At 52.6% G+C, this 230686-nt stretch carries 223 protein-coding genes, 6 tRNA genes, 3 rRNA genes, 1 other RNA gene, 1 pseudogene and 1 riboswitch (2 of these 235 running past the window's edge); of the genes and pseudogenes, 90 read left to right on the top strand and 144 right to left on the bottom strand.

Features of this window, described 5'->3' with window-relative positions:
* From cas6 to K1Y77_RS01890, 12 genes are all read right to left on the bottom strand, one after another.
* Positions 1–507: the 5' portion of a CRISPR system precrRNA processing endoribonuclease RAMP protein Cas6 gene (gene cas6 / locus K1Y77_RS01945; RefSeq protein WP_264430061.1), read on the bottom strand. Its footprint begins 465 nt before the window's first position; only the first 507 of its 972 coding nucleotides appear in the window; it begins with the start codon at positions 505–507; the stop codon falls past the left edge of the window.
* 5 nt (positions 508–512) lie between these two features.
* Entirely contained in the window at positions 513–1676 is a 1164-nt protein-coding gene (gene cmr6 / locus K1Y77_RS01940) for a type III-B CRISPR module RAMP protein Cmr6 (RefSeq protein ID WP_264430060.1), read from the bottom strand.
* Positions 1676–2191 (bottom strand): type III-B CRISPR module-associated protein Cmr5, encoded by a 516-nt coding sequence (gene cmr5, locus K1Y77_RS01935; RefSeq protein ID WP_264430059.1) that lies wholly within the window; start codon positions 2189–2191, stop codon positions 1676–1678. Before cmr5 ends, cmr6 begins: the two co-directional genes overlap by 1 nt.
* Before the next feature lie 98 nt (positions 2192–2289).
* Positions 2290–3213, bottom strand: coding sequence for a type III-B CRISPR module RAMP protein Cmr4 (gene cmr4 / locus K1Y77_RS01930; protein ID WP_264430056.1), 924 nt, complete (start codon positions 3211–3213; stop codon positions 2290–2292).
* A 69-nt stretch (positions 3214–3282) separates the two neighbouring features.
* On the bottom strand, positions 3283–4449 hold the full coding sequence (locus K1Y77_RS01925) for a type III-B CRISPR module-associated protein Cmr3 (protein WP_264430055.1): 1167 nt from the start codon (positions 4447–4449) through the stop codon (positions 3283–3285).
* Complete coding sequence (gene cas10, locus K1Y77_RS01920) at positions 4446–6488, bottom strand: type III-B CRISPR-associated protein Cas10/Cmr2 (protein ID WP_264430053.1); 2043 nt, start codon at positions 6486–6488, stop codon at positions 4446–4448. Before cas10 ends, K1Y77_RS01925 begins: the two co-directional genes overlap by 4 nt.
* Positions 6485–7552, bottom strand: coding sequence for a type III-B CRISPR module RAMP protein Cmr1 (gene cmr1, locus K1Y77_RS01915; RefSeq protein WP_264430051.1), 1068 nt, complete (start codon positions 7550–7552; stop codon positions 6485–6487). Before cmr1 ends, cas10 begins: the two co-directional genes overlap by 4 nt.
* Before the next feature lie 347 nt (positions 7553–7899).
* The gene (locus K1Y77_RS01910; RefSeq protein WP_264430049.1) at positions 7900–9687 is read right to left on the bottom strand and encodes a dynamin family protein; all 1788 of its coding nucleotides are present in this window, start codon (positions 9685–9687) and stop codon (positions 7900–7902) included.
* 43 nt (positions 9688–9730) lie between these two features.
* A complete protein-coding gene (locus K1Y77_RS01905; protein ID WP_264430047.1) occupies positions 9731–10276 on the bottom strand; it encodes a hypothetical protein in 546 nt (181 codons plus the stop codon).
* Between the two features lie 72 nt (positions 10277–10348).
* Positions 10349–11215 carry a GTPase gene (locus tag K1Y77_RS01900; protein WP_264430046.1) on the bottom strand — a complete coding sequence of 289 codons (867 nt, stop codon included), beginning with the start codon at positions 11213–11215 and terminating at the stop codon, positions 10349–10351.
* A 1089-nt stretch (positions 11216–12304) separates the two neighbouring features.
* Entirely contained in the window at positions 12305–13075 is a 771-nt protein-coding gene (locus K1Y77_RS01895) for a hypothetical protein (RefSeq protein WP_264430045.1), read from the bottom strand.
* Positions 13076–13095: 20 nt separating this feature from the next.
* Positions 13096–14175: a hypothetical protein gene (locus K1Y77_RS01890; RefSeq protein WP_264430043.1), complete on the bottom strand. Its 1080-nt coding sequence runs from the start codon at positions 14173–14175 to the stop codon at positions 13096–13098.
* 560 nt (positions 14176–14735) lie between these two features.
* On the opposite strand from K1Y77_RS01890, the gene K1Y77_RS01885 reads away from it, so the two are divergent.
* Entirely contained in the window at positions 14736–15926 is a 1191-nt protein-coding gene (locus K1Y77_RS01885) for a GGDEF domain-containing protein (protein WP_030074532.1), read from the top strand.
* 49 nt (positions 15927–15975) lie between these two features.
* Here the strand turns inward: K1Y77_RS01885 and K1Y77_RS01880 are convergent, their stop codons facing one another.
* The 11 genes from K1Y77_RS01880 to hemN form a co-directional block, all read right to left on the bottom strand.
* Positions 15976–18471: a bifunctional diguanylate cyclase/phosphodiesterase gene (locus K1Y77_RS01880; RefSeq protein ID WP_264430042.1), complete on the bottom strand. Its 2496-nt coding sequence runs from the start codon at positions 18469–18471 to the stop codon at positions 15976–15978.
* Positions 18472–18884: 413 nt separating this feature from the next.
* Entirely contained in the window at positions 18885–19874 is a 990-nt protein-coding gene (gene moaA, locus K1Y77_RS01875) for a GTP 3',8-cyclase MoaA (protein WP_264430040.1), read from the bottom strand.
* Positions 19871–20278, bottom strand: coding sequence for a putative zinc-binding protein (locus tag K1Y77_RS01870; RefSeq protein ID WP_264430038.1), 408 nt, complete (start codon positions 20276–20278; stop codon positions 19871–19873). Before K1Y77_RS01870 ends, moaA begins: the two co-directional genes overlap by 4 nt.
* Before the next feature lie 57 nt (positions 20279–20335).
* Positions 20336–21598 (bottom strand): molybdopterin molybdotransferase MoeA, encoded by a 1263-nt coding sequence (locus K1Y77_RS01865; RefSeq protein WP_264430036.1) that lies wholly within the window; start codon positions 21596–21598, stop codon positions 20336–20338.
* Positions 21595–22167, bottom strand: coding sequence for a molybdenum cofactor biosynthesis protein B (gene moaB, locus K1Y77_RS01860; RefSeq protein WP_030074542.1), 573 nt, complete (start codon positions 22165–22167; stop codon positions 21595–21597). The genes K1Y77_RS01865 and moaB overlap by 4 nt, the downstream gene beginning before the upstream one ends.
* A 20-nt stretch (positions 22168–22187) precedes the next feature.
* A complete protein-coding gene (locus K1Y77_RS01855) occupies positions 22188–23009 on the bottom strand; it encodes a peptidylprolyl isomerase (protein WP_030074544.1) in 822 nt (273 codons plus the stop codon).
* Between the two features lie 40 nt (positions 23010–23049).
* Entirely contained in the window at positions 23050–23742 is a 693-nt protein-coding gene (gene narI / locus K1Y77_RS01850; RefSeq protein ID WP_030074546.1) for a respiratory nitrate reductase subunit gamma, read from the bottom strand.
* A gap of 12 nt (positions 23743–23754) precedes the next feature.
* Positions 23755–24573, bottom strand: a complete 819-nt coding sequence (gene narJ / locus K1Y77_RS01845; RefSeq protein WP_264430033.1) for a nitrate reductase molybdenum cofactor assembly chaperone — start codon at positions 24571–24573, stop codon at positions 23755–23757.
* Positions 24566–26128, bottom strand: a complete 1563-nt coding sequence (gene narH, locus K1Y77_RS01840; RefSeq protein ID WP_030074550.1) for a nitrate reductase subunit beta — start codon at positions 26126–26128, stop codon at positions 24566–24568. The genes narJ and narH overlap by 8 nt, the downstream gene beginning before the upstream one ends.
* Positions 26125–29907, bottom strand: a complete 3783-nt coding sequence (locus tag K1Y77_RS01835) for a nitrate reductase subunit alpha (protein WP_264430030.1) — start codon at positions 29905–29907, stop codon at positions 26125–26127. The genes narH and K1Y77_RS01835 overlap by 4 nt, the downstream gene beginning before the upstream one ends.
* A gap of 174 nt (positions 29908–30081) precedes the next feature.
* Positions 30082–31467 (bottom strand): oxygen-independent coproporphyrinogen III oxidase, encoded by a 1386-nt coding sequence (gene hemN / locus K1Y77_RS01830; RefSeq protein ID WP_264431403.1) that lies wholly within the window; start codon positions 31465–31467, stop codon positions 30082–30084.
* A 202-nt stretch (positions 31468–31669) separates the two neighbouring features.
* Here hemN and ubiU point away from each other — a divergent pair, with 202 nt between their 5' ends.
* The 3 genes from ubiU (at position 31670) to K1Y77_RS01815 (ending at position 34200) form a co-directional block, all read left to right on the top strand.
* A complete protein-coding gene (gene ubiU, locus K1Y77_RS01825; RefSeq protein WP_030074557.1) occupies positions 31670–32665 on the top strand; it encodes a ubiquinone anaerobic biosynthesis protein UbiU in 996 nt (331 codons plus the stop codon).
* A gap of 9 nt (positions 32666–32674) precedes the next feature.
* Positions 32675–33589, top strand: coding sequence for a U32 family peptidase (locus K1Y77_RS01820; RefSeq protein ID WP_264430028.1), 915 nt, complete (start codon positions 32675–32677; stop codon positions 33587–33589).
* 164 nt (positions 33590–33753) lie between these two features.
* Positions 33754–34200 carry an Rrf2 family transcriptional regulator gene (locus K1Y77_RS01815; protein WP_030074561.1) on the top strand — a complete coding sequence of 149 codons (447 nt, stop codon included), beginning with the start codon at positions 33754–33756 and terminating at the stop codon, positions 34198–34200.
* Between the two features lie 53 nt (positions 34201–34253).
* Here K1Y77_RS01815 and K1Y77_RS01810 read toward each other — a convergent pair whose 3' ends face one another.
* Positions 34254–35477, bottom strand: coding sequence for an NnrS family protein (locus K1Y77_RS01810; RefSeq protein WP_264430026.1), 1224 nt, complete (start codon positions 35475–35477; stop codon positions 34254–34256).
* Positions 35478–35643: 166 nt separating this feature from the next.
* Between K1Y77_RS01810 and hmpA the strand changes: the two genes are divergently transcribed.
* Entirely contained in the window at positions 35644–36816 is a 1173-nt protein-coding gene (hmpA, locus tag K1Y77_RS01805) for an NO-inducible flavohemoprotein (protein WP_264430024.1), read from the top strand.
* 68 nt (positions 36817–36884) lie between these two features.
* Here the strand turns inward: hmpA and ubiT are convergent, their stop codons facing one another.
* From ubiT to K1Y77_RS01785, 4 genes are all read right to left on the bottom strand, one after another.
* A complete protein-coding gene (gene ubiT / locus K1Y77_RS01800) occupies positions 36885–37382 on the bottom strand; it encodes a ubiquinone anaerobic biosynthesis accessory factor UbiT (protein ID WP_264430022.1) in 498 nt (165 codons plus the stop codon).
* 127 nt (positions 37383–37509) lie between these two features.
* Complete coding sequence (locus K1Y77_RS01795; protein WP_264430021.1) at positions 37510–37896, bottom strand: SirB2 family protein; 387 nt, start codon at positions 37894–37896, stop codon at positions 37510–37512.
* Positions 37897–37905: 9 nt separating this feature from the next.
* Positions 37906–38298: a ribonucleotide reductase subunit alpha gene (locus K1Y77_RS01790; RefSeq protein ID WP_264018933.1), complete on the bottom strand. Its 393-nt coding sequence runs from the start codon at positions 38296–38298 to the stop codon at positions 37906–37908.
* 42 nt (positions 38299–38340) lie between these two features.
* A complete protein-coding gene (locus K1Y77_RS01785) occupies positions 38341–38910 on the bottom strand; it encodes a hypothetical protein (protein WP_232222408.1) in 570 nt (189 codons plus the stop codon).
* Positions 38911–39086: 176 nt separating this feature from the next.
* On the opposite strand from K1Y77_RS01785, the gene K1Y77_RS01780 reads away from it, so the two are divergent.
* From K1Y77_RS01780 to K1Y77_RS01760, 5 genes are all read left to right on the top strand, one after another.
* Positions 39087–41003, top strand: coding sequence for a type IV pili methyl-accepting chemotaxis transducer N-terminal domain-containing protein (locus K1Y77_RS01780; RefSeq protein WP_264430019.1), 1917 nt, complete (start codon positions 39087–39089; stop codon positions 41001–41003).
* Positions 41003–41671: a two-component system response regulator NarL gene (gene narL, locus K1Y77_RS01775; RefSeq protein ID WP_030074577.1), complete on the top strand. Its 669-nt coding sequence runs from the start codon at positions 41003–41005 to the stop codon at positions 41669–41671. Before K1Y77_RS01780 ends, narL begins: the two co-directional genes overlap by 1 nt.
* Before the next feature lie 237 nt (positions 41672–41908).
* Complete coding sequence (locus tag K1Y77_RS01770; protein ID WP_030074579.1) at positions 41909–43501, top strand: MFS transporter; 1593 nt, start codon at positions 41909–41911, stop codon at positions 43499–43501.
* Between the two features lie 80 nt (positions 43502–43581).
* A complete protein-coding gene (locus K1Y77_RS01765) occupies positions 43582–44040 on the top strand; it encodes a universal stress protein (RefSeq protein WP_264430017.1) in 459 nt (152 codons plus the stop codon).
* Positions 44041–44080: 40 nt separating this feature from the next.
* Complete coding sequence (locus K1Y77_RS01760; RefSeq protein WP_030074583.1) at positions 44081–45574, top strand: MFS transporter; 1494 nt, start codon at positions 44081–44083, stop codon at positions 45572–45574.
* Positions 45575–45705: 131 nt separating this feature from the next.
* Here the strand turns inward: K1Y77_RS01760 and K1Y77_RS01755 are convergent, their stop codons facing one another.
* Positions 45706–46026 carry a carboxymuconolactone decarboxylase family protein gene (locus K1Y77_RS01755; RefSeq protein WP_030074585.1) on the bottom strand — a complete coding sequence of 107 codons (321 nt, stop codon included), beginning with the start codon at positions 46024–46026 and terminating at the stop codon, positions 45706–45708.
* 48 nt (positions 46027–46074) lie between these two features.
* Entirely contained in the window at positions 46075–48048 is a 1974-nt protein-coding gene (locus K1Y77_RS01750; protein WP_264430014.1) for a methyl-accepting chemotaxis protein, read from the bottom strand.
* A gap of 141 nt (positions 48049–48189) precedes the next feature.
* Here K1Y77_RS01750 and K1Y77_RS01745 point away from each other — a divergent pair, with 141 nt between their 5' ends.
* Together K1Y77_RS01745 and K1Y77_RS01740 are read left to right on the top strand one after the other, a co-directional pair.
* Positions 48190–48570, top strand: coding sequence for a gamma-glutamylcyclotransferase family protein (locus K1Y77_RS01745; RefSeq protein ID WP_264430012.1), 381 nt, complete (start codon positions 48190–48192; stop codon positions 48568–48570).
* 201 nt (positions 48571–48771) lie between these two features.
* Positions 48772–50028, top strand: a complete 1257-nt coding sequence (locus tag K1Y77_RS01740; protein ID WP_051690207.1) for a sensor domain-containing diguanylate cyclase — start codon at positions 48772–48774, stop codon at positions 50026–50028.
* 409 nt (positions 50029–50437) lie between these two features.
* Here the strand turns inward: K1Y77_RS01740 and K1Y77_RS01735 are convergent, their stop codons facing one another.
* Both K1Y77_RS01735 and K1Y77_RS01730 read right to left on the bottom strand, forming a co-directional pair.
* Positions 50438–50896, bottom strand: a complete 459-nt coding sequence (locus K1Y77_RS01735) for a hypothetical protein (protein WP_030074594.1) — start codon at positions 50894–50896, stop codon at positions 50438–50440.
* An 87-nt stretch (positions 50897–50983) separates the two neighbouring features.
* The gene (locus K1Y77_RS01730) at positions 50984–51583 is read right to left on the bottom strand and encodes a rhodanese-like domain-containing protein (protein WP_232222409.1); all 600 of its coding nucleotides are present in this window, start codon (positions 51581–51583) and stop codon (positions 50984–50986) included.
* Positions 51584–51841: 258 nt separating this feature from the next.
* Between K1Y77_RS01730 and K1Y77_RS01725 the strand changes: the two genes are divergently transcribed.
* Positions 51842–52786, top strand: coding sequence for a co-chaperone YbbN (locus K1Y77_RS01725; protein WP_264018937.1), 945 nt, complete (start codon positions 51842–51844; stop codon positions 52784–52786).
* A gap of 24 nt (positions 52787–52810) precedes the next feature.
* Here K1Y77_RS01725 and K1Y77_RS01720 read toward each other — a convergent pair whose 3' ends face one another.
* Entirely contained in the window at positions 52811–53989 is a 1179-nt protein-coding gene (locus K1Y77_RS01720; protein WP_264430007.1) for a MalY/PatB family protein, read from the bottom strand.
* Positions 53990–54028: 39 nt separating this feature from the next.
* On the opposite strand from K1Y77_RS01720, the gene K1Y77_RS01715 reads away from it, so the two are divergent.
* A complete protein-coding gene (locus tag K1Y77_RS01715; protein WP_030074604.1) occupies positions 54029–54460 on the top strand; it encodes a hypothetical protein in 432 nt (143 codons plus the stop codon).
* A 15-nt stretch (positions 54461–54475) separates the two neighbouring features.
* On the opposite strand, the gene K1Y77_RS01710 is transcribed toward K1Y77_RS01715, so the two are convergent.
* Positions 54476–54835: a hypothetical protein gene (locus tag K1Y77_RS01710; RefSeq protein ID WP_084180529.1), complete on the bottom strand. Its 360-nt coding sequence runs from the start codon at positions 54833–54835 to the stop codon at positions 54476–54478.
* 143 nt (positions 54836–54978) lie between these two features.
* Between K1Y77_RS01710 and K1Y77_RS01705 the strand changes: the two genes are divergently transcribed.
* From K1Y77_RS01705 to K1Y77_RS01685, 5 genes are all read left to right on the top strand, one after another.
* A complete protein-coding gene (locus tag K1Y77_RS01705) occupies positions 54979–55785 on the top strand; it encodes a hypothetical protein (protein ID WP_030074608.1) in 807 nt (268 codons plus the stop codon).
* Between the two features lie 76 nt (positions 55786–55861).
* Complete coding sequence (locus K1Y77_RS01700) at positions 55862–56269, top strand: acyl-CoA thioesterase (protein ID WP_030074610.1); 408 nt, start codon at positions 55862–55864, stop codon at positions 56267–56269.
* A gap of 36 nt (positions 56270–56305) precedes the next feature.
* Positions 56306–56608: a hypothetical protein gene (locus K1Y77_RS01695; RefSeq protein WP_030074612.1), complete on the top strand. Its 303-nt coding sequence runs from the start codon at positions 56306–56308 to the stop codon at positions 56606–56608.
* 12 nt (positions 56609–56620) lie between these two features.
* Positions 56621–57142: a DUF501 domain-containing protein gene (locus K1Y77_RS01690; protein WP_030074614.1), complete on the top strand. Its 522-nt coding sequence runs from the start codon at positions 56621–56623 to the stop codon at positions 57140–57142.
* Between the two features lie 72 nt (positions 57143–57214).
* Positions 57215–57766 (top strand): LOG family protein, encoded by a 552-nt coding sequence (locus tag K1Y77_RS01685; RefSeq protein ID WP_030074617.1) that lies wholly within the window; start codon positions 57215–57217, stop codon positions 57764–57766.
* A gap of 53 nt (positions 57767–57819) precedes the next feature.
* Here the strand turns inward: K1Y77_RS01685 and K1Y77_RS01680 are convergent, their stop codons facing one another.
* On the bottom strand, positions 57820–58332 hold the full coding sequence (locus K1Y77_RS01680; protein ID WP_030074619.1) for a hypothetical protein: 513 nt from the start codon (positions 58330–58332) through the stop codon (positions 57820–57822).
* A 48-nt stretch (positions 58333–58380) separates the two neighbouring features.
* Positions 58381–58875 (bottom strand): tetratricopeptide repeat protein, encoded by a 495-nt coding sequence (locus K1Y77_RS01675; protein WP_030074621.1) that lies wholly within the window; start codon positions 58873–58875, stop codon positions 58381–58383.
* Between the two features lie 251 nt (positions 58876–59126).
* Between K1Y77_RS01675 and K1Y77_RS01670 the strand changes: the two genes are divergently transcribed.
* Entirely contained in the window at positions 59127–60158 is a 1032-nt protein-coding gene (locus tag K1Y77_RS01670; protein ID WP_264430002.1) for an NADP(H)-dependent aldo-keto reductase, read from the top strand.
* A gap of 93 nt (positions 60159–60251) precedes the next feature.
* Positions 60252–61031 (top strand): peroxide stress protein YaaA, encoded by a 780-nt coding sequence (gene yaaA, locus K1Y77_RS01665; RefSeq protein WP_264018942.1) that lies wholly within the window; start codon positions 60252–60254, stop codon positions 61029–61031.
* A gap of 28 nt (positions 61032–61059) precedes the next feature.
* On the opposite strand, the gene K1Y77_RS01660 is transcribed toward yaaA, so the two are convergent.
* A complete protein-coding gene (locus tag K1Y77_RS01660) occupies positions 61060–61635 on the bottom strand; it encodes an isochorismatase family protein (RefSeq protein WP_030074628.1) in 576 nt (191 codons plus the stop codon).
* A gap of 143 nt (positions 61636–61778) precedes the next feature.
* Between K1Y77_RS01660 and K1Y77_RS01655 the strand changes: the two genes are divergently transcribed.
* A complete protein-coding gene (locus K1Y77_RS01655; RefSeq protein ID WP_264018943.1) occupies positions 61779–62624 on the top strand; it encodes a Tim44 domain-containing protein in 846 nt (281 codons plus the stop codon).
* Between the two features lie 120 nt (positions 62625–62744).
* Here the strand turns inward: K1Y77_RS01655 and K1Y77_RS01650 are convergent, their stop codons facing one another.
* A complete protein-coding gene (locus K1Y77_RS01650) occupies positions 62745–62933 on the bottom strand; it encodes a hypothetical protein (RefSeq protein WP_030074632.1) in 189 nt (62 codons plus the stop codon).
* 68 nt (positions 62934–63001) lie between these two features.
* Here K1Y77_RS01650 and K1Y77_RS01645 point away from each other — a divergent pair, with 68 nt between their 5' ends.
* The gene (locus K1Y77_RS01645) at positions 63002–63166 is read left to right on the top strand and encodes a hypothetical protein (protein WP_264429997.1); all 165 of its coding nucleotides are present in this window, start codon (positions 63002–63004) and stop codon (positions 63164–63166) included.
* A gap of 148 nt (positions 63167–63314) precedes the next feature.
* On the opposite strand, the gene rrf is transcribed toward K1Y77_RS01645, so the two are convergent.
* The 4 genes from rrf to tyrS form a co-directional block, all read right to left on the bottom strand.
* Positions 63315–63430 (bottom strand): 5S ribosomal RNA (gene rrf, locus K1Y77_RS01640).
* A gap of 157 nt (positions 63431–63587) precedes the next feature.
* A 23S ribosomal RNA gene (locus K1Y77_RS01635) occupies positions 63588–66480 on the bottom strand.
* Positions 66481–66829: 349 nt separating this feature from the next.
* A 16S ribosomal RNA gene (locus tag K1Y77_RS01630) occupies positions 66830–68362 on the bottom strand.
* The 16S, 23S and 5S rRNA genes sit together here, the layout of an rRNA operon.
* Positions 68363–68858: 496 nt before the next feature.
* Positions 68859–70058, bottom strand: coding sequence for a tyrosine--tRNA ligase (gene tyrS / locus K1Y77_RS01625; protein ID WP_264429995.1), 1200 nt, complete (start codon positions 70056–70058; stop codon positions 68859–68861).
* Between the two features lie 116 nt (positions 70059–70174).
* Between tyrS and K1Y77_RS01620 the strand changes: the two genes are divergently transcribed.
* A complete protein-coding gene (locus K1Y77_RS01620) occupies positions 70175–71317 on the top strand; it encodes an anhydro-N-acetylmuramic acid kinase (protein ID WP_030074091.1) in 1143 nt (380 codons plus the stop codon).
* A gap of 35 nt (positions 71318–71352) precedes the next feature.
* Here the strand turns inward: K1Y77_RS01620 and K1Y77_RS01615 are convergent, their stop codons facing one another.
* Complete coding sequence (locus K1Y77_RS01615; RefSeq protein WP_264429993.1) at positions 71353–72396, bottom strand: type IV pilus twitching motility protein PilT; 1044 nt, start codon at positions 72394–72396, stop codon at positions 71353–71355.
* Between the two features lie 34 nt (positions 72397–72430).
* On the opposite strand from K1Y77_RS01615, the gene K1Y77_RS01610 reads away from it, so the two are divergent.
* The 6 genes from K1Y77_RS01610 to K1Y77_RS01585 all read left to right on the top strand — a co-directional run bounded on the left by K1Y77_RS01610 (position 72431) and on the right by K1Y77_RS01585 (position 77036).
* The gene (locus K1Y77_RS01610; protein WP_264429992.1) at positions 72431–73147 is read left to right on the top strand and encodes a YggS family pyridoxal phosphate-dependent enzyme; all 717 of its coding nucleotides are present in this window, start codon (positions 72431–72433) and stop codon (positions 73145–73147) included.
* Between the two features lie 77 nt (positions 73148–73224).
* The gene (gene proC, locus K1Y77_RS01605; protein WP_030074094.1) at positions 73225–74049 is read left to right on the top strand and encodes a pyrroline-5-carboxylate reductase; all 825 of its coding nucleotides are present in this window, start codon (positions 73225–73227) and stop codon (positions 74047–74049) included.
* 29 nt (positions 74050–74078) lie between these two features.
* The gene (locus K1Y77_RS01600; protein WP_009723714.1) at positions 74079–74672 is read left to right on the top strand and encodes a YggT family protein; all 594 of its coding nucleotides are present in this window, start codon (positions 74079–74081) and stop codon (positions 74670–74672) included.
* Between the two features lie 64 nt (positions 74673–74736).
* Positions 74737–75933, top strand: coding sequence for a homoserine O-succinyltransferase MetX (gene metX / locus K1Y77_RS01595; protein ID WP_030074095.1), 1197 nt, complete (start codon positions 74737–74739; stop codon positions 75931–75933).
* On the top strand, positions 75933–76526 hold the full coding sequence (gene metW, locus K1Y77_RS01590) for a methionine biosynthesis protein MetW (protein WP_030074096.1): 594 nt from the start codon (positions 75933–75935) through the stop codon (positions 76524–76526). The genes metX and metW overlap by 1 nt, the downstream gene beginning before the upstream one ends.
* Before the next feature lie 48 nt (positions 76527–76574).
* Positions 76575–77036: a DUF4426 domain-containing protein gene (locus K1Y77_RS01585; protein ID WP_264429989.1), complete on the top strand. Its 462-nt coding sequence runs from the start codon at positions 76575–76577 to the stop codon at positions 77034–77036.
* On the opposite strand, the gene sfsA is transcribed toward K1Y77_RS01585, so the two are convergent.
* Together sfsA and K1Y77_RS01575 are read right to left on the bottom strand one after the other, a co-directional pair.
* Positions 77033–77761, bottom strand: a complete 729-nt coding sequence (gene sfsA, locus K1Y77_RS01580; RefSeq protein ID WP_264429987.1) for a DNA/RNA nuclease SfsA — start codon at positions 77759–77761, stop codon at positions 77033–77035. The two genes, K1Y77_RS01585 and sfsA, sit on opposite strands and share 4 nt — an antisense overlap.
* Positions 77758–78918: an aminotransferase class I/II-fold pyridoxal phosphate-dependent enzyme gene (locus tag K1Y77_RS01575; protein WP_264429985.1), complete on the bottom strand. Its 1161-nt coding sequence runs from the start codon at positions 78916–78918 to the stop codon at positions 77758–77760. The genes sfsA and K1Y77_RS01575 overlap by 4 nt, the downstream gene beginning before the upstream one ends.
* Before the next feature lie 186 nt (positions 78919–79104).
* Here K1Y77_RS01575 and dksA point away from each other — a divergent pair, with 186 nt between their 5' ends.
* From dksA to K1Y77_RS01520, 11 genes are all read left to right on the top strand, one after another.
* On the top strand, positions 79105–79542 hold the full coding sequence (dksA, locus tag K1Y77_RS01570; RefSeq protein ID WP_009723720.1) for an RNA polymerase-binding protein DksA: 438 nt from the start codon (positions 79105–79107) through the stop codon (positions 79540–79542).
* A gap of 176 nt (positions 79543–79718) precedes the next feature.
* Positions 79719–80606, top strand: coding sequence for a tRNA glutamyl-Q(34) synthetase GluQRS (gluQRS, locus tag K1Y77_RS01565; protein ID WP_264429983.1), 888 nt, complete (start codon positions 79719–79721; stop codon positions 80604–80606).
* A 13-nt stretch (positions 80607–80619) separates the two neighbouring features.
* Positions 80620–80796: a hypothetical protein gene (locus K1Y77_RS01560; protein ID WP_030074101.1), complete on the top strand. Its 177-nt coding sequence runs from the start codon at positions 80620–80622 to the stop codon at positions 80794–80796.
* Positions 80786–83731: an ATP-binding protein gene (locus K1Y77_RS01555; RefSeq protein ID WP_030074102.1), complete on the top strand. Its 2946-nt coding sequence runs from the start codon at positions 80786–80788 to the stop codon at positions 83729–83731. Before K1Y77_RS01560 ends, K1Y77_RS01555 begins: the two co-directional genes overlap by 11 nt.
* On the top strand, positions 83709–85094 hold the full coding sequence (locus K1Y77_RS01550) for a sigma-54-dependent transcriptional regulator (protein ID WP_264429980.1): 1386 nt from the start codon (positions 83709–83711) through the stop codon (positions 85092–85094). The genes K1Y77_RS01555 and K1Y77_RS01550 overlap by 23 nt, the downstream gene beginning before the upstream one ends.
* 875 nt (positions 85095–85969) lie before the next feature.
* Positions 85970–87355 carry a polynucleotide adenylyltransferase PcnB gene (gene pcnB, locus K1Y77_RS01545; protein WP_030074104.1) on the top strand — a complete coding sequence of 462 codons (1386 nt, stop codon included), beginning with the start codon at positions 85970–85972 and terminating at the stop codon, positions 87353–87355.
* A 7-nt stretch (positions 87356–87362) separates the two neighbouring features.
* Positions 87363–87884, top strand: a complete 522-nt coding sequence (gene folK / locus K1Y77_RS01540; RefSeq protein ID WP_030074105.1) for a 2-amino-4-hydroxy-6-hydroxymethyldihydropteridine diphosphokinase — start codon at positions 87363–87365, stop codon at positions 87882–87884.
* A 135-nt stretch (positions 87885–88019) separates the two neighbouring features.
* Positions 88020–88811, top strand: coding sequence for a 3-methyl-2-oxobutanoate hydroxymethyltransferase (panB, locus tag K1Y77_RS01535; RefSeq protein ID WP_030074106.1), 792 nt, complete (start codon positions 88020–88022; stop codon positions 88809–88811).
* A 29-nt stretch (positions 88812–88840) separates the two neighbouring features.
* Positions 88841–89710, top strand: a complete 870-nt coding sequence (gene panC, locus K1Y77_RS01530; RefSeq protein ID WP_030074107.1) for a pantoate--beta-alanine ligase — start codon at positions 88841–88843, stop codon at positions 89708–89710.
* A 26-nt stretch (positions 89711–89736) separates the two neighbouring features.
* Positions 89737–90117 carry an aspartate 1-decarboxylase gene (panD, locus tag K1Y77_RS01525; protein WP_030074108.1) on the top strand — a complete coding sequence of 127 codons (381 nt, stop codon included), beginning with the start codon at positions 89737–89739 and terminating at the stop codon, positions 90115–90117.
* 221 nt (positions 90118–90338) lie between these two features.
* Positions 90339–91517: an acetyl-CoA C-acetyltransferase gene (locus K1Y77_RS01520; protein WP_030074109.1), complete on the top strand. Its 1179-nt coding sequence runs from the start codon at positions 90339–90341 to the stop codon at positions 91515–91517.
* 89 nt (positions 91518–91606) lie between these two features.
* Here K1Y77_RS01520 and K1Y77_RS01515 read toward each other — a convergent pair whose 3' ends face one another.
* The 16 genes from K1Y77_RS01515 to rlmE all read right to left on the bottom strand — a co-directional run bounded on the left by K1Y77_RS01515 (position 91607) and on the right by rlmE (position 108657).
* On the bottom strand, positions 91607–92776 hold the full coding sequence (locus K1Y77_RS01515) for an MFS transporter (protein WP_030074110.1): 1170 nt from the start codon (positions 92774–92776) through the stop codon (positions 91607–91609).
* Between the two features lie 89 nt (positions 92777–92865).
* Positions 92866–95031, bottom strand: a complete 2166-nt coding sequence (pnp, locus tag K1Y77_RS01510) for a polyribonucleotide nucleotidyltransferase (protein WP_030074111.1) — start codon at positions 95029–95031, stop codon at positions 92866–92868.
* 136 nt (positions 95032–95167) lie between these two features.
* On the bottom strand, positions 95168–95437 hold the full coding sequence (gene rpsO / locus K1Y77_RS01505) for a 30S ribosomal protein S15 (protein WP_009723734.1): 270 nt from the start codon (positions 95435–95437) through the stop codon (positions 95168–95170).
* A 120-nt stretch (positions 95438–95557) separates the two neighbouring features.
* Positions 95558–96478 carry a tRNA pseudouridine(55) synthase TruB gene (gene truB, locus K1Y77_RS01500; protein ID WP_264018952.1) on the bottom strand — a complete coding sequence of 307 codons (921 nt, stop codon included), beginning with the start codon at positions 96476–96478 and terminating at the stop codon, positions 95558–95560.
* Positions 96478–96894: a 30S ribosome-binding factor RbfA gene (gene rbfA, locus K1Y77_RS01495; protein ID WP_030074113.1), complete on the bottom strand. Its 417-nt coding sequence runs from the start codon at positions 96892–96894 to the stop codon at positions 96478–96480. The genes truB and rbfA overlap by 1 nt, the downstream gene beginning before the upstream one ends.
* A 17-nt stretch (positions 96895–96911) precedes the next feature.
* Positions 96912–99455: a translation initiation factor IF-2 gene (gene infB, locus K1Y77_RS01490; RefSeq protein WP_030074114.1), complete on the bottom strand. Its 2544-nt coding sequence runs from the start codon at positions 99453–99455 to the stop codon at positions 96912–96914.
* A 26-nt stretch (positions 99456–99481) separates the two neighbouring features.
* Positions 99482–100996: a transcription termination factor NusA gene (nusA, locus tag K1Y77_RS01485; RefSeq protein WP_030074115.1), complete on the bottom strand. Its 1515-nt coding sequence runs from the start codon at positions 100994–100996 to the stop codon at positions 99482–99484.
* Between the two features lie 70 nt (positions 100997–101066).
* Entirely contained in the window at positions 101067–101528 is a 462-nt protein-coding gene (gene rimP / locus K1Y77_RS01480; RefSeq protein WP_030074116.1) for a ribosome maturation factor RimP, read from the bottom strand.
* A gap of 299 nt (positions 101529–101827) precedes the next feature.
* Positions 101828–101904: transfer RNA gene (locus K1Y77_RS01475), tRNA-Met, on the bottom strand.
* A gap of 144 nt (positions 101905–102048) precedes the next feature.
* Positions 102049–102135, bottom strand: a tRNA-Leu gene (locus K1Y77_RS01470).
* Between the two features lie 33 nt (positions 102136–102168).
* Positions 102169–102528, bottom strand: coding sequence for a preprotein translocase subunit SecG (gene secG, locus K1Y77_RS01465; RefSeq protein ID WP_264429968.1), 360 nt, complete (start codon positions 102526–102528; stop codon positions 102169–102171).
* Between the two features lie 4 nt (positions 102529–102532).
* The gene (gene tpiA / locus K1Y77_RS01460) at positions 102533–103282 is read right to left on the bottom strand and encodes a triose-phosphate isomerase (RefSeq protein WP_030074118.1); all 750 of its coding nucleotides are present in this window, start codon (positions 103280–103282) and stop codon (positions 102533–102535) included.
* Positions 103283–103397: 115 nt separating this feature from the next.
* Positions 103398–104747: a phosphoglucosamine mutase gene (gene glmM / locus K1Y77_RS01455; RefSeq protein WP_264018953.1), complete on the bottom strand. Its 1350-nt coding sequence runs from the start codon at positions 104745–104747 to the stop codon at positions 103398–103400.
* A complete protein-coding gene (gene folP, locus K1Y77_RS01450) occupies positions 104744–105661 on the bottom strand; it encodes a dihydropteroate synthase (RefSeq protein WP_264429965.1) in 918 nt (305 codons plus the stop codon). Before folP ends, glmM begins: the two co-directional genes overlap by 4 nt.
* Before the next feature lie 106 nt (positions 105662–105767).
* Positions 105768–107777, bottom strand: coding sequence for an ATP-dependent zinc metalloprotease FtsH (gene ftsH, locus K1Y77_RS01445; RefSeq protein WP_264429957.1), 2010 nt, complete (start codon positions 107775–107777; stop codon positions 105768–105770).
* Positions 107778–108009: 232 nt separating this feature from the next.
* Positions 108010–108657: a 23S rRNA (uridine(2552)-2'-O)-methyltransferase RlmE gene (gene rlmE, locus K1Y77_RS01440; protein ID WP_030074122.1), complete on the bottom strand. Its 648-nt coding sequence runs from the start codon at positions 108655–108657 to the stop codon at positions 108010–108012.
* A gap of 114 nt (positions 108658–108771) precedes the next feature.
* Between rlmE and yhbY the strand changes: the two genes are divergently transcribed.
* Complete coding sequence (gene yhbY / locus K1Y77_RS01435) at positions 108772–109098, top strand: ribosome assembly RNA-binding protein YhbY (protein ID WP_030074123.1); 327 nt, start codon at positions 108772–108774, stop codon at positions 109096–109098.
* A gap of 125 nt (positions 109099–109223) precedes the next feature.
* Here the strand turns inward: yhbY and greA are convergent, their stop codons facing one another.
* From greA to grpE, 8 genes are all read right to left on the bottom strand, one after another.
* Complete coding sequence (greA, locus tag K1Y77_RS01430) at positions 109224–109700, bottom strand: transcription elongation factor GreA (protein ID WP_030074124.1); 477 nt, start codon at positions 109698–109700, stop codon at positions 109224–109226.
* Positions 109697–112927: a carbamoyl-phosphate synthase large subunit gene (gene carB, locus K1Y77_RS01425; protein ID WP_264429956.1), complete on the bottom strand. Its 3231-nt coding sequence runs from the start codon at positions 112925–112927 to the stop codon at positions 109697–109699. The genes greA and carB overlap by 4 nt, the downstream gene beginning before the upstream one ends.
* A 72-nt stretch (positions 112928–112999) precedes the next feature.
* Entirely contained in the window at positions 113000–114145 is a 1146-nt protein-coding gene (carA, locus tag K1Y77_RS01420; protein ID WP_030074126.1) for a glutamine-hydrolyzing carbamoyl-phosphate synthase small subunit, read from the bottom strand.
* A gap of 402 nt (positions 114146–114547) precedes the next feature.
* Positions 114548–115354 carry a 4-hydroxy-tetrahydrodipicolinate reductase gene (dapB, locus tag K1Y77_RS01415; protein ID WP_030074127.1) on the bottom strand — a complete coding sequence of 269 codons (807 nt, stop codon included), beginning with the start codon at positions 115352–115354 and terminating at the stop codon, positions 114548–114550.
* Positions 115355–115487: 133 nt separating this feature from the next.
* The gene (locus K1Y77_RS01410) at positions 115488–115769 is read right to left on the bottom strand and encodes a DUF2218 domain-containing protein (protein WP_030074128.1); all 282 of its coding nucleotides are present in this window, start codon (positions 115767–115769) and stop codon (positions 115488–115490) included.
* Between the two features lie 175 nt (positions 115770–115944).
* Positions 115945–117099 carry a molecular chaperone DnaJ gene (gene dnaJ / locus K1Y77_RS01405; protein ID WP_030074129.1) on the bottom strand — a complete coding sequence of 385 codons (1155 nt, stop codon included), beginning with the start codon at positions 117097–117099 and terminating at the stop codon, positions 115945–115947.
* A gap of 110 nt (positions 117100–117209) precedes the next feature.
* Complete coding sequence (dnaK, locus tag K1Y77_RS01400; RefSeq protein ID WP_030074130.1) at positions 117210–119144, bottom strand: molecular chaperone DnaK; 1935 nt, start codon at positions 119142–119144, stop codon at positions 117210–117212.
* Between the two features lie 171 nt (positions 119145–119315).
* Positions 119316–119945: a nucleotide exchange factor GrpE gene (gene grpE, locus K1Y77_RS01395; protein WP_264018956.1), complete on the bottom strand. Its 630-nt coding sequence runs from the start codon at positions 119943–119945 to the stop codon at positions 119316–119318.
* Positions 119946–120145: 200 nt separating this feature from the next.
* Here grpE and recN point away from each other — a divergent pair, with 200 nt between their 5' ends.
* Positions 120146–121819 (top strand): DNA repair protein RecN, encoded by a 1674-nt coding sequence (gene recN / locus K1Y77_RS01390; protein ID WP_030074132.1) that lies wholly within the window; start codon positions 120146–120148, stop codon positions 121817–121819.
* A 121-nt stretch (positions 121820–121940) separates the two neighbouring features.
* Here the strand turns inward: recN and fur are convergent, their stop codons facing one another.
* Complete coding sequence (fur, locus tag K1Y77_RS01385; RefSeq protein WP_030074133.1) at positions 121941–122393, bottom strand: ferric iron uptake transcriptional regulator; 453 nt, start codon at positions 122391–122393, stop codon at positions 121941–121943.
* A 72-nt stretch (positions 122394–122465) separates the two neighbouring features.
* Between fur and K1Y77_RS01380 the strand changes: the two genes are divergently transcribed.
* Positions 122466–122936 carry an outer membrane protein assembly factor BamE gene (locus K1Y77_RS01380; protein WP_035536878.1) on the top strand — a complete coding sequence of 157 codons (471 nt, stop codon included), beginning with the start codon at positions 122466–122468 and terminating at the stop codon, positions 122934–122936.
* Between the two features lies 1 nt (position 122937).
* Here the strand turns inward: K1Y77_RS01380 and K1Y77_RS01375 are convergent, their stop codons facing one another.
* Both K1Y77_RS01375 and K1Y77_RS01370 read right to left on the bottom strand, forming a co-directional pair.
* The gene (locus tag K1Y77_RS01375) at positions 122938–123249 is read right to left on the bottom strand and encodes an RnfH family protein (protein WP_030074135.1); all 312 of its coding nucleotides are present in this window, start codon (positions 123247–123249) and stop codon (positions 122938–122940) included.
* Entirely contained in the window at positions 123239–123673 is a 435-nt protein-coding gene (locus tag K1Y77_RS01370) for a type II toxin-antitoxin system RatA family toxin (protein WP_030074136.1), read from the bottom strand. The genes K1Y77_RS01375 and K1Y77_RS01370 overlap by 11 nt, the downstream gene beginning before the upstream one ends.
* A gap of 126 nt (positions 123674–123799) precedes the next feature.
* On the opposite strand from K1Y77_RS01370, the gene smpB reads away from it, so the two are divergent.
* Positions 123800–124291, top strand: coding sequence for an SsrA-binding protein SmpB (gene smpB, locus K1Y77_RS01365; protein WP_009723766.1), 492 nt, complete (start codon positions 123800–123802; stop codon positions 124289–124291).
* Between the two features lie 45 nt (positions 124292–124336).
* Positions 124337–124716: a transfer-messenger RNA gene (gene ssrA, locus K1Y77_RS01360) on the top strand.
* A gap of 88 nt (positions 124717–124804) precedes the next feature.
* Here the strand turns inward: ssrA and K1Y77_RS01355 are convergent.
* Positions 124805–125038, bottom strand: a complete 234-nt coding sequence (locus tag K1Y77_RS01355) for a hypothetical protein (protein ID WP_264429954.1) — start codon at positions 125036–125038, stop codon at positions 124805–124807.
* Between the two features lie 169 nt (positions 125039–125207).
* On the opposite strand from K1Y77_RS01355, the gene K1Y77_RS01350 reads away from it, so the two are divergent.
* Positions 125208–125456: a type II toxin-antitoxin system RelE/ParE family toxin gene (locus tag K1Y77_RS01350; RefSeq protein WP_264429953.1), complete on the top strand. Its 249-nt coding sequence runs from the start codon at positions 125208–125210 to the stop codon at positions 125454–125456.
* A gap of 147 nt (positions 125457–125603) precedes the next feature.
* Entirely contained in the window at positions 125604–125774 is a 171-nt protein-coding gene (locus K1Y77_RS17380; RefSeq protein WP_406567280.1) for a helix-turn-helix domain-containing transcriptional regulator, read from the top strand.
* 153 nt (positions 125775–125927) lie between these two features.
* On the opposite strand, the gene K1Y77_RS01340 is transcribed toward K1Y77_RS17380, so the two are convergent.
* The 4 genes from K1Y77_RS01340 to K1Y77_RS01325 all read right to left on the bottom strand — a co-directional run bounded on the left by K1Y77_RS01340 (position 125928) and on the right by K1Y77_RS01325 (position 131542).
* Complete coding sequence (locus tag K1Y77_RS01340) at positions 125928–128282, bottom strand: ATP-dependent DNA helicase (protein ID WP_264429951.1); 2355 nt, start codon at positions 128280–128282, stop codon at positions 125928–125930.
* Entirely contained in the window at positions 128279–130039 is a 1761-nt protein-coding gene (locus tag K1Y77_RS01335; RefSeq protein ID WP_264429949.1) for a VRR-NUC domain-containing protein, read from the bottom strand. The genes K1Y77_RS01340 and K1Y77_RS01335 overlap by 4 nt, the downstream gene beginning before the upstream one ends.
* A gap of 32 nt (positions 130040–130071) precedes the next feature.
* Complete coding sequence (locus K1Y77_RS01330; RefSeq protein ID WP_030074141.1) at positions 130072–130452, bottom strand: hypothetical protein; 381 nt, start codon at positions 130450–130452, stop codon at positions 130072–130074.
* Positions 130453–130636: 184 nt separating this feature from the next.
* Positions 130637–131542: a LysR family transcriptional regulator gene (locus tag K1Y77_RS01325; RefSeq protein ID WP_030074142.1), complete on the bottom strand. Its 906-nt coding sequence runs from the start codon at positions 131540–131542 to the stop codon at positions 130637–130639.
* A gap of 109 nt (positions 131543–131651) precedes the next feature.
* On the opposite strand from K1Y77_RS01325, the gene K1Y77_RS01320 reads away from it, so the two are divergent.
* From K1Y77_RS01320 to K1Y77_RS01270, 11 genes are all read left to right on the top strand, one after another.
* Entirely contained in the window at positions 131652–133013 is a 1362-nt protein-coding gene (locus K1Y77_RS01320; protein WP_030074143.1) for an aminotransferase family protein, read from the top strand.
* A 5-nt stretch (positions 133014–133018) separates the two neighbouring features.
* Complete coding sequence (locus K1Y77_RS01315; RefSeq protein WP_030074144.1) at positions 133019–133720, top strand: CoA transferase subunit A; 702 nt, start codon at positions 133019–133021, stop codon at positions 133718–133720.
* Positions 133710–134363, top strand: coding sequence for a 3-oxoacid CoA-transferase subunit B (locus K1Y77_RS01310; RefSeq protein ID WP_264429947.1), 654 nt, complete (start codon positions 133710–133712; stop codon positions 134361–134363). Before K1Y77_RS01315 ends, K1Y77_RS01310 begins: the two co-directional genes overlap by 11 nt.
* Entirely contained in the window at positions 134363–135643 is a 1281-nt protein-coding gene (locus K1Y77_RS01305; protein ID WP_264429945.1) for an ArgE/DapE family deacylase, read from the top strand. The genes K1Y77_RS01310 and K1Y77_RS01305 overlap by 1 nt, the downstream gene beginning before the upstream one ends.
* Positions 135643–136833: an acetyl-CoA C-acyltransferase gene (locus K1Y77_RS01300; protein WP_264429943.1), complete on the top strand. Its 1191-nt coding sequence runs from the start codon at positions 135643–135645 to the stop codon at positions 136831–136833. The genes K1Y77_RS01305 and K1Y77_RS01300 overlap by 1 nt, the downstream gene beginning before the upstream one ends.
* Positions 136834–136900: 67 nt before the next feature.
* Entirely contained in the window at positions 136901–138367 is a 1467-nt protein-coding gene (gene nhaC / locus K1Y77_RS01295) for a Na+/H+ antiporter NhaC (protein ID WP_030074148.1), read from the top strand.
* 77 nt (positions 138368–138444) lie between these two features.
* Positions 138445–138849: a universal stress protein gene (locus K1Y77_RS01290; protein ID WP_030074149.1), complete on the top strand. Its 405-nt coding sequence runs from the start codon at positions 138445–138447 to the stop codon at positions 138847–138849.
* Positions 138850–139258: 409 nt separating this feature from the next.
* Positions 139259–140062, top strand: a complete 804-nt coding sequence (locus K1Y77_RS01285) for a transporter substrate-binding domain-containing protein (protein ID WP_264018974.1) — start codon at positions 139259–139261, stop codon at positions 140060–140062.
* 138 nt (positions 140063–140200) lie between these two features.
* Positions 140201–140857 (top strand): amino acid ABC transporter permease, encoded by a 657-nt coding sequence (locus K1Y77_RS01280; protein ID WP_264018975.1) that lies wholly within the window; start codon positions 140201–140203, stop codon positions 140855–140857.
* A gap of 56 nt (positions 140858–140913) precedes the next feature.
* On the top strand, positions 140914–141567 hold the full coding sequence (locus tag K1Y77_RS01275; protein ID WP_264429940.1) for an amino acid ABC transporter permease: 654 nt from the start codon (positions 140914–140916) through the stop codon (positions 141565–141567).
* Between the two features lie 62 nt (positions 141568–141629).
* On the top strand, positions 141630–142430 hold the full coding sequence (locus tag K1Y77_RS01270; RefSeq protein ID WP_449768896.1) for an amino acid ABC transporter ATP-binding protein: 801 nt from the start codon (positions 141630–141632) through the stop codon (positions 142428–142430).
* 37 nt (positions 142431–142467) lie between these two features.
* Here K1Y77_RS01270 and K1Y77_RS01265 read toward each other — a convergent pair whose 3' ends face one another.
* Positions 142468–142776, bottom strand: coding sequence for a GIY-YIG nuclease family protein (locus tag K1Y77_RS01265; RefSeq protein WP_264018977.1), 309 nt, complete (start codon positions 142774–142776; stop codon positions 142468–142470).
* A complete protein-coding gene (locus K1Y77_RS01260) occupies positions 142769–143242 on the bottom strand; it encodes a YchJ family protein (protein ID WP_264429937.1) in 474 nt (157 codons plus the stop codon). The genes K1Y77_RS01265 and K1Y77_RS01260 overlap by 8 nt, the downstream gene beginning before the upstream one ends.
* 154 nt (positions 143243–143396) lie before the next feature.
* Between K1Y77_RS01260 and K1Y77_RS01255 the strand changes: the two genes are divergently transcribed.
* Complete coding sequence (locus K1Y77_RS01255) at positions 143397–143708, top strand: hypothetical protein (RefSeq protein ID WP_030074158.1); 312 nt, start codon at positions 143397–143399, stop codon at positions 143706–143708.
* 106 nt (positions 143709–143814) lie between these two features.
* On the opposite strand, the gene argE is transcribed toward K1Y77_RS01255, so the two are convergent.
* Complete coding sequence (gene argE / locus K1Y77_RS01250; protein ID WP_264429933.1) at positions 143815–144984, bottom strand: acetylornithine deacetylase; 1170 nt, start codon at positions 144982–144984, stop codon at positions 143815–143817.
* A gap of 201 nt (positions 144985–145185) precedes the next feature.
* Here argE and ugpB point away from each other — a divergent pair, with 201 nt between their 5' ends.
* The 5 genes from ugpB (at position 145186) to K1Y77_RS01225 (ending at position 149795) form a co-directional block, all read left to right on the top strand.
* Positions 145186–146511 carry a sn-glycerol-3-phosphate ABC transporter substrate-binding protein UgpB gene (gene ugpB / locus K1Y77_RS01245; protein ID WP_264429931.1) on the top strand — a complete coding sequence of 442 codons (1326 nt, stop codon included), beginning with the start codon at positions 145186–145188 and terminating at the stop codon, positions 146509–146511.
* A 98-nt stretch (positions 146512–146609) separates the two neighbouring features.
* Positions 146610–147494, top strand: coding sequence for a sn-glycerol-3-phosphate ABC transporter permease UgpA (ugpA, locus tag K1Y77_RS01240; RefSeq protein WP_264429928.1), 885 nt, complete (start codon positions 146610–146612; stop codon positions 147492–147494).
* A 31-nt stretch (positions 147495–147525) separates the two neighbouring features.
* Complete coding sequence (ugpE, locus tag K1Y77_RS01235) at positions 147526–148368, top strand: sn-glycerol-3-phosphate ABC transporter permease UgpE (RefSeq protein ID WP_030074162.1); 843 nt, start codon at positions 147526–147528, stop codon at positions 148366–148368.
* 2 nt (positions 148369–148370) lie between these two features.
* Entirely contained in the window at positions 148371–149423 is a 1053-nt protein-coding gene (locus K1Y77_RS01230) for a sn-glycerol-3-phosphate import ATP-binding protein UgpC (RefSeq protein WP_264018981.1), read from the top strand.
* Positions 149424–149654: 231 nt separating this feature from the next.
* Entirely contained in the window at positions 149655–149795 is a 141-nt protein-coding gene (locus K1Y77_RS01225; RefSeq protein ID WP_264429925.1) for a hypothetical protein, read from the top strand.
* A 7-nt stretch (positions 149796–149802) separates the two neighbouring features.
* On the opposite strand, the gene K1Y77_RS01220 is transcribed toward K1Y77_RS01225, so the two are convergent.
* Entirely contained in the window at positions 149803–150468 is a 666-nt protein-coding gene (locus K1Y77_RS01220; RefSeq protein WP_264429923.1) for an SDR family oxidoreductase, read from the bottom strand.
* A gap of 125 nt (positions 150469–150593) precedes the next feature.
* Positions 150594–151595 (bottom strand): porin, encoded by a 1002-nt coding sequence (locus tag K1Y77_RS01215; protein WP_264429921.1) that lies wholly within the window; start codon positions 151593–151595, stop codon positions 150594–150596.
* A gap of 437 nt (positions 151596–152032) precedes the next feature.
* Between K1Y77_RS01215 and K1Y77_RS01210 the strand changes: the two genes are divergently transcribed.
* The 6 genes from K1Y77_RS01210 to K1Y77_RS01185 all read left to right on the top strand — a co-directional run bounded on the left by K1Y77_RS01210 (position 152033) and on the right by K1Y77_RS01185 (position 156429).
* Entirely contained in the window at positions 152033–153220 is a 1188-nt protein-coding gene (locus K1Y77_RS01210) for a glycosyltransferase family 4 protein (RefSeq protein WP_264429919.1), read from the top strand.
* The gene (locus K1Y77_RS01205; protein ID WP_030074168.1) at positions 153183–153722 is read left to right on the top strand and encodes a phosphatase PAP2 family protein; all 540 of its coding nucleotides are present in this window, start codon (positions 153183–153185) and stop codon (positions 153720–153722) included. The genes K1Y77_RS01210 and K1Y77_RS01205 overlap by 38 nt, the downstream gene beginning before the upstream one ends.
* A 915-nt stretch (positions 153723–154637) precedes the next feature.
* The gene (locus tag K1Y77_RS01200) at positions 154638–154772 is read left to right on the top strand and encodes an entericidin A/B family lipoprotein (protein WP_030074169.1); all 135 of its coding nucleotides are present in this window, start codon (positions 154638–154640) and stop codon (positions 154770–154772) included.
* An 18-nt stretch (positions 154773–154790) separates the two neighbouring features.
* Positions 154791–155318, top strand: a complete 528-nt coding sequence (locus K1Y77_RS01195) for a YqiA/YcfP family alpha/beta fold hydrolase (protein WP_264019198.1) — start codon at positions 154791–154793, stop codon at positions 155316–155318.
* A 76-nt stretch (positions 155319–155394) separates the two neighbouring features.
* Positions 155395–155571, top strand: a complete 177-nt coding sequence (locus tag K1Y77_RS01190) for a DUF6435 family protein (RefSeq protein WP_156963082.1) — start codon at positions 155395–155397, stop codon at positions 155569–155571.
* Positions 155572–155583: 12 nt separating this feature from the next.
* Positions 155584–156429, top strand: a complete 846-nt coding sequence (locus K1Y77_RS01185) for a ChaN family lipoprotein (RefSeq protein ID WP_264429916.1) — start codon at positions 155584–155586, stop codon at positions 156427–156429.
* Positions 156430–156478: 49 nt separating this feature from the next.
* Here K1Y77_RS01185 and glnG read toward each other — a convergent pair whose 3' ends face one another.
* The 4 genes from glnG to glnA form a co-directional block, all read right to left on the bottom strand.
* Positions 156479–157909 (bottom strand): nitrogen regulation protein NR(I), encoded by a 1431-nt coding sequence (gene glnG, locus K1Y77_RS01180; protein ID WP_030074172.1) that lies wholly within the window; start codon positions 157907–157909, stop codon positions 156479–156481.
* Complete coding sequence (gene glnL / locus K1Y77_RS01175) at positions 157906–158964, bottom strand: nitrogen regulation protein NR(II) (protein WP_030074173.1); 1059 nt, start codon at positions 158962–158964, stop codon at positions 157906–157908. Before glnL ends, glnG begins: the two co-directional genes overlap by 4 nt.
* A 192-nt stretch (positions 158965–159156) precedes the next feature.
* Positions 159157–159672: a DUF4124 domain-containing protein gene (locus K1Y77_RS01170; protein ID WP_320055275.1), complete on the bottom strand. Its 516-nt coding sequence runs from the start codon at positions 159670–159672 to the stop codon at positions 159157–159159.
* A 115-nt stretch (positions 159673–159787) separates the two neighbouring features.
* Entirely contained in the window at positions 159788–161194 is a 1407-nt protein-coding gene (glnA, locus tag K1Y77_RS01165; RefSeq protein WP_030074175.1) for a glutamate--ammonia ligase, read from the bottom strand.
* Positions 161195–161666: 472 nt separating this feature from the next.
* On the opposite strand from glnA, the gene K1Y77_RS01160 reads away from it, so the two are divergent.
* Entirely contained in the window at positions 161667–162290 is a 624-nt protein-coding gene (locus K1Y77_RS01160; RefSeq protein WP_264429911.1) for a glycosyltransferase family A protein, read from the top strand.
* A gap of 25 nt (positions 162291–162315) precedes the next feature.
* Here K1Y77_RS01160 and K1Y77_RS01155 read toward each other — a convergent pair whose 3' ends face one another.
* The gene (locus K1Y77_RS01155; RefSeq protein WP_264429909.1) at positions 162316–163341 is read right to left on the bottom strand and encodes an acyltransferase family protein; all 1026 of its coding nucleotides are present in this window, start codon (positions 163339–163341) and stop codon (positions 162316–162318) included.
* Positions 163342–163550: 209 nt separating this feature from the next.
* Between K1Y77_RS01155 and K1Y77_RS01150 the strand changes: the two genes are divergently transcribed.
* Positions 163551–164435 carry an alpha/beta hydrolase gene (locus K1Y77_RS01150; protein WP_051690194.1) on the top strand — a complete coding sequence of 295 codons (885 nt, stop codon included), beginning with the start codon at positions 163551–163553 and terminating at the stop codon, positions 164433–164435.
* Here K1Y77_RS01150 and K1Y77_RS01145 read toward each other — a convergent pair.
* Positions 164408–166030, bottom strand: coding sequence for a sensor domain-containing diguanylate cyclase (locus K1Y77_RS01145; protein WP_264429907.1), 1623 nt, complete (start codon positions 166028–166030; stop codon positions 164408–164410). The genes K1Y77_RS01150 and K1Y77_RS01145 overlap by 28 nt on opposite strands.
* A 141-nt stretch (positions 166031–166171) precedes the next feature.
* Here K1Y77_RS01145 and K1Y77_RS01140 point away from each other — a divergent pair, with 141 nt between their 5' ends.
* Both K1Y77_RS01140 and K1Y77_RS01135 read left to right on the top strand, forming a co-directional pair.
* On the top strand, positions 166172–166486 hold the full coding sequence (locus K1Y77_RS01140; protein ID WP_030074180.1) for a hypothetical protein: 315 nt from the start codon (positions 166172–166174) through the stop codon (positions 166484–166486).
* An 829-nt stretch (positions 166487–167315) separates the two neighbouring features.
* A pseudogene (locus K1Y77_RS01135) lies at positions 167316–167756 on the top strand (DUF29 domain-containing protein).
* Positions 167757–167949: 193 nt separating this feature from the next.
* Here K1Y77_RS01135 and K1Y77_RS01130 read toward each other — a convergent pair.
* From K1Y77_RS01130 to zorA, 4 genes are read right to left on the bottom strand one after another with little or no spacing between them, the layout of a single operon-like run.
* Positions 167950–171393: an SNF2-related protein gene (locus K1Y77_RS01130; RefSeq protein WP_264429903.1), complete on the bottom strand. Its 3444-nt coding sequence runs from the start codon at positions 171391–171393 to the stop codon at positions 167950–167952.
* Positions 171393–172835, bottom strand: a complete 1443-nt coding sequence (locus tag K1Y77_RS01125) for an EH signature domain-containing protein (protein WP_264429900.1) — start codon at positions 172833–172835, stop codon at positions 171393–171395. The genes K1Y77_RS01130 and K1Y77_RS01125 overlap by 1 nt, the downstream gene beginning before the upstream one ends.
* Entirely contained in the window at positions 172835–173593 is a 759-nt protein-coding gene (locus K1Y77_RS01120) for an OmpA/MotB family protein (RefSeq protein WP_264429898.1), read from the bottom strand. Before K1Y77_RS01120 ends, K1Y77_RS01125 begins: the two co-directional genes overlap by 1 nt.
* The gene (gene zorA, locus K1Y77_RS01115) at positions 173593–175641 is read right to left on the bottom strand and encodes an anti-phage ZorAB system protein ZorA (RefSeq protein WP_264429896.1); all 2049 of its coding nucleotides are present in this window, start codon (positions 175639–175641) and stop codon (positions 173593–173595) included. The genes K1Y77_RS01120 and zorA overlap by 1 nt, the downstream gene beginning before the upstream one ends.
* Positions 175642–176323: 682 nt before the next feature.
* Here zorA and K1Y77_RS01110 point away from each other — a divergent pair.
* The 5 genes from K1Y77_RS01110 to K1Y77_RS01090 all read left to right on the top strand — a co-directional run bounded on the left by K1Y77_RS01110 (position 176324) and on the right by K1Y77_RS01090 (position 180898).
* The gene (locus K1Y77_RS01110) at positions 176324–177004 is read left to right on the top strand and encodes a hypothetical protein (protein WP_264429894.1); all 681 of its coding nucleotides are present in this window, start codon (positions 176324–176326) and stop codon (positions 177002–177004) included.
* 340 nt (positions 177005–177344) lie between these two features.
* Positions 177345–178079, top strand: coding sequence for a metal ABC transporter ATP-binding protein (locus K1Y77_RS01105; RefSeq protein ID WP_264431399.1), 735 nt, complete (start codon positions 177345–177347; stop codon positions 178077–178079).
* Positions 178063–178953 (top strand): metal ABC transporter permease, encoded by an 891-nt coding sequence (locus tag K1Y77_RS01100; protein WP_264018998.1) that lies wholly within the window; start codon positions 178063–178065, stop codon positions 178951–178953. Before K1Y77_RS01105 ends, K1Y77_RS01100 begins: the two co-directional genes overlap by 17 nt.
* A gap of 27 nt (positions 178954–178980) precedes the next feature.
* Positions 178981–180063 (top strand): metal ABC transporter solute-binding protein, Zn/Mn family, encoded by a 1083-nt coding sequence (locus tag K1Y77_RS01095; protein ID WP_264429891.1) that lies wholly within the window; start codon positions 178981–178983, stop codon positions 180061–180063.
* Between the two features lie 139 nt (positions 180064–180202).
* Positions 180203–180898, top strand: a complete 696-nt coding sequence (locus tag K1Y77_RS01090; RefSeq protein ID WP_264429889.1) for a cupin domain-containing protein — start codon at positions 180203–180205, stop codon at positions 180896–180898.
* On the opposite strand, the gene K1Y77_RS01085 is transcribed toward K1Y77_RS01090, so the two are convergent.
* Both K1Y77_RS01085 and gloA read right to left on the bottom strand, forming a co-directional pair.
* Entirely contained in the window at positions 180879–181244 is a 366-nt protein-coding gene (locus K1Y77_RS01085; RefSeq protein ID WP_030074195.1) for a DUF6164 family protein, read from the bottom strand. The two genes, K1Y77_RS01090 and K1Y77_RS01085, sit on opposite strands and share 20 nt — an antisense overlap.
* 1 nt (position 181245) lies before the next feature.
* On the bottom strand, positions 181246–181779 hold the full coding sequence (gene gloA, locus K1Y77_RS01080) for a lactoylglutathione lyase (protein ID WP_264019000.1): 534 nt from the start codon (positions 181777–181779) through the stop codon (positions 181246–181248).
* Between the two features lie 244 nt (positions 181780–182023).
* Between gloA and K1Y77_RS01075 the strand changes: the two genes are divergently transcribed.
* From K1Y77_RS01075 to thiE, 4 genes are all read left to right on the top strand, one after another.
* Entirely contained in the window at positions 182024–182398 is a 375-nt protein-coding gene (locus K1Y77_RS01075; RefSeq protein ID WP_030074197.1) for a DUF2237 family protein, read from the top strand.
* Positions 182399–182552: 154 nt separating this feature from the next.
* Entirely contained in the window at positions 182553–182897 is a 345-nt protein-coding gene (locus tag K1Y77_RS01070; RefSeq protein WP_030074198.1) for a hypothetical protein, read from the top strand.
* Positions 182898–183017: 120 nt separating this feature from the next.
* A riboswitch (TPP riboswitch) is annotated at positions 183018–183113 on the top strand.
* Between the two features lie 26 nt (positions 183114–183139).
* Entirely contained in the window at positions 183140–183949 is an 810-nt protein-coding gene (gene thiM / locus K1Y77_RS01065; protein WP_264429885.1) for a hydroxyethylthiazole kinase, read from the top strand.
* The gene (gene thiE / locus K1Y77_RS01060) at positions 183939–184559 is read left to right on the top strand and encodes a thiamine phosphate synthase (protein WP_264429884.1); all 621 of its coding nucleotides are present in this window, start codon (positions 183939–183941) and stop codon (positions 184557–184559) included. The genes thiM and thiE overlap by 11 nt, the downstream gene beginning before the upstream one ends.
* Positions 184560–184631: 72 nt before the next feature.
* On the opposite strand, the gene trhP is transcribed toward thiE, so the two are convergent.
* The 49 genes from trhP to K1Y77_RS00815 all read right to left on the bottom strand — a co-directional run bounded on the left by trhP (position 184632) and on the right by K1Y77_RS00815 (position 222144).
* The gene (gene trhP, locus K1Y77_RS01055) at positions 184632–185996 is read right to left on the bottom strand and encodes a prephenate-dependent tRNA uridine(34) hydroxylase TrhP (RefSeq protein WP_264429882.1); all 1365 of its coding nucleotides are present in this window, start codon (positions 185994–185996) and stop codon (positions 184632–184634) included.
* Positions 185997–186185: 189 nt separating this feature from the next.
* Positions 186186–187061 carry a DMT family transporter gene (locus K1Y77_RS01050; RefSeq protein WP_264429880.1) on the bottom strand — a complete coding sequence of 292 codons (876 nt, stop codon included), beginning with the start codon at positions 187059–187061 and terminating at the stop codon, positions 186186–186188.
* A gap of 99 nt (positions 187062–187160) precedes the next feature.
* Positions 187161–188513, bottom strand: a complete 1353-nt coding sequence (locus K1Y77_RS01045; protein ID WP_264019201.1) for a serine hydrolase — start codon at positions 188511–188513, stop codon at positions 187161–187163.
* Between the two features lie 264 nt (positions 188514–188777).
* A complete protein-coding gene (gene rplQ / locus K1Y77_RS01040; protein ID WP_030074204.1) occupies positions 188778–189164 on the bottom strand; it encodes a 50S ribosomal protein L17 in 387 nt (128 codons plus the stop codon).
* A 39-nt stretch (positions 189165–189203) separates the two neighbouring features.
* The gene (locus K1Y77_RS01035) at positions 189204–190199 is read right to left on the bottom strand and encodes a DNA-directed RNA polymerase subunit alpha (RefSeq protein ID WP_009723881.1); all 996 of its coding nucleotides are present in this window, start codon (positions 190197–190199) and stop codon (positions 189204–189206) included.
* Between the two features lie 125 nt (positions 190200–190324).
* A complete protein-coding gene (rpsD, locus tag K1Y77_RS01030; protein ID WP_030074205.1) occupies positions 190325–190945 on the bottom strand; it encodes a 30S ribosomal protein S4 in 621 nt (206 codons plus the stop codon).
* A 12-nt stretch (positions 190946–190957) separates the two neighbouring features.
* Positions 190958–191344 (bottom strand): 30S ribosomal protein S11, encoded by a 387-nt coding sequence (gene rpsK / locus K1Y77_RS01025; protein WP_027337525.1) that lies wholly within the window; start codon positions 191342–191344, stop codon positions 190958–190960.
* Between the two features lie 52 nt (positions 191345–191396).
* Positions 191397–191753, bottom strand: a complete 357-nt coding sequence (gene rpsM / locus K1Y77_RS01020; RefSeq protein ID WP_030074206.1) for a 30S ribosomal protein S13 — start codon at positions 191751–191753, stop codon at positions 191397–191399.
* A gap of 123 nt (positions 191754–191876) precedes the next feature.
* Positions 191877–191990, bottom strand: a complete 114-nt coding sequence (gene rpmJ / locus K1Y77_RS01015) for a 50S ribosomal protein L36 (RefSeq protein WP_009099023.1) — start codon at positions 191988–191990, stop codon at positions 191877–191879.
* Between the two features lie 28 nt (positions 191991–192018).
* Positions 192019–193350, bottom strand: coding sequence for a preprotein translocase subunit SecY (gene secY, locus K1Y77_RS01010; protein ID WP_030074207.1), 1332 nt, complete (start codon positions 193348–193350; stop codon positions 192019–192021).
* The gene (gene rplO / locus K1Y77_RS01005; protein WP_030074208.1) at positions 193351–193785 is read right to left on the bottom strand and encodes a 50S ribosomal protein L15; all 435 of its coding nucleotides are present in this window, start codon (positions 193783–193785) and stop codon (positions 193351–193353) included.
* Positions 193786–193788: 3 nt separating this feature from the next.
* Positions 193789–193971, bottom strand: a complete 183-nt coding sequence (gene rpmD / locus K1Y77_RS01000; RefSeq protein ID WP_009723888.1) for a 50S ribosomal protein L30 — start codon at positions 193969–193971, stop codon at positions 193789–193791.
* A 6-nt stretch (positions 193972–193977) separates the two neighbouring features.
* Positions 193978–194478 carry a 30S ribosomal protein S5 gene (gene rpsE, locus K1Y77_RS00995; RefSeq protein WP_007111990.1) on the bottom strand — a complete coding sequence of 167 codons (501 nt, stop codon included), beginning with the start codon at positions 194476–194478 and terminating at the stop codon, positions 193978–193980.
* 11 nt (positions 194479–194489) lie between these two features.
* Entirely contained in the window at positions 194490–194840 is a 351-nt protein-coding gene (rplR, locus tag K1Y77_RS00990; RefSeq protein ID WP_009723890.1) for a 50S ribosomal protein L18, read from the bottom strand.
* A 9-nt stretch (positions 194841–194849) separates the two neighbouring features.
* Positions 194850–195380: a 50S ribosomal protein L6 gene (gene rplF, locus K1Y77_RS00985; protein WP_009723891.1), complete on the bottom strand. Its 531-nt coding sequence runs from the start codon at positions 195378–195380 to the stop codon at positions 194850–194852.
* A 9-nt stretch (positions 195381–195389) separates the two neighbouring features.
* Positions 195390–195782 (bottom strand): 30S ribosomal protein S8, encoded by a 393-nt coding sequence (rpsH, locus tag K1Y77_RS00980; RefSeq protein WP_009723892.1) that lies wholly within the window; start codon positions 195780–195782, stop codon positions 195390–195392.
* 32 nt (positions 195783–195814) lie between these two features.
* Complete coding sequence (gene rpsN, locus K1Y77_RS00975) at positions 195815–196120, bottom strand: 30S ribosomal protein S14 (protein ID WP_009723893.1); 306 nt, start codon at positions 196118–196120, stop codon at positions 195815–195817.
* A gap of 10 nt (positions 196121–196130) precedes the next feature.
* A complete protein-coding gene (gene rplE / locus K1Y77_RS00970; protein WP_009723894.1) occupies positions 196131–196670 on the bottom strand; it encodes a 50S ribosomal protein L5 in 540 nt (179 codons plus the stop codon).
* 18 nt (positions 196671–196688) lie between these two features.
* Positions 196689–197003 carry a 50S ribosomal protein L24 gene (gene rplX, locus K1Y77_RS00965; RefSeq protein ID WP_009723895.1) on the bottom strand — a complete coding sequence of 105 codons (315 nt, stop codon included), beginning with the start codon at positions 197001–197003 and terminating at the stop codon, positions 196689–196691.
* Between the two features lie 14 nt (positions 197004–197017).
* Entirely contained in the window at positions 197018–197389 is a 372-nt protein-coding gene (gene rplN, locus K1Y77_RS00960; RefSeq protein ID WP_009723896.1) for a 50S ribosomal protein L14, read from the bottom strand.
* 50 nt (positions 197390–197439) lie between these two features.
* Positions 197440–197700, bottom strand: a complete 261-nt coding sequence (rpsQ, locus tag K1Y77_RS00955) for a 30S ribosomal protein S17 (protein WP_009723897.1) — start codon at positions 197698–197700, stop codon at positions 197440–197442.
* A 1-nt stretch (position 197701) separates the two neighbouring features.
* Positions 197702–197893, bottom strand: a complete 192-nt coding sequence (gene rpmC / locus K1Y77_RS00950; protein WP_009723898.1) for a 50S ribosomal protein L29 — start codon at positions 197891–197893, stop codon at positions 197702–197704.
* The gene (gene rplP, locus K1Y77_RS00945) at positions 197893–198306 is read right to left on the bottom strand and encodes a 50S ribosomal protein L16 (RefSeq protein ID WP_007112000.1); all 414 of its coding nucleotides are present in this window, start codon (positions 198304–198306) and stop codon (positions 197893–197895) included. The genes rpmC and rplP overlap by 1 nt, the downstream gene beginning before the upstream one ends.
* 15 nt (positions 198307–198321) lie before the next feature.
* Positions 198322–199023 (bottom strand): 30S ribosomal protein S3, encoded by a 702-nt coding sequence (gene rpsC, locus K1Y77_RS00940; protein ID WP_030074209.1) that lies wholly within the window; start codon positions 199021–199023, stop codon positions 198322–198324.
* A gap of 11 nt (positions 199024–199034) precedes the next feature.
* Positions 199035–199367: a 50S ribosomal protein L22 gene (gene rplV / locus K1Y77_RS00935; protein ID WP_010626471.1), complete on the bottom strand. Its 333-nt coding sequence runs from the start codon at positions 199365–199367 to the stop codon at positions 199035–199037.
* A gap of 18 nt (positions 199368–199385) precedes the next feature.
* Positions 199386–199661, bottom strand: coding sequence for a 30S ribosomal protein S19 (gene rpsS, locus K1Y77_RS00930; RefSeq protein ID WP_009098993.1), 276 nt, complete (start codon positions 199659–199661; stop codon positions 199386–199388).
* A gap of 33 nt (positions 199662–199694) precedes the next feature.
* On the bottom strand, positions 199695–200525 hold the full coding sequence (gene rplB, locus K1Y77_RS00925) for a 50S ribosomal protein L2 (RefSeq protein ID WP_030074210.1): 831 nt from the start codon (positions 200523–200525) through the stop codon (positions 199695–199697).
* Between the two features lie 17 nt (positions 200526–200542).
* Positions 200543–200839 (bottom strand): 50S ribosomal protein L23, encoded by a 297-nt coding sequence (gene rplW, locus K1Y77_RS00920; RefSeq protein ID WP_009723902.1) that lies wholly within the window; start codon positions 200837–200839, stop codon positions 200543–200545.
* A complete protein-coding gene (gene rplD, locus K1Y77_RS00915) occupies positions 200836–201441 on the bottom strand; it encodes a 50S ribosomal protein L4 (protein ID WP_030074211.1) in 606 nt (201 codons plus the stop codon). Before rplD ends, rplW begins: the two co-directional genes overlap by 4 nt.
* Before the next feature lie 15 nt (positions 201442–201456).
* Entirely contained in the window at positions 201457–202095 is a 639-nt protein-coding gene (gene rplC, locus K1Y77_RS00910; RefSeq protein WP_009723904.1) for a 50S ribosomal protein L3, read from the bottom strand.
* Positions 202096–202245: 150 nt separating this feature from the next.
* Positions 202246–202557 (bottom strand): 30S ribosomal protein S10, encoded by a 312-nt coding sequence (rpsJ, locus tag K1Y77_RS00905; RefSeq protein ID WP_009098983.1) that lies wholly within the window; start codon positions 202555–202557, stop codon positions 202246–202248.
* A gap of 160 nt (positions 202558–202717) precedes the next feature.
* The gene (gene tuf, locus K1Y77_RS00900; RefSeq protein WP_009723905.1) at positions 202718–203911 is read right to left on the bottom strand and encodes an elongation factor Tu; all 1194 of its coding nucleotides are present in this window, start codon (positions 203909–203911) and stop codon (positions 202718–202720) included.
* Positions 203912–203940: 29 nt separating this feature from the next.
* The gene (gene fusA / locus K1Y77_RS00895) at positions 203941–206064 is read right to left on the bottom strand and encodes an elongation factor G (protein ID WP_030074212.1); all 2124 of its coding nucleotides are present in this window, start codon (positions 206062–206064) and stop codon (positions 203941–203943) included.
* Positions 206065–206231: 167 nt separating this feature from the next.
* Positions 206232–206702: a 30S ribosomal protein S7 gene (gene rpsG, locus K1Y77_RS00890; protein ID WP_009098975.1), complete on the bottom strand. Its 471-nt coding sequence runs from the start codon at positions 206700–206702 to the stop codon at positions 206232–206234.
* Between the two features lie 141 nt (positions 206703–206843).
* The gene (rpsL, locus tag K1Y77_RS00885) at positions 206844–207218 is read right to left on the bottom strand and encodes a 30S ribosomal protein S12 (RefSeq protein ID WP_009098973.1); all 375 of its coding nucleotides are present in this window, start codon (positions 207216–207218) and stop codon (positions 206844–206846) included.
* Between the two features lie 198 nt (positions 207219–207416).
* Complete coding sequence (gene rpoC, locus K1Y77_RS00880; protein ID WP_030074213.1) at positions 207417–211631, bottom strand: DNA-directed RNA polymerase subunit beta'; 4215 nt, start codon at positions 211629–211631, stop codon at positions 207417–207419.
* Positions 211632–211641: 10 nt separating this feature from the next.
* Entirely contained in the window at positions 211642–215718 is a 4077-nt protein-coding gene (gene rpoB, locus K1Y77_RS00875) for a DNA-directed RNA polymerase subunit beta (protein ID WP_030074214.1), read from the bottom strand.
* Positions 215719–216068: 350 nt separating this feature from the next.
* Positions 216069–216440, bottom strand: coding sequence for a 50S ribosomal protein L7/L12 (gene rplL, locus K1Y77_RS00870; RefSeq protein ID WP_030074215.1), 372 nt, complete (start codon positions 216438–216440; stop codon positions 216069–216071).
* A gap of 112 nt (positions 216441–216552) precedes the next feature.
* Positions 216553–217056 carry a 50S ribosomal protein L10 gene (rplJ, locus tag K1Y77_RS00865; protein ID WP_030074216.1) on the bottom strand — a complete coding sequence of 168 codons (504 nt, stop codon included), beginning with the start codon at positions 217054–217056 and terminating at the stop codon, positions 216553–216555.
* 307 nt (positions 217057–217363) lie between these two features.
* Entirely contained in the window at positions 217364–218056 is a 693-nt protein-coding gene (rplA, locus tag K1Y77_RS00860) for a 50S ribosomal protein L1 (protein ID WP_030074217.1), read from the bottom strand.
* A gap of 2 nt (positions 218057–218058) precedes the next feature.
* Positions 218059–218490, bottom strand: a complete 432-nt coding sequence (rplK, locus tag K1Y77_RS00855) for a 50S ribosomal protein L11 (RefSeq protein WP_009098963.1) — start codon at positions 218488–218490, stop codon at positions 218059–218061.
* Between the two features lie 123 nt (positions 218491–218613).
* Positions 218614–219147, bottom strand: a complete 534-nt coding sequence (gene nusG / locus K1Y77_RS00850; RefSeq protein ID WP_264429811.1) for a transcription termination/antitermination protein NusG — start codon at positions 219145–219147, stop codon at positions 218614–218616.
* An 8-nt stretch (positions 219148–219155) separates the two neighbouring features.
* Complete coding sequence (gene secE / locus K1Y77_RS00845; RefSeq protein WP_264019005.1) at positions 219156–219539, bottom strand: preprotein translocase subunit SecE; 384 nt, start codon at positions 219537–219539, stop codon at positions 219156–219158.
* A gap of 73 nt (positions 219540–219612) precedes the next feature.
* Positions 219613–219688, bottom strand: a tRNA-Trp gene (locus K1Y77_RS00840).
* A 145-nt stretch (positions 219689–219833) separates the two neighbouring features.
* Positions 219834–219908: transfer RNA gene (locus tag K1Y77_RS00835), tRNA-Thr, on the bottom strand.
* A 14-nt stretch (positions 219909–219922) separates the two neighbouring features.
* Positions 219923–219996: transfer RNA gene (locus K1Y77_RS00830), tRNA-Gly, on the bottom strand.
* Positions 219997–220101: 105 nt separating this feature from the next.
* Positions 220102–220185, bottom strand: a tRNA-Tyr gene (locus K1Y77_RS00825).
* 139 nt (positions 220186–220324) lie between these two features.
* Positions 220325–221164, bottom strand: coding sequence for a type III pantothenate kinase (locus tag K1Y77_RS00820; RefSeq protein WP_030074219.1), 840 nt, complete (start codon positions 221162–221164; stop codon positions 220325–220327).
* The gene (locus tag K1Y77_RS00815) at positions 221161–222144 is read right to left on the bottom strand and encodes a biotin--[acetyl-CoA-carboxylase] ligase (RefSeq protein WP_030074220.1); all 984 of its coding nucleotides are present in this window, start codon (positions 222142–222144) and stop codon (positions 221161–221163) included. Before K1Y77_RS00815 ends, K1Y77_RS00820 begins: the two co-directional genes overlap by 4 nt.
* A gap of 163 nt (positions 222145–222307) precedes the next feature.
* Here K1Y77_RS00815 and typA point away from each other — a divergent pair, with 163 nt between their 5' ends.
* The 6 genes from typA to K1Y77_RS00785 all read left to right on the top strand — a co-directional run bounded on the left by typA (position 222308) and on the right by K1Y77_RS00785 (position 229870).
* Complete coding sequence (gene typA, locus K1Y77_RS00810; protein WP_030074221.1) at positions 222308–224134, top strand: translational GTPase TypA; 1827 nt, start codon at positions 222308–222310, stop codon at positions 224132–224134.
* Positions 224135–224453: 319 nt separating this feature from the next.
* Positions 224454–225887 (top strand): sodium-dependent transporter, encoded by a 1434-nt coding sequence (locus K1Y77_RS00805; protein ID WP_030074222.1) that lies wholly within the window; start codon positions 224454–224456, stop codon positions 225885–225887.
* Positions 225888–225939: 52 nt separating this feature from the next.
* Positions 225940–226710 (top strand): ABC transporter ATP-binding protein, encoded by a 771-nt coding sequence (locus K1Y77_RS00800; protein WP_030074223.1) that lies wholly within the window; start codon positions 225940–225942, stop codon positions 226708–226710.
* Between the two features lie 85 nt (positions 226711–226795).
* On the top strand, positions 226796–227524 hold the full coding sequence (locus K1Y77_RS00795; RefSeq protein ID WP_030074224.1) for an ABC transporter ATP-binding protein: 729 nt from the start codon (positions 226796–226798) through the stop codon (positions 227522–227524).
* A 16-nt stretch (positions 227525–227540) separates the two neighbouring features.
* A complete protein-coding gene (locus K1Y77_RS00790; protein WP_030074225.1) occupies positions 227541–228545 on the top strand; it encodes a branched-chain amino acid ABC transporter permease in 1005 nt (334 codons plus the stop codon).
* The gene (locus tag K1Y77_RS00785) at positions 228545–229870 is read left to right on the top strand and encodes a branched-chain amino acid ABC transporter permease (protein ID WP_030074226.1); all 1326 of its coding nucleotides are present in this window, start codon (positions 228545–228547) and stop codon (positions 229868–229870) included. Before K1Y77_RS00790 ends, K1Y77_RS00785 begins: the two co-directional genes overlap by 1 nt.
* Before the next feature lie 107 nt (positions 229871–229977).
* On the opposite strand, the gene K1Y77_RS00780 is transcribed toward K1Y77_RS00785, so the two are convergent.
* Positions 229978–230686 carry the 3' portion of an ABC transporter substrate-binding protein gene (locus tag K1Y77_RS00780; protein WP_030074227.1) on the bottom strand. 500 nt of this gene lie beyond the right edge of the window, so only the last 709 of its 1209 coding nucleotides appear in the window; the start codon falls outside the window, past its right edge — the gene reads right to left on this strand; the stop codon is at positions 229978–229980.

Below are 230686 nucleotides of genomic sequence, written 5' to 3'. Positions count from 1 at the left end.
GTTGACCCATTGCCCGTCCTGGGCCTGCTGCACTAGCGACAGACGTGCTCTGCCTTTACGCGTTCCTAGACCTTTCCATAGGGCGCGTTGCCAGGCGCGCAATATTAGTTCGAGATCAGCGGGTGTGAGATCGAATAGCACCATTTCAAACTCAAACGTTTCACCTCGCTGATACGTTCGCGGCGGGGCCACCGGCGAGCGGATGATGTAGGGCGGTGGCGGTGTTGGCTGGCGCGGGTCTCCTCTCCCTAGCAACTTAGGCTCGAATAGCGCCGGATAGCGACAGTTTCCGAGCAACGGACAACCCAGGCAATCGGGCTGGCCGGTCATACACGAAAGCTCGCGAAGCGCGTGCCCCAGGGCTCCGCGTAGCGTTGCTCCAGCAAAACCTGGCAGATGGATCGACTCATCGGCCACCGACCAAAAACGATAGTGCCCAAAGGAAAGCTTTGGTACCAATGGCACCGCTGACTTCGTCAGAGCACTCTCCGCCTTACTTTCTGACATCGGCTTCACTCTCCCACCAGCTCTCGCTTGAGTTGGTTGAACTCCTTACGTTTAGCCTTACTACCGTGTTGTTTGAAAAAATCGTGAGTAAGCTCAAGCAAGGCAGTGAAGTCCTCTGTCGACCACTCAGTGGCGGCACTTCGTATCTGGTCGAATAGCGCGTTATGGAAGACGCCTCCGCTGCTTGGATTTTGCATTTCCGACTTTTGCATATCGGCTTCCAGGCTCATAAGTATTTGCTGAGCAGGCGACATAGCCTTCAATCTGGCCTCCTTTTGCTGTGCAGCTCTGGATTCCTCAACCTCCTGCGTCCAGCCTTTAATCATCTTGGCCGCATCGTAGCTGCAACTATTAAAGCTTCCATAGCCTGCGGCGGTCTTGGCGCCGGCGCCGGCGTGCAGCAGCGCACTTTCTAATACCTGGTGGATAAACGCCAGAAGCTCGTCGGTATCCTCACGCTTTACACGAGGGGCCACAGAAAACGCTAGTGACACACGCTTGACGGCCAAAAAAGGCACCGGCACCGGATCATGCCAGTCGGCGGGCAGAGACGCTTTGGTTCCTGGGAACTCGGCACCCTGCTCGTACCACTGCCCCATGTGCGGTGTCATGGTATCGATTACCAGCTCCACAGGTGCGATGGGCAGGGCATCGAAAAACATGATTTCACCAGCCTCAAAGCTGTTGTCGCTGCCGGCCGGTTCTTTGTTGGCGCTCCCGAAAATGCGCTTGAGCGCGGCCTCAGGCTCGGGCAGGTGCAACTCGATCCAGGCGCGCACCAGCCCCTTTACACTGCTACCCGGCAGGTAAGGAACCCCCAGCGTTGGGTGAAACAGCAGGGCGTTTTCTACTGGGTGGGCATTGCCTAGGCCCGTCACAAAGTGCCAGTCGGAGGAGAACACCCACTGCCGACCATGGCAGTGCTCCAGCATGTTTTTCTGACGTACCCATGCTTTGCGAAGCTCGTAAGGGATACCTACTCGCAACGCGCCGCGTTCGGGGTGACAGAGCGTCTTAAGAAAGTTGATCTTGGACTCACTGCTCTCCAGCGAAAAGTCGGCGCTGTACTGGTTGTAAAAGCGCTCGAACCAAAGCCCCGGATGCCCTTGCGCTTCCGCCAGAAAACGCTTAGGTATGCGAGACTCTTGGTATAGTGGAATCCCATCCATCAATCGTCCTCCACATCATCGTTGCTGAGGATCAGCGCCTCAGCGAATTTCTTGGCCCAAGCCAGCAATGCCTGCGCCTCGGCCTCCGCTCGACGATAGTGATACTGGTCGCGCGACGTTAGCTCATGAAGTAGATGAGGACGAGACTGGGGATACAAAGCATACTCAAAACCTTCAGCACCGGCATATACCTGACCTTCAGCGCACAACCAGTCTTCTAGCAGCTTATACACCACGCCATAGGCTTCGTAGTTAGTGCGCTTGGCATAGTAAAAAGCCAGCGCTTGGCCAAAACCGTTCATTTGGATCATCGCCGGCAAGCGACGTAGAAAACTCTTCAACTGAGAATGACGGTATTTTCCATCTTCCGACTTTGCCAGTGCGTCTTCGATTCGCTGCAGGGCAAACTTGGCTCGACGTTGTTCAATCAGGCGGATATCACCGCTGCCCGCTGCCGAAGGTACCCTTGCGCTGCTAATCGGCGTTTCTTTGACCACAGCCGTTTCTTTGACCACAGCCGTTTCTTTGACCACAGCCGTCCCTGCCAGCTTTTTGTTAACCCCCTGAACTTGGAATTTTGGCGCAGGCGTATTTCCCTTCCTGTTTTTTTTACTCACTGCTCACCCCCAGGTAGTTCGGCCGCCACGCGTGCAACACGGCACCAGCCCATGCCAGTGGTCTCATTGCCACCAACTTGCAGATATGGCCCGCTTGCAAATAACGCTTCGCAGGCCTGCTCAAGCAATTTGGCACTGTTCATATCATGATACCGCTTGCTACGCGGCGGTTGAGCAGCCACCACGCAATATAAAAGCGTATCGGGCGGCAGGCTTTCCTCATGCCACAATCCGCCACCTTCGACGGTTTTGGTTTGGCTGTTGATACGCACATGGGGTAGGACTGGAATCGCACTGCGACAGAAGTGGCTGAAGCTGTCGTCATCCACCACTGTCAGCTGGCTAGCTAGCGTCTCGCGGACATCTTTTTCCTCTAACCCCGGCACCGGAGCAACCAGCGCGAGTAATAGCTCAACCCACTCATCCGCAGTTGACCACGGCTGTGGCGTAAAACAAAATTCCTCTAGAAAAATATCGCCTTTTCCCTGCGGGTTCTTTACCTGCACCGAGCCTTGCTCTACCTCAGGAATGGCTGGTATTGGGCCAGTCAAACCAGCGCGGGCGCGATCAGCCACAAAGCGACGCAGCAGCGCGGGACACGTCACCATGCGAAAGTGTCCCGTCAGCGATCTTACCGGCAATAACAGCAAACGTGCATCGCCAACCAGCAGAGCTCCAGCATGATCTGATGCATTGAGCGTATCTGGTCCAAATGCCGTTACCTTGAGGTCATCGTCTACACCCAGCTGGTCGGCACGAGCTCTTAACGCGCCCTTCATCGCCGAACCGAAAACGCATGGCCAACCACTATGTATTTCACGCTGAATAGGGAGATCGATCAGCCCGTCCTTACTGCCGCCTCCCGCGTGTAGCGGAGTTTCGGTGAAAAGCCCGAAGATTAGATGTGTCGTGGCCGTCATGGCGGTCATCCTTAAGTAACTTATGAAAGAGAAAAGATTCGAGATATTGAGCGCACTGCAGCGAGCACCTCAGCGCCAGCGCCCTACGCGAAGACGACCCATGCCCCAGGCTTGATCTTCTCCAACCTGCTGACCATCCAGTGCTTCTAGCGCGCCTTGCAAGCCAGCACTTGAGTCGGCCAGCTCGCAGTAGAACAAGCTGCCTGGGGCGACCCGACTAGTCACCGCCTTGGGCTTGCGTTGGCGTTGATCCCAACCGCCGACCCGCTGACTGCGATCCATCGCCACACTAATCAACTTGAGCTCAACGTCGGCAATGCTGCCCTGCCAGTGAGTTGTTAGACCGGCCTCATTCTGCACGGCGGTAAAGCCCGGCAAGCACCACTGGGCCTGGCCATCTGTGAGAAAAACCCCAGGCGTTTCCAGCATCAAAATAAGCCCGCGATCTCCGCTCTCGGTGTGAGGCACATCTGCTACTTGGCTTGCATGGAGTGGCTCGATTGAAACGTGAGCTTCACGGCCCTCTCCACCCAGCCTCAACCCAGTCACGCTTGGAAGGCGCTCGGCTACCTCTTCTGGTACGCCGTCCAGCTCTAGTCCGATGCGCAACTCACTGTCAGAATGGAAGCGCAGATGAAGCGTCTGATAAAGCAACCCCTCCTGCACCGTCGCCGTTCTATTATCTCGACCAATTCCCAGCCGCGGCTCGTTACTGATGTGATCCTTGCGCCACACCAACTGGTCCTGCCTTGGACATTCACCCGCCTGCCAGCGGGCCATGCCCGCTGAGGTTAACCAGACGCCCGCCAGCGGCTTGCTGCCTAACGGCGCATCATTCAGTTCTGGTAAAGCGACGAACCCTAGGTCGCTGCGCACCGGCTCACCAATACGCAACCGGGAAAACTGCTGCTGTGCGTCGTCGCCCATTCCAGCCAGCAGGTCTGCAGGCACGGCATAAAGCGGCTTATCCGCTAGATAAAGGTGCGGGCCGTTCACGCTCATCGCGCCCAGTTGGCCGCCATCACCGAGCCAATTGAAATATTCCTGCTCAGTGGCAAAACGATGCCAGTCGATACCGGCAAGGTCGCCAAGCGCAGTGCGAACTGCGCCCATCAAGGTGGAAACCGGCGGTGGAAACTGAGAATCGAGCTGTCCTACGCCAACCGCCTCGTGGGCACGGGCTTCACGAAAGAACCAAGTATCCACAGCCTGAAACAACCAGCGTTGACGACTCATACCAACTCCCCCTTATCACTTGCAGCCTTGCTGCTTACTACTTGCGCCTCACACTGAGTTTCCATGGTCAAGAATCGAATCAGCCGCAGCGCATCCGCGCAGTAGTCGCCAGTCGCTTGAATGTCCGCTGGTTGCCCCTCCTTTACCTTGCGCTTGCGCTGTTCCAACATCTCAAGCAACGGCTCAATCAGGCTGTCTACTTCTTTCCGGCTGACTTCCGACTTGGAATTATCAAGCGCGATTCCCGAGTGACGAAGCTCCGCCGTCAGCAAGGTTCGTAGCAAGTGATTGCTCAGTTGGCCGTCTGACCCAACCGTTGCACTGAACATCGCATTAGGCAGTCGTTCCAGCAGCGCCATGGCCTTGAAGATGAATTTGTTAGTGAAGTGCGACTGCTGCTCGCGCTGAACAAAGCGGCGATGCAGCTCGCTCAAACGGTTAACCGTGCCGCCTTCTTTTAACAAAAAGCCCCAAGGTTGACTCCATTCAAGATGCAAACCACCCGGCTTCCACACACGGATCGCCAGCGAATCACGGCCGGTCTTATCCTTGGCAACGTCATCGAGCAAGCGATGGGCATCGTCAAGCACGAAGGTCAGCGGCATACGCATATGGGCAAACTGAATGCCTGCCGACAGGCTGGTGGTGATCTGGCTATCCGCCGACAACGCCTTGTTCTGCTCAGCAAAGCAAGCGTTATAATGGCCTCGAATTTCGCTGGCCATCTCAATAGCTTGATCAACTGACGCCAGCGCCAGCACGTCATCGCCACCGGCATAGATCAAAAAGCCGCTGTGGCGCGCCACAATCTCAGGTACCCCGTCAGTAAAGTCTTTGAGGCCATGAGAAATCTGCGACTGCTTGTCCGTATCACTCATCTGGCTGCCCAGGCTATCGCCATCCATGACTACGACGGCATAGAAGCTTGACGCCTCGCCCATATCTGCCGCCTTGCGTAATGCCGCCAGCGAATTGAGCACCACGCCTGCATTATCTGGCTGATCGAAGCGCCGGCCTCCCTGTTCTAGCTGTGAGGCATGAAAAACAACACCGTCCAGACCAGAGTACACAGAACCAAAACCCAAGCGGTTTGCCGCCTCCGACACACTGGTGAGCGGCGTTTGGCTTTCGGGTGAGCCAACTAACAATTCGGCGCTGTCGAAGAACTCTATCAGCGCATCCTTTACCCTCACATCCTTAACGGCCTTCTCCAGTACTTGGGTATACCAAGGTGCCGCCGCCATATATGGCACCGAAGGCACATTGGGGTTGAGCTTCCAGCCGGCCAGAGTCAGGCCGCTGTCTAACGTGGTTTTCCAGTCATCAAAATGGCGCACGAAGCGCCGCTTGACAAAGGCCAGCGCCGACAGACACTCGCCGGGACGAAGATCCGTTTTGCCATGCTTCAGCTTTTCCCTCAGCGCATCCCAAAATGCATCCAAGCGCGTTTGGTCTGGCCGCTCCAAACCGGAAAGCTCCTGCCAGCCAGCCATCATCATGCACTTGACGCCCGGCTCTTCCGGCGCCATATGGCTGCGCCAGTTTTTGCGCCTGTCCAGCAGGTCACTGCGTTTCGGGTCATCGGTGAGGCACCAGTTGATCTCCCAGAACTGGCTGACCTGGCGAAACCAGATTTCACGGGTCACCGTCAGCTGCCGCTCATCCTCCAGGTGTGGGGATAAATCACACTCCCAGATGCGCAGGCAGAGCGCCAACCAAGCCTGCTGCATTGTCTGCACTACAGCATCAGGGTTGAAGTCATGGCCTACCTTGGCACCCAGTGCCTTGAAACGGTTGGGCACGCTGCCCTGCTGGGGCAGCTTCTGAGTTGGCTGCCCCTGAATCGCCTGCAAGAAATTCTCATCAGGTACCGGAAACTCGACCTTGCCACCCTGAGCCCGCACCGCCGCCATGGACACACTGGAAAGCCACGACAGCAGGAAAGAACCGGCCCAAAAATCTCGCGTGCGGCGCGCCTGGGACACAAACCCCTGCACCGGTCCTAGCGTCAGATGAAAGTATTGATCGCGCTGACTCATAGCAGGCTCCCCTTGCTGTGCTCAAAGAACATTTCCAGAGGCTTGAGGCTCTGCGCATCATTCAGTGGGTTATTGGGGTAGGCATGATGGAAGTTTGCGGGCAGATAAGTAACCACCGGCAGATACTGCTCGCCGACCGGATGCACATGCATGATGAACGGGCTAGCGCGGCGATTCTTGTTGTCGTGACCCGCCAGCGGTAAACCAAATACCGCCTTCTGTATTCCTTTCAACTCTTTGCGCACGTCCTTATACGGCCGCTCCAGATTGCCAATGGCCTGTCGGCCACTTAGGGCCGGAGCAAACATTAGACAGCGTGTCTGCTGTGACCAGGCCGTAAAGGGAGTATCTGACAACGCTGCCGGCCAAGGTCCATCTTCAAGCGCTGCCTTTAACCGTGCTGCGTATTCTTGGGAGCTGTTCACCGTCATCGTCTGCCCGTCCAGCACTTGCAACGCCACGCTACCAAAGCCACGCCGTGCTCGACTCCCCAGCCCACCAAGTAGGCCCCATAGGCTAACGGCTTGGCGCATCTGATCTATATCGACCTGACTTGCCAAATCAACCTGGTTAATACCAGACTTGAACGACAGCGTCAGCGTGAACTGCGCTCCCTCCTCCAAGGACTTACGCGCCTCCGACGACCTAGTGGCCCAAAGCCCGTAGCCCAGATAGCCGCCCTGGCTATTACCATCCATGGGCCAGCTATTCTGGGTCTTTATGTCTGTCGACTGCTCGACGCTAAGTCGGAACAATCCCTGCCCGCCTTCACTTGGCTCTTGGACCTTCTTGCCCTTAGCGGCAAGTCCAAACAGGCGAGCCTCAGCACGGTACAAGCGCCTAAGCGCATTTTCTACACTGCCGCGCTCAACCTCCAGCATCCGCCCCCAATTCAGCGCGCGCCACCAAAAGCGCAGCGCACCTTTGATAGAGGATGCACGCACGCTATTGGCCTGCTGGGTTCCATCACCAATAAACATCGGCGTAACAATTACTAGCTCCGCTCGCAGCGTGCGCTGCTGCTGGGCTAGCGCTTTCCCCCAGAGATTAACGGTATCGTTCATGCGAACTCCTAACATTCAAATCCAGCGGAGAGCCAGGCAAGAATCGCTTGCCGACATTCCTAACTCGACGATGTTTCTTATAGATAATTTATCTCGTAACAGCCTCTTTAGTGGCGACCCCGTTTATGCAAAATAATCCTTTCCACGATGAAACTGAGGTCATTGCCACCGCTACAGCTGTACCGAGTTAGGTGATTGCACTCGATATCTAGTAGCTGCAACATAAAAAATAGCTAGGCCAACGTTTTGATCAGCAATTTGAACAACAGGGTTGAGAACTGTTTCTATTTTATTGTGTTAAATTTGGTTAAGGATAACCTCACTATACATAGAAATACCAACCCTGCTTAGGCTACGCACCTTAGCTCTTTTTGATTAGGTGCATACTCCACCCTTTCTAGCTGGCGTTGTAGGTTGCCAAGCGCTTGACGACTTTCAAGTAGTGGCTTCTGAATGCTTGCCACTGCCGAGACCACTGGCGCGGTGTACACCTCTTGAATGTGAAGCTCAATGTCACACCTGAACTTCTCTATAAGGGCTGCCTCAAGGTCTCTACGGTTGTTGCCTGTATAGACATTCAGCGTGGTGCTGTCGACGCTGAATATAGCTCCCAACGCATTCCCACATTGCGCGCCAATAGAGGCTCCTATGCCCGCTCCTTTTGTACCACCGACCATGTAACCAATGCCGGTACCCAGCGCTTTACCCAGTATATTTAATTGATTGATATAGCTCTTACCTGGCAGCTCAATCGACTCATAGCGCTGCTTGAAACCTGGCAGGCCTGAGGCATCGGAAAAATCCATAGCTTTCGATGCTGAACGCTCAAATGTCTTGAGCTGTTCTTTCATTGACTGTATTAGCGCCCGATGTATGTCGGGCCTTAAGGAGCTAGCAACTCGCTCTATAAGCAAGGGATGCTCTTCCTCATAAGCGGAATCAGGCAACGCACTGGCAATTTCCATTACGCGCATTTCTAGTCGACGTAGCAAACGATCAGCGGTCTGTGTAACTTCTTGAGCCAAGCAATCTAAAGCATTTGCCAATGCCTGCTGGCTGTCATCAAGCCGTTGAGCTTCATGATGAAGGTCTTTACTGAATACTCGCAGCTGCTCCAGCGGAGCCTGCTGCTTGTAGCGCACGCTGTCTCCCTGGGCCAATTGAGTCATTGCTGACATAAAGTGCCCCATACCTGACGCTTCCCATGTCGCTTTATTATCGGCGTGTTCGGCATAGCTGACAGACAAGCTCATGATCTTGCACTGTGCAGCAACTTCTGGCATCCCGAGCTCAGCAGCGATTTCTTCAAGCTGCTGGCGTACGTACTGCTCTTGTTTTACCTGCTGAGCCCTTGGCTTTATTACAATTTCTTTAACTATTTCCCCATGGTCGTTTTCGTTCTCTTCCGTTTGATCGCTACGACTTAACACAATGTAAAGAGGCTTTTTTAACGTCATCAGGTAACGCAATTCTTCCCCATCACTTTGGCGGCCTGGGTTTCGAGCATTCATTACGTAAACCACCATATCGGAGGCTTCGGCATAATGACGCGCTAGTTCCCCATTTTCCGGCGTTGACGAATGCAACCCAGGCGAATCTACCCACGTTAAGCCTGGCAAAGTGAAAAATTGAATCGCACTGGTACATTCTGTGCTTTTAACGCCAAATCCGCTTTGAAGGCTACCTTCCTGCTTGCTTCCACGACTGGATGCCTGCCAACCGAAGCTCACACCGCTTTCCTGCAAAACATCCACGGAGCTGGGGCTGGCATGTCCAGTCGCCACGAAGTTGCCTAAAGAGCTTTTACCTGCGTTAACCTTTCCATAGACGTAAACCAAAAGCGAATCGCCCACTTTGTCACGAAAAGCATTAACAGTTTGGTATGCCATTACCCGCCGTTGCCACTCCTGGCATACACGCTCGCTCTCGTGCTGCCACTCCTTCAGATAGCGCATGACAGGATGCTGAGCTGCAAGATCGGCAGGAGCCCAGGACGAGTGTTTACCTTCAATTTCCTCTAGCGCTTGGAGCGCTTTTAAGATGGCATTTTCTTGGGCACTGTAGCGCTGTCGCGCCTGCTGGAACTGCGCATGTACATTGGCAAACGCGGAAAACATAGCGTGGCGTTGAGTCATGGTCTCTCCTGGGTGATGGCGTAAGCAAAAAGCTAAGGGCAATTTAAGCGTGAGATAAGGATTGGCTAACGTGATCTTTAAGAGCACTTAACGAGCGATATTTTTTATCAATCTCGCGGAGCTCGCTTATGCTTATTAATAGTGAGTTATCACCCTTTTGATCTATCAGATTGCCCATGGAAACAAGCAGGCTCGCTAACGCATTTTCTTGCTCTGTTGGAAGTGCCATCAGGGCAAACAGTACGCCGCTCGCCTCGTCTTCTATGGCTTGCGAGAGCACGGTGTTATCACTATGAAGCGCTGCCCATACTGCAAGCTCGTTCATGGTTGGTTCCCGCTTAAGGCTAACCCCCAATCCCTCAAATTCTTGAAAAACATGCTGTTGAATGGCACGAAGCTGCTGGTGGAATAATGCCTGTTGCTCTGCATGTTCGCGCGCTGCATGCGCCTCACGAACAGCCTCATGAGCACGCAACGCTTCTTCCGTTGCACTCTCATGCTCTTCCCAGATCTTGTAACCTGCGTAACCCAAACCGGCGAGTGCTGAGATACCCGCTGTAACGCCCCAAATAATTAAAGGTGCTGGCATGTATTGCTCCTTGGGCTGTTGCTTCGTCGTGCTTTATCAACAGCTGGCTGAATAAAAACCGAATTTTCTAACTCACGACTTAGCTCGAGTGGCTAAGCTAGCTACACTGAGCTGATATGCTGCCAATGCGTCTAGAGGACCTTGAATAGCGCGCAAGATGGCCTGACGGTGTGCCTCTCGCTCTTGCTGCAAAGTGCTGCTTATTTTTTCTATGATGGCAAGGCACTGCTTAAGCTGATGACAACGCCGCGCTTCACGCGCTTCGTAAACACGGCTATTAGAGGCCTGCATTTTTTGGATCATGTCCATCAGCGTGGGTATACCACTGTGTGCCATTAGTTGGAGCTTGTTGTGACGCAGTGCTTTCATATAGGTCACGTTGTCGACACTGACTTGTGGCGGGCTCCCATTTGTAGCATTGCGGAGCTGCTCAGTAAGTTTTTTAGCCAAGTCTGGCTCTTCTTGCAGAGACACCTCTCCCGCGCAAGTCCACACTGCAATTAATCGATCGGCTAGCGGCCTTGGCTCCCCAGCACTCAATTTTTTTAGGGCGCCAAGTAGAACTGCGTCCAATTCACCAGTGGTCAGTGGATGCACTAGCAGTAATACGTCGCAATGTTTCAGCCCTTCAAAAGCGATGGCATCATCCTCGCTATTTGCATCAAACCCAGGCGTATCCATTAGCTCAATGCCTTCATGAAAGTACCGCTGTAGGCATTTAGTTGTCGGGATGACATCCGAGGCGAAGGTTGCATTATTAACATCGCTTATTAGCGCGTTAAGCGTGGTACTTTTTCCCACGTTACAGAGACCCATGGTACCCAGTCGGAAATGCTCAGGATGCCAAGCTAGTTGGTTTAGTGCCTGCTCTAAATCTTTAGCAGCCTCAGCATTTATATTACGTAACGTTTCAAACTCTTCATTGTATGAATTATTCATAGTGTGACCTTCTAATTTTAACGGAAGCAATAAAAAGCAAAGCTCTATTTGTATAAGAGCTACACGCTCTATCTATTACTGAAAAATTGACTCAGCTAAAAAGTAACTAAAAATCAAGAGCAGAGCACAACACCCTGCAAAGCAAGCAACACTATCTTTTTTTAATTACGCTGATTTAACTAGCTGTCTATCTATTTTTACGTTTTAGACATGTGTCATAAAAGTGATACTCCCACCAAGTTAAGAAGATTACTTATGCTCCTTGGATGTGGCCTATGATGCTCACTACGACGAAAAAAAACCCACAGCAAAAATTTTTGCTGTGGGTAGCTAATGGATGCACCCCTGAAGAGCGCTGTCTATTTTCTCGCTTACAGTAATATGAAAAGCATGAATATAATAACTTAAAGCTTCAAATCATGGGCACTGAAGCAATTGAGCTTCACAGCCCATAAGGCCTACTTATAAAAATCTCACACACCTTTTATTGCCCCCTTGGTAAGCGTGGCACCTAGCTATCGTGAGATACCGTTAGGACGGATTGGAGTGTCATCACCGCGTGATATAACTCATCAGCACGGTTTGGCGTCAGCGTATTGAACCAGCTTTGTGCTACCAAGTGATCTTGATAATCCCAAGACACGGCTTTTCCATAAATAGACAGCACAGCATCACAAGTCGCGCCACAGCATGAACACTTCTTTAGCGATAACTCTGCATGACAATCAGGCTTCGCTTCATTGAACCTGATGAGCACCCCACCACAAGAACAGTCCATATTTCCTTCCGCTAATAAAATTTTAAAATATTTACCTCACTTGCTTGCTCTCACTTGCTTGCTCTCACCTGCTTATCTCATCGACTTAGCTCAACATGTGTCTACTGTGGCTATGTTTTACCTAATATCATTCTAAAAATGGAGAAGTTATTAAACCGCATCGAAGGAACGCAAAGTTCTCTATTTTTAGCGTAGTTAGAAACGTTTTCAAACATGTGATAACTGATAATATGCTTGAGCCTATTCAACAAAAAAGGCCAGCAGAGAGCTGGCCAAAGTGCATGTATCACATGCACGCGGAGTATTCCGTCTCAGCAGGCAAGTGCGGCTATCTTTGTTCGGAGATCTCGCTGTGCCTGATCAAGCTTGTCGGGATTCACTTTGCTAGACAGCGCCTCACGGGGTTTACGACCTAAGAAGTAGGCGATACGTTCGGCATTCGCCCCCGATGGGTGGGGCATTCCATCCAGCACCTGTGCTCGATCAAGAATGCCGTGTCTTACCAGCATTTGGAACACCTCAGCCACTTTTGGACCAAGTGGTAAAAATAAGTTATTCGGAAGGGCTTTAACTTCCTCAACCAATGAGGTTTCAATTTGCTGCCTCAGTGCTGGCTGCTTCAGCATGGCAGGAGTGCCACTGAAGTTCGCGCCGTTTACAAAAACTGGGTTGCGCAGCGCCGAAGTATAGTGCACCAAGTGGGCATGACGGTCGAATAGCTGCATGCTGTCATCAATGCCAAGCCAAGCTGGTAAACCGAGATGGTTCAGCATTGCGACTAGGTTACTACGCATTGGGCCACTGAAGCTCGCCGTCTGCTTGGCCTGGGCCAATGCCTCGCTGTAGGACATCCCTTTTTGCAGACAATTGCTTGCAGTGTTGAGGGCGTTGCGAGCCTGCTGCAGCCCTGGCGTGATACCGCAGATTGTAATCCTGGCCTCTCGATTAATGTGCTCGAACGGTGCATAAAAGGTCTGATAATTTCCTGAGTCAGCAATAAGAAGAGATGCTGGCAAGTGATCAGCGTTGCCGAGATACGGCAAACTCCGAATGATGTCAGCATAGCAACTGAAAATTATCATTGGCATGGTTCCTGCGCGAGTTAAATAACAGAAAGGGAGCGGGTCATGAGATGATCAACGACCTTCTTTAGTACTTTTAAGGAAGGCACGGTGACTCGGAATAGTTTAGCTGGCCGCCCTCCTGGGAAACCGCGGTTATAGAAATGGCTAGTTGATTCATCGCTAAGATCTTTCTTTTCGCTCAGTCCAAGAGAAAGTATCTCTTGGTCAGGTGCAAAGGGAAGAATCAGCGTACATTTTCGTTTGCCGTTGGCATTGACGAGCACGCATAGGTGGCTTCGTGGCACTTGCCAACTAGTGACAATGTGCTGAGGGTCACGGTAGTAGATTTCGAACGGGGTATTATGTTCAAGCCAACTATTAGCAAGCGCTCCAGAAAGGAATAAAGAATCATCGATTAGGAGGCACGTGGCAGACCAACAAAATCCCTGCTTCGTTGAGAGCCAACGTATAGCTTCACGAGCGGGCACCATGCCGCTTGTATCTTTCTTGAGCTTTTCATTTCTGTTAGCCAACGCATTTTTTACACTGCTCTGTTTCAACCCACTTGCCAGGGCAATTTCATCGATGCTCAAGTGGCTTTTCTCCTCAGGCATCAACGGAGCCAGTTCATGGTGGCCGAGGCAGTGGTTCGTATTGCCCTTACTCAACTCCAACTCTTCGTCGTACGGTTCGCACAGAATAGTTTCTATCTTATAACGGGTTAGTACCACAGCTAGTAGATGGGACAAAGCCCAATAGCTATCGGCGCCGTAATACTCAACGGCGATCACTCCCAAACCGATAAAGGCCCGAAAGTCTAAGACATCATCTTCCATCTGCCCAATCGCTTCTGGGAGTTCAAAACGGTCTTGGACAGCATATCCATGTAGACGCATGGCGATGGTGGTGAATCGCTCTCTGACGATCTTAGTATTAGGAACCACGTTACTGCTCTGCTGAGGATAATTTCCGGTGTAGAGCAGGGTAGGCAAAGTATGGGCCGCGAATCGCGCAATATCGTCCACCTCGGCTAAGATCTCCCGAAGAGACAGCGCAGCCGATACAGTCTTGCCAAAGGAGTAGCCATGAAGCATGTCATTAAAGCGGAAGGGAGTCATATGGGTGTCCTTATATCTTCATCTTTTCGACATAAGTTTCTGACATAAAAACATAAACGTAAAGTGTTAATATTATAATCATAATTTTCGTTTCGACAAAACCCTCGTCTCATGAGGCCTTTAAGACCGAAAAAAATTTGTCCTTAATGAGGCGATCACAAAAACAGCTGGGTTATTCGAAATATCTCAAAACAGCAATTGCCACAGGAGGTAAGCAAAAATCCACACAGGTGCAAGGAGGCAAGCGAGGAGCAGCTTCACCAACAACCAGTTAATGAAGCGGCACACTATCTCGCACAGACCCAGAAATTTTAGGAACATTGATACCTCTAAGAGATTGACAGAAACACCTACGAAACTAGGAGCTACACTGGGGTCAGGGGAAGTCACTATTTTGGGGAAACCATGAAACCAACCTCTGAAATACTGTTATTTCCCGATGGAAGCAGGTTAATTTAGACGAAGCAGCAAATTACCATAGACGGTTTCAGACGACCCCTTACCAGCAAAACGCGGGGCGAATTCTGAAGAAATCGCTTTCTATAAAGGGAGTCCGAGCCTTGGCATCAAGACCGACGCCAGATCAAGTACATTGGCTGACTGGCCAGTTTTGCGAAGATAGCAAAGAAGTAACTTACCGAAGATCCATCACCTCAAGGGTACAGTTTGAAGCCTGCCTTTCATTAATTGTTGCAGCCTGTATCTTTGGTATGTTTTCTATCTCTGACTACAGCCTGCTTGGCTTAACCAAAGAATATTATCTGTTGGTCGCCATGCGGTGTGTGGTGGTGGTTTTATGCCTGTCGCTGGCTTTAATCATTTATCGTTGGGGAGGTTATGCAGACAGCGCTTGGTTACACGCTTTACCACTATGGGTATTGGCAACAGGCATTATTTTAATCGTTCCCTTACGTCCCGATAGCCTGTCTACTCAGACAACAGCGGTGGTAGTAGCTACCATGGCTTTCTATCTCTTAATTCCCAATTTGCTGAAAGTAGTAACACTTGCAAGCCTCTATTTAAGTGCAGGCTTTATCGTCTCTGCGGTGTTATTTGCAGACATCACACCCATGACCACGCTTCGTATCGCACTTTTGCTGATTATGGCCAATGCGGTGGGCTTCTTTGCTCTACTGCGCTTAGAGAGCCTCCAGCGCAAGCAGTTTTCGCTACTTCACGAAGAGCGCCATCAAAACTGCAAGTTGCTCAAGGAAATAGCCCACCGAAAATCCCTGGAAACCCAGTTGCGCACACTCGCTGAGCGCGATGCTTTAACGGGACTCAATAATAGAGGCCATTTTATTAAGCTAGCTACCGCGTTGTTACACCGCTCGCAACATGAAAACATGCCGTTCAGTCTCTTCATGATCGACGTCGATCATTTCAAAAAGATCAACGATACCTGGGGCCACAGCCATGGCGATTGGGTACTGACTAAAATTGCAGAAGTGTGCTCGCAGTCTCTTCGCCCTATGGATGTGATCGGGCGCTTCGGGGGTGAAGAATTTGTGATGGCCTTACCCAACACAGGACCTGAGGATGCTCAAATGGTGGCGGAGCAATTAAAAAAGCAGGTTGCCGAGCTACCGCTAAAGGAAGGTATGAGTGAACTGTGCTTGAGCATCACCATTGGTATTGCAGTGGCGCATAACGAAAAGACCACACTTGAGTCGCTGATCAAACAGGCAGATCAAATGCTTTACGTCGGCAAGCGAGATGGCAGAAACAAAGTGGTCATGTTTCAAATCTAAGAGTAAAGCGCTACACAGAAAAAACATTACTAAACAAGCTTCAAGAACACTAATCTAAAAAGCGGGTTAGCGGGCGCGTTAATGTATTTGTAAATACATCCACAGGAGTGGGACGGCCAAATAGAAAACCCTGATAAACATGACACCCCAAGTTGGCTAGCACTAAGCGCTGATCTTCTGTTTCTACACCTTCTGCAATTACTCCCAACCCTAGGCTTTCTGCCAATGTAATTATCGTCCCAGCAATTGGTCTCGCCTGCCTATTAAGGGTTAAATCCCTGACAAAAGCGATATCGATTTTCAGCGTATCCAGCGGTAGAAGTTTTAAATAAGAGAGTGATGAGTATCCCGTGCCAAAGTCATCTAATGCAAAGCTGACACCCATGCGCTGTAGCTGCTGCATTTTATTGATCGTCCCCTCTGGGTCAATCAGCAGGAGCGACTCGGTCAACTCCAGCGTTAACCGCGCTGGTGGCGCATCATATTGCTCGATGATAGATAACACCTGGTCAGTAAAGTCAGGCTGCTGGAATTGGCGCGCGCTAACATTCAATGAAAGCTTCAAGTGCTGTAATTGCGCGTCTTGATGCCATTTGCCTAGCAAGCGGCAGCCCTCTTTCAGCACCCACTCTCCTAGGGGCAAGATCAGTCCGGTCTCCTCGGCCAACGCGATAAAATGACCGGGTGACACCAACCCCCGCTGAGGGTGTTGCCACCGCAGCAAGGCCTCGGCCCCAATGACGTCGTGCTGACCGTTCACTTGCGGCTGTAGATGCAGACATAACTCATCATTCTCGATTGCAAAACGTAACTCACGCTCCATCATCAGACGCTCTTCAAGTTCTCGCTCCTGCTCCGCACGAAAGAACTGCGGCTGTCCGTCACGAAGACGTTTCGCTACCAGGAGAGCAAGATCTGCTCGCTTAAACAGGGGGGCGCTGCCCTCACGCTTAACGGGGTTAAAAATCAGTACACCTACATTAAGCTTACAAGGGTAGGTATGCCCTTGTAGGTCATAGTCGGCGGTCAACGAGGCCAGCACCTTATCTATTAGAGAGCAGACTTCACTCTGGGCGATAGCGCCATCGTTGGTTGAACATGCCCCCAATAAAGCAAACTCGTTACCATCTAACCGCGCGGCGTATAGCCCCTTCTCTGCCCACTGCTGAAGTCGCTTGCTCAATTGACGCAGTAACTCATCACCAATATCTTGGCCTAAACTGTCATTCAGCAGTTTAAAGCGGTCAATATCCAGCAGCGCTAAAAATGCTTGTTGATGAACGGCTTTTTCAGCAGCACCAAGCTCTTCAATCCGCGCCTGCAAAGCTCGCCTGTTGGGCAGTTCTGTCAGCATGTCATGGTAGGCAAGATAGCGTATACGCTGCTCTGCCTGTTGCTCTTCTGAGCGGTCGCTAAGAAGCGCCACATAATCACGCTCATTGCTATCAGCGTAGTTCACACACGTAACGCTCAGCCAAGCGGGAAACCCTAGACCATTAGCCCGTATCGCCTTAATCATCCCACTCCATTCGCCATGCTTCTCAAGCGCTTGGCGAATCTCCACGTTCAGTGTTTGACTATCTTGAGCGTAGTTAAGATGCGCAATTGATGCTCCTACCAACTGATTAGTAGTACTACCTACCAACCGCTCGAAGGCTGCATTACACAAGCGTACGCGTGCCCGGTTATCAAGCAAAACGACGCTATCTTGAAGGGCAGATATTACCTCTAGCAGCCGCGTTTGCGTCATATATTCATGGCGCTGACTAGCATGCAGACGGCGCTGAACCCCGGTTGCTACCAGGGTGAGTAGTGCGGTTAATACCGCCACGACACCGATAAGATAAATAAGCCACCGAGAGTGCGAGTGCATGGGCAACACTAAGACACGGCCATCCGGTACGTACCAAGCAGCTTGCATGGCTACGTAGTGCATTCCGCTCACTGCAATAGAGACACACAGCGCTGCAATGAAAGCGCAGCGCCTTGAACGCTGTATGCCCCACTCCTGCTGGCAAAGCCTGTATACATAGACGCTTGCCATACCCAACACAACCGCAACAAGTAGTGATATTAAGAAGAGATTCAAAGAGTAATACAGCTCCGCTGGCATGCGCATCGCAGCCATGCCGCTATAATGCATCGCCCCAATACCCACCCCTAACCCCACCCCCGCCAACCATAAAGAATGATGGGAAGGTGCAGGACGAGAAAGCACCACCATAGCACTCAGGCTACCTAAAATAGCGGGTAGTATCGAAAGTAGAGTAGCCACCGGCGCATGAGTCACTGGAAAATCAAGCTGATAGGCGTGCATACCAATAAAGTGCATGCTCCAGACGCCTAACCCCATGGCACTGGCACCTGCAAACAGCCATACGCTACGCCAAAGTGAATGAGTCACCTTGCGTACCAGTTTGATGGTATCCAACCCCGCATAAGATGCCGCCAATGCGACTAACCATGAAATAAAAACAAGCAGGATATCGTGCTTGCCCTGAATGGCATTGAGCGCTTGGGGATCAGACAAAACATTGAATAGCATAAATAAGCTGACTGCCCGTTTATTTTTATAGTAATAATCAATATCAACGTTATTAATTCTGGTGATGCGTAATAAACAGCATTAACGTCGATCGCTGTACAAGCAAGCCGCTTTCGTCCCACCTAAGCTGCCGTAGATATAAATGTCACTACCATGTATACGCAACTAAAACGCCTATTAACTGATCTTGCCCAGTTATAGGAGCACATTAACAACTTCACGAATTGAAATAGCAAAATTTTTATGAAAAACCACTCTAAAGTATAATATTGTTAGCACTCTAAACAGGAGCAGTCGAATCAAGCGTCATGAAGGGCTGACAAGGAAGGGCGGAGACGTTGCGATGAGTAGCGGGTTAGCACACAGGAAAGCGGATTAGCACACAGGGAAGGTGGAAGGCGGGCCAGGCGACTCTAGCCACCGGTGGCATTCATAAATCTCACTATTTGAACGTCACCATCAGTCGTAAAGTGATGACGCTCAGGCTTCTTCGTCATCGCCGCCACAATGGTCGCTTTTAGGCGCTGGGTGTCGCCCGGATAGCGGCGCATAATGGCGCGCAAATCTACCGAGTGCTCATTACCTAAGCAAAGCAGCAGACGCCCTTCCGCTGTCACCCGCACCCGATTACAGGTGCCACAAAAATTATGGCTATGGGGAGAAATAAACCCAATGCGCGACGAACTACCCGGCATACGATAGTAACGAGAGGGCCCCAGGGTCGTTTCAGTGGTCGGCAGGAGCGGATAATGCTGTTCGATCGTCTCGCGTACTACATCACTGGAAAGATAGGTTTCGCCGCGATGATGCTCGCTAATTGCGCCCAGCGACATCTCCTCAATAAAGCTAATATCCACGTCTTCATCGCGTGCGAAATTGACGAGATCTAGAATTTCATCGTCATTGCGCCCCTTCAGCAATACGGCATTGAGCTTGATGGATCTGAACCCTGCCTGGCGGGCTGCTCGGATACCGTCGATGACGTGGTTTAGATCTCCCGTCCGAGTTAACGCCTTAAAACGCTCAGGTTTGAGTGAGTCGAGGCTGATATTGACCCGATCAAGCCCACCTTGGCGCAACGCTCCAGCATGTTTTACCAGCCCTGAACCATTGGTGGTCATGGCTAGCTCACGCAAGCCTTCCAGCTCGCCCAGCTTTTCGACTAGCGTGAGTATGCCCTTACGTACCAGTGGCTCCCCCCCGGTTAGGCGGATTTTCTCTACCCCCAGCTCGACAAACGCTTGAGAAAGGGTAGCCAACTCCTCCAAGGTGAGCAGTTTGGCACGGGGTAGAAAGGTCATCTCCTCCGCCATACAATAAACGCAGCGAAAGTCACAGCGATCAGTCACCGATAGGCGAAGATAGCGTACCGTGCGGCCAAACCCATCGACTAACGTACTCATTTTTTAGGCTCCTCTACGTAGGCGTTGGCATTAACGGGGAACCGAGCAATCAGTGCTTGCACCTCTGCGGTGACGTCGTCGATTATTTGCTCGTCATAAAACTGGCCGCGTCGCTTGCGAAGGCCACTCTCGTAAAGCTTCACATGTTTGGTAGGCGACACCCCTGCATTCGCCAGACAATGGCTAGCGCAGTGCATCTGACAGCCATCAATCGCTATGATCGGTCGTCCACTTTGGGCAGTTCGTACAAGACCGGGCACCCCGCCGCCAACGCCTGCAATGCAGGACATTTCTGCTTCCCCCGCATGATCAAGGCACAGTGCAACACTATTGGCCAGCTGCGCAACATCAGAGCAGCCAGAGCAGGCATAGACCAAGGTGCGCGGTTTTTGACGTAACGACATGCCCTCTCCTTGAATAAGCAAGCAAACAACCTCAGCCGCCGCAGACGGTAGCAAAGCTCACGCGGCGAACTGATTAATGGGGTAATAGTGGTAGGTACTCCCTTCCATTACCTCTGTGTCGGGGCTAATCATCAGATAGCCGTCGGCTTGGCTGGCGGCGGTGAGCATATGCGACCCCTGCCCACCCGCTAATGTCGCGACAGGTTCCCCGCTACTACCGTCCACCACCACGCGCAATAACTCGCACCGCCCCCGGGGGCCGCGCTGGGCAAAACCGGCTTTTATTGGGTAACACTGCAACGCCGCTACTTTTCTGCCCTGCATGGCGTGAACAAACGGTAATGCCAATAGCTGCCAACCAACCAACGAAGCGACGGGATTGCCAGGTAACGCGATTAACGGGGTAGCTGCTAAAGGATCGGCACCTAAATAGCCAAACGCAAAGGGCTTGCCTGGCTTCATCGCGACACCATGGAAATGCAGCCCGCCACGCTGTTCGATAACGGGCCGAACGTGGTCTTCTTCGCCTACCGACACTCCCCCCGTACACATCAGCACGTCTGCAGCGTGCTGTGCATCATCAAACGCCTGATGTAGCGGCGCGGGCGAATCCGCAATGACGCCAAGATCAATTACCTCACACTGCGCCTGCGCTAGCAGTGCCTTGAGCATTGCCCGGTTGCTGTCGAAGACCTGCCCAGGCGATCGTTGGGCACCAGGGGCGATCAGCTCATCGCCGGTGGAGAGTAGTGCCACACGCAAACGTCGTTTAACAGTAACGGCACTTATTCCGTGACTTGCCAGCAGCGCAATCGATGCCGGAGTGAGGTACTCGCCTACTGCCAGTAGCGGGTCGCCCTCACGGGTTTCTTCGCCCTGACGGCGAATATTAGCGCCCATAGCCAACGTGCCTTCGATATGAATATGCCCGTGATGATCAAGCGTGACGCGCTCCTGCGGCACCACAACATCGGCACCCATAGGTACCGGTGCACCGGTAAAGATACGCGCGCAGCCGCCTTGGGAAAGCAACATCACGCCCGCCCCAGCCGGTACGCGCTGAATAATGGGCAACCCTTCCCCCTGGCGAGCCGATGGGTAGTCAGCCAAGCGCAGCGCATAACCATCCATCGCGCTATTGTCGACCCCAGGCATATCAAGAGGCGCAACGACTGCCTCAGCAAGCACGCGCCCTGGCGCCTGTTCAAGAGAAACCGTTTCTACGCCGTTAAGTGGCGTAGCAGCGTCAATAAGCCGCTGACGTGCTTCAAAGAGCGCTAACAATCCTGGCGTTACGATGTCGCCACACTGACAGTTCATACGCGCTCCGCCTCATTATGCGTAGCATGACGGCTGCTACATGGCGTCGCTAAAGGTAGGACCATCGCGGCAAAGTTGCAGGGCCGAGTACGGGAATCCAATTGCAATGAGATAATTTTATCCCACGCCATAGCGCACGCTTTAGGTGAGCCGGGCATCGCAAATATCAGCGTTTGATTGGCAACGCCTGCGACCGCCCGCGATTGGATGGTGGCCGTTCCTATCGTCTGCAAAGAGAAATGCCGAAACAGCTCGCCATATCCGTCAATAGCTTTATCAAACAGCGGCGTCAGCGCTTCTGGGGTGGTATCCCTGGGGGTGAAGCCAGTGCCGCCGTTAACCAAGATTACCTGGGTGTCAGCCCTTGCGATCCACTCCGACACTACCGCGCGAACCTGATAAATATCGTCAGGTACGATGCGCCGTTCCATTAAGTTGTGGCCACATTCACTCAGGTGCGCAGCCAGCAAATCGCCGCTGCCATCCTCGTCAAACCCGCGGGTATCAGAAATTGTTAGCACCGAGATGTTAAGCGGGCTAAAAAGGGCATCGACAGGCACATGGGACATCACACTCTCCTCTTGCTTTTCTATTGCATCAAACTGCCGCCGGCATCGTCATCCAGAACAATGCCTTCGACGCCGATCTCGCTTTCCAACGCCAGCAAATAGTGGCGTAACGCCCGTCGGGTCGCCTGCTCACGCAGACTATGACGTACCCGGTCAGCCACCTGCTCAAACGGTAACGCTCGCCCTTCACGCCGCTCGTCGATACTGACAACGTGCCAGCCATAACGGGAAGCTAAGGGGCGCTCGTGAAGCCCTTCGGGTAAGTGTTGTAAAGCTCGGTCCAGTTCTGGGACGGTCTGCCCCGTCACCAGCCAGCCCAAGTCGCCATCCATCTCTTTCGAGGGGCACGCGGAGTGGTGTTGGGCAAACTCAGCAAAACGTTCTGGGATCTCCGTGAGTTGTTTAATCAGCTTCTCACCCAGCTGGCAGGCATCGTCGCGCCCTTGTGAATCATCGGGCGCCGCTGCCAGCAGAATATGCCTAACGCGCAGCTGGGATGGTTCGCTAAAGCGCTCACGATGGGTATCAAAGAAGCGTCGGCAATCGGCCTCTTCCGGTTCAGGAACCGGTAGCTCCTGTTCAAGCAAGGCAGCCATCGCAGCGTCTTCTTGAGCTTCTGCGTGGTCTTCAGCTGACAGCAAACCTCGTTCAATAGCGCGTTGGCGCAGCAATTCTTTAACCACCAGGGCACGGGCAGCCTGAACCTGGGCCTCCCCCGCCGTATCGGCGGGGTGGTACTGCATTTCTAACGCTATCGTTTCTTCATCGATAGCGACGTTGCCGACACGCACCGGCGGTGGGGTAACGCCCCCCGGTAGCTGTTCAATATCAATCATCTGCATATTGTTTCTCCTCTACGCCTGTGCAAATACAGGCCAGTTTTCAGCCGCGACGGCGAACCAGCTGGTACCGACGGGTGATATAACCGAACGGCACGCTCCAGACGTGAACCAGACGGGTGAAGGGGAAGAGCAGGATGATGGTCAGGCCCACGAAGATATGCAGCTTGTAGATCCAAGAGACCTCTTCCATATAGCTGGCAGCGCCGCCGCCGAAGAAGACGATTGCCTGGGCCCAACTGGCTAGCGTGACCATCATTTCACCGTCCATATGGCCCAACGAGAAGAAAATGGTGACCATGCCTAATGACGCCTGGAAAACAATCAGCCCCAGGATCGCGGTATCCATCACACTGGAAGAGGCGCGCACCCGAGCATTAGCGATACGGCGATACAGCAACATAGCGCCTCCCACTACACACATGGCGCCGGCAATACCACCGATCACAATGGCCAGCAGTTGCTTAGTGCCAGCATGAAGGAAAGGCTCGTAGACCCAATGCGGCGTCAGCATGCCGACCAAATGGCCGAAGAAGATGACGATGATGCCTATATGGAAAAGATTGCTAGCCAGGCGCATGTTTTTTGATGACAGCATTTGGCTAGAACCGGTCTTCCACGTGAACTGACCATGGTCGTAGCGCATTAGGCTGCCGATCAAAAACACCGTACCCACCAGATAAGGGTAGTAACCGTAGATTAGGTGATTTAGATAAAGCGCAATCGCGTCTAACATGATGATTCTCCTTTAACGATTGGCATGGTGTACGTTGGTAGCAGGCATGATGCGTACCGGCTGGCTATGAACCGTATGTTTGCGCTCGGCCAGACGACGGCCTTCGGCAGACTGCAGTGCACAATCCTCGTCTGAGCTAGCAGAGAAGCGCACCGCTTCTTCTTCCCATACTGCATCTAGCGCTTCGGGAGTGTTGTCGGGTGCTTCTTTTTTGACCTGGAGACGGTGCTCTTCTACATCGCCTTCAGCGCCCACTAACGCCAAGAGCGATAGCGGCACCAGGGCGTGATCAGACCCCCGCTCTTCCAACCGAGCGGTAAGCAACGCCAGGATATGACGTATTTCGCCCAGCCAGCGGCCAATCTCCGCGTCATCACACATCGAAAGGTATTCAAGAAACACCGGCAAATGATCGGGTAGCTCCCGTGCGTCCAATTCAAAACCAGCGGCGCTGTACTCAGCCATGAGATCCACCATGGCTTGACCACGGTCGCGGGATTCACCGTGCACATGCTCGAACAACAGCAAAGACGTGGCGCGGCCTTTGTCGAACATCGCCACGTACTCGGCCTGCAGCTCCAGCAGATCGCCTTCATGAAGGCGCTGGCACCACTCCATCAATGAGGACTTGAGGGCCGCTCCCAGGCGGCGCTCAGCATTGAGAATTTCGATGAGTTCGCCGCAGGCGTCCTGCAGCGCTTGAGTCGGATAATCGAGCAGGCGGGCAAGTACCCGTAGGCTACGCATGCCCTGCACAGGCTCGCTCGGTGCGTCTAACATTGCCTCTAGCGGGGCCGATGAGACTGGCGTTGGAATGGCAGCATCAGTCATGACGAGTCTCCTCAAATTGGGGCTGCGGGTCGAAGACCTCTGCCGGTTTCACCAAAACGCTGGTCTGCTTACGGCCATTAAACAGGTTCGGCTGGCTCTCGCCGTGGCAACCATCACCAAAGGTGAAGCCACAACCACCCCGTTCGGGGAAGGCTTCGGTGGCCATTTCGCGGTGGCTGGTGGGAATAACGAAACGATCTTCGTAGTTGGCAATCGCCAAGTAGCGATACATCTCTTCCACTTGAGCAACGCTGAGCCCCACCGCATCTAATACCTCGGCATTCGGCGCGCCATCCACATGCTTACCGCGCATGTAAACGCGCATCGCCATTAAGCGCTTGAGCGCCAGCACTACCGGCTCTTCCTCACCGGCGGTCAATAAATTCGCCAGGTACTTCACTGGAATACGTAGCGATTCAATCTTGGGCAGTATGCCGTCGAACTCTACGTGACCGGCTTCAGCGGCAGACTGAATCGGCGATAGCGGCGGCACGTACCACACCATCGGCAGCGTGCGGTATTCAGGGTGCAGCGGCAGCGCTAACCCCCAGTCAATAGCCATCTTGTAGACGGGCGATGCCTGAGCCGCTTTGATGACGTTGTCCTGAATACCATCTTTTTTCGCTTGGGCAATGACTTCCGGATCATGGGGATCAAGGAAGATGTCGCACTGACGATGGTAAAGGTCGCGCTCGTCCGGCGAGCTGGCGACTTCTTCAATACGGTCAGCGTCATACAGCAGAACGCCCAGGTAACGAATGCGGCCAACACAGGTCTCAGAGCAGATGGTCGGCTGACCCGCCTCAATACGCGGATAGCAGAAGATGCACTTCTCGGACTTACCGGTTTTCCAGTTGTAGTAGATCTTTTTATAGGGGCAGCCAGAAATACACATCCGCCAGCCGCGGCACTTGTCCTGGTCGATCAGAACAATGCCATCCTCTTCCCGCTTGTAGATCGCACCGCTTGGGCACGAAGCTACACAGGTGGGGTTTAAACAGTGCTCGCATAAGCGCGGCAGATACATCATGAAGGTGTTTTCAAACTGGCCGTAAATATCCGCCTGCACCTTGTCGAAGTTGGCATCTTTACGTCGTTTGGCGAACTCAGTACCGAGGATCTCCTCCCAGTTGGGTCCCCATTCGATCTTCTTCATACGCTCGCCAGAAATCAGCGAACGAGGGCGTGCCACCGGCTGATGCTCACCGATTTTGGCGGTATGCAGGTGCTGGTAATCGAACGTGAACGGCTCGTAGTAGTCGTCCATATCGGGCAGATCAGGATTGGCGAAAATATTCGCCAATACCCGCCACTTGCCGCCGATGCGTGGCTCAATTCGACCATCGGTACGGCGCATCCAGCCGCCCTTCCATTTAGCTTGGTTCTCCCACTCTTTGGGGTAGCCAATGCCGGGTTTGGTTTCAACGTTATTGAACCAGGCGTACTCCATGCCTTCGCGGCTGGTCCAGACATTTTTACAGGTCACCGAACACGTGTGGCAGCCGATACACTTATCTAAGTTGAGGACCATGCCTACCTGGGAACGAATCTTCATTTCACGGCCTCCTGAACGCTGTCATTGCTTTCGCCATCCAGCCAGTCAACGTGTTTCATCTTGCGTACCAACACGAACTCGTCGCGGTTAGAGCCGACAGTGCCGTAGTAATTAAAGCTGTAAGAGAGTTGCGCGTAGCCACCGATCATATGGGTTGGCTTGGGGCACACCCGGGTAACCGAGTTATGGATGCCGCCGCGGGTGCCGGTAATCTCAGAGCCGGGCACGTTTACCTGGCGCTCCTGAGCGTGATACATCATCACCATGCCGTCTTTGACGCGCTGGCTAACTACCGCCCGCGCCGCAATAGAGCCATTGGCGTTATAAACCTCGATCCAGTCGTTGTCCTCAATATCAATCGAGGCAGCGTCTGCCTCGGACAGCCACACCACCGGGCCACCACGGTTAAGTGTCAACATCATCAAGTTGTCGGAATACGTGGAGTGGATGCCCCACTTCTGGTGCGGCGTAATAAAATTCAGCGCCTTGCTCTTAAAGCCGTTATCAGCAGGCAGCGTGAAGCCTTTAGCCGCCTTGGTATCGATAGGCGGACGATAGACCAGCAGGCTTTCGCCGAAAGCACGCATCCAAGCATGATCTTGATAGAACTGCTGACGGCCGCTCACGGTGCGCCATGGAATGAGCTCATGGACGTTGGTATAGCCCGCGTTATAGGAGACGTGTTCATCCTCAAGACCCGACCAGGTGGGGCTGGAAATGATCTTGCGTGGCTGAGCAACGATATCGCGGAAACGGATTTTCTCGTCATGCTTCGGCGTTGCCAGGTGGGTATGATCGCGCCCGGTAATTTTGGAGAGCGCATCCCAGGCTTTTACCGCCACCTGACCATTGGTTTCCGGCGCGAGGGTCAGAATCATTTCAGCGGCATCGATCGCACTGTCGATCAGCGGCCGCCCTTTATGCGGGCCATCCAGCTTGCGATGGTTAAGTTTTCCTAATAGCTCGACTTCATCGTCGGTGTTCCAGGCAATGCCCTTGCCGCCATTGCCAATACTTTCCAGCAGCGGCCCTACAGAGGTAAAGCGCTCGTAGGTTTCGGGGTAGTTGCGCTTAACTTCGATCAGCGACGGCATGGTTTTACCAGGAATCGGCGCGCATTCGCCCTTTTTCCAGTCCATCACCGCTGGCTGAGCCAACTCTCCTGGCGAGTCGTGCTGCATCGGCAGGGTAACCAGATCGGTTTCCTCGCCCAAGTGGCCGACACACACTTTAGAGAACGCTTTAGCAATACCCTTGTAAATATCCCAGTCGCTGCGCGATTCCCACGCCGGATCAGTGGCGGCGGTCAGCGGGTGGATAAACGGGTGCATATCAGAGGTATTGAGGTCGTCCTTCTCGTACCAGGTCGCCGTGGGCAACACGATATCCGAGTACAGGCAGGTAGTGGACATGCGGAAGTCCAGCGTCACCAGCAGGTCGAGCTTGCCTTCTGGCGCTTCGTCACGCCACACGACTTCTTCAGGCTTCTGACCACCGAAGTCGCCCAAGTCTTTGCCTTGAATGCCATGGCGAGTACCCAGCAGGTACTTGAGCATGTACTCGTGGCCTTTACCGGAGCTGCCCAGTAGGTTCGAGCGCCAAATGAACATATTGCGCGGGAAGTTCTCTGGCGCATCCGGATCTTCCGCTGCAAAGCGTAGTTCACCGCTCTTGAGCTGCTGCACCGCATAGTCGGCGGTAGACATACCCGCGGCTTCGGCTTTTTTGGCGAGGCGTAGCGGGTTAGTGTCCAACTGAGGTGCTGACGGCAGCCAACCCATACGCTCAGCGCGCACGTTAAAGTCGATCAAACTGCCTGGGTAATCCTCAGCCTTGGCTAACGGTGAAAGAATCTCTTTGATCTCAAGCTTTTCATAGCGCCACTGGGAAGAGTGGTTATAGAAGAAAGAGGTAGAGTTCATGTGGCGCGGCGGGCGCTGCCAGTCTAGGCCGAAGGCCAGTGGCGTCCAGCCAGTCTGCGGGCGCAGTTTTTCCTGACCCACGTAGTGGGCCCAACCACCACCGCTCTGACCAATACAGCCACACATCACCAGCATGTTGATCAGGCCACGGTAGTTCATGTCCATGTGGTACCAGTGGTTCATACCGGCACCGACGATGATCATGCTACGACCGTTGGTTTTGTTAGCGTTGTCAGCAAATTCACGGGCAATACGGGTGCACTGCTCTGCCGAAACACCGGTGATTTTTTCCTGCCATGCGGGGGTATAGGGACGAACCTGGTCAAACGAGGTCGCGCCATCATCTTCGCCATCACCGGCAAAGCCACGGTCGATGCCGTAGTTAGCACACATCAGGTCAAAGACGGTGACCGCCAGCATCTCGCTGCCATCCGCCTTCTTCAAACGTTTGGCGGGCAAATTGTGGAACAGCAGGTCATCGGCAGCGCCAACACCAGACCCTTTGACGTGCTCAAAGTGCTCGTGCTCAATGCCACCGAAGTAAGGGAACGCCACGCGTGCAACGCTATCGTGGTGAGCTGCTAAGCTGAGGAGCGGCTTGATCTCAGTGCCCGCAGCATCCAGTGATTCCAGGTTCCATTTACCGATTTCATCACCGGTTTCACCCCAGCGGAAACCAATAGAGCCACGCGGCACTACTAGCTGATCGCGGGTTTCGTCCCAGGCAACGGTTTTCCATTCAGGGTTGTTTTCCTGACCCAGGGCGGCATCAAAATCACTGGCCCGCAATTGGCGGCCCGGCGCGAAGCTGCCATCCGCACGCGCTTCTAGTTCCACCAGGAACGGCATATCGGTATAGCGGCGCACGTAGTCAGTAAAGTAGGCACTGGGGTTGTCGAGGTGGAACTCTTTGAGAATGACATGCCCCATGGCCATGGCTAGCGCGGCGTCGGTGCCCTGCTTGGCAGAGAGCCACTCGTCGGTGAGCTTGGAGACCTCGGCGTAGTCCGGCGTAATCGAGACGGTTTTGGTGCCTTTGTAGCGCACTTCGGTAAAGAAGTGGGCATCCGGGGTACGCGTCTGAGGGACGTTGGAACCCCAAGCGATGATGTAGCCGGAGTTATACCAATCGGCAGATTCAGGTACGTCGGTCTGCTCGCCCCAGGTCATGGGCGACGCGGGCGGCAAGTCGCAGTACCAGTCATAGAAGCTCATGCAGACACCACCGATCAACGACAGGTAGCGGCTGCCAGCCGCATAGCTGACCATCGACATGGCGGGAATTGGCGAGAAGCCGATGATCCGGTCAGGGCCATACTGTTTGGCGGTGTAAACGTTCGAAGCCGCCACCAGCTCGTTTAGCTCGTCCCAGTCACCACGCACAAAGCCACCCATGCCGCGAGCACGCTTGTACTGCTTGGTCTTGGCGGGGTCTTCAACAATCGACGCCCACGCATCGACCGGGTCGGGATGTGCCTTAAGCGCTTCGCGCCATAGCGCCAGCAGCGGCTTACGAACCAATGGGTACTTAAGACGGTTGGCGCTATACATGTACCAGGAGTAGCTGGCACCGCGCGGGCAGCCACGCGGCTCATGGTTGGGCAGGTCGGGGCGGGTGCGGGGGTAGTCGGTCTGCTGGGTTTCCCAGGTTACCAGACCGTTTTTGACGTAAATTTTCCAGCTACACGAACCGGTGCAGTTAACACCGTGGGTGCTGCGGACCACTTTGTCGTGCTGCCAGCGGGCACGATAACTATCTTCCCATTGGCGGGATTCGCTGCGCAGTTCACCGTGTTCGTTGGCGAAGGGCTCGCGGGCCTTGCGGAAGAAATTCAGCCGATCTATGAAGTGACTCATGGTCGATCTCCAGGCTCCTCGGAAATTTGCATTACCCGTCAGGCGGGTTCCATAGAGAGGAGTCTGCGCGATCGACACCAGAATTACTGCGTGATTACCTCCATATACACCCCATCTACCCCCAAGGTGATAGAGCAGAAAACGTTAAGGAATAGACACTGGCTACCCATGTCATTATACGGTCCGCGAGTAGCGATTTTCCTTCGGCGTCAGGTAAGCATCAAACGCCATGGCGAGATTGCGGATCATTAACCGGCCCGCCGGCAACACCTCGATTTCATCGTTGCGCAAGGCAATCAAGCCATCGTCGGCCATCTCTTCCAGCTCCTTCAATGCCTTGGCGAAGTAACTGCCAAACTCAATGCCGTGGCGAGCCTCGATAGCAGCGAACTCAAGATGGCCGTGACACATCAGGGTATTGATGACATCACGACGTAGGATGTCGTCATCGCTGAGGCGATAGCCACGGAAGACCGGTAAACGCCCCTCGTCCAGTCGGTGCTGGTACTGGGCCGTCTCTTTCACGTTTTGACTGTAGGTATCCCCCACCTTGCCGATGGAGGTGATGCCTAACCCAATCATGTCGCAGTCGGCGTGGGTCGAATAGCCCTGAAAGTTACGCTGCAACGTGCCATTTTCACGGGCCACGCTCAGCTCGTCATCCGGCAAAGCGAAGTGGTCCATACCGATGTAGACGTAACCAGCAGCGGTCAGGCGATTAATCGTTAGCTCCAACAGCTCCAGCTTGCGCTCTGGCGGCGGCATATCCTCAGGGCGGATCAATCGCTGAGCCTTGAACAATTCCGGTAAATGAGCGTAGCTATAAGCGGCTATGCGATCTGGCTGTAGGTCAATAATCTTGCTCAGCGTGGTATCAAAACTGGCCACCGTCTGTAGCGGTAGGCCATAGATCAAATCCACACTGACTGATTCAAAGCCAGCGTCACGGGCGGCCTTAACCAGCGAGACCACCTGCTCTTCACTCTGCACGCGGTTGACCGCTTGCTGCACCTCGTGATCGAAATCCTGCACACCGAAGCTCAACCGATTGAACCCTAGTGCGAACAGTTCATACACCTGCTCGGGGGTTACTGTGCGCGGGTCTACTTCTAGCGAAAACTCGCGCTCTTCAGGCGCGGCAAAATGAAAGGCATCATCCAATGTCGCCATCAACTCGCCCAACTGAGCGTTACTCAGATAAGTGGGCGTGCCGCCCCCTAGGTGAAGCTGCGTCATTCGTCGCGTGCTATCGAACAGCGCTCCTTGAACGCTAATCTCCTGCCTTAGCCACTGAAGATACTCCGCTGCCCGCTCGGTGTTATGAGTAATGATTTTATTGCAGGCGCAGTAGTAGCACAGGCTTTTGCAGAACGGGATATGTACATAAACCGACAGTGGCTTTGGTTCTTCAGCCTGATTACTGCGCTCGGCGGCGCTGCGATAGTCATCCTCGGCAAACGCCGCATGAAACTGTGGCGCCGTCGGGTAGGAGGTGTAGCGGGGTCCTGGCCGGTCATACTTTTCTACCAGGGGGCGGTTGAACAACGGCTCGTCTTGCATAATTAACGGGGTCTCTAGCGGTAGGCGCAGCAAGCGCTGGTTAATATTCATACGGTATACGTTTTTAAAAAAACCTGCATCCATCGCATGGCCCTGCGGCGTTCCGTCCCCTTTGAAAGCATTCTCATAATGACCTGAGTCAAAGGGAGGCAAACAATAGGCGACTACTATGCTCAGGTTTTCATCTTAAGGAGTCTTCGCAATGGAGCTTGTATGCCCTGCTGGCAACTTGCCTGCCTTGAAGCGTGCGGTGGATGAAGGAGCCGATGCCGTTTACTTCGGTTTTCAAAATGCGACGAACGCGCGCCAGTTTGCTGGGCTAAATTTCACCGACAAGCGCGCCCGCGAAGGGATCGACTACGCCCATCAACGCGGCAAACGAATACTTTGCGCGATTAACACCTACCCCCAACCCGATGGCTGGCAACAGTGGACCCGCGCCGTGGATCAGGCGGCCGACCTAGGCGTCGATGCTTTAATTCTAGCCGATATGGGGCTACTTGATTACGCTGCCCAGCGCCACCCTAACGTGGCTCGACACCTGTCGGTACAAGGGTCGGCAACCAGCCATGAAGCACTACGTTTCTACCATGACCACTTTGGCATCACGCGTGCCGTATTGCCCCGAGTGTTATCTATCACCCAGGTACGTGACTTAGCCAAGCAAACGCCAGTGGAACTCGAAGTGTTTGCCTTTGGTAGCTTATGCATTATGGCGGAAGGCCGCTGCTACCTCTCTTCCTACCTCACCGGCGATTCACCCAACACGCGAGGCGTCTGCTCACCTGCGGCGCATGTTCGCTGGGAAGAGACGCCCCAAGGTCTAGAATCGCGGCTTAACAATGTGCTTATTGACCGCTACGCGGAAGGTGAACGCGCAGGCTACCCCACCCTGTGCAAAGGCCGCTTTGAGGTGGGCGGTGAGACCTATCACGCCATTGAAGAACCCACTAGCCTCAACACCCTGGAACTGTTGCCCGAATTGCGTGAACTGGGTATTAGCGCAGTTAAAATTGAAGGCCGCCAGCGCAGTCCCGCGTATGTGTCTAAAGTAGCCGGCATTTGGCGTCAGGCACTGGACCGTCTTGAAGATGCGCCTGGACGCTTTCAACCAGAACATGCCTGGATGGCTGGCCTTGCCGAGCTTTCCGAAGGTGCTACCACTACCTTAGGCGCCTACGAGCGACGCTGGAAATAGGAGCTCTCCATGTCTACCCCGACTCTGCAACTGTCCCTGGGCCCGGTACTGTTCTACTGGACACGAGAGCGCTACGCCAATTTCTACCGCGAAGCAGCCGACTGGCCGGTGGAGATCGTTACCCTAGGCGAGACCGTCTGCTCCAGGCGTCGCGATATGAAACTGGACGACTGGCTTGGCATTGGGCGCGAGCTTACCCAAGCGGGCAAGCAAGTGGTGCTCGCCAGCCAAACATTGATTGAATCTGAGGCCGATTTGCGCGACTTGCGCAAGCTCTGCGACAACGGCGACTTCATCGTGGAAGCCAACGACCAAAGCGCCTTACAACGCCTTTCGTGTGCTGGGCTACCGTTTATCGCTGGGGCTGCGCTGAATCTTTATAACCCCGCAACGCTAGGCGTTATGAAGCGCACCGGGATGCAGCGCTGGCAAGCACCGGTAGAAATGTCTAAAAAGGACTTGGCCCAGCTGATCGCCGACTGCCATCAGGCAGGTGTCAGCCAGCCCTGCGAGGTGTTTGCCTACGGCCACTTGCCACTCGCCTGGTCATCACGCTGTTTTACCGCGCGACGCCATCAAACGCCCAAAGATCGCTGCAAATTTGTTTGCCAAAAGTATCCTGAAGGCTTAGTACTACGTTCCCAAGAGTCTCGCGATGTTTTCACCCTCAACGGCATACAAACCCTCTCAAGCGCCTGTCAGGATCTTCGTTACGAACTACCGGACATGGCCGCCATGGGCGTGTCAGTAGCACGCCTTAGCCCCCGGGCGGAAGGTATGGCAGAGATAGTCAAGGCCTTCGACCAAGCCCGCCAAAATAGGCTGCCTCCCCCCGACCCATTAAGCGTGGTGGATGCAGAGATCTGCGACGGCTACTGGTATGGCCAACCAGGCATGGACAATACCCGCACCGTCGCTAGCTAAAGCAACGGAAAAGCGCCATCAGGCCAAGGTCGCTTTTCCGTTTAAATGGCCTTGCCGTATGGCAGGGCCACCCGACATTTCATCCCAACAAGATTGCAACCTACTGAACATTCATACAACATACTCTTTATCAGCTTGACTACTCTCGGAGCCACGTAACCTCCATGCAGCTCACTCGATTTACTGATTATTCAATACGCGTATTGATCTTTCTTGCCGCTAAGGGAGAAGAGCGCTCCACCATTCATGAAATTGCCGACACCTTTCAAATTTCGCGCAATCATTTGATGAAAATCGTTCAGGAGCTTAGCCAGAAACACTACGTCACGGCTATTCGTGGCAAAAATGGCGGTTTACTGTTAACGCGTGACCCCGCCACTATTGGTCTGGGAGAGCTGGTGCGCGAGATGGAGCATGGCATGGCGTTAGTCGAGTGCTTTCATAGCGATAATGCCTGCATCATTACTCCCGCCTGTCGTCTTCAACCGATTCTTAAAGAGGCATTATCCGCGTTTCTAGACGTCCTCGACCGCTATACGCTGGCTGACCTGCTGGGCAACCAGCAACCTGAACTGGCGCGTCTTATGCGTATTCCTACCCTCAGCGCTTAGTCCTTCAAAACCAGTCCTTCAAAACTAGTGCTTCAAAACCAGCCTTTGAAAACCTAGCCCTCCTGCCCATCGACCCGCGCCCGCATTAACGGCAACGTGTAGTGCGCCAGAAAGATAACGTAGGCCACACACCAGAAGGTGATGCTTAGCGTATAAGTCCAGTGGGTGATCTGGGGAAACAGCGCCAACACAGGGGAGCGCATAACGGCCGCTATTAGCATTAACCCTAGCGCTACGCCGATGCCCGGCAAGGTGCGTATTGGCCGACCGGTATGGCCAAGTGACACCCGAGCCATCATGGCTAGCATCATAACGCCCATTCCCCCAATGCTCAGGGCATGAATCGCAAGTTCAGTGCGTATTAGCCCCATCAGTGCTAACACCCACATGACAAGCCCCAATGGGATGAAGGCATAGCTGCCATGCAATCCCCATAGCAACGGTTCGCGCCAGCTATGCAGCCCACCCCAGCGTGCCATCCGTAGCGTGTTCGCCAAGGCCGCGAAGAGCATTGTTCCACCCATGAATGCAACAGGAACGGCAACACCTAGCAAGATGGCCAGTTGCAAGAGTACAACACCGCCGGTACTGCCCAGTGTAGCCACTTCAAGTAGTGGAATAGGCGCTGGTTTGGGGCGCTTGAGACGATTAGCAGTAAACATGGCAATGACCCGCCCGCCCACTAAGGTCATCATCAATGTGATCAACAGCACCGCTAAGTAGGCAGCCTGGCGAATCATCTCGGGATCGCCGTTGATCACCCCCACGTGCATCGCCAGATTCGCCATCGCAAATAGCATAAGCACGGGGACAAAAATTAAATTACGCCAACGTTTTGCGGTCACCACTAGCGTCGCCATAACGATAGCAACGACGGGAAGAAAGGCGAGGTCGACGATCACTATCAGCCACCTCGGTAACGCTACAGAAAAGACTATCGGAAAGGCCATTAGCAGCCTACCTAACAGCCATAACGCCACTAACGCGATCAACGGGCCGCCATTTAAGCTCGGTAACCCGGTCCAGTTGCGCACAGCGGTCAAGAGAAAACCTGCAACCACTGCTGCCGCAAAGCCGAATAGCATTTCATGTTGATGCCAAAAAATCAGCCCGCCGTAGGGGCGTAACAACATATTGCCGTGCCAAAAAGCTAACCACACCAGCAGAGATAGCACGCTAAACAGCGCGGCCAGTAGGAAGAAAGGACGAAACGCCAGTCGCACCAAGGGGAGCTGCTTACACGTGGAGGCTGGCTGGGATGAGGTAATCGTTGGCATGGCAGAATCCCGACTGAATTACTTGGAAATAGCATTGTGCGCTTTGCAATCTTCAAAAACCATGACAGGTATCAAAAATGCATCTTTTGGCGACACAGGTGGCATTTATCCCTTCTAGACCTTAAGATGCATTTATAAAGCATCTTAAAGAAAAGAGGTATTACCCGTGCTAACACTTGAACAGGCAAAGCTGATTAATGCGACGGCGCCCATAGTTGCAGAACATCTGGACGCCATTACTCAGCATTTTTATCCGTTAATGTTTACCCGCTACCCTGAGGTCAAACCGCTCTTTAATGAGACTCATCAGCAAAGCGGAGGCCAGCCACGCGCCTTAGCTAACGCGGTATTGGCCTATGTAAAACTACGCAATAACCCTGCTCAAGCACGCGCCACGTTGGCCGTTGTGGTCAGTAAACATGTTTCTTTGGGTATTCTTCCAGAGCAGTACCCCATTGTGGGTGAATGCTTATTAGCAGCCATTGGTGATGTCCTTGGCGATGCCGTTACCCCCGCCATTGCCGATGCGTGGGGAGCACTTTATAACGAACTCGCTGCTCTTTTAATCGATCTTGAAGACCAGCGTTACCGTGAGTTCGAGCAACGACCCGGCGGCTGGCGGGGCACACGCCGGTTTAAGATTGCCAGCACCCAGCAGGAGAGCATCTTAATTCGCTCGTTTATTCTGGAACCCGAAGATGGTGGCAGCGTGGCTGACCATGAGCCTGGCCAATATATCGGCGTGCGCCTGACCATCAACGGTGAGCAGGTCTATCGGCATTACAGCCTATCGGATATTCCCAATGGTCGGAGCTATCGCATCTCGATTAAACGCGAAGCAGAGGGGCAAGCCAGCCGTCATTTCCACGATGTCCTGCAACTAGGCGATAGCCTAGAGCTGCTTCCCCCCGCAGGTGATTTGACGCTGGTAGAAGGTGACGAACCGCTGCTGCTTGCCAGCGGAGGCGTCGGTCAAACACCCCTGCTACCCATAGCACGCCATGCGCTGGCGCTAGGGCGCCAGGTTGTCTATTTACACGCTGCCCTAGACGTCGATCACCACGCTTTCAATGGCGAGCTTGACGCTTTAAAAGCGGCCTACCCCCAACGTTTTCAGGCGGTCACTATTCATGAACGCGGAAACCGTGCCGATCATAACGGACGTATTGACCGCTCCTTATTAGCCGACTACCTGCCTGGGCCTATGGCACGCTGCTATTTTGTTGGCCCCCAGGGTTTCATGACCGCCATTAATAGTGCGCTGGCTGAGCTGGGCATTAGCGCAGACCGCCGCCACTTTGAGCACTTCGGCCCCTCACGTCCCCTCGACGCGGCTTGATAACAAGTGGCCTTGGCGAAGGACCGAGGCCACCTATTAAACATCCAGCGAGGCTGGAGACGATGACATTATGCCCTGCGCGCAAACCTCTCTAGCCCTATTAACACCTCCCCCAAGCGCCCTTGGGCGAAACTCTCTTCACGTCCATCAAGTAGGTTCTTCAGCGTCAGTCCCAGCTCCGTATCGCCTTCAATGACTAAACGGCGCTGAAAAAACAGGCTATCGGGGTCTTCGCGACGCGTCGCCAGACACAAAAATTCGCGCCAGCCACCACGAATAATTGCCTCGCCAAGTTCACGGCACACGACCAAACGCTGGGCTTCCAGCGTCAAGCTGAGCGCTATCCCTAAATCGGCAATGGCTAGCGTAATACGCCGCCCTTCTAAAACATCGAACTCCCCTTCTTGAAGAGGCTCAGCAAACGTATGGTTAAGTAAAGACTCGACCACACGCTGCTTGATAATAAAAGGCACCTTCGGATCAAGAAGACGAATCAAATGTTCAAGGTTTATCGGTAGCGGCAGCACTGCAGATGGCCTTGGAACAGCAAACGGTAGCAATGACACTAAACGCACTCCTACATAAAGGAATCAATGGCGAACACCACAGGGGTCTATGTAAACGACAGAGTTCGATGCTAAGCACTGTGAGGGCGCTTAACCCTGATATGCATCAGGAGAGGCGCGGATAACGTCACGCTAACCAGGAAAGTGGGCTGTGGCGAATAACGGCCCCCACCATATAGGCAAATAAAACGATAGCTACCAGGGCGGCAACCGCACGCGCTTGGGGTGTTTTCCCACGTTTAATCGCAAAGGTACCAATACCGATATACGCCAGTAATGCCAGCAGTTTGGCGCCAAGCCAAGGAAGCTGCCAGGGCCATACAGAGAGCAGCATGAGTAAGGTGACCCCCAGCCCCAACAGAGCAGTATCGATGAGATGGGGCAGCACCCTAACCCAGCGCGCGTTGAGCCGAGGGCTTTCTCGCACTGACCACCATGCGCGCACGACAAAAAGCGTAATACTCAACACCGCAGCCGTGACATGCAGATGCTTGATGACAAAATAGTGCTCCACGGAACATCCTCAGCCAACGTTAACGGCATCGCCCTGATGATCGAAAGCAATGAACGAGGTAATGTTGCCCATTTGTAACGACTCGGTCATTCGCTGAAGCTGACGTTCAACGTCGGCATCATCGGCAGGGTCGTCCATGGCCGCCGCAAATACCAAATCCCATTCAAACCCAGTACGCCGAGACTCCTCAACCAACGCCGCCATACTGCTCAGTTCATCTATCGACTTGTCCACGCAGACGACAGGCACCAGCACACCGCCCTCGCCCTGTTCGAAACGGCGACGCTGTTCAGCATCAGGAAAATCGGGCAGCTCAGCGTGAACGAACACAAATAGCAACCGCTGGGGCTTCGCTTGCTGACGCGCTTCTTGCAGTAGATCGGAAAATGTCGCTATGGTCATAAAAAGCGCCTTATCGTTAGTTGGTTAAATGAGTTGATGGCATTATTCAGGTGACTCGACAAACAGCCATAACAGCAGCATTATCATGATTAATGGAATGAGCAGGCTCAGAGGTGCGGCCCGCCAACCATAGGCTTGAACCACTAAGGGTTCCATGCGTAAAGAAAATCCCACGCCTGCCGCGATGGCCAGGAAGAGTCCTATTAATAAGCATTTCAGGCAGCCAGGCATCCAACCGTTGGCATGGGCGATGCCAGTGGCAATAACAGCACCTCCCACCCCTAACCCCCCTCCTACCAGCAGAAATTCACCAGGTTGATTGGCCACCCCAAACCCAATGAGCACCAGCGCCAGCCCCAACAGCAGCCATTGCATCAGGCGGCACGTGCTGTTGCGGCGAGCCAACCGCCATGCAGGCCAGGCCAATAGGGCACCGCTACCCAGCGGTAACAGCACGTAGACAGGATGAATAGCGAGCAGGGTATACAGTGTCCAGCTGGCTACCGCTAACGCGCTGGCCAGCGGCATCAATAGCATGGCTACCAGCATCTGGTAGCCATTGACTGGCTCTTTTGATGTCTTCAGTGACGAAGGTGGCGTAGGTGAAAGCATGGTGTTTCCCGGCGAGGGTATGAAGACATCAGAAGACGTGCCAGAATTGTCGTTAAATGCCGGGTTTAGGTCAAAAAGCATCGGAGGTAGACGGGCTAACCCCAAAGTAATAGCCCCCATATCGAGAGCCAGTCAATGCCACACTTTTCTAGCACTTGTGCGTTTTCGAAACCGTCATGAAATTACTGCAACGCTCCCTCGTAGCTCGCATTATTGCGTCTCTGTTAGCAATTAGCGGGATGACACTAATTAGCATCACCCTAACCATGGCAATGTCCAACAGTACCCGTGGCGATGCTGCTGCCATTAACGTTGCTGGGTCTTTACGCATGAACGCCTACCAGATTATGGGAGCATTGCAGCGCGTCGAGTATGGCCCACAAGAGACGAATGAAGAGCGGCTCAACAGCGTAGAACAGCTCGAAACATTAGTGGCACGCTTCGATCAGCGGTTATACAGTGCCGCGTTGGAACAAAGCATCCCCCTTGATGAGCACCATGAGGCTCGTCATCAGCTAGAAAAAATTCAGACCTACTGGCAACGCACGCTTAGCCCTGCTCTTGAAGATGCTCCTACTGGTGATGGTATCGCGCTAGATGCCTTCCATAGCATGATCGCCACCCTAGTCAGCGACATTGAGGTCCTCGTAACGCAGCTTGAAAACAGCACCGAAGCGAAGGTAAGGCTGCTGGGCTTGATGCAAGTGCTCTTTCTTGTGTTGATCGCCATTGTGGTGTTGATTTCGCTTTACGACGTTCGCCACAATTTGGTGTTGCCATTGCGTCAGCTGATGGTGCTCGCCAGGGAGGCAGCACAACGTAACTTTACACCGCGCTCACAGATTCGCGGCAGCGACGAGCTGGCTTTACTTGGCGACACCTTCAACACGATGTCTGCTGAGTTGGCCTCCAGCTATGCCGCGTTGGAAGACAAGGTATCGCGCAAGAAACTGGAGCTTGAGCGCAGCAACCAGGCGATGCGGGTGATGCATGATGCCAGTCGTTCACTTTATGGTGGCGGTAATGACCTGTGTTCCAGCGCAGCGCCTATGCTACGTGAATTAGAAGAACTGCTGACGCTTGGGCCGATACGACTATCTCTGAACGACCCTTTTGATCAGCGGGAAATGCCCGTTTTAGAAACCCATTCACGCACTCGGCCAGAGTATTGTCGCGATCAACATTGCCATGCTTGTCTGATAGACCCCCGCCCGCTAGAGATCATGGCCAGCGACCAAGCACAATGCTTGCTGTTACCTATCAGCGTAGGTGACACGCTGCTAGGCACTCTGGAGGTGTGGTATCCAAACGAACGCCTCAACGATAGTACGCGTCGGCTGCTCACTATTTTAGCCGACCAGCTCGCCACGGCAGTGTACCTTCAGCGACGCATCGAAGAGGAGCAGCATGTCACGCTGATTAACGAACGAACCATCATCGCCCGAGAGCTGCACGACTCATTGGCTCAGTCGTTATCGTACCTCAAGATGCAGGTCGCTCGACTCGAACGCATGCAGCAAAAAGATGCCACCAAAGAGGCTCAAGCAGCCGTGTTCGATGAACTACGTGTCGGCTTAAACAGCGCCTATCGCCAACTGCGTGAACTGCTAACTACCTTCAGGCTTAAGCTTGAAGGGCCAGGCCTTCAATCTGCCTTGCGTCAAACCGTTGATGAATTTACCCAGCGAATGGGGGCGACCGTAGAACTGAACTACGATGTACCGCCTTATTTACTGAACCCCAATGAAGATATTCACGTGCTGCAAATCATTCGTGAAGCGCTGGCCAATACTCATAAGCACGCCCAAGCTCATTGGGCGGCGGTTACCGTGCGCTTTGCCGATGCTCAGCTGCTTGTGCGTGTTGAAGATGACGGTATCGGGCTGGAAGACGATAGCTCGCCACCGATGCACTATGGGTTGGTGATTATACGTGACCGAGCGACCACCCTGAATGGAGAACTAAGCATTGCTAACCGCCCCACCGGGGGGACCCGCATAGAGCTTGTCTTTACCCCATTAACTGCTCGCTTGATCCAACAGCAGCCCACTGCGGCTGACTCCGACTCTCATTTTGGTACTGGGGCTTCATAATGACGCTGACAACCGCTAACGATTCACCTGCCAGTCTGCTGATCATCGATGACCATCCACTGCTACGCCGTGGCGTAGCTCAGCTGCTAGAGCTTGAAGATGACCTTGAGTTAGTTGGCGAAACAGGCAACCCTGAAGAGGGCATTGCGCTGGCGCTTTCCATGGAACCCGACCTGGTATTACTGGATTTGAACATGCCGGGCGTGAACGGGTTAGAGGCTTTACGCCGCCTACGAGAAGCTAACTACAGCGGCCGAGTGGTAATGTTTACTGTTTCTGATCACGAAGACGATGTTGTCTCTGCGCTACGCACCGGAGCAGACGGCTATCTACTAAAAGATATGGAACCAGAAGACATGGTTCGCCAACTGCGCCAAGCAGCCCTAGGACGTATGGTGATTAGTGAAAGCCTAACCGCATTGCTGGCCGAAGCGCTGCGTAATCAACGCAATGCGCCCACTACCCCCGACGTTCACAGCCTGACGCAGCGCGAACGAGAAATTCTCCAGCAACTGGCGGGCGGGTTATCTAATAAGCTCATCGCACGCAAATTGGATATTACCGAAGGAACCGTCAAGGTCCACGTTAAGCATCTACTCAAAAAGCTTAACCTACGCTCTCGTGTCGAAGCCGCTGTTTGGGCAGTGCAAGAAGGACTGGATCACTAGCCGACTCTGAGTGGTTACCTCCAAAGACTTCTTGGGTACTTTTACACTGTTTTAATTTTACCCCCTCTGATTTTTTCTCTTTAAAATCAATTAGCTTATCTCTCTCAGCGACTACCTCTCAAGTGGTATGTCGCTGATTTTCGAGCCTTTTCCCCTGGTTTCCCTACTCTCCTCTCAGGCGTATCTTGCCGGTTAATAGCTGTTTGCAGAAAGGTTTAATGCCAAGGGGAAACCGCCATGAGCAAAAGAAACGCCGACATTGAGAAGTGGGATGTCGAGGACGCCCACTTCTGGGAACAAACAGGCAAACGGGTCGCTAACCGCAACCTGTGGATATCCATCCCTAGCCTGCTGATGGGCTTTGCTGTCTGGATGATGTGGGGAATGATCACCACTCAAATGCAAAACCTCGGTTTTACATTTACGATTAATCAACTTTTTTCCCTAACGGCGCTTGCCGGACTTGCTGGTGCCACACTGCGTATTCCAGCGTCGTTTATGATCCGTATTGCTGGCGGGCGTAACACCATTTTCTTAACGACCGCCCTATTGATGATCCCTGCCGCGGGTACTGGGCTTGCACTTATGAACCCAGGCACGCCGTTCTGGGTATTCCAAGCCTTAGCACTACTCTCTGGCATCGGGGGCGGTAACTTTGCTTGCTCAATGAGCAATATTTCTACCTTCTATCCCAGTAAGCAGCAAGGCTATGCCCTGGGTATGAATGCGGGGCTAGGCAATTTTGGCGTTACCACCATGCAGATCGTCATCCCGCTGGTAATGACCGTTGGTATTTTCGGCGCTCTTGCTGGTGCTCCGCTAGAGCTGCAAAGCGCCAGTGGCACCTTAATTGGCCGCATCGAAGCAGGTACCGACACATGGATTCAGAATGCTGGCTTTATCTGGCTCGTATTCCTGATTCCTTTAGCGTTCGCCGGCTGGTTTGGAATGAATAACCTGCGCACCATTACCCCCAATCCCGGCTCTCCGCTGGCGGCTTTCAGTAAAATATTAGGGCTCTATGGCGTAGGTTTAGTGACTGCGATCATCGGCATGCTGGCTCTCGGTTGGCTTAATATGTGGATTGCTCTGCCGCTAACCATTGTGCTAACTCTGGTGTTGCTGCGCCTAATTCCAGGCGACATTAAGCCCAATATTCAGAAGCAGTTCGCGATATTTTCCAATAAGCACACCTGGTCAATGACGGTTCTCTACATCCTGACCTTCGGCTCTTTTATTGGCTTCTCTGCGGCACTGCCCCTCTCTATTAACGTTATCTTCGGCAATATGATGGAAGTGGCCGCCGATGGCTCACTCACCCGCGTAGCCAACCCAGAGGCCCCCAGCGCCTTAACATGGGCTTGGATAGGCCCCTTTGTAGGTGCACTGATACGCCCGTTGGGCGGTTGGATTTCCGACAAGGTGGGCGGCTCAATCGTCACCCAACTTATTTCTGCGGTTATGGTGGTCGCCTCTATGGCCACCGGCTATGTGATGATGCTGGCCTATAACGCCACTGACCCCAACCAATTCTTCTGGATATTCCTTCTGCTGTTCATTGTGCTATTCGCCGCCAGCGGTATTGGCAATGGTTCAACCTTCCGCAGCATAGGCGTGATTTTCGACCAACAACAGAAAGGCCCGGTACTGGGGTGGACCTCTGCCGTTGCCGCCTATGGCGCTTTCATCGCCCCTCGGGTCATGGGCGAACAAATTCAAGCCGGCACACCGGAACTGGCTATGTATGGTTTCGCGGCCTTCTACGCGATTTGCCTTGTTATTAACTGGTGGTTCTACCTGCGCAAGGGTGCCTACGTTAAAAACCCCTGACCTATGTTCAGAACCCCTAATCTTTACGCCCGGCGCTAAGCGCCGGGTCTTGATCCCCTACCCCACTGCGGGAGGACACCATGAAAATCATGATCGCCTACGACGGTTCGCGAAACGCTAAGCTGGCGCTTGCTCAAATCGTCAATATGTTCCGCTGTAACCAACCCCTGCTGGTACTCGTCGGTGTCGTTGAGAACCCTCTCGACGCTACCGACAACAACGAAACGCTCTTTCAACAAGAGCGTGACGAGCTTAAACAGCACCTTCAAGAAGGCGTGACATTCGCTACCGGCGAGGGTTTCGAAGCAGAGCTGCTGCTAGCCGAGGGAGATGCCCGCAAGATGCTGCTGCAAGCAACTCAGAAACTCTCGCCAGACCTGCTGGTGATCGCCCGTCATAGCCATCAACCAGACGGTGGCATCATCGCCAAGTCGTTGACGTATTTTGTCGATGAACTCGACTACATGACGTTCGGCAGTGTCAGCTCGTTCCTGGCTCGACGCGCCGAATGTCCTTTATTGATCCTGCCCAGTCCTTGAGCAGCCCTAAACCACCCTTGGGACACAGGATGAGACGCCCATGAAAGTTTCCTCTGTATTCAAGTTTCGCAGCCCTGAAATCCGGGCTTTGCACCTGACCTGGATCGCCTTTTTTATTACCTTTTACGTGTGGTTCAACATGGCGCCGCTGGCGTCGAGTATGCTCAAGAGCGTCGACTGGCTGACCCCGGACGACCTCAAGCTATTCGCCATTTGCAACGTCGCGTTGACCATCCCTGCGCGTATTATTGTTGGCATGGCATTGGACCGCTTCGGTCCGCGTCGCGTGTTTTCAGTGCTAATGGTGACAATGTCGATACCGGCACTGGCATTCGCCTTCGGGGATAGCATGACCCAGCTACTGGTCGCCCGCTTAGTGCTGAGTTCGATCGGTGCCAGCTTCGTGGTAGGTATCCATATGACCGCGCTGTGGTTCAAGCCCAAGGACATCGGCTTTGCCGAGGGCTTTTACGCTGGCTGGGGCAATTTTGGTTCCGCAGTAGCGGCCATGTCGCTCCCGACCATTGCTCTAAGCATGTACGGCGGGCCCGATGGCTGGCGTTGGGCAATTGCTCAAAGTGCCATCGTGATGGCGGCTTACGGCGTCTATTACTGGTTCGCGATCACTGATGGTCCTGATGCCAGCTCCCATCGCAAACCACGTAAAACGGCAGCCATGGAAGTGAGCTCTTGGGCCGATATGATCAAGCTGATCATCTGGACCATCCCACTCGTTGGCGTACTCGCCATTTTGGTGTGGCGTATCCAGTACATGGGCTACTTATCGGTCACTGGCGCCACCATCGCCTACCTCGTTATCGTCGCGATTGTGATCTACCAAATTGTACAAATTCTGCGGGTTAACCTGCCAATTTTGCGCAAGGGAGTACCTGAAGATGATAAGTACTCCTTCAATAGTGTGGCTGCGCTTAACAGCACTTACTTTGCAAACTTCGGCGCGGAGCTGGCAGTCGTATCCATGCTGCCTATGTTCTTTGAGGAGACTTGGGGACTCAATGCCGCCACGGCTGGCCTGATCGCAGCATCGTTTGCGTTCGTCAATCTTGTGGCTAGGCCCATGGGCGGTATGGTGTCTGACCGCATGGGTAACCGGCGTTTTGTGATGCTGTGCTACATGTTCGGCATTAGCGTAGGTTTCTTAATGATGGCATTACTCAATTCAAGCTGGCCGTTGATTCTGGCCATTGCAGTGACCATCGGCACGTCGATTTTCGTGCAGGGAGCTGAAGGAGCGACGTTCGGTATTATTCCCTCCATCAAACGCCGCATCACAGGGCAAATTTCAGGCATGGCAGGTGCCTACGGCAACGTGGGTGCTGTGGTGTACCTGACTATCTTTACATTTGTCACCCCCTCGCAGTTCTTCTACATCATCGCTGCTGGCGCGTTCATTAGCTGGGTGATTTGCCTAGTGTGGCTCAAGGAACCTGAAGGGGCCTTCGACGACGAGTACTATGTTTCTTCTGTCGACAGAGATATCGAAACGCAATCTCTCAAGAACAGTAAGACCTAAAGAACAGTAAGATCTATAGAACAGGAAAATCTCAACGTTCATCAATCCTGTCACAAACGCACACAACCCGGGCCTAGGCCCGGGTTGTGTGTTTATGTACATACGCACATGGCGAGTATCGCGGGGAACCGCTACTGAGGATCGGTAATATCCTCAATCCAGGTCAAGGCTGCCACAGCGGCCGGAAACCCAGCCGTAGGAATCGCCAACATGGCGACTTGTTTAAGCTCTTCAGAGCTTAAGCCCTCCTCCAGGGCACGGCGAACATGGGAGTGGACCGCCCCTTCGGAACGGGCACCTATCGCCAGCGATAGCTTAATCAAGCGGCGGCTGCGCGCATCTAGCGGGCCAGCTTCAGCACAGGCCTTACCTAGCGCTGCATAAGCCTCCCAAATGTCAGGATACTGCTCCGCTACATCGCCCGCTGCCGAGGGTAAATCATTTTTTTTCATAGCAAATTACCTTAAAAAACAATAAATGAACCCAGAGTATAGGAGATACTAAAAAGCCTGCTGGGTACGATAGTCAGCCTTGAGAAGCGGGGTGCTTTCCGAAGGGGCTGACCCGACGTGGTACTTACTGATTCTCCCGGACATTTCTTCTGCTTGTTCATCTAGCGAGCGGCTAGCAGCGGCGACTTCTTCCACAAGCGCTGCGTTTTGCTGGGTAACCTCTTCTAACTGACCCATGGCACTATTAATTTGCTCAACACCGGCGGACTGTTCATTCGTAGCGGAAGCCATCTCTTCCATCAGCCGTGCAACCTTTTGAACACGCTCAGAAATGGTCGTCAAGGTACTGCTAGTAGACGTTACTAAGCTTTCGCCCTCGTTAATTTTAGCGATGTTGTTATCAATTAAGTGGCGTATTTGGTTCGCTTCTTCTGCACTACGGCTGGCTAGCTTGCGCACTTCACTGGCAACAACCGCAAACCCACGGCCATGCTCACCGGCACGGGCAGCTTCCACAGACGCGTTCAGCGCCAACAAATTAGTTTGAAAGGCAATATTGTCAATCGCCGCGATGATCGTGGTTACTTGGTCACTGGATTCATGGATATGCCGCATGGCTTCCTGGGCTCTTTGCGCAATGGAGGAGGCGTCTTCAGCTTCTGATGCAACCTCCTTCGTCATGCGTTGCGCTTCATGGGCATTCTCAGCGGTTTGACGAACGGTGGCGGTAATTTCTTCAAGGCTAGAAGCCGTTTGCACCAACGAGGCCGATTGCTCTTCCGTGCGCTGAGCTAAATCTTGGTTACCTTGGGCGATTTCACCACTGGCCAGCTCCACCGACTGCGCGTTGCGCTTAATTTCTCCAATGAGCGCTTCCGTATCTCCCGAAGCATCATTAAAGGCTCGGTAAAGTCGAGAAAGCTCGTCTGAACCCGGCACCGCTAGCCGCTGCGTTAAATCATTGCCGCGCGAAGAGATATTAGCCAGGGCGGCAGTTAAAGGGCGAGTCAGGGTACGCACTATTAATATCGCCATCACAACAGCCAGTATGGTGGCTAAGAGCGAGATGATAATATAACGCCACAGGGCATTTTGAGCGGCACGTTGCATGTCCGCTGTAGTTGTAATTATTCCCTCGGCTACGCTGTTTTCAAGCGCTTTCAGGCGACCTATTTTAACAGTTTGCCACTCAAACCATTCGTTAGGATCAACGTTATAACCGCCCACGTTGTACTGCTGGATAGCCAGCTCACGTCGTTCAATCAAGCGCTCAATCTCCGGGCCGCTCAAGGCATCATCAAGCTGCTTTTGAGTTTCTACTGCAGCAAATGCGCGAAACCCAGTTAGAAAGGCAACCTCTTCACCCAATAAGGAGAGATAACGGTTCAGCATTTCAAAGCTCATACCATCCGCGCTAAACGCTGCCGATAGCATGGCACGTTCAATGCCCGCTAAATCTTTCGCTTGAAGAAGGTTAAAATACGCAGCAAGTTGACGACTGATCTCCCCCTCACTGGTTTGCTGAGCAAGTGATCCCACTAAGCTCATCAGCTGGTGGTTAATACCCGTGTAATGATTAAGTGCTAATGTCATCCCTACGGATAACTGATCGACCTCACGGCGTAATTCAGCCGTTCGCTGCCACTGTTGAATAAGTTGATCAAGCTGGCCACTGGCGGCTGTACTTAACGTTTTGCCGTCTAGTTCCTCACGCTGTTGAATAAACGCCTCAGCAGCCACATCGGTTGCGGCACGCTGCTGGCTCAAGCGCTCCCCAAACGCCTCACCTTCGCTTGCCAAATAGCCGGATGACATACCCCGTTCACGCTGCATTTCATGTATCCAATCACCGGCATGTTGTGCCAACGCTGTCATCGTTTGCAGCCGTTGCAGTTCCTTTACCGCCGCTTGCCGGTCAAGCACCCCGTTTACTGTAAACCACGCCAAGGCAAGCAGTGGTAACGTCAGTACTAGGGCAAATTTCACGTACATGGGCAAACGGTTAATCAATTTTTTCATCATTTAATTTCCATAAAGCAGGCGGCACCACATAATTTATTCTTAGCATCTTATCCTCTACGCCAGCATGACAAGCAAGGAACTCATGAATGAATAGCAGCTATATCTTTCTTTTCAGGTCGCGTTACATTGAAGAGCACTCTTATGGATAACTTAAAGCGCGACATAGCCCGGTGCCCCCGCGTCGCGGTATATGGCACCTTGAAACGTGGGCAACGCAACCACCACTGGTTGGGCGGCACAGCGCTGTTAGGTCATGACTACCTGACCGCTCTGACACTGTATGACCTTGGCCCCTACCCAGGAGCGAAGCAGAAAGCCTCCCAAGGTGCATTAGTAGAAGTCTATGCAATTAACAGCGACCAATTGGCATTGCTTGACCAGCTAGAAGAGTATTGCCATCACGCTCCGTTAACAGGCACCTATTGCCGTGAGATCTTCCAGACCCGGCATGGCAGCGCTTGGTGCTACCTCTACAACTATGGTGTCAAAGATAAGATGCGTATCGATAATGGAGAGTGGTAAATCACTTTAGGCAATACTGTCGATGATTGTTGCTGAATAGTTTATAAGCAATTTTTTTCACATGATTAATTAAAAGTGCCTACACTGACAAGCGTAATAAATGACACGCTTCGTCAATAATATGCTGATATGACGTCCATTTAAGATTAAACTTCTTTTTATTATTCAAATATTAAAGTCTTTATTATTCAGAATCTAAGTATGAAAAAACCAACAGAAGAAGCTGTACTTTGGTCCGCGCTGTTTGAACAGTCTGGGGATGGCATGGTGGTACTCAGACAAAATGGTAGCGTGTACCGTGTGAACCAGTGTTATGCCGATATGCTCGGTTATACCGTCGAAGCGATGAAAGAACTTTATGTATGGGACTGGGATACACAATTTTCCCAGTGTGAACTACAGCAGATGTTGCTAACTGTCGATAATTCAGGCGAACATTTTAATACGCAGCAACGTCGCAAAGACGGCGCTATTATCGATGTAGAACTCAGCAACAATAGCGTTCTTTATCAGGGAGAAAACCTGATTTTCTGCATTGCTCGTGATATTACAAAACGCAAACTAACGGAAGAACGATTGCGGCATAAAGAAGAGCTGCTTCAAAGCATCGCCTCTCAGGTTCCTGGCGCACTTTATCAATACCGCATGACCCCAGAGGGTACACGCAGCTTCCCTTACTTTAGTGAAGGGGCTGTCGAGCTGGGAGGCCTTTCATTAGAGGAGCTTTATCGTTCAGGAGCAGCCCCCATTATGTCGCGCATACTTCCCGAAGATGCCGCGATGGTAGAAGCCAATATTCAAAAAACCGCCAAGCAGTTAGCGCACGCTCAGTCAGAGTTCCGCATTCTCCACGGAGATGGCTCTATTCGCTGGATAGAGAGCCGCTCGGCAGCCAAAAAGGAAGTCGATGGCTCCATTTTATGGACAGGGATACTGTTAGATATCACTCAGCGCAAGCTAGCTGAAGAGCGTGTCCGTACGATGGCGATTACTGACGGCCTTACCGGCATTACCAACCGGCAAGAGATCAGCCGTTTATTAGCGTATGAGGTAGAACGCACAGCCCGCTACGACACGCCGTTTTCACTGATTATGTACGATCTCGACCATTTCAAGCAGGTCAATGATCAATTTGGTCATAACGCGGGTGATGAGGTTTTGAAAACGGTTACAAAGCTAGTCAATGACACTATTCGCGGCATTGATCTTCATGGTCGGTGGGGAGGAGAAGAGTTCATGATAATACTGCCGCAAACCCAATTGGAGGCCGCTAAAAATATTGCTGAAAAGCTAAGGCAGGCAGTCGCTGCCTACCATTTTGAAAAAATTGGAACTGTCACCGCCAGTTTTGGTGTCGCAGAACGAGCCCCCCAAGAAAATTCCCAATTAATCGCCCAGCGAGTTGATGAAGCCCTCTATCGAGCGAAAATGCGTGGTAGAAATCGAGTTGAAACATGAAACAGAGAAAACGGTAATTTGAGGAAGACGTAAATAACATTGACGTATGGCTAACAGACATACGTCTGTTATACATATCTTATTAGCAAGCTTAACAAACGATCCAGAACTATTAACACGCTATTTAAAACGCACTACTTATATTAGCTTTTACTCTTCTTATGCTAATAACGCTATCCATGCCAGCATAGGGCAAGCCATTTGCCGTGAATGTCATAGATGGTGACAATTTTACTGTGTTAAGTCTTATTGTATTGCAAAAGGAGACCAAGCCGTCAGTACGGTGGTTTCGGGGAGTTGCATTGACATCGAAGGGTCGGGCGGCATGCTTATAGCTGCCACACTAATAAAAAAGCCGCCGTTATCTTTCGATAACAGCGGCTTTTATTGCGAGCGATAGCGCTAATAGTTAGAAACTGTAAACCGGAATAGCAGGGTCGCGCATCATTTCAGCTATCGGGCCAGGAGCAGCCACACCAACACCTTCTAACAGGTCTTCTTCGCTGTGATCGGTGTTAGGCAGGTAAATGGCGCAGACATCCACACCAACACCCTCGCCCATCAGCATTTTCAGCATACCTTCTGGCTTAACTTGCCCTGCTGGGTTGCTCGGCGGGGTATTTACTGCTTCTTCGCTTTCATAGCCATCTACGGCCAGGTCACCAGCAGCATCACACAATAAAATGTGGAGATCTGTGCCCTGCTGTCGCATAGCATTGCCTAAAATCATCGCCATCGTTTGGGTTTGCAGTGCATCACTGGTGAGAATCATTAGAGCTTTTTCGCCCTCATCACCATGGTTATCTGCAACAGCAACCAGGGGTAGCGCTAACGCGAATGCACCTGACATGAGTAATGTTTTACGCATCGTTATCTCCTTGAAGGTAGATTGCTCGTTGTTTGTCTTTCGTTATAGGGTGTGATCTTGACTAAAGTGCCTGTCTTTACCCGCTTTTCATTCGTGCCATGCCACATCTGGGTCAATTTCATAGCTCCAGGGCAGCCCCGAATTACGCCAACCATCACGTGCTCTCACGCCTTTTGAATCGCCTTCAGCCAGCGTGCCACCCTCAAAGCCATCGCTGACGGAGTACACGTCTGAAAACCCCATTTCTGCAATGAGATCAGCGGCTGGTGCACTGCGTGTTGCTCCTGAACGGCACATCACAATGATGGGGGTATCGTCGTTTGCTTGATGCGCTTCAAGTGCAGCTTTAATTTGTTCAGCAAAATCAGGGTTGCGCACCATAGGCCATGTCTTTTTATCTGCGTCGAATTCAGAGCGGTCTGCTAGCACCCAAGGCACATGAATATCAGTAGGAGCGGCAAACCCTGTGAATTTGATTTCGACAGGATCACGCACATCAATTAACAGTGCATTCTCGTCTTGCTGTAATAAGTCATAAGCTTCTTTGGCTGTTACATACAAACCAAGCTGTGTTTCTCGATAGGCTTCTGCTTCTTCCCCTTGAGCGATAGTGGCCATACTCATGGCTAAGCCTGCTAGCGTGACCAGAGCTGCCCCACGAAAGGAAAACCCAGACCTATAATTCATACTATTTTTCATAACAAAAACCTCTAAGCAAATAACCTCATGCGATTAGAGTAGCTGAAAAGATATAAAAACACCTGCGACGTTTTGCCACTAGCCAAAAGGGGTAGCCAAGTTGGCGAGCATTTACGTTTCATCATGATGCTTCTGTACCAATGATCATCGACCTGCCTTACTTTATTTGCCTTCGTTTCCTTGAATCCTTCTTCTATTGCCTGCATATCATGTAGTAATCCTTTTCAAGCGATGCAGAGCTTAGCCATGTCCATTATTGACCCCCGTACCGGCAATCCGTTAACTACGGAACCCGCTAATACCGGCAACGAAGAAGCGGGCACAGCTCGCCCTTCCGTGACACCCGAAGAAGTGATTATTGAGCTTAACGCTGGCAATATTCAGCAAGTGCTTGAAGCATCAATGCAAGTGCCCGTGCTACTGGGCTGTTATTCGCCTTCAAACGCCAGTGGCAATGCCCTGCTATTGGTGTTGGAAAAGTTAGCCGTTGAGTACGCGGGTGCCTTCCTGCTTGGCAAACTGGATATTGACGTTAATCCGGAAATCGCTAGTCAGTTAGGCGTACGCTCAGCACCCGATGTTAAGCTCGTTAGCCAAGGTGGTTTGGTCGATAGTTTCCAAGGCGTATTACCTGAAAAGGAAGTGCGCGAGTGGTTAAACCGTTACTTCCCTGCCCCAGGTGAAGCACCGCCTAGTCCAGAAGATCAAGCCGAAGAGGCATTAGCAGCGGGCGATGCAGCAGGCGCGCGCGAAATCTATCAAACCTTAATTAGCCAGTATCCTGAGCACTACGCCTATCAGATTGGCCTTGCACGTGCACTGGTGGCTGAGAAACGCGGCGATGATGCCCGCAGCGTGCTCGACAATTTACCCCCTGAAGAGCGCGATGCGGCACCCGCCCGCGGCGTACGAGCCAGCATCGAATTTAGCGAGCAGGCACTCTCTGTCGAAGACATCGCCGCGTTAGGTGATCGCAACGACAGTGAGGCGCGGTATCAGCGTGCTCTGCGTCAAGTTGCCGATAGCCATTACGAAGCCGGCCTTGAGGGGCTACTGGGCTTGATGAAGGATGACCGCGCCTATAACGACGACGCGGCCCGTAAAACCTTACTGCAAGTCTTCGACGCTCTGGGTGCCGATCATCCGCTAACCGTTACCTATCGGCGCAAGCTATTTGCTCTGCTGTACTGATGAATTCGTACTGATTCGTACTGATCAGACTTTTAACAACGCATCCATGCGCGCCAATGCCGCTTCTAACTGAGAAGCGGTGGTTCCAAAATTAAGCCGCACGAAACCAGGGCAGCCAAACGCCGCCCCATCAGAAAGCGCTACGCCCGCCCGCTCCAATAACGCCTTGGCGGGCGAATCGCCTAGCCCTGCTGCGCGCATATCCAGCCACGCAAGGTAGGTGGATTCCGGCGCGCTCATGGTCACCCCAGGCCATAGCGCTACTCGCGCTTGCAGCGTAGCGCGATGCTCTCGCAGCACTGCTAACAGCGCCTGACGCCATGGCTCACCTTCGCGGTAAGCCGTTTCAGCCGCCACTAGCCCCAACACATTTCCGTCCGGCAAAAAGCCTTTTGTGGCCGCCGCAAAGCGCTTACGCAGCGCAGCATCCGGGATTACCCCACAGGCACTGGTCAGCCCCGCAAGATTGAACGTTTTTGACGGCGCCCACAGCGTAATGATTCGTTTGGCCAGTTCAGGGAACATGACAGCCAAGGGGCGATGAGAAGCTCCCTCGTTTAACAGCAGATCGCAGTGCAACTCATCAGAGACGACCCATAAGTCATGCCGCTCAATGACCGAGGCCAACTTGGTCAGCTCATGATCACTCCATACGCGCCCTGTTGGGTTATGCGGATGACACCACAGCAACAGGCGGGTTTGCGGTGTTATTGCGGCTTCTAACGCGTCAATATCCAACTGCCAAGGCTCGCCAGGGGTGGTCGGCTCAGCTAACATCGCTTGCTGGGCCTGCCGTCCTGTGCGCTCGGCAACAGCCAGGAATGGTGGGTAAATCGGGGCAATCGTGAGGATTCCGTCACCAGGTTTGGTTAGCGCCATGGCTGCAAAGTGCAACGCAGGCACAACCCCTGGCAGCCACTGCTGCCATTCGGGTTGAATAGACCATCCATAGTGGCGAGCGCTCCATTGGCAAAGAGTATCTGTTAATGTAGCAGGCACTTCACCATAGCCATAGACACCGTGCTCAACGCGGTCATGTAGCGCATCAATCACCGCCTGCGGTGAGCGAAAGTCCATATCCGCTACCCACAACGGCAGTACATTTGCATCGTAGCGGTGCCACTTTTGCGAGGCATAATGCCCTTTGGAAGCGCGCCCTTTGGGAGAGCGCCTTTCAATGGGCGTGACAAAATCAAACGCCATAACTGATCTCACTTATCTTCTCGGGAGTAACGACTGAGCATGCCGCAAGATGACTTTTATACCAAGATGCGCGCCGGGCTTTCTGCGTTGTTGCGGCAGTGGCGTTCGCTCGGCCAAGCCGACACTGATCAACTAGCGCTTATTTTGGCTGAAACGGCACGGGTCGCAAAGTTAGGTACTCCAGATGCAACGCCAAGCGGTGCCACACTTGAGCAGTGGAGTCTCGACGAGCAAGGCGAAATGCCACTTTGGGCACCACGCACTGCGGTGTTTTTGCTCAACCAAATGCCAGCTCGTCCCACCCCGCAAAGCGACGCCGAAGCCTGTGCTTGGGCCTACTGTTGGCTACGTAATCGGTCATTTGAGACACTTCAAGCTGCGCATGATGCACTGCCAACCCATCTAAAAGCGCCGCTAGAAAATGCCTTGGAAGCTGCCTGGCGTGATCAACAAGGGCTCCGCTTAGTGTAGTTGGCGCTGGGGCAGTTAATGGCGCTTGCGCACCGACGACTTTGGCTTAAAGCCTGCGGGCTTGGTGGCTAGCCAATCGACAAACGCGCGTATGTCATCATCACTCATTAGCGCTTCTAGACTGGCAAAACGATCTGCTAACTCGCGCTCGCTATACAGACGATGTATATGCTTATGACACGGGTGGCAAAGCCACACTATCGCGGTTAGACGCTCTTCACGGCTGTAACGTTTTTGATAACGCGGCTTGTTATGCAGGGTGCGCGGTATTAAGTGGTGTTTGGTCAGTGGCGACGCCCGCTGGCACAGCTCACAGCCGGCAGGCTTGGGAGGTGGGGAAAGCGCGTGTGTGCGTGAATCGATTGATCGCGTCACGGGAGAAACAGCCTCTCATACAGGCAATAGTTAGTCTGTTAATAGTAAACTGGTATTAGTTAAATAGCGGTAGCGCCAAAGCAGGTCGATCAAACAACTGTACAACAATAGTAACGGTTTAATAGCCGCAAGGAAAACACTCCATGATAGAGGTTCCTCTCACTTGGCAGCTGGCGAAACTAGGCCTATCAATTAGCATGGTACTAGGGCTAGGCGCTATTGCAGTGCGCGCCAGCCCACGTATAGCGGGTCTGTTAGCGGGCTATCCGCTTGGAACGGCGTTAGCCCTGTTTTTTATTGGTTTAGAAATTTCCCCTCTTTTTGCGACCCAAAGCGCAGTGCATACACTCGCTGGGTTTACTGCAACAATGGCACTTGGGGCTGGCTATTTGGTGGCAGGCCGACAACCAGGATTTAAAGGCGTTGTGGGCGGTTTATTCGGCGGCTTTATCGCATGGTTCGCGGTCAGCACGGTGCTTGCTCAATTCAGTTTTACGCGTTTAAGTGGCACTCTTGTGACCCTATGTGCCATCGCCGTGTTTAGTGTGTTATTCCGCACTATTCCTGATGTAAAGAGCCCTGCCAGTCGTGCTTTTTCACTATCCGCCTTAGCGGCGCGCGCCTGTTTGGCCACCGTCATTATTTTCGTGATTACACGACTTGCACACTGGCTACCACCCGCTTGGGCAGGGACATTGGCGGCCTTTCCTGTCACGATGCTGCCATTTTTGCTTATCCTGCACCTCAATCATGGGGTGGCTCCCGTAGCAACGGTTATCAAACACTACCCAATAGGGCTGGGTTCGCTGCTGAGTTATACGCTATGTGTTTCCTATACGTACAACACACTAGGGCTTTTGTGGGGCACATTGGCAGGCTTTGCTGCCGCGACCCTATGGTTGCTGGGATGGATGCAATTAACCGCTTGGTATCAGCGTCGTGCTACTTGACCAAGCGCTCGCTAGGGGTAATTCTGATTAGCCTAAATGGCGAATAAACAAGCTAACAAACAATAAGGATACCCTGATGTTCACCCGTATGATTGAGCCGGCTTTTTACGACACCGATGCCCTAGGCCATATTAACAATACCCGTCTGCCCGCTTGGTTTGAGCTAGCACGTAACGACTTATTCAGGTTGTTTACGCCAGACCTCAACCCCAAACAGTGGCGCTTGATTATGGCCCGGATGGAAGTCGACTATCGCGCTGAACTGTTCTACGGCCACGACATCGAACTACGTACCTACTTGACGCGTTTAGGTACCAGCTCGTTTACAGTGACTCAAGAAGCCCGGCAGCATGGTACGCTTACTAATCTAGGGCATACCGTACTGGTACAATACGACCATCATGAAAAACGCGCGGTCCCTATTGAAGGCGAGTTGCGCGATGCGCTATCCGCCCACTTACACAGCGCGCCAACGCCTGCTTAAGACACCCTCTGCTTGGCGGGGCGCTGGGAGATTTTCATGGCAATCCGTTATAACCTTTGGATCGACCCTGACAATACGGCGCAGCATCGCGCCGTTGAAGCCGACCTTGAGCGCTACTTTATAGATCGCTTTGCTGACTACCCGCATATCCGCTTGTTCGGCGCAGACCCCTACGATTATGATGCCCCGTTCAACCGACTTTATGATGTATTAATGGCGCGAGCTGCAGAATACTGCGAAGAGAAGTGGCGTTATGTTGCCACCCCCGAGCAGTTAAACCGTTGTTTTTTCCGCGCCGTTGGCCGCTCAAATAAGTTTGTCCAAGATGACCGAAAGTGAGACATCACCGCAATGGTAATTCGTACCGACCAGGCGCCCAATGAGCGCCAGCTAGCTATTATCACTCAACAACTTGGACGTGCCCCGCGCGGTATTGAAGCCGTTGCTGCGACCGACACTAAAGGCACTCCGCTAGTGCTGCGCATGGCCCCCATTGTCGATGGCAAACCGTTTCCAACTCTTTACTGGCTATGCTCTGATCTGTTGAAAATCGAAATTTCCCGCATTGAAGCCGTTGGTGTCATTAAGTCACTAGAACAACGCCTTCAGGAGGAGCCCGAATTTCTAGACGCTTACCAGCAAAGCCATCGTGATTACGTTAAAGCACGCTGGGCATATATGAGCGATGCACAGCGGGATGAGGTCACTCAGTTAGGTTATACCGACGTGCTGACCGAACGCGGCGTCGGCGGCATTAGCAACTGGCAACAGGTTCGCTGCCTGCATACTCAATATGCTCACCATTTATGCGGCAATAACGTCATCGGACAATGGATGGACGAACACTACGATGTTCAGCGCTGCCTAAGTTAACACTCCTCTCACTAACGGCTTAACATTAACCGCTTACTCATCAGCAGCTGATCAGTAATAAGGATGCTTACTATGGCACGAATTTGTGTATATCTCGGCTCGCGAGAAGGAAATACAACCGCTTTTCGCCAGGCCGCCAATACGCTTGGCACTGCCATTGCAGACCGCGGCCATACCCTTGTTTATGGTGGTGCGCGCATCGGTTTAATGGGTGAGCTTGCTAACGCGACGCTGGAAGCAGGCGGCAAGGTAATTGGTGTAATGCCAGACCACCTTGTCGAGCGCGAGCAGGCACACTTTGGTTTAACGGAACTCATACGCGTGCCAAATATGCACGAACGCAAAGCCACTATGGCGGCCAACGCTGATGCTTTTATTGCCTTACCTGGCGGGATAGGTACGTTTGAGGAACTGTTTGAAATTTGGACCTGGGGCTATTTAGGGCTTCACGACAAACCCATGGGTCTACTTGATACCGATGGTTTTTATGCCCCACTTCTTACCTTTTTGGACAGCACCGTCAGCCACGGCTTCTTAGCTCAAACGACCCGCGATATGTTGATGGATGCATCCACACCTAGCCAACTATTGGCTGCATTAGAAGCCCAACTTAGTTTGGCCTAAAAAGATAGGCACTATAATGTGCTTCTCTGACAGCGGCATTAAAAAGCAGCCGATTAGCGCTTAGCGTCTTCCGTCAGCACAAGCGTACGTTGATAGGTGAGTTGTAACAGACGTGCATCTTCACCAGCGCGATGACGATGGATACCACGCTCAGCGATGACGGCTTCTTTTGTGCTGCTCCATAGCGCTTGCTGCTCTTCGCTGAGCAAAATACGTAATGCCTCTAAACGAAAGCGCGGCAGCATCCCCGCATGATGAAACAGCAGCGACAACCACGTATTGTCATAGCCCCAGCTGTCGCTGTAGGCCTTTCCAAGTTCACGGAGTTCGTCATTTAACCAATGTGCCACTTGGCGTACAGGATAGCCCTCTCGCTGTAAACGCTCACGGGAAATGCCGTGCAAAAGCTCAGCTTTGGGATCCCAATGTACCCACTCATCCAGCGGCTGAATAAGAAACGCACAGCAGCTACCGTCGGCACGGGCAATGCCAACTTCAATAGGGTAACTGCCGCGACCGAATCCGGACGCTTCAATATCTAGCACTGTAGGTAGCGTCTCGGACACTGATTTCCTCATTCACTGATCTCAGCGGCCAGACCACTGACGTCTCTACTAGGCTGCCGCCATTCCCGTTGTTGCCTGACGATCTGCCAAGCGTTGCCAATAGGCCGCCTGCTCGTCGTCTATTGCCAAGCCTAGCTCACCTAACCGATAGGCGCGCGCCAACCGTTCTGCGGCCAGATAATGGCCCGATTGGGCGGCACGGGCATACCATGTCACCGCGTAATCCTCACGCCGTGGGTACTGAACACAGCCGTGCTCGTGAATCTGCGCTGCCTGGTACTGTGATTTTATATCGCCAGCTTGAGCCGCTTCTAACACATAACGCGCGCCACGCGCCTTATCCTGCGGCGACAGGCTGCGATGAAACAGCATATGCCCATAGATCGACTGAGCATCGGGGTGTCCCGCTTCTGCGCAGCGTTTAAGCAAGCGCATCGTCAAACGCTGTGTGCGCGGCGAACGCGGCAATAACCAACGCGTGTGAAACAGCTGCTCGGCTAGGCGAAACTCTAACCGGGTAAACAAAGTTGATGCCTGCGGCATGGCAAACCACCCTGCCTATCTGTTGAGATCTTCGGCTAGCTATCGTTCCCGCTTTTTGACCGCTAACCATACGATTAACCAGCACTAGGCTGGTCGATGGGCTGGCAAGCATACGCCTGCCTTTGCGCCGACTCAACCCTATTGATTTGCTGCTTTTGTAGCGCCTCGCTAACATGCCTCTCACGCGCCATTATTCACGGCGTTCATCAGTGAATATCCTGAGGCAATTTCGCTTCATTGAGGAGACGATAATGCAAACCCGACCACTGGGTAGAACCGGGATTGAAGTCAGCCGGCTCTGTTTAGGCACCATGACCTTCGGCGAACAAAATAGTGAAGCTGAGGCCCATGAGCAGCTTGATCGCGCGGTCGCTTTTGGCATCAATTTTATCGACACCGCTGAAATGTATCCGGTACCACCAAAGGCTGAAACGCAAGGGCTAACAGAGACTTACATTGGCAGCTGGTTGAAAGCACGTAGCGCTAGAGACGATGTCATTATTGCCACCAAAGCCGCAGGCCCTGGGTTAGATCATATTCGTGGCGGCCCTAAAATGAGCCGCGACCATCTGCATCAGGCCGTTAATACCAGCCTTGCACGACTCAACACAGATTATATCGACCTTTATCAGTTGCACTGGCCAGACCGTAAAACCAACTTCTTTGGCAAACTGGGCTATACCCACGCTGAACAAGAAGATGCGACGCCGCTTGAAGAAACGCTGTCAGCGCTGAAGGAACTGGTAGATGCCGGTAAAGTACGCGCCATTGGCCTTTCCAATGAAACGCCGTGGGGTGTCATGCGCATGCTGCAGCTATCAGAGCAGTTAGGGCTGCCTCGGGTAGCGTCTATTCAAAACCCCTATAACTTGCTTAACCGTACGTTTGAAGTCGGGCTCGCTGAGATCGCTCACCGTGAAGACGTGGGTTTACTCGCCTACTCGCCGCTAGGCTTTGGCGTGCTGTCAGGCAAGTACCTTGACGGTGCTAAGCCGCCCAAAGGGCGTTTGACGCTTTATGAGCGGTTTCAACGCTATACCTCGCCAGAAGCAGAAGCGGCAACGCAGGCTTACGTTCAACTTGCTAAGAAGCATGACCTAGACCCTGCCCAAATGGCATTGGCCTTTGTCAACTCCCGCCGTTTTCTAACTAGCAACATCATTGGCGCCACTACAATGGATCAGCTTGAAAGCAACCTCGACAGCGAGAGCCTTAAGCTGGATGAAGAAGTGCTCGCCGCTATCGACGACATTCACCGTCGGATGCCTAACCCCTGCCCCTAATCACGTGTTCCGCTATCAAGCCGATAGCCTCGGCCATCGCCGAGGCTTGGTATAATGCTTTTCTATTTTCTGTCACGGCATAAGGAGCACGCCATGCTGAGCGTTATTTCCCCCGCCAAAACGCTGGACTTTGAAACCCCCTCAACCACAGAAAAAGTCACCCAACCTGACTTCCTTGAGCACAGTAAGCCGTTGATTGATATTCTGCGCGGCTACTCTCCTCAACAGCTTAGCGACTTAATGGGCATTAGCGATAAACTGGCAGGCTTAAATGCTGCACGCTTTGCCGACTGGCAGCCACCATTCACGTTGGATAACGCCAAACCAGCGGTTCAGGCGTTTCAAGGAGATGTGTACACAGGACTAAAAGCCAACACCTTTAGTGATGACGATAATCGATTTGCCCAGAAGCACCTGCGCATTCTATCAGGGCTATACGGCTTATTACGCCCGCTAGACTTAATCCAAGCCTATAGGCTGGAGATGGGCACCAAACTACCCAACGACGCTGGTAACGACCTTTATGCGCACTGGAAACCAACGTTAACGCACGCGCTTAATAACGCCATTGAGGAAAGTGGCTCAAACGTATTGGTGAATCTGGCGTCCAACGAGTACTTTAAGGCGATCGATACGAAGAAATTAAGCGCACGCGTCATTACACCCGTCTTCAAAGACGAGAAAAACGGCTCCTTCAAAATCATCAGCTTTTACGCCAAAAAGGCGCGCGGCTTGATGAGTGCATGGATTATTCAACAGCGCATAAACGATCCTGACCAGCTCACTGCCTTTGATGTAGCTGGGTATCGGTTTGATCCAGCGGCCTCTCAAGGCGACACGCTAGTTTTCACTCGGCGAGAAAGCGACCGCTGAACATGGTAAGCGTCGAATATAGCGGCTGTTAGAAGAATGTCACAGGGCGCGCTGATCGCGGTTTGAGAAAGCGTTGATGAACCTCTTTAAATAGTGGCGTATCGCACTGATAAAGCCACTCATAAGCCACCATATCAGCACTGACAGCCACTGCACCATTGGCACAGGCACGCTCTCGGGCAAGGCGTGCCTCCTCCTTACGACGGCTCGCCGTCGCCTCACTTAGCCAAAACACCTGATAGCCCGCTTCTAGTAAACCAAGCGCACTCTGCAGCACGCAGATATGTGCCTCTGTCCCACAAATGACCACCTGCTTCGGTGAGAGTGCTTCTAACGCCTGAGCAAAGGGTGGCTCCTCCATCACACTAAAGTGATGCTTTTGCCATATTTTGTGCTCCCCCAGCTCGTCTAATAGCCTGGCTGATGTACCGCCAAGTTTTTCAGGGTACTGCTCGGTTAGCCAAACAGGGATATGCAACGCATTGGCAATACCCGCCAACCACGACGCCTCTTCTATTGCGGCTGTGCCGCCCTCAATGACAGGTAACAGACCCGCTTGAAAGTCGACGATTAACAGCAGACTTCGATCATGATGTAGGCGCACTTTTTATTCCTATTTTTGTCTTTATATGTGTTATCAGAATAACTTACTTACCTACTTACACGGTAAACTAACCACTTCTTTTTTTCTACGCGCCGCTGGTTGGGCGCATAACCTTGCCTTTGCACCATTAATGGAGAATCAACATGTTACGGCAATTTTTTGTCATGCTACTGGTTAGCGTTATGGGCTTTAGCGCAGCCGTCGAGTACGCTGAAGCGCGTCGCTTGGGCGGCGGTAGTAATATGGGTAGCGTATCACGCTCTGCAGATCAGCCCGCTAGCACTCCTACGCAACAACAAGCGCAGGGCACTCAACAGCAAGGCCAAGCAGCTGCCGCCGCACGACGTGGTGGAATGGGAGGTATGATAGGTGGCCTGTTAGCAGGTGGCTTATTGGCTGCGCTCTTCTTCGGCGGCGCCTTTGACGAGCTACGCCTTATGGATTTGCTGCTAATGGCTGGCATTATTGCTTTGGTGGTCTTTGCTTTACGCGCTTTTATGAGGCAGCGTCGGCCAGCCCCGGCAACAGCAGCAGGCTATCAGCGGGAACAACAAACAGCAGCAGCTCCATCTAACTTCTCAGCTACGCCTGGCAGCCTAGCCAGTGGCCTGCAAAGCACGCCTGCTTGGTTTGATAAAGAACGGTTCCTAGGCGGCGCAAAAGAGCACTTTATGACACTACAGCGTGCCTGGGACAATAATGATCTGAACCAAATCCAAGAATATGTAACGCCAGAGTTATACAACCTGCTACGTCAAGAACGCGCCGAGCAGCCTGCTAATAACCGCACTGAGGTTATTAAGCTGTTTGCAGAACTAGGCGACATTAGCGAATACGACAGTCATGCAGAAGCGACTGTTATTTTCCACGGTATTTTAGAAGAGAACGGCGAACAGACTGAGTTTAATGAAACATGGCATCTCACGCGCACTATGCGTGATCAGGCACCATGGTACCTTCAAGGCATTGAGCAAAATCCTGAAGCCTAATCCCCTAAATCTAGCGCATTGCTTAATTACTTCAAAATGCAAAACAGCCGCTTTTAAATAGCGGCTGTTTTTTTATCAGCAAAGATCGACACACTGCTTTAGGGTAAGCCAATAGCTTGCTTAGTTTTCTGCAGATTCTTCGATATTCTCGCCCATATCTTCGAGGCTTTCGCCTGCATCTTCCATACTCTCATCGATATTTTCACCTGCTTCTTCTGCAGGGCCTTGATTGTCACAAGCAGCCAGACCGCCCATCATTAAGGCCATTAGTAATGCTACTGCAAGCTTCTTCATTAACGGGGTACTCATATCGCTTCTCCTCCTGAGATGGTGCTTCACTATACATGTCACAATATAGTAGGTGCTAGGCGCCAGTCATGCCAGCTCAGTACAGTAACCCCTTGTTATTTAATTTTTTAAAACAGCTGTTTAAAGGAATAAATAAGAAAGAAGCAGGAAATTATTACGCAAAAAAAGTCCCCCAAGGCGTGAGTGAACTGCCCTTGTCATTCCCGCAGGCCCTCAGCGGGAATCCATGTTGACCTGTGGTTTTAGGCTGCTGCAGGTCAATGCCAAGGTGGATTCCCGATAACCCCACTCGGGAATGACGGTGTAGTGACTCGGGAATGACGGTGCGGTAGGCACCAACAAAAAACCCAGCCGGGTGGCTGGGTTTCTTGTTTAATAAGTGCCTGACGATGACCTACTCTCGCATGGGGAGACCCCACACTACCATCGGCGCTAAGCGGTTTCACTGCTGAGTTCGGCATGGGATCAGGTGGTTCACGCTCGCTATGGTCGTCAGGCGTAACAGGTAATGCATATCATGCTGACAGTGTTTTGTGGCGTCTCTTTCGTCTTAAGCCTGTCGTGTATCACGGTGGGCTTAATCCGCGTATCCGGTTTTCTAAGTGTTGTCACACTCGTTTCGTTATCACTACGACCAGACCCCTTGGGTGTTATAGGGTCAAGCCTCACGGGCCATTAGTACACGTTAGCTCAACGCCTTGCAGCGCTTCCACACCGTGCCTATCAACCAGCTGGTCTCGCTGGGCCCTTCAGGAGGCTCTAGGCCTCAGGGATGTCTCATCTTGAAGGGGGCTTCCCGCTTAGATGCTTTCAGCGGTTATCCCGTCCGCACATAGCTACCCGGCAATGCCACTGGCGTGACAACCGGAACACCAGAGGTGCGTCCACTCCGGTCCTCTCGTACTAGGAGCAGCCCTTCTCAAACATCCAACGCCCACGGCAGATAGGGACCGAACTGTCTCACGACGTTCTAAACCCAGCTCGCGTACCACTTTAAATGGCGAACAGCCATACCCTTGGGACCGACTTCAGCCCCAGGATGTGATGAGCCGACATCGAGGTGCCAAACACCGCCGTCGATGTGAACTCTTGGGCGGTATCAGCCTGTTATCCCCGGAGTACCTTTTATCCGTTGAGCGATGGCCCTTCCATACAGAACCACCGGATCACTAGAACCTGCTTTCGCACCTGCTCGACGTGTCTGTCTCGCAGTCAAGCACCCTTATGCTCTTGCACTCACTGCACGATGTCCGACCGTGCTGAGGGTACCTTCGTGCTCCTCCGTTACTCTTTGGGAGGAGACCGCCCCAGTCAAACTACCCACCACACACTGTCCTCGATCCGGATAACGGACCTGAGTGAGAACGCCAATGATGCCAGGCTGGTATTTCAAGGTTGGCTCCGCTCGAACTGGCGTCCGAGGTTCAAAGCCTCCCAGCTATCCTACACAGGCAACATCAGCGTCCAGTGTGAAGCTATAGTAAAGGTTCACGGGGTCTTTCCGTCTAGCCGCGGGTACACCGCATCTTCACGGCGATTTCAATTTCACTGAGTCTCGGGTGGAGACAGCGTGGCCATCATTACGCCATTCGTGCAGGTCGGAACTTACCCGACAAGGAATTTCGCTACCTTAGGACCGTTATAGTTACGGCCGCCGTTTACCGGGGCTTCAATCAAGAGCTTCGGCCGAAGCCTAACACCATCATTTAACCTTCCGGCACCGGGCAGGCGTCACACCCTATACGTCCGCTTGCGCGTTAGCAGAGTGCTGTGTTTTTACTAAACAGTTGCAGCCACCTGGTATCTTCGACCGGTTCGGGCTTGGAGAGCAAGTCTCGTCACCCTACGCCGGCGTGCCTTCTCCCGAAGTTACGGCACCATTTTGCCTAGTTCCTTCACCCGAGTTCTCTCAAGCGCCTTGGGATTCTCACCCTGACCACCTGTGTCGGTTTGGGGTACGGTCGCACATGATCTGAAGCTTAGAGGCTTTTCCTGGAAGCGTGGCATCAATGACTTCCTGACCGTAGTCAGTTCGTTTCGTGTCTCGGCCTTAGAGCATCCCGGATTTACCTAGGACACCAGCCTACTCACTTTCACCAGGACAACCAACGCCTGGCTCACCTAGCCTTCTCCGTCCCCCCATCGCAATCATGTCCGGTACGGGAATATTGACCCGTTTCCCATCGACTACGCCTTTCGGCCTCGCCTTAGGGGCCGACTCACTCTGCTCCGATTAGCGTCGAACAGAAACCCTTGGTCTTCCGGCGAGGGAGTTTTTCACTCCCTTTATCGTTACTCATGTCAGCATTCGCACTCGTGATACCTCCAGCGAACTTCTCAATTCACCTTCATTGGCTTACACGACGCTCCTCTACCGCTCATCCAGAGGATGAACCCGTAGCTTCGGTACCTGGTTTAGCCCCGTTACATCTTCCGCGCAGGCCGACTCGACTAGTGAGCTATTACGCTTTCTTTAAAGGATGGCTGCTTCTAAGCCAACCTCCTAGCTGTCTGAGCCTTCCCACATCGTTTCCCACTTAACCAGGATTTCGGGACCTTAGCTGACGGTCTGGGTTGTTTCCCTTTTCACGACGGACGTTAGCACCCGCCGTGTGTCTCCCACGCTTGCACTCGCCGGTATTCGGAGTTTGCCTCGGGTTGGTAAGTCGGGATGACCCCCTAGCCGAAACAGTGCTCTACCCCCGGTGGTGATACGTGAGGCGCTACCTAAATAGCTTTCGAGGAGAACCAGCTATCTCCGAGCTTGATTAGCCTTTCACTCCGATCCACAAGTCATCCAAATCTTTTTCAACAGATCCTGGTTCGGGCCTCCAGTTGATGTTACTCAACCTTCACCCTGCTCATGGATAGATCGCTCGGTTTCGGGTCTATATCCAGCGACTGTGTCGCCCAGTTAAGACTCGGTTTCCCTACGGCTCCCCTAAACGGTTAACCTCGCCACTGAATATAAGTCGCTGACCCATTATACAAAAGGTACGCAGTCACAGAACAAGTCTGCTCCTACTGCTTGTACGCACACGGTTTCAGGATCTATTTCACTCCCCTCTCCGGGGTTCTTTTCGCCTTTCCCTCACGGTACTGGTTCACTATCGGTCAGCCAGGAGTATTTAGCCTTGGAGGATGGTCCCCCCGTCTTCAGTCAAGGTTTCTCGTGCCCCGACCTACTCGATTTCACATGATCAGATTTTCGACTACGGGGCTATCACCCGCTGCGGCCGAGCTTCCCAGCTCGTTCGTCTAATCAGTCACATGCTTAAGGGCTGGTCCCCGTTCGCTCGCCGCTACTAGGGGAATCTCGGTTGATTTCTTTTCCTCAGGGTACTTAGATGTTTCAGTTCCCCTGGTTCGCCTCTTACGCCTATATATTCAGCGTAAGATACTCATCTTATGATGAGTGGGTTTCCCCATTCAGAGATGCCCGGGTCACAGGTTGTTTGCCACCTCGCCGAGCCTTATCGCAGGCTACCACGTCTTTCATCGCCTCTGGCTGCCTAGGCATCCACCGTGTGCGCTTCATTGCTTGACCCTATAACCCGAAGGAGTCTGGGGTTCGCAATGATAACGATTGCCGGATACGCTTGAGACGTATCACAAAACAATTACGTATAAACACTTCAAAGAAGCGTTTATGTCAGCATGATATACATTGTTAAAGAGCGACTGCTATGCGCAGTGATAAGCGGCTGCTTTTTTCACGTTAAAAAAAAGAAGGGTCTTTAAAACAAAGCTCTTTAAAAGAACTCTTTAAAAGAACTCTTTAAAAAAAGATCTTTTCTCTTTTTTCAATAGGAAGAAAACGCTTATCACTGCGTATCAACAGCATTCTGATCAGGTAATTCATTGTGAGCGCTTACCGCGAGGGATGATGCATCGTTTAAGGAGGTGATCCAGCCGCAGGTTCCCCTACGGCTACCTTGTTACGACTTCACCCCAGTCATGAACCACACCGTGGTGATCGCCCTCTTGCGTTAGGCTAACCACTTCTGGTGCAGTCCACTCCCATGGTGTGACGGGCGGTGTGTACAAGGCCCGGGAACGTATTCACCGTGACATTCTGATTCACGATTACTAGCGATTCCGACTTCACGGAGTCGAGTTGCAGACTCCGATCCGGACTGAGACCGGCTTTTCGGGATTAGCTGACTCTCGCGAGCTCGCAACCCTTTGTACCGGCCATTGTAGCACGTGTGTAGCCCTACTCGTAAGGGCCATGATGACTTGACGTCGTCCCCACCTTCCTCCGGTTTGTCACCGGCAGTCTCCTTAGAGTTCCCGGCATTACCCGCTGGCAAATAAGGACAAGGGTTGCGCTCGTTACGGGACTTAACCCAACATTTCACAACACGAGCTGACGACAGCCATGCAGCACCTGTCTCTGCGTTCCCGAAGGCACCAAGTGATCTCTCACAAGTTCGCAGGATGTCAAGAGTAGGTAAGGTTCTTCGCGTTGCATCGAATTAAACCACATGCTCCACCGCTTGTGCGGGCCCCCGTCAATTCATTTGAGTTTTAACCTTGCGGCCGTACTCCCCAGGCGGTCGACTTATCGCGTTAACTTCGCCACAAAGTGCGCTAGGCACCCAACGGCTGGTCGACATCGTTTACGGCGTGGACTACCAGGGTATCTAATCCTGTTTGCTACCCACGCTTTCGCACCTCAGTGTCAGTGTCAGTCCAGAAGGCCGCCTTCGCCACTGGTATTCCTCCCGATCTCTACGCATTTCACCGCTACACCGGGAATTCTACCTTCCTCTCCTGCACTCTAGCTTGACAGTTCCGGATGCCGTTCCCAGGTTGAGCCCGGGGCTTTCACAACCGGCTTATCAAGCCACCTACGCGCGCTTTACGCCCAGTAATTCCGATTAACGCTTGCACCCTCCGTATTACCGCGGCTGCTGGCACGGAGTTAGCCGGTGCTTCTTCTGCGAGTGATGTCTTTCCTAATGGGTATTAACCACTAGGCGTTCTTCCTCGCTGAAAGTGCTTTACAACCCGAAGGCCTTCTTCACACACGCGGCATGGCTGGATCAGGGTTCCCCCCATTGTCCAATATTCCCCACTGCTGCCTCCCGTAGGAGTTCGGGCCGTGTCTCAGTCCCGATGTGGCTGATCATCCTCTCAGACCAGCTACGGATCGTTGCCTTGGTGAGCCATTACCTCACCAACTAGCTAATCCGACATAGGCTCATCCGATAGCGGGAGCCGGAGCCCCCTTTCTCCCGTAGGACGTATGCGGTATTAGCCTGGGTTTCCCCAGGTTATCCCCCACTACCGGGTAGATTCCTATGCATTACTCACCCGTCCGCCGCTCGTCAGCATCTAGCAAGCTAGATCTGTTACCGCTCGACTTGCATGTGTTAGGCCTGCCGCCAGCGTTCAATCTGAGCCATGATCAAACTCTTCAGTTTAAAATCATTGTGATGCTTACTCGTTACCCGACAACGTAATGTTGACGAATAACAAAAGCGCATCAAACTTGGCTCAAGGTTCAAACGAATTCATTTCAATTTACATTGTCATGACCGCTTGCCTTGATATTTGGTGATTTATCACCCTCATCGGCAAGCGCCCACATGAATTACCTGATCAAATTGTTAAAGAGCTGTTTCGCTGCGAGGCTGTCTTATCAGCCGGCTAACCGATGAACTGGCTTGCCTCAGCAAGGAAGGCGTATTCTACGCATTTCCTGGTGTTTGTCAATCACTGTTTTCAGTGAGTGAAGCGAGCGGGTTAAGAAAGCGAGATAACGATGCCTTCTCTTTTATTGCGCTAACTTCCTGACAAACCGAAGGTTTTCACCTTTCATCACCGCTGGTAACGCTATGCGTCCCCGGCAGCGGATGCGTACTTTACGGATTCGCTGCCGTCTTGGCAAGTGGTTTTTTGAGAAAGTTATCGAAAACGTTAGGTAAGCGTCACACGAGCATAACGTTTCTTACCTGCCTGGATAACGTAGGCGCTACCCGTCGCCAGCATCGTGTCTTGGGCAACAACATCCCCATCTACTTTCACACTACCGTTTTTCAACATATCTTTAGCTTGGGCACTGTTCTTGGTAAGGCCAGAGCGATTGAGTACTGCCGCGATAGGCGCCTGCTCATTGCCTTCAAAATCCACCTCTACTTCAGGCAGGTCTTCCGGCAACTCGCCTTCCGCTAACTGATTACCCGCTGACTTGTGCGCATTAGCGGCCGCTTCCTCTCCGTGATAACGAGCGATAAGCTCACGGGCTAGCTCCATTTTCACGTCACGCGGGTTAGCCCCTTGTTCTACGCCTTGCTTGAGTGTCTCAATCTCTTCGTTGGATTTCAAAGAAAGCAGTTCAAAGTAGCGCCACATTAAGCTATCGGGCATCGATACTAATTTATTGAACATAGAGCCAGGCGCTTCATCGACACCTACATAGTTACCCAACGACTTGGACATCTTCTGTACGCCGTCCAACCCTTCGAGTAACGGCATGGTAATCACAACCTGAGGCTCTTGCCCGAAGTGCTTTTGAATTTCCCGGCCCATCAGCAGGTTAAATTTCTGATCGGTGCCGCCAAGCTCAACATCTGCTTCAAGCGCGACAGAGTCGTAGCCTTGGACGAGTGGGTAGAGAAACTCGTGAATCGCGATTGATTGATTCGCCTTATAGCGTTTTTCAAAGTCATCACGTTCCAACATCCGTGCCACCGTGCTTTGCGCCGCTAGCTCAATCATTTTGGCGGCGCTTAGCTCACCAAACCATTCAGCGTTAAAGCGCACCTCAGTCTTTTCGGGATCAAGGATTTTAAATACCTGCTCTTTATAGGTCTCGGCATTAGCCTTTACATCAGCTTCGGTGAGCGGTTTGCGCGTGACGTTCTTTCCCGTGGGGTCACCTATACGTCCGGTGAAATCGCCGATCAGAAAAATAACCGTGTGGCCGAGATCCTGGAACTGACGCATTTTTGTCAGTAGTACACTGTGGCCCAGGTGCAAATCAGGGGCTGTCGGATCAAACCCTGCTTTAATACGTAGCTTACGGCCAGACGCCAGCTTTTTCTTTAGCTCATCCTCTACCAGGATTTCATGCGTACCTCGCGACAGTAGCGCTAACGCCTGATCCACCTCACTCATTGCCTCTCTCCATGTAATATATAGCCGTTATAGGCGTCAGTTATTGAGTAATAGGCGATGTTACCATGACCTATCGCGCTGGTTGAGCCTTCACTACGTTTTGGATGAACCGCTTTATGAAAATGCCCCCCACTGCACTGCCGTCGTACTATATTGGCTTAATGTCGGGCACTAGCCTGGATGGTGTCGATGCCGCACTGGTTGCGATAGGGCCTGATTCACCTCCTGTGCTTATTGCTACACATGCGGCACCAATGCCACCGCCGCTCCATCACCTATTATTAACCCTGTGCCATGCTGAGCGGGTGAGCTTTGCAGAGCTTGCACAAGCTGAAAGCGCATTTTGCAGGCTACAAGCTGACGCCGTAAAAGCACTGTTGGACCGAGAGGGCATCACCGCTGAACACATTCACGCCATCGGTAGCCACGGTCAGACTATCGAACATGCTCCAAGTGGCCATCATGGTGGCCCCGCCTATACGCTGCAGCTTGATAACCCTAGCCTGCTGGCCGAGTTAACCGGCTGCACCGTGGTGGCTGACTTTCGCCGACGAGACTTAGCCGCAGGCGGACAAGCCGCACCGTTAGCACCAGCCTTCCATCAAGCTCTGTTTGGTCGCCAAGAAGGTGAGCAGCTTGTTTTAAACCTAGGGGGCTTTGCCAATCTGACGTGGCTACCCAGCGACATCCACATTTCTGTGATTGGTTTTGATACAGGGCCTGCCAATGTGCTGCTGGATACCTGGTTTGCAAAGCATCACAACGGACGTTTTGATCACGATGGCGCATGGGCGGCTAGCGGACAGGTTGACCAAGCGCTATTAAATCGCCTGCTTAGCGAGCCATTTTTTCAACAATTGCCACCGCGCAGTACCGGGAGGGAGCTTTTCCACTTGGCGTGGCTAGAAAAACAGTTAACGGGCCATGAAATGGCTAACGACGTACAAGCAACGTTGGCAGAGCTAACCGCGATAAGCGTTACCCAGGGAATCCAGCAACTGCCGTTAAGCCACAATGACATCACATTAATGGCTTGCGGCGGCGGTGCTCACAACACGTATTTAATGGCAAGACTTGCAACTCAGCTGCCTAACGCGGTGTTTAAGTCTTCTGCCGACTTTGGATGGCCCGAAGACTGGATCGAGGCAGGTGCTTTTGCCTGGCTAGCCCATCAACGTTTACACGGCCTGCCCGGCAATTTACCTTCCGTCACCGGCGCCAACGGTCCGCGGGTTTTGGGTGGCATTTACGCCTCTTAACCTGGGTCAGCATTACCCAACATGGCACACGCATGTTAGTCATCGCTTAACGCGAGTGTGCCTTTGGCCTGCGCTTGCGCATCTTCCATACTCACCACACCCTCTTTAACAAGCTTCGCAAGCGATGCATTTAACGTTTGCATGCCAAGATTGCCTCCGGTCTGAATAGCAGAGTAAATTTGAGCCACTTTATCTTCACGGATTAAGTTTCGTACTGCAGCAGTGGCAATTAATATTTCATGCGCAGCGATACGCCCGCCACCCTGGCGTTTTAATAATGTCTGGGAGATTACCGCCTGCAGCGACTCAGACAACATTGAGCGCACCATCGATTTCTCTTCGCCGGGAAACACATCGACAATGCGGTCAATCGTTTTCGCCGCAGATGTTGTATGCAGCGTACCAAACACCAAGTGGCCGGTTTCAGCAGCCGTCAGCGCCAGACGAATAGTTTCTAGATCCCTTAGTTCGCCAACCAAAATAACATCCGGATCTTCACGCAACGCACCGCGCAATGCAGCAGTGAAGCTGCGCGTATCCCGATGCACTTCACGCTGATTGATTAAACAGCGCTTGCTGGTATGCACAAACTCGACAGGGTCTTCGATGGTTAAAATATGCTCAAACCGGTGGTCGTTAATATAATCAATCATGGCCGCCAGTGTGGTGCTTTTGCCTGAGCCCGTCGGCCCAGTCACCAACACTAACCCCCTTGGCAGCATGGCCAGTCGCTCGAACACGTCTCCCATTCCCAAAGTGCGTATTGAAAGCACGTCATTAGGAATAGTACGAAACACCGCGCCAGCCCCCCTAGCTTGATGAAATGCATTAACACGGAACCGAGCAACCCCGGATACTTCAAATGAAAAATCGGCTTCTAAATGCTCTTCATAGTCTCGACGCTGCTGCTCATTCATAATGTCAAAAATCAGGCGGCAAACGTCACTATTGTCCATCGCGGGTACATTAAGCCGACGAATATCGCCATCAACACGTATCATAGGAGGAAGACCGGCAGAAAGGTGCAGGTCAGATGCATTCTGCTTTGCCGAGAATGCTAGCAGTTCGGTAATATCCATCTCTCTTTTCCCAGCAGCGGTAAGGTGCTTGAGTATGACAGACAATGCGCTTCCCACGTCACTCGACCAGGCACGCGAACGCCTGAATAACGCATTAAAAATGGCTGAACGCCCCCTCAATAGTGCAACGCTGCTAGCCGTTAGTAAAACAAAGCCCGCCGCCATGATTCGCCAAGCCTGGCAGCATGGGCAACGTGAATTCGGCGAAAACTATTTACAAGAAGCACTTGAAAAACAAGCTGAGCTGGCTGATTTAGAGGCTATTGTGTGGCATTTTATTGGTCCACTACAGTCCAACAAAACACGCGCAGTGGCAGAGAACTTCGCCTGGGTGCATAGCGTTGACCGCTTAAAAATCGCCAAACGGCTTAGTGAACAACGCCCGGAGCATTTACCTCCGCTCAATATTTGCTTGCAAGTCAATATTAGCCGTGAGGACTCGAAATCGGGTGTAATGCCTGATGAAGTCATGTCTCTTGCAAACGAAGTAGCCACCCTGCCACATATTAAACTGCGTGGGCTCATGGCAATTCCTGCTCCAGCCAACAGCCTTGAAGAGCAGCGGGTACCACTTGCAGCATTGCGCCAACTTTTGAAAGACCTTCAGGCAGCACTACCTAACGCCCCCTTGGATACGCTATCAATGGGGATGAGCGACGACCTAGAAGCCGCTGTTTTAGAAGGCGCAACGCTGGTACGTTTGGGAACCGCGATCTTTGGCGCACGTAGCACACAGCGTATTGCTCAGTAGCGTGCTTGAAAGAGCGTTACCACGACTGACACCCCATGCTGCCCAATGCAGCTTTTTTGCGAAAAAAGGATACCCACATGGCGAGCAAGATTACCTTCATTGGCGCAGGCAACATGGCCAGCGCCATTATCGGCGGCCTCATCGATAGTGGTGTGTCTCCTAGCGACATCACGGCCACCGCCCCTAGCGAAAGTGAGTTAGCGCCCCTTAAAGCGCGTTTAGGAATTAACACTAATACCGATAACAACGCAGCCATTGCAAACGCTGACGTGGTAGTACTTGCGGTAAAACCACAGATTATGCGCGGTGTATGTGAAGCAATGCGCGATAGTGTGCAACAACAAGCGCCACTGATTATTTCCATTGCCGCAGGTTTAGATGCAGCCACCATTGATCAGTGGCTAGGCGGCCAGAACGCGCTGGTTCGCTGCATGCCCAACACCCCCTCATTAGTCGGCATCGGTGCTAGCGGCTTATATGCTAATAGCGCGGTGAGTGAGGAACAGCGCGCGCTAGCAACACAGCTTATGGAAGCCGTTGGCATTGTTGAGTGGGTGGAAGAAGAGCGCCTGCTTGACGCCGTTACGGCCGTTTCAGGCAGCGCGCCGGCTTATTTCTTTTTAATGTTTGAGGCGATGGAAGAAGCCGCTGTCAAACTTGGCCTGCCTGCTGCCACGGCGCGACGTCTAGCTATTCAAACGGCGCTAGGCGCCGCTACCATGGCCCAGCGCAGCGATAAAGACCCAGCCACACTTAAACAAAATGTTATGTCGCCCGGTGGCACAACAGAACGAGCAATTCAGCATATGGAAGATGCACAGCTACGCGCTACCATCGCCGACGCTATGCAAGCCTGTGCCCAGCGCGCAGACGCCATGTCCAAGGAACTGAGCGCCAACTAAATACGCAACTTTGCAACGGAGAGGCAGCAATGGGTAGTCAAGTGGGCAGTGCCGGGTTAATGCTCGTTAACTCGTTAATTAATATTTACTTATTCTTACTGATGCTGCGCTTTTTGCTGCAGGCATCGCGGGCCGATTATTACAACCCGCTTAGCCAATCAGTGGTTAAAATCACCCAGCCTGTCGTGGGGCTGTTTCAAGGCTTCTTGGGTCCTGTGGCTGGTCGCTTTGACCTTGCCACGCTAGCCGCTGGCTTTGTGCTGAAAGTGGTTAGTATGGTGGCCATTTTTATGGTGATTGGCGTTGGTATGCCGCCTATTCCTGGCTTGCTGATCGCGGGCATTGCTGCGCTAGCCAATGCCATATTAAAGATCTATTTCTTTGCCATGATTGTGATGATCATTTTGAGCTGGGTAGCGCCGAATGCTAGTCACCCAGGTGCACTGTTGGTGATGCAGTTAGTCGAACCCATTATGGCACCTGTTCGGAAAGTTATTCCGCCATTGGGCATGATCGACTTATCACCCATCGTGGTGTTTATTGCGATTAACTTAGTGGATGGCTTAGTGGTGGGGGCATTGATACGCGCTGCCGGCATCTCTGGCGCGTTGGTTGGACTTTAACCGCGCACCCTCCCCCTTGGGTTCCTTTTAGCAGGATTTATTTTTTGCAGGACTAGCGCTTTCGATGCCTGATTCAGACACTCTCGCTTTTGCAGACCGGCCGACGGACTCCGTCGGTCTCGTCACACCCCATGTAGCGAAATTTGATACGCCGCTTCCGCTTGCCTGTGGCAAAGTGCTGCCTGAGTACGAACTTATCTACGAAACCTACGGCACACTTAACGCAGCGCGCAGTAACGCTGTATTGATTTGCCATGCGTTATCAGGGCACCACCATGCAGCGGGTTACCATGGAGCCGAAGACCGCAAGCCAGGCTGGTGGGATGCCCATATCGGCCCCGGAAAATCGATCGATACCAATCGTTTCTTTGTTGTGTCGTTAAACAACCTGGGGGGCTGCCATGGCAGCACAGGTCCCGTTAGCCACAACCCTGAAACAGGGCGCCAGTGGGGACCAGATTTCCCTATGGTCACCGTCAGTGACTGGGTAGCCAGCCAAGCTCGCTTAGCCGACCGTTTGGGTATTGAGCGCTGGGCTGCAGCAGTGGGCGGTAGCCTGGGGGGCATGCAGGTGCTTCAGTGGACAATGACTTATCCTGAGCGTGTGGCCAATGCAGTAGTGATTGCCGCCACCCCCCGGCTTTCCGCGCAAAATATTGCCTTTAATGAAGTGGCTCGTCAGGCAATTCGTTCTGACCCAGAGTTCTTCGACGGTTGGTATGCAGAGCACGACACGGTTCCCAAACGCGGCTTGAAACTAGCCCGTATGGTGGGCCACATTACCTATCTCTCTGAAGATGCCATGGGCAGTAAATTTGGCCGAGACTTACGCAGCAACGATCTAAACTTTGGGTTTGATGTCGAGTTTCAGGTGGAGTCGTACTTACGCTATCAGGGCGATACGTTCTCTACCGCCTTTGACGCAAACACCTATCTGTTGATGACGAAAGCCCTTGACTACTTTGACCCCGCAGCTACTCAGGCAGGCGACTTAGCCAACGCGCTAGCACCGGCGCAGTGTCCCTTTCTGGTGGTTAGCTTCACCACTGACTGGCGTTTCCCGCCTTCTCGCTCTCGAGAACTCGTCGATGCACTTACCCGCGCAGGCAAGCCCGTTAGCTATGCCAATATTGACTCACCTCACGGACATGATGCGTTCTTACTACCCGAACCGCGCTACCACGCCCTGTTCAGCGCTTTTATGAGTCGCGTAGCCCGAGAGCTGAATATCGTCGAAACAGCTGGGGAGGAGAGAGTGTAATGCGCGCAGATCTTGAACTGATTTACGACTGGGTGCCACAGGGCGCACACGTGCTGGATCTAGCCTGCGGCGATGGTGCCCTACTTGAACGTTTAGCTCAGGAAAAAAGTGTTACTGGCTACGGTTTAGAGATCGACCCCGACGGCATTACACAGTGTGTCGCCAGGGGAGTGAACGTTATTGAGCATAACCTCGATGATGGCCTGGGTAGTTTCTGCGACAACAGCTATGATCAAGTCATTATGACGCAAGCGCTTCAGGCGCTACGTCGTCCGGATAAAATGCTCGATGAAATGCTGCGCGTTGCAGAAGAAGGCATTATCACTTTTCCTAATTTTGCTTATTGGCGCCACCGCATTCATCTTGGCCTACGTGGCTATATGCCGGTCTCTAAATCTCTGCCTCATGCTTGGTATGACACGCCCAACATCCACCTCTCCACCTTTAACGATTTCGAGCATCTGTGCCGTGAAAAAGGATTAGTGATTGTTGACCGCGCGGTAGGGGTTGGTGATCACAAAGGACACTGGACATCAAAATGGTGGCCTAACCTGTTCGGTGAGATTGCCATTTTCAGGGTGCGCCGCCGCTAATTTAGCCTACGTCGTCCCGCTAACGCTATCTAACAGAGGAAGCCTGCCATGGTTTATCAAGTGTTACGCAGCACTACCTTACTTGTCACAATGCTTTTCTCGCTGCTCCTCGCCGCCCATGCGGCAGCCGAGCAGCTAACACGGATAGGTGACTACGAAATCCATTACAGCGCCGTGGCCACTAGTTTTCTTACCCCAGAAGTTGCCCAAGCGCATGGCATTCAGCGCAGCGCAGGACACGGGCTGGTTAATGTGAGCGTACGCGAGCGCCAAGAGGATGGTGGCACCCGCGCCGTTAATGCCAGCGTGCAAGGGCATGTGACAGGTCTTGCCGATGCCCAAGAATCGCTAAGCTTTCGCACGGTACACGACGGCGATGCCACGTATCATTTAGCCACTTTTGCTCTTCGTCACGATGAACCCATGCGATTTAACTTGGACGTTCGCTACGACCGCAATGCCAGCCCTGAACGGGTCAGCTTTATTCAGCGTTTTTATATTGAGCGTTAAATTCGCATCGGTAGCGGCCGCGCTAGGCGCACCGCTACCGGCACTCCTGCTTTCCAATCCAGCGTAACACCGTAAGCTAGCACCTCCACCCCAGCGTCTACCGCTTCAGCTAGCGCTACCGCATAGATGGGATCAATGTGGGCCGCTGGAGCTACATCGTGAATGCCTTCATGGGCAACACAAAATAGCAGAACGGCCCTTTTACCCTGCTCGGCAAGCGCAATTAATGTATGCAAATGCTTAGTGCCCCTCACGCTGACCGAGTCAGGGAAATAACCATGACCATCGGCTTCTTTAAGGGTGACCTGCTTAACTTCAATAAAAGCCTCGCCCTTATCAGGATCGCTCAGCCGGAAATCAAGCCGTGCATCACTAACCTTCACTTCCCGCTTGAGCGTTTGATAGCCTGCCAAGGGGGTAATGTCACCGACTAAAATTGCTTCTTCCACGATGCGGTTGGCGCGACCGGTGTGAACAGAAGCCAGGGCTAGGGAGCCATCTGGCTGCGGCAACTCAATCCATTCCCAGGTCCAAACCAGCTTGCGTTTGGGGTTATCACTCGGCGACAGCCACACTCGACAACCAGGCACATTCACCGCCTTCATCGATCCGGTATTGGGGCAGTGGGCAACCACTTCCTCTCCACTCTCCAGCTGCACATCGGCTAGAAAGCGCTTGTAACGACGCAACAGCACTCCTGGCACCAACTCAGGATAAGTCGTCATAGTCGGCTCACGAAACGACCTATGCGTTCTACGGCTTCTTGCAAGCGTTCAACGCTGTTAGTAAAGGCGATGCGTACATGGTGCTCACCACCCTCTACCGCAAAATCAATGCCTGGGGTAATTGCCACGTTCTCCTCTACCAGCAGTCGTTCACAGAACGCTTGGCTGTCACGGCTATAATGGGAAATATCCAACCACAGATAAAATGCCCCTTGGGGCGGCATATCTGGCGCAAGCCCCAGCCGTGCTAGACCATCCAACAACACTTGGCGTCGCTGCTTGAGCGTTGCTCTGCGCGCTTCAAGAATGTCTCGACACTGGGGAGTAAAGGCAGCTAACGCCGCATGCTGGGAAGGCGTAGGCGCGGCAAGAAAGACGTTTTGCGCCAGTCTGGTAAGCGGCTCGACAGCATGTTCAGGTGCCACCAACCACCCCAAGCGCCAGCCCGTCATACCGAAATATTTTGAGAAGCTGTTAACCACAAAGGCTTGGTCAGACAGTGATGTCGCCGATAGCGGCGCATCGTCATAATTTAGGCCTTGATAAATCTCATCAACAATCACCTCACCGCCTTTCGCAGCAACGGTGTTAAATACTGCGGTTAAGGCCTCAGCGCCTAACGTGTGTCCCGTCGGATTAGACGGAGAGGCCAGCATGGCTAAGCATGTTTTAGCTTGCCAGTGCTGTTCAATCAGCGGCGCCGTTAACTGCCAACCACTTTGGCGTCCCACGGGAATAGCATCAATATCTGCGCCGGCTAGGGCCATAAAGTGACGATTGCACGGATAGTTAGGGTCAGCCATCAACACGCGGTCACCTGTTTCGACCAGTAATTGACTAGCCAGCAGCAGCGCACCAGAGGCCCCTGGAGTTACCAGAATACGTGCGGGATCAACATGGGCATTAAAATGCTCGGCGTAATGGCCTGCAATGGCTTCCCGCAGCGACGCTAGCCCTGCCGCTGGTGTATAACGGGTTTTCCCAGAGGCCAACGCTTGTTGGCCTGCTGCTACAATCGGTGCCGGCGTCGCGAAATCAGGCTCACCAACCTCCAGGTGAATTACATCGTGGCCTTCAGCCTCTCGGGCCTGGGCCATTTCTAATAAATGCATCACACGAAAAGGCGCAACGTGATTCACACGTGAATTCCAACCCATAACGGTTCCTTCACTTAACAGTAGAAAAAACATGACGCAGGCCGCACAAGAGGCGAGACCATGGTCGAAAATGCACTATTATGCTTGCATCGCGCGCAGTTTTCAGCTAAACAAGCATCCCTTTGGCGTGCGATCGTGGCACACGCTCATGGTCGATCAGCAGTCACATACGTAAGGGGCACTCCCATGCCAGTAGCGGAAAAGAAACCGGAAGCGTCCAAGTCCTTCACCCCGTATGAGCCAGCACCGGGCGAAGAGTATATGAACGAGAAGCAGCTCGCGCACTTCCGCCAGCTCCTTCTAGACTGGAAACAGGATCTCATGGAAGAGGTGGATCGTACCGTACGCCACCTGCAAGAAGACGCTAACAACTACGCCGACCCCGCTGACCGCGCGACTCAAGAAGAGGGCTTCAGCCTGGAGCTGCGTACTCGGGATCGCGAACGCAAGTTGTTAAAAAAGATCAACGAAACCATCGAAAAAATCGATGAAGACGACTACGGCTTCTGTGAAGCCTGTGGCGTTGAAATCGGTATTCGCCGCCTTGAAGCCCGGCCCACAGCAACGCTATGCGTTGACTGCAAAACGTTGGCAGAGCTAAAAGAAAAACAGCTCGGTGGCTAACCATCGACGCTAATACGCTACAAGCTGCTAGTTTATTACAAGCTAGTTTGTTGCAAGCTAAAGCGTCCAACGGGCACCCTTGAGGTGTCCGTTTTTGTTTGTCATCTTGCCTTTATCTCTATACCTATCATCATTGTTAACTGCTAGCGCTAATTGAACAACCAATTCGGGCTGTCATGACCCATACCTCGCACTACCGGGGCCGCTTTGCTCCCACACCGTCAGGGCCGCTTCATCTTGGCTCGCTCGTTGCCGCTCTAGGCAGCTACTTAGATGCCCGCGCTGTAGGCGGCCAGTGGCTGGTTCGTATCGAGGATAGTGATCCTCCACGCTGCCCCCCTGGCGCTGGCGATACAATTCTACGTCAGCTTAATGCCTTTGGGCTTCATTGGGATGAAGAAATTCGCTGGCAACATAACCGTTATGAGGCTTACCAGCAGGCGCTTGATGAACTGGTGGCCAAAGGCTTAGCTTACCCATGCAGCTGTTCACGCAAACAGTGGCAGGCATTTTCCGTTTATCCTGGGTGGTGCCGTGAGGGGTTAAGCGATCCTACCAAGCCGGTTGCTTGGCGACTGCGCAGCGATCTGGCAAAGCGCCCAATTACTTGGCAGGATCGGCTTTTTGGTTTCCAACAGTTCGACCCTAACGCTTTGGGTGATGTTGTACTCAAACGAAAAGATCAGCTGTGGGCTTATCAGCTTGCTGTCGTCGTGGATGACGCAGATCAAGGCATTACCGACATAGTGCGCGGTTATGACCTGCTTGATAACACACCATGGCAAGGCCAGTTACAAGAAGCGCTTGGCTTACCAATACCTCGCTACCTGCATTTACCGCTCGTGGTTACGCACGATGGCCAAAAGCTCTCTAAACAAAATCTGGCTCCTGCATTAGCCGAAGATCCTGCCGGTATTCGCCAACAGCTGTTTAAAGCACTGCAATTACTCGATCAAGCGCCACCTGACACACTGGCTCAAGAGTCGCCAGAAACGCAGCTACGCTGGGCAATGGCACATTGGTCTGTTGAACGGCTCGTTGCCAACGCCCATCGCCGTTATTAATTAGAGTCTTAATATGTACGTTTATCGGATTATGCTGTTTTTAGTTTTTGGCGGATATTTGCTTTCGCCGTTGTTGATGGACGGCTGGGGAGATCCAAGCGTTGCCTGGTATCGCCCGTTTGCTATTTGGGGCGGTCTGATTGCGCTAACGCTATGGCTTGAGCAAAAAAGGAAGTTAGATGAGCGTTGAGCTGTTGGGGGTTGTGCTACTGGGCTTAGGGTATCTGTCCTTACTATTTGCCTGCGGCATGGCCGTTGAGCGTGGCTGGGTGCCCGTACGCATTACCCGCCACCCTATTGTGTATACCCTAGCACTAGGCGTATACGCCAGCGCGTGGGCAATTTATGGCAGTGTGGAACTTGCGGCAAAAGCAGGGTTTGGTTATTTAGCGTATTACCTAGGCGCAGCCGGAGCTTTTTTGCTAGCCCCTGTTCTACTAGTACCCATACAACGCATCACCCGCACCTACCAACTCTCTTCGCTTGCGGATCTATTTGCATTTCGCTACCGGTCCCGCTGGGCGGGCACCCTGGTAACCTTGATCAGCCTGTTAGCGGTGATGCCGCTGCTGGGAATTCAGGTGCAGACCTTAAGCGATGCCGTCTTCTTACTCACCGGTAGCCGCTACAGCGCGGCGGTCACTCTGTTATTCTGCGGCGTGATTGCAGGTTGCGCGGTGCTATTTGGAGCGCGACATAGCCACCGTCATCGTCACGACACACTCCTCAGCGTGATTGCGTTTGAATCAATCATCAAACTACTGGCGATGCTAGGGCTAGGTGCCATTGCTCTCTGGTGGGTGTTTGACGGGCCAAGCGGCTTACAGCAGTGGTTAGAAGGACCAGGAGCCGCTGTTCAAGCCGCAACGCCCCAACTCGAAGCCCCGCAGTGGCGCACGCTGTTACTACTATTCTTTGCCGCCGCGTTCATGATGCCGCACTTGTTTCAGATTACCTTTGCAGAAAGTCTGTCTCGCCACACCCTACTTCAAGCCAGCTGGACACTACCGCTGTTTCTCATGCTGATGGCGCTTCCAGTACCCTTAATCTGGTGGGCCGCCCAATCAGTAAACGAGACAATTCCCGTCGCGGCCTACGCTGCCTTTTTGATGTCAGAACACTGGTGGGTGGGCGCCTTAGCCTTTATCGGTGGCCTAGCCGCCGCCAGCGGCACCATGATGATGATTGCACTGGCTCTTTCGGGCATGGTGCTCAACCATGTGGTACTTGTGGCGCGCCCACCGGAAGCACGCAGCGACTTATATGGCTGGCTATTATGGCTACGTCGCGGATTAGTCGTTGCTGTGATTGCAGGCGGATGGCTATTTGCAGAAAGCGTCGGCCGGTACCACTCGCTGACAAACCTGGGGCTTGCTGCGTTTGTCGGCATGGCACAGTGCCTACCCGGCATGCTGGCATTGCTGTACTGGCCCGGTGCGAACCGTAAGGGCATGATTGCTGGGCTAATGGGAGGCATCATCATTTGGCTGTGGGGTCTATGGCTGCCGCTACTATTTGATATCCCCACGTTCTCACTATCTCTAACCCCGCTGATGTCCGTGAACGCGCCACTTTGGTACAACGTTACGCTGGTTTCTCTGGCAGTTAATATTTTACTGCTGATCATTGTGTCGCTATTTACCCGCATTTCAGAAGGCGAGCGCTCTGCGGCGGAAGCGTGCTCCGTCGATGCCGTCATTCGTTCAAAACGCCTACCACTGGAAGCAGCAACAGCGGGAGATTTTTCCACGTATCTTGCCCAAGCGCTGGGTGATGAGGCTGCCAGCCGCGAAGTTGACCGCGCACTCACAGCGCTAAACCTAACACCCCAAGAGCGCCGCCCCTATGCCCTACGCCGCCTGCGCGACCGGATTCAGGCGAACTTATCTGGTTTAATGGGGCCTTCTGTCGCAAGGGATATTGTTGATCGCTACTTGCCCTATCGCCATGACGATGCGCCCGTCACTGACGATATTCATTTTGTTGAAAGCCGCCTTGAAGCCTATCGTTCGCGGCTCACTGGACTGGCTCGGGAGTTGGATGGCTTGCGCCGTCATCACCGGCAAACGCTTGCCTATCTGCCCGTAGGTTTGTGCGTGCTAGGCGACGATGATGAACTATTAATGTGGAATCAGGCGCTATCGCTACTTTCCGGAATTAGCGGCGATAGCGTGATTGGCTCACGCCGCGACAGCCTGCCTTCACCCTGGCCTAATTTGCTGGGAAGCGTGCTTAATGCCAGTCAAACACCGCTGTATAAACAAGCGGTATCGCTACATGGCAAGGATTACTTCCTCACCCTGCATAAAGCGGTGTTAAGCGGCCACGACAGCCGTGGCGGCAGCGTGATTCTGGTGGAAGACCATACGGAAATGAAGTGGCTAGAAGAGGAGCTTGTACACGCAGCGCGCTTGGCATCTATAGGACAACTTGCAGCGGGCGTGGCGCATGAAATCGGCAACCCCATTACCGGAATTTCATCGCTGGCGCAAAATCTACGTTATGACACGGATGATCCTGCGCTGCTGGAAACGGCCGACCAAATTCAACAGTTAACCCAGCGGGTTACCAAAATCGTGAACTCGCTGGTTGGATTTGCCCATGGGGGCCGACAGACCTTGCCGCTGCCAACCTCTCCTGCCTCGCTTTCCACCATTAGTGCAGATGCGCTGCACTTGATCCATTTAGCGCGCTCGGGAGAGGATGTAAGCTTTACCAACGCTTGCCCGGATGACATCGTGGTACGTGGCGATGCCCAGCGTTTAACCCAGGTCATGGTCAACTTACTGAGCAACGCCAAAGACGCTTGCGACGCTCAGGGCACGGTTCATATTGAAGCAGGCAAACAGGCAAGCCATGCGTGGTGGCGGGTTACCGATAGTGGCCACGGGATTGACCCTAGCGTGAAACATCGCCTTTTTGAGCCGTTCACCACGACCAAGCCTGCGGGCCAAGGAACTGGGCTTGGGCTCTCGTTGGCCTATCAAATTATCAATGAGCACCAAGGCAAAATAGAGGTGGCGTCACCGCCTCCAGGAAAGCCTCGCGGCACTGCCATTACGCTTTGGCTACCGCTTTACCAACAGGATGATCACCTACCTCATGCCCAGGATACTGATTGTTGAAGATGAAGCGATTATTCGCAGCGCGTTAAAGCGTCTACTCGAACGTCACCGCTATATCGTCAGCGAAGCGGCCAGCGCAGAAGAGGCACGTGAGCTGGCTCCTAGCGAATTTGATCTAGTGATTAGCGATTTGCGACTGCCCGGTGATCCTGGCACCGCACTAATTGAGGCCGCTGCACCCGCGCCAGTACTCATTATGACAAGCTATGCCAGCATGCGCTCAGCAGTCGATGCGCTTAAGCAAGGGGCTGTGGACTATGTTGCTAAGCCGTTTGATCACACCGAGCTGTTAGAAACCGTCGAACGCATTCTACACAAACAGTCGATGCAACAAGGCACGCCGCCAGACATCACCGATGAAGGGGGTGGTCGCCAAACCATGATTGGCGATTGCACCGCTATGCAGCAGGTTTATACCCGCATTCGTAAGACCGCCCCCGCAGACGTTACCGTACTAATTCAAGGAGAGTCTGGCACAGGTAAAGAACTTGTTGCTCGTGCCATCCATCAGCAAAGCAAGCGCGCAAAAGCACCGCTAATTTGTGTCAACTGCGCGGCAATACCTGAGACGCTAATTGAGTCAGAACTGTTTGGGCATGAGAAGGGAGCGTTTACCGGCGCTAGCGCTGCCCGAACGGGGCTAGTCGAAGCTGCCGACGGTGGCACGCTGTTTTTAGATGAAATTGGTGAATTACCGCTAGATGCCCAGGCGCGGCTACTGCGAGTGCTGCAAGAGGGCGAAATCCGTAAAATTGGCTCCGTAGAAACACGCCATGTAGATGTGCGATTGATTGCCGCCACTCACAGGGATTTGCGCGCACTGTCAAAAAGCGGAGAATTTCGGCTTGATCTCTACTACCGTCTCAATGTTATGCAGATAGAACTGCCACCACTACGTGACCGTGAAGAAGACGTGTTGAAGATAGCCGATATCCTACTAGATAAAGCCTGCAAGCGTCATGACCGCCAAGGTCTTCGCTTGTCACGTGCCTCCCGACAAGATCTACGCGATTACCCTTGGCCAGGTAACGTTCGCGAGCTTGAAAATGCGTTAGAAAGAGGCGTGATTCTCGCTGAAGGCCATTTAATTCACCCAGATGACCTAGGCCTTGGTCCTGTTACCAACCGACCTCACTCCTCTACAGGTAACGGCTCCACATTAGCCAATGAATCGCCAGCGCCAAACGGTGACGACGACGACCTCTCCCTTGAGGACTATTTTCAGCATTTTGTGCTAGAGCATCAGGATCAAATGAGTGAAACCGAATTAGCCCAAAAATTAGGGATCAGTCGTAAAAATTTATGGGAGAGGCGCCAGCGCCTAGGCATTCCACGTAAAAAAACCGCGCGCCGCCCCACTTAGGCGGCGGCACAGCTTGCTGACAAACCACTCTATCAACCCTCTCTACGACTAACGTCCAATAGATTGATTTGCATAAGAAATATCCAGAATTCTCACGTTAGACACTGTTACCTTCCCACACAACACGCACTCAGAATCGGTTAAAAATGGGTAACACTATCGGCTGTGATTAGTTCCTTGTCATGGGCAATAAATTTCAAGTCTATGAAAATAAAAGAATAAACAATGAGTGGCACAGCAAGTGCAATATTACTGGGTAAGAAGAACAAAATGGGCAGCGCGGACGTCACTAACAAAAACAATACGACACCGCCCCAACCTGAGCCAAAACAAAAACAACAGGGCCAGGTAGAGATAACAGCACAAACAAAAACAATAGGCTTGAGTCTCATACCTTGCTAGCGCTAAGAAGAATAAGCGCAGCGAACAATAATAACAGCCAGCAAGTGCCCAAAAAGGACGCGACGTACACAAAGAATCTGCTTTCAAACAAAAATAATAGCAGCATGTGTGTACACCCCGGAACCAATAACAATTCGCCGGGAGAAAAAGTTCGCGGTTGGATTATTGTTTTGAATACGAGGCGGTCGGAATCAGACTGGTTCTTACGCCTACCGACTGCGGTGCGTATTCAGGGCGATGTGCCATCATGAAGAAAAACAGCAGCATGGACGCTGATTGTCTGCTTTATAGGGGAGGCTCTTGTAGCCTCCCCTTTCCGCGTTTGAAGCAGTCGTCTTTTACAAACCCTATTCGAGTGCTTTGCAAGCCTCAAGGGGTCGGCTACACTCAGCAACTTACCGCGAACCATGCGGTCATTTTTTCGCTACGTTTCTCGATACTGTTTTCGATACCTTGCGAGTCGATATCGCCGCATGTTTAAAGGATTTACCCGTTTACTACATAGCCCGGGAGAGCACTTGAAATCCCTGCTCGATTCCCCAGAGAGCGCCGCTGATGCGCTCAGTCCCCGTATTATTCCGCGCTCCGAGCACCCAGTTTCTCGTCAGCAAATCAGTGAGGCCGCGTTAAAGGTACTCTACCGCCTCAATGGCGCTGGTTTTGATGCCTATCTGGTCGGTGGCTGTATTCGTGACGCATTGCTGGGCAAAATGCCGAAAGATTTCGATGTTGCCACAAATGCAACGCCGGAGCAGGTGCGCGATCTGTTCCGCAATTCGCGGCTGATTGGTCGGCGCTTTCGCATTGTGCATGTGCGCTTTGGCCGCGAAGTCATTGAAGTCACGACCTTTCGGGGTAAACCACAGGACGAGCACGGCGATCATATCGCCCAGCAGTCTGATGACGGTCTGCTGTTGCGAGACAATGTATGGGGCAGCATCGAAGAAGACGCTCTACGCCGCGACTTCACCGTAAATGCGCTGTACTACAATATCGCTGATTTCACGATTCATGACTTTGCTAACGGCGCGCGTGATATTGAGTCGCGTACCCTGCGCCTGATTGGCGACCCCGTTACCCGTTACCGAGAAGACCCAGTGCGCATGCTGCGCGCAGTGCGCTTTGCAGCCAAGCTTGATTTCACCATTGAGCCTTCTACCGAAGAGCCGATGTATGATTTGGCACCGTTGTTACTGCAAATTCCGCCCGCCCGTTTGTTTGATGAAGTGCTTAAGTTATTCATGTCGGGACATGGCCTAATTACCTTCCGCTTATTAAGCCATTACAACTTGTTTGGCATGCTGTTTCCCGAAGCGGAAGAAGCCATGGCGGATGCGGCCTGGGCTGAAGATCTGATAGAACAAGCGCTCACCAACACCGACAAGCGGATTGCAGAAGGACGGCCAGTCACGCCCGCCTTCCTGCTAGCCGCTTTTTTGTGGGCACCAGTGGCGCACCGCCAAGCAGAGCTTGAGCGAGAAGGCATGCCCTCGATTCCAGCGTTGCAAACCGCTGCGCAGCAGGTAGTTACACGTCAGTTACAGCATATTTCGATACCCAAGCGCTTTGGCATGCCTATGCGCGATATTTGGGAGTTACAAGCACGCCTTCCTCTTCGACGTGGCAAGCGGGCATTTCAAACTCGCGAACATCCACGCTTCCGAGCTGCCTATGACCTGCTGCTATTACGTGAACAAGCGGGCGAAATACCGCGTGGTTTAGGTGATTGGTGGAACGCCTTCCAACAAGGCGATGAACACGAACAGCTTCGGCTTCTACAAAAAGTGGGTAGTGATCCGGCAAGCCAAGGCGACCGTCGCCGTAAAAAACGCCGTAAACCGCGTAAAACAGAGCAGTGAGAACGCAATGTCGCTTGCTTATATTGGTCTAGGCAGCAATCTGGATAATCCTGTTGCTCATGTTTGCCAAGCCTTGCGAGAGCTTAACGAACTGCCGCTTTGCCAGCTTGTGACTCAATCGTCCTTGTACGCAACGCGGCCAATAGGGCCACAAGATCAGCCCGACTTTATTAATGCCGTGGCAGCCCTTGAAACCTCGCTTTCGCCACTAGCACTGCTTGACCAGCTGCAAGGACTAGAACAGCGACACCGCCGTCGGCGGCTGCGTCACTGGGGGCCGCGCACGCTGGATTTGGACCTGCTGCTTTACGGTCAAAGTACGATCTTGCACCCTAGGCTCCAAGTTCCTCATCCTCATATGCATGAACGCGCCTTTGTACTAGCGCCTCTTGAAGAACTGGTGTCAGCTACGCACTCTGAGCCAATACTGCTTTACCAACAGCCGCTTACCGAGTGGCTAAAACATCTTGAGCAATGCGATATACAACGGTTGAGCGAGGCAGATGTCACCGCTACTGCTACCGTCTGACACAAATCTCGACACCAAGCCCCCATTCAGGTAACAATTGCCAGCTACGCCACTTCACGCTTGCAAGGATGCAACGTTAATAATGGTCGGCTGCCCACGTCGCATCGGCCCACTTAGACACTACGAGAGCACGCCATGAAAACCGTCACCCTGAGCACTCTGCAGGCGTTTAAGCGCGCCGGCGAAACGTTCAGTTGCCTGACCGCTTACGATGCTTCTTTTGCTCATGCCGCCAGCGCTGCAGGAATCGATGTTCTGCTAGTCGGCGATTCCTTGGGCATGGTCTTACAAGGGCACAGCAGTACGCTTCCCGTGACCATTGAGGATATCTGCTACCACACGCGCTGTGCAGCGCGTGGTAAAGGCCATAGCCTGCTAATGGTGGATTTGCCGTTTATGAGCAACGCTACCACGGAACGCATGTTAGAAGATTCTGCTGCATTAATGCGTGCAGGCGCTGAACTGGTAAAAGTTGAAGGCGAAGCATGGATGGCCGACGGTATCCGTGAAATGACCCGCCGCGGTGTTCCAGTATGCGCCCACTTGGGGCTAACCCCACAAACGGTCTACCAGTTAGGCGGTTATAAAGTGCAAGGCCGCGAAGCGGCCCATGCGGAACAGATCATCAACGATGCCAAAGTACTCGTTGAGGCAGGCGCTTCCGTGATTCTACTGGAGTGTGTGCCAGCCAGCCTCGGTAAAGCGGTAACAGACGCGCTGGACGTACCCGTTATCGGCATTGGTGCCGGCCCGGATACCGATGGTCAGATTCTAGTGATGCACGACGTATTAGGCGTCACTCATGGCCGTACACCGCGCTTCGTCAAAAACTTTATGGTCGACGCCGACAGCATTCAAGAGGCGTTCAAACACTACCATGAAGCGGTTAAGACACGTGCTTTTCCAGCAGCTGAGCACTGTTTTTAAGTGCCACCCGGAACAACAGCGATCCCTTTATGCGCACGTTAAGAGATATCAATGAATTACGCAGCACGCTCCGCGAGCATCGTCAGCAGGGGCGACGTATTGCTTTAGTGCCCACGATGGGCAATCTCCACCAAGGCCATCTGGCACTTGTGACCACGGCCCGCCAACACGCGGATATCGTTGTTTCAAGCCTGTTCGTGAACCCGATGCAATTTGGCCCAGGTGAAGACTTAGATGCCTACCCACGTACGTTTGAAGCAGATCAGGCACAGTTAACAGAAACAGGCTGCGATATTCTTTTCGCTCCTACGGTCAGTGCGCTTTACCCTAATGGCTTAGCCGCTCAGACCCGTGTACATGTGCCTGAGGTAGGTGAAGGACTCTGCGGTGGCTCACGCCCAGGACACTTTGATGGCGTTTCTACCGTAGTCAGCATGCTGTTTAACTTGGTGCAGCCAGATGTCGCCTGTTTCGGCGAAAAAGATTATCAGCAACTAGCGGTCATTCGAAAGTTAGTGAGTGACCTACACATGCCGATCGACATTATCGGTGTACCGATTGTGCGCGCCGATGACGGTCTAGCACTCTCCTCTCGTAATGGTTATTTAAGCGAGTATGAGCGTGTGAAGGCCCCCCTGCTATATCGCACCTTATGCGAGCTACGCGATGCATTAGAGCATGGAACCCCTGTCGAACAAGTACTACAACAGGGTAGAACAGCCCTGTATGATGCTGGCTTTACGCCTGATTACCTTGAGCTGCGTGATGCAACACTTGCTGCAGTCAGCAGTTCAACTCGCAGTGCCATGCTGCTAGCGGCAGCGAAACTCGGCTCTGCCCGACTTATTGACAATCTCAGCGTGCAGCTGCCAAGCGCTGCCACTGATGCTAGCCAGTAGGCTAGTTACGTTATTTAGGAGTTTCTATGCACACGATTATGCTTAAAGCCAAGCTGCATATGGCTCGCGTTACCCACGCGGTACTCAATTACGAAGGTTCCTGTGCCATCGACGGCGACCTATTGGATATGGCCGGTATTCGCGAAAACGAGCAGATCCAAATCTATAATGTAGAAAACGGCGAACGCTTCACCACCTACGCGATTCGTGGCGAGGAAGGCTCTCGACTAATTTCTATTAATGGCGCAGCCGCACATTTAGCTGCGCCAGGACATCGAATCATTATTTGCAGTTACGCCCACTACTCCGAAGCAGAGCTTGAAAACCATCAGCCGGCGCTTGTTTATCTGCAAGAAGGCAACCACGTTAGCCACACCAGCAACGCGATTCCTGTTCAGTTAGCGTAACTTAAACAGTTGAGTAAGCACCTATTTATAAGCACCTATTTAACGGGCCGTTGATCGGCCCGTTTTTTTTGCCTAAAAAGCGTATTGCCGCAACGCACAACCTTCCCCTATGCTGATAGATAAGTTTGACACAACATGCTAATAACAATGGGTAGGCAGCGCCTCATTGGCCTTTCTATCCTCACTCAGAACGTTGCGTTACTTACCCAAGGAGTCATCATATGCAAGACGTGGTTATTGTCGCCGCTCGCCGCACCGCCGTAGGAAGCTTTGGTGGATCACTCGCCGGTATTCCAGCAAGCGATTTAGGTGCACTGGTTATTAAAGACATTCTCGCCTCTACCGGTGTTGCCCCAGAGCAAATTGATGAAGTACTGCTAGGCCAAGTGCTAACCGCTGGCGTCGGCCAAAACCCGGCCCGCCAAGCAGCTATCAAAGCTGGCCTGCCTGATGCCGTTCCAGCCATGACGATCAACAAAGTATGTGGTTCAGGCCTCAAGGCCCTACACTTGGCTACCCAGGCAATCCGTTGCGGTGACGCCAGCGTTATTCTCGCAGGTGGACAGGAAAACATGTCTGCGTCCCCCCACATCCTGCCCAACTCGCGTAACGGCCAACGTATGGGCGACTGGAAAGCGATTGATTCCATGGTTCACGATGGCCTGTGGGATGCGTTCAACAACTATCACATGGGGATTACCGCGGAAAACCTAGCGGAAAAATACAGCATCACTCGCGAAGCGATGGACGAGTTCGCAGCGGCCTCTCAGCAAAAAGCCGCTCAAGCTATTCGCGACGGTAAATTCAAAGGCCAGATCGTTCCTGTGGAAATTCCGCAGCGCAAAGGCGATCCAGTGGTGTTTGATACTGACGAAAACCCACGGGAAGTAACCGCAGAAAAACTCGGCGGTATGCGCCCCGCGTTCAAGAAAGACGGTACCGTTACCGCCGGTAACGCCTCATCTTTAAACGATGGCGCCGCTGTCGTTATGCTCTGCTCAGCAGAAAAGGCCAAAGAACTTGGCTTAGAGCCACTGGCGCGTATTGCTGCTTACTCTAACGCTGGCGTTGATCCCGCGATCATGGGCATTGGCCCGGCACCGGCCACTCGCCGCTGCCTCGAAAAAGCGGGCTGGAGCTTAGATGACCTAGACCTAGTAGAAGCTAACGAAGCTTTTGCCGCCCAGGCACTTTCCGTTAATAAAGAGCTAGGCTGGGATGTCAGCAAGGTGAATGTTAACGGCGGTGCGATTGCCCTCGGTCACCCGATTGGGGCCTCTGGCTGCCGCATCTTGGTCAGCCTGCTGCATGAAATGATTGCGCGTGATGCCAAAAAAGGTCTTGCCACCCTGTGTATTGGCGGTGGCCAAGGTGTTGCACTAGCGATTGAACGTCCCTAAGCCCCACGTTTAGTGCGCTTAAACGTCATGCCCCCGCTACTTAGCGGGGGCATTTTTAATAGCTTATTTTTTACGGCTTTTTTTAAGGGCTAGCGACGTTTCTCTCCTACAATGCTCGAAGGCGTTCGCCATACCAGTATAGCCCCAAGCAAAAACAGTACCGATGCCGCCCACATAGCAATTGGCAAGCTGGTGCCATCGACGATACGCCCACCAAACATTGCCCCTAAACCAATCGACATATTAAAGGTAAATGCCATCAGCGCGGTAGCAGCCTCGGTATTAGGTGCCGTACGTATAATCCAGGTTTGAATACTGACTGACACGCTGCCAAAAACAGCCCCCCATATCATTAGCAGCAGTACGCCGCTGGTAGGTTGAACACCCAGTAGCGGGAAAATAGCCACAACTAACAATAAAAGGCTAGGAATGGCCAATACCGCCCGATAAGGGTGACGCCCAGCAAAGATACCTGCCGCGACATTACCCAGGATGCCGGCCGCCCCGTATAGCAACAGTAAACTGCCAACATGACGCTGAGCTACGCCGCTAATCTCCTGAAGAATGGGGCTGATAAAGGTATAAGCAGCAAAGTGCCCCACCACCACAAACCCCGTGGTTAACACCGCGACTCGCACACCTCGGTTGCTAAACTGCTGCGCTAACATACGCAATCGTACTGGCTCTCTTGGCGGCAGTGGTGGTAGCCAACACCATAGTGCAATGGCGGTTAACAGGCTTAGCCCACCCAACGCCCCAAAGGCTACTCGCCAGTTGCTCAGGTCCCCTAGCAATGTGCCTAACGGCACCCCCAATACTGACGCGGCGGCTACACCACCGAAAATAATCGTCATGGCCTTGGCAACCTGATCGCTGGGCACTAGCCTTGGGGCAATGCTTCCCGCTATGGCCCAAAAACCACCGATACTAATACCCACCAACACACGAGCTGCCAGTAGTAACCCAAAATTGCTGGCCACAGCTGAAAGTGCGCTGCCAATCACCATCACAATCATCATCAAGGTGAGCATGATGCGTCTATCTAACCGGCCCACCGCTACCGGCAACAGCGGTGCTGAGAAAGCAGCCACCACACCAGGAACGGTCACCATCAGGCCCGCCATACCTGGCGTGACGCCCATCGAGGAAGCTACCTGTGACAATAGCCCGATAGGCAATTGCTCAGCCGTCACCAATAAAAAAATGCCGATCATTACGGCCACCACCGCCCACCAGCGCGGCGCTTGCTCCTGCTCCATGGCTCTCTTCTCTTTTCCTATACTGCCTATAAAACGACACCGCCCCCGCAACTGGAAGCTGCGGGGGCGGTCGTTACGTCTATATCGCTTTAGTTAGCGACGTCCGCCTCGGCAGCGGCGAACGCTGCTTTCTCTTCCTCAGTGATCTCTTTAATTGAGAGCTTCACTCGGTTGCGGTTGTCGATATCCAACACTTTCACAATCACATCATCGCCTTCATTTAAGAAATCGCGCACGTTGTTAACGCGCTCAGCAACAATTTGCGAGATGTGAACCAGGCCGTCAGTGCCCGGCATGATGTTGACGAAAGCGCCAAAGTCCGCAATACGAACTACTTTGCCATTGTAAAGCTTGCCAATTTCCGCTTCTGCGGTAATTGCCAGCACAGTATCAATGGCTTTTTTGGCTGCCGCTTTGTCTTCTGCGTAGATGCGTACAGTGCCGTCATCATCCAGATCAATGGAGGCACCGGTATCTTCGCAAATTTTGCGGATTGTTGCGCCGCCTTTACCGATCACGTCACGAATCTTGTCCGGAGCGATTTTGATCGTCGCCATGGACGGCGCGTTTTCTGACACATCGGTACGGCTTTGGCTAATAACGTCATTCATCTGAGCAAGGATACTAATGCGGGCGTCATAGGCCTGCTGTAGCGCCTTTTCCATGATCTCTTCATTGATGCCTTCAATCTTAATGTCCATCTGCAGAGCAGTAACGCCCTCTTCAGAACCAGCAACTTTGAAGTCCATATCGCCCAGGTGATCTTCGTCACCCAAGATGTCGGTCAATACCGCATAGCCGTCTTCATCTTTCACTAAGCCCATGGCAATACCTGCCACCGGTGCTTTTAACGGCACACCAGCATCCATCAGCGCGAGTGAGGAACCGCACACTGACGCCATGGAGCTAGAACCGTTAGATTCAGTGATTTCCGATACCACACGGATGGTATAGGGGAAGACGTCTTCTGATGGCAGCATCGCCTGAACGCCGCGGCGTGCTAAGCGACCATGGCCAATTTCACGACGCTTTGGCCCGCCAAAGAAGCCAGCTTCACCAACGCAGTAGGGAGGGAAGTTGTAGTGCAGCATAAAGCGGTCTTTACGCTCGCCTTCCAGAGACTCGATTAGCTGTGAGTCACGCAGGGTGCCCAAGGTAGCAATCGCGATTGCCTGGGTCTCGCCACGGGTAAATACTGCTGAACCATGGGTCTTAGGTAGTACGCCGACTTCGATTGCCAGCGGGCGTACTGTGGTGTTGTCGCGGCCATCTATACGTGGCTCGCCTTTTACGACGCGAGAACGCACAACGCGCTTCTCAAGGGCAGAAAACGCACCTTTCACGTCATCTTTACTGAACTTGCCTTCTGTCTCTTCTTCACCTTCAGCAGCTACTAGCTGCGCAACAGCATCATCTTTCAGCGCTGACAGCGCATCTTGACGCGCCATTTTGTCAGTAATGCGGTAAGCATCACCCACTTTGGCTTCAAAAGCGTCGGCAATAGCCGTTTTCAGCGCGACATTTTCTGCAGCTGGCTGCCAGTCCCAGCGCGGCTTGCCCGCTTCCGCGACCAGCTCTTTAATCGCGCTAACGGCAACCTGCATTTCCTGGTGACCAAACAGCACGGCACCGAGCATTTCGTCTTCAAGCAGTTCTTGGGCTTCCGATTCCACCATCAATACGGCGTTTTCGGTACCGGCAACCACCATATCCAGCTCAGAGGTGGTCAGCTCTTCAACAGTAGGATTGAGGAAGTAACCCTGCTCTTCATTAAAGCCAACGCGCGCTGCGCCAATTGGGCCGTTAAACGGCACACCTGCAATCCCCAACGCTGCCGAGGTGCCCAGTAGTGCCGCAATATCTGGGTCATGATTACGATCCGTCGATAGCACAGTACAGATTATCTGTACTTCATTCATAAACCCTTTAGGAAACAGCGGACGAATCGGGCGATCAATCAGACGCGAGGTAAGGGTCTCTTTCTCAGTAGGACGCCCTTCACGCTTAAAGAAGCCGCCGGGAATTTTACCCACTGCATAGGTTTTCTCTTGGTAGTGTACCGAGAGCGGGAAGAAGGGCTGATTAGGATTCGCTTCTTTCTTGGCCACAACCGTACACAGTACGACAGTTTCATCCATGGTCACCATAACGGCGCCAGTGGCTTGGCGAGCGATACGCCCAGTTTCTAGGGTGACGGTGCTACGACCGTATTGAAACGTTTTTTTTACCGGATTCACGGCGACTTCCTTTAACATTAATATCTACTTGTCTTTTCGCTTGGGTCGTTTTGACTCGTCACCATTCTAGGCGCTGTAGCGCCATACGGCTACCAGAAACAAAAAAACGGGCAGCCCACAAGGGGCTGCCCGTTTTGATCGCTGTCGTTAATGATTAACGACGTAGACCTAAACGCTGAATCAGAGACTGATAGCGTTCAAAATCTTTACGCTTTAGGTAATCCAACAGCTTACGACGCTGGTTTACCATGCGGATCAGACCACGACGAGAGTGGTGATCCTGTTTGTTGGTTTTGAAGTGGTCCTGCAGGCCATTAATGTTGGCGCTCAGCAGTGCAACCTGAACTTCAGGGGAACCGGTATCGTTATCGCCGCGGCCGTATTCGTTGACGATCTCGGCCTTCTTCTCAGCGGTTAATGCCATCTGTCTCTCCAGTAAGCAATATGCCTAAAAAATGAATGGTTGAGACCACGCATATTTGCAGTCTCAGGCGACTATCTTCACGTACAATTTTCGCGCAAATTGCTACATCCTTGCAACGCTTTACGAGATAGCGACGGTACTTAACAGCCGCTTGGGAGCTACTTCCTGAGCTCCTTTTACAACGCCAAGGCCGATAAACGTCTCAGCGTAATAAAGTCTTGCTAGCGCATCAGGCTCAAGCGTATCAATCGCTAAACTAGCCGACTGACCGTGTGCAAGACGCCCAAAAGCCGTTTCATCTACCGTCAGCGACGGCAAATGATCAACCAGCACATCCGCAGGCATTAGTTCAGCCTCGCGGGTGGCCTGGTCTGCCAAGGCCTCAAGGCCTTCCAGCGTCCACATCGCATCGCCGGTAAAAGGCCCTGTTTTGAGCCTTCTCAACTGACTAATGTGGGCACCACAGCCCAAGGCATAGCCAATATCTTCAGCCAAGGTGCGAATATAAGTGCCTTTGCTACAGCTAACTTCCAGTTCAAAGGCAGTGCCCTCGAAAGCAAGCAGCCGCGCATCATACACGCTTACTCGCCGCGCTGCACGCTCAACGTGCTTACCCTCACGGGCAAGCTCATAAAGCTTTTTGCCTTGATGCTTCAATGCCGAATACATCGGCGGCACTTGGTCAATCTCGCCGTGAAAGCGAGCTAAGACTGACTCGACATCCTCAGCCGTTAAGCTGGGAATCTCTCGCTGCTCAATGACCGTGCCTTCGGCATCGCCGGTGTCGGTGATCACCCCCAGTTCTACGCGGGTGCGGTACATCTTGTCGGCTTCTAGCAGGTGCGCGGAAAACTTAGTGGCTTCCCCAAGACAAATAGGCAATAAACCTGTTGCCATGGGGTCCAGCGTGCCAGTATGACCGGCTTTTTGCGCCTCAAACAGACGACGCACACGCTGCAGCGCATGATTACTAGAAATGCCCTTAGGCTTATCCAGCAGCAGTACGCCGTTAACCGGCAATCCACGACGGCGACGTGCCATTAGCGCGTCTCCTCACCACTGACGTTATCGCTACCGTCCTCATCATCATGCTGGCGAGCACGGTCAGTTGACACCGCTTCGTCAATCAATGAGGAGAGGTGCTGGCCACGCACCACGCTTTCATCGTAATGAAAGCGCAGTTCAGGTACATGACGCAGCTTGATACGTTTAGCAATTTGGCTTCTCAGAAAACCCGCAGCGCGTTTCAGCACTTGTAGGTTTTCCTTAATACGCGCGGGATCTTGCTCACCCAATAGGGTGACATAGATATCGGCATAGCCAAGATCACGACTAACGGTGGCACCGCTTACCGTAATCATCCCTAAACGCGGATCTTTTACTTCGCGTTGGATCAGTACCGCCAGCTCCTTTTGGAGCTGGTCGGCGACTCGGTCGGTACGCTTAAATTCGCGCATGATTGCTCCTCGCGGCCTTACAGGCTACGCTCGACCTTCACTTGGTCAAAGACTTCGATCTTGTCGTTGACCTGAACATCGTTGTAGTTCTTCACGCCGATGCCACACTCCATACCGTTACGCACTTCTTGAACGTCGTCTTTGAAGCGGCGCAGCGATTCGAGTTCACCTTCGTAAATGACGACGTTGTCACGCAGTACACGGATACGCTTGCTGCGCGATACGGTGCCTTCGACAACCATACAGCCAGCCACTGCACCAATTTTCGGCGCACGGAACACGTCGCGCACTTCAGCCACACCGACGATCTCTTCTTTCCACTCGGGAGCAAGCATACCGCTCATTGCCTGCTTAACTTCATCGATTAGCTGGTAGATAACGCTGTAGTAGCGTAGATCCAGACCTTCACGTTCGATGATTTCACGAGCAGCAGCGTCAGCACGGACGTTAAAGCCGACCACAATCGCTTCAGAAGCAAGCGCAAGGTTGGCATCGGTACCGGTGATACCACCAACACCCGACGACACAACAGCAACTTCAACTTCACCCGTGGAGAGTTCTTCCAAGGCGCCTTTGATCGCTTCCAACGAACCTTGAACGTCAGCTTTCAGAACGATGTTGACCTTGGCCACTTCGTCTTGGCCCATCTGGCTGAACATGTTCTCCAGCTTGGCTTTCTGCTGACGCGCCAGGCGCACTTCACGGTATTTGCCTTGGCGGAAGTTAGCCACTTCACGGGCCTTCTTCTCGTCGGCAACGACCATGAAGTCATCACCCGCATCCGGAGTACCATCCAGACCCTGAATTTCGACCGGCATCGCAGGGCCTGCAGTATCAACTTGCTTGCCCAGCTCGTTGGTCAGCGCACGAACGCGACCATAGTGCAGACCCGCAAGAACGATATCGCCTTTCTTCAGCGTACCGTTTTGCACCAGCACCGTGGCAACCGGGCCGCGGCCTTTATCAAGACGCGATTCAACAACAACGCCTTTACCAGGAGCTGACGGCACAGCGGTGAGTTCAAGTACTTCAGAAACGAGCTGAATGGCTTCCAGCAGTTCTTCAATACCGTCGCCAGTTTTGGCGGACACATGTACGAACTGAGTGTCGCCGCCCCACTCTTCTGAAATCACGCCATGCTGGGAGAGTTCATTACGAATACGGTCGAAATCAGCACCCGGCTTATCGATCTTATTCACCGCCACAACCATCGGTACTTCGGCAGCTTTGGAGTGCTCGATCGCCTCGATTGTCTGTGGCATCACGCCGTCGTCAGCAGCAACAACCAGAATAACCACGTCCGTTGCCTTGGCACCACGAGCACGCATCGCGGTAAACGCTGCGTGGCCAGGGGTATCCAGGAAGGTAACGCCGCCGTGGTTGTCTTCCACGTGGTAAGCACCGATATGCTGGGTAATACCACCCGCTTCGCCAGTGGCGACTTTAGCGCGACGGATATAATCCAACAGCGAGGTTTTACCATGGTCAACGTGACCCATGACGGTAACCACAGGAGAACGAGTGATCTCTTCGCCTTCATAGGAGATGCCTTCGAGCATTTCCGTTTCCAGCGCGTCGTCCTTCACTAGCTTGACCTTGTGGCCCATCTCTTCCGCTACGATGGCCGCTGTATCCTGGTCAATCGTTTGGTTGATGGTCACTGCCGCGCCCATGTTGAACATGGCTTTGATGACTTCATTGGCCTTGATCGACATTTTGTCGGCTAGATCAGCAACGCTGATCGACTCAGGGATCGAAACTTCACGCACGATCGGCTGGGTTGGCTTTTGAAACGCATGCTTGCCGTTACCGCTTTGGTTAGCACCACCACGGCGGCCGCCACGGCGCTCGGCGCGTTTTACTTTCTTACCGCCGCCACCGCGCTTACGCTCTTCGCGATCACCACGATCATCCTCGTCATCACGACCTTTCTTCTTCGCTGCTGCCTTTTTAGGCGGCGCAGTACGGCGATCCGTACGGCCTTCTTTCGGCGGTGCGGGCGGAAGATCATCAGGCGTCGGCGTGTCGTCGATTTGCAGCTCAGGCACAGGGATACTGGGCACTTCAGCCGCTTTCGCCTTGGCTTTTTCTTCCTCGGCTTTGCGTGCAGCGTCTTCTGCCGCTTTCGCTTTCGCCGCGACTACTTTCTCTTCTGCTTCGCGAACATCACGTGCTTTTCGCTCGGCTTCCGCTTCTGCCATATCACCCACTAACTGGCGCGGGCCAGAGTGCTTAGGCTCAGCAGCTTTCGGCTTATCTTCTTCGGCGCTTTTAACGTACGTTTTTTTCTTACGTACTTGCACTTCAATCGTTTTTCCACGCTCACCGGTTTTAATCCGGCTACGGGTTTTACGCGTCAGCGTAATGCGGTTTTTACTAGGATCGCTGTCGCCGCCGCCATGGCTTTTTTTCAAAAAGCTTAGCAGCGTTTGCTTATCGTCTTCAGATACCGCGTCGCTTTCTGACGCATGCTTTAAACCTGCTTCTTTCATCTGTTCCAATAGGCGGGGCACATCACGGCCCACCTTCACTGCAAAATCTTTAACTGTCATATCTGACATAGTGACCCTCCTCAGCCCGTGACCTTTTACTGTGTGTTTGAATCCGATACGCCATCGTCTTCAAACCAGGGCGCACGGGCAGTCATGATCAGTGCCGCTGCGCGCGCTTCGTCCAACTCCTCGATATCGACCAGATCGTCGACAGACTGCTCGGCGAGATCTTCCATGGTGACAATGCCACGGCTAGCCAGAATGAAGGCCAGATGGCGCTCCATGCCGTCCATGTCCAGCAGATCGTCTGCTGGCTGGGCACCGTCTAGCGCTTCCTCCGAGGCAATCGCCATCGTCAGCAGCTCGTCTTTCGCTCGTGCCCGCAGCTCTTCCACCAAATCTTCATCGAACTCTTCGATTTCGAGCATCTCTTCAAGCGGCACGTAGGCAACTTCTTCCAGGGTGGTAAACCCTTCTTCTACTAATAGGCGGGCAACATCTTCGTCCACTTCGAGGTGCTGAACGAAGGAGTCCACCAGGCTATCAATTTCCTGCTCACGCTTTGACTCAGCTTCATCTTCAGTCATCACGTTAATACGCCAGCCAGTTAGCTCAGAGGCCAAACGTACGTTCTGACCGCTGCGGCCAATAGCCTGAGCTAGGTTGTCTTGCGCAACAGCCACGTCCATCGCATGGGCATCTTCGTCAACCAGGATAGACGCCACATCGGCAGGTGCCATTGCGTTGATCACCAGCTGGGCCGGATTATCGTCCCACAGCACAATATCGACACGTTCGTTTTGCAGCTCTGACGACACTGCCTGTACGCGCGAACCACGCATACCAACGCACGCCCCAACAGGATCGATACGCCGATCATTAGTTTTAACGGCGATTTTGGCTCGTGAGCCTGGGTCACGCGCGGCGCCTTTAATTTCAATTAGCTGTTCAGCAATTTCAGGCACTTCAATTTTGAATAGTTCAATGATGAACTCAGGACAGGTACGTGACAGCTGTAGCTGCGCACCACGTGCATCTGGATCAACCTTCACTAACAATGCACGAACCCGCTCATTCATGCGGTAGCGCTCACCGTGAATCATTTCGTTACGCGGTAAGAACGCCTCGGCATTTTCACCCAGGTCAATAATCAAGCCATCGCGGGTGGTTTTCTTAACAATACCCGCCACCAACTCGCCTTCACGGTCAGCGTACTGACGAACAACTTCTGCACGTTCAGCTTCTCGTACCTTCTGGACGATAACTTGCTTAGCTGTTTGCGCAGCAATACGTCCAAACACGGCATTTTCAATTTTCTTCTCGACCACATCGCCTAGTTTAAGCGGCGGATCACGCTGCTCGGCAATGGTTTCTTTAATTTCATAATCCGGTGTTTCAAATTCGTCATCTTCGACCACGGTCCAGTAACGGAACGTGTCGTAGTCGCCCGTGCGACGGTCGATATGGACGCGCACATTGGCTTCTTCTTGATCAAAACGCTTGCGTGACGCGCTGGCTAGCGCGGCTTCAACCGCTTCAAAAATAACATCGCGGGGGACGCCTTTTTCGTTAGAGATCGCGTCCACGACCATTAAAATTTCTTTACTCATGCGTTTGCCTCGCCAGAAAACCTGTCCTTTTGTGCATCATCCCGGCAGCCTGCCGGAAGCCGCCACCCGTTTATTCGTCGAATTGCGGGACGACATGCGCAGAATCAATGCTTTCGATTGGAAAACAGTACTCTTCGCCATCCAGCTGTAGCAGTACCTCATCGCCTTCGACACCGGCGAGAAGACCTTGATATTTACGCCGCCCATCAAAAGCAACGCGTAGCTTGAGTGCAACGTGATGGCCTTGATAGCGAATAAATTGATCCAGGGTATATAAGGGACGTGCCATACCGGGCGACGAGACTTCCAAACGGTATTCGCCGGGAATAGGGTCTTCCACATCCATAACGGCACTAACTTGGCGACTAATATCAGCGCAGTCTTCCACGCTGACGCCGCTTTCGCGTTCGATATAAATTACCAGCCGCGAATGCTTGCCCTGGGAAAGATGGTCGATACCCCATAGCTCAAAACCCATAGCGGCTACGACAGGTTCGATCAGCGCATGAAGCGCAGCGTGTTTTGTGGCCACAGACAAAGCTCCTATAGCCGTTGCATCAGGCACCTGGCCAGGAGTTGAATGAAAAGCTAGGTGGCTGATTGGCGTTACCCGGAAATGTGTCTCTGGCAATTCGGAAGACATCCGCTCTGGAGACACTCTTGGCTCTCGAAAAGCTACTAACAAAAAAGCTACTAACAAAAAGCCCCTTCACAGGAAGGGGCTTTTCGAAAGAAACCTGTAGTACCACTTTAGCAACATGATCAGCGACTTTCATGCACCAGGTGCTTAAACAGACGCTTTATTCATAAATCTTTCATGTTACTAGAAGATGGTAGCGGGGACCGGATTTGAACCGATGACCTTCGGGTTATGAGCCCGACGAGCTACCAGACTGCTCCACCCCGCATCAATCTAGAGGAGCGATAATAGACACTTGATCCGCTTTCGTCAAGAACTCTTTTTCGCCTCAGGTGCCAACCCTGATTTACTCTATATGGCATAACGCTTTTTTCTGAAAAACTCTGGGAAGCTGGCTAGCCAGCAAAACAGATGGTGCCGAAGGCGGGACTTGAACCCGCACGACCATACGGTCACTACCCCCTCAAGATAGCGTGTCTACCAATTCCACCACTTCGGCAACAGGGGAGGCTAAAGAAGCAGTATCAATATGTTACTCGTTGCTTTCCTCTAGCACTGGCGCGGTATTATCCATACTTGCAGGGCCATCGTCAAGCGTTGGAATATTGCGCTGTTGTTCAATCAGGCGAGAGTCGGGAATACCCGCTTCAGGAGCCTGTCCGGCCTGCGTTGCAAAATAAGCCAGCGCCATGGAGGTAACAAAAAAGCCAGCGGCTAAAAGGCCTGTTGCACGAGACAGAAAGTTACCACTCCCCCGCGAACCAAAGACCGTTTGCGATGCACCTCCACCAAAAGAGGCACCTGCGTCGGCACCTTTTCCCTGCTGAAGCAGGATGAGCACAACCAAGGCGATCGCAATCACCACATGAACCATAAGAATTGCAACTTGCATGGGATTATCCTGCTGACTGACAAATAGCGTAGAAATCATCGGTTTTGAGCGAAGCGCCGCCCACTAAACCGCCGTCGATATCCGGCTGAGCAAGTAACTCAGCCGCATTACTTGCATTCATACTGCCGCCGTAAAGCAACTTAAGCTGCTCGGCGAGCGTTTTATCAAACCCTGCTTGGTAGGCACGAATACCCGCCATTACTTCTTGGGCCTGTTCAGGCGTTGCTGTACGCCCTGTGCCAATTGCCCATACCGGTTCATAGGCAATGACAATCTTAAGCCGCTGTGCTGGCTCTAAACGCGCCATTGCATAGCCAACTTGCCGCAACACAACATCCATTGTGCTTCCTGCATCGCGCTCTTCCAGGGTTTCACCAACACAAAGAATTGGCGTTAGGCCAACATCGAGTGCGGCTACTAAGCGGTCAAACACTTGCTCGTCGCCTTCTTTATAAAGCTGCCGACGTTCAGAGTGGCCGACCAGCACATAAGCTACGTCAAACTCTTTAAGCATACGCCCACTGATTTCACCCGTATGCGCGCCTGAGTGCTGAGGATTAAGCGTTTGGGCCCCTAACTGCAGCGGCGTATTTTGGAACGCAATGCGGGCTGCTTCCAAATAGGGAAACGGCGGAATAACCACAACATCAATGCTATTAGGCAGCTTAGCCGCGGTGAAAGCGTCTCCAAACGCTTGAATCAACGCCGTAGAACCGTTCATTTTCCAGTTACCGGCAATTAATGGCGTACGCATCGATTATCCTCACTCAAGGTGGAGCGAAATGGTATAGGAGCGGCCTTGTCAAGACAACCGCTGTTATACAGCTTAATTAGTTGAGAACGCTAATTGAGTATGACTGCTTAGCAAGCTAACTGAGCAACGCCTGAACCTGATCAGCAAGTTTATGTGCCAAACGGTCAACATCTAGGTGAGCCCGGCCTTCTACCATGACACGAATAAGCGGTTCAGTGCCCGATGGCCGAAGTAAAACACGGCCCTGGTCGCCTAGTTCACTTTCAAGCGCAGTAACTGCTTCCAGTAACGGCTGTGCTGTCATGACATCTTTTGCATTGGTGCCCGCAGGCAGCCTAACGTTGACCAAGGACTGCGGAACCTTTTCTAACCCCTTAAGCAGTGATAGCAGTGGCTTTTGCTCTCGCACCATCAACGCCAACACCTGCAACGCCGACACAACCCCATCACCGGTCGTTTGAACATGTCCACATACAATATGGCCCGATGATTCGCCGCCTAGCTCCCAGCCATTAGCCGCCATCATTTCCATGACAAAACGATCGCCTACTTTCGCGCGTTGAAAAGGAATTCCCAGCCGCTCCAGCGCCATAGCAAGCCCGAAATTACTCATCAGGGTACCCACTACGCCACCTTCAAGCAGCCCCCGCTCGTGACGGTCTCGGGCAATCAGGTAAAGAATATCGTCACCGTCTACCTCACGGCCATCAGCATCTACCAGTAGCACCCGATCACCATCCCCATCAAAGGCAACGCCTAAATCAGCACCTTGCTGTATGACTGCTGCTCGCAGTGCAGCAGGATGGGTAGAGCCCACCTGATGGTTAATATTCAACCCATCAGGGGCAGCGCCAATCACGCTAACATCGGCACCTAGCTCACGAAATACGTTTGGCGCAATGTGATAGGTAGCACCATGCGCACAATCCAATACAACTTTTAGACCATGCAGGCTAAGGCGATCAGGTAACGTCGATTTGCAGAACTCGATATAGCGCCCAGCAGCATCATCAATACGCGTTGCTTTACCCAGTTGAGCTGCCCCAGCGGTTGTTAGTGGCGCTTCAAGCATTTCCTCGATGCGATCCTCGATTGCATCGGGTAGCTTTTTACCTTCCGCTGAGAAGAACTTAATGCCGTTATCGTCAAACGCATTATGGGAAGCGGAAATCACAATTCCAGCATCGGCACGAAAGGTGCGTGTTAAATAAGCGATACCTGGCGTAGGCATTGGCCCTAACAGTGAAACATCTACACCCGCAGCGGATAGCCCAGCTTCGAGCGCCGACTCAAACATATAGCCGGAAATGCGTGTATCTTTACCAATCAATACGCGGGTACGGCCTTTTTCACGACGCAGCACCTGACCCGCTGCCCAGCCTAGCTTTAGCATAAAATCGGCAGTAATGGGCGCTTGCCCCACCGTACCGCGAATACCATCGGTACCAAAATAACGTCGCGTCATGACGTAACCTCTCTATTTAGGAGCGGCTCACAGCCTTCTTGAAGCACCGCCCAGGCCATATTCACAGCATCTACTGTCGGGCCAACGTCATGCACACGTAAAATGTTAGCACCACGTTCAACTGCCATGGCGGCTAGCGCGAGACCTCCGGCCAGACGCTCTTCCACCGGGCGACCTAACACTTTGCCAATCATGCTTTTCCGCGACATACCTACTAACATTGGCAACCCGAGTGCCTGAAGCTCATTCATGTATTTCAAGAGCCGCAAGTTATGCTCAATGGTTTTGCCAAAACCAAAGCCAGGATCCACCAGCAAACGGCTACGGCGAATTCCGGCCTGCTCGCACAGCGCTATGCGCTCAGCCAGATAGTCAACCACCACTCGCTCAATAGGCTGATCGTAATGCGGCGATTGCTGCATGTCCTGAGGCTCACCTTGGCGATGCATTACACAAATCGGCAGGCTACTGCTTGCCGCAGCACTTAACGCACCTTCTCGCTCTAATGCACGCACATCGTTAATCATACCTGCGCCAAGCGCACTTACTTCGCGCATAACAGCGGGGCTGCTCGTATCAACGGAAACTAGTGCATCTAGCTCGCGCACCAACGCTTCAACCACAGGGAGTACACGATCTAACTCCTCTTGTTCTGAAACGAAGCTGGCTCCAGGGCGGGTTGACTCCCCTCCCACATCGATTATCGCCGCGCCTTCCGCCAGCATTTGCTCAGCATGACGCAGGGCGCTATCTAAGCCAACATGCTGCCCTCCATCCGAGAAAGAGTCGGGGGTAACATTCAAAATACCCATTACTCTTGGAAATGAGAGATCTAGCAAGTGGCGTCCACAACGCAAATGATATGCGCTATCCGCTGCCTGTAAAGGCGATGAAGAGTCAACTATCGGTTTCATGCTGCGGCCTGATAAGAGAAAAACGTTACGGTAACTATTTCACAGCATAACAAAAAGGCGCCCCGCTATGGGACGCCTTGTCTAACATTACTACAGCCCTCGTTAATTACGATCCAGCAGAGCCACCTAACGGATCCGAGGGCCGACGACGAGGCTCGTCATCATCTTCTTCGCCATCCTCACCAGAAGCGCCTGGCGGGGTGTCATCGACCGATTCTCCAGCCTTCACTTCTGGCTTATCATCGCTAACACGTGTGCCACCGCCAGATGAATCACCGTCGTTCCAACCTTCAGGCGGACGCGGATCACGGCCTTCCATAATATCTTTCAGCTGATCGGCGTCGATAGTCTCGTATTTCATTAACGCTTCGGCCATCGCGTCCAGCTTGTCGCGATTATCTTCCAAAATCTGACGTGCCTGCTCGTAACACTCGTCGATAATTTTGCGCACTTCTTTATCGAGACGAGAAGTCGTTTCGCCAGACTTCAGCTTACCGCCACCTTGACCAGGGCCACCAAGGAATTGATGAGATTCATCTTCGTCGTACATGATCGGACCCATTTCACTCGACAGGCCCCACTTAGCAACCATGTTGTGAGCAAGCTCTGTAGCGCGCTTGATGTCATTAGAGGCACCGGTAGTCACACCGTTAGCGCCCAACGTCATCTCTTCAGCAATACGACCACCGAACAGCGAGCAAATTTGGCTAAGAATTTGCTGACGCGACAGACTATAGCGATCCTCTTCCGGCAAGAACATCGTGACACCCAACGCCCGGCCACGTGGGATGATCGTCACTTTGTAAACAGGATCATGCTCAGGGGCAACCAAGCCAATAATGGCATGACCTGATTCGTGATACGCGGTGTTGAGCTTCTCTTTATCGGTCATGACCATCGATTTGCGCTCAGCGCCCATCATGATCTTATCTTTAGCAAGCTCCAGCTCTTCCATGGCAACCAAGCGCTTATTACGACGGGCCGCAAACAGTGCTGCCTCATTCACCAAGTTTGCAAGGTCCGCGCCAGAGAAGCCCGGAGTACCGCGTGCAATCAGCTGCGGCTTAACATCATCAGCCAGCGGCACTTTGCGTAGATGAACACCCAAAATGTGCTCACGACCACGAATATCCGGCAAACCAACGGTCACCTGACGGTCAAAACGACCTGGGCGCAACAGCGCAGGGTCAAGCACGTCAGGACGGTTAGTCGCGGCAATCACAATAACGCCTTCGTTAGCCTCAAAACCGTCCATCTCAACTAGCAGCTGGTTAAGCGTTTGCTCACGCTCATCATTACCGCCGCCCATACCTGCACCGCGCGAACGACCAACCGCATCAATTTCGTCAATAAAGATAATACAAGGTGCTTGTTTCTTGGCCTGCTCGAACATATCACGAACGCGTGAAGCACCGACGCCCACAAACATCTCAACAAAATCTGAACCGGAGATCGAGAAAAACGGCACCTTGGCTTCACCGGCAATCGACTTGGCCAGCAGCGTTTTACCCGTTCCTGGGGGACCTACCATCAATACACCACGAGGGATTGTTCCACCCAGGCGCTGAAACTTGGTCGGATCGCGCAAGAAATCTACCAGCTCTTCAACTTCTTCTTTTGCTTCGTCACAACCTGCAACATCAGCAAACGTCGTTTTAATCTGATCCTGCGACAGCAGTTTAGCTTTAGATTTGCCGAAGCTCATCGGGCCGCCTTTACCGCCACCAGCACCACCCTGCATTTGGCGCATAAAGAACATAAAGATGGCCAAGATGAGCAGGATCGGGAAGCTAGCAATCAGCAAACGTGTCCAGATGCTTTGCTGCTCAGGCTCTTTACCAACCACTGTCACGTTATTACTTAACAAATCATCCATCAGCTTGGGGTCTTCCGCCGCTGGACGAATGGTCTGGAACTGGGAGCCGTCCGTTCGCTCACCAATGATGGTATAGCCATCAATCGTGACACTACGCACCTGCTGATTTTGCACCTGCTGCACAAACTGAGAATAGTTAGTGGTTTGCGGTGCACTTTCTGTACTGAAATTGTTGAACACTGTCAGTAGAACGGCCGCAATGACCAACCACAGAATCAGGTTCTTCGCCATATCGTTCAAGGGGCTACCCTCATTACAAGAATCCGTCAGTTAACCGTCAATACTCAGACCTTACACTAGAGCTTAACGTTCAACCATTGCCAAAGCACATTTTGCTTTGGGCCATCTGTGTCACGCACGTCCAACCTGCATAATGTGACACAATTTGCGCCTGCCTGTCTGGCAATCGCACTGATAAATCTTTGCTATTACTCGCCAGCTTGCCTGACCGCCAGCGCATATTTACGTTACGTTAACCGCGAAATCCTTCCGCTAAGAAATAAACCTCCCGCGAACGCGCCCTTGAGGCATCCGGCTTGCGAGTAACCACTCGATCAAAGCTATTTCGAAGCTCTTTCAAATAGGTATCAAACCCTTCACCTTGAAAAACTTTTGCCAAGAAGCGCCCACCCGTTGGCAACGTTTCTCGCGCAAGCTCTAAAGCCAGTTCAACAAGATACATCGCCTGAGGCTGATCAATTGCTGCCATACCACTCATATTGGGGGCCATGTCAGACATCACAAGGTCTACTTGGCGATTTCCTAAACGCTCTAGAATCGCATTAAGCACGCTTTCCTCAGTAAAATCACCCTGAACAAAGTCAACACCGGCCAGCGCATCCATCTCCAGGATATCTGACGCTATCACGATACCATCAGGCCCCACCTTTTCTGCGGCAATTTGACTCCACCCACCAGGGGCAGCGCCTAGGTCAATGACGGTCATACCTGGGCGAAACAACTTATCTTTTTCATCAAGTTCAAGCAGCTTATAGCTTGCCCGAGAGCGATAGCCATCTTGCCAGCGTTGCTTAACGTACTGGTCGTCAAAGTGTTCTTTCTTCCAGTTATTGCTGGTTTTGCTCACTGAATGTTTACGGCTTGGGGGCTTTTGCTGCATGTGGGAATCTAACACTGGAATAAGAGATGGGCACATTAAAGCGATTGCTTTCACTTAACGGCTTTTCACCGTAAGATGGAGCGTTAAGCGCTAACCGGGATACCGCAAGATACCATGAGCTTGTCACAGGCACAAAAGAAAGCATTTCGTAGCATTGGCCACCACCTTAATCCGGTGGTCACCGTTTCTGAAAACGGCGTCTCTGAAAATCTGCTCGCAGAACTCAGCCGCGCACTCAATGATCACGAGCTCATTAAAGTGAAGCTCGCTATTGCAGAGCGGGATGACCGCGTCGCAATGCTCAACGAGCTCGTCGCCGACAGTCACGCTGAGCTAGTACAAACCATTGGCAAAATGGCGCTGCTTTATCGCCGTAACCCAAAGGTAAACCCCAAGCTTTCCAACATCACGCGTTTTGAAAACCACCACGGACGGCATTAACCTGCACGTGACTCGTTAAAGAATGCATGACACTAAAAGGCCCGTGACATCATCGTCACGGGCCTTTTAGTGTGTCTGGATCGCAGGCGCCATAAAGACGCCTGCCCCTGCGTCACAGCGGTAAATCAGAGGTGTTCAACACTCTCAATTTCGTACTCAACATCGCCACCTGGGGTTTTCACCACCACCACATCGCCTTCTTCTTTGCCAATCATCGCTCGGGCGATAGGCGAGGTCACAGAAATGCGCCCCTCTTTTATATTGGCCTCATCTTCACCAACAATGCGGTAGGTAACACTAGCGTCGCTATCCAGGTTCAGCAAAGAGACGGTAACGCCAAAGATCACCTTGCCGGTTTTCGGCAGCTTGGTAACGTCAATTACCTGGGCACCTGAAAGCTTGCTCTCAATTTCCTGGATACGGCCTTCAATAAACCCTTGCTGCTCACGAGCGGCGTGGTATTCGGCATTCTCTTTGAGATCACCGTGTTCACGCGCTTCAGCAATAGCAGCTATCACTTGGGGGCGTGCTTCGCTCTTCAAGTGATTAAGCTCTTCGCGAAGACTTTTTTCTCCCGCTACCGTCATCGGGACCTTGTTCATTGACTTGCTCCTGCATGCAGATCCTGAAGGCGCCGCACCGTAATCTCCCTACCGTACTCAAGCGCCATGCAAACAGCATTAGCGCCCGCCAAGGTGGTCGCATAGGGCACCTTGCGCGCGAGAGCAGTACGGCGAATAATTGAAGAGTCGTTAATAGCCTGACGACCTTCAGTCGTGTTCACGATGTAGGCGATTTCGTCGTTCTTCAGCAGATCGACGATATGGGGACGGCCTTCGTAGACTTTATTGACGTGCTCCACTTCCAGTCCAGCAGCTTCAAGTGCTGCCGCTGTACCGCGCGTTGCACATAGTGTGAAGCCCAATGTTAGCAGAGAACGCGCCACTTCGATAATCCCTTGCTTGTCGGGCTCGCGTACCGAAAGGAACGCTTTGCGGTCACCATCCAAAGCCGGAATAGCTTCGCCAGCACCCAATTGCGCCTTGAAGAAGGCTTCTGCAAAGGTATCGCCAGAGCCCATTACTTCACCCGTCGACTTCATCTCGGGCGACAGAATCGGATCAACACCTTGGAACTTATTAAACGGGAAGACTGCCTCTTTAACGCTGTAGAAATGTGGGATGATTTCGCGCTCAAAGCCCTGCTCGGCAAGTGTTTTACCCGCCATGCAGCGCGCCGCAATTTGCGCAAGCGACGTGCCAATGCACTTAGACACAAACGGCACGGTACGCGAAGCTCGGGGGTTGACCTCAATGACATAAATCTCGCCATGCTGCCACGCCAGCTGGACGTTCATCAGGCCTTTCACGCCCAGCTCAACGGCCATTTTCTTGACCTGCTCGCGCATTTCATCCTGCACTTCGGCAGGCAGCGAGTAAGGCGGCAGCGCACAGGCGGAGTCACCAGAGTGAACACCCGCTTGCTCAACGTGTTGCATAATGCCGCCAATCACCACCTGCTGACCGTCAGATACAGCGTCGATATCAATCTCAATCGCTGCACTCAAGAAGTGATCAAGCAGGACGGGGGAGTCGTTAGACACCTTCACCGCATTGGTCATGTAGTTTTCAAGTTCAGAGGCATCATAAACGATCTCCATCGCCCGTCCACCCAGCACGTAGCTAGGACGAACCACCAACGGATAGCCAATCGCCTCTGCCTTGGAAAACGCCTCTTCAAAGCTACGGGCGGTCGCATTGGGCGGTTGTTTCAAACCTAGCTTGTCGATCATCACCTGGAAGCGCTCGCGATCTTCGGCGCGGTCGATGGCATCCGGTGTGGTACCGATAATCGGCACGCCCGCCGCCTCAAGCTCGCGGGCCAGCTTCAGCGGGGTTTGACCGCCGAACTGCACAATCACACCTACCGGCTTCTCCTTGTCGGCAATTTCCAACACATCTTCCAGCGTCACCGGCTCAAAGTAGAGACGATCAGAGGTGTCGTAGTCGGTAGAAACGGTTTCCGGGTTGCAATTGACCATGATGGTTTCATAGCCATCATCGCGCATGGCGAAAGCGGCATGCACACAGCAGTAATCAAACTCGATGCCTTGACCGATACGGTTCGGACCACCACCCAGGACCATAATTTTCTGGCGATCCGACACATCCGCTTCGCACTCCTCTTCATAGGTGGAGTACATGTAAGCAGTGTCGGAGGCAAATTCCGCCGCACAAGTGTCGACACGTTTATAAACTGGACGAATGCCCGCTGCCTGACGCGTTTTGCGGAACTCCTTTTCAGCTACACCAAGCAGCTTGGCCAAACGCGCATCACCAAAGCCTTTACGCTTTAGTTGGTACAGCTCGCGGGCAGAGAAATCGGCCAGGGCGCGCTTGGCGACGGCATTTTCAGTCAACACCAGGTCTTCCAACTGCACCAGGAACCAAGGGTCGATATTGGTTAGCGCAAATACCTCATCGACACTCATTCCCGAGCGCATAGCGTCAGCGATGTAGAAAATACGCTCAGCACCGGCGGCCTGCAGCTCGCCCTGAATGATCGCCATGTTGTCTGGCGTGAAATCGGTGATGATCGGATCAAGGCCATCGTTACCGGTCTCAAGCCCGCGCAGCGCTTTCTGCAGCGACTCTTGGAAGGTACGACCAATTGCCATCACTTCACCCACTGACTTCATCTGGGTGGTCAGACGGTCGTTTGCCTGGGGGAATTTTTCGAAGGTAAAGCGCGGAATCTTAGTGACGACATAATCGATTGATGGCTCAAACGATGCGGGCGTGCGACCACCGGTAATATCGTTTTGCAGCTCGTCCAAGGTGTAACCCACCGCCAGTTTCGCGGCAATTTTGGCAATCGGGAAACCCGTGGCCTTAGAGGCCAGCGCCGACGAGCGCGATACCCGCGGGTTCATCTCGATAACCACCAGACGGCCGGTTTTCGGATCCATACCAAATTGTACGTTGGAGCCACCGGTTTCCACACCAATCTCGCGCAGTACCGCAAGGCTGGCATCACGCATGATTTGGTACTCTTTGTCAGTCAGCGTTTGCGCTGGCGCGACGGTAATCGAGTCACCGGTGTGAACGCCCATCGGGTCGAAGTTTTCAATCGCACAGACAATGATGCAGTTGTCATTCTTATCCCGCACCACTTCCATCTCGTACTCTTTCCAACCCAGCAGCGACTCATCAATCAATAGCTCGTGGTTGTTGGAAAGCTCGAAACCGCGAGTACAGATCTCTTCGAACTCTTCTTTGTTATACGCCACACCGCCGCCGGAGCCGCCCATGGTGTAAGAAGGACGAATAATGGTCGGGAAGCCGAGCTCCGCCTGAATTTCCCAGGCCTCGTCCATGGTGTGCGCCACTTTCGCTTTCGGACACTCCAAACCAATACGCTTCATGGCTTGATCGAACAGATCGCGGTCTTCAGCCATGTTAATCGCATCAGCGTTGGCACCGATCATCTCGACGCTGTACTTTTCCAGTACGCCATGCTTTTCCAGGTCAAGCGCACAGTTGAGCGCTGTCTGGCCACCCATGGTGGGTAAAATCGCATCAGGGCGCTCGACCTCAATGATCTTTTCCACCGCTTGCCAGGTAATTGGCTCGATGTAGGTTGCATCGGCCATAGCCGGGTCGGTCATGATGGTGGCTGGGTTGGAGTTAACCAAAATAACTCGGAACCCCTCTTCACGCAGCGCTTTACACGCTTGGGCGCCGGAGTAGTCAAACTCGCAGGCCTGGCCGATGACAATCGGGCCAGCGCCAATGATAAGAATGCTGTTGATATCGGTACGCTTAGGCATAACGGTTCCCGCAAAATAGGTGACGATGAGCGACAAAAAAACGGCGTTACATGGCTGCTATCAAAGGCAGCGTTAGCGGCGCGCCTGCATCATGGCAATAAAGCGATCAAATAGCGGCGCCACATCGCGCGGGCCGGGGCTGGCTTCCGGGTGACCCTGGAAGCTAAACGCCGGGCGGTCAGTGCGCTCAATCCCTTGCAGCGTGCCATCAAACAGCGAACGGTGCGTAGCGCGCACGTTGGCTGGCAGAGTCGCTTCATCGGCGGCAAAGCCGTGGTTTTGGCTGGTAATCATAACCGTGCCGGTGTCTAGGTCTTGCACCGGATGGTTGGCGCCGTGGTGGCCGTGGCCCATCTTCACGGTTTTGGCACCCGAGGCCAGCGCCAGCAACTGGTGACCAAGGCAGATACCAAATACCGGCGTGTTGGTTTCCAATACTTCCTGAATCGCTTTGATAGCGTAGTCACAAGGCTCGGGGTCACCCGGGCCGTTAGCCAGAAAGACACCATCCGGATTCATTGCCAGCACGTCAGCAGCAGGCGTTTGTGCTGGCACAACCGTCAACCGGCAGCCACGCGCGGCCAGCATGCGTAGAATGTTAAATTTCACGCCGTAATCAAACGCCACCACGTGATAAGGGCGCTCGCCTTGCGTCGTATCTGCGTAACCCTCGCCCAGGGTCCACTCGCCTTGTGTCCATTCGTAAGCCTCTTTGCACGAGACCTCTTTGGCCAGATCCATGCCCTTCAACCCAGGAAATGCCTTCGCTGCCGCTAGCGCCCGCTCTACCGCATCATCGCCCTCTGCTTCTGCACCCGCCAGAATCGCGCCGTTTTGCGCGCCTTTATCGCGCAGAATACGCGTTAAGCGGCGGGTATCGATATCCGCAATGCCCAGCACATTTTGGCTTTTCAGATAATCGGAAAGGCTTTGCTCTGAACGGAAGCTGCTGGCTAGCAGAGGTAAATCACGAATCACCAGGCCCGCTGCGGCAATCGATGCCGATTCCACATCTTCAGAATTAATGCCGGTATTGCCGATATGGGGATAGGTCAACGTGACGATTTGGCGGGTATAAGAGGGGTCAGTGAGGATTTCCTGGTAGCCGGTCATGGCTGTATTGAACACCACCTCACCGCTTGTGACGCCCTCCGCGCCAATGGCTATGCCATGAAACACACTGCCATCTTCCAGGGCCAATATCGCGGGTTTGCTCAATGCGGGGTTATTCAAGACAAGTTCTCCCATGCTGGTGGGAGCCTGTGGGCGCAGGCTCGGCGATCCGGTTTGTCGGCGTTTGCGTGCAAACGTCGGGTCGTAAAAAAGCGGGACGAAGCCGATAGTAAAAAATCGGTTTCATCCCGCTTGTTGTTCTCTTCCGTGGCGTTTAGCCATGGCGCAGCATTTAGCTGACTATTTTTTCTAACCGAAGGCCAGTGCAACAAGCGCGGTGCTTTCTCTACATGTACATCTTCAACGCCTATTGGCGTGTGTTCAATGCAGATTTGTTGCTGCTTTTTGCAGCCACTGGGCCAAAATTTTTGGAATGTTACAGGATTTACCGACTTTAGGCTAGCCCTTTATTGTCACGCTAGCACCTGGGGTCGCTCTGACAATACCTTAGCTTAGCTCCAATACATCCTGCATATCGTAACGGCCATGCGCTTTGTCGGCGACCCAACGGGCGGCACGTACCGCGCCTTTGGCAAAGGTCATACGACTAGAGGCTTTATGGGTAATCTCGATACGCTCACCTTCTGTCGCAAACATCACCGTATGCTCACCAACGATGTCGCCAGCACGTACAGTGGCAAAGCCAATCTCTTTGTCGGTGCGCGGGCCACACTGCCCTACCCGTTCAAAAACACCATGCTCTTTTAGCGTGCGGCCAATGCTCTCTGCGACCACTTCACCCATCTTAATCGCGGTGCCGGAAGGCGCATCCACTTTATGACGGTGGTGAGCTTCGATCACTTCAATATCGTAGCCTTCATCACCAAGAGCTTTAGCCGCTGTTTCGAGCAGCTTAAGGGTTAGATTAACGCCTACGCTCATGTTGGGTGCAAATACCATGGCAACTTTATCACGGTAGCTATCCAGCTCGGCTAGCTCGTCATCGCTCATCCCGGTAGTGCCAATCACAATGCGCTTGCCGTGTTCAGCGCAGAACGCCAAATTTGCCAAGGTGACCTGCGGCGCAGTGAAATCGATCAGCACGTCGAAGTCATCTACGATTGCGGCGAGAGAATCTACCGCCACTACGCCGCGTTTGCCAACGCCCGCCAGCTCACCGATGTCCGCACCTGCCAAGGAACTACCTGGCTCAACGATGCCACCTGCTAGCGAGGTATCCGCCTGCTGTTCTACCGCATTTACTAAGGTACGGCCCATACGGCCTGCTACGCCTACAATGGCAATTCGGGTCATGGAAACTCCTGCGCGTGCGTCGTTCAGCACCCAGCTTGATATAAGAAAGCCACGGGTTAAAAGGGGTCAAGATTATAACAGACCCCTCTTAATGATGCGGCGCTTAAGGGAACGCACCGCTACTTTGAACGAATTAGTTCTCCCAAACGATTTCCAGCGGTTCATCATTGGCCATACGAACAAGATGACTCTCCACCACGCCCTCTAACTGGTCTAAGTGGTTCTCTTCCAGCGTCTCAAGAGAAACAATCAGGCGATCCGGCTCGGCATGCATTAAGCAAGTTCCATTGGCAAAGGTGATTTTGGCTTCCTGTTCTCCATGCTCAACCTCAAGCTTGTGCGCCCAATGTTTGCACAAACGGTTAATCAAGCGCTCGCCAGAAGAGGTGATGATTTCGGCACGGGATAACGGCATCGTATGCTCTCCATAAAGTTTACGAATAAGTTCTCACTAGCGTAATCCTCTCAATAGAAACCGCAAAGCACAGAAAAAGAATTATTTGCGCTACCCTTCCCCAACCAACCGGCAATAAAAACGCCCCAACACACGAAGGTGATGGGGCGTTGAGCTGCCGTGAAGTGAATTGCCGTTACGGCTTCATATCTTCAAAAAACTTCTTCACGCTGTCGAAAAAGCCGGTCTTCTTCGGCGAATGGCTGTGACTATTGCTGCCATCAAAGCTCTCTTGCAGCTGACGAAGCAAATCTTTCTGCTCGTCGTTGAGATTAACCGGCGTTTCCAATACCACCTTGCACAGCAAGTCACCCGCTGCGCCGCCGCGTACCGGCTTCACGCCTTTACCACGTAACCTGAAGAGTTTACCGGTTTGGGTTTCCGGCGGAATCTTCAGCTTCACACGGCCATCTAGCGTAGGTACTTCAAGCTCACCACCTAATGCAGCATCAACAAAGTTGATCGGCACGTCACACTGTAAGTGTTTGCCATCGCGCTGGAAGATGTGGTGCGGCTTAATAGCGACCTGAACGTACAGATCACCAGGCGGGCCACCGTTAATGCCACTCTCACCTTCGCCGTTCAGGCGAATGCGATCACCGGTATCGACACCCGGCGGAATCTTCACCGATAGCGTGCGCGTTTCCCGTACACGGCCTTCGCCGTTACATTTGTGGCATGGTACTTTAATGTGCTGGCCACTACCGTGACAGGTCGGGCAGGTTTGCTGAACCGCAAAAAAGCCTTGCTGCATACGCACTTGGCCATGGCCATGGCACGTAGGGCAAGTTTCTTTGCTAGAACCTGGCTCGGCACCTTCACCATCGCAGCGGTCACACTCAATATGACGTGGCACACGGATATCAACAGTTGTGCCAGAAACTGCGTTTTCCAGATCAAGTTCTAGGTTGTAGCGAAGGTCGCTACCACGAGCAGGGGCGTTAGGGCCACGACGACGGCCACCACCGCCACCAAAGATATCGCCAAACACATCGCCAAAGATGTCGCTGAAATCGCCAGCGCCACCACCACCGAACCCGCCACCGCCAAAGCCACCGCCTTGGCCGTCTACACCGGCGTGACCAAACTGGTCATATGCCGCGCGCTTTTCGCCATCGCTTAAGACTTCGTATGCTTCTGACACTTCGCGGAATTTTTCCGCTGACGTGTTATCGTCCGGGTTTCGATCAGGGTGGAATTTTTGCGCCAAGCGGCGGTAGGCCTTTTTGATCTCTTTCTGATCGGCCCCTTTTTCGACACCCAGGACTTCGTAATAATCGCGTTTGGACATGGGTCCTACGCCTCCTGGTTAGCTACGCACTTAATTAGGCGTCTGTTGCGGAAACAGCAACGCGGGAGTTGTCTCCCGCGTCACCGCATTCCTTAGCAGATAGAGGTGATTTACTGCTTCTTCTTGTCGTCGTTGACTTCTTCATACTCAGCGTCAACCACGTCATCCTCTGGCTTAGTGCTAGTATTTTCAGCACTTTCGCCGTCCGCCTGTTGAGCAGCTTCAGCCTGCTCGGCGTACATTTTCTGCGCTAACTTACCAGACACTTCGGTCAGTGCATCCAGTTTCTGCTGGATGTTGTCCTGATCGTCAGTCTTCACTGCTTCTTCCAGCTCGCTAATTGCGCTCTCGATGGCTTGTTTCTCGTCATCAGTCGCTTTATCGCCCGCTTCTTGCACGGTTTTACGAGTGGCGTGAATCATGCCATCTGCTTGGTTACGCAGCTGCACTAGCGCTTCGAACTTCTTATCTTCGTCCGCGTGTGCTTCCGCATCGCGTACCATTTGCTCGATCTCTTCATCCGTGAGACCGCTGGACGCTTTAATGACAATCGACTGCTCTTTATTAGTCGCCTTGTCTTTGGCTGATACGTTCAGAATGCCGTTGGCATCCAGATCAAAGGCCACTTCAATCTGCGGCACACCACGCGGTGCTGGCGGAATGTCTGCAAGGTCAAAACGACCCAGCGACTTATTCTGCGCAACTTGCTTACGCTCACCCTGCACGACGTGAATCGTTACTGCCGTTTGGTTATCATCCGCCGTAGAGAAGGTTTGTGTCTTCTTCGTGGGGATGGTGGTGTTTTTGTCGATCAACGGTGTCATTACGCCGCCTAGGGTTTCGATACCTAGGGTTAGCGGCGTCACATCTAGCAGCAGTACGTCTTTTACGTCGCCGCCAAGTACACCGCCCTGAATCGCCGCACCAACAGCAACCGCTTCATCAGGGTTAACGTCTTTACGCGCTTCTTTGCCGAAGAAATCAGCGGCTTTCTTCTGCACCATCGGCATGCGCGTCTGGCCACCGACCAGAATCACTTCGTCGATTTCAGATGCAGACAAACCAGCATCTTTCAGCGCCATTTTGCACGGGTCGAGCGAGCGCTGTACCAGATCTTCAACCAATGACTCCAACTTGGCACGTGTCACCTTCACGTTAAGGTGTTTCGGGCCAGTATTGTCAGCGGTGATATACGGCAGATTAACATCTGTCTGCTGTGCACTAGAAAGCTCAATTTTGGCTTTCTCGGCCGCTTCTTTCAGACGCTGCATAGCCAAGTTGTCGCCAGACAGGTCCATACCGCTATCCGCTTTGAACTGGTCAACTAAATAGTTGATCAGCGCCAAGTCGAAATCTTCACCGCCCAGGAAGGTGTCGCCGTTGGTGGCCAACACTTCAAACTGGGTTTCGCCGTCAACGTCTGCCACTTCGATAATAGAAATATCGAAAGTACCGCCACCCAGGTCGTATACCGCGATGGTTTTATCACCACGGGATTTGTCCATACCGTAAGCTAATGCGGCAGCAGTCGGCTCGTTAATGATGCGCTTAACATCAAGACCGGCAATACGGCCCGCATCTTTAGTTGCCTGACGCTGGCTGTCGTTAAAGTACGCAGGTACGGTAATAACCGCTTCAGTTACTGCTTCACCGAGATAGTCTTCGGCGGTTTTCTTCATTTTCTTCAGCACTTCCGCGCTTACCTGCGGCGGTGCCATTTTTTTACCTTTTACTTCAACCCAAGCATCACCGTTATCAGCTTCGGTGATTTTGTAAGGCACCATTTTGATGTCTTTTTGTACGACATCATCTTTAAAGCGACGGCCAATCAGGCGCTTAATCGCGTAAAGGGTGTTTTCAGGATTGGTGACGGCCTGACGTTTTGCTGCCTGGCCTACCAGCGTCTCACCATCGTCGGTGTAGGCAATAATGGAAGGCGTAGTGCGGCCACCTTCGGCATTTTCAATTACTTTAGCGCTGTCACCATCGAGCACTGCCACACAAGAGTTGGTGGTGCCCAGATCGATACCAATAATGCGTCCCATAGCAAAAACCTCGAATTCGGTTGTTACAAAACTGATGTTTGAAAGCTGATGTCAAAAAATCTGCTTTTTGAAACTTAAAGCGTCTGCGGGTTTTCCCGCGGGTTGCCCTTTATTTGGGGGCCGCTTGCAGCATTTCAAGGGGCTTTTTTTTTGCTTTGTGTCAACCAATGATTAATTGGCTTTTTGGCTGACTACCACCATCGCTGGGCGAACTAGGCGACCGTTAAGCAAATAACCCTTCTGCATCACTTCCATGACGGTATTGGGTTCAAGCTCGGGATTCGGCACCATCGCCATCGCTTCGTGAACCTGCGGGTCAAAGGGCTCACCCTGAGGCTCAACGCTTTCCACGCCAAATTTATTCAATACGCCTAACTGCATTTTAAGGGTCATGGAAACGCCCTCACGATGAACGTCAGAGGCTCCGTCTTCCATGCTCTCTAGGGCTTTTTCCAGACTATCAACAACGGGCAATAGCTCTTTGACAAATTTCTCTAAAGCAAATTTGCGCGCTTTTTCAGCTTCTTGCTCAGCCCGGCGACGCACGTTTTGAGCTTCAGCAGCGGCACGTAGCGCTTGGTCTTTAGCTTCCGCCAAGCTCTGCTCAAGCTCTTCCACCTGAGCGGCTAGCATATCGGCTTCTGGGTTTCCTACGTCGCCCTCTAGCGCCGCGTCTTCCTCGATCAACCCTTCCAGCTCACCTTCAATCAGGCGCTCTTCAGCCGCTTGCTCGGTGACTTCTGCCTCTTGCTCTTGGCGGGCCAGCTCATCTTCTAATGGGGTTTGCGGTTCTTTTGCCATGCCTAGCTCCTGAAAAATATGCAGCGGTGGCATTAACGGCCACCTCGGTTAAGTAACGAGTATTAACCACGTATGAACGCTATATGGGGGCCATAAAAGCCATCTCAAGAGGGGCATTGAAGTGAGTTATAGACTACTGTATAAAACAACAATTATTGGATAAGTATCCAGCTTCTGTGCCGCACGCCTCAGGAGGCCTTATGCTTACGCAGCTAGCAATCCAAGATTACGCTATTGTCGACCGCCTTGAACTCGACCTAACCCGCGGCATGACGGCGATCACTGGGGAAACCGGGGCAGGCAAATCAATTTTACTCGGCGCCCTTGGCCTATGTTTAGGTGAGCGTGCCGACGCCGGCAGCGTGCGCCACGGACGTGAACGCACCGACCTTTCCGCTCGTTTTGATATTCAGCACCTGCCCGCTGCCACCGAGTGGTTGACTGCTCGTGAGCTGCCTGCTGACGAGTGCTTATTGCGCCGCGTAGTGACGGCCAGTGGTCGCTCCAAAGCGTGGATCAATGGCCACCCCGCCACCATCGCTGATCTAAAATCGCTGGGCGAGCAGCTGATCCAAATCCACGGGCAGCATGCCCATCAGGCACTTATGCGTGAAGAAACCCACCTTGCTCTGCTAGATGATTATGCAGGGCTGCGTGAGCAAAGCCAGCTGCTGGCTGAAACGTTCCGCGAATGGCGCAGCGCCCGTCGTCGATTAAAAAAACTCAGCGAAGAAGGCAGCGAAGTTGAAGCAAAACGCCAGTTGTTACGCTACCAAGTAGAAGAGCTCGATCAACTTGGATTGGCAGAAGGTGAGCTACAAACACTCGAAGAAGAACAGCATACCCTTGCCCATGCGGAAGAGACACTACGTGAAACCCAGTTTGCCGCCGACTGCTGCGCGAGCGACGAAGGCGGTGCTCTGTCGCTGTTAAACCAAGCTTATGCCCATTTAAGCGCGCTACCCGGCAGTGATAAAGGCACGCTGGCCAACACCTTGGCGATGCTTAGCGATGCGCGCATTCAAGTAGAAGAAGCTTCCAGCGAACTTAATCGTCTTGCCAGCACTACCGAGCTAGACCCAGAGCGCTTAGCTTGGGTAGAAGAGCGTCTGGGCGACGTTCATCGCATTGCGCGCAAGCACCACGTGGCCCCAGAAGAGATTTGCGCACTGCACACCAGGCTCAGCCAAGAAGTTGCTCAGTTGGAAGCCAGTGACGACGACTTAGAATCACTAAGTAACCACGTCGCCGAGTGCCGCGAGCGCTACCGTAAAGATGCTAAGCAGATGAGCGAAGTGCGTCAAAAAGCCGCTGCGTGCTTAAGCAAAGAAGTGCAGCAGCAGCTGGCTTTCCTGGCCATGGGTAAAGCACGTTTTGAGGTAGCAGTCACTCCGCGTGAAACACCAACGCCAGAAGGCCTCGATCACGTTCAGTTCCTGATCAGCGCTAACCCCGGCCAGCCTGCTAGACCGCTCACTAAAGTTGCTTCGGGCGGTGAGCTATCGCGTATCAGCCTTGCCATACAAGTTGTTGCCGCCTCGCACTCCACCATTCCCAGTCTAGTATTCGATGAAGTAGACGTGGGTATCTCAGGAGCAACGGCCGAAATTGTGGGGCAACTGCTACGCAAGCTCGGCGAAAACGGTCAAGTAATGACAGTCACACACCTGCCTCAGGTAGCCGCACAGGCGCATCAACACCTACATATCGAAAAACGCGCCAAGCGGGATAGTACGCTGACCCAGATGGCCCTACTGGACGAGCGTGGACGGGTTAGTGAACTCGCCCGCATGTTGGGTGGCGTAACTCTCTCGGACCAAACACTCGCTCACGCTAGAGAAATGCTACACGCTAGCCAGCGACCACCGCATTAAGCTTTTTTTAAACGCTAGGTTTTAAACGCTAGGCGTAAAAATAAAGCGACCAAGCATAAAAACGCCCCCAGGGCGCGAATGAAATATCACTCGCACCCTGAGGGCGCTTTATTTAACACGACTATTTCCTATTTGTAGGGCCACTGTCCTGTCGCGTTACGTCCGACCCACGGGGGCGTACATAAAGCACCAGTGCATGGTCCACAAGTTCGTAGCCGTGCTCTTCAGCAATCTCTTGCTGACGACGCTCGATGATTTCATCGACAAACTCAATGATTTCACCGCTCTCTAAACACACCATATGGTCGTGGTGGTCTTCTTGAGTCATCTCGAACACCGCATGGCCACCATCAAAATTATGACGGATCACCAAGCCCGCTGATTCAAACTGAGTCAGCACGCGGTACACGGTAGCCAAGCCAACATCCTCGCCCGCATCAATCAGTGTTTTATACACTTCTTCTGCGCTAAGGTGGTGTTGACCCGAAGCATTTTCGAGAATCTGCAGGATCTTGACGCGCGGCAGGGTCACTTTCAGCCCGGCTTTGCGCAGTTCATGGTTCTGATCGGCCATGGTTGCTCTTCGCAGTAACAGGTTAGGTCGGGTATGATCGACCGAAACCACGATAGTGAAGAACAGGCTCAAATGCAAAAATTGACTCGTATCATTACTCTTTCCGTTGCCCTAACCGTTGTTAGTGGCTGCAGTTACGTTGGCGTATACAAGCGTGACATCCCCCAAGGCAACTTGGTGACCCAAGAGATGGTCGGCCAGTTACAACCAGGGATGACGCAAGAACAAGTCACTTATGTGATGGGGCGTCCGCTGCTGGAAGCGCCGTTTGATACCCGCGAATGGGATTACGTTTACCGCCTTGATAAAGCGTACGCAGGCGTCGAGCAGAGACGTGTGACTCTCACGTTCGATGATATGGGGCGTTTAGTAAACGTTGAACAACAGGGTGATTTCTCAGGTGATCTACCGATCAGCACGGATACCAGTGTAGGCCCCGCAACAGAAACAGCTGACCCAATCTCAGGCATCAACACGCCTAGCCAGCGAGCACCGACGCCAGAAAGTGCCCCAGAGCCTCAGCCGGTGATGTCTTCAGACTAAATCACTTGCCTCCGGCTTGACGCTTTGCCCGCTCCAGGCGGGCAGCTTTGGGGTCTATTTCTAACGAGCGATATACTTCAACCCGGTCGCCTGGACGCAGCGTCTGTTTTTCAGGCTGACGCAGCGCCTTGCCAAAAATTCCTAGCGGTGCTTGTTCAAAGGTGTCGCTGGGAATATCGGGGAACAAGCTTGGTAGGTCTGCCATTACTACCGCTTGGCGCGCAGTCGTTCCTCGACGCACCTGTAAGGCCACCAGACGCTGTTTGTGCGGCAAGGCAAAGGCTACCTCTACCGCGAACGTATCAACGGCCATAGCGCTCGTCAGCCCGCTTAGTGAAGGCATCTACAAGCTGCCCCGCTATTTGTTGGAATAACTTGCCAAACGCCATGCTAAGCAAACGGTTGGCAAACACAAATTCCATTTCCAAGCTGACTTTACAGGCATCCTCTCCCATCGGGATAAACAGCCAACGCCCTTTAAGCTGCTTGAACGGCCCTTTTACTAATGACAGCTCAATCCGTTCAGGGGCATATAAATCATTTCGAGTCGTGATAGTTTGTTCCACACCCGCACGACCAAGGGTCATTTCACCGATTAGGTGCGTCTCGTCATGCTCTAGCAGGCGCGCACGGCGGCACCCCGGCAGGAACTCGGGATAGCGTTCGAAGTCATTAACCAGATCGAACATTTGTTGGGGGGTGTGCCGCACCAAGGCGGTACGATTAACGGTTGGCATTGACCTCTCCGCTGACTTCACAGTGCCCAAAGCGTATCATGGGAAACATTTTTGTAGACCTTAAATGGTATCACGCCTCCCCGCATAACGAAGGGGGTGCTACTGACAGATCAACGATGAGGTTCCATGGCCACTAAGAAAGGTAACAGTAAGGGCCCTAGCAGCAGCGTTATTGCCCAAAACAAGAAGGCTCGGTTTGAGTACCATATCAACGAAACCTTAGAAGCAGGTTTGGTACTCGCAGGCTGGGAAGTTAAAAGCCTTCGTGCTGGTAAAGCACAGCTTACCGACACTTATATTTTGGTACGCAACGGCGAGGCTTTTTTACTAGGCAGCCATATCATGCCGCTAAACACAGCAAGCACCCATGAGATTGCTGACCCGACACGCACACGTAAGTTGCTTTTGCACCGCAAGGAAATCGCCAAAATTTTCTCGGTGACCCAGGACAAAGGCCACACCTGCGTGCCGCTTAAGCTCTATTGGAAACGCAATAAAGTGAAATGTGAGCTGGCGTTGGTGACCGGCAAACAGCTGCATGACAAGCGCGCCACCGAAAAAGATCGCGACTGGAGCCGTCAAAAAGGTCGAATAATGCGGGAACATAACAAGGCATAACTGGTCAATTAGCTGTGAGCACGTTAGAATGCTCACCTGTAATTAGGGGGCGACATGGTTTCGACGCCGGTGACAACCCTTGCGGTGCATGCCGAGAGCGTGATGTATCTCGTAAATCCCACATCACGAAAAATAGTCGCAAATGACGAAAACTACGCTCAAGGCGCGCTAGCAGCTTAAACACTGTTAGCTTCTTGTCTGGCCCAAAGGTGATGTGCCTATTCATCACCGATGGGATATGAGCTAAAGCTGATAGGACCGCGGTTGATGGTGTCTTCTCATCAATCGTTAAACTTTAGAAGGCTCGCGTGGCTGAATCCTGATCGTCGGAGTCAGTCGCGTTAAAGCAAATGACGAAATCTAAGCATGTAGAGCCAATAGGCGAGTGCTGGCGGACGCGGGTTCAATTCCCGCCGCCTCCACCAGACACCCTACAAATCAAGCACCTACGGGTGCTTTTTTTGTTTCCCCCTCCAAAATACCAACCAAAGCAACCATTTTAGGCAGTAGATGTTAGACGTTTTCAATTACCCACGCGGCAATGCCTCCCCGACCATTACGGCGGCGCAAGCGCTTACCGTTGGCCACGCGGTCAGCCCGGAACTTGAGCACGTTACCCACGGCACGGGTAGTTAGCTGACTTACTGTCTTGAACTCGCTTATAGTTTCCGCCAATGCTTGCTCAGCAACCGGCAAGGCGAAGTCTTTTAGCTGGGGGTCGTGGTAGTTGTCGTGGATCTTCTTCACCTCCTTAGCTTTGAACGAGTCGCTACCAAACACATCAGCCAGCGAGCACAGCAGCGCGTCTAACTGTTCCTGTTAAGGGTCAGCCGCTTGGGCAGCGTCTACCGCTTCCATCGGGTCTGCATAAATAGGATTCCAGGCTTGGTTGAACGGCGTGAAGGCTAAAGACCGAATGGCTGCCATGCGGGTGCTGACACGTCTTAACAGGCTAGCCACAGGTAATGCAGGCGACGCCAAGACAGTGGGTGACGGCGTAATGGAGCTGCGAATTGATTACGGGCCGGGCTACCGCGTCTATTACGCTAAGGTAGGCCGCCGTATAGTGATGTTATTAGTCGGTGGTACCAAGAAACGCCAGCAAGCCGATATAGATCAAGCCAAAGCGTTTTTAAATGACCACCGAAGGAGAGCACAGACATGAAAAGCCACGATGCTGCTGTTGTCGAGATGCTGCGCGATGACCCCAATATGGCGCTGGACTATTTGCGCACCGCCTTCGATGAACTGGACGAAGAAGACGGCGAGTCTGCCTTTCTCATGGCGCTACGCCATGTAGTTGAAGCACAAGGTGTGTGTGGCTGCTATTGCAGAACGTGCCAAGGTGTCACGCGAAAGCTTGTACCGGGCACTATCCCCAAAAGGCAACCCAACGTTACGAACGATGACCACCGTTATTAAAGCGACAGGCATTCACTTTCACGACCTGACGCACCATAGCCATGAGCCAATAGCGGGATAAAGAGCATCCAAGCATAGAGAAACGTTTTCCTCAGTGCTGTGCCTGGGCTCAAAGCATGGGCTAGTAAGTTTAGCGCCCTAGAAAAGGGGGCATAATTGGGGGCATCTTTCAAAACAACCCAGCAAAAAAGCGCTTCCGGGCGCTTTTTTGTTGTCAGGAGTTTTCACCCAATACCTTGACGTGCCCCCACCAGCGCGGCAGCAATGCGCGCACCCTGGCCTGGGCGAAGCGGTCATCCATTAATATCACAGTCCCTTCATCCTCAGGGCCGCGAATCACCCTTCCGGCGGCTTGCACCACTTTGATCATACCGGGTATGCGGTAGGTGTAATCATCACCCTGGCCAAAGCGGGCATTCAGACGCGCTTTCAGCGCTTCGTTGAAGTCGTTAAACGGCGGTAGGCCTAAGGTGGCAATAAACGCCCCAATCAAGCGCTCGCCTGGAAGATCAATGCCTTCAGCAAAAGCCCCACCTAGCACAGCAAAGCCGATTCCCTTACCTGCAGGGGTAAAACGCGCCAGAAAGGCATCACGCTCGGCTTCCTGCATTCCACGGGTTTGAGCGAATACCGACACGGTGGGATACGCGAGCTGAAACTGCGCCATCACCTTTTCTAGGTAAGCAAAGCTACTAAAAAACGCCAGGTAGTGGCCGGGTTGACGCTGGTATTGATCGGACAAAGCTTCGACAATAGGCGCTACAGAGGCCTCTCGGTGATGATAGCGAGTGGAAATATCGGCTCGAATACGCACTTCCAACTGGCAGGCGGAAAAAGGTGAAGCTACTTCACGCCACACGCTGCTTTGTGGCAACCCTAGTAAATCGCGGTAGTAATGAAACGGGCTAAGCGTGGCTGAAAACAGCACAGCGCTGTGGGCAGCCTTAAAGCGCGCCGCGAGAAAATCCGCCGGAATAACATTGCGCAGCCCAAGCACCGCATCGCCACGGCCATAAATAGCAAGGTCGCACAGTGAGTGATCATCGAACCGCTCCGCCAACCGGCAGAAGCCTAACGCTTCAAACAGTAGCTCTTGAAGCTCAACACTTGCGGCGTCAGGGTGCTCAACCAAATAATCAGTGATCGCGCCAGCCAATGTTTGAAGCGAGCCCACCAGCTTGCTGGGCAACGTATCAAGGAGATGGTAGCGCTGTGACGCGGCTGCATCGGTGGTCACTTCCTTCGTGAGCGCCTGCCACTGCCTGCCGACCCTTGCTAACGGTTTAGCCAGTGCAGGAGGTGAACGTCGACGCAAGCGGCTCAAGCGTTGCTGGGAAAGCTCGGCACTGTACATCCCCCGTGCTCTTTCAACCATGTTGTGTGCTTCATCTACTAACAAACCAACTCGCCAGTCGTTAGCTTGGGCCAAGCCATGCAGCAGCGCATGGCTATCAAACCAGTGATTCACATCGCCAACTACTACGTCGGCCCAACGAGCTAGCTCTTGGCCTAGATAATATGGGCACACACTGTGGGCAAGCGCCACCTCACGCAGTCCGTCACGATCTAGCCAGCAACGTGCCACCGCGGCTTGGCGAGCGGCAGGCAAGCGGTCATAAAAACCCGCCGCTAACGGACAAGCATCGCCTTGGCAAGCGGCGCCAGGGTATTCGCAGGCTTTTTGTCTCGCTACCAGCTCCAACACACGTAGCGGCGATGCGAGTGCAGACGGTGAGAGGGAAGATGAAATAGGGGGTGTTGAAGTAGAGGGTAATGAAGTAGGCGGTGATGAACTGGGGGCAGAGAGACGCGCCAGCGCATCCAGCGCTAAGCGGCGGCCTGGGGTTTTCATGGTTAGAAAGGCCACCTTATCCAACTGCTGACGAGGCATTGCTGAGAGCATCGGAAATAGCGTGCCAAGAGTTTTGCCAATACCGGTTGGCGCTTGAGCCAATAGGCACCGACCAGTACTGGCTGCTTTATAGACATCTTCCGCTAGCGGACGCTGCCCAGGGCGAAAATCAGGATAGGGAAACGTCAGCGTCGCCAGCCACTCATCGCGGCGCAGGCGATGGGTATACTCCTGCTCCGCCCAAACCAAAAAGCGCTGGCATTGATCGGTAAAAAACGCCTGCAACTCAGTTGAGCTAGCCTCTTGGGTAAGCAGCGTTTCCTGACCGCTGGTAATCTCCAGATAAACTAACGCCAGCGTGACCCGTTCAAGGCGTTGCTCAGCGCACAGCAGCGCGCCGTATACCTTCACCTGTGCCCAGTGCAACGCGCGCTGGTTGGCGGCCATACGGTCTAAATTGCCACGATAGGTTTTGACCTCTTCCAAACGGTTCGCGTTGGGATCAAAGCCGTCAGCGCGGCCCGCCACGCGAAGCCCCTGATACTCACCAGAAAGCGGCAGTTCAGCCAGGTAATCTTCGCCCCGGCGGCTAGCCACTAGCCTATGCCCTTCGATGCCTTCTTGGGCGCTGGGTGCTGGCGTGAATCGATGATCAAGGTCGCCCTCCCGCGCGGTGAAATCGCACAGCGTACGCACCGCTATCCGATAACGGCTCATTCGGCGTCTTCTTGTTTAGATTTTTTTTGTTTAGATTTTTCTTGTTTAATTTCTTCTGGCTCGGGTGCTGGCTGCCAACGCACATGGCATACCTCAACGGGCATGCTGTGGCGGCAAAAGAAATCAATCCAACGGCGTTGGTTATCTTGCAGGCGGTCTCCCGGCCCTTTCACTTCTATCATTTTGTAGCGCGGCTCTCTAGGCGGCGCATCCGGCATCAACTGAATCAGGTCAGGCAGTCCCGCACGGTTATGCTTAAGGTCATCTAATAGCCGCATAAAACAGGCACGCAAGTGGGCAGGCGGCAAACATTTAAGCGCGAGCGCTAAAAGCTCTTCACTGACGATTCCCCAGTGAACGAATGGCGATGCGATGCCTTGTTTAGCGCGCCACGTGCGAAGGATCGTCTCCTTATACCGACCGTCATCCAACTGGGCCAGGCAGGCGTTAATATCAGCTTGACGCTGAGGGACAAAATCCTCGCGATACAAATCCGCTGGCCCACTGTGAAACGGGTGAAAAAACGCCCCAGGGAGCGGTTTAAAAATAACCGGCCAAAACAGCAAGCCAAATAGACCCGTTAACAAACTATTTTCAACGTAATATACCGGTGCAGTAGGCGTTGCTAACGCTTCAGCAACAGCGCGCTCTACCGGCTGAGGGCCGGGCAGATGAAGCACATAGATAAGCGCCTGGGCAGCCTGGTGCTCAGCCCTATCAGAACGCTCAACTTTTTGGCCTAACTTGCGAGCCAAGCGCGGTAACAAGCGCATAAGGGCTTGGATCTCGCCTTCATGTGGCTGTGCGTCAAGCGCGCTAATTGTAAGCTTATAAGCGTCTGAATAACGGCCTAACCGCTCTAACACGCGCAGCCTGCGAATACGCGCATCGCTGTTATTGGCATCGGCATAAAGCGTTAAGGCGAGTTCGCTGTCGCCGCCGCGTTCGGCTGTGCGACCCATAGTCAGCAGCAGCCGTGCCCGTCGCGAGGTTAGCCAGCGGTTGCTGGAAGCTGGTAGCACCTGCGTGGAAAGCGTCTGGGGCAACTCGCCGTCATCCAAGCGTTCGCGCAGGCGGTGAAGCGTTAAATAAGTAGTGACTTCTTCACGGCTTTGAAACGCGCGGGATTCCGCAGTAAGCGGTACCTGCTCAAAGCGCTGCAGGCCCAGCTCCGTTAACACGAACTCTGCCCAGTCCTGGCGCAAGTTGCCAAAAAACATCAGCCGTAAGCGGTTGCAAAACGCCATCACCGTTAGCCGCACAACCTGCGTTGTGGCTGCTGGCCACCACTGTTGAAGAGGCGCTGGCGCTTGCAGTGGTTTTTCTTCAACTGCTGCTTGAAGCGCAGCTTTCGTGCTGTTGCGCGCTAGACCTGCGTTAGCAATTTCATCTGCCAATGCTTGGCGCAATTCGCTCAGCCGCAGCAGGCGAAATAGCTCACGGCTGGTTAACTGCGGTGCGCGGTCTACCCAGCCCAGCGCAACCAGCGGTACTAGCGCCTGCTCGGTGTCACCGATTTCCGCATAAGAGAGCTTATCCAGCCGAAACAGCTCACCTTTGCGCATCACCATGCGCACCAATAGCGCCTGAGAGGCTTGAGGTAGCGTCTCAAAATGACCGATAGCATCGCGCTCGGTGGCACTTAACAGATCATGGTGGCGGGCGTTTACCCATGACACTACATAACGGAAATTCGTCAGGTAATAGAAAGGGTCATCTAGGGAGGCGGTCGCTGGTGCGACAGGGGCACTGTTCATCTATCCATTATAACAGTGCTTGCTAGAGCAGGTTAACCCACCCGATGCTGATAGAGCACGTGTAATACATCGTCATTGTCTACCGGCTCGTCAATGGCTGGTGCCTCGACAGTAGGGGTTGACGCGCCTGCGTGGACTTCGGCAGGCTGGCGACCGCCTACCAATACATACCATTCCGCTTCTGTCAGATAGTGCTGACACCAGCGGCTTAGGCCATCGGCCACGTCGTCACGAATGCGTTCACCGCTACGAAAACCATGGGCGAGATGCAGTAAATCTTGGCGGGCAGTGCGGGCACGAGCATTACCGCCGTGCACTTTGGAAAGTGGACAGCGTCGATCGTAGGCCGCATTGGTTAGTGCATTCAACCAACGCTCCAATTCGTGCGCCTGAATACCGCCATAAACTGCCACTCTGCACTCCATGCTGAACGGTGATTAAAGTTTAATGAGCTATGCCCATTAGCATTTACTAAAAAGCAAAAGCGTTAGATTGCCCGATTTTGAAGTCACTGTCATCTTCTTGCTGGCAGACTCAACGCATTGAACTCTCAGTCAAACATTATACCTGTTAAACGATTAAAATGATTTTTAAACGTTAGTAGTTCATTAGCGTCTCTTTCGATTTTCGCTTAAGCGACGCCAGCACTTTGGACGCATGCCACTCAGGGCGATAAACAATTCCAAAACCAAACGTCAACGCAGGTATAAAAGGCAGCACCTTGACGCGATCATAATAAGACAGCTGATCTTTTGCGGTAATTGGGTTAATCACCGTGACCCCGACCTCGTTGGCTACCAACGCGCTAATCGTACCGATGTTAGCTTCCGTTTTACCGGCAATCTTAACGCCGTGTTCAGCTACCAGTTCCAACAGCGGGTTTGTGCTCACACTTGGCTGATTGCTGATTACTAAATGTTGACCACGCAAGTCGCTGACTTCAACGACGTTCTGCTTAGCTAGCGCAAGCTTTTCAGGCACCAGTGCCACAGCTTCTGTGGTCAGCAGCGCTTCGGTCAAGAGCTGGGGGGAAGTCGCCGGTAGCGTGATAAAGCCAATATCTGCATGGCTTGATTCCACCGCCGTTTGTACATCATGGCTCGACATCATATCCAGACTAATACTTATCCGACTGTTTTCAGCCAGCAACGCTGCCACTACCTGAGGTACAAACCCAAAACATAGTCCAGGAATCGCGGCGATTCTCAAGCGTGATGTACCAAACTCCTTTAGCGCCAGCACGCTATGACGAAGCTCTTCAATATTGCCCATCAGCCTGAGAATTTCATCGTACAGCTCTCGTGCTTCAGGCGTTGCTAATAAGCGGTTTTTTTCACGTAAAAAAAGCTGTATTCCCAGGTTCTCTTCCAGCTGTGCTAGCGAGCGACTGACGCCAGACTGCGTCATGCCAAGAAGGCGTGCCGTTCCTGAAGCGCTGCCCACCTCAAATAGTGTTTTGAACGTTGCTAATGCTTTCAACGAGTTAATGGTAACTTCAGGCATGACTTTTACTCATTGATATTCGAAAAACGATCATATATTGAAATATAGTAACAAGCCTACCTAGACTGCAAGGGAGATTTTTCAACCGACTATAAAAACGGAAAACGTGATGACCGACTCTCCGCTGTTCTACCAGGCAGGCCCTGCCCTGCCGGAAGTCAGCCACGCTGATGGCGTCATGCTCTGGGACACCCAGGGCAAGGATTATCTGGATGGCTGTTCCGGGGCCATTTCCTGCAACCTTGGTCATGGCCGTCAGGATATTCGTGACGCTATGCTCGCCCAAATGGACAAGGTCGCCTTCACTTACCGCACCCAGTTTGAAAGCGCGCCCGCCGAAGCCCTAGGCCAACAGCTGGTTGAGCTGTTTAACGGCGAGCTGGGCAAGGTGTTCTTTGTTTCCAGTGGCTCCGAGGCGGTGGAGTCTGCCCTCAAGCTAGCGCGCCAATACTTCTTCGCACTCGGCCAGCCCCAGCGTCAGCGCTTTGTCTCGCTGCGCCCCTCCTATCATGGCAGCACCATGGGAGCGCTGGGCATGACCGGCTATCAACCGCTGGAAGCCCCTTTTACCAGCATGACCCATGCCTCCATCAAGGTGCCAGGGCCGGATTTCTTCCGCCATCAGGATAGCGATGACGACACCCACGTGGATCGCCTGCTGGCAGAAGCACGCGCCGCCATGCAAGCCGCCGGGCCGGAGTCACTGATTGGCTTTATCCTCGAACCGATTGGCGGTGCCAGCACCGGCGCGCGGCTGTTGGGCAAGCGCTACCTGCAAGGCATTCGCGCCCTGTGCGATGAGTTTGGTTGCCTGCTGATTGCCGATGAAGTGCTCACCGGGGTGGGCCGTACCGGCGCCTGGTTTGCCTGCCAACATTACGATGTGGTGCCGGATATTCTGGTCACCGCCAAAGGCCTGGGCGCGGGCTACTACCCAATTGGTGCCATGCTGGCCCGCACTGACATCGTCGAAACGGTGATGGCCAGCGGTGGCTTCCAACATGGCCATACCTATGCGGGCAACCCGCTGTCTTGTGCCACTGGCCTGGCTGTCATCGATGCCATCAAGCGCGAAAATTTACTGGAAAACACCCAGGCGCGCGGCACGCAGTTGGAAGCCGGGCTGCGCCAGCTCGCAGAGCGTTACGACTGGGTCGGCCATGTACGCGGCGCTGGCCTGTTATGGGGCGTCGAACTGGTCGCCGATGGCGCATCACGCAAGCCCTTCCCCGCTGAGCAGAACCGCTTCGCCCAGATCACCGCCTTGGCCAAGCAGGAAGGCCTGCTGATCTACCCGCGCCGCAGCCTGGATGGCCTGGCCGGTGACCATTTCCTGGTCTGCCCGCCGCTGACCATTCAAGCCGAGGAAGTGGACACCCTGCTGGAACGTCTGGCACGGGCCATGGCGCGTTTTGACCAAGCGCTTACGCCGTCGCCTGACCTGAACGCACAACCCACCAGGGAGAGCTGAACACTATGACGCTGCTTAACCACAAGGTCTGTGAAATTGACGCGGCCATTGCCCAGATTCCTGATGGCGCCACCATCATGGTCGGTGGCTTTGGCTCGCCGGGCACGCCCTTTGCGCTGCTTGATGCCCTGCTGGCATCCGGCCAAGGCAACCTGACGCTGATCAAAAACGATGCTAACGAGCCCGGCATCGGGATTGGCAAGCTTATTGAAGCGGGCCGGGTCAAGCGCCTGATCACCTCGCATCTCGGCTTGAACCGGACGGCCATCGAAGCGATGAATAGTGGCCAGATGGAAGTCACCTTTCACCCCCAGGGGCTATTGGCGGAAAAAATCCGCTGTGCAGGCGTTGGCCACGGCGGCTTTCTCACCGATATCGGGATGGGAACGGAAATTGCCGAAGGGCGCCATGAGATCACTATCGAAGGCGCAACCTGGGCCATCGAACCGGCGCTTCAGGCAGATTTCGCCCTGGTACATGCCGAGCGGGCCGACCGCTACGGTAACCTCATCTATCGCGCCACCGCCAGCAACTTCAACCCCCTGATGGCCATGGCGGCTGATCGGGTAATTGCCCAAACCTACCGCATCGACGAACCCGGCGACCTGCCTATCGACACCATTCATACGCCCTGTGCCTTTATTAGCCAAGTCGTGCAGGTCGACCGCGCGTCCAGCCAGCAAGGAGTTCGCCCCCATGCCCTCTGACCAGCAACGCATGTTGACCCGTGCTGCCCGTGAAGTCATCGATGGCCAGATCGTCAACCTGGGCATTGGGCTGCCCACTCGCCTGTTCCACTTTCTACCTGACGATATCAATGTGCTGGTGCACTCTGAAAACGGCGTGCTCGGCTGTCGCCCGCGCCACGAGGGCGAAGCACCGGATATCGACATGATTGACTCCGGCGGCGCGTATATCACTACTCGCCCGGGGGCCAGCGTTTTCGATAGCGCCACCTCCTTTGCGATGATCCGCCGCAGCCGCGTGGACGTTACCTTTATGGGCGCCTTCGAAGTCGATCAGGAAGGCAACCTGGCCAATTGGAAAATTCCCGGCAAGTTCTCACCAGGGATTGGCGGCGCCATGGAGCTGGCCCAGAAAGTCGCCCGGCTGGTGGTGCTGTGTTCGCATAACGACAAGCATGGCAACCCCAAGATTCTGACCCGCTGCCAACTACCCCTGACGGCCAGCCGCTGTGTGTCGCGCATTATCACCGAAAAAGCCGTGATGGACGTGACCCCACAAGGGCTTGAGGTGGTGGAAATTGCTGAAGGGCTGAGCGTTGCAGCGCTGCGCGAAGCCACCGACGCCACTCTGCTGATTGATGAATCACGTTTAGGGAGATTCTGATGCTTGATGCTACCGAACAACGCATTATTGCCTGCTGCAATGCGCTGATGGACGACACTGTAGCGCTGACCAGTGATCTGGTGCGCGGCTACAGTGTGATCGGCCAGGAACAGGGCGCGCTGGATACCATGGAACGCCACCTTGAGCGCCTGGGCCTGCCGGTCACCCGTGTGCCGCTGGATGCCGCGGGCTTTGCGGAGCATCCTCATCGCGCACCTGCCGAGTGGCCCAGCACCGGGCGCTACAATGTGATTTCAGACCTCAACCCCAGTGCGCCAGGCCCGCACCTGGTGTTTAACGGCCATCTCGATGTGGTGCCCGCCGAACCCACCGATATGTGGACCCGCTCGCCCTGGGAGCCCTGGCAAAAAGATGGCTGGCTGTATGGTCGTGGCGCAGGCGACATGAAAGCCGGCATTGCCGCCATGGTGATGGCGGTTGAAGCGGTGCGCCAGGCAGGCGTCGAGATCAATTTCCCGTTCACCCTGCAAACCGTGATTGAAGAAGAGTGTACCGGCAACGGCGCTCTGGCTTGCCTGCACCAAGGCTACAGCGGTGATTTCGTGCTGATACCAGAGCCGTTCGGCGCCCAGATCTATGCTGGCCAGGTAGGTGTGCTGTGGTTCCGGATGCGCCTGGATGGCGTACCCGCTCACGTGCTTGACCCTTCCGCCGGGCGCAATGCCATTGAAGCCCTGCAGGACTACCTGCCCGCGCTGAAGGTTCTGGAAGCGGAAATGAACAGCCTGGCGCGGCCTGAGCTTTATGCCGACCACCCTCACCCCTTCAATCTGAGCATTGGCCGGGTAGATGCAGGCAACTGGGCCTCCAGCGTACCGGCCCACGCCATTCTGGAAGGCCGCGTTGGCTTCCCGCCCGGCATGTCGCCGGAAGAGGCTATGCAGCGGGTTCGCGATACCCTGCAGGCCTGCCACGCCGAGCTTGATGACGCCACCCCGGCGCCCCAGGTGAGCTTTCACGGTTTTCGCTCTGAAGGGCATGTGGTTGATCTCGACACCCCGGGCATTCGGCTACTCTCGGAATGTCACGAAGCGCTGATTGGCGCGCCTCCCGGCCATTATATATCCACCTGCACCACCGACCTGCGCGCCTTTCACGTATCCGGCAATATCAACGGCACCTGCTACGGCCCCGTTGCCCAGCGCATTCACGGTGTGGATGAGTGTGTGGAGATCGACTCAATCCGCCATGTACTGACCACCTATGCCTTGTTTATCCATCGCTGGGCAAAGATGGCTGAACAGCAGGAGAGCAACTAATGAGAAACGTCTACCTGGCTGACTATGCACGCAGTGCCTTCAGCCGCGCCCACCCCCGCAAGCCCGAGGTGGATGCCTGGGCCGACACCCGCAGCGATGCCCTGCTGGCCAGCGTTCTGGATGGCTTACTGGCGCGCAGCGATGTTGATGGCGCAGCGGTGGAAGACCTGAGTATTGGCTGCGCCCTACCAGTAAAAGAACAATGGAGCTTTGGTGGCCGCTACCCGCTGTGGCTGGCCGAACGCCTGGGCCCCAAAGGCCAGGTGTGCGCCACCCGGCAGATTGATCAGCAGTGTGGCTCCGGCCTTGCTGCCCTGCGCAACACCGCGCGGGAGATTCAGGCCGGTGCCGTTGAAGTGGGTATGGCCGGTGGCGTGGAAAACATGACCCGTGTGCCCATGGGCCCAGCCTTGTTCAAGGAAGGTGTGTTGACCAGCCCTGACGCGCTGCAACAGGCTGACTGGCTCGCGCTGGACGTGGTGCTCAATATGGGCCTGACCGCTGAGCGACTCGCCACGTCAGCGGGTATTTCCCGTGCTGCCATGGACGCCCTTGCCCTCAGTTCCCACCAGCGGGCGGCGAGCGCCGATGCAGCCGGCCACTTCGCTGGCGAACGTTTGACCCTGAACAACGCAGCCGGTGAGCCAATCAGTGTGGATAGTAACATTCGCGCCGATACCAGCGCCGAGCGTTTAGCGGGGCTGGACCCGGTCTTCATGCAAGGCGGCATGGTCACCGCAGGCAACAGCTCACCGCTGACCTCTGGCGCCGCCGCCATGCTTTTGATGTCAGAACCTGCCCTGCACCAGCACGGCATTAGCCCCTTGGCGCGGGTTGTGGCAATTGCCGACTGCGGCGTCAAGCCGGAAGAAATGGGGGCCGGAGCCGCCGCCGCTATCCAACGCGCCCTGAAGCAGGCGCAGCTAACGCCTGACGATATCAGCGTATGGGAAATCAACGAGGCCTTTGCGGCTGTGCCACTGCATGCCATGGGTGAGCTTTCGCTTGACCCCGAAAACGTCAATATCTGGGGCGGTGCCATGTCACTCGGGCATCCGTTAGGCGCAACCGGTATTCGCCTCGCTGGCACCCTTGGCCGCCTGCTGCAGCATCGCCAACAGCGTTACGGCTGTGCGGCGGCCTGCATCGGTGGCGGTCAGGGCATCGCCATCATTCTGGAACGCTGCTGACTGCCACTGGATTTACGAGAACAACGTTACGATAACAACGCTTGACCCCTAAGCAGGGAGAATAACAATGTCAACAACCACGCAAGACACCCATAAGCGTCCTTCATTTCTGGGCGCTATCACCGTTATCGGATTTCTGTGCTTCATGATGTTTGCACAGATTTTTATCCTCGGTGAAGACTGGGTGACGCATATTTCACTGATTTTCGCCATCGTGGTCTGCGCCCTGGTGGCACTGTATTCCGGCTTCAGCTGGCAGGATATCCAGAAAGGCATCCTGTATGGCTGTGAAATCGCCATGCTGCCGATGCTGATCTTGATGATGGTCGGGATACTGGTGGCCAGTTGGATCGCCTCAGGAACGATTCCATCGCTGGTCTATTACGGCTTGCAGCTGATCAACCCTTCGTATTTCCTGTTCACCGCGGTGATTGTCTGCGCTGTTGCCTCACTGGTCACCGGCAGTTCATGGACAACCGCCGCCACCTTTGGCGTGGCTTTTATCGGCATTGGCAGTGGGCTGGGTATTTCTCCGGCGATGACTGCCGGGGCAGTGATTTCCGGAGCAATCTTTGGTGACAAGATTTCACCAGTATCAGACTCCACCAACCTCGCCGCTGGGGTTGCCGAGGCCAACCTGTTCGACCACATCCGTTCGATGTTCTACACCACCGGCCCTGCACTAATCATTACCATTATTCTGTTCTTTTTTATTGGTATGCGCTTTGACGGCGAAGGGGCTGATATTTCGCGCACCGCTGAGCTTTTGGCCGGCATTCGCGAGAACTTTTCGGTCGGTCTGCTGCCCTTTATCCCTCCACTGGTAGTTGTGGTACTTGCCTACCGGCGTGTTAATGCGCTGGCGGTGATGGTGATTGGCAGCCTGCTGGGTGCGGGCCTTGCCGTGGCTACTCAGGGCGTTGCGCTAGGCAACATGATGAACTACATGAACTACGGCTATGTTTCGGAGACCGGCGTAGAAGCGGTTGATGACCTGCTCAGCCGCGGGGGTCTGCAAAGCATGATGTGGACCATCTCACTGGGCTTTATCGGCCTGAGCCTGGGCGGTTTGCTGGAAAAAACCCGTATGCTAGAAGTTATCCTGGAAAAGTTGGGCAAACTGGTCAGCAATTCACGCGGGTTGATCGTCACACACGTTTTCTCGTCGCTGGCCACTAACCTGTTCTCGGCCAGCCAGTATATTGCCATCATCATTCCGGGGCGCATGTTTGTACCCGCCTACCGTAAGCTGAAAATTCTGCCCTCGGTATGCTCTCGCACCTGTGAAGACTCGGCAACCGTCACGTCACCTCTGGTGCCCTGGGGGCTGGGTGGCGCTTACTACATGGGGGTGCTGGATGTTTCCGCGTGGGATTATATGGGCTGGACGTTTTTAGCCATCATCACGCCGATCATCGCTATTCTCTATGGCCTGTTCAACATCTTCATCTGGCGGGAAGGCGAGCGTAACGACGTTAACACCTATAGCCAGTCAAACGTTGAACACCAACCGTCAGCCGATCTAGCGAAGTAGATCGAGAACAGGCACGTGGCAAGAGGCGACCAAGCTATCGCCTCATGCCACCGCCTATCAGCCTGAGGATACATGTCATGTATAAAAATATTCTGATTACCACGGCGGCAGACAATAACTCGAATGTTGTGCAGAAAATCGACGTAGCACGTAAGTTGGCCGACGAAGATAGCACCATACAGATCATTTCTGTCATGGAGCGTATTCCGCCTTATATTGCACCATCACTGCCCAGTGATTACCGCGAAACCACCGCGCAACGCATTAAAGACGGTATTCAAAAGAAAATTGGCGACGAGCACTACGAGATTCATGTGGTGGAAGGCAATGCCGCCCATCAAGTGGTCAAGTTTGCCAAGCGCAATGGCGTCGACTGCATCATTATTTCATCGAACCGTCCCGGCTTTCCTGACCACTTTATGGGTTCCACCGCCTTAAATGTTGTGCGCCAGGCAACGTGTACTGTCACGGTGGTTCGCTAGCCCAGGTTATAAATCCAATAGCTTAAGCCAGCTGTCTCCAGGGCGTTAAAAAAGCATGCATTAGGGCTTTGGCATATATATTGCTTTACGTTGGTCTATGCTGGTTTGACTAAGACAATTTGTTTGATAGTGAACTACGCGCTTTGGGGATTCATACGGGATAAATTGAGATACCGAGCGATTTATCCAATGCAACCAATGCCTTTAACCCACCCTACCAAGGAGACATGCACCTATAAGATGCAATAGAACATGCAACACAGCATTGCGAGAAACCACAGTATTAACAATGAAGCATAGGCACCCATGTAGCCTAAATGATCCGCACAACTACTGCTAAGCCAACCGAGCGATGTAACAGCACAATCGCAGGCTGACAGGCAAAACAATACTAAAAAGGAAACGGATAATGACAACCTTCACTCAACGTTTTTCCAAGACGTTCACCACTGCTGTCGCCGTTATGGGAGCAACTGCCGTGCTGGCCATGCCCAGCCACGCCCGAGACCTAGAAGAGATTCGGGGCGATGTTCTCCAAGTAGTTAACTCAGGCGCCTACCCGCCTTTCAGCTTTGTCGATACCCAAGGCAATCTGGTGGGTTTTGATGTTGATATTGCACAAGCACTGGCCGACAAAATGGGCGTCGAAGTCAACGTCCAGTCGTCTCCCTGGAATGGCATTATTGCTGCCATGGTGGGTGGGCGATTTGATGCCTGTATCTGCAGCATGAGTATCACCGAAGAGCGCCAGGAAGTGCTCGACTTTAGCGACCCCTACTACAGCTCAGGCCTTTCCATCTGGGTGCAGGAAGAGACCAACGACATCAACAGCATTGACGACTTTGCGGGTAAACAAGTTGGTTCAACGCTGGGTGAAACCGGTAACCAGTGGGCAGTGGAGAATGGTGACGGCAAATGGCGTAACCAGACGTTCCAGGGCCTGCCTGACATCATGAGTGCGCTTAACTCAGGCCGCATTGACGTGATGATTGCAGACGATGTACCGGTCCTCGTCGCCATGCAGGAAAATGAGCGGGACATCAAAATGGTAGATGTAGGCGAGCTGCCGCGCTGGCCTGCCGCCATTGCTATTCAGCAGGACAACCCCGAACTGCTTGAAGCACTTAACGTGGCACTGGCCGATATCAAGGAAGACGGCACTTATCAGGCGATTGTTGATAAGTGGATCGGCGAAGGCGCCAGCATCGAGTAACCCTGTGGCCGGGCAGTTTACAGTTCTGAGTTGCCCGGCTGTCTGATCGACAGATCAGTGGTTTCTACTGCGTTGATACCTGAGTACCCATCATCATTACCTGATTACCTCAACACAAAACGACAACAAGGTAACTTCATGGACTTCAACCTGATGGTCGAGATCACGCCGCTGCTGATAAAAGCAGCCGGGGTCACAATCGACATCTCGGCCCGTGCCATCTTCTTCGGGTTCTTCATCGCCTGCGGGCTGGTGTTTCTGCGCTCTGCTCGTATACGGCCGCTGCGCTGGCTGGCGCGCAGCTATATTAGTGTGGTTCGCGGCACGCCCTATTTCGTTCAACTCCTGCTGGTGTTTTACGGTGGCCCCAGCATTGGGTTACGGCTTGACCCTTTTACCTGCGGGGTTGTTGTCGGGGCCTTCAACATCGGTGCCTACATGAGCGAGGCGATTCGCGGAGCTATCGAGTCCGTCGACAGCGGTCAGAATGAAGCAGCGCGTTCCCTCGGTTTTGGCAAGGCACGCACCCTGCTGTTTGTTGTACTGCCCCAGGCAGCCGGGCTGATGATTCGTTCGGTGGGCGTTCTCGCTATTGTGCTGGTCAAGAATTCATCGCTGGTATCAATTATCTCTGTGGTTGAGCTCACCTATCAGGCCCAGCGCTTGATCGGTTCTACCTACAAGCCGCTGGAAATTTTCACGCTCAGCGCCTTGATGTACATCGTCATCGTCTACGCCGTGATGGGCATGATGGAGTTGGCCTATCGGCGCGCTACGCGCTACCAGAGTCGCTAACCCGCCCCGATTCAACGCTGGCCGGTCGACACCATACCCGTTAGGAGAGCGCCCCGATGCAGTTTGATTTTACGCCTGTTATTACCTATTTCCCGACCTTGCTCAGCGGCATTGGCGTCATGCTGATGATCGCCGTGACCGTTGCGTTTTTTTCCATTGTGGGTGGCTTGGTGATCGCGGTCATCACCCTGTATACCAATAAGGTCGTCAGCTGGCCGCTGCGCTTCTTTATCTGGCTGTTCATGACCACGCCGCTTCTACTGCAGCTGTATTTTCTCTATTTCGGCCTGGGTGATTTGATCCTGATTCCGGCGATTGTGGTCGGCATCTTGGGGCTTGGCTTTCACTATATGGCCTATAACGCCGATATTTTCACGGCCACTATTTCATCGGTATCCGACGGCCAGTATGAAGCATCTCGCTCGTTGGGCTTCGGTCACTGGCGAACTATTGGTTACATCATTGTTCCCCAGGCGTTTATCCGCTCGGTGCCGCAGTTGGGCAACAATATGATCCTGATGGTCAAGGACACCTCAGTGTTATCCGCCATCGGCGTGGCCGAACTGGTGTATGCCTCCCAGTATGCGATCAGCGTCACCTTCCGACCGTTCGAGTTCTTTATTGCCATTGCCGTGATTTATTACCTGCTCAACATTGCCATGGAGCTGGGCCAGGCATGGTTCGAGCGGCGTACCGCTTACCGTCGCTAAAACCGTGATTCAAATGGCGGCCTGAAAAAAAACAAATGGACTAACTACCGACTGGACACTTTATGAGCACCTTACCTTCCACTGATACTCCTGTTGCCGATACCCCCATGGTCGAAATGCGCAATGTGCACAAGCGCTTTGGCGACCTTGAAGTCCTCAAGGGCATCAACCTGACCGTCGAACGCGGCAAGATCATTTCGATCATAGGGCCATCCGGTTCGGGGAAAAGCACCTTGCTACGCTCGGTCAATCACCTAGAAGTGATTGATGACGGTGACATTCTGTTGGATGGCGCTCAGGTCAATCGCCCCGACCTCCAGGGTCTGGCCTTTGAACGCCATATCAATCATATTCGCCAGAATATGGGCATGGTGTTTCAGCACTTTAACCTTTTCCCTCATCTGTCGACCCTCGACAATGTCACCCTGGCCCCGCGCAAGCTCAAGGGTATGGCATCCAAGCAGGCCAACCAACTGGGTATGGAGCTGCTTGACCGAGTGGGCCTGGCAGACAAAGCGGATGTATTTCCTTCGCGGCTTTCTGGCGGTCAGAAGCAGCGGGTGGCGATTGCCCGCGCATTGGCCATGCAGCCTAAGGTCATGCTGTTCGACGAGGCCACCTCGGCGCTCGACCCGGAGCTGGTGGAAGAGGTCAACCGCGTAATGCGCGGCCTGGCCGAAGAGCATATGACCATGCTGATCGTGACCCACGAAATGGCCTTTGCCCGCGATGTTTCCGACTGGGCGATGTTTATGGATGGCGGCGTGGTGGTCGAGGAAGGCCCTCCCAGCATGCTGTTCAGCACCCCACAGCAGGAACGCACCCAACACTTCCTGAGTAAGCACCTGGACACACAGCGCTAATCCCCAGCCTTAATCCCCAGCGCTAACGCCACGGCCGTTACCCCACGGTCGCTGGCCACTCCACTGCCCATTGGCGCTTTTGCGCTGGCGTCTTCTGTTTCAGCGCATACTCAGCGCGGCTGGCCGCTGCGCGATCTGCGAAAGGCTGCGCGCCGAGCATTGCTATCGGTGGGTTAGCACGGGTATAGCGCGCGCCTTTACCGTCGCAGTGCGCTTGGTAACGTTTCGCTAGGTTGTTGGTAATCCCCACATAAGTGCCACGCTTGCACTCAAGTAAGTAGAGGTACCATTGGGAATTAGTGGTTATAGAGTCAGTTGTTGCGGAATTAGTGATTTGACTACTCACCGCAACAACTCTTTATTTTTCGGCCGCTACCACATAAGCAGCGCTCGTTTCGCCGGGGTTTAAGGCGCTCAATGGTCGGCACGCCATCAACATACCACCAGCGCCCGACTTCAAACACAAACCGGGAGTTTTCTTCCAGCACCTGCCAGCGGTTTTGTTCACGAAAATAGGCTAAAAAATGTACCGTGCCCTGTTCCTCTTTTACTGGTGGTGCCGCCACAATCGTAAGCGCTTTCCACTGGGTATCTGGGTCGAGCTGCAGCTGCGCTGGCCGCGTTGATGGGTGCCAAGTGGCGAGTAAGTAATCGTGGCTATTCAACGCAAATGCCGTGTAACGTGAACGCATTAGCGCTTCAGGCGTCGGTGCCGTTACACCTTGATGATAAGGTTGGCAACACGCCGAGAGTGCAGCACCACTGCCGCACGGGCAGTTGGCTGACGTTGAGACTGGCGTTGAAAGCGTCATATTGAAGACTCTGTATTCTTTGGTTTATAGACTTGGTATACGTTTTGTTTCGGTATTGGCAAATAGTTAGGTATAGTACCAGAGCTACATCATCAGACAGACGGAGTACGACACACGATCGATCATTCTTTCCAAACGCAGTGGAGGTTCTCCTATGAAGGTTTACAAACCCGAATGGCAGTGCACGTTTAGCGTAAACGAAGGCGCGGTAGAATCAGCAACCTGGAAAGAGCGAATCGCGTGGCGGCTTAGACAAATCGCCGATCGACTAGAAGGCGGTGGCCGTACGGTAAAAATCGACTACAACGTCTCTCCGCACGTTAGCCGAGACGAAGTTGATACCTGTTTGGGGAAAGGGTTTGAGGTGACTCAGCGGCTGCTGACCCAACTTGCCCGCCAACAGGCCTGCGAAGATGTGATGCGCCATGCGAAAGCAGAGCTTTACGAAGAGCAACATCAGCATTAGTCGTAATGAGCAACGCAGCAACGTTTTAGAAAAACACCCGCCTGTCTAAACATTGGCGGGTGTTTTTTATTGTGTGCTATTTATATTCAAGGCTCATTAGCAGCCATCATCCCGAATAGGGTGTTTCTAACGCCTGACCTAATCGCTTCATAAACGCCGTGCATTCATGCAGCTGGGCCGTCTCAATATACTCATCGGGCTGATGCGCTTGAGCGATGCTGCCAGGGCCAAGAATGATTGTCTGCAAGCCCTGGCCTTGGAACTGTCCCGCTTCCGTGGCGTAAGCCACCGCATGGTCGCAGCACCCTGCTGGCAAATGGTCTTTGGCTAAGCGAAGCACCCGATCGTTTTCGCGGTCGGCCAAGCCCGGTACGGTCACGTTTAGCGGCTTAGTGGTAATTTCAACGTGCTTGCCTTTGGCCTGCAACTCAGCGCTTTGCTGGTCGCAATAGGCCTTAAAGCGCGCGTATATTTCGTCGAAGGTGTCCGTTGGCAGGTGACGAATTTCCCACTCGAACTGACACTCCCGCGCCATAATATTGATTGCCGTGCCACCTTTTATTTTGCCTACATGCAGGCTGGTGTGGGGCACGTTAAAGGCCTCGTCGACGCGGCCCTCTTCCACCAATGCCGCCATCGTGTCTTCAATAAACGTGACCAGCCTTGCCGCCACATGAATAGCTGACGTGCCTTGATTCACTTGGCTACTGTGGGCCTCCCGACCAATCACGGTGGTGCGCAGATTAGTTGCGCCTTTTTGAGCGACCACAGGCTGCATGCTAGTAGGTTCACCAACAATGACGTGGGCGGTGGTGGAGTAATGCTCGTAAAAGCGTTTAATAAGGCTAGGTGCGCCCACACAGCCAATTTCTTCGTCGTAAGAAAACCCGAAATAGATAGGCTGCTTCAGCGACGCATTGACCCAGACAGGCACCATGGCTAACGCACAGGCAATAAAGCCTTTCATGTCACAGGTGCCACGCCCGTAAAGACGGCCATCGCCGCCATCACGCAGGGTAAACGGGTCACTCGACCATGGCTGACCGGCCACAGGCACTACGTCGGTATGGCCAGAAAGCACCACGCCGCCAGGGGCATCAGGGCCTACGCGGGCAATCAGATTGGCTTTGGTTCCACACGGGCTCATCACTCGCTCTGAAGCAACACCATAATCAGCTAGATAGTGCTCAACAAATTCAATTAAGGCTAAATTTGATCCACTTGAGGTGGTATCGAATGATACTAGCTTCGCCAGTAAGGTAGTCACGTCAATCATTCTGCTCTCGCTAGTTAATCTCTTGATATTACCCTATCACCGCCATTCGCCTTTTCCTACTCAGCAGGCTTGCTGCCAACTAAACGTTGACTGTCACGTCGAGTTCATCGTGCATTCATGAAAACGTCATCTACACTTTCTACTGTTCAGTGCACCCAAAAACTTAACAAATGTACTGCGAACGACCCACAAGGAGCCGTTATGTCTCGTTTCACATTGCACGCGCTTACCCTAGGGGTGGCGACCGCCACGTTTAGCCTTTCTGCCCATTCAGCGACTGAAGTGACTTGGTGGCACGCCATGGGAGGCCAGCTTGGTGAAATCCTTGAAGAAATGACGGAGGAGTTTAACGCCTCCCAGGATGATTACCGCGTAACCCCTAGCTATCGTGGCAATTATACCGAAACGATGACCGGTGCCATTGCGGCGTTCCGTGCAGGCGAGCAGCCCCATATTTTGCAGGTTTTCGAAGTCGGCACAGGTACCATGATGAATGCTGATGGCGCCATTTATCCGGTGTATCAGCTCATGGAGGATCATGGCCGCGCATTTGATCGTGACGCTTTCCTACCTGCGGTAGTCGGTTACTACACCGACACGAACGGCAACATGCTGTCGTTCCCGTTCAACTCCTCAACGCCGATTATGTATTACAACCGTGACGTGTTTGAGGAAGCAGGTTTAGACCCTGAGCAGCCACCACAAACTTGGGATGAAGTCGCGGAGTATGCAACTCAAATTACCGAGTCAGGTGCTGCAAACTGTGGTTTCACCACCTCATGGCCAAGCTGGGTGATGCTGGAAAACTTCTCTGCCATGCACAACTCTCCGCTAGGCACGTTAGAAAACGGCTTTGGCGGAATAGAAACAGAGTTCAACTTCAACAATGAACTAGTGGCCCGCCACTGGGATAATTTGAAGACATGGCAGGATGCGGATGCCTTTAAGTGGGGCGGCCCTGGTTCCGGCCCAGACTCTGAACCGCTGTTTTACTCACAAGAGTGTGCGATTTTCTTTGGCTCTTCTGCCTCTCGTGCGGATGTCGCTGCTAATTCCGACTTTGAAGTTGGTTTCGGTATGCAGCCCTACTATGACGACGTAGATGGCGCGCCACAGAACTCCATCATTGGCGGTGCCACCCTGTGGGCACTTCAAGGCCACACCGATGACGAGTATGAAGCCGTTGCTGCCTTCTTTGAGTACCTCTCACAGCCTGAAGTGCAAGCTGAGTGGCACCAGCAGACCGGCTACCTGCCAATCACTCAAGCGGCATGGGACTTAAGCAAAGAGCAGGGCTACTACGATGAGAATCCAGGCGCTGATATTTCGCTGAAGCAGATGACACTAAACGAACCGACTGAAAACTCAAAGGGCCTGCGGTTTGGTAACTTTGTACAGATCCGCGACATCATCTCCGAAGAGATGGAAGCCGTGATGACTGGCGCTAAATCCGGCCAAGAGGCTGCCGATTCAGCGGTTGAACGTGGTAATCAGTTGCTACGCGACTTCCAATCAGCCAACCAGTAAGTAAGCACCCGCTCCGCCGCCTGCCTTTGGCAGGCGGCGAGCCTATTTTTAAGTGCCCCGCTTATTGGTGCCGTTTATAGACGCAGGATACGTCGCCTATGCAAACCAAACGCATGACTTTTCCAGGGCGTTTTTTGCCCTACGCCCTGCTGGCTCCTCAGGTCATTGTCACGCTGATTTTCTTTATTTGGCCTGCCGGTCAAGCGCTTTACCAATCACTGCTGCGGGAAGACGCCTTTGGTCTACGCACCACCTTTGTGGGCTTGGAAAACTTTGCGCGACTCTTTCGCGATGGTGCCTATCTTAATTCGCTCTCAGTGACAGTGGTGTTTGCGGTAGGTACCACACTACTTTCCATGTCCGTTGCGCTGCTGTTAGCGAGCACGGTTAACCGCATGATCCGCTCACGCAGTACCTATACCACGCTGCTGGTATGGCCCTACGCGATTGCCCCGGCGATTGCCGGTGTGCTGTGGTGGTTTATCTTCAACCCTTCGATTGGCATTGTGCCTTACATACTGGACATGGTTGGCTACCAGTGGAACCACCGTACCTCAGGCGCAGACGCCATGATGCTGGTAATTTTTGCCGCCGCCTGGAAGCAGATTTCTTATAACTTCCTGTTTTTTCTCGCTGGCTTACAGTCGATTCCTCAATCACTGATTGAAGCAGCGGCCATTGACGGTGCAAGCCCCATGAAGCGCTTCTGGACCATTGTTTTCCCGCTGCTGACGCCAACGACCTTCTTCTTGATGGTGGTTAACGTGGTGTACGCCATGTTCGATACCTTCGGCATTATTCACGCGACTACCCAAGGCGGCCCTGCCCAAGCGACCAACACGCTGGTCTATAAGGTCTACGCCGATGGCTTCGTAGGCTTGAACTTAGGCTCTTCGGCCGCTCAGTCGGTGATTTTGATGGCCATTGTGGTCGCACTTACGGTGGTGCAGTTCCGCTTTATTGAGCGCCGCGTGAACTACTAACACCGCTAGTTAATTGTTTGGGAGACTTTCAATGGTTGAAAACCGACCCTGGGCGAATTTTTTTGCTCATCTGACGTTGATGATTGGCGTCGCGGTGGTGGTGTTCCCTGTTTACGTTGCACTTGTGGCGTCTACCCAGGCACCGGGCGACTTGCTACGCGGCACGCTGCCGATGCTGCCCGGCGCTCATGGTATCGAGAATTTTACCCGCATGTGGCAGTCCGGCGTTTCCAACGCAGGTGCCCCACCAGCAGGAATGATGCTATGGAACAGCTTTGTTATGGCCATGGCGATTACCATAGGAAAACTGTCGATCTCGTTACTGTCGGCGTTTGCGATTGTTTACTTTCGCTTTCGTTTTCGGATGTTCTTCTTCTGGCTAATTTTCATCACGCTGATGCTGCCCGTCGAAGTACGCATTATTCCGACGTTTCAGGTCGTCGCAGATCTCAATATGCTGAACAGCTTCGCGGGGCTTTCAATTCCACTGATTGCATCGGCCACCGCGACGTTTCTGTTTCGCCAGTTCTTTATGACGATTCCGGAAGAGATGCTGGAAGCGGCCCGAGTCGATGGTGCAGGACCACTCAAGTTCTTTAAAGACATCCTTATGCCGCTATCAGTTACCAATATCGCGGCGCTGTTTGTGATCATGTTCATTTATGGCTGGAACCAATACCTATGGCCACTGCTGATTACCACCGACCCTGACTACTACACCATTGTGATGGGCATTCAGCGCATGACCTCAGAAGAGAATCCCCAGTGGCACTTGATTATGGCTGCCGTGGTAATGGCCGCCCTGCCGCCCGTACTGGTGATTCTGTTTATGCAACGCCTGTTTGTAAAAGGCCTGACCGAGACGGAGAAATAACGATGGCCAGCATTACCCTGGAAGGGCTAAAAAAAACCTATGCGGGCAACGTGGCTGCGGTCAAAGGGATCGACTTACAGATTGAAGACGGTGAATTTGTGGTACTCGTCGGGCCATCCGGTTGTGGAAAATCGACTCTGCTACGGATGGTCGCTGGGCTTGAAACCATTACCGAAGGCACGCTCAAAATTGGCGATCGGGTAGTGAATAAGCTAGAGCCCGCTGAGCGCGACATCGCCATGGTGTTCCAAAACTACGCGCTTTATCCACACATGACCGTCTACAACAACCTCGCTTATGGCTTAAAGAACCGAGGTTTCAAAAAAGATGACATTGATAAACGCGTGCGTTTAGCGGCCAAGATGCTGGAAATTGAAGACTTCCTGGAGCGCAAACCCCGCAAGCTTTCCGGCGGCCAGCGCCAACGGGTAGCGATGGGCCGAGCACTGGTGCGCGAGCCTTCAGCCTTCTTGTTCGATGAACCGCTTTCCAACCTAGACGCCAAGCTACGCGTACAAATGCGGGTAGAAATTAAACAGCTACAACGTCGCCTAAAAACCACCAGCCTGTACGTCACCCACGATCAACTGGAAGCAATGACCCTGGGCGACCGCTTGGTCGTACTAAATGCCGGGCAAATTGAGCAGGTAGGCACACCGATGGAGATCTACGCCCGTCCGGCCACGATGTTCGTTGCGGAGTTTATTGGCTCCCCGGCCATGAACATGTTGCCGCTGGATTATCTGCGTACTCAACGCAGCAGCGTGCTGGAACACCTTCCCGAAGGCACCGACACCCTTGGCATACGACCTGACGACATGCACCTCACCCCGCCCGAGGCTCCCCATCTAGCTATCGACGCGACACTCATGCTCTTTGAAGCGGCAGGCGCGGAAAGCCATCTGTACGTTAATCTCGCCGACAGCGAGCAACCCACGGTGATTCGCACCACGGGCCAGCCAGCCGTTCGTGAAGGGGAAATATTGCGCTTCTATGTAACCCGCGATGCGCTTCATCCTTTTAATAGCACCACTCGAAAGCGCACCGGTGTCTGACAGACATTGCGCTGAAACATCAGTCCTGAAAAACATCAGTCCTGAAAACATCAGCCTTGGAAAACATAAGCCCTGGCAAAAAATAGCGGGCGGCCAAGTGGGTAGCGCTTGCCGCCCACCTGGCCGTAGGCGTGCCTTAACGCTACCCTTCTGCTATGCATGACAACGTTCATACAGGTGTCATGGTTCATCGTTAGCGTGCCATAAAGGCCCAACAAAACGGTGACCATAATGGCGAATCAAACGCGCAAGCCGCTGAGCGATGAAGAAATCACCTACCCAGTCGAGCTGGCGAATGGCAACGCATTAGCCAAGCAGCGTCGCCGTGAGAAAAAACGCCAAGCGACAGCGGCGAAAAAACCCGTAGAGTAACCACGCGTTACCAGGGCAATAATTCACCGTTGGAGTGCCAGAAGCTGCCGCTATTTTCGAGGGTTAACGCCTCGATGCGTGCAATGATGCCAGCGGCGGCTTCTTGGGGTGAAATATGGCCGCCAAAATTAACCATACGGGTTTGGACATAGCCTGGATGCAGCTGCGCCACGGCAATACCTTGCGGCTTAAGATCCATTGCCAACGATTTTCCAAACGCATTCAGCGCTGCTTTAGACGCACGGTAGCCGTAACGCCCGCCAGAATCGTTATCGGCAATGGACCCCATGCGGCTGGTGATATTGGCAATTTTGCTGCCCTTTTTCAGCCGCGGCAACAGCGCTTCACAGACCCTTAGCGGTGCATAGGCGTTGATTTCCATCTGCGTTCGAATGCTGTCAAAATCAAGACTGCCCAAGGCCTCATCCTGCAAAAGCCCCGCATTATTGATCAGCACATCCAGCGTTTCATCTTGCAAGGCGTTGGCCAACGCAGCGACGCTTTCTGGCTGCGTGACATCAATGCCTTCAATAACACGCTCTGCCGCCGCCTGCAGTGCATCTGACGATTCACGGCAAACACCGATTACCCGCCAGCCAGCCTGATGATACTGCTCGGCTAGTGCAAGCCCTACGCCTCGGTTAGCGCCAGTGATTATTACAGTCGATGTCATGGGAGTATCCTAAGGTTATTTTCAAATATAATAAATATTGTAACGCAAAAAGCCGATGCACTTTTAGTGCATCGGCAAAACGATCTTTATAAATTAATTACATGCTAAGGAATCTATCGAATCATTTAAAAATGATAACGTGCACCGACTGCGTAATACAGGTCGTCTTCGAAGTCATTAACAGCATCTTTATTCGCGTCATTCAATTCGACAAACACATCAAGATTGTTAGAAATATCATAATGCGCCGCAGCGGCCCAAGCGTCACGATCATCATCAGTATTATCTGGGTCAATATTGTAATAATCGAGATAGAAGGTCCAAGCGCCAGTGGCAAAAGTACCGCCCAGACCTACGGTGTCAAAACCACCTCCCCGCGTATCGCTATCACCACGGGTTTCATACCCTAAACGCGCAGAAAAAGCGTCATTTATATCGTACGTGGCTGTAGTACCAAAACGCGTTTCACCGTTGCCACCGCCACGAACGGTGTCTTCTACGTAACCAAGCGCTAAGCGAACAGGGCCAGTCGCGTAAACGATGCCACCCTGTGTAGCGATCACACTGCCTTCGCTAGACTGCTGTGCTTCAGTAAGCCCACGCTCAGAAAAGTGTTTCGCTGAGAAAACCGCCTGAAAACCATTGATTTCAGGTGTTTTATAGCCAATCGAGTCACCACGTGCCTGTAGGCCACCACCGGCGAATTCATAACCGCGCTCGATGTAAACATCGAACGGTGTCATGACGTAGTTATCGTAGTAACTATTATAGTTACCGGCCATAAACGTACCGTACTGCTTACTTTCGAGGCCAAGGTAGCTATTACGTACTTCATCAAAGCCTGGACGACTGCGCTCATCCCCAGTAAAGCGCCATTCTACTCGAGCAAACGCACGCAGATCCGCGTTGATTTGATGGCCTGCCGTAAAGCGCAAACGAGAACCGAAATTACGGAACTCTTCACCGTTATCAACGCCATCTTTTTCACCGCCGCCTTCAAACCCCATGGCGATGCGGCCATAGATATCTAGCTTTGTACCATCTTGGTCATACACTACTGCCGCTTGGGCTGCAGAAGCACCTAATAAACCACTGACCGCCAGAGCAAGTGTCGTTTTTTTAAACATGATTGATCCCATAAAGTCGTTAGCGCTTTTTATAAGCACTTATATTTTCAGTAGATCTAGTTTCAATAGATTTTAAATGACAAGATGTATTCGTTTTTTCTGATCATAACCCCTTCAGAAAAACAAGAATCTCATTATCAATGTATTTTTATTTAACCTTTAACTGCGCATTGCGAAGGCACTGTTTAGGATATGCTTACCTTGTCATCGATCACTTTAAAGGCTCTATGTGTCATTCTTCTTAAAGTTTTATTTTTTAGTTATTTTTCTGAAAGCTAAGAATAAGTAGTCAGACCAACATACTGACCTGCTAAAACACTTGTCATCCCCCCCTTGTCATCCCCCCTTGTCATCCCTTGTTCACTAGGCTGTCTTGGCAGTGTCACTGTCGCTGCGCATAGTGGCTACAACGTGATAGATAAAGGGATGAATCGCTCATGCGGCTCTGTATCGTTAGCGAAACCTGGTCACCAGAAATCAATGGTGTCGCGCATACCCTGAATAGGCTATGTCGTGAGCTCACCCGGTTGGGGGTAACCGTGGATGTTATTCGTCCCATCCCTAAGGTGCCTGGTAACGCCAGCAAGGTTACTCAAGGGTTAGCTCAAGAGCCGTCTCAAGAACTTCAGGTACGGCGCTTCGCGTTACCCGGTTATAACGACGTGCAGATTGGGCTTGCCAGTCCCGCCAAATTACGCCGCTTTTGGCAGCAGCAACGGCCTGATTCAATTTACTTGGCGACCCAAGGCCCGTTAGGCTGGGTCGCTCGCCAGGTGGCACACCAATTAAATATTCCACTGGTGGCTGGTTGGCATACTAACTTTGACCACTACTGCCATGATTATGGAGTCCCCTGGCTAGCTGCCGCCACACGGCGCTATTTACGCTACTTTCATAACGGTTGCGACCTTACCCTAGTGCCTACTCAACAGCAGGTCGAAGCACTGCGCGGTCAGGGTATTCACGATGTACAGGTGCTCTCACGGGGTATCGATGGCGATAAATTTTCACCCGTCCACCGTGACGATGCTCTACGCAAGCAGTGGGGTGTTAGCGAACATCAACCGGTTGCCTTATACGTGGGTCGCTTAGCACCAGAAAAGAACCTGGCATTGCTACAAGAAACGCTGCAGGCCATGAGTGACGTGCGCCCCGATATGGCACAGGTAATTGTTGGTGATGGCCCCGGCCGCGCTCAGTTACAAAACGCGTTGCCAGATGCCCACTTCACCGGCTTTATCAATAAACAAGCACTAGCACGTCACTATGCCAGTGCCGATATGTTTATTTTCCCTTCTCAATCGGAAACCTGGGGGAATGTGGTAACCGAAGCCATGGCCAGCGGATTGGCAGTCGTGGCTTATCACCACGCTGCCAGCGCTGAGCTAATTCAAAGTGGGCATAACGGCATCACCGTTCCAACTGACGAGCCGCTTGCCTTTCAGCAGGCTGCCGTCGCGTTATGCCAGCACCCTGCAGACTACGCTCGCCTTGGAAGAATCGCCCGCCTACGCGCGTTAGAGCAAAGCTGGTCGGGAATCGCAGAGCAGTTTTTACGCTACTTACAAAACGCCCAGGAGACCCACCATGCGTCCGCGTCCGCTTGTCGTATTCGATCGTCTTGATGTACTGGAATGGCAGCTTTGCCAGCGAGTAACACACTTAACGCTTTATCGCCCCTGGCGGCTAACGCTGCAAACGGCCAGTAAACTAGGAGACTGGCCTGTCTGGGTGCTATTAATCGCCGCACAGCCCTGGCTACAACCTAACGGTGCTTGGCGCATCATGCAGTACAGCGCCATCGCACTATTCGCAGTCGCTATTTATAAATTGGTAAAAACGCGGATGTGTCGTGAACGTCCGTTCATCACCTACTTAGGCGGCGTCCACTGTGGCGAGCCTGCTCGGGATAAATACAGTTTCCCCAGCGGCCACACTATGCATGCGGTCATGTTTAGCGTGCTAGTGGCCGCCCATACCCCCTGGCTGCTTCCCATTGTGATTCCGCTTAGTTTACTGATCGCTGTTTCACGGGTAGGGCTTGGGTTGCACTATGTCAGCGATGTCATTGCTGGCGCTGCCATGGGCTACGGCTTCGCGCTGCTCAGCCTTTATTGGATGGGATAAAAAAACCACCAACGCGAGCGAAGGTGGTTTTTGACATTATTGTCTAATTATCGTTGTTTCTTCTTCACTTACATATCGGGAGGCAAATCGTCACGATCCTCTAATGTGGTCATAAAGGATGTTTTAAACATCATATAAAGGCCGACCCCCGAAAACCCTAGAAACAGCACAAACATGCATAACATCAATACCATCGCCATAGCGCTTGTCCCTGGAAGTTTGCGGCTGCTGCGTTGACGTTTTCTAACCGCTGAATTTTGGTTTAAACATGAGGATAGACCAAAATGTCCTGCCTATTGGGTACAAAAGCTACTCAAAAAAATAGACAACACCTAATATTCAATAAAATCAAAATGTTAATAACCTTTAATTAACGCAAAAAAACCACCTCGCTTTCACGAGATGGTCGTTTTGCATCATTACCACTCCCTGGCGGTGATGATCAGCGTTTCCTTACACTGATAAGGGTGAGCAGGCTGACTGTCCTTTCATGTCCTTTCGCTGATATGGCTCCATGCCTTCCTTAGTTACCTATCAGCCTGCTCACGCTGTTTACTGATTGCGACTAGACTTGAGCTTAAGTAGTAATAACAAATAGCAATAACGATAGCTTAGTTTTTTTAAATTTAAGGTTACTTATAAATTGTCTACTCATAACTTTGCAGATAATAGGCCAAAAATCATAGATATGAAAAAATTACTTTATTAACAATTATTTATATGGAAATAAACCATGCCAGTCACGGCTCGATATGTCGCAATTTTATGGCTAAAACTGACACATGCGACAAAATCGCATTGTCAGTTAACACAATCCATAGGGAAACCTGTGGCACCAATAGCGCTCAGCGATTATTTTAAATAACAGCGTACAGCACTGCTTATTGCACGCCCCACCTGCTGAGGAATCATTTGATGAAACGTACAATGGCTACCCTTTTATTAATAATAGTGACTCTAGTGAGCATCAGTGGCTGTAATACCATTCGCGGTGCAGGCGAAGACATTGAGCGCGGCGGCGAGGCTATTCAGCGCTCTGCAAGTAGTTAAGGGTTGCAACTGATGACAATGATGACCGTCTATCTATCACATGGTTTGGAAAGCGGGCCTAACGCCCTGAAAGTACAAGCTTTAAAAAGAGTCGCTGAACAGCGCCATGACTGTGAAGCCGTGGTCATAGACTACCGCGGCATAGCAGCGCCTCAGGAGCGCTTACAATATTTGCTCAATGTGATCGCCGATCGAAACGATTCGTTAGCTAACTGCGTGATGGCAGGCTCCAGTCTTGGCGGATGGTTAAGTGCAGCAGTAAGTGCTCACGAACCCGTGCTGGGCTGCTTTTTACTAGCCCCGGCACTTGGCCTGCCAAACTACCCACAAACCTCACTCACATTGCAGGCAGCCCACACACATATTATTCATGGATGGAGAGATGACGTCGTGCCACCTGGCCCTGTTATTGAACATGCCCAAAGTCAACGCCTGTCGTTACGCCTGCTTGATGATGACCATCGCCTTCATAACAGCCTGGAAACGATACTTACCGATTTCGAGCATTTCCTAGCCCAGTGTGCTTCACCTCTGCCCTCTCACTAACAACGCGTTACAACAAATAGTCGACATGAGCCAAATAAAACTATACAAATGATGTACACACATAAGGAGAGTGCTCATGTTTGGTTTATTTAAGCGCGACCCCAAGAAAAAGCTACAGCAAGATTACGAACGCAAGCTACAAGCAGCCATGGAAGCTTCACGCAATGGTGACATGCGAGCCAACGCCACACTAACGGAAGAAGCAGAAGCAATTTTAGCTGAGATTAATCGCCTAAAAGCAGAAGAACGCTAGGATAAATCGCCCATGCGCCATCGTGTCATTGCTGCCGTCGCTTTTAGCTGGTTGCCTTTGTCTGCACACGCCAGCTGCCCATCGCCTGGCCAATGGTGGCAATCGCAAAACAGCGTTGCCAACAGTGCTATTTTAACCCAGGCATCACAGCATCAGGTGGTGCTTCTAGGCGAGCAGCATGACGCAGCTGACCACCACCGTTGGCAGCTGCACACCCTGGCGGGGCTTCATGCATTGCGTGATGATATGGTCATTGGGTTAGAAATGTTGCCCAGAGGAGTGCAAGATGTTCTTGATGATTGGGTGGCCGGTTTATTGACCGAAGAAGAACTGCTAGCACAGTCCCACTGGGAAGAAACCTGGGGGTTTGATGCCAATCTTTATCTCCCTATATTTCATTTTGCCCGCCTTCACAACATCCCTCTGATTGCGCTAAACATTACCCCTGAGCTCCGCCAGCGCTTGTCTAGTGAGGGGTTCACTAATGTGCCTGCCGAACAGCGCCACCATATTCCTGCACCGTTGCCCCCCAGCGATCGCTATGAAAAGCGTTTAAAGGAGGTATTTGATCAGCATGCCATGGGCGACGACCCCGCCATGCTAAATCGATTTGTACAGGCTCAGCTTAGCTGGGATGTCGCCATGGCCGAGGGGCTAGCGAATGCCGCCACAGAAGGCGCACTTGCCGTTGGCTTAATGGGTCTAGGCCATGTCATTTACCACGATGGTGTGCCACACCAGCTCACTGGGTTAGGGGTAGACCACACGTTTAGCTTACTGCCCTGGTCAACAGAGGCCTGTGAGCCACCCAACCCTGAATTAGCAGATGCGGTTTTTGTACTGCCAACGGCGGAGTAACCGCTGGCAGATTGGTTGCTAACAGGGTGTTTGCTAGAAAAATGGTCGGTTAGGCATCATCTGCCAGCGCAGGCAGTAGCGTTTTTAGCTTACGGGTAAGGGTATTACGCCCCCAACCAAGCAATTCAGCGGCTTCCCCTTTGCGGCCACCGGTATGCTTCAGCGCCGTTTCAATTAGAATACGTTCAAAATCCGGCACGGCTTCTTCCAATAAGTGGGTGTGACCTTCCGCAAGCGCATGATCCGCCCAATCCCTAAACGCGGAACGCCAATCGCCATGCGCGCTGCTGTCAGAGGCAGTGACAGAGCGCAACTCGGGAGGCAGGTCCTCCACCAGAATCTCACGACCAGACGCCATTACCGTCAACCAGCGGCAAATATTTTCTAACTGGCGTACATTGCCAGGCCAAGGAAGGCGGGTAAGGTGCGTTTCAGCATCGGGGGTGAGCACCTTAATGTCTGTCGATAACTCTTTGGCTGCTTCTGCCAAAAAATGACGTGTTAAGCGTGGGATATCTTCGCGGCGCTCGGCAAGGCGTGGCAAATGCACACGAATCACGTTTAAACGGTGGAACAAGTCTTCCCGAAACCGGCCGTCGTCAACTAACGACTCCAGGTTCTGGTGAGTCGCGGCAATAATACGCACATCGACCTTAACGGGGGTGTGTCCGCCCACGCGATAAAATTCACCGTCGGCTAACACGCGCAGCAAACGCGTTTGGGTCTCAGCGGGCATGTCACCAATTTCATCCAGAAACAGCGTCCCACCGTTAGCCTGTTCAAAGCGACCTTGGCGCTGCTGCGCCGCCCCGGTAAACGCCCCCTTCTCATGGCCAAACAGTTCGGACTCAATCAGATCACGGGGGATCGCTGCCATATTTAGCGCGATAAACGGCTTACCTGCCCGGGGGCTATGCTGGTGCAACGCCTGCGCCACTCGCTCTTTACCGGTGCCAGACTCGCCGTTAATTAATACCGTGATGTGGGAGTGAGAAAGCCTTCCGATCGCGCGAAACACTTCCTGCATGGCCGGCGCTTCACCAATGATCTCAGCACTCAACCCTTCCGGCACGCTGACTGGGCGCTGACGCTCTCTGGCATGAGCTACCGCACGGCGTACCAGGGCCAGCGCTTCGTCCACATCAAAGGGTTTAGGCAAGTATTCAAATGCTCCCCCTTGATAAGACGCCACGGCGCTGTCGAGATCTGAATGCGCAGTCATCACAATAACAGGCAGATCTGGATGGGCATCACGTACCCGAGACATCAAATCAAGCCCATCAATGCCAGGCATGCGAATGTCCGTGACAAGCACATCGGGGGGATTTTCTAACAACCGCTCCAGCGCGGTATCGGCACGTTCAATACATTCAACGTCCAGGTCTGGCTGCGCTAAAGCCCGCTCTAATACCCAACGGATGGCGCGGTCATCATCGACAATAACCACTCGTGCAACATCGGTTTGTGTCGCCTCAGTCATGACGCTTCTCCGGTGCAATTAATAACCAATGGAATCAGTAAACGAAATTCGGTATGTCCAGGGCGTGAGTCGCATTCGATCAATCCTTGATGTTGGTGCAAAATCGACTGAGCAATCGATAGCCCAAGGCCGCTACCTTCAGCGCGCCCAGAAACCATGGGATAGAAAAGCGTTTCACGTAACGTTTCAGGTATGCCAGGGCCGTTATCAATCACCCCTACTTCACTGACTAAACGATGACGTTCGGCACCCAACGTAAATTGGCGGCGCGCGCGGGTGCGAAGCGTAAGTTCCGGCGAGGGGGTGCCTGCATCGCTCATGGCCTGCACGGCATTGCGTGCCACATTTAATAAGGCTTGGATCATTTGAGATTCATCGCCGGAAAGGTCCGGCAAACTCGGGTCATAATCACGTCGAATCTCAACATGCGGATGCTCGGCAATCAGCAGTGCCCGCACTCGCTCTAACACCTTATGAATATTGACCGGCTCATGTTTGACGATGCGATTGGGACCCAACATGGAATCGACCAAATCTCTCAGGCGGTCGACCTCTTCAACAATAATATGGGTAAATTCGCGCAGCGCCGGGTCGTCCAGGTCACGTTCTAACAACTGAGCAGCACCGCGAATCCCGCCTAGCGGATTTTTAACTTCATGGGCCAAACCTCGAGCCAGCACTTTGATAGTCTCTTGCCGAGTGGTCAGCGCTTCTTCGCGGGAGATCTGCATCAGCCGGTCCCGTGGTTCTACCTCTAACAGCAGCTCATCGGCTGAAAGCGGGGTCACCGTGTAGTCCACCGTTAAAGGCTCGCTGTTCAGCGGCGTAATGCGTGCTTCTCGCTGGGTATAGGGATGAAAGGCATCCCGCGCCTTGGCGAGGACATCGTCAATACTCTCATCGCCCCCTAGCAGCGTATCTAAACTAATGCCCTGGACACGGCTAAAACTCACCGCTAACAACGCTTCTGCAGCTGGGTTCATCCAGCGAACGCGGAGTTCACCGTCTAGCAGCAAGACTGCGGTGGTGAGATGTTCAAGTAAGCGCTGGTACATGGCGTATCCTGAAGCGTCGCTGTAAAAAATAGTGTTATCGAGCGTATGAAAGAGAAACTGCAAAAAGCGCGCCAATTAAGCACAAATGGCCATTTGCACGGCTAATGAGCAAGGGGCAGTGGCGTAGCGAGCCGTTATAGCGCAAACCCTACGATAATCGCACCACTCAACGCACCATTATAGTGCGCATAGTTAATCAACAATAAAAATACTCACCGGATCAGTGCGGTGCTGAACGCGCCCATCACTGTCTAGCAACTCTGCCTGTAGCTGATGTTGGCCAGCGGCTAAACCAGCAAGCCAGAAAGCATCACTGTGCAGTGCCGACTGACTTATCTCACCGTTCACCAGCAGTTGAATTCGATGATCTTCGCGAAGCGGTGGAACAACATCCACAACTACCGCGGTATGGTCGTTCTGAAGCGACGCCTCTGCCTGGGGTAGCTCAATCGCAAAACGGTCATAGGGCATAAACGGCTGACCAGGATATCCCTGTCGACGGGATGAAGTCGCAACGGGAGGCAGGGACGTGGAAACACCAGGCAAAGGCGCCAGCGTTAGCACTTCGCCACCGCGTTCCGGGTTATCGGTAAAGGTCACTTTGCCTTGTTCATCCACCACGCGGTACACCGTTTGTGACTGCGCAGCGCTTACCCACAAGCACAGCAGTAGCGTAGCCCCTGTGGATAAGCACATTTTATGTTGCAAACGTAAACTCCTCGTCATTACTGGCACACCTTCTCAGTTTGCTACCATAAAAAAACCCCGCCGAGGCGGGGTTTTCAGGCTAATCACACCGCAAAGGTGATGTTAGCAGCCGTTATTAGCAGCTGTAGTACATATCAAACTCGATGGGGTGAGTGGTCATGCGAATGCGCTCCACTTCTTCCATTTTGAGTTCAATGTAAGCATCAATCATCTCGTCGGTGAACACGCCACCTTCGGTCAAGAACGCGCGGTCTGCATCGAGTGCTTCCAACGCTTGGTCCAGGCTGTTGGCAACGGTTGGTACAGACTTGCCTTCTTCCGGCGGCAGGTCATACAAGTTTTTATCCATGGCATCGCCAGGATGAATCTTGTTTTTAATACCGTCGATACCTGCCATCAACAAGGCAGAGAACGCCAGGTAAGGGTTAGCCGTCGGATCAGGGAAACGAGTCTCTACACGCTTACCTTTCGGGCTAGCAGTGTAAGGAATACGAATAGAGGCGGAACGGTTACGAGCACTGTAGGCCAGCATAACCGGTGCTTCGAAACCTGGTACCAAACGCTTGTACGAGTTAGTCGATGCGTTGGTGAAAGCGTTTAGTGCACGGGCGTGCTTGATAACACCACCAATGTAGTAAAGCGCCATTTCAGAAAGACCCGCGTATTCGTCACCCGCGAACTGGTTTTGGCCATCTTTCCAGAACGACTGGTGTACGTGCATACCAGAGCCGTTATCGCCAACGAGTGGCTTCGGCATAAACGTAGCGGTCTTACCGTAAGCGTGGGCCACGTTGTGGATCACGTACTTCATTTCCTGAACTTCGTCAGCCTTCTTCACCAACGTGTTGAATTTAACGCCGATTTCGTTCTGACCTGCGTTAGCAACTTCGTGGTGATGAACTTCTACGGTCTGGCCAATCGCTTCCAGGGTGTTACACATCGCACCACGAATATCGTGGAAACTGTCGACCGGGGGAACCGGGAAGTAGCCGCCTTTAACCCGCGGACGGTGACCCAAGTTGCCGCCTTCCACTTGGTTACTGGTCGCCCAGGCACCTTCGTCGGACGTAATTTTGTACATAGAACCCTGAATGTCAGACTTCCAATGTACTTCGTCAAAAATGAAGAACTCAGGCTCTGGGCCAAAGAAGGCGGTATCGCCCAGACCGGTGGACTGCAGGTAGGCTTCTGCGCGCTTGGCAATAGAACGCGGGTCGCGATCATAGCCCTGCATAGTGGCAGGCTCGATAATATCGCAACGCAAAATTAGGGTAGCGTCTTCAGTGAAGGGGTCAAGGAAAGCAGTACCATCTTCTGGACGAAGAATCATGTCGGATTCGTTAATGCCTTTCCAGCCTTCAATAGAAGAACCGTCAAACATTTGGCCGTTTTCAAAAAACTCTTCGTTCACGTCCCGTGCCGGAACGGTGACGTGCTGCTCTTTACCGCGCGTGTCGGTGAAACGCAGGTCTACCCATTTAACATCATGTTCTTCGATTAGCGCGAGAGTCTTGGCTGACATAGTGTCCTCCGGTATGAACGTGGCTTAAAGCTTGTGACAGTAAGCTACCGATAAAAGAGTTATTCAACAATCCGGCTATCGTTGTAGCACGCCGCGAGGCATCTGCCTACGACCCGCTAGCCGCTAACAAATATAAAGCACAGAGCATGCCAACCTTGCACCAATATGGCATAAAAAAATGGCAAATCATTGTTTAATAAGTACTAAAATATTAAATTTAATGCTTCTTAATGTAGCATACCTTCTTTCTTTGTATCCTCACCAGCTCAAAATAACGCCATAGCTTGTAAAAACGCACCAATAAAGCCCAATAAAAAACCAGAAGCACCAAAATGGAGCGCCAACCAACTAATTAATTCCTAACTGGGTATAGAAAACTTAGGCTTGCTAATAAAACAAACCAACACCTACAATAAATTACAAAAATAACCATTTGGTTACAAAAAGCGGCGTAAAGCAGGAAACCATCGACATGAGCACGGTCTGTTTTATTCTAGATGCGTTAGTCACAAGTGCCCTTCTACCGCGTCACTTGCGAGCTATTCGCCAAACAGGCTTAGCAGACCACCTGCTACCCATCATCGTAACAAGTTCCACCAATGATCCACGCATACCCTGTATTGAACAGCGCTACCGCGTTCACTTCCTTATTTCGCCATCCCAGTCATTAGGCGCCAGAATCAATCAAGCTGCCTCTCTCAGCCAAGCTGACTGGTTGCTAATTGCCATGCACCAACAAGCACTAGAGGCCAATCTGTGGTGCTTACTTTATCCGCAACTGGATACCTGCCTGCTGGATGCTGTTTTGATTGATTACCAATCACCGAGTATGTCCGAGCGGTTACTACAGCGCTTCTTAGGAGCAGGTATCGCTACTCCGCCTTACCTAGCCATCAGGCGTGCTTGGTTGGAACGTCTAGGAGGACTAGACCCTGAATTAGAAGAACCGGCGCTTGCCGATTTACTGCAACGCCTTTACGCCTGCCCCACACGTTTACAAACGTTCAGCTTAGAGGCTTCACGACTCGATCACGATTCATCGTTAATGGCCGCTAATCCTTACCGATTACCACCCACTTCGCCAACAGACACATAACCACCTTAATGCATAAGCGGTTGCATTAAACATTTAAACGTTTGCCAAATAACATAGCGCCTGTAGTGGTGGTATTAGCAATAGTGTTCAACACAATAGAGCCAAGCACACCGACTACTATCAACAGTGCGGCATAGGCCATAAGCGGTAAGGTGAAAGGCCCCACGACGGCATCGGTTAATGCAAAAAACATCGGGTGGGCCAAGTAAATACCAAACGAATATACATTGATATAACGCACCCAAGCTGGTGCTTTACGACCTTTTAAGAAAGCCATTAACCAAAGGGTAAACAGTACAAAGAAAGGGATTACCCACACCTCTTTTGAAGAAAAGGCTAATCCTCCATTAAACGTGAGGGCCACGATCAACGCTACAAATCCAAGTAACCAATAGGGCTTTGATAATGATTTCATCCATTTAGGGCGCGCACACTGATCTGCTTGAGGAGCCAACGGATAATAGCGGACTAACACCAATGCCAGAAAAAATAGATAGACCCAACCCAGCGGTGCGATCCATAGGAGATACCCAGGCGGCTCAATATCCAGCCAATACGCTAGCCCCCAATATCCCATGCTGACTAAGCACCCGCCCCACAGCCACGGCACAGGATTAAAGCGCCATAACCGAAACCGGGTATAGCACCAATACGCCGCGTAAAACTGCATGGCAATAATCAAAAAATAGCCATGCCATCCTGCATAAATAAAATACTCTTTGGCATTGTTCAAAAAACCAACAGCGTTATTGCTATCCGCTAATCGTATCCACTCCGCTGTCGAATAAATAAAGCCGTATACCAAATAAGGCAACATGACATATTTAACGCGCTGAAGAAGAAAACCAGGTGGGACTTGCTTATCGTAACGAACAGCAAACACAAATACCGAAATAAACAAAAAGATGGGCGTGCCCAGCACAAGGGGAAGTCGCATCAAGTCGGTGACTATATTATCGACTCGCTGGTTCAAGTGATCCAACCAATGAAATAGAAATACCGCAACACACCCGTAAGCACGCAGCCAATAAATCTCCTCGATTTTTTGCATTAGCTTCCTCGCTAATTCCTCAACACCAGCCCATCACCCAGGGTTCTCAGCACTAGAAATTCAGCACCACCCTATTGGCTGCTATCTTTAATGAATTGAACAGCGACACACTCTGCGCTGTCGGACTGCTGTAACGTTATAAAATTCCTGGAGGCTTTGTGTTCGGGACATTACTAGTAAGATACCTTTCCTCGTTAACAACACCTATTATGGGCTTACTCAGCTGGCTTATACTCAGCAGCCATGCCCTAGCAGGCGATGTTTCCCATCAGCACTTTTTCTCGCCCACGTTAGACCATAACTATCCCTATACCGTGTATTTACCTGATGACTATGACACGGATGCGACTACGCCTTACCCAGTCGTGTATTTGCTTCATGGCTCATTTGGAAACGAACGCGACTGGGTAACACGCGGCAACTTACCCCAAACAGCAGACCGATTAATCGCAGCAGGACACTTGCCACCGACCGTGTTTGTCATGCCCGGAAGCCGTAGTTGGTGGGTGGATGGATACAACGAGGCAGCGCGCAGCGCTTTCTTCAACGACTTACTGCCACATATTGAAAGCACTTATCATGTCGGTGGTGAACGCCACTTACGGGGCGTTGCAGGGTTATCTGCTGGTGGTTACGGCGCGCTTAATTTTGCCCTAGAGCGGCCCGAACTATTCGCAGCCGTTGCCGCATTAAGCCCCGCCAGCTATGCACCAGCGCCGCCGGCTAATTCATCGGCACGTCGCCATCCCGCGTTTCTAGATGAACAAGGACAATTTGACCACGAACGCTGGGAAGCGCTGAATTACACGGCTCACTTAGAAAATTACCGTCTTCAGGTCACACCGCGAACCACAGGAGAGCGCGATATATCGCCAGTGCCTCTTTATATCAGTGCAGGGCGCAGCGATGTTTACGATGCAGAGTTCCACGCCCGCCTATTACGCCAAACGATGGAACGCATTCAGCCGGATGACGTGCGACTTGATCTTTACCCGGGTGGCCACACATGGCGCGTATGGCGAGCTAGTTTACCTGCCGCTTTAAACTTTATGTTTCAACATATTGATCAACCAAGCGCTAACGCCGCTGAATAAAATACTGCTTGATTACGCCCCTTGGCTTTGGCCATGTACATAGCCTCATCAGCACGATGAACCAAGGCGGCTTCTTCTCTTGCGTGCAGAGGGTACATGGCCACCCCAATGCTTGCGGAAATACTCACCCGATGGCCTGCTAATAAAAATGGTTCGGCAAGTGAATTGCATAGCTGGTTAGCAACGCCCATCGCTTCGCTAGCCATTAGCGGCCCACTTAGCATCGCAACAAACTCATCACCCCCAATCCGCCCAACCACATCACCTTCACGCAGGCGATGCTTCATACGCTGGGCAACCTGCACTAATAACTGATCGCCAATCGCATGCCCCAGCCGATCATTTACCGGCTTAAAGTTATCCAAATCAATAAACAGCAGTGCCAACTGGCGACCTTCCTGTTCACACATCTGAAGCGACTCGGCCAAGTGTGCAAAAAACTGTGCCCGATTAGGTAATTGCGTTAAAGAATCCTGCTGCGCCAAACGCCGCACCTGCTCCTCCATTTCACGACGCGGGGTAATATCGTGCGAAATACCTAAGAAACTAGTGACATGCCCCTGCTCGTCCAGCACTGGCGCGCCGTTAGTGAAATGCCAGCGCCACTCACCACTGATATGCTGTACTCGATACTCAATGATGCCTTGCGGCTTAGCTGTCTGAAAAACCTTCGAGATATAGTGACGGCACGCCTCCAAATCCTCAGGATGCAGCACAAAGTTAATATTGCGCCCCAGCACCTCTTCCACGCGATGCCCCAAAATACGCGGCCAGTTAGGCGAGACGTACGTCAGCTCTCCCGCTGCATTTAAGGTATAAATAATATCGTTAGCCTGCTCCACCAACTGACGAAAACGCTGTTCGCTAGAGGTCAGTGCTGTCTCTAGGGATTTTCGTTGGGTAATATCATTAGCGTAGCCCGTCCATACCACACTGCCGTCTTGTTGACGGTGCGGCCTATCATTCGCCTCGACCCAAATGATCTGGCCGTTACGGTGAAACATCCTGAATTCGTGCTGCCATGGCCTTAACGTACGCGCGCTCTCTAACGAACTCGCTATCACCGACTCTTTATCATTTGGATGAATACTGTCCAGCAACGTTTGTGCATCCGCCAGCACCTCCATCACGCTTACCCCAAAAAACTCCTCTACACTTTCACTGACATAGCTATAGTGCCAGGCTCCTTCCAACGAATAATGAAGCTGATAGACAAACCCAGGAAGTTGCTTAAGAAACGCATCCAACGACTCACCAAACGGCAACGACGCCTGAAGCAACGCCCCGTGCACCGCACGGTAATCGCCCGACATGACCGGTGACAGCTGCAGTTGCCAACCACAAGACGACTCCCCCCAACTAACGTTGACATACTGTGGCAATTGCTGCGTATCGCACGCATTAATGGCAGCCATGACCTTCTCATACTCAAATGGAAAGCAGCGCCACAGCGCCGACTCACTCTCTTCTGACACCCAACCAGCAACACGCCGAAAGGCCGCATTGCCCTGCACATTGGACGAGCAATGCATTGAACGCTCAACGACAAACAACGGCGTCACCGACTGTTCAAATAGCGCATGATGATTCGTCATCAAAGCCCCTCCACAACCCCTTAAAAGGCCACGTTAAGTGTCCACAACATCTCTGTCTATGCACAGTGGCCCTATTGCATCAACGCACACTACACTTAAACCTCACGCTACGTGATAACGCTCAGCAAAAGGACTCTGACAATGCATCAGCATATCGAATGGGATGAACCAGGCAGCGCAAGCGTCGCAGAATTTTTTAAAGATGACCCCGACCACAAACCACCTTACCCAGGAGCCATGCTCTCTGCCCGCTATCAAGGCCGCATTGTGCGCGTAAAAGTAGAGGTTTACCGTGAAGAAGATGCCGTCAGCATCGGCCACGTTGCCGCCATACTCGACCGCCAAGGGCATCACCATGACACCCACCACAAGCTTAAAGTAGGTGATATTGTCCGCCTGCCTGATGACAAACGTGCCATGGAACGCTGGGAAGACGACGAGGACGACAAAGCGTAACAAGCCACCCCAAGAAAATGCCTACCGTGCGCGGCCCCGCCGCCGCGCACATGCTTTTAATGAGAGTAACGCAGATTTCGAGTCGCGCGTGGTAAGCCCCAACGCACCCGCAACAAAAGCCCGACGCGAAAGCACGGCGCAGCGGTGCGATGGGCATACACTTCAACGCTGCCAGGGCGACAGCGCACGGCCAATGGGCGGGCTGCCCGCAATGCGTGATTTTCTGAACTGCCTGTGCGGCTCACATTTCCTGCGTGCCACCCGACCCCGTCATTCCCGTACGCCACCCGAACCCGTCATTCCCGCGTGCCTCTCGACCCCGTCATTCCCGCGTACCTCTCGACCCCGTCATTCCCGTACGCCACCCGACCCCGTCATTCCCGCATGCTTTTAGCGGGAATCCATTTTGACCTTGGTATTCTTCTACTGCAGGAAAGGTCACTCCTCCTACACGCGTAGTGAAGGAACACACAAGCCCCCGACAGCATCACCAGCACCAGAAACATCTCAGCAGTGCGGGGATGCCAAACGCAGCATTGAAGACTGGGATGAAGATAAGGGTGACGATGGAGATGAGTAATTTGGCCTAACCAAGCGCCACTTGATAGGGTAAGCCAAGGCTGGTTCGCCATCCCCAGATACCTCATCTGCCTAGGCAGGGTACGCTAGGCGAATATTGGCCTCTTGGCTCAACGAGATAAACGTAGCGCCTCCTGTTTATACTGGTCAACCTGCATTGAATACAGGTTGCTGGCAGGTTCATCCCCTCGGGTGCGGGGTTATCGCTACTATAGACGATGCTGAAACCCGCCAACAGAGTGAACACTCAATGACCGTTCAATACGAGCACGACACCTACGCATGGGCCCTTGAACAAGCTGAGTTACTGCGCACTGGAAAGCTAGAAAAACTGGATATTGATCACCTGACGGATGAAATTGAAAGCATTGCCAGGCGCGAGCGTCGCGTGCTAATCAACCTGCTGGCCTGCTTGCTAACGCACCTCCTGAAATAGGATCACCTCCCAGCACTGCGCTCGCGCTTCTGGCGGCTGACAATTCAAGATGCCCAAGCCAAGGTGAATCGCCTACTCAACGACAGCCCCAGCTTGAACGCATTGCTGCCTGACCTGATGAGTGACGCCTACGATGATGCCCTTCGTGCAGTGGCTATTGACGTCGACCGAAAACCACACGCATTTCCCGCACAGTGCCCCTACGATTTTGAAACAGCAATGAATGCCCAACCCAATGAACATTACCTCCCTTAAGTCGATTATTTTTTGCTGTCTACCCTAACGCCACGACGGTTGCTACATGCTTTTCAATCAGCATCTTATGGAGCTTTGAAAGAGCCAAACCCGCTTCCAAATCGACTTAACAACAGCGCCAGCTCGCCCTCAGCAGAGTTGAGCACAGTGCAATGTTGGCCACAAGCATCATGTATTGATGCCATCTATCCGATCAAATTTTGATCCGTTTAGCCAACAATCTTGAGCTAATCTTAGAAAAAGAAATTTCAATCCCATTCATCAAATTTGCCAACAAATTCCCATCAATAACTTCAACATCATATTTTTTAGCAATATCTCGGGTGTCACGAGCAAGGCGCGTCGCATTGGTTACAAAAACTAATCGACTAATGGGCTTGGAGAGAGCTTTCTCGTACATTTTTTTTGCAGAGTAGACTTCTTTAATCGCTGAGTAACCTGAATAACTATTAGTATTTGATGTATGTTTACACTGGACTAGTGCTATCTCACTCCCAAGCTCAACGACAACATCAGCACCATGATCACTGCCTGCAGCAGTTAACATGCAGCCAGTTGCTTGCCAAGAAAGGGACAGCAGCTCCGCGACAAAAGCCTCAAACTCTTGCCACCCCAAATTTTGGATTTCTTCTTGAGCAATATTTTTTTCATCTACAAATCCTCTCGATACAAAACCTTGTGGTTCAGGCATTACCTGCTCTGACGTAATAACAGCATCTCGAAGCAAGCTTTTTTTGCTCAGCAACTGATGAAGATTCTCGTCAAAAGACATGAATTTAGGATGTTTGAGCGTAGGAATGTAAACCTGGACACTCTTCTGCTGCCCAATACGATACACACGATCTGTTGCTTGGGCTTCTTTAGCTGGGTTCCAATGCCGTTCCAAATGAATCACGTTGTTGGCACCAACTACTGTTAAGCCAACTCCTGCTGCCACAGGGGACATGATAATAATGTTGAACCCCTCTTTACTCTCAAAAGATTCAATTAAACCTTTCCGTGTCAACTCACTTTTTCTTTTCGATACAGCTTTTGTATCACCGTTAATAATTGCAATTAGCGGTAGTTCAAAGCAGCGGGCCAAAGCGACAGAAAGGAATGATTGAAGACGCTTATTGATACAAAAAATAATTACCTTTTCATCGCGGCATTGAATATCATGCAGAATATATAGAAGACTTATAAGCTTACCAGACTCTGCCATAAACTCGTCCAGATCGCGCTTTTTAACTGGTATATCTAGTCTCCCCCCTAGTAGAAGCTGATGATGTAGTGAAACATCACGCAATTGATGTAGCCCTGCGAGCACTGTGTTTTCTTCTGACTTATTGACTCCGGATAAGATAGAATCATAACTATTTAGTTGCTGCCCACTCATAAGCGAAGAAAGTTTCGACATATACTCCCAGTCAGAATTCTCCACGCCAACATAGAGACGTTTCTCGGGAAGCCCTTCCAAGTTGTCTTCCTTCAAACGCCTTAGCATCAAAGCACCAACATTTTCTCTAAGTTGACGACCTATTCGGGCACGCACGTCTTCTAGCTCATCACCAGCCGCATGAATAATGGGTTTAACATAAGCTTCTCTGAAAGATTGGTAGCTACCCAAATAGCCAGGGCAAGCGGTATCCATAATGCACCAAAAGTCAGCTAGACTGTTTTCAACAGGAGTGCCTGTTGCCAACAAACGGAACTGTGCTTTGAGGCCTTTTGCTGCCCGAGTCTGTAAAGCATTAGGGTTTTTGATATTCTGTGCTTCATCGAATGTCACTACACCCCAATCAATCGCACAGAGTGAGAACTGGTAATCTCTTAGCGTTTGGTAAGTGGTGATTACCAATCTCTTAGGCATATCGAGACGCTCATGCCCAAAGCCAGACCCAATCTTGAGTGAATAACGAATGACTGCCTCATCACCATCAATCGTTTGATTTTTGGTTTCCACACCAGCTAAACGGTATTTACTCAACTCTCCTTCTGACTGCAAAACCACAATGTCTCTAAATGGCGATTTTACAAAGGTTTTCTCAACCTCTTCTTTCCAGTTCTGCAGCAAACTCAGGGGGGCTACGATCAGACAGGGCCTTACTGCATCCGCTGCTTGCTCCCATCCTCTGTAAAGATGCTCAATTGCCGCCAATGACATAAAGGTTTTACCAAGGCCCATATCATCAGCCAGCAAACCACCACCCAGCCCTTTTTTCGCACCTGCAAGACCCAGCAGCCAACGCACACCATAAATTTGATGAGAGAAGGGGCTTCGAAGGTAATTGTCCCAACAAAGAGCTTCCTCTGGAGTAAGCACATCATCTAGTAACCGCTCAACTGCCTCAGATGGCGTTTCAAGGTTATTATCATTGAGAGCAATATCAACAACGATGGGTGTAGAATCTTCACTAACGTCTGTGCTTTCCTGTGACGGCACAAAGTCACTGCCCTCTTGCTCAGGATTAAGCCAGGAGTTGCGGATTGTTCGAGTAGCTGATTCAATCTGTTCTGGGTCTGAGATATCAAATACTTTGCCACCAAATTCAACCTCTTGTGCACCTGTCGGACGCGCTTGTTCTACAACTGCCTCAAATTCATTGAGCTGCTCTTCATCTTTGATGATATCTTTCAGCTTACTTACGGGAAGAACATTAACTGGGGCGAACTTTTTACCAAACCAATCAACACCAGACTCATCCGTCTCACCAAAATAAGCATGCCTGAAACGTGCCGCCCCTTTGACTCGGATAGAGAAGCCCATTTCAAGGTTAACCAACGAACCATCAATGAAAGCGGTTGGGTTACGGTAAAAGTCGTCCAGCTTTTCTTTACTGACAATACGGTTTCGTAAAACTTCCTGGATACCCGCCATCTTTTGCTCGTCAATCAGAATAATCTCATCTTTAACACGAAGCGACGCAGTACCAGCGTTTTGTAGCTGACCCAATACCCTTTGCATTTCTTCATGGCTGGCATCCTGCCCCAGCTGTGGAGTCAAGATAAGATTTCCCTCTTCATCGAGTTCGGCTTCAACCGATACAGATTCAGGCGTATTAATCCTTAGCTTTTCAAAATGACCCAGCTCGATTGCAACTCCCTGGCGTTGAGCCCGTTGAAGTGCAGAAATAATAGACAAGTTGTCAAATTCAGAATATTCAGATTCCTCGTGCTTTTTCAGGGCTTCAAAAACTAGCAGTTGTTCTGCTGACAACAAGAACTGACTTTCTTCTGAAAACTGAATCACAGGGCCATTGATCCGAAAGCTACTGGTAAAACGCCCTCCTGGGTACTTAGCTTGTACATTAATTCTAAATGATGACCGCCCTGTTTGACCTTTAATATCAGTTTTTATAGCTCCCTCCCAGTATACAGGAAGCTCAAGTAGGTCGCGGGAAAACTGATCCAGATTGACTACGGAAAGAGAAGGTATAGAAAAGCCGTTTGGCAGTTCGTCTCCTAATCCTTCTTCTACTAACATACGCAAGACAACATGCTGCTGAGTAATCAGGTCATCTGCTTTCCCCTGGTTGATAATAGCCAGCTGATTTTCTGAGAATAAGAAGCTAACGCCCTCAAAATCAATTACCTGACGATATCTGAGAGATTGCTTGTTGCCTATCAGGTTATTGATCCACTCCTTGAGCATCATTAGAGATGGCCTGAAAATTTGTAGTGTTGATAATCAGATTTGGTAAGAAGCATAGAAGCATCAATATCTACTCCGAGCTCTTTTAACGCAATGGCTGCTTTCATTTGCCAACTTCCATTATGTTGTATTGCTGCATAACAACCTTTATTCTGTTCTACAAGCATTCTTTCATTTAGCCCAACAGTAAGCTCACGATACGTAAACTTACGCTTATTATAGTTAAAAACTGCCGCTGATTTAGCTAATCGTTCGTATACCCAGAAATAACAACTATGAGTTCCCTCTATTACATGTGCATCATTTAAATATATATAAACCAGAGGCTTAGGACTACCTCCATCCACAATCGAATACGCGGGCAAATGTTCCATTTTATAATGCTTTTGAATATAACGTTCTGCTTCATACGTTAAGAATAATCGAGTATCCATTACTAACTCTTGCTGCAGCAAACCTTCCAAAAACCGCTTGCGAGATGGATACATTCGTTTCAGCTCTTCTTTTCCAGGATGGGTAGAAAAATCCTTCAGAGCCTCCAAGAAAAGTCTTAAATCAAGCTTAGACAACCACCCACGAACCTTGGCTATAAGATTTTGGGAGATTTGTGACCACCAGCGAATATACCGCTCATTACGGGTTGAAACACGTGGATCACCAGCTATCGCCATAATGACATTCATCCAATGATCAGATATCTGTCTCGAATCAGCCTTGGATATCAGAATTCTTAGCACCTCATGCCCCAACAAAGACTCTTCAGAATAGCGAGATTCAAACACCTCTTTTTTCTGAATTTCAATTAGCAACTCATGATTTTCACCTGGTTCGAGCTGCCGAAGGGTTTCTAGATAGTAGATGTTTTTAGCATTTTCTAGAAAACGGCCCGATAAATAATTATTAAGCCCAACTCGTTCAATACAAGCATTAAAATCAATCTGTTGTATGTGGCAAGACTCAGCCAGCCATTTTGGCCCTTCGCCACCAAGAATCTGACCGATATTTTGATCCAGCTCACCACGAGCTTCTTTTGATTTACGCAGCCATGCTTCAACAGACTTTAGGTCACTCAGCTTGTCGTACTTTTTAAGATAGTAGCTATAGATTGCTTCAAGTAACAAACTGCTTGGACGAGGCTTTATATAATCAATTTTTCGAAATAGATTTTCACACAGCTTAATATTAAATGCGTTATTTGTTTTCAGAACAATAGCTAACGCTCTGAGATCCACTGGTTCATTCAGGGCTTGCTCAATATCCCCATGTTGCCTGAGCACGCTAATAAATCGCTGATATGCCTGTTTGAACTTATCGCTGCCGGTGCCAGAGCTTTGCGTTAATTTCAAAACTTTCTCAGTATTTTTTTCCATCACCTGACAATACGAATTCATCACACCCTCAGGCAAATAAAAATTTAATTTATTAACTCTAAGTTTAGCTGTCATCAATTAGCTCTCCTAGAGACTTCTTCAAAATCAGCTAACTCAGGCCGCTTCACAGTAAAGCGAATATCTATTCTTCGATTAGATCGCCTATCTGCACTTGTTACTTCTTCTTTATTTACTCGCCGAGTAGCAGCGTAGCCACTGACAGAGAAAAGAGTACTGTCATAACCATTCTTCAAATCACCTAAGGATGGGTACACATCTAAAGACTCATTCCAGAACTCCCACAAGCTAATGGCTCGAAAGGTTGAAAGCCCCCAATTACCCTTATCGCGATTACTAGAAAGGCTATCCGTATGTCCTTCAATAAATACCGTATCAAGATACTCAAACCGCTTGAGCTGTTGATCAGACATATTGAATGGTTGATGAATTGCTTCATGCAGCACTTCCCCAATCAATCTAACGGCATTAACCACCTCTGGATCGTTAGGGATCTCGTCCATATTGGAATCGAATGACAAAGTACTTTCTGGAATACGAAGAACTGTATCATTATCAGCAATAAAGACCGTTACATTTTGTTTGGCAAGTTCATCCCTAATCTCATGCAAAATATCTCGTCGTGCTTGTTCAGCATTTCTTAACGTCTGAATATCCTGGTTAAACTGCTCCTGCTTCTGGGTTAGCTCTATAATTAAAGCGACTGCTGCCAAGATAAAAACAACAAGAAGCGCTGACATCAAGTCAGAGAAGGATATCCAATAAGGGTTTTCTTCATCGACATTACGAGATCTAGAACGAGAAAAAGCCCTCATCAGTTTCCTACCTTAGTCTCAATCTCATCCACAACGCTGGATAGTGCATTTGCAGCATTGTTCATTTGAGCAGCATAGTCATTGGCACTTTGAGCCCAGATTTTAAGATGATCTCTCGTTTGTCCATTAGCTTGTTCGGCATAATCACTTAATAATCTTGTACCTTGCTCAGCTAGCTCTCCAATATTCTTTTTTAGAGCTGCTAAGTAATTATTCTGGTGTTGCTCTAGTGCTTTGAACGACCCATCTGCCAATTGAACCATCTGATCCAAATTACCAACCGTTCGCTCCATTGCTGTGATGGCACTCTGTATTTGATCCCGAACCATACGAACAGACTCAGCGGCTTTATGGTTTTCACTGGCCAGATATTCTGTCGACTCAGATGCTGAAAAAATTGAAGTACTTAGCTTGGTTGAAGCCTGTTGTAGCGTCGCACCATACTCTTTCAATTGGGTCGTTGATCGCGCTAACTCAGTCGCACCCTCATGAATGCTGGATGCGAGCCTTTGAAGACTCTGGCTGTTATTAGCCATATCTTCTTGCAGCTGCCTGCTGTCTGATAATAGATTTTGAGTAGCTTCGATCTGTTTTTGCATTGTTGTTTTGATCTCAGCAATAGTGCTCTCAAACTGAAGCCCAAGTGCTCTTTCTCGCTCTGATTGCTTCTCTTGAACTTTTTGAAAAAGCTCACTCATATTGCCAAGTTGATCACCGGTAACACGCGTTATATTTTCAGCCTGCTGTTGTGTATGAGAAACCAGCTTATCTACCTGACTAGAAATATGCTCTACTAACTCCTGTTCTCTTTGGCCAGCAGCTGTTTGGTGTTGGTTCAACACATCCCGAACAGCTTTAACTTGAGCGTGGGTTGAAGCTAAAAACTCCTGCTGCTGATAGCGGTTATGATCAGCCATGCTATCAATTTGCTCCGCAATATGACGCATCAGCCCTTGCTCACGTTCAGATGCCGCTTGCTGGTTTTGATTCAAATTACTGATAAAGCCATTCAGCGCTTGATTCATGGAATCAACAGCATCACTAACACCTTTGGAAGCCTGATCCATAGAATTTCTTTGCTCAGCCCCCTGCTGTCCAAATTTATCCATAAAAGTTTCAATTAACTGCTCCATGGCCCGCTGACTACCATCAGATGCATCGTTAACCAGCCTATCCATCGCTGGCCCCATCACATTTTGTAGGCTTTGCTCAAGACCTTGTTGAATACCAGCGGTTGCTTCCAGCAGGGATTCCTGCATTTTATCGCCAATTTTTTCCGCTAAACCCTGTAAGGCTTCCCGCGATTCGCCACCATCATCAGCAATACGCTTCAGCTGCATCTCAGCGGTCAGTCGTGGGAAAATTTTATCAATTGTGACCTGAAGTTCTCTGATCTGCTTACGCACTCCGTTTTCAAGACACTTCTCAATAAAATTGAAAAGCACGCTAAGCAGCACCCCCCAAACGGAAGTCATAAAAGCAAATTTAGCGCCACTGATGACGTAAGCTAAGCCATCCTTCATTTCATCAACAGCAACATCATTGCCAATATTGAGTTGAGATAAACCTAATTGCAGCCCAACAAACGTTCCTATCACACCAATGGCGGTTAAAAAGCCAGGAACGGCTGCTATCAAGCGGCTTTCGGTGATGCCTGGAGCCAAGCTTGCAGCATTAAAGAAATAATCAGCATCGTAAACATTGAATAATTTATGCTGCTCACCTTCTTTTACCTCTATCAAGGTCTCATCAAACTCACACCAAAGGTGAGCCTCTGTACCGTTTCGTTTTAAAGCCTTATTCCTCAAATCACTTCGGCTATTGAATACTGTATCCTCGTTTTCCTGGCTTAGGACGTTGTTCAGCCACTTAATTCGACGATTGGCTTTCCATGAGTGAACAACAGCAATAAGCAAAAAAATGAAAAATAGCGTTATCAGAGCAACGACGAAAATCGCGCTCAAATCAGATGCAGTTTCAAAGCTGGGAAATGAAAAAAAATTGGGCAATAGGCCAGATATATCAAGTTGCTGTTCGTTTATTCCCATAATAATTTTCTAGCCCCTAAAAAATTGCCTAGCTTCTGAAATTAGCTAGCTATCACTGTGATAGTTTTCAATAACAAGCAAGAAGCTCACGTTTCAGTACCTGGCACAGGCCTACACCAAAACCTGGGTTCTGACGCGTTTTTTACTTTGCATCACATGGTAAAGCTGGGGCCGCGCCGGCCCTCCCCAGTTCACCAGGCAAAGTGAAGCAGATCATGAGATACCGATAGCCACCTCAGCCCCTTGGTTTATCAGCATTATGGTGTAGGCATGAGCTAGCGACAGACCACTAGAGAGCTAGGCGTTCACAACACTCATCTGCCAACAAACTGTCTAGACATCTTTTCGAACAGGTGCTTTTAACTCTGAAACGTAGTCCGCTGGTCTCATTTAGTCATTGCTAGAGCGCAGTAACACCCAACATAAAACACTTCGATGTATTCGAAGATGGCCTGTTTTACTCCTCACCGCATTTTGATGTAAAGCGTAAAAAGTGCAGGGATATGAGCGGAACTGATTCATTAGGAACTCTCGGCAGCGCTGTCCATCGCTCCATCTAACCATTCTTTCATCATTCTCGCCATTGATCTTCGTCATACTTAGGTCACGTCGATTCGACGCTAACCCTCACTAACGGCGTGCTACGCTTAGCGCTGTTCCTCCTACGATTAGGTGCTTTCTCATGCGGTGTCTTCGTGTTTCACGCTTTGCGCTGGTGGCTTTCGCTCTGGCGCTGCTTGCCTTGTCAACACAGGTTCAGGCTCAGGCCTCTACGCCTGCTGATTGGTCTGTTTATGATGAGGTGTTCGAAAACGGGGCACACCATGCGGCGTGGTGGGATGCGGGGTGGACGGGAATTTATGCGACGAGCCTTGCCATTGATGCTTACCAGTCGAGCGAGGCGAGTAGCCGCAATGACCGCTTTGATGCGCGGGTTGGGGTGGTGAAGTCGGCTTTAGCCTTGGGTGGAATGCTCACGGATCGGCAGCCACATCAGGCGGCATTGATTGAGTACGAGCGTTTGAAAGCGCGTGGCGAGCTGAGCGGCGTGCAGGCGCTGGGGTTACAGCTTGCCCAGGCGGAGCGTGAACGCCGTGGGTTTGAGGCGCGCCTTAGTTCACTGTTGGTGAATAGCGTGGCGGGCGCGGTCATTGCCGCCGATGGCCGTGAACGCGATGGCACGGTGAACTTTGCCACCGGTATGCTGATCAATGAGCTGCAGATTTGGACGCAGCCTAACCAAGCCTCCAGTGCAATTAACCGTTTTCAGCCTGCTCGCCTCTCGGTTGGCCCTGTCACGCTGGATGGCGAATACGCATTATTGATCTCCCCACAGCAAATTGGTGCTACGTGGCGCTATTAGCCGCGACGTGATCGCCGTATGCCATAGTGATAGTAAGAGACACGTTGATTAACGCACGGGGTACTGCCAGTCGATTTAACATTGTCAGTGCAGCAGGATTGTCAGCACACCAGGAGCGCGTAAAATATTGGCCTCTTTTTTGGTTTCACCAATTGTTATGTTATAACTTATTTATTGGTTAGCGAGGACACTCAATGAGTGAGCATATGCATCGCCATAACAAGGAAGGTCCTTGTCATTTTTCGTTGATGTCGTTATCTGCCGCGAAGCGGTTGGGTTTAGTGGCACTCCCGCTGCTGGGGTTGTGGGGTTTAGTGGTGTGGGCCAGCGGGTGGCCGCTATGAGTGAACGTTCACTTTCACGCTTGCAGTTGCATGATTTGCACCTTGCCCAAGGCGGACGCACGGTTCTTGAGCATGTTGATGGCGATATAAAGCCCGGTGCTATTACGGCGCTGATTGGCGCGAATGGTGCGGGTAAAAGTACGTTGATCCAGGCGATTATGGGTGAGCTACGTCCTATTAGTGGTGAAGTAGTCTGCACGGTCGATAAAGCACGCCGTGCGTGGTTGCCCCAGCAGTTGGCGTTAGACCTGACTTTTCCGATGAGCGTTGAAGAGTTGGTAATGACCGGCAGCTGGCCAAGCCATGGGGCGTTAAAAGGCTACTGCGCAGCGCATTATCGCAAGGGCCGCGACATCATGGCGCGCTTGGGTATTTCGCATTTGGCTCACCGCCCTTTGGGTGAGCTTTCTGGTGGTCAGCGCCAGCGGGCACTGATTGGCCGTACGTTGATGCAGGAAGCGGAGCTTTTGTTACTGGATGAGCCGTTTGCCAATGTGGATAGCGATACGGTGGATATTTTAATTCGCAGCTTGCGTCAAATGGCCGATGAAGGCGTAACTATCATTGTTGTCCTGCACGATATGGATCACCTAAGCCGCCTAGCCGATGAAGTGTTGATGTTAAGTGGTGGGCATGGGCGCTGGGTCGCGCCTAGCGCGCTTAACCACCAACATGCACCAGCACAGGTGGTGCCGTTTGCTTTGGGAGGTCGTCATGCTGGCACTGCTTGATGCATGGTTTGTGGCACCTTTCGATTATGGCTTTATGCGTCGTGCTGTCGTTGGTGGCTTAGCCCTGTCGCTTGCTGCCCCTCCGTTGGGCGTATTTTTAGTGCTACGGGGCATGAGCTTGATTGGCGATGCCATGGCGCACGCTATTTTGCCTGGTGTGGCACTGGGGTTTTTGCTCGCAGGGTTCTCTCTGCCGGTGATGAGCGTCGGCGGTGTTCTGTTCGGCGTGATGGTGGCCTTACTTGCTGGAGCTGTGTCGAAAATGGGCGGCCAGCGGGAAGATGCGGCGATGGCGAGCTTTTTTATTATTTCGCTAGCGGCCGGTGTATTACTTATTTCTATGGGTGGCAGCAGTGTGGATTTAACCCATGTGCTGTTCGGCTCAATTTTGGCGATTAACTCCACAGCGCTACTGCTCATTGCCTCTATCAGCACGTTGATTGTGATTATTCTGGCGATTATTTTCCGGGCGTTGGTCGTGGAGTGTTTAGACCCCCTGTTTTTACGCGGGCAAAGCCGCCGCAGTGGCTGGGTACATAGTGTTTTTTTAGGACTATTGGTGCTGAATTTAACTGCGGGGTTCCAAACATTGGGCACGTTAATGGCGGTGGGCTTAATGATGCTGCCTGCTACAGCAGCACGGTTTTGGAGTAAACGGCTGGAAGGCTTAATCGGCATTGCCGTGGTCTTAGCCATGATCGCTAGTACCGGTGGCTTATTGATTTCGTTCCACCTTGATACCCCCTCTGGGCCAAGCATTATTTTGCTGGCGGGGTTGGGCTATCTACTGTCGGCACTGTTCGGCCGCTATCACAGCTTAGCCGCGAAGCTGCGGCGTAAGACAACGCCGCTAGCGCTTGAACAGTCGTCATAACTTTTTATCTTTTTGAAGGAGCGTTGTATGTCGCTTTTCTCTTCATCGCGCTGGTTGGTAGGCGTTTCAGCCATGCTGGCACTGCCTGCGGCAATGGCTAACGATCGTGTTCAGGTGGTGACCAGCTTCTCTATTTTGGCCGATATGGTCGAAAACGTGGGCGGCGAACATGTCGAAGTTACATCGCTTGTCGGCCCTGACGGCGATGCTCATGTTTATTCGCCCAGCCCAGGCGATGCCCGCGCGCTGGCTGGCGCTGATATGGTGGTGTTTAACGGGCTGTTATTTGAAGGCTGGATGGAGCGCTTGATTGAATCGAGCGACTATTCGGGCGCACTGGTTATGGCAACGACAGGCCTTGAACCCCGAGCTTTTGCCGAGCATGGTCATGAAGAAGAGGGTCATGATGACCATGGGCACGGGCACGACGAGCACGGGCATGACGACCATGGGCATGACGACCATGGGCACGACGACCATGGGCACGACGAGCACGATCACAGTGAACATAACCACGGCGATGATGATCCACATGCATGGCAGGACCTACGTCAAGCAAAGGTCTACGTTACCAATATTCGCGATGGCTTGATCGAAGCTGACAGCGCTAATGCCGATAGTTATCAAGCGAATGCTGAGCGTTATTTAGCAGAGATAGAGCAGGCGGATAGCGAGATTCGCGATTTGTTAAGCGGCATTCCGGCATCTGCCAGCGTGATTACCGGCCACGATTCGTTTGGCTATTTTTCAAATGCTTATGGAGTGAGCTTTCTTTCTCCTGTCGGACTGTCTACTGAAGCTGACCCCAGCGGCGCTAGCATGGCTGCGCTGGTGGATGTCATCGAACAGGAAAACGTGCAGGCACTATTTCATGAGAACATGACCAACCAAGCGATCATTAATCAGCTTGCCGAAGAAACTGGCCTGCCGATTGTTGGCACGCTATATGCTGATGCGCTGGCCAGTGAAGGCGACGCCAGCACTTACCTGGGCATGATGCGTCATAACGCCAAGGTGTTGCACGCGGCTCTGGCCGAGGCGGGTCAAGCTAATGACGACCACGACCACGACCACGACCACGACCACGACCATCATGGTCATGCTCATTAAGATAAAATGTAAACATTTGAATACCGTCAAGCAGACGGTATTTTTTTGCGTTGCATTTTGCCCTGGGGATGGGGAGACTTGCACTACTGCTGCGAATTTTCACCTCTGCAAATTTTCACCCCTGTAAAGAGCCAACACCATGCGACTGAACGCCGATTTTAGCCACTTTGCCTGTGTCACACCGGATCAGTATCGTTGGGTGGACTCCCCCAGTGCTGGTGTAGAGCGCATGATGCTGGACCGCATTGGCGACGAAGTCGCCAGAGCTACTAGCCTGGTGCGCTACGCGCCGAACAGCCAGTTCAGCCGTCATACTCACGGCGGTGGTGAAGAAATTTTGGTGCTGGAAGGTGTCTTTGCCGATGAGCATGGCCGCTATCCGGCAGGCAGCTACTTACGCAACCCGATTGGCACTGGTCATACCCCGCAAATAGGCGAAGAAGGCGCACTTATTCTGGTTAAGCTACACCAGTTTGATGAAGATGACCTTCTTCAGCTGGCCGTGCCTGCCCATCGCCTTCCCTGGCAACCCGACCGGCGGCCTGGCATTACTTATAAAATGCTACACACCTATAGCTCAGAACAGTACGGTCCTGAACGAGTCAGCCTAGAACGCTGGGAGGCCGATACAGCGGTGTCTTATCCAACGCTTAGCGGCGGTTTAGAGCTATTTGTGTTGGAAGGTGCTGTTCTTAGTGATGGGCAGGAGTACGCAACTGGCAGTTGGTGTCGCTTCCCAGTGGGTGCGGCACCTCAGTTGCAAGCAGGTAGCGAAGGTGTGCAGCTTTATTTAAAGCGCGGCCATTTAGCCGCCGCTAATTTACTAAGCCAATAAACGGTAGCAGCGTCAATAACGCAATCAGTATCACGGCAACCATCACCAATAAGACTTGCACGGGGTGGGCGAGAAAGCGCCGCCATAACGTAGGGGCATTGCCACTAGCAACGGCTTCTTCATGGGCGCGTCGTGCGTTGGCTTGGCGGTTTTCCTGATACGCTGCCAACGCTGCTTCGGCAGCCTCGCGTTGTGCGGTGTTACGCAGCCAAATGGCATCGACACCCAGGCGAAAAAACCCCGCCTGGGTTTCATACACATCAAAGCCCTGCTCATCTAGCAGCTGGCGTACTTCCATCGCCTCTTCATCTGTCACGTGGCGCAACCGAAACAGCAAGTGGGCCATGTTAGTCGCCCTTATCAGCCATACGGTCTGCCTGAATCACCTCGATCCAGTAGCCGTCTGCATCTTTGACAAAAATAACGTCTTTCATCTTGCCCTGATCCGCGCGCTTAACGAACGTCACCTGATGCTCGTCGAACCATGCTTGGGCGGCTTCTAGGTCAGGCACGCTAAAGCAAATATGACCAAACCCTTGGGGTTCTGCGTTACCGTCGTGATAGGCAAAATCTTGCTGATCCTCGGTGCCCCAGTTATGCGTTAACTCTAACAAGCCTTTCTGACTGAAGGTCCAGGCAGTACGGGCTTGAAGGTCTTCCGGTACATTATCGCTGTCTTCCATATTGGCTAGAAAGTAGAGCGAAAACTGCATCTCTTCAAAATCCAATCGACGTAGAACCTGCATGCCAAAGACCGTGGAGTAAAACGCTAGCGCGCGTTCGGGATCTTTTACCCGCAGCATCGTATGATTTAAGCGAAACCCTTGGGTTTGCGGCGCAGCGGATGCGACACCGGGATGTTGTTCGCCTTGAAACGACATAACCTCTCCTATTTCATATTCATAAAATACGTTGACGAACCCTACAACCTGTACAAAACTTTGACCACTTTCAATAATTCGTAAGCTTTTAAGTACAGACGTTTTTAAGTACGTAAGCTTTTACGTACGTAGTCTATCAGCACCTGATGCACTACCTTACCTCATCATGCTGTTTCACTATTTAAAAGGTGGGCATCGTTTAGCTAGCCCTTAGCTTAGCCCGCCCTATGCCAGAGGAGCCACTATGTCTCGTGATCGCAATGTGCTAGGTGAACCATTAACGCCCTGCTGCCATGACCCTAAAACCGGTTTTTACCGCGATGGCTTTTGTCGTACAGGGCCCGATGATGTCGGTACGCACTCAGTATGCGCGATGGTAACCGAAGAATTTTTAACGTTTTCAAGAGCTCAAGGCAACGACCTAGTGACTCCACGCCCAGAATATGGGTTTCCAGGCCTGCAGCCCGGCGACCGCTGGTGTGTCTGTGCCAACCGTTGGCAGGAAGCTGCACAAGTTGGCTTGGCTCCACCAGTGTTATTGTCTGGCACTCATGAGAAAACATTAGAGATTATTCCATTCATCAAGCTGCAGCAGCATGCACTGGATGCTGTTCATTAAGTGCTTTCGCTCCGAATCCTGGAATTTCTATGCAAACCTTCTACACTCTAGTGTGTATTTTTACAAAACTTAATCACCTTTACTAACTTCGCTTGTAGCATTCCTCTAGAGAACACTGTGATGCCTTACTAACGGTATCCACTTGGAGTTTGTCATGACTGCGATTGATATGACCCTCGGCGACCATCTAACACTCAAGCAGTTGGCCCGCGCCATACAGAATGGCTTTTCGCCTATTGTGGAAGTCGAATCCATGGATGGCATCTATAAAGTTCGCTTCCATCACGCTAACGGTGTCTCTGATTTAACCAATGCCCAAGGCCATGTCAGCACCTTTTTGGGCACTGGTGAAATTCGCGATACTCTAGGCCAATTAGGCCTTACTCATGGCGTGCTTACCTTTGCAGACCAGTGTGGCGATGAAATGATTGGTGTCGAAGGAAAAGCGATAACTCCCGATGAAATGTTAACTTACGGTACACGTATCGCATTTCGCTAATCGCGCTTCGCTAATAGCTAACTGTTCGCTAATAGCTAACTGGTAGTCTGTTAATAGCTAAGACAGTTAGTAGCGCGAAAGCCCTCAGGCTTTACAGATTGATCTAAGCCAAGGATAGTACTACCACGACAGGGGCGCCCATGACTAATGGGCTGAGAAGCACCCTTTGAACCTGAACCGGATAACGCCGGCGTAGGGAGTCGTGGTGCGGCTGCACCACCTCCCCCTGCCGGGAGGATATTATGCTTTCACGCCCACTCGGCGATTACCTCATCGCTCTGCGCGCTGCGACACCACTGGTACATTGCATTACCAACTACGTGGCGATGAACAGCACCGCTAATTTGCTATTAGCGACAGGCGCATCCCCTGCCATGCTACATGCGCAAGAAGAGGTGGCTGAATTCACCGCTATTTCTGGCGCGCTATCGATCAATATTGGCACCCTCTCTTCCCCTTGGGCTGACGCCATGGTTATCGCTGCGCGCACCGCCCATCAAAACAATATTCCATGGGTGCTCGATCCTGTTGCGGTTGGTGCCACCACCTTTCGCCAGCGTTTGTGCAAGACGCTGCTGACTTATCAACCCAGCGTTATTCGCGGCAACGCCTCGGAAATCCAAGCGCTTAACGGTTTGGCTAGCCTGGGGCGAGGCGTTGATGCCACCACCAGTTCTCAAGAAGCCACGACCGCAGCCATTGCGCTAGCACAACAACATCGTTGCGTCGTCGCGGTTACCGGTGAGACAGATGTCATCACTGACGGCACCCATCATTATCGGCTTAAAGGTGGTCACCCGTTAATGCCCCGCGTGACTACCTTAGGCTGTGGACTGAGTGCGCTGGTGGCAAGCTTTGTGGCCGCCAATCACGAGCAGCCGCTGGAGGCCAGTTTGGCCGCCTTAGCATGTTTTAGCATAGCGGGCAGTCGCGCAGGTAAGCAGGCTCAAGGCCCTGGTAGTTTCCAGGTGGCGCTGTTGGATACGCTCTATCAGTTAACGCCCGACGATCTCTCAACTTTTGCTCAATTGGAGGCAGTGCATGCCGTTTGATCTTTCGCTCTATCTCATTACTGATGCTGAGCTATGCGCCGAATTTGGCCTTGAAAAGACGGTCGAAGCGGCTATACAAGGCGGCATTACCATGGTGCAGCTACGCGATAAATACGCGAGTGACGAGCAAATGATCGCCCAGGCCAAACGCCTCAAAGCGATGTTATCAGGTAGTGGCGTTCCACTGATTATTAACGATCGTCTGAACGTGGCGTTAGCCAGCCAAGCTGATGGCTTACATGTCGGGCAAAGCGACACGGCTGTTCAAGAAGCGCGAAACACTCTCGGCCAGCACGCCATTATTGGGCTTTCGATTAACACCCCTGCCCAACTTCAGGAAGCTCCCGTCGAACTGCTCAATTACGTCGGTTTAGGGCCCATCTTTGCAACTGGCAGCAAACAAGATCACGCCCAACCAATTGGCTTTGATGGGCTGGCACAGCTTGCTAATGCTTGCCAACTCCCCAGTGTCGCGATTGGTGGACTAAAAGCTGAACACATGGCTCAAGTGAAAGCCGCTGGGGCAAACGGTATTGCGGTTATTTCTGCTATTTGTGGTCAGCCAGACCCACGCTTAGCCGCGCAGGCCTTTTTCCACGACCGCTTGTAACCATCTTCCTAACGACGTTCTTAACGGGTCTCTTAAGACCACGCAACAACTGTGCGTGATCTTAAGGATAATTTAAGCAGCAGGTACGCCGAGTTGAACTGCGGCAATAGATCCTGCTGGCTTGAGGTCGCGCATTAAAAGCGCAAACTCTAGCTGTTTAGGAGAGATGCTGACGCCTGGCACTGGGATACGTACCCGGTGCCCAGAGCCAGGAGCGGCCTTTTGGGATTCGCCGCGGGTATTCTCAATATGGTCAAGCACAAAACGGTGGTTTCCACTTGGCAGCATCAGCTCCATGCCATCGCCTATTTCAAAGCGGTTTTTCACCTCAATGTCTAGCCAGCCACGCACGGGATCGTAGCCCAATACTTCACCGACAAACTGTTGGTGGACACCGATAGAGCTGCCCTGCTCATAGCTCTGAAATTCATCGTGTACATGGCGCCGATAGAAGCCTTCGGTGTACCCCCTGTTGGCTAGGTTTTCAAGCTCATCCATTAGCCCCATATTAAAGGGGCGGCCAGCCACGGCATCGTCAATTGCTCGGCGGTAAACCTGCGCGGTACGCGCAACGTAGTAGTGGGACTTTGTCCGCCCTTCGATCTTTAGCGATGCCACACCCATTTCTGTCAGGCGCGCTACGTGCTGTACCGCACGCAGATCCTTCGAGTTCATAATGTAGGTGCCGTGTTCATCTTCGTACACCGGCATTAATTTACCGGGGCGGGTAACGTCTTCAATTAGCGCCGAGAGCTCGTCTTGGTCGGCGGCAGACGTGCTAACACCGGCAGGTATCAGGTCGCCTGTCTCATCTTGGGTAGCCGCTATCGTGTTGTACTTCCAACGGCATGCATTGGTGCAGGTACCTTGATTGGGGTCGCGGTGGTTAAAATAGCCCGATAGCAGGCAGCGCCCAGAATAAGCGATACATAGCGCACCGTGAACAAAGGTTTCGATCTCTAGGCCAGGGCACTCGGCACGAATTTCACCTATTTCTTCAAGGGATAACTCCCGAGATAAAATAATGCGGCTGATACCTTGGCGCTGCCAGAATTGCGCAGCGGCCCAGTTCACCACGTTAGATTGCACCGAAAGATGGATCTCTTGATCCGGCCAGCGATCGCGAATCATCATAATCAGTCCCGGGTCTGACATGATCAGCGCATCCGGCCCCGCCTCAATGACTGGCTCCATATCCCGCAGGTACGTTTTCAATTTGCTGTTATGTGGGGCAATGTTAGAAGCAACGTAGAACTTCTTGCCTCGCGCGTGGGCGTAGTCAATACCACGATGCAAATTATCGACTTTAAAATCGTTGTTGCGCACCCGAAGTGAATAGCGAGGTTGACCTGCGTACACCGCATCAGCCCCATAGGCAAACGCGTAACGCATATTTTTAAAAGTACCGGCAGGCGAGAGTAATTCAGGAGCTTGCATAGATAGTCACCGTTGTCAGGACGATGGCGCAGGAGCGCTTATGATGAGAGTGGCGGATTATAACCAGCTCAAGCCCTCTGTCTTGCCCAGCTACCAACTTTGATGATCCAGATCAAAAAGTAGCCGTAATCAGTTGTTTGATAACCCTTAGAGGTAACAACGCTGTTGCTCACCCAGCGGCCAACACGTTTACGCAGTTGGGCGACGCTTCAGCGTCGTACGGCGGTCATGGTAGGCAATCGCTAGCCCGCTGCCCATAATCAGCGCACTGCCCACCCATACCCATAGGTCAGGCAGTTCTCCCCAGAACCACCAACCCAACAGTACCGCCCACAGCATGGCCGTGTAATCAAACGGTGCTGCAATAGCCGCTGGGGCAAAGCGAAAGGCTAGGGTAATAAATGCGGTGGCTCCGATACCTAATACACCGGCGGCTAAAAAACCCAACCAGTGCCAGGGCTGCGGGGTCTGCCACACCCAGGGCAAGCTAATAGTTGTCAGTAAAAAAGGTACTAACGTCATATAAAATACCATTGCCCATAGGTGCTCCCGAGCGCCATAGCGACGCGCAGTAATCATCAGCAATGCATAGAAAACTGCCGCCCCCAGAAGGGTCAGCGCGCCCACCTGAAACGCGCCACCACCTGGGCGAACCACAATTAATACACCAACAAAACCAACTAACGATGCTATCAGTACCGGTGAATCAATACGCTCACCAAGCAGCGGCACCGACAGCAGCGTGACAAACAGCGGCGCTACAAATGCAATCGCTGTGGCTTCGGCAAGCGGCATCAGCGTTAGCCCCCAAACAAAGCAGACCATGGTGGCAGTGTAAATTACCCCTCTTAACAAATGCACACGAGGCCGCGCGGTACGCAGCTTGCGTAATCCACCTGAGAAATAAGCCAAGAGTGCAATTAACGGTAATGACACTACGGTACGAAAGAAAATAATCTGTAACGGCGAATGCACTTCACCTAGCCATTTCGACACCGCATCACCCAACGCTAAGAACAGCACCCCCAAGCACATACAGAGAATGCCTTTTAACGACGTAGTCACGATGCTCTCCTTACTTTCCGGACACTATCTAGCGGAATTCAACACTAATAAAAAACCCCGCCAATGGGACACTGGCGGGGTCGCGATTGTCGTGTGGCTTTATAAGCTTGCGTTGACCACCATGCACTCCATACCCTGCGCCTTTAACGACCTACAGGCACGCCTTGCACGCGGTTCATCCAGTGCCACGACCCTAGCGCGGAATACTGTTGTTTGGCCCTCTAGCGCATCGATAGCAACACGTCCACCCACTTCATGGGGTAGTCGTTGAGCTGCTTGACGAGCCAGTTGCTCAGCGCGTGCCGCTTGGCTAAAAGCCCCTACCTGAATGCCCCAGCTATCTGAGGAGATTGCTCCCTGGGGCACTCCGGCAAGCTCTCGCTCACGTTCAAGAAAAGCAGCAAGTGGGTCTGGGGCATTGGTTGTAGATGCTTCCGCCGCTTCTTCCATTGAGCGTGAAAGGCGCTCTTCAACTTCGACAGACGGCGTAGAAGAAGCTGGTAAAGGGGACAACCTGGTCGCGGTTAAATCATTCCTAGTAGTGCCGTCACTCGCCAGTACGGGACGACTAGCTGCAGGTGGCGTTGTTACAGGCCGAGAAAGGGGGCGAGCAACAGGACCAGAAAAAGCCATATATTCGCTAGAAAAATTGGTATTCGCCAGCCATGTCTGCTGGTCTCGTAGGGCTGCACGTGCAAAGCTACGGTCTAATAGGTTAGCCATATGAGTATCTCGAGACGCCCCACTAAAGCCCCCCATTACAATTCCCACCAAACGACGACCGTCGTGAACAGCCGTTGTCGCCACGTTAAAACCCGATGCACGGATAAAGCCGGTTTTAAGGCCATCTGCCCCTGGGTAGTTTTTCACTAAACGGTTATGGCTGGTATGGCGGGTACCGCGATAAGTAAATTCTTGCAGCCCAAAATAGTGATAGTACTGAGGAAAGTCTTTCATCACTCGAACGGAGAGGGTCAGCATATCTCGAGCAGTCGTTACCTGTTGATCATCAGGCAGACCAGAGGCATTACGAAAGGTAGTGGCATTCATACCCAGTTCACGAGCTTTATCTGTCATTATTGCCCCAAAGCGTTGTTCGCTTCCTCCTAACGCTTCGGCTACTACGACAGCGACATCATTCGCTGACCGCACTGCTAACGCACGTATAGCAGTATCTACAGGAATAGTACTACCTGCCGATAACCACAATTTAGTGGCTGGCATTGCTGCGGCTTGAGCAGACACCGGCAGCGGCTGATCTAAACGAAGTTCGCCGCTTTCCAATGCTTCAAACGTAAGGTACAGCGTCATCATCTTGGTTAACGATGCAGGATAGCGACGCTCATCGGCATTCTCGGCGTACAAAACTTCCCCGTTTTCCAGATCTACCACGATACCCGCATAGCGCGGATTTGCCTGGGCAGCTGTCGCAATCCCCAACAGCAATACCATCAGAGACAATGGAAGCCACCAACACGCGACTTTTGTTGAGTACATTCCCCTTGTTGCCATACATGCCCCTTTCTTATTTGTCGTGATGTCGCCTTGCCTGCGAATGACCTGATTAGCACACTTTAACGATCTAAGACTAGCACGGTAACTCGGCAAGTGAATTAACTAAGCAGTATATCGCTTGGAAACACAATGAATAGACCAAAAAAAACCGACCCTAAGGGGGTCGGTTTTCATTCTTGCTGAGTGACAGCGCAGAGAAACTTACTCTTCTGCCGCTGCTTCTTCAACAACCGGGCGATCTACTAGCTCAACGAACGCCATAGGTGCGTTGTCGCCTGTGCGGAAACCGCACTTGAGAATACGGATGTAGCCACCCGGACGCTCGGCATAACGCGGACCTAACTCGTTGAACAATTTGCCGACGGCTTCTTTAGAGCGCGTACGGGAAAATGCCAAACGACGGTTTGCAACGCTATCCTGCTTAGCTAAGGTAATCAGCGGCTCGATAACGCGACGCAGTTCCTTGGCCTTAGGCAGGGTTGTCTTAATGACTTCATGTTCGACCAGCGAGACAGACATGTTCTTAAACATGGCCTGACGATGCGAGCTGGTACGATTCAGATGACGACCACTCTTACGATGACGCATGGTTGTAATTCCTTACCAAACTGGGACTCGAGTCGACACTCACGCGGAGGCCTTGTCGTCCTTCAGGCTAGCGGGTGGCCAATTTTCCAGCCGCATACCGAGGGACAAGCCGCGCGCTGCCAGTACATCTTTGATTTCATTCAAAGACTTTTTACCAAGATTAGGTGTCTTCAGCAGCTCAACCTCAGTGCGCTGGATCAGATCACCAATATAATAAATATTCTCGGCTTTTAGGCAGTTAGCGCTGCGAACTGTCAACTCAAGATCGTCTACGGGGCGCAATAGGATAGGATCAACAAGATCCTCTTCCTCTTCGACTTCCTGTTCTTTATCAGCTTCCAGGTCGACGAAGGCGGCCAGCTGCTCTTGCAGAATGGTCGCACTGCGACGGATAGCCTCTTCCGGATCCAGTGTACCGTCGGTTTCCAGATCGATAATTAGCTTATCGAGGTCGGTACGCTGCTCAACACGAGCGGCTTCAACCGAATAGGAAACACGCCGAACAGGGCTGAAGGTGGCATCCAGCTGCAGGCGGCCAATTGCACGTGTCTCCTCATCAGAGCCACGAGCGTCAGCCGGTTCGTAACCACGACCCAGCGCTACCTTAAGCTGAATTTTCAGCTCGGCACCTTCATTGACATGAGCAATGACGTGATCCGGGTTGACGATTTCGACGCTATGATCAAGCGCAATGTCGCCAGCGGTGACGACAGCTGGGCCCTGCTTGTTCAGCGAGAGCACCGCCTCGTCGCGGCTGTGCATCTTGATCGCAACATCTTTCAAGTTCAGGAGGATTTCGATGACATCTTCCTGCACCCCTTCGAGTGCACTGTATTCGTGCTCTACACCGGCAATTTCAGCCTCTACCACGGCAGCGCCGGGCATAGACGAAAGCAGAATGCGACGAAGTGCATTCCCCAGGGTGTGACCAAAGCCGCGCTCGAACGGTTCGAGAACGATTTTGGCATGATGTGCGCTGATTTCTTCGACCTTGATGTCGCGAGGGCGAAGAAACTCTGTCACTGAACGCTGCATATGAACACCTTTCAGGCTGCCAAACGGATACTGAGTACTCTAGAGCACACTACTCAAGAGCATCTGGGCGGTTAGCTTTGCTACCCCGCCCAGGTCTCAAGAAGCAGAAATGTAAATCAAACTGCTTACTTGGAGTACAGCTCGACGATCAGGTTTTCGTTGATGTCGGCAGTCAGGTCACCGCGTTCAGGCAGAGCCTTGAAAGTGCCTTCCATCTTCTTGGCGTCGATTTCGATCCAAGCGATGTCGCCACGGTTGGCCGCAATGGTCAACGAGTGTTGAATACGTGCTTGGTTCTTCGCCTTTTCGCGAACAGCTACAACGTCACCGGGCTTCACTTGATAAGAAGCAACGTTAACAGTACGGCCGTTCACAGAAATCGCCTTGTGGCTGACCAGCTGACGCGCTTCAGAGCGAGTCGAGCCAAAGCCCATGCGGTAGACGACGTTATCCAGTCGGGATTCAAGCAACTGCAACAATACTTCACCAGTCGCACCTTTCAGGCGAGCGGCTTCTTTGTAATAGTTGCGGAACTGCTTTTCGAGTACGCCATACATACGGCGTACTTTTTGCTTCTCGCGAAGCTGCAAGCCGTAGTCGGAAAGACGCTGACGACGCTGGCCGTGTACACCCGGGATTTGCTCGGATTTACACTTTTTCTCGAAGGGAGTCACGCCACTCTTTAAAAAGAGATCGGTGCCTTCACGACGAGACAGTTTGCACTTCGGTCCAATATAACGAGCCATGAATCTGTCTCCTTAAACGCGGCGTTTCTTAGGCGGACGGCAGCCATTGTGGGGAATGGGCGTCGCGTCAATGATGCTTTGCACGCGGAAGCCGGCGGCATTGAGAGCGCGCACAGCGGATTCACGGCCAGGACCGGGGCCTTTGACCAGCACGTCTACGTTTTTCACACCATACTCGGCTGCAGCAGTTGCTGCACGTTCACTTGCCACTTGAGCAGCGAACGGGGTGCTCTTACGAGAACCACGAAAACCCGAACCACCGGCAGTTGCCCATGAAAGAGCATTGCCCTGGCGGTCTGTGATCGTCACGATCGTGTTGTTAAAAGAAGCGTGGATGTGCGCTACGGCGTCCACTACCTGCTTTTTAACCTTTTTACGGTTACTACGCGGGTTAGCCATGTTGATGTCTATTCCTGTCTTTACGTCAACTCTCTATTAAAGAGCCTGCGTATTATTTGCGGATCGGCTTACGCGGGCCCTTACGGGTACGCGCGTTAGTCTTAGTCCGCTGACCACGCAGCGGAAGACTACGACGATGACGCAGACCACGGTAGCAGCCTAAGTCCATGAGACGCTTAATATTAAGCGTAACATCACGACGAAGGTCGCCTTCTACGGTGTACTTGCCAACTTCAGAACGCAGGGTATCAAGCTCATCGCTAGATAGATCCTGGATCTTGGCAGTAGGCGCGATACCGGCAGCAGCACAAACGTGCTGTGCGCGGGTACGGCCAATCCCGAAGATATAGGTCAGCGAGATCGCCGCATGCTTGTTGTCCGGGATATTGACGCCTGCAATACGGGCCATCAGCTTACTCCGAAATTTGAGCGGCTTGCTCGTTTATTCATCTACAAAAGGCGCAACAGCATACCCCTTTATAAGCCTTATGGCAAGGGGTATGCCGGCACCCGCTTAAAAACAACCCAGGAATTAACCCTGGCGCTGCTTGTGCCGCGGTTCGATGCAAATGACGCGGACAGCGCCATTGCGACGAATGATCTTACAGTTACGGCACATCTTCTTTACGGAAGCTCGAACTTTCATCGTTCTCTCCAAATCGCAACGGCGCGCCTCAGCGCGTGATGCCGCCGCTACCGTAGCCTTTCAGGTTGGACTTCTTCATCACCGAGTCATATTGATGCGACATGAGATGCGACTGCACCTGGGCCATGAAGTCCATGATGACCACAACCACGATTAGAAGCGAGGTACCACCGAAGAAAAACGGCACGTTCCAAGCGACTATCAGGAACTGGGGCATCAAGGAAACCGCAGTGATATACAAGGCACCGAACAAAGTAAGACGAGTCATTACTTTATCGATATAGCGAGCGGTCTGCTCGCCGGGGCGAATGCCCGGCAGGAAAGCGCCTGACTTTTTGAGATTGTCAGCCACATCCTTGGGGTTGAAGACCAGCGCTGTGTAAAAGAAGCAGAAGAATACCACTGCCGCCGCGAAAAGCAAGATGTAAAGCGGTTGGCCAGGGCCTAACGCTTGTGATGCACGCTGCAACCACTCCATTCCTTCGCCAGCACCAACCCACTGACCAATTGAGGCCGGGAAGAGCAAAATACTGGAGGCGAAAATTGCTGGAATAACACCAGCCATATTCACTTTCAAAGGCAAATAGCTGCTTTGACCTGCATACATCTTATTGCCAACCTGTCGCCTAGGGTAATTCACTTTCAAACGGCGTTGACCGCGTTCGATGAATACCACAAATGCAACGGTAGCAATACCTAGCACTGACAGCGCTAACAGCGGAAGAACATTCCAGGCCCCTTCATTACGAGCAAGCTCGAATGCTTGCCCGACGGCACTGGGCAGCCCAGCAACGATCCCCGCGAAGATTAGCAGCGAAATACCGTTGCCAATACCCTTCTCGGTGATCTGCTCACCTAGCCACATCATAAACACCGCACCTGACACAAACGTAATCACGGCGGTGAAATAGAAGCTAAAGTCAGCGCTGTATGCGATGCCTTGGCTAGCCAGACCGACCGACATGCCGGTCGCCTGGACAAGAGCCAGTATCACCGTGCCGTAGCGGGTGTACTGGCTAATCTTGCGGCGGCCAGCCTCACCCTCTTTCTTGAGCTGCTCAAGATGAGGAGAGACTGCAGTCATGAGCTGCATGATAATCGACGCCGAAATGTAGGGCATTATGCCCAAGGCGAGGACGCTCATACGCTCCAGGGCGCCACCTGAGAACATGTTGAACATGCCTAGGATGGTGCCCTGTTGCTCCCTAAACAAGGCAGCAAGCTGGTCAGGATTGATACCGGGAACGGGAATGTGGGCACCAATACGGTACACCACGATGGCGAGGAGTACGAAGCGCAAACGCGCCCACAGTTCACTCAGACCGCTGCCCATCGCCGGCATATTTCCTGACTTGGCCATTTAGTCCTCTACCTTGCCGCCGGCGGCTTCGATCGCTTCACGGGCACCTTTGGTGACCTTGATACCACGAACGGTAACCGCCTTGTTCAGTTCGCCAGAAAGGATGATCTTCGCGTGAAGCGTCGCATCCTTCAGCACGTTGGCTTGCTTCAGAGTTTCCATAGTGACTTCGTCACCAGCAACCTTAGCAAGTTCAGCCAGACGTACTTCTTCAGATACCAGCGACTTAGCAGACGTAAAGCCAAACTTCGGCAAACGACGCTGTAGTGGCATCTGACCGCCTTCGAAACCAGGCTTGACGCTGCCGCCACTGCGAGATTTCTGACCTTTGTGGCCACGGCCGCCGGTCTTACCAAGACCGGAACCGATACCACGACCAACGCGCTTTTCAGCGTGTTTGGAGCCCGGTGCAGGGCTCAGGGTATTGAGTTTCATGGATTACTCTCCCTCAACGCGCACAAGGTAGTTAACCTTGTGGATCATGCCGCGTACGGCAGGGGTGTCTTCCAGCTCAACCGTGTGACCGATGCGACGCAGACCCAGGCCTTTCATAGTAGCCTTGTGCTTGGGCAAAACGCCGATGGTGCTGCGGATCTGGGTAACCTTGATCGTTGCTGCCATGGTGCCTTACCCCGTGATCGCTTCGACAGACAGACCGCGCTTAGCGGCCACGTCTTCCGGTGCTTGCATGGAGGAGAGACCTTTAACAGTCGCCCGTACCACGTTAACCGGGTTGGTGGAACCGTAGCACTTGGCCAGTACATCATGGACGCCAGCAAGCTCTAGTACAGAGCGCATAGCGCCGCCAGCGATGATACCGGTACCTTCAGAAGCCGGCTGCATGTACACCTTGGAAGCACCATGACGGGCTTTTACCGGGTACTGAAGCGTATGGCCTGCAAGGTTGACCTTGACCATGTTGCGACGAGCTTGATCCATCGCTTTCTGAATCGCGACCGGCACTTCACGCGCCTTGCCACGACCAAAACCGACACGACCTTTACCATCACCAACGACGGTCAGCGCGGTGAAGCCGAAAATACGACCACCTTTGACCACCTTGGCGACGCGGTTAACCTGCACTAACTTCTCTTGCAGATCACCGCTTTGCTGTTCGTTCTTCGCCATCGTAAAACCCTTTAGAATTCCAGGCCGCCTTCACGAGCGGCGTCGGCCAGAGCCTTAACGCGACCGTGATACTTAAAGCCAGCACGATCGAAGGCCACCTGGGTGATGCCTGCTTCTTTAGCGCGTTCAGCAATCAGAGCGCCAACCTTAGAGGCGGCTTCTGCGTTGCCAGTCGCACCCTCGCGCAGTGCTTTGTCCAGCGTAGAAGCACTGGCTAGCACTTTGCCACCATCCGGCGAGATAATCTGCGCATAGATGTGACGCGGAGTACGGTTGACGCACAGGCGATACACGCCCAGCTCGCGGATCTTTGCGCGAGCGCGGCGGGCACGACGGAGACGAGATTCTTTCTTCGCGTTCATAACCCTGCCTTACTTCTTCTTGGCTTCTTTGCGACGCACCTGCTCGTCGGCGTACCGAACACCCTTGCCTTTATACGGCTCAGGGGGACGGAAGGCGCGGATTTCCGCGGCGCACTGGCCGAGCATCTGCTTGTCCGCGCTTTTCAGCACGATCACGGTGTTCTTCGGCGTTTCCGCTGAGACACCCTTAGGCAGTTCATAGTCGACCGGGTGCGAGAAGCCCAGTGAAAGATTGAGCGTCTGGCCCTTAGCTTGGGCACGATAACCGACGCCTACAATTTCGAGAGTTTTTGTGAAACCCTCGGATACGCCCGTTACCAGGTTCTGAACCAAGGCGCGGGTAGTACCGGCCATTGCCCAGCTCTTGGCAGACTCACTCGGGGCGAAGGTCAGCTGACCATCTTCTTGACCAATCACCACATCTTGGTGAATGGTCATAGATAGTGTGCCCTGGCCGCCTTTGGCGGTCAGCTGGCCAGCATCGATTTTAATCTCGACACCAGCAGGCACTTTAACCGGATATTTCGCTATGCGGGACATTCCAGCCTCCTAGAATACGGTGCAGATGACTTCGCCACCGACGCCTGCTTGGCGCGCGGCACGATCGGTCATGACACCATTAGAGGTGGTGACAATCGCGATACCCAGACCATCGGCGACCTTAGGCAGGTTGTCCTTGCCCTTGTATTGGCGCAAAGACGGCTTGGAAACCCGCTGAATGTGCTCAATAACCGGCTTACCCTCGAAGTACTTGAGAGTAACGGTCAGCTCGGGTTTAACGCCTTCAGCCACCGTAAAGTCGGTAATGTAGCCTTCTTCCTTTAACACGCGGGCCACTTCAACTTTCAGCTTGGAGGACGGCATGGTAGCCGTCTCCTTGGTGGCCATCTGCGCATTGCGGATACGGGTAAACATATCCGCTAGAGTGTCTTGCATGCTCATTTAATGTGCGCTCCTGATGATTCGACGTGACGTTACCAACTGGACTTTTTCAGACCAGGGACGTCGCCACGCATGGCGGCTTCACGCAGCTTGTTACGGCCAAGGCCGAACTTGTTGTAAAAACCGTGCGGACGGCCAGTGACGCGGCAGCGGTTACGCTGACGCACCGGGCTTGAGTCACGCGGCAGTTGCTGCAGCTTCAGCGTCGCCTCGAAACGTTCTTCTTCAGAAGCGTTCACGTCCGAGATGATTTTCTTGAGCTCTGCGCGCTTAGCCGCATACTTCTCGACTAGCTGAGTACGCTTGAGCTCGCGCTCTATCATACTTTTCTTAGCCATGATCCAACCCTTATTTCTTAAACGGGAAGTTCAGTGCCGCTAATAGCGCACGACCTTCCTCGTCGGTGTTGGCGGTAGTAGTGATAGTGACGTCCAGCCCCCGGATACGATCGATCTTATCATACTCGATCTCTGGGAAGATGATCTGCTCACGCACACCCATTGAGTAATTGCCGCGACCGTCAAAAGACTTCGGATTGAGACCACGGAAGTCACGCACGCGGGGAATCGCAATGTTCACCAAACGGTCCAAGAAGTCCCACATACGCGCTGAGCGTAGTGTAACTTTGACACCAATCGGCCAACCTTCGCGCACCTTGAAGCCCGCGATGGACTTGCGTGCCTTGGTCACCAACGGTTTTTGACCGGAGAGTTTCTCCAGGTCGCCGATGGCATTATCGATCAGCTTTTTATCGCTGACCGCTTCGCCGATACCCATGTTCAGAGTCACTTTCGTGATCCGGGGTACCTGCATTACGTTGGCGTAGCTGAACTGCTCTTTGAGCTGAGCCACGACCTCGTTTTGATAACGTTCTTTCAAGTTCGCCATTTTGCTACCCGACTCGCGTTAGGCGTCGATCTGCGTCTGCGTCGACTTGTAGATACGTACCTTGGTACCGTCTTCCTTAACTTGGAAGCCGACGCGATCCGCCTTACCGGTCTCCGAATTGAAGATGGCTACGTTGGACGCGTGAATCGGAGCCTCACGCTCGACGATACCGCCCTGATTTCCCGCCATGGGATTAGGCTTGGTGTGACGTTTAATCATATTCACACCGGACACCACGAAACGGTTTTCTAATACCCGCTTAACAGTGCCACGCTTGCCTTTATCCTTCCCGGCGATGACGATGACTTCATCGTCACGTTTGATCTTTTGCATATCCGCCTCGCTCCTTACAGCACTTCAGGCGCTAGGGAAATGATCTTCATGAACTTCTCATTACGAAGTTCACGAGTTACCGGCCCGAAGATACGCGTGCCGATCGGCTGTTCGTTGGTGTTATTCAACAAAACTGCCGCATTTCCATCGAAACGGATCAGCGAACCGTCACTACGACGGACGCCACTACGGGTGCGAACGACTACCGCTTTCAGCACTTGGCCTTTTTTGACCTTACCGCGCGGAATCGCTTCCTTCACCGTTACCTTAATGACGTCACCAACGCGAGCGTAGCGACGGTGTGAACCGCCTAACACCTTGATGCATTGCACCCGGCGCGCTCCGCTGTTGTCGGCGACATCCAGCATTGTCTGAGTCTGAATCATCGGTTTTCTCCAAACCTAATCTGACTGCACTGGTTGAACAGACAAGGGGATTAACCCTTGGCTTGTTCGACCACCTCGACCAGCGTCCAAGCTTTCTTCTTGGAAAGCGGACGGCACTCCTGAATGGAAACCGTATCGCCTGCCTTAGCCTGGTTCGCCTCATCATGGGCGTGCAGCTTGGTGGAGCGCTTGACGTATTTTCCGTAGATCGGGTGACGCTCACGACGCTCGATCATTACGACGATGGATTTATCCATCTTATCGCTCACCACCTTGCCGGTGAGCGTACGTGTTTTTTTCTCTTCGGCCATCTTATTCACCTGCCTTCTCGTTGAGCATAGTCTTCACGCGGGCGATATCCCGGCGGACCTGCTTGAGCAGATGAGTCTGGCTCAGTTGGCCAGTGGCCTTCTGCATGCGCAGGTTAAACTGCTCGCGGAGTAGCTCGAGGAGTTGCTCTTGAAGCTCTCCTACGGACTTTTCACGAATTTCCTGGGCTTTCATCACATCACCGTCCGTTTAGCAAAGGTGGTGGACAAGGGCATCTTCTGTGCGGCCAACTCAAATGCTTCACGGGCCAGCTCTTCAGATACACCTTCAATTTCGTACAGGACCCGACCCGGTTGGATCTGGGCTACCCAGTACTCAACGGAACCTTTACCTTTACCCATACGAACTTCGAGCGGCTTCTTGGAGATCGGCTTATCAGGGAAGACGCGGATCCAAATTTTACCGCCACGCTTAACGTGACGTGTGATCGCACGACGGCCGGCTTCGATCTGGCGCGCAGTAATGCGGCCACGACCGGTTGCTTTGAGACCGTACTCCCCGAAGCTGATCTTGCTTCCGCGATGCGCCAGGCCACGGTTGCGGCCTTTCATCATCTTACGGAATTTCATACGCTTGGGCTGTAACATCGACTCGCTCTCCCCTTACCTGGAACCTTTCTTCTTGGGCGCGTTGCCGGCAGGCTGTTGCTTAGCCTTGGCACGTACTTCCTCGATACCACCGAGGATTTCGCCCTTGAAGATCCACACTTTGACGCCGATGACGCCGTAGGTGGTGTGAGCTTCGTAAGTGGCGTAGTCGATATCCGCACGCAACGTGTGCAACGGAACGCGACCTTCGCGGTACCATTCGGTACGTGCGATTTCGGCACCACCCAGACGACCTGACAGCTGAATCTTAATGCCGCCAGCGCCAAGACGCATTGCGTTCTGTACCGCGCGCTTCATAGCACGACGGAACATGACGCGACGCTCAAGCTGACCCGCTACGTTAGCAGCGACTAGCTTGGCATCCAGCTCCGGCTTGCGAACTTCTTCAATGTTCACATGAACCGGAACGCCCATCATCTCGGTGAGATCACGACGCAAACGGTCGACATCTTCACCTTTTTTGCCAATCACGATACCCGGACGGGCAGTGTGAATGGTGATGCGGGCATTATTAGCCGGACGCTCGATGTGAATGCGGCTTACGGAAGCGTTTTTCAAACGCTGTTCCAGGAAGCTGCGCACTTCGAGATCATTATTGAGCTTATCGGCATAGGCGCCGCGCTCGGCATACCAGACAGAAGCATGGTCTTTGACGATGCCCAGTCGAATGCCTGTTGGATTGACTTTCTGACCCATCTGGTCGACTCCTACTTCTCGGCTACCTTGACGGTGATGTGACAGGTGCGCTTCAAGATACGATCCGCACGCCCTTTGGCACGCGGCTTGATACGCTTGAGCGTCATGCCCTCATCGACGCAGATGGTCGAGACACGCAGCTCGTCTATATCCATGCCGTTATTTTCTTCCGCGTTTGCAATGGCGGACTGCAGCACTTTCTTAACCAGCTTGGCAGCCTTCTTCGGTGAGAAGGTCAGCAGGTCGAGTGCTTCGGCGACCGGTTTACCGCGCACCTGGTCAGCCACCAAACGGGCCTTCTGGGCGGATAAACGAGCGCCACGCAGCTTAGCTGTGACTTCCATCTCTCAATCCTCTCTGGCTTACCGTTTGGCTTTCTTGTCCGCCGCATGCCCGCGATAAGTGCGAGTAGCAGCGAATTCGCCCAGCTTGTGACCAACCATTTCCTCGGAGACATGCACCGGGACGTGTTGGCGACCGTTATGGACAGCGATTGTGAGGCCTACCATGTTTGGCAGGATCATCGAACGACGCGACCAAGTCTTGATCGGTTTGCGATCGTTCTTCTCCACTGCAGCCTCTACCTTCTTCAAAAGATGAAGGTCAATGAAGGGACCTTTCTTTAGTGAACGTGGCACAGCCGTTACCTCTTAATGTCTTGGCAATTTAGATCAACGCGTCTTATTACGACGACGAATGATCAGCTTGTCGGTGCGCTTGTTCTTACGCGTCTTGTGACCCTTAGTCGGCACGCCCCATGGGGATACCGGGTGACGACCACCACTGGTGCGGCCTTCGCCACCACCGTGCGGGTGATCGACTGGGTTCATCGCGACACCGCGAACAGTCGGACGCACGCCTCTCCAGCGCTTCGCACCGGCCTTGCCAAGTTGACGCAGGCTGTGCTCAGAGTTGCTCACTTCACCCAAGGTCGCGCGGCATTCAGCCAGTACTTTACGCATTTCGCCAGAGCGAAGACGCAAGGTGGCGTAATTACCTTCACGAGCGACCAACTGGGCGCTAGTACCGGCACTGCGAGCAATCTGCGCGCCTTTACCCGGCTTCAGTTCGATACCGTGAACGGTAGAACCAAGCGGGATGTTGCGCAGCGGCAAAGCATTACCTTTCTTGATGGGCGCGTTTACACCAGATTCCAGCACGTCACCCGCGCTGACACCTTTCGGTGCAATGATGTAACGACGCTCGCCATCAGCGTACTTTAGCAGTGCAATGTGCGCACTGCGGTTCGGGTCGTGCTCCAGACGCTCAACAGTGGCAGGAATGCCATCTTTTGTGCGCTTGAAGTCGATCAACCGATAGTGGTGACGATGACCACCGCCCACGTGGCGAGTGGTGATGCGACCGTAGTTGTTACGGCCACCGGACTTGGACTGTTTTTCCAAAAGCGGTGCATAAGCACGGCCTTTGTACAGTTCTTCACCAACGATCTTAACGACGTGGCGACGACCGGCGGATGTGGGTTTGGTCTTGACGATTGCCATTATCCGTACTCCTGCCCTTATTCGGCGCCAGAGAAGTCTTCGAGCGTTTCACCCGCAGCCAGGGTCACATACGCTTTGCGGTAACCCTTACGCAGGCCAACGCCGTGAGCAGTACGCTTAGTTTTACCCTTCACGTTCAATACTTGAACGCTGCCGACCTTCTTGCCGAATAGTGCTTCAACGGCTTTCTTGATCTCGGGCTTGGTAGCATCAGATGCCACTTTGAAAACGTACTGGTTGCGCTCGGCTGCCATCGCGGCCTTTTCGGTCACGTGCGGTCCAAGCAGAACCTTAAATACGCGCTCCTGGTTCATGCCAGCTTCTCCTCGAATTTACGCAGGGCGGAGACGGTGACCAGAACCTTATCAAAGGCAACTAGGCTCACCGGATCAGCTGCAGCGACATCCACCACGTCAACGTGGGGAAGGTTGCGTGCGGCCAGATAGAGCTTCTCGTCAATTTCTTCAGTAACGATCAACACTTTCTCAAGGTTGAGCTCTTTCAGCTTGGCAGCTACCTGCTTGGTCTTCGGCGCTTCAACGCTAAACTCTTCAATAGCGATCAGACGCTCTTGACGTACGAGTTCAGACAGGATGGAACGCATCGCCGCACGGTACATTTTGCGGTTTACTTTCTGGCTATGGTCCTGAGGACGCGCCGCGAAAGTTACGCCGCCGCTGCGCCATAGCGGAGAGCGGATAGTACCGGCACGTGCACGACCGGTACCTTTCTGACGCCACGGCTTTTTACCACCACCACGTACGTCGGAACGGTTCTTTTGAGCGCGAGTACCTTGACGGCCACCAGCCAAATAGGCAGTTACCACCTGGTGAACCAGCGCTTCGTTGAATTCTTTGCCAAAAGTGGCGTCGGCTACTTCAACGGTACCCGTGCCTGCAGCAAGATTCAGATTCATTGGTAATTATCCCCTTCAGCGAGCTTTCACGGCGCTGCGAACGATAACATCGCTACCGGTCGCGCCCGGAACAGCACCTTTGATCAGCAGCAGGTTACGCTCGGCGTCGACACGGACGATCTCAAGGCTCTGTACGGTGCAACGGGCATTACCCATTTGACCGGCCATTTTTTTGCCTTTAAATACGCGACCCGGGGTCTGACACATGCCGATAGAACCCGGCGCGCGGTGCGACAGGGAGTTACCGTGCGTGTTGTCTTGGGTACGGAAATTCCAGCGCTTAACAGCACCCTGGAAGCCTTTACCCTTAGAGGTGCCGGTCACATCAATCATTTGACCAGCTTCGAAGAGGGATACGGTGAGTTCGCCACCCACTTCTGGAGATTCTTCGCCTTCTGCAAGACGAAATTCCATCAGTGAACGACCAGCCTCAACACCCGCCTTGGCAAACTGACCCGCTTGCGCTTTGGTGAGGTGCTTGGCTTTGCGAGAACCTGTGGTGACCTGAACCGCTGCATAACCGTCAGACTCAAGGGTCTTAACGCGCGTTACACGGTTAGGATCAACTTCAATAACGGTCACGGGCACAGAAGCGCCATCTTCGGTAAAGACACGGGTCATCCCGGCCTTTTTACCGACTAAACCGATAGTCATACTCAGTCTCCTATAGTGTACGGGGCTATCACCCGCTATGGCTGCCCTTTCCAGAGCATTCCACTAGCACATTGTGTGGCGCCTCACGGCGCGGCGGCTGCTGCTCATTCTAAAAATTAATGAGCGCTGGGCCGCGAGTGTCTAGTGTCATTAGTCGAGCTTGATTTGCACGTCTACGCCAGCGGCGAGATCGAGCTTCATCAATGCATCAACAGTTTTCTCGGTTGGCTCAACAATATCGAGCACACGCTTGTGCGTACGAATCTCATACTGGTCACGCGCATCTTTGTTGACGTGCGGTGAAATCAGAATGGTGTAACGCTCGCGGTTGGTCGGCAGCGGGATCGGACCACGAACCTGAGCACCAGTACGCTTAGCGGTTTCAACGATTTCCGCTGTGGACTGATCAATCAGGCGATGGTCGAACGCTTTCAACCGAATGCGAATCTTTTGGTTCTGCATTTGCCCTAAACTCCAATGGATGTCGACGGCGCGAGCCGTCTACCCACGCATTCAAAGGATGCGCATTATAGGCACGCCAAAAGCCCATGTCAAACATTTGCTATTGGTGCGCAGAAAAGGGGGCTCTAACGAGCCCCCTTGATCAATCAATCAAGCAAGCTTACTTGATGATTTTTGCAACAACGCCAGCACCAACGGTACGACCACCTTCGCGAATTGCGAAGCGCAGACCGTCGTCCATAGCGATCGGAGCGATCAGGGTAACAACCATCTTAACGTTGTCGCCCGGCATTACCATTTCAACACCTTCCGGCAGTTCACAAGTTCCCGTTACGTCAGTGGTACGGAAATAGAACTGAGGACGGTAGCCCTTGAAGAAAGGCGTGTGACGACCACCCTCTTCTTTGGACAGCACGTACACTTCTGCTTCGAAGGTAGTGTGCGGGTTGATGGTGCCTGGCTTAGCCAGAACCTGGCCACGCTCGACGTCATCACGCTTAGTACCACGCAGCAGGGCGCCAACGTTCTCACCTGCACGACCTTCGTCGAGCAGCTTACGGAACATTTCAACACCGGTAACGATGGTTTTAGTGGTGTCGCGAATACCGACGATTTCTACTTCTTCGCCCGCTTTAACGATACCGCGCTCTACACGACCGGTAACAACAGTACCGCGGCCAGAGATAGAGAACACGTCTTCGATCGGCATCAGGAACGGCTGGTCGATAGCACGCTCCGGCTCAGGAATGTACTCATCCAGAGCTTTGATCAGATTCGCAACAGCAGTAGTACCCATGCCGTTTTCGTCTTCACCGTTCAGCGCCATCAGCGCAGAACCAGTGATGATCGGCGTGTCGTCACCCGGGAAGTCGTACTCGTCGAGGAGTTCGCGAACTTCCATCTCAACCAGTTCAAGCAGCTCTTCGTCATCGACCATGTCCGCTTTATTCAGGAACACAACGATGTACGGAACGCCAACCTGACGAGACAGTAGGATGTGCTCACGCGTCTGCGGCATCGGGCCGTCAGCAGCAGAACATACCAGGATTGCGCCGTCCATCTGCGCAGCACCGGTGATCATGTTCTTGACGTAGTCAGCGTGCCCCGGGCAGTCAACGTGTGCGTAGTGACGCTCTTCAGACTGGTACTCAACGTGAGACGTAGCGATGGTGATACCGCGCTCGCGCTCTTCAGGAGCGTTATCGATGGTATCAAACTCACGCCAGTCACCGCCGAAAACCTCAGCAGACACGCGGGTTAGGGCCGCTGTCAGAGTCGTTTTACCGTGGTCGACGTGACCGATGGTGCCGACGTTGACGTGCGGTTTGGAACGTTCAAATTTTTCCTTAGCCACTGCTATAACCTCTTTACGTTAGCTAACGGTTAACCGTTTTGATTGATGACGGCTTCAACGACGCTGGAGGGCGCCTCCTCGTACTTCGCGAACTCCATAGAGTAGCTCGCGCGGCCCTGGGTTTGCGAGCGTAGGTCGGTTGCATAACCGAACATCTCACCCAGTGGCACCGTTGCACGAATGACTTTACCAGAAGAGGAGTCATCCATGCCCTGCACCAGACCGCGACGACGGCTCAGGTCGCCCATGACGTCACCCATAAATTCTTCGGGGGTCACGATTTCGACCTTCATCACCGGCTCCAGCAGCACGGCCTTGGCCTTCCTGGCACCTTCTTTCACTGCCATAGAAGAAGCAATCTTGAACGCAGTCTCATTAGAGTCCACGTCGTGGAAGGAACCATCAAACAGCGTTACCTTGACGTCGATCATCGGGTAGCCCGCGATGACACCGTTTTTGAGCTGTTCGTAGGCACCCTTCTCAACCGCAGGCACGTATTCTTTGGGAACCGCACCACCTACGATTTCAGAGTTGAATTTGAAGAAAATTTCGCCTTCGCCTTCACCCTTTTCTGCTGCTACCAGCGGCTCGATACGCAACCAGACATGACCGTACTGACCGCGGCCACCTGACTGACGTACAAACTTACCTTCCTGCTCAACACTACCGCGAATGGTTTCACGATAGGCAACCTGAGGCTTGCCGATATTGGCTTCAACCTTGAACTCGCGACGCATACGGTCAACGATAATGTCCAGGTGTAGCTCGCCCATACCAGAAATAATGGTCTGGCCGGTTTCTTCGTCAGTCTTAACCTGGAAGGAAGGGTCTTCCTGGGCCAATTTACCCAGAGCGATACCCATTTTTTCCTGGTCAGCTTTCGACTTCGGCTCAACCGCTACCGAGATAACCGGATCCGGGAATTCCATGCGTTCGAGAACAATTTTGTTATCGATATCACATAGAGTGTCGCCCGTGGTCACGTCTTTCAGACCGATACACGCTGCGATATCACCCGCCAGAATCTCTTTAATCTCTTCGCGCGAGTTGGCGTGCATCTGAACAATACGGCCAACACGCTCTTTCTTCTGCTTAACGGAGTTGTAAACGCCGTCACCAGATTTAAGAACGCCCGAGTAGACGCGGATAAAGGTCAAGGTACCAACGAAGGGGTCGGTAGCGATCTTAAACGCCAACGCTGCGAACGGTGCGCTATCATCGGCTACACGAGTAGCGATGGTACCGTCTTTATCGTCAAGCTCACCTTCGATCGCTTTAACTTCTGTCGGCGAAGGCATGTATTCGATAATACCGTCGAGCACTGCCTGAACACCTTTGTTCTTAAATGCAGAACCACAGGTAACCAGAACAATGTCGTTTGCTAACGTACGCGCACGAAGACCAGCCTTGATCTCTTCAACTGTCAGCTCACCGCCTTCTAAATACTTGTCCATCAGCTCTTCAGAGCCTTCGGCAGCGGCTTCAATCATTTGCTCGCGGTATGTTTCAGCTGTTTCTTGCAACTCAGCCGGAATATCAACGAGATCAAAGTTCATACCCAGACTCGCCTCATCCCACAGGATGGCCTTCATCTGGATCAAGTCGATGACGCCTTTGAAGTCTTCTTCTGTGCCCCAGTTGATCTGGATTGGCACAGCGTTAGCCCCCAAGCGCTCTTTAAGCTGGTCAACGACCATAAAGAAATCAGCGCCGGTACGGTCCATCTTGTTGACGAATACCATACGCGGAACTTCATACTTATTGGCCTGACGCCAAACAGTTTCGGTCTGCGGCTGAACGCCGGAAGAGCCACACAGTACAACGACAGCACCATCAAGAACACGCAAAGAACGCTCAACTTCGATTGTGAAGTCAACGTGTCCAGGCGTATCAATGATATTGATGCGATGCTCGTCAAACTGCTTGCTCATACCTTGCCAGAAGGTGGTAACAGCAGCAGAGGTGATTGTAATACCACGCTCTTGCTCCTGCTCCATCCAGTCTGTCGTCGCAGCACCGTCGTGTACTTCACCCACTTTGTGGGAAAGACCGGTATAAAACAGTACGCGTTCCGTTGTCGTGGTTTTACCCGCGTCAACGTGAGCGACGATACCGATATTGCGATAACGATTAAGTGGAGTCTTGCGTGCCACGGTGAAGCTCCCGTTAGTTGGCGATGCTCGTTAATTCAGCAGTATTCATTTTGCGTATGCTACTGCCGCCATCGACAACGATAGCGGCGACGTGTTGCAACATGGCGAAAAAATTCTTTAACGCAGCGCAACCAGCAAAAATGAATACATACTTAGAAACGCCGAGTTTAGAAACGATAGTGAGAGAAGGCCTTGTTGGCTTCTGCCATACGATGCACATCTTCACGCTTCTTAACAGCCGAGCCTTTGCCTTCAGCGGCATCCAGCATTTCACCTGCCAGGCGCTGAACCATCGTTTTTTCACCGCGGCGACGCGCAGCGTCCACCAACCAGCGCATTGCTAGGGCTTGGCGACGCGAAGGACGAACTTCGACCGGCACCTGATAGGTCGCACCACCAACGCGGCGCGACTTAACTTCGACCATCGGCTGGATGGTTTCCAGCGCTTTGTCGAAGATTTCCAGCGGCTCTTCATTACTACGCTCGGCAACCTTGTCCAACGCACCGTAGACGATGCGCTCAGCTATGGACTTCTTGCCGCTGACCATCAGATGGTTCATGAACTTCGCCAGACGCTCACTTCCGAACTTAGGATCCGGCAGGATTTCGCGTTTAGCTACAACTCTTCTTCTAGGCATGATAAGCCCTCAATTAAGGATCCTTCAGGTAAACCCGGAACTAATGTGTGCTAATTGCACCGCCCGACCTTACTCTTATCAGACCGTCATATTCGTATTAAGGTAACAACACAGCATCGTAAAACGCTGCAACAAGACGCCTTAGGACTTCGGACGCTTGGTACCGTACTTAGAACGACCCTGCTTACGGTTCTGTACGCCGGAGGTGTCGAGTGCGCCACGAACGGTGTGATAACGCACACCTGGCAAATCCTTTACACGACCGCCACGGATCAGAACAACAGAGTGCTCTTGCAGGTTGTGACCTTCACCACCAATGTAAGAAGACACTTCGAAACCGTTGGTAAGGCGCACACGGCAAACCTTACGCAGGGCCGAGTTCGGCTTCTTAGGGGTAGTAGTATAAACGCGCGTACATACGCCGCGCTTTTGCGGGCATGCCTGAAGCGCAGGTACGTCACTCTTAGTGACGGGGCGCTTGCGCGGCTTGCGCACTAGCTGATTAATCGTTGCCATGGTGTTTAGCTGACTCCAATGGTTGCCTGGCCTTTCAACAAATACGAGCAGCGGATGCGGGCGCACCCGCCCCACTGTTAAAGGCTGCGCATTCTAAAGGCTGACCCTAGGTGACGTCAAGTCTTGCTGGCGGTTTAACCAGCAAGACTGCGCCATAAGGACCAGCGACTCGTTGTTACTCGTTTGCCTTACCGCTAATTACAGCTCGTCGTCTGAATCAAGGGCGGTTAACTGAGCACCAAGCTCCTGCTCAACTTCGGTAGCCGAGGGGTTGAACAAGCGCTCAACGTCTTCACGTTTGCGACGACGCTCTGCGTGGTGAGTCAGGCCGGTACCTGCCGGAATCAGACGCCCAACCACCACGTTTTCTTTCAGGCCGCGCAGATAGTCGCGTTTGCCTGTCACCGCTGCTTCGGTCAATACACGGGTCGTTTCCTGGAACGATGCCGCTGAAATGAACGACTCAGTGGCCAAGCTGGCCTTAGTGATACCCAGCAGCAAGCGCTGATACTTGGCTGGGAATTTACCTTCTTTCTCAAGACGCGCATTCTGCTCTAGTACGCGTACAAGTTCGGCTTGATCGCCAGTAATAAAGTCAGAGTCACCTGAATCAGAGATCTCTACCTTACGCAGCATCTGACGAACAATGACTTCGATATGCTTATCGTTGATGCCAACACCCTGCAGACGGTAAACATCTTGTACTTCAGCAGTGATGTATTTGGCCAGTTCCGCCACACCCAGTAATCGCAGGATGTCGTGGGGATTGCTTGGTCCATCCGAAATCACTTCACCCTTCTCGACGGCTTCGCCTTCGAAAACAGCAATTTGACGCCACTTCGGGATCAGTGCTTCAAACGGATCGCCAGATTCCGGTGTAATCGTCAAACGACGCTTACCCTTTGTCTCTTTACCGAAGCTGATAACACCGCTGATTTCAGCCAGAATCGCCGACTCTTTCGGCTTACGCGCCTCAAAGAGATCAGCAACGCGTGGCAGACCACCAGTAATATCTTTGTTACCTGATGCTTCTACCGGGATACGTGCGACCACCTCGCCCACGCCAATGGTAGATCCATCGTCGACAGAGATAATCGAGTTGCCTGGCAGCAAGTACTGCACTGGCGTATTTGAGCCAGATACCGACACGTACTCACCCGCCGCGTCTTGCAGCATGACCATCGGGCGCTTATCGCGGCCGGCCATCGGGCGGGCTGCTGACTCAATCACCTCGATAGATGAAAGGCCAGTCATTTCATCGACGCTGCGGTGCATGGTGACACCTTCATCAAGGTCGATAAACTGCGCCTTACCTTCTACTTCAGCAATAATCGGATGGGTGTGCGGATCCCACTTCGCGACAATCGCACCACCATCAACCACGTCACCGTCACGAACAGACAGCTCGGCACCGTAGGGCAGTTTATAGTACTCACGCTCACGACCATGGTCATCAGCAACCGCCAGTGCACTTGAGCGAGAAACAACCACCAGCTTACCGTCAGCGCGCTCTACATGCTTGATGTTGTGCAGGCGTACTTTACCGCCATGCTTGACCTGAACGCTGTCCACTGCTGATGAACGCGATGCCGCACCACCAATGTGGAACGTACGCATGGTCAGCTGTGTACCCGGCTCACCGATGGACTGTGCAGCGATAACACCGACAGACTCACCGATGTTGACCTGATGGCCACGTGCCAAGTCACGTCCGTAACAGGAAGCACAGACACCGTGGGCAGTGTCACAGGTAATGGTAGAACGAACGATAATTTCGTCGACACCCATGGTGTCTAGCGATGCACACCACTTTTCGTCCAGCAACGTGCCGCGCGGAATAAGCACTTCATCATTGCTCGGATCAATCACATCAATCGCAACAACACGACCAAGTACGCGCTGAGACAGCGGTACAATAATGTCGCCGCCCTCGATGATCGGGTGCAAGGTCAAGCCGTTTTCAGTGCCACAGTCGGTCTCAGTAATAACCAAGTCCTGAGCAACATCCACCAGACGACGAGTCAGGTAACCAGAGTTGGCCGTTTTCAGGGCCGTATCCGCAAGACCTTTACGTGCACCGTGGGTCGAGATGAAGTACTGCAGTACGTTTAGACCTTCACGGAAGTTAGCGACGATCGGCGTTTCGATGATTGACCCATCCGGCTTAGCCATCAAACCACGCATACCCGCCAACTGACGGATCTGGGCGGCAGAACCACGCGCACCGGAGTCAGCCATGATGAAGACGCTGTTGAACGAATCCTGCTCGACTTCATTGCCTTCACGATCAATGACGGTCTCTTTAGAGATACCCACCATCATCGCTTTGGCAACTTTATCGTTGGCCTTCGACCAGATATCGATAACCTTGTTGTACTTCTCACCAGCAGTTACTAGGCCAGAAGAGAACTGGTCTTCGATCTCTTTAACTTCTGCTTCTGCAGCATCAACAATCTCGGTTTTCGCATCAGGAATAACGAAGTCGTTAACACCGATAGAGGCGCCCGACCACGTTGCCAAACGGAAACCGGTGTACATCAGTTGGTCAGCGAAGATAACCGTAGGCTTCAAGCCAGCACGACGGTAGACCTCATTGATCAAGCTAGAGATCGCCTTCTTCTTCATCGGCTGATCGATTAGCGAGAACGGCACGCCTTCCGGCAAAATACGGAACAGTAGTGCGCGGCCAACCGTCGTGTCATAGATGCGACGATGGAAACTACGCTCGCCGGTCTCTTCTTCGACATCGACTTCGTCCAGACGCACTTTCACGCGAGCATGCAGCGATACCGACTGAGTACCAAAGGCGCGCTCTACCTCATTGAGGTCAGAGAACACCATGCCCTCGCCTTTAGCGTTGATCTTTTCGCGGGTCATGTAATACAGACCCAGAACAACGTCTTGCGATGGAACGATGATCGGCTCGCCGTTGGCGGGTGACAGCACGTTGTTGGTAGCCATCATCAGCGCACGCGCTTCAAGCTGGGCTTCCAGGGTCAGCGGTACGTGTACCGCCATCTGGTCACCGTCAAAGTCGGCGTTGTAGGCGGCACATACCAGCGGGTGCAGCTGGATCGCTTTACCTTCGATCAACAGCGGCTCAAACGCCTGGATACCAAGACGGTGGAGCGTCGGTGCGCGGTTAAGCAGCACCGGGTGCTCACGGATAACATCGGCAAGGATGTCCCACACCTCAGGCAATTCGCGCTCAACCATCTTCTTGGCAGCTTTAATCGTTGAGGCGTAGCCCAACGACTGCAGCTTGGAGTAGATAAACGGCTTGAACAGCTCAAGCGCCATTTTCTTCGGCAGACCACACTGGTGCAGACGCAAGGTCGGCCCCACAGTGATAACCGAACGGCCGGAGTAGTCGACACGCTTGCCTAGCAAGTTCTGGCGGAAACGACCCTGCTTACCTTTGATCATGTCGGCAAGGGATTTCAGCGGACGCTTGTTAGAACCTGTAATGGCACGGCCACGACGGCCGTTATCCAACAACGCATCAACCGCTTCTTGCAGCATGCGCTTCTCGTTGCGCACGATAATATCCGGCGCATTAAGATCAAGCAGACGCTTCAGGCGGTTGTTACGGTTGATAACGCGACGATAAAGGTCGTTCAGATCTGAGGTCGCAAAGCGGCCGCCGTCCAGCGGTACCAACGGACGAAGATCCGGCGGCAGCACAGGCAGCACTTCCATGACCATCCACGCTGGCGCGTTGCCGGAGTGGTAGAACGCTTCAAGCAGCTTCAAACGCTTTGAAAGCTTCTTAATCTTGGTTTCAGAATTAGTCTGCGGAATCTCTTCACGCAGGTGATTAATCTCTTCTTCCAGATCGATATCTTTCAGCAGCTCTTGGACAGCTTCGGCACCCATACGGGCGTCAAAGTCATCACCGAACTCTTCTAGCGCTTCAAAGTACTGCTCATCGTTGAGTAACTGACCACGCTCCAGCGTGGTCATACCAGGATCGATGACGACAAAGCTTTCAAAGTACAGCACGCGCTCGATATCACGCAGAGTCATATCGAGGAACATGCCGATACGAGACGGCAGTGACTTCAAAAACCAAATGTGAGCAACCGGCGATGCCAGCTCAATGTGGCCCATGCGCTCACGGCGCACGGCAGCTTTGGTGACTTCAACGCCACACTTCTCACAAATGATGCCGCGGTGCTTCATGCGCTTATACTTACCGCACAAACACTCATAGTCTTTTACTGGGCCGAAAATTTTGGCGCAGAACAGACCATCCCGCTCCGGCTTAAAGGTACGGTAGTTGATAGTCTCAGGCTTCTTCACCTCGCCAAACGACCAGGAGCGAATCATGTCCGGCGACGCCAGGGTAATCTTGATCGCGTCAAACTCTTCGGACTGAGATTGCGATTTGAGTACTTTCACCAAATCTTTCATGGGACGGCTCCTAGCTCTCTAACTCGATATCGATGCCCAGCGAGCGGATTTCCTTCACGAGTACGTTGAAGGATTCCGGCATGCCTGCCTGCATGGTGTGGTCGCCATCCACGATGTTTTTATACATCTTGGTGCGGCCTTCGACGTCGTCCGACTTGACGGTGAGCATCTCTTGCAGCGTATACGCGGCACCGTAAGCTTCCAGCGCCCACACTTCCATCTCACCAAAGCGCTGACCACCGAACTGCGCCTTACCACCCAGCGGCTGCTGAGTCACTAGCGAGTAAGAACCGGTAGAGCGCGCGTGCATCTTGTCGTCTACCAAGTGGTTCAGCTTGAGCATGTACATGTAGCCAACGGTCACCGAGCGGTCAAACGCATCGCCAGTACGGCCATCGTACAGCGTCATCTGTCCAGACTCAGGAATGTCAGCAAGCTTCAGCAGGTGTTTGATCTCGTGCTCTTTAGCACCGTCAAATACCGGCGTTGCCATAGGTACACCGCCTTTGAGGTTTTTCGCTAGCGCAATGATCTCTTCATCACTTAACGAATCAATATCCTCAACACGGGTTCCTGGCGTGTTATATATCTGGCCTAGGAAGTCACGAATTTCAGCAACTTGCTGACCACGTGCATCGCGTAGCATCGCGTCGATCTTGACACCCAAACCGCGGGCAGCCATGCCCAGGTGAGTTTCAAGAATCTGACCAACGTTCATCCGCGACGGAACACCCAGCGGGTTCAATACCACATCAACCGGCTCGCCCTTCTCATCGAACGGCATATCTTCGATGGGCATAATCGCTGAGATAACACCTTTGTTACCGTGACGGCCTGCCATCTTGTCGCCTGGCTGAATGCGACGCTTAACCGCCATGTAAACCTTGACGATTTTCAGCACGCCCGGTGCGAGATCATCGCCCTGGGTCAGCTTGCGCTTCTTATCTTCAAAGCGCTCGTCCATCTCTTTACGGCGGTTTTCGAGTTGCTCATCGGCTTGAGCCAACAGCTCGTTATAAGCCTCATCCTGCATACGCAGTTTGAACCACTGCTGGCGCGGCAGTTCGTCGAGGTAAGCCTCGTCAAGTACATCGCCTTTCTTCAGGTTCGGGCCGCCATTAACAGCCTGACCTTCCAATGTACGCTTCAGGCGCTCAAAGGTAGCGTCTTCAGCAATACGATAGGTTTCCTGAAGATCTTTACGCACTTCATCCAGCTGCATCTGTTCGATAGCAAGCGCACGAGAGTCTTTTTCAACGCCGTCGCGGGTAAATACCTGAACGTCGATGACGGTACCTTTCATACCAGTCGGCGCGCGCAGCGACGTGTCTTTAACGTCAGATGCTTTCTCACCGAAGATGGCACGCAGAAGCTTTTCTTCCGGCGTCAGCTGGGTCTCACCTTTCGGTGTTACCTTACCGACCAGAATATCGCCGGGGCCAACTTCAGCACCGATATAAACAACACCAGCTTCGTCCAACTTACCCAGCGCAGACTCCCCAACATTGGGAATATCGGCGGTGATCTCTTCCGGCCCTAACTTGGTATCGCGTGATACACAGGTCAGCTCCTGAATATGAATTGTAGTAAAGCGGTCTTCTTGAACCACCCGCTCAGATAGCAGGATGGAGTCCTCAAAGTTGTAACCGTTCCAGGGCATGAACGCGATGCGCATGTTCTGACCTAGCGCCAAATCACCCATGTCAACAGACGGGCCGTCAGCAAGAATATCGCCACGGGCTACGCTGTCACCAGGGCGCACAATGGGGCGCTGGTTCATACAGGTGTTCTGGTTAGAACGGGTGTACTTGGTCAGGTTGTAGATATCAACACCAGCTTCGCCGCCGATGATTTCATCTTCATGCACTCGCACCACCACACGACGCGCGTCAACCGAGTCGATCACACCACCACGACGTGCCACGGCGCAAACGCCAGAGTCACGCGCAACAAAGCGCTCCATACCGGTGCCCACTAACGGCTTGTCAGCGCGCAGGGTCGGTACCGCCTGACGCTGCATGTTCGCACCCATCAAGGCACGGTTAGCATCATCGTGTTCCAGGAACGGAATCAATGCAGCTGCTACCGAAACTACCTGACGCGGCGACACATCCATTAGCGTGACTTGCTCAGGACGCATAAAGGTGGTTTCACCACGGTGACGCACCTGAACCAAGTCATCACTCAGCCTGTTGGACTCATCCACACCAGCAGATGCCTGGGCAATAACAAAGTCGCCCTCTTCAATCGCCGACAGGTGAACGATATCGTCTGTCACTTGCCCAGCGTTGACCTTACGGTATGGCGTTTCGAGGAAGCCATAGCTGTTGGTGTGACTGTACGTCGCCAACGAGTTAATCAAACCGATGTTCGGGCCTTCCGGCGTTTCAATCGGGCAAAGGCGACCATAGTGCGTGGCGTGTACGTCGCGCACTTCGAAGCCAGCACGCTCACGGGTCAAACCACCTGGGCCGAGTGCAGACACACGGCGCTTGTGGGTAACCTCAGAAAGCGGGTTGTTCTGATCCATAAACTGGGAAAGCTGGCTAGAACCGAAGAACTCTTTCACCGCTGCCGCGACCGGCTTAGCGTTGATCAGATCTTGCGGCATCAGGCCTTCGCTTTCCGCCATGGAAAGACGTTCTTTCACCGCACGCTCTACACGAACCAAGCCAACGCGGAACTGGTTTTCTGCCATTTCGCCAACGCAGCGAATACGGCGGTTGCCCAAGTGATCGATATCGTCAACGTCACCGAAGCCGTTACGGATATTGATCAGCTCGCGTAGAACATCAAGAATGTCTTTACGATCCAGTACGCCAGAGCCTGTGTCGGTATCGCGACGCAGTCGGCGGTTGAACTTCATACGACCTACGCCTGACAGGTCGTAGCGATCTTCGCTGAAGAACAGGTTGTTAAACAGCGTCTCAGCAGCCTCTTTAGTAGGCGGCTCACCAGGGCGCATCATGCGGTAAATTTCAACCAACGCTTCAAGCGCAGAGCCTGTAGAATCTAGCTTCAGCGTATCGGAAATAAACGAACCACAGTCGAGGTCGTTGGTGTAGAGCGTTTCGATGTGGGTGATGCCACCCTGCGCCATACGCTCGAGTACTTCAGGCGTAATTTCGGTATTACACGGACAAATCAGCTCGCCAGTTTTAGTATCGATCTGATCTTTGGCCAACGTTTTACCAAACAGATACTCCATCGGTATTTCCAGACGATCCAGACCAGCTTTTTCCAGCTGACGGATGTGCTTCTGGGTAATACGACGCCCTTCTTCAACAATGACATTACCTTCGCCATCTTTAATGTCGAAGGTAGCGGTTTCACCGCGCAGACGTGACGGCACCAGCTCTACAAAGAAGCCGGTTTTCTCAATGCTAAACTTGCTAGTTTCGAAAAACTCCGCAAGGATCTCTTCGGTATTCATACCCAAGGCACGCATTAACACTGACGCAGGAAGTTTCCGGCGACGGTCAATACGCACAAAGACGTTATCTTTAGGGTCAAATTCGAAGTCCAACCAGGAACCACGATAAGGAATCACTCGGGCAGAGTAGAGCAGCTTGCCTGAGGAGTGGCTCTTACCTTTGTCGTGATCAAAGAACACACCCGGCGAACGGTGGAGCTGAGAAACGATAACCCGCTCAGTACCATTGATAACAAAGGTACCGTTCTCGGTCATCAGGGGGATTTCCCCCATGTAGACTTCCTGCTCTTTAATATCCTTGATTGCCTTGTTCGAGGAGTCGCGATCATAGATGATCAAGCGAACCTTGACACGCAGCGGGGCGGAATAGGTCACGCCACGCAGCTGACACTCTTTTACATCGAACGCCGGCGTGCCGAAACGGTAGCTGACATACTCCAGCGCCGCATTCCCAGAGAAACTCTCGATCGGAAACACGGACTTAAACGCCGCGTGCAGACCAATCTCGTGGCGCTCGTCGGGCGAACGATCCTGCTGGAGAAAGTCGTAGTAGGAATCAAGCTGGATGGCCAGCAAGTAAGGCACATCCATCACTTGGGGCAGTTTGCCGAAATCCTTGCGGATGCGTTTTTTCTCAGTATATGAGTAAGCCATCTGTATTCCCCAGCTTGTTCACCATGGGTGACCGATGCGTGGTCATCTGCCCCGCGGGCGTTTCAGACGCAGACAGCAAGCTCCTAAATCGGTAGCTCGCCGTCAAAAATCTTGATAGATAACAGTGTTACAGTAGTGCTGTTAGCGCTTTGCTATCACTCGCGCTCACAACTTACGCTTCACAACTTACGCTTCACAACAACGGTCTTACTGTTTTGCTGCTTTATACGGCAGCTTTTCTGCTGCAATGCTGCCAAGCAACATGATACAACAGAAAAAGGCCGGCAGCGGGATAAGCCCGCCGCCAGCCGTGGAAGCTTACGCAGCGCGTAAAGCCGTCAGCACAAGAATTACTTGAGCTCGACGCTTGCGCCCGCTTCTTCCAGCTTGGTTTTAGCTGCTTCAGCGTCTTCTTTAGACATTGCTTCTTTGATAGTAGCTGGCGCGCCATCAACTGCGCCCTTGGCTTCTTTCAGGCCAAGACCAGTGATTTCACGAACTGCTTTGATGACGTTAACTTTCTTGTCACCAGCAGAGGTCAGTACCAGATCAAATTCAGTCTGCTCTTCAGCAGCTGCTTCGCCGCCTGCAGCCGGGCCAGCCATTACGGCTGCTGCTGCAGAAACACCGAATTTCTCTTCCATTGCTTCGATTAGCTCGACAACTTCCATTACGGACATGTCGGCTACAGCATTGATGATATCGTCTTTGGTCAGTGCCATTGTCTCGTTCCTAACTTTGCGGGAGCCTCGGTTTGCCGAGTGCTCAGGATTCATTGCATGGTTCAAGCAGCGCCCTGCTTATGCAGCACAGACTGCTTGCAAAAAGGCCTGCTTATGCAGCTTCTTCTTGCTTCTGATCGCGCAGGGCGGCCAGAGTACGAACCAGCTTGCCAGCGGAGGCTTCTTTCATTACCGACATCAACTTGGCAATAGCTTCGTCGTAAGTCGGTAGGGTTGCCAGACGATCGATGTCAGCAGCCGGAATCAGCTCACCTTCGTAGGCCAGCGCCTTCACTTCGAAGTTCTGATCTTGCTTTGCAAACTCTTTGAACAAACGAGCAGCAGCGCCCGGGTGGTCAGTAGAGAAAGCCAGCAGAGTAGGACCAACAAAGCTCTCGTTCAGGCACTCCCACTGAGTACCTTCGAGGGCGCGGCGTGCCAGAGTGTTGCGAACAACACGCAGCTGGACGCCATTCTCACGCGCTTGCTTACGCAGGTCGGTCATTTTACCGACTGTAACGCCGCGAGAATCGGCAACTACGACGGAGAGTGCGCCCTTGGCCGCTTCACTGACCTCGGCAACAATCGCTTTCTTGCCTTCAAGTGCTAGTGGCACAGTGATCACTCCTTCGTGCCGGAACCCACAACAGGCTCCGGTGGTTACCATCTCTTCCAGACGAAAAACAACGCTGGAAGCCTTGGGGGATGGTGCTCACCAGAAAGCGGTTTGGCTAAAAACCTCAACCAACTGGCGGCCACACCATCTGCGCAGGCGCTTTTAGGGCGATTAAGCCGCACCCTTAAAAGATGCGGCACCTGCGGTCTTTGACGATGCCCTGCTTGGCTTACGCATTCACAGGGGACCGCAAAGTTCTTGCTCGGTTCTTACTTAATCAGCTCTTACGAAACGTACGACTACTTGCTTATACCAACGCAGAGTGGTCGATAGTCAGACCTGGGCCCATGGTAGTGGACAGGGTGACTTTCTTAAAGTAGATACCTTTAGAAGAGCTCGGCTTGAGTCTCTTAAGGTCAGCAACCAGCGCTTCCAGGTTACCCAGAACAGCGGATGCTTCAAAATCAGCCTTACCCAACGTTGTGTGGATAATGCCGTTTTTGTCGGTACGGAAACGCACCTGACCCGCCTTAGCATTTTTAACCGCAGTAGCAACGTCAGGTGTAACGGTGCCAACTTTCGGGTTAGGCATCAGGCCGCGCGGACCAAGAATTTGACCCAACTGACCAACAACACGCATAGCATCTGGAGAAGCAATCACGACGTCAAAATCCATTACGCCTTTTTTGACTTGCTCAGCCAAATCTTCCATACCTACGATGTCAGCGCCTGCTTCTTTAGCAGCATCGGCGTTAGCACCCTGAGTGAAGACCGCTACACGCACGTCTTTGCCAGTACCGTTAGGCATGACAGTAGCACCACGTACAACCTGGTCAGATTTACGCGGATCAACACCAAGATTGATCGCTACATCCAAGGACTCTTTGAATTTAACGGTAGACAGTTCAGCGAGCAGCGCAACCGCTTCTTCAAGAGAGTAAGCTTTGTTCGGGTCTACTTTCTCGCGAATAACTTTCGCGCGCTTAGTTAGTTTAGCCATGATCAGAGACCCTCCACATTTAGGCCCATGCTACGAGCGCTGCCAGCGATGGTGCGCACCGCGGCATCGAGATCAGAAGCCGTCATATCTGGCTCTTTCGTTTTAGCGATCTCTTCAAGCTGCTCACGCGTCACGGTACCAACCTTCTTCTTGTTCGGCTCACCAGAACCGGACTTGATGCCCGCTGCTTTTTTCAGCAGCACGGCAGCAGGTGGCGTCTTAGTGACGAACGTGAAGCTACGGTCAGAGTAGACGGTGATCACGACAGGCGTCGGCAGGCCAGGCTCAATTTCTTGAGTAGCCGCGTTGAACGCCTTACAGAATTCCATGATGTTCACGCCGTGCTGACCCAGCGCAGGGCCGACGGGCGGACTTGGATTGGCTTTACCTGCAGCAACCTGCAGTTTGATATAAGCCTGTACTTTCTTGGCCATGTTAAATACTCCAGTTGGGTGATAGCGCCTTACGGCTCCCCGGTACACATAAAGCAGCGCTTCGCTGCTTCACATAATGCAGGGATGACATGCAATGCACGCCATCCCGCCACTTAATTAAACTTACTCTTTTTCTACCTGAGAGAACTCAAGTTCCACAGGTGTTGCACGCCCAAAGATCAGCACGCTGACCTGCAAACGGCTCTTATCGTAATTAACTTCTTCGACTACGCCATTGAAGTCGGCGAACGGGCCATCAACAACGCGAACCGATTGACCCGGCTCAAACATCGTTTTAGGCCGCGGCTTATCAGTACCGTCTTTCACCCGACGCAGAATAGCGTCTGCTTCACGCGAAGCAATTGGAGCAGGCTTCTCTTTCGTGCCACCAATAAACCCCATTACACGCGGAGTTTCATTGACGAGGTGCCAGGTTTCGTCGGCCATTTCCATCTCGACCAGCACGTAACCTGGATAGAATTTGCGCTCACTCTTACGGCGCTTTCCGTCACGCACTTCGACGACTTCTTCCGTTGGCACTAGAATTTCGCCAAAGCGATCTTCCATGCCATACATTTTCACACGCTCGATAAGCGAACGCATGACATGCTTTTCAAAGCCGGAATAAGCGTGGACGACATACCAACGTTTGGACATGAAAGCTCCTAACCAATGACGCCGGACATCGCCCAGCCAAGAAGAGTATCAATCAACCACAGCATCAAACCCACCACCACAACAGCCGCCAACACAATAGCTGTCGTCTGAATGGTTTCAGGGCGAGTCGGCCATACAACGCGCTGTATCTCTTTCTTGGCGCTTACGGCAAGCTCTACTAAATCGCGACCTTTAGCAGTGGTCAGCGCGATCAAACCCGCAATCGCACAAAACACCACCACACCCAATACGCGGTAGAGCAGGCCAATATCAGCGAAATAGGTATTACCAACAACTGCAACAACAAGCAGCGCCACAACCGCCGCCCACTTGAGCCCGTCATGGCGCGACTGTTGCACCTCTTCGCCATGTTTTACGGAACTAGGCTTCATAAAAACGAGACTCCCAAGGGTGCAGCGAGCGACAAAGGAATTCTAGAAAAAGACATACCAACCTGGGGAAGGTTGGCAGGCCAGGAGGGAATCGAACCCCCAACCTGCGGTTTTGGAGACCGCTGCTCTGCCAATTGAGCTACTGGCCTGTATCGTCATGTGCACAAACAAATGCCTGCGCAACAGCGGGCGTCATAATAGCGGATAACTCTCCACTTGACAACCCCATTCAACACCCATCAAAACTGACGAGTGAAAACAAAAAAAGCGAGCTTAGCTCGCTTTTATGCAATATGGAGCTCATGGACGGAATTGAACCGTCGACCTCACCCTTACCAAGGGTGTGCTCTACCCCTGAGCTACATGAGCCAAACACATCAAACTGGAGCGGGCGGCGGGAATCGAACCCGCACCATCAGCTTGGAAGGCTGAGGTTCTACCATTGAACTACGCCCGCCGAACTTGCCTATGGAATGACAATCCGTTGCACGAGATACAGTAGCTAAGCCCGCTTACCGGCCTTTCATTCCCAAGCAATGACTTAGTCACTGCTTGATAAAACTGGTGGAGAGGGAAGGATTCGAACCTTCGAAGCTTTCGCGGCAGATTTACAGTCTGCTCCCTTTGGCCACTCGGGAACCTCTCCAGCTGTGGCGGCACATTATGCCAGCCTCCAAAACGGTGTCAAGCTTACAAACTCTTTATTTTTTCAAAGCTTGTGAACTTATCAACACTTGCACACTAATACTTAGCGTGGCTTATGCCTTGGAACGCGCTGCATTCTGTCAAAGCAGCATTGAGAATGCAAGACCCGCGCGAATTTTTTCTAACGAAACAGGCTCAGGCACGCTTGGCGCGCCTGACATTTTGCCAGCACGCTCTGCAAAGGTAAGCGGAAAACTAGCCTCTAATCCGCCATATACCATGTCTGGCCATACAGCGTGGGGTACTTGCACACCACGAGAAACCACTCTGGCGTCTCCACCCGTTAGCATCATGGGCAACGCGACACCTTGCTGATCACACACCTCGCTATAAATTCGATTAATTGCGCTAACTGCCGCCATGTAGATGCCGTGATTCACCGCATCGACCGTGCGCCGCCCCGGCTCGAGTAGCGCGTCAGCTTCACTTTCTGGATCAATCGCCACGTTACGGGTGCCTAACTTAAGGCTCTCTTTCATCAGCCGCAAACCAGGCACAATAAACCCACCAAGATGAACACCGCCAGGCAGTACAAAATCAATCGTTATCGCACTACCGCAGTCGACAGCACAGCAGCCACCAGCCAATTGATAGCCAGCCAATGCGCCCATCCAACGATCCACCCCTAAGCGCCCAGGCTCTTCGTAGCCATTAATAACGCCCAACGCTTCAGGCGTAGAGCGCGCCACATAGACCTGGCGTACTTGGCGACGCAGCAAAGCAACGGTCTCTTCCAGCACGGTAGCTCTGGCAACACTGGAAATACGTACTGCCTCTACTACGTCAAGATTCGGAATATCTGCCCCTGGCCGCCACTCTTCTCGCGTCCACACCGCACCTCGTGAACGTATCTCACTACTTTCGGCATCTTTTAACCGCCACTTTGATAGCGTATTGCCGATATCCAAATCCAAAATCATAGGCGCCTGCGTACACTGATCTCACCGCCCGACAGGCGTCGCGAGTGATCATTTTCGGTAACCCAAAGATTACCACTCTCATCTACCTCTCTAGCCACTGCATCACTTGAGCGCTCACCCTGAATAATACGGATCGGCAACCCTGCATAGGCATGGCGACTATTCCATTCGTCTCGCCAAGGGGTAAACCCTTCGCTTTCGAAGCCTGCCAGCATATCCAATAATTCAGATACCATATCCGCAGCTAACTGATTGCGCGAAATACCCGCCTTTGCATCAAACAGCGCCGCCACAGGCTGATCAATAGTGGCACGCAGACTATCGGGTAGCGACAGATTCATGCCAATCCCAATGACTACTTCACACGGACCTGCTGCATCCCCAGTGACTTCAATCAAAATACCGGCCAGCTTGCCAAGCTCACTACCTTTCTCTGCCAGCAATATGTCGTTAGGCCATTTTAATTTGGGTGAAACCCCATACTGCTCCAGCACTTGAGCAACCACCACGCCAACTGCAAGACTCAACCCCTCCAGGGCGTTAACCCCTGACTCAAAACGCCAGCCAAGCGAAAGCATTAAGCTCTGCCCCCAAGGCGTAGACCATACGCGCCCGCGACGGCCACGACCGGCGGTTTGTAGCTCAGCAAAGCATACTTCACCGTGCCCTGCTCCCTGCGCAAATCGCTGGCGTATATATTCATTACTCGATGGCAGCTGGTCTTCAATGAATAGCCTGGATAAGAGATGGCGAGCATTCGCGGGCAAACGCTCTACAATTTTTGCCCCATCCAGCGGCTCTAACGGATAGGCAAGTCGATAACCGCGACCTTTCACAGCCACCAGCTCAACGCCCAATGCGTCTAATTTTTTTAGCTGTTTCCATACGGCGGCTCGGGAAACGCCCAGCGCTTCACCTAATTGTTCACCGGAATGAACCTCGCCATCGCTTAACAAACGCATCAGGTTACCGATGGTCATGTGCTTGCCCCAACTGGGAAAACGCCTATCTTAACGGAAGCACCGCTAGAGCGAAAACTGCCATGTTTAGGTTATTGACTTGCACCTTTATTTAAGACAGCACTGGTAGTGAACCGCACCCAGACCCTATAATGCCGCCCTATTTTTCTAGCAGGATCGCGTCGTGATCGAGAATCTTCGCAACATTGCCATCATCGCCCACGTTGACCATGGTAAAACTACCTTGGTAGACAAGCTGTTAAGCCAGTCCGGAACGCTCGACCGCAAGGCCGAAGGCCAAGAGCGCATCATGGACTCCAATGACCAGGAAAAAGAGCGTGGCATCACCATCCTGGCCAAAAATACTGCTATTCAGTGGCAAGATGGCAATGGTAAGGATTACCACATCAACATCGTGGACACCCCTGGACACGCCGATTTTGGTGGCGAGGTTGAGCGGGTCATGTCCATGGTGGACTCGGTACTGCTTCTGGTAGATGCCGTTGACGGCCCTATGCCGCAAACGCGCTTCGTTACTCAGAAAGCATTTGCCCAGGGCCTAAAGCCGATCGTCGTCGTCAATAAAATTGACCGTCCCGGCGCTCGCCCTGACTGGGTTATTGATCAGATTTTTGATCTGTTTGACAACCTCGGTGCTTCCGACGACCAGCTTGATTTCCCAATCATCTACTGCTCGGCGCTGAACGGCATTGCTGGCATGGATCCGGAAGAGTTGGCTGACAACATGGACCCCATGTTCCAGGCGATTGTCGATATCGTCGAGCCACCCGCCGTTGAGATTGATGGTCCGTTCCAGATGCAAATCTCGGCGCTGGATTACAATAGTTACGTGGGCGTTATCGGCCTTGGCCGTATCAAGCGTGGCTCGGTGAAGCCTAACCAGCAAATCTCGGTTATCAGCGTTGATGGCTCTACCCGCAAGGGTAAGATCGGCCAGGTTATGACCCATATGGGTCTTGAGCGCGTCCAAACGACGGAAGCTACCGCAGGCGATATCGTTTGCGTTACTGGCATTGAAGATCTATCGATCTCTGACACGCTGTGCGATCCAAGTGCCATTGAAGCATTGCCGCCACTGTCTGTTGACGAACCGACCGTTTCAATGACGTTCCAGGTCAATGACTCCCCGTTTGCTGGCAAAGAAGGCAAGTTCGTCACCAGCCGTAATATTAAAGATCGTCTGGAACAAGAGCTGATTCACAACGTAGCACTACGCGTTGAGCAGGGCGAAACGCCTGAGAAGTTCAAGGTATCTGGCCGTGGTGAATTGCACTTGTCGGTATTGATCGAAACCATGCGCCGTGAAGGCTTCGAGCTGGCGGTTGGCCGCCCAGAAGTTATCATTAAAGAGATCGATGGCGTTAAGCAAGAGCCTTACGAAGAGGTCATCATCGACTGTGAAGAGCAGCACCAAGGCTCTATCATGGAAGAGCTTGGCTACCGTAAGGGCGAGCTAACTAACATGAACCCTGATGGCAAAGGTCGTGTTCGTTTGGACTTTATTATTCCGGCGCGCGGTTTGATCGGTTTCCGTGGTCAGTTCTTAACCTTGACCTCAGGTACCGGCATCCTGACTAGCCGCTTTGACCACTACGGACCACTTAAGCCCGATGCGTCTATCGAGCGTCGCAATGGCGTACTAGTTTCTATGGTCGGCGGTAAAGCCCTTGCATACGCGCTCTACGCTTTGCAAGAACGCGGCAAGCTGATTATTGATCATGCGACCGAAGTATACGAAGGTATGCTGATTGGTATTAACAACCGTGCCAACGACATGGTAGTTAACCCAACCAAAGGCAAAAAACTCGATAACATGCGCTCAACGGGTAATGATGAAAACATCGTGTTGACGCCGCCGATCAAGTTCACTCTTGAGCAGGCCATCGAATTCTTGGATTCTGATGAATTGGTAGAAGTTACTCCCAGCCATATTCGTCTGCGTAAAAAGCACTTAACCGAAAACGAGCGTAAGCGTGCTAGCAAGAAATAACTCTTTGCCAGTCAACGCTCGATAGTAAATGATCGACAGCAAGTCCCTGAAGCCCGCCATGTGCGGGCTTCTTTTTTTATGGGGTTGATAACGCTCTTCCCTCACACTTTTCTCGCTTTCGCCTCCCCCCATGCCCCGTGCCCTACGCCAAGCGGCGTCATAAACGCAGCCTTAACGCTAGCAGGCTGGTAAGCGTAGGCGTTCTATCGCAAAGTAGTACTTATCTCAGTGCGGCCCTGGAGCACTGGCAACCTATAATTCATACAGGTGTTTGGATATTTACCCCCATCCTTTCACCACGACATGGACACTCCTCCACATGAGCGGTCATAACGTCTGGACTCACAAAGGCACGTTTTTGCTAGCAGCGGTTGGCTCTGCCGTCGGCCTAGGCAACCTCTGGCGCTTTCCCTATCTCACAGGGGAAAATGGTGGTGGTGCATTTATTTTAATTTACGCACTGACCATTTTTGCGGTTGGCATCCCCATTTTGATTGCGGAAACAATGCTTGGGCGAACCAGTCGCCAAAGCCCCATTATGGGGATGCGCCATTTAACCAAAACACATAAGACCTCCCGTGCCTGGGAATCCATTGGTTGGCTGGGCGCTGCTTCTGCCTTTTTAATTTTGAGTTTTTATTCTGTCATTGCTGGCTGGGCACTGCACTACACGTGGCTGATGCTAACTGGCTCATTAGTCGGTGCCGATGCTGCAACGATTAGCGCTGGCTTTGATGCGTTGCTAGCGTCTCCGGGCCTGATGACGCTTTATCACACGCTGTTTATCGCCTTCTCGGCGTTAATTGTCGGCATGGGGATTCATAAAGGGATCGAGTCAGGGCTGCGCATCATGATGCCAGCGCTGTTTGTGATTCTCATCGTGGTACTTATCTACGGCGTCATTAATGGCGACGTGAGAGCGGCAGCAAGCTTCTTGTTTACGTTCAATATTGCCGATCTCAGCTTAGAGGGTTGGTTACAGGCAATGGGGCAATCTTTCTTCACCCTGAGCCTTGGGATGGGTGCCATCATGGCCTACGGCGCTTATATGTCCAGTGAAGCCTCCTTGACCCGAACAGCTATCGCCGTGGCGTTTGTAGATACTGCGGTTGCCATGGTGGCAGGGCTAGCAATTTTCTCGCTGGTATTTGGGGCAGGCCTAGAAACCGGTCAGGGTCCTGGCCTGATGTTTGTCACTTTGCCGCTAGCATTTGCTGACATGCCATTTGGTGCTCTGGTGGGCGGGGTCTTCTTTATTTTGGTGCTGGGGGCTGCGGTTAGCTCGTCTATTTCGTTAATAGAACCTGTTGCGGCCTTTCTGGTCGAGCGTTTTGATATGACCCGCCCCCAGGCGGTCACCATTATGGTCGTCGCGGCTTGGGCAATGGGCTTACTCACCGTAGTGAGCTTCAACATATGGGCCGAAGGGACGATTTTCCACGCTCTCTTTGGCCGCAGCGCTTTTGAATTTATTGAGCTGTTGACCAATATCTTTATGCCGCTGGGCGGGCTAATGATCGCTCTATTTGCAGGCTGGGCACTGACCCAAAGCGAAGTGATGAAAGAGCTTGGTACCAACCTTACATGGTTTAAAACCTGGCGTTTCTTGGTGCGCTTTGTGGGTCCTGCTGCCGTATCATTTGTATTTTTACGCACTCTCCCACAAGTGGAAGGCTACGTTATCCCAACCCTCGGCGCACTGCTCATTGTCGGTGCGTTTGCCTTGAGTCAGCGGCTGCGTAAGCCTGCTTAATATAATGCTAATAACCCAGGCGGCCAAAGGTCGCCTGCGGCGCGAGGACATAATGACTCCCCTTATCGAGGTACAACACGTCAACAAAGCCTTCGGCGGGCTGCACGTTATCAACGACTGCTCAATCCGGGTTGAAAAAGGTTCAATTACCGGCATGATCGGCCCCAACGGGGCAGGTAAGTCCACGCTCTTCAATTTAATTGCGGGCGCACTTACGCCAGATAGTGGCCGCATTCTGTTGGATGGTGAAGACATTACCTCGCTAAGCGCTGATCAACGCTTCCACAAAGGCTTACTACGCACCTTCCAAATCGCCCATGAGTTTAGCCAAATGAGCGCACTGGAAAACTTGATGATGGTGCCACCCAATCAAGCAGGGGAACATCTATTTAATACCTGGTTCAAGCCCGCACTGGTACGCAGCCAGGAGGCAGAGGTGCGCCGCCGCGCACTGGAAGTCATTGAGTTTGTTGGCTTGCATCATGTACGTAACGAGCTTGCGGGCAACTTGTCGGGTGGTCAGAAAAAACTGCTAGAGCTAGGCCGCACGATGATGACCGATGCCAAAGTCGTGCTGTTAGACGAAATCGCCGCTGGTGTAAACCGCACGCTACTTGGCGATTTAATGGGCAATATCGAACGTTTAAATCGCGAAATGGGCTATACCTTTCTGGTGATTGAGCACGATATGGATATGATTTCGCGGCTCTGCGATCCAGTGATTGTACTGGCCCAAGGCAGCGTCATGGTTGAGGGTTCAATTGAAGAAATACAAAACAATCCGGCCGTTATAGAAGCATATTTCGGCACTGATGCCGCTTGATAACGCTGAGTTTGTCACCTAGATAACAGCCACAACAACATGGTCGCCATTGTTCACCACAGTGCGGCCCAGCTGAGACGCGCCTATGTCATCCACACCGTCATCCCCACAGCCACTGCTTGAGGCACGCGATGTGCACGGCGGTTATGGCAGTATGAATATCCTTAATGGGGTCAATATGACCCTGTATGCCGATGAAGTTGGTGTCATTGTTGGCCCTAACGGCGCAGGCAAATCCACGATGCTAAAAGCAGTTTTTGGGCTGTTGAACGTTAATCAGGGCGAGATTTTGCTTAACGGACAGCCGATCCATAACCTGCCGCCGAATCAATTGGTTGAGCGTGGCATGGGCTTTGTCCCCCAGGAGAAAAACGTTTTCCCCAGCCTGACGGTTAAAGAGAACCTGGAAATGGGTGCCTATCTTAAACCTCAAAACGTAAAGCGCATGCTGGAGCAAGTTTACGACTTCTTCCCCCCTCTCGTTGAGAAGCGTCACCAGCCCGCGGGAGAGCTTTCCGGTGGTCAGCGCCAAATGGTCGCCATGGGCCGTGCGTTAATGGCTGAACCTAGTCTGCTGCTACTGGATGAGCCAACAGCTGGCTTGTCGCCCCTTTACATGAATGAAATTTTTGATCGGGTTAAAAAAATTAACGCCGCTGGCGTGGGCATTTTGATGGTGGAACAGAATGCTAAACAGGCCTTAGCCATTGCCGATAAAGGCTTTGTGCTGGCGGCGGGACAGAACCGCTTTACAGACACGGGGGCTGCGTTACTGGCTGACCCTGACGTCGCCAAAAGCTTTTTGGGCGGCTAGCCCGGGGGAGAAACGCGTGAACGAACTGGTCTTTTTTATCAATAACGTAGTGATTGCAGGTAGCGTCACTGGCTCTATTTATGCCATTGGTGCCATTGGCGTCACGCTAATCTTTAGCATTATGCGCTTTGCCCACTTTGCCCATGCCGACATAATGACCTTTGGTGCCTTTATGGTGCTACTACTGACAACTGCCTTCCCAGCGGCAGGCGCCAGTATCGGCGTACCAACGGCGCTTATCATGCTGCCGTTAGCCATGTTACTGACGGCAGCGCTGGCGGTGGGCATTGATAAAGCGTTCTATAAACCGCTACGCGCCCATGGCGTCAAACCTATCGTGATGGTGATTGGCTCGCTGGGCGTAACGCTCATGCTTCAAGGGCTTATCCGGTTATTTTCCGGCACCGGTGGTCAAAGCTTGTACGTCGATGACCGCAAGGAAATTTTCCGCATCGCGCTACCTTTCGAGGGAGTTCGAGCCCCCATCGTGATTACCGAGCCTCAGATTTACTTGTTTGTGATTACGTTAGTGGCAGTGGTCGCCCTACACCTATTCCTCAATCGCTCGCGACTTGGCAAAGCCATGCGCGCCATGTCAGACAACCCTGAACTTGCTCAGGCATCTGGTATTAATACCAACACCATTGTGGCCGTCACATGGGTGATTGCAGGCGGGCTGGCGGCAATTGCGGGCACCCTGTTGTCACTAGATGTCACGTTTAAACCCGACCTAAGTTTCTTCCTGCTACTGCCTATTTTCGCGGCGGCCATTGTCGGAGGCGTAGGCCACCCGTACGGGGCCATTGCAGGGGGATTTGTCGTCGGCTTTGCAGAAACCCTGGCGGTATTTAACTGGAATGTTCTCCTACGTCCCTTCCGCGACAGCCTACCTACTTGGCTGGAGCTCCCCTCTAACCTCGCCTTTGTAGGCACTGAGTACAAAATCGTGGTGCCGTTCTTTATTTTGGTGGCCATCTTAGTGTGGCGTCCTACCGGCCTGTTTAAAGGCAAGGTGATCTAATGAGCCATTCCACAAAAAACCACAATCCTGCCTACACGCCCAAAGATGCCACTCCTGAGCGGCGCTTTCCGCTGCGCGAGCTGGTGCTATTTGGCGCTCTATTAGCTGCCGTGCTAGCAGTCTACGCGGCAATGGGCGCAGCCTACAGTACGCGCATGCTGGTAGAAGCTGCTTGTTACGCCATTCTTGCTCTGGGCCTAACGATTCAATGGGGCTACGCCGGACAGTTTAATGCTGGTGTCATGGGCTTCGTCGCACTCGGCGGTTTCTGCGCCATGCTGTTTAGCGTCCCAGTGAATGACGCATTCTGGGGTACTGAACTACCGGGAGAACTCGGCCAAGTTCTGCTGTATGGCATTGCGGCAACCTTGATCGTCGTCGGAGTTACAAAGCTTGATAGGTTCGGCGTGCCGAAAAAGCTGCGTACCGTGCTCGCCGTCGTGATCGGGATCGTACTCTATTTGATTGTCATCAGCCTGCTTCGCGAGGTGACCAGTCAAATACAGTCTCAGGCGGGCTTTATTGGCGGTTTTGGCTTACCTGCCTGGGTAGGCTGGATTGTCGGTGGCGCCCTTGCTGGCGGCGTTGGTTACTTTATTGGCCACGTTTGTCTTGGCCTACGCAGTGACTACCTCGCCATTGCCACACTGGGTATCGCGGAAATCATCAAAGCTTTTTTGAAAAATTCCGACTGGCTGACACGCGGCACTGCCACAGTATCGCCTCTTCCTTGGCCTACCCCTGGCCCGGCGGAACTCGGCTTTACGCTTTCCCGAGCGATTTATCTTTCTGTGACGGCTGTCGTGATCGCAGTGATTTTCTTTTTACTCCATCGGGCGTACCACGCCCCCTGGGGAAGAATGATTCGTGCGATTCGCGATAACGAAGTCTCGTCAGCGGCCATGGGTAAAGATATCAACAAGCGGCGCCTGGAAATTTTCGTATTAGGCTGTATTTTGATGGGCCTTGGCGGCGGCATGCTGGGCACCTTTAACAGCCTGTTTGATCCTCAAGGCTACTTGCCTCTCAATCACACCTTCCTGGTGCTGGTCATGGTTATTTTAGGTGGCCCAGGTAATAACCTTGGCACCATTTTTGGGGCAGTCGCGGTTTATATTATTTGGATTATGTCAGAACCACTGGCTCTATTTTTAATGCAACTAGCGGTCACGCTGGGAGAGAACGCCTTCGGCTGGGAAGCGCCTAGCAATATGGATAGCCGGGCACTGCAAGCACGGGTTCTGGTAATCGGCATGTTGATTACCCTGGTACTACGCTTTGCTCCGAAAGGTTTGCTGCCAGAGAAAATAAAAACCCACGGTTAACGCCCTCGCAGTGCTAAAAACACAGCGCTAAAAAAACAGTGCTAAAAAAACGCCCCAAGCTCGTTGCCTGGGGCGTTTTGGTTACTTCTCAATTACCGCTATGTTGACTAGAGTTCAACCAAACCTTTGCTAGTGAACGAGCCCTCTTCTACCACCATTTCCACAACAACGCCGGGCACGTCGCCGTTTTCGTCAAATTCATGAGAGCCAGAGGCACCTTCGTAATTTATCTCAGTACCTGCTGCGATCAACTCAACCGCTTTTTCCCACTCGCCCGGCAGTATTACTTCACCTGGCGCGCTGGAAACACTGCGTAGCGCTTCAGAAAGCCCCTCACGCTCGGCACTGCCATTTTGCTCAATAGCCAACGCCACTAGGAAGGCCGCATCATAAGCCTGGGCAGCGAATACGGCGCTAGGATCAATGCCCGCCGCTTCAGCCGCTTCATTGAAAATGTTTGTCCCGGGGAGATCAGGGCTGCCAGGACGTGTGGCGATCATTCCATCCAGCACATCTGCGCCAATCGCTTCTACTAAGCTATCACCAACCATACCATCGGCACCCACATACTGGGTGAACATGCCGCTTTCGTAGGCTTGGCGAAGTACCGTCTGACCGGAGGTATCGGCATAGGCCAGCACGACCAGCGTGTCTGCGCCACTCGAAGAGAGCGAGCCAAGCTCAGAACGGTAGTCGGCACGGTTATCTTCATGTGCGAGGTTTTCTGCTATTTCGCCACCGCCCGCTTCAAAGGCGTCACTGAAGGCATCCGACAAGCCACGACCATAGTCGTTATTAACATAGGTCACCGCGACA

This window comes from Halomonas qaidamensis (assembly GCF_025917315.1).
Classification (GTDB): domain Bacteria; phylum Pseudomonadota; class Gammaproteobacteria; order Pseudomonadales; family Halomonadaceae; genus Vreelandella; species Vreelandella qaidamensis.
The sequence above is the reverse complement of the archived record's forward strand: the minus strand, read 5'-3'. Positions and strand labels throughout refer to the sequence as shown.

Coding starts and splice junctions, on each gene's coding strand:
- K1Y77_RS01785 (WP_232222408.1), bottom strand. CDS start 38,910: ATGCTTTCACCTACGCCACCTTCGTCACTGAAGACATCAAAAGAGCCA.
- K1Y77_RS01305 (WP_264429945.1), top strand. CDS start 134,363: ATGCTTGATGCTACCGAACAACGCATTATTGCCTGCTGCAATGCGCTG.
- dksA (WP_009723720.1), top strand. CDS start 79,105: ATGCCAGTAGCGGAAAAGAAACCGGAAGCGTCCAAGTCCTTCACCCCG.
- ugpA (WP_264429928.1), top strand. CDS start 146,610: ATGCAAACCAAACGCATGACTTTTCCAGGGCGTTTTTTGCCCTACGCC.
- thiM (WP_264429885.1), top strand. CDS start 183,140: ATGCTTTCACGCCCACTCGGCGATTACCTCATCGCTCTGCGCGCTGCG.
- gloA (WP_264019000.1), bottom strand. CDS start 181,779: ATGTCGTTTCAAGGCGAACAACATCCCGGTGTCGCATCCGCTGCGCCG.
- rplF (WP_009723891.1), bottom strand. CDS start 195,380: ATGTCCCGCATAGCGAAATATCCGGTTAAAGTGCCTGCTGGTGTCGAG.
- rplW (WP_009723902.1), bottom strand. CDS start 200,839: ATGAACCAGGAGCGCGTATTTAAGGTTCTGCTTGGACCGCACGTGACC.
- K1Y77_RS01335 (WP_264429949.1), bottom strand. CDS start 130,039: ATGAACAGTGCCCCTGTCGCACCAGCGACCGCCTCCCTAGATGACCCT.
- K1Y77_RS01690 (WP_030074614.1), top strand. CDS start 56,621: ATGGTAATTCGTACCGACCAGGCGCCCAATGAGCGCCAGCTAGCTATT.
- K1Y77_RS01685 (WP_030074617.1), top strand. CDS start 57,215: ATGGCACGAATTTGTGTATATCTCGGCTCGCGAGAAGGAAATACAACC.
- K1Y77_RS01145 (WP_264429907.1), bottom strand. CDS start 166,030: ATGACGAATCATCATGCGCTATTTGAACAGTCGGTGACGCCGTTGTTT.
- K1Y77_RS01650 (WP_030074632.1), bottom strand. CDS start 62,933: ATGAGTACCCCGTTAATGAAGAAGCTTGCAGTAGCATTACTAATGGCC.
- rplD (WP_030074211.1), bottom strand. CDS start 201,441: ATGAATCTGAATCTTGCTGCAGGCACGGGTACCGTTGAAGTAGCCGAC.
- panD (WP_030074108.1), top strand. CDS start 89,737: ATGCACACGATTATGCTTAAAGCCAAGCTGCATATGGCTCGCGTTACC.
- ugpB (WP_264429931.1), top strand. CDS start 145,186: ATGTCTCGTTTCACATTGCACGCGCTTACCCTAGGGGTGGCGACCGCC.
- K1Y77_RS01350 (WP_264429953.1), top strand. CDS start 125,208: ATGGCTGCCATGCGGGTGCTGACACGTCTTAACAGGCTAGCCACAGGT.
- K1Y77_RS01325 (WP_030074142.1), bottom strand. CDS start 131,542: ATGCCTGAAGTTACCATTAACTCGTTGAAAGCATTAGCAACGTTCAAA.
- K1Y77_RS01230 (WP_264018981.1), top strand. CDS start 148,371: ATGGCCAGCATTACCCTGGAAGGGCTAAAAAAAACCTATGCGGGCAAC.
- fur (WP_030074133.1), bottom strand. CDS start 122,393: ATGGCCGATCAGAACCATGAACTGCGCAAAGCCGGGCTGAAAGTGACC.
- K1Y77_RS01090 (WP_264429889.1), top strand. CDS start 180,203: ATGCGACTGAACGCCGATTTTAGCCACTTTGCCTGTGTCACACCGGAT.
- K1Y77_RS01790 (WP_264018933.1), bottom strand. CDS start 38,298: ATGACCATAGCGACATTTTCCGATCTACTGCAAGAAGCGCGTCAGCAA.
- K1Y77_RS01675 (WP_030074621.1), bottom strand. CDS start 58,875: ATGCCGCAGGCATCAACTTTGTTTACCCGGTTAGAGTTTCGCCTAGCC.
- K1Y77_RS01120 (WP_264429898.1), bottom strand. CDS start 173,593: ATGAGGGCTTTTTCTCGTTCTAGATCTCGTAATGTCGATGAAGAAAAC.
- secG (WP_264429968.1), bottom strand. CDS start 102,528: ATGCAAGTTGCAATTCTTATGGTTCATGTGGTGATTGCGATCGCCTTG.
- K1Y77_RS01750 (WP_264430014.1), bottom strand. CDS start 48,048: ATGATGAAAAAATTGATTAACCGTTTGCCCATGTACGTGAAATTTGCC.
- cas10 (WP_264430053.1), bottom strand. CDS start 6,488: ATGAGTCAGCGCGATCAATACTTTCATCTGACGCTAGGACCGGTGCAG.
- greA (WP_030074124.1), bottom strand. CDS start 109,700: ATGAACAAGGTCCCGATGACGGTAGCGGGAGAAAAAAGTCTTCGCGAA.
- K1Y77_RS01555 (WP_030074102.1), top strand. CDS start 80,786: ATGAGCGTTGAGCTGTTGGGGGTTGTGCTACTGGGCTTAGGGTATCTG.
- K1Y77_RS01550 (WP_264429980.1), top strand. CDS start 83,709: ATGCCCAGGATACTGATTGTTGAAGATGAAGCGATTATTCGCAGCGCG.
- K1Y77_RS01740 (WP_051690207.1), top strand. CDS start 48,772: ATGAAAAAACCAACAGAAGAAGCTGTACTTTGGTCCGCGCTGTTTGAA.
- gluQRS (WP_264429983.1), top strand. CDS start 79,719: ATGACCCATACCTCGCACTACCGGGGCCGCTTTGCTCCCACACCGTCA.
- proC (WP_030074094.1), top strand. CDS start 73,225: ATGGCGAGCAAGATTACCTTCATTGGCGCAGGCAACATGGCCAGCGCC.
- K1Y77_RS01890 (WP_264430043.1), bottom strand. CDS start 14,175: ATGACTCCCTTCCGCTTTAATGACATGCTTCATGGCTACTCCTTTGGC.
- rpoC (WP_030074213.1), bottom strand. CDS start 211,631: ATGAAAGATTTGGTGAAAGTACTCAAATCGCAATCTCAGTCCGAAGAG.
- rplP (WP_007112000.1), bottom strand. CDS start 198,306: ATGTTACAGCCCAAGCGTATGAAATTCCGTAAGATGATGAAAGGCCGC.
- rplC (WP_009723904.1), bottom strand. CDS start 202,095: ATGACTATCGGTTTAGTCGGTAAAAAGGCCGGGATGACCCGTGTCTTT.
- rplQ (WP_030074204.1), bottom strand. CDS start 189,164: ATGCGTCATCGTAAGAGTGGTCGTCATCTGAATCGTACCAGCTCGCAT.
- K1Y77_RS01280 (WP_264018975.1), top strand. CDS start 140,201: ATGGACTTCAACCTGATGGTCGAGATCACGCCGCTGCTGATAAAAGCA.
- K1Y77_RS01075 (WP_030074197.1), top strand. CDS start 182,024: ATGTCTCGTGATCGCAATGTGCTAGGTGAACCATTAACGCCCTGCTGC.
- K1Y77_RS01865 (WP_264430036.1), bottom strand. CDS start 21,598: ATGAACTGTCAGTGTGGCGACATCGTAACGCCAGGATTGTTAGCGCTC.
- K1Y77_RS01110 (WP_264429894.1), top strand. CDS start 176,324: ATGCGGTGTCTTCGTGTTTCACGCTTTGCGCTGGTGGCTTTCGCTCTG.
- cmr1 (WP_264430051.1), bottom strand. CDS start 7,552: ATGAACGATACCGTTAATCTCTGGGGGAAAGCGCTAGCCCAGCAGCAG.
- K1Y77_RS01185 (WP_264429916.1), top strand. CDS start 155,584: ATGCGCCATCGTGTCATTGCTGCCGTCGCTTTTAGCTGGTTGCCTTTG.
- rpoB (WP_030074214.1), bottom strand. CDS start 215,718: ATGGCTTACTCATATACTGAGAAAAAACGCATCCGCAAGGATTTCGGC.
- rplV (WP_010626471.1), bottom strand. CDS start 199,367: ATGGAAGTCACAGCTAAGCTGCGTGGCGCTCGTTTATCCGCCCAGAAG.
- grpE (WP_264018956.1), bottom strand. CDS start 119,945: ATGGCAAAAGAACCGCAAACCCCATTAGAAGATGAGCTGGCCCGCCAA.
- K1Y77_RS01575 (WP_264429985.1), bottom strand. CDS start 78,918: ATGGGTTGGAATTCACGTGTGAATCACGTTGCGCCTTTTCGTGTGATG.
- truB (WP_264018952.1), bottom strand. CDS start 96,478: ATGGCACGTCGCCGTCGTGGATTGCCGGTTAACGGCGTACTGCTGCTG.
- infB (WP_030074114.1), bottom strand. CDS start 99,455: ATGTCAGATATGACAGTTAAAGATTTTGCAGTGAAGGTGGGCCGTGAT.
- nhaC (WP_030074148.1), top strand. CDS start 136,901: ATGTCAACAACCACGCAAGACACCCATAAGCGTCCTTCATTTCTGGGC.
- K1Y77_RS01910 (WP_264430049.1), bottom strand. CDS start 9,687: ATGACTCAACGCCACGCTATGTTTTCCGCGTTTGCCAATGTACATGCG.
- K1Y77_RS00795 (WP_030074224.1), top strand. CDS start 226,796: ATGTCATCCACACCGTCATCCCCACAGCCACTGCTTGAGGCACGCGAT.
- glnL (WP_030074173.1), bottom strand. CDS start 158,964: ATGTACCAGCGCTTACTTGAACATCTCACCACCGCAGTCTTGCTGCTA.
- folK (WP_030074105.1), top strand. CDS start 87,363: ATGTCGCTTGCTTATATTGGTCTAGGCAGCAATCTGGATAATCCTGTT.
- rpmD (WP_009723888.1), bottom strand. CDS start 193,971: ATGGCAGCAACGATCAAGGTTACCCAGATCCGCAGCACCATCGGCGTT.
- K1Y77_RS01925 (WP_264430055.1), bottom strand. CDS start 4,449: ATGAGTCGTCAACGCTGGTTGTTTCAGGCTGTGGATACTTGGTTCTTT.
- secY (WP_030074207.1), bottom strand. CDS start 193,350: ATGGCCAAGTCAGGAAATATGCCGGCGATGGGCAGCGGTCTGAGTGAA.
- K1Y77_RS01855 (WP_030074544.1), bottom strand. CDS start 23,009: ATGCAGATGATTGATATTGAACAGCTACCGGGGGGCGTTACCCCACCG.
- K1Y77_RS01715 (WP_030074604.1), top strand. CDS start 54,029: ATGCCGCAAGATGACTTTTATACCAAGATGCGCGCCGGGCTTTCTGCG.
- K1Y77_RS01870 (WP_264430038.1), bottom strand. CDS start 20,278: ATGTCGTTACGTCAAAAACCGCGCACCTTGGTCTATGCCTGCTCTGGC.
- moaA (WP_264430040.1), bottom strand. CDS start 19,874: ATGAGTACGTTAGTCGATGGGTTTGGCCGCACGGTACGCTATCTTCGC.
- K1Y77_RS01670 (WP_264430002.1), top strand. CDS start 59,127: ATGCAAACCCGACCACTGGGTAGAACCGGGATTGAAGTCAGCCGGCTC.
- K1Y77_RS01835 (WP_264430030.1), bottom strand. CDS start 29,907: ATGAGTCACTTCATAGATCGGCTGAATTTCTTCCGCAAGGCCCGCGAG.
- K1Y77_RS01725 (WP_264018937.1), top strand. CDS start 51,842: ATGTCCATTATTGACCCCCGTACCGGCAATCCGTTAACTACGGAACCC.
- K1Y77_RS01285 (WP_264018974.1), top strand. CDS start 139,259: ATGACAACCTTCACTCAACGTTTTTCCAAGACGTTCACCACTGCTGTC.
- moaB (WP_030074542.1), bottom strand. CDS start 22,167: ATGTCCCATGTGCCTGTCGATGCCCTTTTTAGCCCGCTTAACATCTCG.
- yaaA (WP_264018942.1), top strand. CDS start 60,252: ATGCTGAGCGTTATTTCCCCCGCCAAAACGCTGGACTTTGAAACCCCC.
- rpsO (WP_009723734.1), bottom strand. CDS start 95,437: ATGGCATTAACCGCTGAGAAGAAGGCCGAGATCGTCAACGAATACGGC.
- K1Y77_RS00785 (WP_030074226.1), top strand. CDS start 228,545: ATGAGCCATTCCACAAAAAACCACAATCCTGCCTACACGCCCAAAGAT.
- K1Y77_RS01205 (WP_030074168.1), top strand. CDS start 153,183: ATGCGTCCGCGTCCGCTTGTCGTATTCGATCGTCTTGATGTACTGGAA.
- K1Y77_RS01380 (WP_035536878.1), top strand. CDS start 122,466: ATGCAAAAATTGACTCGTATCATTACTCTTTCCGTTGCCCTAACCGTT.
- K1Y77_RS01560 (WP_030074101.1), top strand. CDS start 80,620: ATGTACGTTTATCGGATTATGCTGTTTTTAGTTTTTGGCGGATATTTG.
- K1Y77_RS01585 (WP_264429989.1), top strand. CDS start 76,575: ATGGTTTATCAAGTGTTACGCAGCACTACCTTACTTGTCACAATGCTT.
- trhP (WP_264429882.1), bottom strand. CDS start 185,996: ATGCAAGCTCCTGAATTACTCTCGCCTGCCGGTACTTTTAAAAATATG.
- argE (WP_264429933.1), bottom strand. CDS start 144,984: ATGATTGACGTGACTACCTTACTGGCGAAGCTAGTATCATTCGATACC.
- K1Y77_RS01140 (WP_030074180.1), top strand. CDS start 166,172: ATGCATCAGCATATCGAATGGGATGAACCAGGCAGCGCAAGCGTCGCA.
- K1Y77_RS01755 (WP_030074585.1), bottom strand. CDS start 46,026: ATGAAAAAAAATGATTTACCCTCGGCAGCGGGCGATGTAGCGGAGCAG.
- K1Y77_RS01130 (WP_264429903.1), bottom strand. CDS start 171,393: ATGATGCTCAAGGAGTGGATCAATAACCTGATAGGCAACAAGCAATCT.
- rpmC (WP_009723898.1), bottom strand. CDS start 197,893: ATGAAAGCCCAGGAAATTCGTGAAAAGTCCGTAGGAGAGCTTCAAGAG.
- narL (WP_030074577.1), top strand. CDS start 41,003: ATGACGCTGACAACCGCTAACGATTCACCTGCCAGTCTGCTGATCATC.
- K1Y77_RS01210 (WP_264429919.1), top strand. CDS start 152,033: ATGCGGCTCTGTATCGTTAGCGAAACCTGGTCACCAGAAATCAATGGT.
- K1Y77_RS01765 (WP_264430017.1), top strand. CDS start 43,582: ATGAAAATCATGATCGCCTACGACGGTTCGCGAAACGCTAAGCTGGCG.
- cmr4 (WP_264430056.1), bottom strand. CDS start 3,213: ATGACGGCCACGACACATCTAATCTTCGGGCTTTTCACCGAAACTCCG.
- rplK (WP_009098963.1), bottom strand. CDS start 218,490: ATGGCCAAGAAAGTACAGGCTTATATCAAACTGCAGGTTGCTGCAGGT.
- rplN (WP_009723896.1), bottom strand. CDS start 197,389: ATGATTCAGACTCAGACAATGCTGGATGTCGCCGACAACAGCGGAGCG.
- K1Y77_RS00800 (WP_030074223.1), top strand. CDS start 225,940: ATGACTCCCCTTATCGAGGTACAACACGTCAACAAAGCCTTCGGCGGG.
- glnG (WP_030074172.1), bottom strand. CDS start 157,909: ATGACTGAGGCGACACAAACCGATGTTGCACGAGTGGTTATTGTCGAT.
- K1Y77_RS01705 (WP_030074608.1), top strand. CDS start 54,979: ATGATAGAGGTTCCTCTCACTTGGCAGCTGGCGAAACTAGGCCTATCA.
- K1Y77_RS01895 (WP_264430045.1), bottom strand. CDS start 13,075: ATGATAATTTTCAGTTGCTATGCTGACATCATTCGGAGTTTGCCGTAT.
- K1Y77_RS01200 (WP_030074169.1), top strand. CDS start 154,638: ATGAAACGTACAATGGCTACCCTTTTATTAATAATAGTGACTCTAGTG.
- recN (WP_030074132.1), top strand. CDS start 120,146: ATGCTTACGCAGCTAGCAATCCAAGATTACGCTATTGTCGACCGCCTT.
- K1Y77_RS01370 (WP_030074136.1), bottom strand. CDS start 123,673: ATGCCAACCGTTAATCGTACCGCCTTGGTGCGGCACACCCCCCAACAA.
- nusG (WP_264429811.1), bottom strand. CDS start 219,147: ATGTCCAAACGTTGGTATGTCGTCCACGCTTATTCCGGCTTTGAAAAG.
- rpmJ (WP_009099023.1), bottom strand. CDS start 191,990: ATGAAAGTTCGAGCTTCCGTAAAGAAGATGTGCCGTAACTGTAAGATC.
- dnaK (WP_030074130.1), bottom strand. CDS start 119,144: ATGGGACGCATTATTGGTATCGATCTGGGCACCACCAACTCTTGTGTG.
- K1Y77_RS01225 (WP_264429925.1), top strand. CDS start 149,655: ATGGCGAATCAAACGCGCAAGCCGCTGAGCGATGAAGAAATCACCTAC.
- K1Y77_RS01720 (WP_264430007.1), bottom strand. CDS start 53,989: ATGGCGTTTGATTTTGTCACGCCCATTGAAAGGCGCTCTCCCAAAGGG.
- K1Y77_RS01215 (WP_264429921.1), bottom strand. CDS start 151,595: ATGTTTAAAAAAACGACACTTGCTCTGGCGGTCAGTGGTTTATTAGGT.
- rpsM (WP_030074206.1), bottom strand. CDS start 191,753: ATGGCCCGTATTGCAGGCGTCAATATCCCGGACAACAAGCATGCGGCG.
- folP (WP_264429965.1), bottom strand. CDS start 105,661: ATGAAACCGATAGTTGACTCTTCATCGCCTTTACAGGCAGCGGATAGC.
- K1Y77_RS01810 (WP_264430026.1), bottom strand. CDS start 35,477: ATGCCAACGATTACCTCATCCCAGCCAGCCTCCACGTGTAAGCAGCTC.
- K1Y77_RS01735 (WP_030074594.1), bottom strand. CDS start 50,896: ATGCGTAAAACATTACTCATGTCAGGTGCATTCGCGTTAGCGCTACCC.
- K1Y77_RS01730 (WP_232222409.1), bottom strand. CDS start 51,583: ATGAATTATAGGTCTGGGTTTTCCTTTCGTGGGGCAGCTCTGGTCACG.
- narI (WP_030074546.1), bottom strand. CDS start 23,742: ATGTTAGACGCGATTGCGCTTTATCTAAATCACCTAATCTACGGTTAC.
- rpsH (WP_009723892.1), bottom strand. CDS start 195,782: ATGAGCATGCAAGACACTCTAGCGGATATGTTTACCCGTATCCGCAAT.
- pcnB (WP_030074104.1), top strand. CDS start 85,970: ATGTTTAAAGGATTTACCCGTTTACTACATAGCCCGGGAGAGCACTTG.
- carB (WP_264429956.1), bottom strand. CDS start 112,927: ATGCCTAAGCGTACCGATATCAACAGCATTCTTATCATTGGCGCTGGC.
- rpsE (WP_007111990.1), bottom strand. CDS start 194,478: ATGGCGAAGAACGAACAGCAAAGCGGTGATCTGCAAGAGAAGTTAGTG.
- narH (WP_030074550.1), bottom strand. CDS start 26,128: ATGAAGATTCGTTCCCAGGTAGGCATGGTCCTCAACTTAGATAAGTGT.
- rplO (WP_030074208.1), bottom strand. CDS start 193,785: ATGAAACTCAATACCCTGAGCCCTGCACCGGGCTCCAAACACGCTGAA.
- glnA (WP_030074175.1), bottom strand. CDS start 161,194: ATGTCAGCCAAGACTCTCGCGCTAATCGAAGAACATGATGTTAAATGG.
- K1Y77_RS01155 (WP_264429909.1), bottom strand. CDS start 163,341: ATGCAAAAAATCGAGGAGATTTATTGGCTGCGTGCTTACGGGTGTGTT.
- rlmE (WP_030074122.1), bottom strand. CDS start 108,657: ATGCAGCAAAAGCCCCCAAGCCGTAAACATTCAGTGAGCAAAACCAGC.
- tyrS (WP_264429995.1), bottom strand. CDS start 70,058: ATGAGTGAGGTGGATCAGGCGTTAGCGCTACTGTCGCGAGGTACGCAT.
- K1Y77_RS01150 (WP_051690194.1), top strand. CDS start 163,551: ATGGGCTTACTCAGCTGGCTTATACTCAGCAGCCATGCCCTAGCAGGC.
- K1Y77_RS01700 (WP_030074610.1), top strand. CDS start 55,862: ATGTTCACCCGTATGATTGAGCCGGCTTTTTACGACACCGATGCCCTA.
- rplL (WP_030074215.1), bottom strand. CDS start 216,440: ATGGCACTGACCAAAGACGATATCATCAATGCTGTAGCCGACATGTCC.
- metX (WP_030074095.1), top strand. CDS start 74,737: ATGCCTGATTCAGACACTCTCGCTTTTGCAGACCGGCCGACGGACTCC.
- K1Y77_RS01780 (WP_264430019.1), top strand. CDS start 39,087: ATGAAATTACTGCAACGCTCCCTCGTAGCTCGCATTATTGCGTCTCTG.
- hemN (WP_264431403.1), bottom strand. CDS start 31,467: ATGCAAGACGAGCCGTTGTTCAACCGCCCCCTGGTAGAAAAGTATGAC.
- K1Y77_RS01310 (WP_264429947.1), top strand. CDS start 133,710: ATGCCCTCTGACCAGCAACGCATGTTGACCCGTGCTGCCCGTGAAGTC.
- K1Y77_RS01260 (WP_264429937.1), bottom strand. CDS start 143,242: ATGACGCTTTCAACGCCAGTCTCAACGTCAGCCAACTGCCCGTGCGGC.
- K1Y77_RS01695 (WP_030074612.1), top strand. CDS start 56,306: ATGGCAATCCGTTATAACCTTTGGATCGACCCTGACAATACGGCGCAG.
- K1Y77_RS01270 (WP_449768896.1), top strand. CDS start 141,630: ATGAGCACCTTACCTTCCACTGATACTCCTGTTGCCGATACCCCCATG.
- K1Y77_RS01600 (WP_009723714.1), top strand. CDS start 74,079: ATGGGTAGTCAAGTGGGCAGTGCCGGGTTAATGCTCGTTAACTCGTTA.
- K1Y77_RS01070 (WP_030074198.1), top strand. CDS start 182,553: ATGACTGCGATTGATATGACCCTCGGCGACCATCTAACACTCAAGCAG.
- K1Y77_RS01905 (WP_264430047.1), bottom strand. CDS start 10,276: ATGCCAGCACCTTTAATTATTTGGGGCGTTACAGCGGGTATCTCAGCA.
- panC (WP_030074107.1), top strand. CDS start 88,841: ATGCGCACGTTAAGAGATATCAATGAATTACGCAGCACGCTCCGCGAG.
- K1Y77_RS01815 (WP_030074561.1), top strand. CDS start 33,754: ATGCAGCTCACTCGATTTACTGATTATTCAATACGCGTATTGATCTTT.
- K1Y77_RS01100 (WP_264018998.1), top strand. CDS start 178,063: ATGCTGGCACTGCTTGATGCATGGTTTGTGGCACCTTTCGATTATGGC.
- panB (WP_030074106.1), top strand. CDS start 88,020: ATGAAAACCGTCACCCTGAGCACTCTGCAGGCGTTTAAGCGCGCCGGC.
- narJ (WP_264430033.1), bottom strand. CDS start 24,573: ATGACTGATGCTGCCATTCCAACGCCAGTCTCATCGGCCCCGCTAGAG.
- tpiA (WP_030074118.1), bottom strand. CDS start 103,282: ATGCGTACGCCATTAATTGCCGGTAACTGGAAAATGAACGGTTCTACG.
- K1Y77_RS01045 (WP_264019201.1), bottom strand. CDS start 188,513: ATGGTATTGCTGTTGGGGATTGCGACAGCTGCCCAGGCAAATCCGCGC.
- K1Y77_RS01900 (WP_264430046.1), bottom strand. CDS start 11,215: ATGAATAATTCATACAATGAAGAGTTTGAAACGTTACGTAATATAAAT.
- K1Y77_RS01195 (WP_264019198.1), top strand. CDS start 154,791: ATGATGACCGTCTATCTATCACATGGTTTGGAAAGCGGGCCTAACGCC.
- rpsC (WP_030074209.1), bottom strand. CDS start 199,023: ATGGGTCAGAAAGTCAATCCAACAGGCATTCGACTGGGCATCGTCAAA.
- rpsQ (WP_009723897.1), bottom strand. CDS start 197,700: ATGGCCGAAGAGAAAAAAACACGTACGCTCACCGGCAAGGTGGTGAGC.
- K1Y77_RS01290 (WP_030074149.1), top strand. CDS start 138,445: ATGTATAAAAATATTCTGATTACCACGGCGGCAGACAATAACTCGAAT.
- K1Y77_RS01190 (WP_156963082.1), top strand. CDS start 155,395: ATGTTTGGTTTATTTAAGCGCGACCCCAAGAAAAAGCTACAGCAAGAT.
- dnaJ (WP_030074129.1), bottom strand. CDS start 117,099: ATGTCCAAACGCGATTATTACGAAGTCCTGGGTGTCGAAAAAGGGGCC.
- K1Y77_RS01620 (WP_030074091.1), top strand. CDS start 70,175: ATGAAAATGCCCCCCACTGCACTGCCGTCGTACTATATTGGCTTAATG.
- metW (WP_030074096.1), top strand. CDS start 75,933: ATGCGCGCAGATCTTGAACTGATTTACGACTGGGTGCCACAGGGCGCA.
- K1Y77_RS01320 (WP_030074143.1), top strand. CDS start 131,652: ATGACCGACTCTCCGCTGTTCTACCAGGCAGGCCCTGCCCTGCCGGAA.
- K1Y77_RS01770 (WP_030074579.1), top strand. CDS start 41,909: ATGAGCAAAAGAAACGCCGACATTGAGAAGTGGGATGTCGAGGACGCC.
- K1Y77_RS01745 (WP_264430012.1), top strand. CDS start 48,190: ATGGATAACTTAAAGCGCGACATAGCCCGGTGCCCCCGCGTCGCGGTA.
- K1Y77_RS01160 (WP_264429911.1), top strand. CDS start 161,667: ATGAGCACGGTCTGTTTTATTCTAGATGCGTTAGTCACAAGTGCCCTT.
- thiE (WP_264429884.1), top strand. CDS start 183,939: ATGCCGTTTGATCTTTCGCTCTATCTCATTACTGATGCTGAGCTATGC.
- K1Y77_RS01315 (WP_030074144.1), top strand. CDS start 133,019: ATGACGCTGCTTAACCACAAGGTCTGTGAAATTGACGCGGCCATTGCC.
- K1Y77_RS01220 (WP_264429923.1), bottom strand. CDS start 150,468: ATGACATCGACTGTAATAATCACTGGCGCTAACCGAGGCGTAGGGCTT.
- rbfA (WP_030074113.1), bottom strand. CDS start 96,894: ATGCGCGAATTTAAGCGTACCGACCGAGTCGCCGACCAGCTCCAAAAG.
- K1Y77_RS01655 (WP_264018943.1), top strand. CDS start 61,779: ATGTTACGGCAATTTTTTGTCATGCTACTGGTTAGCGTTATGGGCTTT.
- K1Y77_RS01760 (WP_030074583.1), top strand. CDS start 44,081: ATGAAAGTTTCCTCTGTATTCAAGTTTCGCAGCCCTGAAATCCGGGCT.
- nusA (WP_030074115.1), bottom strand. CDS start 100,996: ATGAGTAAAGAAATTTTAATGGTCGTGGACGCGATCTCTAACGAAAAA.
- K1Y77_RS01275 (WP_264429940.1), top strand. CDS start 140,914: ATGCAGTTTGATTTTACGCCTGTTATTACCTATTTCCCGACCTTGCTC.
- K1Y77_RS01340 (WP_264429951.1), bottom strand. CDS start 128,282: ATGAGCCGTTATCGGATAGCGGTGCGTACGCTGTGCGATTTCACCGCG.
- cmr6 (WP_264430060.1), bottom strand. CDS start 1,676: ATGGATGGGATTCCACTATACCAAGAGTCTCGCATACCTAAGCGTTTT.
- pnp (WP_030074111.1), bottom strand. CDS start 95,031: ATGTTAAAGGAAGTCGCCGTGAATCCGGTAAAAAAAACGTTTCAATAC.
- rpsL (WP_009098973.1), bottom strand. CDS start 207,218: ATGGCAACGATTAATCAGCTAGTGCGCAAGCCGCGCAAGCGCCCCGTC.
- rplR (WP_009723890.1), bottom strand. CDS start 194,840: ATGAACGCGAAGAAAGAATCTCGTCTCCGTCGTGCCCGCCGCGCTCGC.
- K1Y77_RS01255 (WP_030074158.1), top strand. CDS start 143,397: ATGAAGGTTTACAAACCCGAATGGCAGTGCACGTTTAGCGTAAACGAA.
- K1Y77_RS01035 (WP_009723881.1), bottom strand. CDS start 190,199: ATGCAGCGTTCAGTGACAGAGTTTCTTCGCCCTCGCGACATCAAGGTC.
- zorA (WP_264429896.1), bottom strand. CDS start 175,641: ATGGGAATAAACGAACAGCAACTTGATATATCTGGCCTATTGCCCAAT.
- K1Y77_RS01095 (WP_264429891.1), top strand. CDS start 178,981: ATGTCGCTTTTCTCTTCATCGCGCTGGTTGGTAGGCGTTTCAGCCATG.
- rplX (WP_009723895.1), bottom strand. CDS start 197,003: ATGCAAAAGATCAAACGTGACGATGAAGTCATCGTCATCGCCGGGAAG.
- secE (WP_264019005.1), bottom strand. CDS start 219,539: ATGAAGCCTAGTTCCGTAAAACATGGCGAAGAGGTGCAACAGTCGCGC.
- rpsD (WP_030074205.1), bottom strand. CDS start 190,945: ATGGCTCGTTATATTGGACCGAAGTGCAAACTGTCTCGTCGTGAAGGC.
- rplE (WP_009723894.1), bottom strand. CDS start 196,670: ATGGCGAACTTGAAAGAACGTTATCAAAACGAGGTCGTGGCTCAGCTC.
- sfsA (WP_264429987.1), bottom strand. CDS start 77,761: ATGACGACTTATCCTGAGTTGGTGCCAGGAGTGCTGTTGCGTCGTTAC.
- rpsN (WP_009723893.1), bottom strand. CDS start 196,120: ATGGCTAAGAAAAGTATGATAGAGCGCGAGCTCAAGCGTACTCAGCTA.
- K1Y77_RS01105 (WP_264431399.1), top strand. CDS start 177,345: ATGAGTGAACGTTCACTTTCACGCTTGCAGTTGCATGATTTGCACCTT.
- dapB (WP_030074127.1), bottom strand. CDS start 115,354: ATGACCCGAATTGCCATTGTAGGCGTAGCAGGCCGTATGGGCCGTACC.
- K1Y77_RS01820 (WP_264430028.1), top strand. CDS start 32,675: ATGTCTACCCCGACTCTGCAACTGTCCCTGGGCCCGGTACTGTTCTAC.
- K1Y77_RS00815 (WP_030074220.1), bottom strand. CDS start 222,144: ATGACCATCGGTAACCTGATGCGTTTGTTAAGCGATGGCGAGGTTCAT.
- smpB (WP_009723766.1), top strand. CDS start 123,800: ATGGCCACTAAGAAAGGTAACAGTAAGGGCCCTAGCAGCAGCGTTATT.
- K1Y77_RS01520 (WP_030074109.1), top strand. CDS start 90,339: ATGCAAGACGTGGTTATTGTCGCCGCTCGCCGCACCGCCGTAGGAAGC.
- rplB (WP_030074210.1), bottom strand. CDS start 200,525: ATGGCAATCGTCAAGACCAAACCCACATCCGCCGGTCGTCGCCACGTC.
- K1Y77_RS01410 (WP_030074128.1), bottom strand. CDS start 115,769: ATGCCGTTATCCCGTGCCGAAATCATCACCTCTTCTGGCGAGCGCTTG.
- glmM (WP_264018953.1), bottom strand. CDS start 104,747: ATGACGCGACGTTATTTTGGTACCGATGGTATTCGCGGTACGGTGGGG.
- rpsK (WP_027337525.1), bottom strand. CDS start 191,344: ATGGCTAACCCGCGTAGTAACCGTAAAAAGGTTAAAAAGCAGGTAGTG.
- K1Y77_RS01880 (WP_264430042.1), bottom strand. CDS start 18,471: ATGCTATTCAATGTTTTGTCTGATCCCCAAGCGCTCAATGCCATTCAG.
- rpsJ (WP_009098983.1), bottom strand. CDS start 202,557: ATGCAGAACCAAAAGATTCGCATTCGGTTGAAAGCGTTCGACCATCGC.
- K1Y77_RS01515 (WP_030074110.1), bottom strand. CDS start 92,776: ATGGAGCAGGAGCAAGCGCCGCGCTGGTGGGCGGTGGTGGCCGTAATG.
- K1Y77_RS00805 (WP_030074222.1), top strand. CDS start 224,454: ATGAGCGGTCATAACGTCTGGACTCACAAAGGCACGTTTTTGCTAGCA.
- ubiU (WP_030074557.1), top strand. CDS start 31,670: ATGGAGCTTGTATGCCCTGCTGGCAACTTGCCTGCCTTGAAGCGTGCG.
- ugpE (WP_030074162.1), top strand. CDS start 147,526: ATGGTTGAAAACCGACCCTGGGCGAATTTTTTTGCTCATCTGACGTTG.
- K1Y77_RS01615 (WP_264429993.1), bottom strand. CDS start 72,396: ATGGATATTACCGAACTGCTAGCATTCTCGGCAAAGCAGAATGCATCT.
- rplA (WP_030074217.1), bottom strand. CDS start 218,056: ATGGCTAAACTAACTAAGCGCGCGAAAGTTATTCGCGAGAAAGTAGAC.
- rpsG (WP_009098975.1), bottom strand. CDS start 206,702: ATGCCTAGAAGAAGAGTTGTAGCTAAACGCGAAATCCTGCCGGATCCT.
- K1Y77_RS01375 (WP_030074135.1), bottom strand. CDS start 123,249: ATGGCCGTTGATACGTTCGCGGTAGAGGTAGCCTTTGCCTTGCCGCAC.
- K1Y77_RS01300 (WP_264429943.1), top strand. CDS start 135,643: ATGAGAAACGTCTACCTGGCTGACTATGCACGCAGTGCCTTCAGCCGC.
- yhbY (WP_030074123.1), top strand. CDS start 108,772: ATGAGCTTGTCACAGGCACAAAAGAAAGCATTTCGTAGCATTGGCCAC.
- K1Y77_RS01610 (WP_264429992.1), top strand. CDS start 72,431: ATGACAGACAATGCGCTTCCCACGTCACTCGACCAGGCACGCGAACGC.
- K1Y77_RS01085 (WP_030074195.1), bottom strand. CDS start 181,244: ATGGCCCACTTGCTGTTTCGGTTGCGCCACGTGACAGATGAAGAGGCG.
- K1Y77_RS01125 (WP_264429900.1), bottom strand. CDS start 172,835: ATGACAGCTAAACTTAGAGTTAATAAATTAAATTTTTATTTGCCTGAG.
- K1Y77_RS00820 (WP_030074219.1), bottom strand. CDS start 221,164: ATGATTTTGGATTTGGATATCGGCAATACGCTATCAAAGTGGCGGTTA.
- K1Y77_RS01645 (WP_264429997.1), top strand. CDS start 63,002: ATGCCAGCTCAGTACAGTAACCCCTTGTTATTTAATTTTTTAAAACAG.